Annotated in this window: 213 protein-coding genes, 3 pseudogenes and 1 riboswitch (2 of these 217 cut by a window edge); of the genes and pseudogenes, 116 read left to right on the top strand and 100 right to left on the bottom strand. The window is 68.4% G+C overall.

Going from position 1 to position 227640, the window contains the following annotated elements; genetic code table 11:
• Positions 1–752, bottom strand: the 5' portion of a protein-coding gene (locus ROP_RS07215; protein ID WP_043826336.1) for a dienelactone hydrolase family protein. Its footprint begins 157 nt before the window's first position; 752 of the gene's 909 nt are visible here — the first part of the coding sequence; its start codon is at positions 750–752; its stop codon lies off the left edge, out of view.
• A 192-nt stretch (positions 753–944) separates the two neighbouring features.
• Between ROP_RS07215 and ROP_RS07210 the strand changes: the two genes are divergently transcribed.
• The 6 genes from ROP_RS07210 to ROP_RS07185 are packed head-to-tail and all read left to right on the top strand — an operon-like array spanning position 945 to position 6668.
• On the top strand, positions 945–1565 hold the full coding sequence (locus ROP_RS07210; protein WP_043824355.1) for a flavin reductase family protein: 621 nt from the start codon (positions 945–947) through the stop codon (positions 1563–1565).
• Complete coding sequence (locus ROP_RS07205; RefSeq protein WP_012688674.1) at positions 1562–3022, top strand: 4-hydroxyphenylacetate 3-hydroxylase family protein; 1461 nt, start codon at positions 1562–1564, stop codon at positions 3020–3022. Before ROP_RS07210 ends, ROP_RS07205 begins: the two co-directional genes overlap by 4 nt.
• Positions 3019–3432 carry a RidA family protein gene (locus tag ROP_RS07200; protein WP_012688673.1) on the top strand — a complete coding sequence of 138 codons (414 nt, stop codon included), beginning with the start codon at positions 3019–3021 and terminating at the stop codon, positions 3430–3432. Before ROP_RS07205 ends, ROP_RS07200 begins: the two co-directional genes overlap by 4 nt.
• Complete coding sequence (locus ROP_RS07195; RefSeq protein ID WP_012688672.1) at positions 3429–4100, top strand: DUF1028 domain-containing protein; 672 nt, start codon at positions 3429–3431, stop codon at positions 4098–4100. The genes ROP_RS07200 and ROP_RS07195 overlap by 4 nt, the downstream gene beginning before the upstream one ends.
• Complete coding sequence (locus tag ROP_RS07190; RefSeq protein WP_012688671.1) at positions 4097–5245, top strand: M20 family metallopeptidase; 1149 nt, start codon at positions 4097–4099, stop codon at positions 5243–5245. Before ROP_RS07195 ends, ROP_RS07190 begins: the two co-directional genes overlap by 4 nt.
• A gap of 19 nt (positions 5246–5264) precedes the next feature.
• Entirely contained in the window at positions 5265–6668 is a 1404-nt protein-coding gene (locus tag ROP_RS07185) for an aspartate ammonia-lyase (protein WP_012688670.1), read from the top strand.
• A 32-nt stretch (positions 6669–6700) separates the two neighbouring features.
• Here ROP_RS07185 and ROP_RS07180 read toward each other — a convergent pair whose 3' ends face one another.
• Together ROP_RS07180 and ROP_RS07175 are read right to left on the bottom strand one after the other, a co-directional pair.
• Positions 6701–7102 carry a VOC family protein gene (locus ROP_RS07180; RefSeq protein WP_012688669.1) on the bottom strand — a complete coding sequence of 134 codons (402 nt, stop codon included), beginning with the start codon at positions 7100–7102 and terminating at the stop codon, positions 6701–6703.
• A gap of 155 nt (positions 7103–7257) precedes the next feature.
• On the bottom strand, positions 7258–8670 hold the full coding sequence (locus ROP_RS07175) for a purine-cytosine permease family protein (protein WP_012688668.1): 1413 nt from the start codon (positions 8668–8670) through the stop codon (positions 7258–7260).
• Positions 8671–8816: 146 nt separating this feature from the next.
• Here ROP_RS07175 and ROP_RS07170 point away from each other — a divergent pair, with 146 nt between their 5' ends.
• The 3 genes from ROP_RS07170 (at position 8817) to ROP_RS07160 (ending at position 10868) form a co-directional block, all read left to right on the top strand.
• Complete coding sequence (locus ROP_RS07170) at positions 8817–9560, top strand: DUF429 domain-containing protein (RefSeq protein ID WP_012688667.1); 744 nt, start codon at positions 8817–8819, stop codon at positions 9558–9560.
• Positions 9561–9662: 102 nt separating this feature from the next.
• Positions 9663–10307, top strand: coding sequence for a DNA alkylation repair protein (locus tag ROP_RS07165; protein ID WP_050785185.1), 645 nt, complete (start codon positions 9663–9665; stop codon positions 10305–10307).
• 105 nt (positions 10308–10412) lie between these two features.
• Positions 10413–10868, top strand: a complete 456-nt coding sequence (locus ROP_RS07160; protein WP_012688665.1) for a tellurite resistance TerB family protein — start codon at positions 10413–10415, stop codon at positions 10866–10868.
• Between the two features lie 40 nt (positions 10869–10908).
• On the opposite strand, the gene ROP_RS07155 is transcribed toward ROP_RS07160, so the two are convergent.
• Positions 10909–14169: an arabinosyltransferase domain-containing protein gene (locus tag ROP_RS07155; protein ID WP_043826332.1), complete on the bottom strand. Its 3261-nt coding sequence runs from the start codon at positions 14167–14169 to the stop codon at positions 10909–10911.
• A 324-nt stretch (positions 14170–14493) separates the two neighbouring features.
• The gene (locus ROP_RS07150) at positions 14494–15090 is read right to left on the bottom strand and encodes a DUF4232 domain-containing protein (RefSeq protein ID WP_012688662.1); all 597 of its coding nucleotides are present in this window, start codon (positions 15088–15090) and stop codon (positions 14494–14496) included.
• A 184-nt stretch (positions 15091–15274) separates the two neighbouring features.
• On the opposite strand from ROP_RS07150, the gene ROP_RS07145 reads away from it, so the two are divergent.
• Positions 15275–16072 (top strand): SDR family NAD(P)-dependent oxidoreductase, encoded by a 798-nt coding sequence (locus tag ROP_RS07145; protein WP_012688661.1) that lies wholly within the window; start codon positions 15275–15277, stop codon positions 16070–16072.
• On the opposite strand, the gene ROP_RS07140 is transcribed toward ROP_RS07145, so the two are convergent.
• The 3 genes from ROP_RS07140 to ROP_RS07130 form a co-directional block, all read right to left on the bottom strand.
• Positions 16066–17448 carry a flavin monoamine oxidase family protein gene (locus tag ROP_RS07140; protein ID WP_012688660.1) on the bottom strand — a complete coding sequence of 461 codons (1383 nt, stop codon included), beginning with the start codon at positions 17446–17448 and terminating at the stop codon, positions 16066–16068. The genes ROP_RS07145 and ROP_RS07140 overlap by 7 nt on opposite strands.
• A 73-nt stretch (positions 17449–17521) precedes the next feature.
• Positions 17522–18592, bottom strand: coding sequence for an LLM class flavin-dependent oxidoreductase (locus ROP_RS07135; protein ID WP_012688659.1), 1071 nt, complete (start codon positions 18590–18592; stop codon positions 17522–17524).
• 1 nt (position 18593) lies between these two features.
• Positions 18594–19892, bottom strand: a complete 1299-nt coding sequence (locus tag ROP_RS07130; protein ID WP_012688658.1) for an O-acetylhomoserine aminocarboxypropyltransferase/cysteine synthase family protein — start codon at positions 19890–19892, stop codon at positions 18594–18596.
• Between the two features lie 189 nt (positions 19893–20081).
• Between ROP_RS07130 and ROP_RS07125 the strand changes: the two genes are divergently transcribed.
• The 10 genes from ROP_RS07125 to ROP_RS07080 all read left to right on the top strand — a co-directional run bounded on the left by ROP_RS07125 (position 20082) and on the right by ROP_RS07080 (position 30022).
• Entirely contained in the window at positions 20082–20780 is a 699-nt protein-coding gene (locus tag ROP_RS07125; protein WP_012688657.1) for an alpha/beta hydrolase, read from the top strand.
• A gap of 33 nt (positions 20781–20813) precedes the next feature.
• Positions 20814–22178 carry an aminotransferase class I/II-fold pyridoxal phosphate-dependent enzyme gene (locus tag ROP_RS07120; RefSeq protein ID WP_012688656.1) on the top strand — a complete coding sequence of 455 codons (1365 nt, stop codon included), beginning with the start codon at positions 20814–20816 and terminating at the stop codon, positions 22176–22178.
• Between the two features lie 150 nt (positions 22179–22328).
• Positions 22329–23720 carry an LLM class flavin-dependent oxidoreductase gene (locus ROP_RS07115; RefSeq protein WP_012688655.1) on the top strand — a complete coding sequence of 464 codons (1392 nt, stop codon included), beginning with the start codon at positions 22329–22331 and terminating at the stop codon, positions 23718–23720.
• Positions 23721–23756: 36 nt separating this feature from the next.
• Positions 23757–25280, top strand: a complete 1524-nt coding sequence (locus tag ROP_RS07110; protein ID WP_012688654.1) for an ABC transporter substrate-binding protein — start codon at positions 23757–23759, stop codon at positions 25278–25280.
• On the top strand, positions 25277–26302 hold the full coding sequence (locus ROP_RS07105) for an ABC transporter permease (RefSeq protein ID WP_043824353.1): 1026 nt from the start codon (positions 25277–25279) through the stop codon (positions 26300–26302). Before ROP_RS07110 ends, ROP_RS07105 begins: the two co-directional genes overlap by 4 nt.
• A 5-nt stretch (positions 26303–26307) precedes the next feature.
• The gene (locus ROP_RS07100; protein WP_012688652.1) at positions 26308–27165 is read left to right on the top strand and encodes an ABC transporter permease; all 858 of its coding nucleotides are present in this window, start codon (positions 26308–26310) and stop codon (positions 27163–27165) included.
• Complete coding sequence (locus ROP_RS07095) at positions 27155–28021, top strand: ABC transporter ATP-binding protein (RefSeq protein WP_012688651.1); 867 nt, start codon at positions 27155–27157, stop codon at positions 28019–28021. The genes ROP_RS07100 and ROP_RS07095 overlap by 11 nt, the downstream gene beginning before the upstream one ends.
• Complete coding sequence (locus ROP_RS07090) at positions 28014–28841, top strand: ABC transporter ATP-binding protein (RefSeq protein WP_012688650.1); 828 nt, start codon at positions 28014–28016, stop codon at positions 28839–28841. The genes ROP_RS07095 and ROP_RS07090 overlap by 8 nt, the downstream gene beginning before the upstream one ends.
• Positions 28842–29015: 174 nt before the next feature.
• Positions 29016–29525, top strand: a complete 510-nt coding sequence (locus tag ROP_RS07085; RefSeq protein ID WP_012688649.1) for an NADPH-dependent FMN reductase — start codon at positions 29016–29018, stop codon at positions 29523–29525.
• Positions 29522–30022, top strand: coding sequence for a flavin reductase family protein (locus ROP_RS07080; RefSeq protein ID WP_012688648.1), 501 nt, complete (start codon positions 29522–29524; stop codon positions 30020–30022). The genes ROP_RS07085 and ROP_RS07080 overlap by 4 nt, the downstream gene beginning before the upstream one ends.
• Positions 30023–30078: 56 nt before the next feature.
• Here the strand turns inward: ROP_RS07080 and ROP_RS07075 are convergent, their stop codons facing one another.
• On the bottom strand, positions 30079–30906 hold the full coding sequence (locus ROP_RS07075; protein ID WP_012688647.1) for an alpha/beta fold hydrolase: 828 nt from the start codon (positions 30904–30906) through the stop codon (positions 30079–30081).
• A gap of 244 nt (positions 30907–31150) precedes the next feature.
• On the opposite strand from ROP_RS07075, the gene ROP_RS07070 reads away from it, so the two are divergent.
• Positions 31151–31744, top strand: coding sequence for a C40 family peptidase (locus ROP_RS07070; protein WP_012688646.1), 594 nt, complete (start codon positions 31151–31153; stop codon positions 31742–31744).
• A 69-nt stretch (positions 31745–31813) separates the two neighbouring features.
• Here the strand turns inward: ROP_RS07070 and ROP_RS07065 are convergent, their stop codons facing one another.
• Complete coding sequence (locus ROP_RS07065) at positions 31814–33403, bottom strand: GMC family oxidoreductase (protein ID WP_012688645.1); 1590 nt, start codon at positions 33401–33403, stop codon at positions 31814–31816.
• A gap of 47 nt (positions 33404–33450) precedes the next feature.
• Positions 33451–35175 (bottom strand): aldehyde dehydrogenase family protein, encoded by a 1725-nt coding sequence (locus ROP_RS07060; RefSeq protein WP_043826328.1) that lies wholly within the window; start codon positions 35173–35175, stop codon positions 33451–33453.
• A 201-nt stretch (positions 35176–35376) separates the two neighbouring features.
• On the opposite strand from ROP_RS07060, the gene ROP_RS07055 reads away from it, so the two are divergent.
• Positions 35377–36558 carry a PucR family transcriptional regulator gene (locus ROP_RS07055; protein ID WP_012688643.1) on the top strand — a complete coding sequence of 394 codons (1182 nt, stop codon included), beginning with the start codon at positions 35377–35379 and terminating at the stop codon, positions 36556–36558.
• A 27-nt stretch (positions 36559–36585) separates the two neighbouring features.
• On the opposite strand, the gene ROP_RS07050 is transcribed toward ROP_RS07055, so the two are convergent.
• The gene (locus ROP_RS07050; RefSeq protein WP_012688642.1) at positions 36586–37380 is read right to left on the bottom strand and encodes a carbon-nitrogen hydrolase family protein; all 795 of its coding nucleotides are present in this window, start codon (positions 37378–37380) and stop codon (positions 36586–36588) included.
• Positions 37381–37426: 46 nt separating this feature from the next.
• Between ROP_RS07050 and ROP_RS07045 the strand changes: the two genes are divergently transcribed.
• Positions 37427–38098, top strand: coding sequence for a GntR family transcriptional regulator (locus tag ROP_RS07045; RefSeq protein WP_043824349.1), 672 nt, complete (start codon positions 37427–37429; stop codon positions 38096–38098).
• Here ROP_RS07045 and ROP_RS07040 read toward each other — a convergent pair.
• On the bottom strand, positions 38070–39440 hold the full coding sequence (locus tag ROP_RS07040; RefSeq protein ID WP_012688640.1) for an MFS transporter: 1371 nt from the start codon (positions 39438–39440) through the stop codon (positions 38070–38072). The two genes, ROP_RS07045 and ROP_RS07040, sit on opposite strands and share 29 nt — an antisense overlap.
• Positions 39441–39641: 201 nt before the next feature.
• Between ROP_RS07040 and ROP_RS07035 the strand changes: the two genes are divergently transcribed.
• The 3 genes from ROP_RS07035 (at position 39642) to ROP_RS07030 (ending at position 41914) form a co-directional block, all read left to right on the top strand.
• Complete coding sequence (locus ROP_RS07035; RefSeq protein ID WP_012688639.1) at positions 39642–40331, top strand: DUF2848 domain-containing protein; 690 nt, start codon at positions 39642–39644, stop codon at positions 40329–40331.
• A gap of 156 nt (positions 40332–40487) precedes the next feature.
• A complete protein-coding gene (locus ROP_RS44795; RefSeq protein WP_269454432.1) occupies positions 40488–40613 on the top strand; it encodes a hypothetical protein in 126 nt (41 codons plus the stop codon).
• Positions 40613–41914 (top strand): glutamine synthetase family protein, encoded by a 1302-nt coding sequence (locus tag ROP_RS07030; RefSeq protein WP_012688638.1) that lies wholly within the window; start codon positions 40613–40615, stop codon positions 41912–41914. The genes ROP_RS44795 and ROP_RS07030 overlap by 1 nt, the downstream gene beginning before the upstream one ends.
• Here ROP_RS07030 and ROP_RS07025 read toward each other — a convergent pair whose 3' ends face one another.
• The gene (locus tag ROP_RS07025) at positions 41915–43135 is read right to left on the bottom strand and encodes a fatty acid desaturase family protein (protein WP_012688637.1); all 1221 of its coding nucleotides are present in this window, start codon (positions 43133–43135) and stop codon (positions 41915–41917) included. It lies immediately after the preceding gene.
• 168 nt (positions 43136–43303) lie between these two features.
• On the opposite strand from ROP_RS07025, the gene ROP_RS07020 reads away from it, so the two are divergent.
• From ROP_RS07020 to ROP_RS06995, 6 genes are all read left to right on the top strand, one after another.
• Positions 43304–43708, top strand: coding sequence for a hypothetical protein (locus ROP_RS07020; protein ID WP_012688636.1), 405 nt, complete (start codon positions 43304–43306; stop codon positions 43706–43708).
• A complete protein-coding gene (locus tag ROP_RS07015; RefSeq protein ID WP_012688635.1) occupies positions 43705–46056 on the top strand; it encodes a WXG100 family type VII secretion target in 2352 nt (783 codons plus the stop codon). Before ROP_RS07020 ends, ROP_RS07015 begins: the two co-directional genes overlap by 4 nt.
• An 8-nt stretch (positions 46057–46064) precedes the next feature.
• Entirely contained in the window at positions 46065–46811 is a 747-nt protein-coding gene (locus tag ROP_RS07010) for a hypothetical protein (protein ID WP_231868869.1), read from the top strand.
• A 96-nt stretch (positions 46812–46907) separates the two neighbouring features.
• Positions 46908–47387 carry a MaoC/PaaZ C-terminal domain-containing protein gene (locus ROP_RS07005; RefSeq protein WP_012688633.1) on the top strand — a complete coding sequence of 160 codons (480 nt, stop codon included), beginning with the start codon at positions 46908–46910 and terminating at the stop codon, positions 47385–47387.
• Positions 47388–47484: 97 nt separating this feature from the next.
• Complete coding sequence (locus ROP_RS07000; RefSeq protein WP_043824347.1) at positions 47485–47808, top strand: hypothetical protein; 324 nt, start codon at positions 47485–47487, stop codon at positions 47806–47808.
• A 167-nt stretch (positions 47809–47975) separates the two neighbouring features.
• On the top strand, positions 47976–48308 hold the full coding sequence (locus ROP_RS06995; RefSeq protein ID WP_012688631.1) for a hypothetical protein: 333 nt from the start codon (positions 47976–47978) through the stop codon (positions 48306–48308).
• A 52-nt stretch (positions 48309–48360) separates the two neighbouring features.
• Here ROP_RS06995 and ROP_RS06990 read toward each other — a convergent pair whose 3' ends face one another.
• Positions 48361–48723, bottom strand: a complete 363-nt coding sequence (locus tag ROP_RS06990; protein ID WP_012688630.1) for a VOC family protein — start codon at positions 48721–48723, stop codon at positions 48361–48363.
• 120 nt (positions 48724–48843) lie between these two features.
• Here ROP_RS06990 and ROP_RS06985 point away from each other — a divergent pair, with 120 nt between their 5' ends.
• The 3 genes from ROP_RS06985 (at position 48844) to ROP_RS06975 (ending at position 51384) form a co-directional block, all read left to right on the top strand.
• Positions 48844–49800 carry an ADP-ribosylglycohydrolase family protein gene (locus ROP_RS06985; RefSeq protein WP_012688629.1) on the top strand — a complete coding sequence of 319 codons (957 nt, stop codon included), beginning with the start codon at positions 48844–48846 and terminating at the stop codon, positions 49798–49800.
• A 359-nt stretch (positions 49801–50159) separates the two neighbouring features.
• A complete protein-coding gene (locus tag ROP_RS06980) occupies positions 50160–50861 on the top strand; it encodes an alpha/beta fold hydrolase (protein WP_012688628.1) in 702 nt (233 codons plus the stop codon).
• Positions 50862–50943: 82 nt separating this feature from the next.
• Complete coding sequence (locus tag ROP_RS06975; protein ID WP_012688627.1) at positions 50944–51384, top strand: SRPBCC family protein; 441 nt, start codon at positions 50944–50946, stop codon at positions 51382–51384.
• A 27-nt stretch (positions 51385–51411) separates the two neighbouring features.
• On the opposite strand, the gene ROP_RS40350 is transcribed toward ROP_RS06975, so the two are convergent.
• The gene (locus ROP_RS40350; protein ID WP_148222442.1) at positions 51412–53169 is read right to left on the bottom strand and encodes a plasmid pRiA4b ORF-3 family protein; all 1758 of its coding nucleotides are present in this window, start codon (positions 53167–53169) and stop codon (positions 51412–51414) included.
• Positions 53170–53286: 117 nt separating this feature from the next.
• On the opposite strand from ROP_RS40350, the gene nhaA reads away from it, so the two are divergent.
• The gene (nhaA, locus tag ROP_RS06965) at positions 53287–55155 is read left to right on the top strand and encodes a Na+/H+ antiporter NhaA (protein ID WP_012688625.1); all 1869 of its coding nucleotides are present in this window, start codon (positions 53287–53289) and stop codon (positions 55153–55155) included.
• Positions 55156–55178: 23 nt separating this feature from the next.
• Here nhaA and ROP_RS06960 read toward each other — a convergent pair whose 3' ends face one another.
• Entirely contained in the window at positions 55179–55529 is a 351-nt protein-coding gene (locus tag ROP_RS06960; RefSeq protein ID WP_012688624.1) for a GNAT family N-acetyltransferase, read from the bottom strand.
• Positions 55530–55623: 94 nt separating this feature from the next.
• Here ROP_RS06960 and ROP_RS06955 point away from each other — a divergent pair, with 94 nt between their 5' ends.
• On the top strand, positions 55624–56532 hold the full coding sequence (locus ROP_RS06955) for an LLM class flavin-dependent oxidoreductase (RefSeq protein WP_012688623.1): 909 nt from the start codon (positions 55624–55626) through the stop codon (positions 56530–56532).
• Positions 56533–56557: 25 nt separating this feature from the next.
• Here the strand turns inward: ROP_RS06955 and ROP_RS06950 are convergent, their stop codons facing one another.
• Entirely contained in the window at positions 56558–57724 is a 1167-nt protein-coding gene (locus ROP_RS06950) for a serine/threonine-protein kinase (RefSeq protein WP_012688622.1), read from the bottom strand.
• 61 nt (positions 57725–57785) lie between these two features.
• On the opposite strand from ROP_RS06950, the gene ROP_RS06945 reads away from it, so the two are divergent.
• The 4 genes from ROP_RS06945 to ROP_RS06930 all read left to right on the top strand — a co-directional run bounded on the left by ROP_RS06945 (position 57786) and on the right by ROP_RS06930 (position 61211).
• The gene (locus tag ROP_RS06945) at positions 57786–59183 is read left to right on the top strand and encodes a plasmid pRiA4b ORF-3 family protein (protein WP_012688621.1); all 1398 of its coding nucleotides are present in this window, start codon (positions 57786–57788) and stop codon (positions 59181–59183) included.
• Positions 59184–59411: 228 nt separating this feature from the next.
• On the top strand, positions 59412–59864 hold the full coding sequence (locus ROP_RS06940; RefSeq protein WP_043826322.1) for a hypothetical protein: 453 nt from the start codon (positions 59412–59414) through the stop codon (positions 59862–59864).
• Positions 59865–59901: 37 nt separating this feature from the next.
• On the top strand, positions 59902–60090 hold the full coding sequence (locus ROP_RS06935) for a hypothetical protein (protein WP_012688619.1): 189 nt from the start codon (positions 59902–59904) through the stop codon (positions 60088–60090).
• Between the two features lie 77 nt (positions 60091–60167).
• Positions 60168–61211, top strand: coding sequence for a DNA polymerase IV (locus ROP_RS06930; protein ID WP_012688618.1), 1044 nt, complete (start codon positions 60168–60170; stop codon positions 61209–61211).
• Positions 61212–61250: 39 nt separating this feature from the next.
• Here the strand turns inward: ROP_RS06930 and ROP_RS06925 are convergent, their stop codons facing one another.
• Positions 61251–62249: an MBL fold metallo-hydrolase gene (locus tag ROP_RS06925; RefSeq protein WP_043826320.1), complete on the bottom strand. Its 999-nt coding sequence runs from the start codon at positions 62247–62249 to the stop codon at positions 61251–61253.
• A 234-nt stretch (positions 62250–62483) separates the two neighbouring features.
• On the opposite strand from ROP_RS06925, the gene ROP_RS06920 reads away from it, so the two are divergent.
• A complete protein-coding gene (locus ROP_RS06920; RefSeq protein ID WP_043824344.1) occupies positions 62484–63362 on the top strand; it encodes a glycine-rich protein in 879 nt (292 codons plus the stop codon).
• 57 nt (positions 63363–63419) lie between these two features.
• Here ROP_RS06920 and ROP_RS06915 read toward each other — a convergent pair whose 3' ends face one another.
• Positions 63420–63929, bottom strand: coding sequence for a CarD family transcriptional regulator (locus tag ROP_RS06915; protein ID WP_012688615.1), 510 nt, complete (start codon positions 63927–63929; stop codon positions 63420–63422).
• 112 nt (positions 63930–64041) lie between these two features.
• On the opposite strand from ROP_RS06915, the gene ROP_RS06910 reads away from it, so the two are divergent.
• Positions 64042–64677, top strand: coding sequence for a TetR family transcriptional regulator (locus tag ROP_RS06910; protein ID WP_012688614.1), 636 nt, complete (start codon positions 64042–64044; stop codon positions 64675–64677).
• 25 nt (positions 64678–64702) lie between these two features.
• Here ROP_RS06910 and ROP_RS06905 read toward each other — a convergent pair whose 3' ends face one another.
• A complete protein-coding gene (locus ROP_RS06905) occupies positions 64703–65113 on the bottom strand; it encodes a secondary thiamine-phosphate synthase enzyme YjbQ (RefSeq protein ID WP_012688613.1) in 411 nt (136 codons plus the stop codon).
• Between the two features lie 81 nt (positions 65114–65194).
• On the opposite strand from ROP_RS06905, the gene ROP_RS06900 reads away from it, so the two are divergent.
• From ROP_RS06900 to ROP_RS06885, 4 genes are read left to right on the top strand one after another with little or no spacing between them, the layout of a single operon-like run.
• Entirely contained in the window at positions 65195–65614 is a 420-nt protein-coding gene (locus tag ROP_RS06900; protein ID WP_012688612.1) for a MarR family winged helix-turn-helix transcriptional regulator, read from the top strand.
• Positions 65615–65648: 34 nt separating this feature from the next.
• Positions 65649–66104 carry a hypothetical protein gene (locus ROP_RS06895; RefSeq protein WP_012688611.1) on the top strand — a complete coding sequence of 152 codons (456 nt, stop codon included), beginning with the start codon at positions 65649–65651 and terminating at the stop codon, positions 66102–66104.
• A complete protein-coding gene (locus tag ROP_RS06890) occupies positions 66101–66367 on the top strand; it encodes a hypothetical protein (RefSeq protein WP_012688610.1) in 267 nt (88 codons plus the stop codon). The genes ROP_RS06895 and ROP_RS06890 overlap by 4 nt, the downstream gene beginning before the upstream one ends.
• Positions 66364–66696 (top strand): rhodanese-like domain-containing protein, encoded by a 333-nt coding sequence (locus ROP_RS06885; protein WP_012688609.1) that lies wholly within the window; start codon positions 66364–66366, stop codon positions 66694–66696. Before ROP_RS06890 ends, ROP_RS06885 begins: the two co-directional genes overlap by 4 nt.
• A gap of 49 nt (positions 66697–66745) precedes the next feature.
• On the opposite strand, the gene ROP_RS06880 is transcribed toward ROP_RS06885, so the two are convergent.
• The 3 genes from ROP_RS06880 to ROP_RS06870 all read right to left on the bottom strand — a co-directional run bounded on the left by ROP_RS06880 (position 66746) and on the right by ROP_RS06870 (position 68691).
• A complete protein-coding gene (locus ROP_RS06880) occupies positions 66746–67387 on the bottom strand; it encodes a class I SAM-dependent methyltransferase (protein ID WP_050785184.1) in 642 nt (213 codons plus the stop codon).
• An 81-nt stretch (positions 67388–67468) separates the two neighbouring features.
• A complete protein-coding gene (locus ROP_RS06875; protein ID WP_012688607.1) occupies positions 67469–68158 on the bottom strand; it encodes a TerD family protein in 690 nt (229 codons plus the stop codon).
• Between the two features lie 113 nt (positions 68159–68271).
• On the bottom strand, positions 68272–68691 hold the full coding sequence (locus ROP_RS06870; RefSeq protein ID WP_012688606.1) for a CoA-binding protein: 420 nt from the start codon (positions 68689–68691) through the stop codon (positions 68272–68274).
• Between the two features lie 78 nt (positions 68692–68769).
• Between ROP_RS06870 and ROP_RS06865 the strand changes: the two genes are divergently transcribed.
• Positions 68770–70419: an NERD domain-containing protein gene (locus tag ROP_RS06865; RefSeq protein WP_012688605.1), complete on the top strand. Its 1650-nt coding sequence runs from the start codon at positions 68770–68772 to the stop codon at positions 70417–70419.
• A 51-nt stretch (positions 70420–70470) separates the two neighbouring features.
• On the opposite strand, the gene ROP_RS06860 is transcribed toward ROP_RS06865, so the two are convergent.
• Entirely contained in the window at positions 70471–71082 is a 612-nt protein-coding gene (locus ROP_RS06860) for a DUF2510 domain-containing protein (RefSeq protein WP_231868868.1), read from the bottom strand.
• A 492-nt stretch (positions 71083–71574) separates the two neighbouring features.
• Between ROP_RS06860 and ROP_RS44020 the strand changes: the two genes are divergently transcribed.
• From ROP_RS44020 to ROP_RS06810, 10 genes are all read left to right on the top strand, one after another.
• Positions 71575–72105 (top strand): hypothetical protein, encoded by a 531-nt coding sequence (locus ROP_RS44020; RefSeq protein ID WP_331457968.1) that lies wholly within the window; start codon positions 71575–71577, stop codon positions 72103–72105.
• Positions 72106–72674: 569 nt separating this feature from the next.
• Positions 72675–73130: a hypothetical protein gene (locus ROP_RS06845; protein ID WP_231868867.1), complete on the top strand. Its 456-nt coding sequence runs from the start codon at positions 72675–72677 to the stop codon at positions 73128–73130.
• The gene (locus ROP_RS06840; RefSeq protein ID WP_012688600.1) at positions 73127–75802 is read left to right on the top strand and encodes a vWA domain-containing protein; all 2676 of its coding nucleotides are present in this window, start codon (positions 73127–73129) and stop codon (positions 75800–75802) included. The genes ROP_RS06845 and ROP_RS06840 overlap by 4 nt, the downstream gene beginning before the upstream one ends.
• A gap of 48 nt (positions 75803–75850) precedes the next feature.
• On the top strand, positions 75851–79426 hold the full coding sequence (locus ROP_RS06835) for a tubulin-like doman-containing protein (RefSeq protein WP_012688599.1): 3576 nt from the start codon (positions 75851–75853) through the stop codon (positions 79424–79426).
• A gap of 87 nt (positions 79427–79513) precedes the next feature.
• Positions 79514–82132: a hypothetical protein gene (locus ROP_RS06830; protein ID WP_012688598.1), complete on the top strand. Its 2619-nt coding sequence runs from the start codon at positions 79514–79516 to the stop codon at positions 82130–82132.
• A gap of 14 nt (positions 82133–82146) precedes the next feature.
• On the top strand, positions 82147–84159 hold the full coding sequence (locus ROP_RS06825; protein WP_012688597.1) for a hypothetical protein: 2013 nt from the start codon (positions 82147–82149) through the stop codon (positions 84157–84159).
• The gene (locus ROP_RS06820; RefSeq protein WP_012688596.1) at positions 84156–86711 is read left to right on the top strand and encodes a hypothetical protein; all 2556 of its coding nucleotides are present in this window, start codon (positions 84156–84158) and stop codon (positions 86709–86711) included. Before ROP_RS06825 ends, ROP_RS06820 begins: the two co-directional genes overlap by 4 nt.
• Positions 86704–86901, top strand: a complete 198-nt coding sequence (locus ROP_RS44015; protein WP_231868864.1) for a hypothetical protein — start codon at positions 86704–86706, stop codon at positions 86899–86901. Before ROP_RS06820 ends, ROP_RS44015 begins: the two co-directional genes overlap by 8 nt.
• A gap of 28 nt (positions 86902–86929) precedes the next feature.
• On the top strand, positions 86930–87940 hold the full coding sequence (locus ROP_RS06815) for a hypothetical protein (RefSeq protein ID WP_012688595.1): 1011 nt from the start codon (positions 86930–86932) through the stop codon (positions 87938–87940).
• On the top strand, positions 87937–89106 hold the full coding sequence (locus ROP_RS06810; protein WP_012688594.1) for a TRAFAC clade GTPase domain-containing protein: 1170 nt from the start codon (positions 87937–87939) through the stop codon (positions 89104–89106). The genes ROP_RS06815 and ROP_RS06810 overlap by 4 nt, the downstream gene beginning before the upstream one ends.
• Before the next feature lie 828 nt (positions 89107–89934).
• On the opposite strand, the gene ROP_RS06800 is transcribed toward ROP_RS06810, so the two are convergent.
• The 3 genes from ROP_RS06800 to ROP_RS06790 form a co-directional block, all read right to left on the bottom strand.
• A complete protein-coding gene (locus ROP_RS06800; protein ID WP_012688593.1) occupies positions 89935–90564 on the bottom strand; it encodes a GTP cyclohydrolase II in 630 nt (209 codons plus the stop codon).
• On the bottom strand, positions 90561–91091 hold the full coding sequence (locus tag ROP_RS06795) for a flavin reductase family protein (RefSeq protein ID WP_012688592.1): 531 nt from the start codon (positions 91089–91091) through the stop codon (positions 90561–90563). The genes ROP_RS06800 and ROP_RS06795 overlap by 4 nt, the downstream gene beginning before the upstream one ends.
• A gap of 71 nt (positions 91092–91162) precedes the next feature.
• Positions 91163–91558, bottom strand: coding sequence for a hypothetical protein (locus ROP_RS06790; RefSeq protein WP_012688591.1), 396 nt, complete (start codon positions 91556–91558; stop codon positions 91163–91165).
• A 323-nt stretch (positions 91559–91881) separates the two neighbouring features.
• Here ROP_RS06790 and ROP_RS06785 point away from each other — a divergent pair, with 323 nt between their 5' ends.
• Positions 91882–94551, top strand: a complete 2670-nt coding sequence (locus ROP_RS06785; RefSeq protein ID WP_012688590.1) for a LuxR C-terminal-related transcriptional regulator — start codon at positions 91882–91884, stop codon at positions 94549–94551.
• A gap of 34 nt (positions 94552–94585) precedes the next feature.
• Here ROP_RS06785 and ROP_RS06780 read toward each other — a convergent pair whose 3' ends face one another.
• Entirely contained in the window at positions 94586–95422 is an 837-nt protein-coding gene (locus ROP_RS06780; protein ID WP_012688589.1) for a mycofactocin-coupled SDR family oxidoreductase, read from the bottom strand.
• 35 nt (positions 95423–95457) lie between these two features.
• Positions 95458–96654 (bottom strand): acyl-CoA dehydrogenase family protein, encoded by a 1197-nt coding sequence (locus tag ROP_RS06775; RefSeq protein WP_012688588.1) that lies wholly within the window; start codon positions 96652–96654, stop codon positions 95458–95460.
• A gap of 342 nt (positions 96655–96996) precedes the next feature.
• Between ROP_RS06775 and ROP_RS06770 the strand changes: the two genes are divergently transcribed.
• Positions 96997–97455, top strand: coding sequence for a hypothetical protein (locus ROP_RS06770; RefSeq protein ID WP_012688587.1), 459 nt, complete (start codon positions 96997–96999; stop codon positions 97453–97455).
• Between the two features lie 196 nt (positions 97456–97651).
• Here the strand turns inward: ROP_RS06770 and ROP_RS06765 are convergent.
• From ROP_RS06765 to ROP_RS06725, 9 genes and pseudogenes are all read right to left on the bottom strand, one after another.
• Positions 97652–97795 (bottom strand): annotated as a pseudogene (locus ROP_RS06765) (pyridoxamine 5'-phosphate oxidase); the annotation flags it as partial.
• 115 nt (positions 97796–97910) lie between these two features.
• Complete coding sequence (locus ROP_RS06760) at positions 97911–98429, bottom strand: hypothetical protein (RefSeq protein WP_012688585.1); 519 nt, start codon at positions 98427–98429, stop codon at positions 97911–97913.
• Positions 98430–98520: 91 nt separating this feature from the next.
• Positions 98521–99447: a 3-keto-5-aminohexanoate cleavage protein gene (locus tag ROP_RS06755; RefSeq protein WP_012688584.1), complete on the bottom strand. Its 927-nt coding sequence runs from the start codon at positions 99445–99447 to the stop codon at positions 98521–98523.
• Positions 99448–99492: 45 nt separating this feature from the next.
• Positions 99493–100506, bottom strand: coding sequence for a ketopantoate reductase family protein (locus ROP_RS06750; RefSeq protein WP_012688583.1), 1014 nt, complete (start codon positions 100504–100506; stop codon positions 99493–99495).
• Positions 100503–101840, bottom strand: coding sequence for an MFS transporter (locus tag ROP_RS06745; protein WP_012688582.1), 1338 nt, complete (start codon positions 101838–101840; stop codon positions 100503–100505). Before ROP_RS06745 ends, ROP_RS06750 begins: the two co-directional genes overlap by 4 nt.
• Positions 101841–101928: 88 nt before the next feature.
• Positions 101929–102972, bottom strand: a complete 1044-nt coding sequence (locus tag ROP_RS06740; protein WP_012688581.1) for a LacI family DNA-binding transcriptional regulator — start codon at positions 102970–102972, stop codon at positions 101929–101931.
• Positions 102973–103293: 321 nt separating this feature from the next.
• The gene (locus tag ROP_RS06735) at positions 103294–104634 is read right to left on the bottom strand and encodes a helicase-associated domain-containing protein (protein WP_012688580.1); all 1341 of its coding nucleotides are present in this window, start codon (positions 104632–104634) and stop codon (positions 103294–103296) included.
• A 13-nt stretch (positions 104635–104647) separates the two neighbouring features.
• Positions 104648–104956, bottom strand: a complete 309-nt coding sequence (locus ROP_RS06730; protein ID WP_012688579.1) for a calcium-binding protein — start codon at positions 104954–104956, stop codon at positions 104648–104650.
• Between the two features lie 315 nt (positions 104957–105271).
• A complete protein-coding gene (locus tag ROP_RS06725; protein WP_012688578.1) occupies positions 105272–106309 on the bottom strand; it encodes an HNH endonuclease in 1038 nt (345 codons plus the stop codon).
• 248 nt (positions 106310–106557) lie between these two features.
• Between ROP_RS06725 and ROP_RS06720 the strand changes: the two genes are divergently transcribed.
• Positions 106558–106929 carry a TM2 domain-containing protein gene (locus ROP_RS06720; RefSeq protein ID WP_012688577.1) on the top strand — a complete coding sequence of 124 codons (372 nt, stop codon included), beginning with the start codon at positions 106558–106560 and terminating at the stop codon, positions 106927–106929.
• Positions 106930–107006: 77 nt separating this feature from the next.
• On the opposite strand, the gene ROP_RS06715 is transcribed toward ROP_RS06720, so the two are convergent.
• Complete coding sequence (locus tag ROP_RS06715; protein WP_012688576.1) at positions 107007–107816, bottom strand: HugZ family protein; 810 nt, start codon at positions 107814–107816, stop codon at positions 107007–107009.
• Positions 107817–107955: 139 nt separating this feature from the next.
• On the opposite strand from ROP_RS06715, the gene ROP_RS06710 reads away from it, so the two are divergent.
• The 3 genes from ROP_RS06710 to ROP_RS06700 all read left to right on the top strand — a co-directional run bounded on the left by ROP_RS06710 (position 107956) and on the right by ROP_RS06700 (position 110381).
• Positions 107956–108423: an NfeD family protein gene (locus ROP_RS06710; RefSeq protein ID WP_012688575.1), complete on the top strand. Its 468-nt coding sequence runs from the start codon at positions 107956–107958 to the stop codon at positions 108421–108423.
• Positions 108420–109292, top strand: a complete 873-nt coding sequence (locus ROP_RS06705; protein WP_012688574.1) for a slipin family protein — start codon at positions 108420–108422, stop codon at positions 109290–109292. Before ROP_RS06710 ends, ROP_RS06705 begins: the two co-directional genes overlap by 4 nt.
• 132 nt (positions 109293–109424) lie before the next feature.
• Positions 109425–110381: a phosphodiesterase gene (locus tag ROP_RS06700; RefSeq protein ID WP_012688573.1), complete on the top strand. Its 957-nt coding sequence runs from the start codon at positions 109425–109427 to the stop codon at positions 110379–110381.
• On the opposite strand, the gene ROP_RS06695 is transcribed toward ROP_RS06700, so the two are convergent.
• Positions 110351–110704, bottom strand: coding sequence for a helix-turn-helix domain-containing protein (locus tag ROP_RS06695; RefSeq protein ID WP_043824330.1), 354 nt, complete (start codon positions 110702–110704; stop codon positions 110351–110353). The genes ROP_RS06700 and ROP_RS06695 overlap by 31 nt on opposite strands.
• Before the next feature lie 57 nt (positions 110705–110761).
• On the opposite strand from ROP_RS06695, the gene ppk2 reads away from it, so the two are divergent.
• Positions 110762–111706, top strand: coding sequence for a polyphosphate kinase 2 (gene ppk2, locus ROP_RS06690; RefSeq protein ID WP_012688571.1), 945 nt, complete (start codon positions 110762–110764; stop codon positions 111704–111706).
• Here the strand turns inward: ppk2 and ROP_RS06685 are convergent, their stop codons facing one another.
• The 4 genes from ROP_RS06685 to ROP_RS06670 all read right to left on the bottom strand — a co-directional run bounded on the left by ROP_RS06685 (position 111707) and on the right by ROP_RS06670 (position 117521).
• A complete protein-coding gene (locus tag ROP_RS06685; RefSeq protein ID WP_012688570.1) occupies positions 111707–113203 on the bottom strand; it encodes a stealth family protein in 1497 nt (498 codons plus the stop codon).
• A 165-nt stretch (positions 113204–113368) separates the two neighbouring features.
• The gene (locus tag ROP_RS06680; RefSeq protein WP_012688569.1) at positions 113369–113800 is read right to left on the bottom strand and encodes a hypothetical protein; all 432 of its coding nucleotides are present in this window, start codon (positions 113798–113800) and stop codon (positions 113369–113371) included.
• Positions 113801–113844: 44 nt separating this feature from the next.
• Positions 113845–114261, bottom strand: coding sequence for an acyl-CoA thioesterase (locus ROP_RS06675; protein ID WP_043824326.1), 417 nt, complete (start codon positions 114259–114261; stop codon positions 113845–113847).
• Positions 114262–114305: 44 nt separating this feature from the next.
• Positions 114306–117521 carry a DEAD/DEAH box helicase gene (locus ROP_RS06670; protein ID WP_043824323.1) on the bottom strand — a complete coding sequence of 1072 codons (3216 nt, stop codon included), beginning with the start codon at positions 117519–117521 and terminating at the stop codon, positions 114306–114308.
• Between the two features lie 146 nt (positions 117522–117667).
• On the opposite strand from ROP_RS06670, the gene mddA reads away from it, so the two are divergent.
• Complete coding sequence (gene mddA, locus ROP_RS06665; protein WP_012688566.1) at positions 117668–118450, top strand: methanethiol S-methyltransferase; 783 nt, start codon at positions 117668–117670, stop codon at positions 118448–118450.
• A gap of 1 nt (position 118451) precedes the next feature.
• On the opposite strand, the gene ROP_RS06660 is transcribed toward mddA, so the two are convergent.
• The 3 genes from ROP_RS06660 to ROP_RS06650 form a co-directional block, all read right to left on the bottom strand.
• The gene (locus tag ROP_RS06660; protein WP_043826300.1) at positions 118452–119180 is read right to left on the bottom strand and encodes an SDR family oxidoreductase; all 729 of its coding nucleotides are present in this window, start codon (positions 119178–119180) and stop codon (positions 118452–118454) included.
• A 19-nt stretch (positions 119181–119199) separates the two neighbouring features.
• On the bottom strand, positions 119200–119676 hold the full coding sequence (locus tag ROP_RS06655) for a hypothetical protein (RefSeq protein ID WP_012688564.1): 477 nt from the start codon (positions 119674–119676) through the stop codon (positions 119200–119202).
• Positions 119677–119755: 79 nt separating this feature from the next.
• The gene (locus tag ROP_RS06650) at positions 119756–121267 is read right to left on the bottom strand and encodes an ATP-dependent DNA ligase (RefSeq protein WP_012688563.1); all 1512 of its coding nucleotides are present in this window, start codon (positions 121265–121267) and stop codon (positions 119756–119758) included.
• 92 nt (positions 121268–121359) lie between these two features.
• On the opposite strand from ROP_RS06650, the gene ROP_RS06645 reads away from it, so the two are divergent.
• The gene (locus ROP_RS06645; RefSeq protein WP_012688562.1) at positions 121360–122655 is read left to right on the top strand and encodes an NtaA/DmoA family FMN-dependent monooxygenase; all 1296 of its coding nucleotides are present in this window, start codon (positions 121360–121362) and stop codon (positions 122653–122655) included.
• Here the strand turns inward: ROP_RS06645 and ROP_RS06640 are convergent.
• Positions 122652–123434, bottom strand: coding sequence for a DUF427 domain-containing protein (locus ROP_RS06640; RefSeq protein ID WP_043824319.1), 783 nt, complete (start codon positions 123432–123434; stop codon positions 122652–122654). The two genes, ROP_RS06645 and ROP_RS06640, sit on opposite strands and share 4 nt — an antisense overlap.
• A gap of 45 nt (positions 123435–123479) precedes the next feature.
• Positions 123480–124139: a DUF998 domain-containing protein gene (locus ROP_RS06635; protein ID WP_012688560.1), complete on the bottom strand. Its 660-nt coding sequence runs from the start codon at positions 124137–124139 to the stop codon at positions 123480–123482.
• Positions 124140–124269: 130 nt separating this feature from the next.
• Here ROP_RS06635 and ROP_RS06630 point away from each other — a divergent pair, with 130 nt between their 5' ends.
• The 5 genes from ROP_RS06630 (at position 124270) to ROP_RS06610 (ending at position 131127) form a co-directional block, all read left to right on the top strand.
• Positions 124270–127176 carry an FAD-binding and (Fe-S)-binding domain-containing protein gene (locus tag ROP_RS06630; protein ID WP_012688559.1) on the top strand — a complete coding sequence of 969 codons (2907 nt, stop codon included), beginning with the start codon at positions 124270–124272 and terminating at the stop codon, positions 127174–127176.
• A 1-nt stretch (position 127177) separates the two neighbouring features.
• Positions 127178–127606: a pyridoxamine 5'-phosphate oxidase family protein gene (locus tag ROP_RS06625; protein WP_012688558.1), complete on the top strand. Its 429-nt coding sequence runs from the start codon at positions 127178–127180 to the stop codon at positions 127604–127606.
• Between the two features lie 156 nt (positions 127607–127762).
• Positions 127763–129358 (top strand): FAD-dependent oxidoreductase, encoded by a 1596-nt coding sequence (locus tag ROP_RS06620; protein ID WP_012688557.1) that lies wholly within the window; start codon positions 127763–127765, stop codon positions 129356–129358.
• Positions 129355–129666, top strand: coding sequence for a 4Fe-4S dicluster domain-containing protein (locus tag ROP_RS06615; RefSeq protein ID WP_012688556.1), 312 nt, complete (start codon positions 129355–129357; stop codon positions 129664–129666). The genes ROP_RS06620 and ROP_RS06615 overlap by 4 nt, the downstream gene beginning before the upstream one ends.
• Positions 129667–129765: 99 nt before the next feature.
• Entirely contained in the window at positions 129766–131127 is a 1362-nt protein-coding gene (locus ROP_RS06610) for a bifunctional lysylphosphatidylglycerol flippase/synthetase MprF (protein ID WP_043826296.1), read from the top strand.
• A gap of 9 nt (positions 131128–131136) precedes the next feature.
• On the opposite strand, the gene ROP_RS43490 is transcribed toward ROP_RS06610, so the two are convergent.
• The 3 genes from ROP_RS43490 to ROP_RS06600 all read right to left on the bottom strand — a co-directional run bounded on the left by ROP_RS43490 (position 131137) and on the right by ROP_RS06600 (position 133269).
• Positions 131137–131289 carry a hypothetical protein gene (locus ROP_RS43490; protein WP_012688554.1) on the bottom strand — a complete coding sequence of 51 codons (153 nt, stop codon included), beginning with the start codon at positions 131287–131289 and terminating at the stop codon, positions 131137–131139.
• Positions 131290–131414: 125 nt separating this feature from the next.
• Positions 131415–131822 (bottom strand): YybH family protein, encoded by a 408-nt coding sequence (locus ROP_RS06605; protein WP_012688553.1) that lies wholly within the window; start codon positions 131820–131822, stop codon positions 131415–131417.
• Positions 131815–133269: a purine-cytosine permease family protein gene (locus tag ROP_RS06600; RefSeq protein WP_012688552.1), complete on the bottom strand. Its 1455-nt coding sequence runs from the start codon at positions 133267–133269 to the stop codon at positions 131815–131817. Before ROP_RS06600 ends, ROP_RS06605 begins: the two co-directional genes overlap by 8 nt.
• A gap of 121 nt (positions 133270–133390) precedes the next feature.
• Here ROP_RS06600 and ROP_RS06595 point away from each other — a divergent pair, with 121 nt between their 5' ends.
• Entirely contained in the window at positions 133391–134902 is a 1512-nt protein-coding gene (locus ROP_RS06595) for a PucR family transcriptional regulator (protein ID WP_012688551.1), read from the top strand.
• Positions 134903–134905: 3 nt separating this feature from the next.
• On the opposite strand, the gene ROP_RS06590 is transcribed toward ROP_RS06595, so the two are convergent.
• Positions 134906–135961: a 2,3-butanediol dehydrogenase gene (locus ROP_RS06590; RefSeq protein ID WP_012688550.1), complete on the bottom strand. Its 1056-nt coding sequence runs from the start codon at positions 135959–135961 to the stop codon at positions 134906–134908.
• A 190-nt stretch (positions 135962–136151) separates the two neighbouring features.
• Here ROP_RS06590 and ROP_RS06585 point away from each other — a divergent pair, with 190 nt between their 5' ends.
• Both ROP_RS06585 and ROP_RS06580 read left to right on the top strand, forming a co-directional pair.
• Positions 136152–136793 (top strand): restriction endonuclease, encoded by a 642-nt coding sequence (locus tag ROP_RS06585; protein WP_012688549.1) that lies wholly within the window; start codon positions 136152–136154, stop codon positions 136791–136793.
• 80 nt (positions 136794–136873) lie between these two features.
• Positions 136874–137251, top strand: a complete 378-nt coding sequence (locus tag ROP_RS06580) for a PH domain-containing protein (protein WP_012688548.1) — start codon at positions 136874–136876, stop codon at positions 137249–137251.
• Between the two features lie 87 nt (positions 137252–137338).
• On the opposite strand, the gene ROP_RS06575 is transcribed toward ROP_RS06580, so the two are convergent.
• Both ROP_RS06575 and ROP_RS06570 read right to left on the bottom strand, forming a co-directional pair.
• On the bottom strand, positions 137339–137800 hold the full coding sequence (locus tag ROP_RS06575) for a 6,7-dimethyl-8-ribityllumazine synthase (RefSeq protein ID WP_012688547.1): 462 nt from the start codon (positions 137798–137800) through the stop codon (positions 137339–137341).
• Positions 137801–137823: 23 nt separating this feature from the next.
• Positions 137824–138336, bottom strand: a complete 513-nt coding sequence (locus tag ROP_RS06570; RefSeq protein ID WP_005252722.1) for an Lrp/AsnC family transcriptional regulator — start codon at positions 138334–138336, stop codon at positions 137824–137826.
• Between the two features lie 137 nt (positions 138337–138473).
• On the opposite strand from ROP_RS06570, the gene ROP_RS06565 reads away from it, so the two are divergent.
• Together ROP_RS06565 and ROP_RS06560 are read left to right on the top strand one after the other, a co-directional pair.
• Positions 138474–141986: an indolepyruvate ferredoxin oxidoreductase family protein gene (locus ROP_RS06565; protein ID WP_012688546.1), complete on the top strand. Its 3513-nt coding sequence runs from the start codon at positions 138474–138476 to the stop codon at positions 141984–141986.
• A gap of 6 nt (positions 141987–141992) precedes the next feature.
• Positions 141993–143087 (top strand): Glu/Leu/Phe/Val family dehydrogenase, encoded by a 1095-nt coding sequence (locus tag ROP_RS06560; RefSeq protein ID WP_012688545.1) that lies wholly within the window; start codon positions 141993–141995, stop codon positions 143085–143087.
• A 68-nt stretch (positions 143088–143155) separates the two neighbouring features.
• Here ROP_RS06560 and ROP_RS06555 read toward each other — a convergent pair whose 3' ends face one another.
• From ROP_RS06555 to ROP_RS06540, 4 genes are all read right to left on the bottom strand, one after another.
• The gene (locus tag ROP_RS06555; protein WP_043824317.1) at positions 143156–143569 is read right to left on the bottom strand and encodes an ester cyclase; all 414 of its coding nucleotides are present in this window, start codon (positions 143567–143569) and stop codon (positions 143156–143158) included.
• A gap of 244 nt (positions 143570–143813) precedes the next feature.
• Entirely contained in the window at positions 143814–144389 is a 576-nt protein-coding gene (locus ROP_RS06550; RefSeq protein WP_012688543.1) for a TetR/AcrR family transcriptional regulator, read from the bottom strand.
• Positions 144390–144591: 202 nt separating this feature from the next.
• Positions 144592–145779, bottom strand: a complete 1188-nt coding sequence (locus tag ROP_RS06545) for an acyl-CoA dehydrogenase family protein (protein ID WP_012688542.1) — start codon at positions 145777–145779, stop codon at positions 144592–144594.
• A gap of 43 nt (positions 145780–145822) precedes the next feature.
• Entirely contained in the window at positions 145823–146566 is a 744-nt protein-coding gene (locus ROP_RS06540) for an SDR family NAD(P)-dependent oxidoreductase (protein WP_012688541.1), read from the bottom strand.
• 300 nt (positions 146567–146866) lie between these two features.
• Here ROP_RS06540 and ROP_RS06535 point away from each other — a divergent pair, with 300 nt between their 5' ends.
• The 4 genes from ROP_RS06535 to ROP_RS06520 all read left to right on the top strand — a co-directional run bounded on the left by ROP_RS06535 (position 146867) and on the right by ROP_RS06520 (position 152000).
• A complete protein-coding gene (locus tag ROP_RS06535; RefSeq protein ID WP_012688540.1) occupies positions 146867–148156 on the top strand; it encodes an MFS transporter in 1290 nt (429 codons plus the stop codon).
• Positions 148156–149796 (top strand): AMP-binding protein, encoded by a 1641-nt coding sequence (locus ROP_RS06530; protein WP_012688539.1) that lies wholly within the window; start codon positions 148156–148158, stop codon positions 149794–149796. The genes ROP_RS06535 and ROP_RS06530 overlap by 1 nt, the downstream gene beginning before the upstream one ends.
• Positions 149797–149810: 14 nt before the next feature.
• Positions 149811–150785, top strand: a complete 975-nt coding sequence (locus ROP_RS06525; RefSeq protein ID WP_012688538.1) for an NADPH:quinone oxidoreductase family protein — start codon at positions 149811–149813, stop codon at positions 150783–150785.
• An 81-nt stretch (positions 150786–150866) separates the two neighbouring features.
• The gene (locus ROP_RS06520; RefSeq protein WP_012688537.1) at positions 150867–152000 is read left to right on the top strand and encodes a methyltransferase; all 1134 of its coding nucleotides are present in this window, start codon (positions 150867–150869) and stop codon (positions 151998–152000) included.
• Between the two features lie 4 nt (positions 152001–152004).
• Here ROP_RS06520 and ROP_RS06515 read toward each other — a convergent pair whose 3' ends face one another.
• The 5 genes from ROP_RS06515 to ROP_RS06495 all read right to left on the bottom strand — a co-directional run bounded on the left by ROP_RS06515 (position 152005) and on the right by ROP_RS06495 (position 157951).
• Positions 152005–153462: a PQQ-binding-like beta-propeller repeat protein gene (locus tag ROP_RS06515; RefSeq protein WP_012688536.1), complete on the bottom strand. Its 1458-nt coding sequence runs from the start codon at positions 153460–153462 to the stop codon at positions 152005–152007.
• A 5-nt stretch (positions 153463–153467) separates the two neighbouring features.
• On the bottom strand, positions 153468–154814 hold the full coding sequence (locus ROP_RS06510) for a hypothetical protein (protein ID WP_012688535.1): 1347 nt from the start codon (positions 154812–154814) through the stop codon (positions 153468–153470).
• Positions 154815–154954: 140 nt separating this feature from the next.
• On the bottom strand, positions 154955–156295 hold the full coding sequence (locus ROP_RS06505) for a T3SS (YopN, CesT) and YbjN peptide-binding chaperone 1 (protein ID WP_012688534.1): 1341 nt from the start codon (positions 156293–156295) through the stop codon (positions 154955–154957).
• 70 nt (positions 156296–156365) lie between these two features.
• Positions 156366–157028, bottom strand: a complete 663-nt coding sequence (locus tag ROP_RS06500) for an ESX secretion-associated protein EspG (protein ID WP_043826290.1) — start codon at positions 157026–157028, stop codon at positions 156366–156368.
• A gap of 14 nt (positions 157029–157042) precedes the next feature.
• Positions 157043–157951 carry a PPE domain-containing protein gene (locus ROP_RS06495; protein WP_012688532.1) on the bottom strand — a complete coding sequence of 303 codons (909 nt, stop codon included), beginning with the start codon at positions 157949–157951 and terminating at the stop codon, positions 157043–157045.
• A 122-nt stretch (positions 157952–158073) separates the two neighbouring features.
• On the opposite strand from ROP_RS06495, the gene ROP_RS06490 reads away from it, so the two are divergent.
• A complete protein-coding gene (locus ROP_RS06490) occupies positions 158074–159285 on the top strand; it encodes an MFS transporter (protein ID WP_012688531.1) in 1212 nt (403 codons plus the stop codon).
• A 3-nt stretch (positions 159286–159288) separates the two neighbouring features.
• On the opposite strand, the gene ROP_RS06485 is transcribed toward ROP_RS06490, so the two are convergent.
• Entirely contained in the window at positions 159289–159816 is a 528-nt protein-coding gene (locus tag ROP_RS06485) for a hypothetical protein (RefSeq protein ID WP_043824314.1), read from the bottom strand.
• Between the two features lie 304 nt (positions 159817–160120).
• Between ROP_RS06485 and ROP_RS41020 the strand changes: the two are divergent.
• Positions 160121–161202: pseudogene (locus ROP_RS41020) on the top strand (FAD-binding protein); the annotation flags it as partial.
• Positions 161187–161375, top strand: a pseudogene (locus tag ROP_RS44010) (4Fe-4S ferredoxin); the annotation flags it as partial. The pseudogenes ROP_RS41020 and ROP_RS44010, both read left to right, overlap by 16 nt.
• 36 nt (positions 161376–161411) lie before the next feature.
• On the opposite strand, the gene ROP_RS06470 reads toward ROP_RS44010, so the two are convergent.
• Complete coding sequence (locus ROP_RS06470; protein WP_043824309.1) at positions 161412–162401, bottom strand: alpha/beta hydrolase; 990 nt, start codon at positions 162399–162401, stop codon at positions 161412–161414.
• 178 nt (positions 162402–162579) lie between these two features.
• Between ROP_RS06470 and ROP_RS06465 the strand changes: the two genes are divergently transcribed.
• The gene (locus ROP_RS06465; RefSeq protein ID WP_012688525.1) at positions 162580–163935 is read left to right on the top strand and encodes a WS/DGAT/MGAT family O-acyltransferase; all 1356 of its coding nucleotides are present in this window, start codon (positions 162580–162582) and stop codon (positions 163933–163935) included.
• A gap of 29 nt (positions 163936–163964) precedes the next feature.
• Here the strand turns inward: ROP_RS06465 and ROP_RS06460 are convergent, their stop codons facing one another.
• From ROP_RS06460 to ROP_RS06440, 5 genes are all read right to left on the bottom strand, one after another.
• A complete protein-coding gene (locus ROP_RS06460) occupies positions 163965–164777 on the bottom strand; it encodes an ABC transporter ATP-binding protein (RefSeq protein ID WP_012688524.1) in 813 nt (270 codons plus the stop codon).
• Positions 164770–165591 (bottom strand): ABC transporter permease, encoded by an 822-nt coding sequence (locus ROP_RS06455; protein WP_012688523.1) that lies wholly within the window; start codon positions 165589–165591, stop codon positions 164770–164772. The genes ROP_RS06460 and ROP_RS06455 overlap by 8 nt, the downstream gene beginning before the upstream one ends.
• The gene (locus ROP_RS06450; RefSeq protein WP_050785041.1) at positions 165569–166609 is read right to left on the bottom strand and encodes an ABC transporter substrate-binding protein; all 1041 of its coding nucleotides are present in this window, start codon (positions 166607–166609) and stop codon (positions 165569–165571) included. The genes ROP_RS06455 and ROP_RS06450 overlap by 23 nt, the downstream gene beginning before the upstream one ends.
• A complete protein-coding gene (locus tag ROP_RS06445) occupies positions 166594–167316 on the bottom strand; it encodes a TenA family protein (RefSeq protein WP_012688521.1) in 723 nt (240 codons plus the stop codon). Before ROP_RS06445 ends, ROP_RS06450 begins: the two co-directional genes overlap by 16 nt.
• A riboswitch (TPP riboswitch) is annotated at positions 167310–167405 on the bottom strand. It overlaps the preceding gene by 7 nt.
• A gap of 58 nt (positions 167406–167463) precedes the next feature.
• Positions 167464–168141, bottom strand: coding sequence for an NUDIX hydrolase (locus ROP_RS06440; protein ID WP_012688520.1), 678 nt, complete (start codon positions 168139–168141; stop codon positions 167464–167466).
• A 112-nt stretch (positions 168142–168253) separates the two neighbouring features.
• Here ROP_RS06440 and ROP_RS06435 point away from each other — a divergent pair, with 112 nt between their 5' ends.
• Positions 168254–169807 carry a carboxylesterase/lipase family protein gene (locus tag ROP_RS06435; protein WP_012688519.1) on the top strand — a complete coding sequence of 518 codons (1554 nt, stop codon included), beginning with the start codon at positions 168254–168256 and terminating at the stop codon, positions 169805–169807.
• Here ROP_RS06435 and ROP_RS06430 read toward each other — a convergent pair.
• From ROP_RS06430 to ROP_RS06405, 6 genes are all read right to left on the bottom strand, one after another.
• Positions 169800–171041 carry an MFS transporter gene (locus ROP_RS06430; RefSeq protein WP_012688518.1) on the bottom strand — a complete coding sequence of 414 codons (1242 nt, stop codon included), beginning with the start codon at positions 171039–171041 and terminating at the stop codon, positions 169800–169802. The two genes, ROP_RS06435 and ROP_RS06430, sit on opposite strands and share 8 nt — an antisense overlap.
• An 84-nt stretch (positions 171042–171125) precedes the next feature.
• Positions 171126–171653 (bottom strand): DUF3558 domain-containing protein, encoded by a 528-nt coding sequence (locus ROP_RS06425; RefSeq protein ID WP_012688517.1) that lies wholly within the window; start codon positions 171651–171653, stop codon positions 171126–171128.
• On the bottom strand, positions 171650–172189 hold the full coding sequence (locus tag ROP_RS06420) for a DUF3558 domain-containing protein (protein WP_012688516.1): 540 nt from the start codon (positions 172187–172189) through the stop codon (positions 171650–171652). The genes ROP_RS06425 and ROP_RS06420 overlap by 4 nt, the downstream gene beginning before the upstream one ends.
• A complete protein-coding gene (locus tag ROP_RS06415) occupies positions 172173–172448 on the bottom strand; it encodes a GNAT family N-acetyltransferase (RefSeq protein ID WP_012688515.1) in 276 nt (91 codons plus the stop codon). The genes ROP_RS06420 and ROP_RS06415 overlap by 17 nt, the downstream gene beginning before the upstream one ends.
• 64 nt (positions 172449–172512) lie before the next feature.
• Positions 172513–173703, bottom strand: coding sequence for a DUF4185 domain-containing protein (locus ROP_RS06410; RefSeq protein ID WP_012688514.1), 1191 nt, complete (start codon positions 173701–173703; stop codon positions 172513–172515).
• 110 nt (positions 173704–173813) lie between these two features.
• Positions 173814–175187, bottom strand: a complete 1374-nt coding sequence (locus tag ROP_RS06405) for an FAD-binding oxidoreductase (RefSeq protein ID WP_043826288.1) — start codon at positions 175185–175187, stop codon at positions 173814–173816.
• Positions 175188–175700: 513 nt separating this feature from the next.
• Between ROP_RS06405 and ROP_RS06400 the strand changes: the two genes are divergently transcribed.
• A complete protein-coding gene (locus ROP_RS06400; RefSeq protein ID WP_011594545.1) occupies positions 175701–176030 on the top strand; it encodes a hypothetical protein in 330 nt (109 codons plus the stop codon).
• Between the two features lie 28 nt (positions 176031–176058).
• Here the strand turns inward: ROP_RS06400 and ROP_RS06395 are convergent, their stop codons facing one another.
• Positions 176059–176742: a Type 1 glutamine amidotransferase-like domain-containing protein gene (locus ROP_RS06395; RefSeq protein WP_012688512.1), complete on the bottom strand. Its 684-nt coding sequence runs from the start codon at positions 176740–176742 to the stop codon at positions 176059–176061.
• A 6-nt stretch (positions 176743–176748) separates the two neighbouring features.
• Positions 176749–177567 (bottom strand): maleylpyruvate isomerase family mycothiol-dependent enzyme, encoded by an 819-nt coding sequence (locus ROP_RS06390; RefSeq protein WP_012688511.1) that lies wholly within the window; start codon positions 177565–177567, stop codon positions 176749–176751.
• A 167-nt stretch (positions 177568–177734) separates the two neighbouring features.
• Between ROP_RS06390 and ROP_RS06385 the strand changes: the two genes are divergently transcribed.
• A complete protein-coding gene (locus ROP_RS06385; RefSeq protein ID WP_012688510.1) occupies positions 177735–179276 on the top strand; it encodes an AMP-binding protein in 1542 nt (513 codons plus the stop codon).
• 11 nt (positions 179277–179287) lie between these two features.
• Here ROP_RS06385 and ROP_RS43485 read toward each other — a convergent pair whose 3' ends face one another.
• Together ROP_RS43485 and ROP_RS06380 are read right to left on the bottom strand one after the other, a co-directional pair.
• Positions 179288–179452 carry a hypothetical protein gene (locus ROP_RS43485; RefSeq protein ID WP_012688509.1) on the bottom strand — a complete coding sequence of 55 codons (165 nt, stop codon included), beginning with the start codon at positions 179450–179452 and terminating at the stop codon, positions 179288–179290.
• Complete coding sequence (locus tag ROP_RS06380) at positions 179449–179850, bottom strand: DUF488 domain-containing protein (protein WP_012688508.1); 402 nt, start codon at positions 179848–179850, stop codon at positions 179449–179451. The genes ROP_RS43485 and ROP_RS06380 overlap by 4 nt, the downstream gene beginning before the upstream one ends.
• A 268-nt stretch (positions 179851–180118) precedes the next feature.
• On the opposite strand from ROP_RS06380, the gene ROP_RS06375 reads away from it, so the two are divergent.
• Genes ROP_RS06375 through ROP_RS06365 form a run of 3 tightly spaced genes read left to right on the top strand, consistent with a single transcriptional unit; the run spans position 180119 to position 182988 of the window.
• Positions 180119–181231, top strand: a complete 1113-nt coding sequence (locus ROP_RS06375) for a Re/Si-specific NAD(P)(+) transhydrogenase subunit alpha (RefSeq protein WP_012688507.1) — start codon at positions 180119–180121, stop codon at positions 181229–181231.
• Positions 181232–181564, top strand: a complete 333-nt coding sequence (locus tag ROP_RS06370; RefSeq protein ID WP_012688506.1) for an NAD(P) transhydrogenase subunit alpha — start codon at positions 181232–181234, stop codon at positions 181562–181564.
• Positions 181564–182988 (top strand): NAD(P)(+) transhydrogenase (Re/Si-specific) subunit beta, encoded by a 1425-nt coding sequence (locus ROP_RS06365; RefSeq protein WP_012688505.1) that lies wholly within the window; start codon positions 181564–181566, stop codon positions 182986–182988. Before ROP_RS06370 ends, ROP_RS06365 begins: the two co-directional genes overlap by 1 nt.
• 69 nt (positions 182989–183057) lie before the next feature.
• Here ROP_RS06365 and ROP_RS06360 read toward each other — a convergent pair whose 3' ends face one another.
• Positions 183058–183675: a hypothetical protein gene (locus ROP_RS06360; RefSeq protein ID WP_043824306.1), complete on the bottom strand. Its 618-nt coding sequence runs from the start codon at positions 183673–183675 to the stop codon at positions 183058–183060.
• A 183-nt stretch (positions 183676–183858) separates the two neighbouring features.
• On the opposite strand from ROP_RS06360, the gene ROP_RS06355 reads away from it, so the two are divergent.
• Positions 183859–185631, top strand: coding sequence for a multicopper oxidase family protein (locus ROP_RS06355; RefSeq protein WP_043826287.1), 1773 nt, complete (start codon positions 183859–183861; stop codon positions 185629–185631).
• Positions 185632–185634: 3 nt separating this feature from the next.
• Here ROP_RS06355 and ROP_RS06350 read toward each other — a convergent pair whose 3' ends face one another.
• From ROP_RS06350 to ROP_RS06330, 5 genes are all read right to left on the bottom strand, one after another.
• Positions 185635–186783 carry an MFS transporter gene (locus ROP_RS06350; protein WP_043824305.1) on the bottom strand — a complete coding sequence of 383 codons (1149 nt, stop codon included), beginning with the start codon at positions 186781–186783 and terminating at the stop codon, positions 185635–185637.
• Positions 186784–186844: 61 nt separating this feature from the next.
• A complete protein-coding gene (locus ROP_RS06345; protein ID WP_012688501.1) occupies positions 186845–188086 on the bottom strand; it encodes a dihydrolipoamide acetyltransferase family protein in 1242 nt (413 codons plus the stop codon).
• A 30-nt stretch (positions 188087–188116) separates the two neighbouring features.
• Positions 188117–189100: an alpha-ketoacid dehydrogenase subunit beta gene (locus ROP_RS06340; RefSeq protein ID WP_012688500.1), complete on the bottom strand. Its 984-nt coding sequence runs from the start codon at positions 189098–189100 to the stop codon at positions 188117–188119.
• Positions 189097–190194 (bottom strand): pyruvate dehydrogenase (acetyl-transferring) E1 component subunit alpha, encoded by a 1098-nt coding sequence (gene pdhA / locus ROP_RS06335; protein WP_012688499.1) that lies wholly within the window; start codon positions 190192–190194, stop codon positions 189097–189099. Before pdhA ends, ROP_RS06340 begins: the two co-directional genes overlap by 4 nt.
• Before the next feature lie 238 nt (positions 190195–190432).
• On the bottom strand, positions 190433–190801 hold the full coding sequence (locus ROP_RS06330) for a DoxX family protein (RefSeq protein ID WP_012688498.1): 369 nt from the start codon (positions 190799–190801) through the stop codon (positions 190433–190435).
• A gap of 115 nt (positions 190802–190916) precedes the next feature.
• Between ROP_RS06330 and ROP_RS06325 the strand changes: the two genes are divergently transcribed.
• A complete protein-coding gene (locus ROP_RS06325; RefSeq protein WP_012688497.1) occupies positions 190917–191945 on the top strand; it encodes a phosphotransferase family protein in 1029 nt (342 codons plus the stop codon).
• Positions 191946–191967: 22 nt separating this feature from the next.
• On the opposite strand, the gene ROP_RS06320 is transcribed toward ROP_RS06325, so the two are convergent.
• On the bottom strand, positions 191968–192405 hold the full coding sequence (locus ROP_RS06320) for an acyl-CoA thioesterase (RefSeq protein WP_050785040.1): 438 nt from the start codon (positions 192403–192405) through the stop codon (positions 191968–191970).
• 82 nt (positions 192406–192487) lie between these two features.
• On the opposite strand from ROP_RS06320, the gene ROP_RS06315 reads away from it, so the two are divergent.
• The 3 genes from ROP_RS06315 to ROP_RS06305 are packed head-to-tail and all read left to right on the top strand — an operon-like array spanning position 192488 to position 195487.
• Positions 192488–193696, top strand: coding sequence for a benzoate/H(+) symporter BenE family transporter (locus tag ROP_RS06315; RefSeq protein WP_012688495.1), 1209 nt, complete (start codon positions 192488–192490; stop codon positions 193694–193696).
• A gap of 7 nt (positions 193697–193703) precedes the next feature.
• Positions 193704–194222: an O-acetyl-ADP-ribose deacetylase gene (locus ROP_RS06310; protein ID WP_012688494.1), complete on the top strand. Its 519-nt coding sequence runs from the start codon at positions 193704–193706 to the stop codon at positions 194220–194222.
• The gene (locus tag ROP_RS06305) at positions 194219–195487 is read left to right on the top strand and encodes a cation:proton antiporter (RefSeq protein ID WP_043826286.1); all 1269 of its coding nucleotides are present in this window, start codon (positions 194219–194221) and stop codon (positions 195485–195487) included. The genes ROP_RS06310 and ROP_RS06305 overlap by 4 nt, the downstream gene beginning before the upstream one ends.
• Here ROP_RS06305 and ROP_RS06300 read toward each other — a convergent pair.
• From ROP_RS06300 to ROP_RS06275, 6 genes are all read right to left on the bottom strand, one after another.
• A complete protein-coding gene (locus tag ROP_RS06300) occupies positions 195443–195766 on the bottom strand; it encodes a LysR family transcriptional regulator (protein ID WP_012688492.1) in 324 nt (107 codons plus the stop codon). The genes ROP_RS06305 and ROP_RS06300 overlap by 45 nt on opposite strands.
• Positions 195759–197186 carry a nucleobase:cation symporter-2 family protein gene (locus tag ROP_RS06295; protein ID WP_012688491.1) on the bottom strand — a complete coding sequence of 476 codons (1428 nt, stop codon included), beginning with the start codon at positions 197184–197186 and terminating at the stop codon, positions 195759–195761. The genes ROP_RS06300 and ROP_RS06295 overlap by 8 nt, the downstream gene beginning before the upstream one ends.
• Before the next feature lie 10 nt (positions 197187–197196).
• Entirely contained in the window at positions 197197–198090 is an 894-nt protein-coding gene (gene pucL / locus ROP_RS06290; protein WP_012688490.1) for a factor-independent urate hydroxylase, read from the bottom strand.
• 2 nt (positions 198091–198092) lie between these two features.
• Positions 198093–198437: a hydroxyisourate hydrolase gene (uraH, locus tag ROP_RS06285; protein ID WP_012688489.1), complete on the bottom strand. Its 345-nt coding sequence runs from the start codon at positions 198435–198437 to the stop codon at positions 198093–198095.
• Positions 198434–198943: a 2-oxo-4-hydroxy-4-carboxy-5-ureidoimidazoline decarboxylase gene (gene uraD / locus ROP_RS06280; RefSeq protein ID WP_012688488.1), complete on the bottom strand. Its 510-nt coding sequence runs from the start codon at positions 198941–198943 to the stop codon at positions 198434–198436. Before uraD ends, uraH begins: the two co-directional genes overlap by 4 nt.
• 266 nt (positions 198944–199209) lie before the next feature.
• Positions 199210–200025: a shikimate 5-dehydrogenase gene (locus ROP_RS06275; protein WP_012688487.1), complete on the bottom strand. Its 816-nt coding sequence runs from the start codon at positions 200023–200025 to the stop codon at positions 199210–199212.
• Between the two features lie 85 nt (positions 200026–200110).
• Here ROP_RS06275 and ROP_RS06270 point away from each other — a divergent pair, with 85 nt between their 5' ends.
• A complete protein-coding gene (locus ROP_RS06270) occupies positions 200111–201685 on the top strand; it encodes a molybdopterin-dependent oxidoreductase (RefSeq protein ID WP_012688486.1) in 1575 nt (524 codons plus the stop codon).
• Between the two features lie 5 nt (positions 201686–201690).
• Here the strand turns inward: ROP_RS06270 and ROP_RS06265 are convergent, their stop codons facing one another.
• From ROP_RS06265 to ROP_RS06255, 3 genes are all read right to left on the bottom strand, one after another.
• A complete protein-coding gene (locus ROP_RS06265) occupies positions 201691–202392 on the bottom strand; it encodes an HNH endonuclease family protein (RefSeq protein WP_012688485.1) in 702 nt (233 codons plus the stop codon).
• A gap of 65 nt (positions 202393–202457) precedes the next feature.
• On the bottom strand, positions 202458–202775 hold the full coding sequence (locus ROP_RS06260) for a hypothetical protein (RefSeq protein WP_012688484.1): 318 nt from the start codon (positions 202773–202775) through the stop codon (positions 202458–202460).
• Positions 202776–202848: 73 nt separating this feature from the next.
• Positions 202849–203751 (bottom strand): NADP-dependent oxidoreductase, encoded by a 903-nt coding sequence (locus ROP_RS06255; protein ID WP_043824302.1) that lies wholly within the window; start codon positions 203749–203751, stop codon positions 202849–202851.
• Between the two features lie 361 nt (positions 203752–204112).
• On the opposite strand from ROP_RS06255, the gene ROP_RS06250 reads away from it, so the two are divergent.
• The 6 genes from ROP_RS06250 to ROP_RS06225 all read left to right on the top strand — a co-directional run bounded on the left by ROP_RS06250 (position 204113) and on the right by ROP_RS06225 (position 213686).
• A complete protein-coding gene (locus ROP_RS06250; protein ID WP_043824299.1) occupies positions 204113–206944 on the top strand; it encodes a DEAD/DEAH box helicase in 2832 nt (943 codons plus the stop codon).
• Positions 206941–207714, top strand: coding sequence for an SWIM zinc finger family protein (locus ROP_RS06245; protein WP_012688481.1), 774 nt, complete (start codon positions 206941–206943; stop codon positions 207712–207714). Before ROP_RS06250 ends, ROP_RS06245 begins: the two co-directional genes overlap by 4 nt.
• Before the next feature lie 59 nt (positions 207715–207773).
• Entirely contained in the window at positions 207774–210785 is a 3012-nt protein-coding gene (locus ROP_RS06240; RefSeq protein WP_012688480.1) for an ATP-binding protein, read from the top strand.
• A 49-nt stretch (positions 210786–210834) separates the two neighbouring features.
• Entirely contained in the window at positions 210835–212268 is a 1434-nt protein-coding gene (locus ROP_RS06235; protein WP_012688479.1) for an FAD-binding oxidoreductase, read from the top strand.
• An 80-nt stretch (positions 212269–212348) separates the two neighbouring features.
• Positions 212349–212828, top strand: coding sequence for a DUF1990 family protein (locus tag ROP_RS06230; protein WP_012688478.1), 480 nt, complete (start codon positions 212349–212351; stop codon positions 212826–212828).
• A gap of 114 nt (positions 212829–212942) precedes the next feature.
• On the top strand, positions 212943–213686 hold the full coding sequence (locus ROP_RS06225; RefSeq protein WP_043824297.1) for a GntR family transcriptional regulator: 744 nt from the start codon (positions 212943–212945) through the stop codon (positions 213684–213686).
• A 17-nt stretch (positions 213687–213703) separates the two neighbouring features.
• On the opposite strand, the gene ROP_RS06220 is transcribed toward ROP_RS06225, so the two are convergent.
• Positions 213704–214168 carry a PTS sugar transporter subunit IIA gene (locus ROP_RS06220; protein WP_012688476.1) on the bottom strand — a complete coding sequence of 155 codons (465 nt, stop codon included), beginning with the start codon at positions 214166–214168 and terminating at the stop codon, positions 213704–213706.
• Complete coding sequence (locus ROP_RS06215) at positions 214165–214476, bottom strand: glucose PTS transporter subunit EIIB (protein WP_148222440.1); 312 nt, start codon at positions 214474–214476, stop codon at positions 214165–214167. Before ROP_RS06215 ends, ROP_RS06220 begins: the two co-directional genes overlap by 4 nt.
• 166 nt (positions 214477–214642) lie before the next feature.
• Between ROP_RS06215 and ROP_RS06210 the strand changes: the two genes are divergently transcribed.
• The 13 genes from ROP_RS06210 to ROP_RS06150 all read left to right on the top strand — a co-directional run.
• On the top strand, positions 214643–215890 hold the full coding sequence (locus ROP_RS06210) for a PTS transporter subunit EIIC (protein WP_012688475.1): 1248 nt from the start codon (positions 214643–214645) through the stop codon (positions 215888–215890).
• Positions 215891–215892: 2 nt separating this feature from the next.
• Positions 215893–216162 carry an HPr family phosphocarrier protein gene (locus ROP_RS06205; protein WP_012688474.1) on the top strand — a complete coding sequence of 90 codons (270 nt, stop codon included), beginning with the start codon at positions 215893–215895 and terminating at the stop codon, positions 216160–216162.
• A complete protein-coding gene (ptsP, locus tag ROP_RS06200) occupies positions 216162–217841 on the top strand; it encodes a phosphoenolpyruvate--protein phosphotransferase (protein ID WP_012688473.1) in 1680 nt (559 codons plus the stop codon). The genes ROP_RS06205 and ptsP overlap by 1 nt, the downstream gene beginning before the upstream one ends.
• The gene (locus ROP_RS06195) at positions 217838–219022 is read left to right on the top strand and encodes an N-acetylglucosamine-6-phosphate deacetylase (RefSeq protein WP_012688472.1); all 1185 of its coding nucleotides are present in this window, start codon (positions 217838–217840) and stop codon (positions 219020–219022) included. The genes ptsP and ROP_RS06195 overlap by 4 nt, the downstream gene beginning before the upstream one ends.
• Positions 219010–219789: a glucosamine-6-phosphate deaminase gene (nagB, locus tag ROP_RS06190; protein ID WP_012688471.1), complete on the top strand. Its 780-nt coding sequence runs from the start codon at positions 219010–219012 to the stop codon at positions 219787–219789. Before ROP_RS06195 ends, nagB begins: the two co-directional genes overlap by 13 nt.
• Entirely contained in the window at positions 219789–220502 is a 714-nt protein-coding gene (locus ROP_RS06185) for a copper homeostasis protein CutC (protein WP_012688470.1), read from the top strand. The genes nagB and ROP_RS06185 overlap by 1 nt, the downstream gene beginning before the upstream one ends.
• Positions 220503–220581: 79 nt before the next feature.
• Positions 220582–221904 (top strand): HNH endonuclease signature motif containing protein, encoded by a 1323-nt coding sequence (locus ROP_RS06180; RefSeq protein WP_012688469.1) that lies wholly within the window; start codon positions 220582–220584, stop codon positions 221902–221904.
• A gap of 36 nt (positions 221905–221940) precedes the next feature.
• Positions 221941–222432, top strand: coding sequence for a pyridoxamine 5'-phosphate oxidase family protein (locus ROP_RS06175; RefSeq protein WP_043824293.1), 492 nt, complete (start codon positions 221941–221943; stop codon positions 222430–222432).
• A gap of 114 nt (positions 222433–222546) precedes the next feature.
• Positions 222547–224049 carry a CoA-acylating methylmalonate-semialdehyde dehydrogenase gene (locus ROP_RS06170; protein WP_012688467.1) on the top strand — a complete coding sequence of 501 codons (1503 nt, stop codon included), beginning with the start codon at positions 222547–222549 and terminating at the stop codon, positions 224047–224049.
• A 10-nt stretch (positions 224050–224059) separates the two neighbouring features.
• Positions 224060–225214, top strand: coding sequence for an isobutyryl-CoA dehydrogenase (locus ROP_RS06165; protein WP_012688466.1), 1155 nt, complete (start codon positions 224060–224062; stop codon positions 225212–225214).
• Positions 225211–226281: an enoyl-CoA hydratase/isomerase family protein gene (locus ROP_RS06160; protein WP_012688465.1), complete on the top strand. Its 1071-nt coding sequence runs from the start codon at positions 225211–225213 to the stop codon at positions 226279–226281. Before ROP_RS06165 ends, ROP_RS06160 begins: the two co-directional genes overlap by 4 nt.
• Entirely contained in the window at positions 226173–227213 is a 1041-nt protein-coding gene (mmsB, locus tag ROP_RS06155; protein ID WP_269454475.1) for a 3-hydroxyisobutyrate dehydrogenase, read from the top strand. The genes ROP_RS06160 and mmsB overlap by 109 nt, the downstream gene beginning before the upstream one ends.
• Positions 227210–227640, top strand: partial view of an enoyl-CoA hydratase gene (locus tag ROP_RS06150; RefSeq protein ID WP_012688463.1) — the 5' portion only. Its footprint extends 346 nt past the window's final position; the window shows 431 of its 777 coding nt (coding positions 1–431); its start codon is at positions 227210–227212; the stop codon falls past the right edge of the window. Before mmsB ends, ROP_RS06150 begins: the two co-directional genes overlap by 4 nt.

Here is a 227640-nt window from a genome sequence, read left to right as displayed (position 1 = left end):
GCGGCGGCGTCGCGGGATGCGTTCACCCGCGCGTCCAACTCCGCGTAGATGGCGAGGACCGCGGCTTTCGACCCGGAGAAGTCCGCGCCCTCGGGTAGGGGGCCGTAGAACGGGACCGCCGCGGCCAGGCGCGGTTCGCCGGACGCGAGGAGTTGCCACACCATCCCACCGCCGAAGCAGAACCCGACCGCCGCCGTCTTCTCGTCCGGTACCCGGCGGCCGAGTTCGTCGACCCCGGCCTTCATGTCGGCGACGAATCGTTCCGGCGGCACGGTGGCCAGCGCGGCGGTGGCCTGGGCCTGGTCGGTGAACGTCGCGGTCCCGCCTTCCTCCGACAGTAGGTCGACGGCCAGCGCCGAGTAGCCGGCACCGGCGAATCGGCCCGCCACCGAGCGGATGTGGTCGGTCAGGCCCTTGTTCTCGTGTATCACGAGCACCGTCCCTCGAGGTTCGGCCGCTTCGGCCCAGGCGCCCTGCAGTTCCCGTCCGTCGGGACCGGGGAAAGTCACAGCCTCGGTGCCGACTGCGTCAGCCACACCCGGTGGCGGGGGCGTCGCCCCGCCGGGCGTCACCGGCGCCGAGGTGGACGACTGCTCGTCGCCGCCGGTGGAACAGGCGGCCAGGAGGGAGGTGGCCGCTGCCACGCCGAGGCCGATGAGTCCGAGTCTGCGCAGCGCCTCCCGGCGCGTCAGCAACCCGTCCGCATGATCGATCGCGATCTCTTCGGCGATGTAGCGCTGCAGTGGCGTCATGATCGTCCCCGTCCGCATCGGCTGATGTAGGAATTATCGCTGGTCGAGGACCTCTGAGGCACCCGTTCCCGCTGCATCGATTTTCGTTATGCAGTGCTCCACTTATCTGTGTTGTACAGATTTCGCCACGGACTCCAAGATTGGTTCCACGCCACGAACTCCTCGCTCACCGCATACAGAAAGGAGCCCGTCATGCCGATCGCCGATCCTCACTCCGCCGTCGAAACAACGGCCCGAACATCGGTGGCCTCACCGACGCCGGACAGCTCGACCGCGAACTTCATCACGGCCATGAGTGCCGTCGCGACCGGAGTCACCGTCGTTGCGACCGACGGTCCCGGCGGGCGCGCCGCGCAGACCGTGAGCGCGATGTGCTCCGTCTCGGCCGACCCGGCGCTGGTGCTGGTCTGCCTCCACGGACGCAGCCCCGTCAACGACGCGATCTCCGAGAACGGCGTCTTCTGCGTCAATGTTCTTGCCACCCAGCATGATCACGTCGCCGACACGTTCGCCGGACGGCCGTGGCCCGGTAAGCAGCGGTGGGATTTCACGTGCGGGCACTGGACCGTGGCCGAATCCGGCTCACCGCGTGTCCACGACGCGATCGCGTCGTTCGACTGCAGCGTCCACGAGGTCATCGAGGCCGGCACCCACCGCATCTACATCGGACGCGTCGCCGCCGTGGAGGCACACCCCGGGGAACCGCTCGTGTACGCCTCCCACACCTACAGCAAGCCCGCAGCATTCGAACCTTCCATCTTTCCCGACTACCCGGACGCACACCCCGCGCCGAGGACCAGGAGCACGAAATGATCCGCACCGGAGACGAATACAGGGAGTCCATCAGGGACGGCCGTGAGGTCTGGGTCGACGGGGAACGTGTCAAGGACGTCGCCGACCATCCCATGTTCAAGCCGATCGTCGACGTTCGGGCCCGCATCTACGACCTCGCGCACGAGGAGGCCACGCAGGACGCGATGACCTACGTCGATCCCGAGTCCGGCGAACGCAACGCCATCGCGAACAAGCTGCCCCGCACGCAGCAGGACTGGCTCGACAAGCGTGCCGCCGTCGACCTCGTTCTGGACGACACCCGGGGAGTGGTCACCCGCGTCGGCGACGAGACCATCGGCGAGATGTGGTCGCTGTTCGACGGGCAGGACGTCCTCAACGAGGTGGACCCGCGCTTCTCGGAGAACATCCGCCGCCATCTCGAGCGGTCGGTGCGGGAGGATCCGTTCCACGTGTCGGCGAACACCGATCCCAAGGGCGACCGGTCCAAGGCTCCGCAGGACCAGGACCCCGACATGCTGCTGCACGTCGTGAAGGAGACCGACAACGGCATCGTCGTCCGCGGCGCGAAGTACGAGACCGCCGCCGCGTACTCCAACCAGGCGTTCACCAAGCCGACCATCGCTAACTGGGGCAACAGCGAACTGTCCGACTACGCCGTCGGATTCGTGCTCGACATGGGTGCTCCGGGGCTGAAGTACATCTCCCGCAACGGGTTCGCCGGCCGCGCACCGGCCGCCGACTATCCGCTCGCCAACCGCGTCGACGAGGTCGAGTCCCTCGTCGTGTTCGACAACGTCGAGATCCCCTGGGAAGACGTGCTGTTCTACCGGCACACCCGCGCCGCCACGTTCATCCGATCCACGCTGCACCGCTACAGTGCGTTCCCGTTCGTGCAGCGCACCCTGCACCTCGCCGACCTGATGATCGGCTCCGCACTGTGGAACGTCAAGCAGAGCGGGCTCGAGAAGCAACAGGCCGTGCAGGAGAAGCTCGCCCAGCTCGCCTGCTACCGGGAGACGATCAACGCCCACCTGACCGCCGCGATCTCGCTGGCCGAGCCCAGCCCCGGCGGACTGCTCATGCCCAACCAGTCCCTGCTCTACACCGGCCGGGTGATGGCGCTCAGCCAGCTGCCCGCGATGATGCACGTCGCCCGCGAACTGTGCGGCGGCCAGATCTGCATCACCCCGGACGCCGCCACGTTCGCCGACCCGGACGTCGCGCCGTGGCTGGAGAAGTTCTACTCCATCAACGACAACTGGGTGGCCGACGACCGTCGCAAGCTTCTCGCATTCGCCCGCGACCTGCTCAACAGCGACTACGCGGGACACCGACTGACGTTCCAGCTGTTCGCCCAGTCGCCGCCGTTCGCGCAGCTCGCGGCCGTGTACCGCAACTTCGACTTCGACGGGCCGCTGGGCCTGGTCAAGGCCGCGGCGGGACTGTCCGACAACGTCGACGGAGGTGCGGCATGACCACCCACACCCGCATCCGCCCGTTCAACACCCGCGAGACGTACCCGGAACAGAACCTCGACAACGATCTCGCGCAGGCCGTCGTCGCAGGCGGTGTCGTGTACCTCCGCGGGCAGATCGGGCAGGATCTCGACACTCGTGAGTCGGTGGGAATCGGCGACGTCGAGGCCCAGGCCGAGAAGGCGATGGCGAATATCGCGATGCTGCTGAAGGAATCGGGCAGCCGCCTCGAGGACGTCGTCAAGGTCACCATCTACCTGGTCGACGTCCGGTACCGGGAGGCGGTCTACCGGGTGGTCGGGCGCTGGCTGAAGGGTGTGCACCCGGTGTCCACCGGCCTCGTCGTCGACGCCCTCGCCCGGCCCGAATGGCTCGTCGAGATCGACGCGACGGCCGTGATCAGCTCATGACGTTCTCGCTCGTCGCCCGCGATCCGGGCGGCGCGTTCGGGATGGTCGTCTGCTCCTCCAGCCCCGCCGTGGCGTCGCGCTGCCTGCACGTGCGGCCCGGCGTCGGCGTCGTCGCCTCCCAGAACGTCACCAATCCGCAACTGGGACCGATCGGCCTCGACGCCCTCGCGTCCGGTGCGAACGCGGAGACCGCGCTGAAATCCGCGCTCGCGCAGGAGAAGTTCCCGGAGTACCGGCAGCTCGTCGTCGTGGATTCAGGCGGCGGCACCGCGGTGCACTCGGGTGCGCAGACGCTGGGCATCTCCAGCAGCGCGCAGGGTAGCGGCGCTGCCGTCGCCGGCAACATGCTCCGCGACGAAGGCGTCATCCGGTCGCTGCTGTTCGGCTACGTGTCGAGCACGGCCCCGACGTTCGAGGGCCGACTGCTCGACGGTCTCACCGCCGCCGTCACCGCAGGCGGTGAGGCCGGGCCCGTGCACTCCGCGGGACTGCAGGTGGTCGAGGACGTGCCCTGGCCCGTCACCGACCTGCGCGTCGACTGGCACGACGACCCGGCCGGCGAACTACGCCGGCTGTGGACGGTGTGGGAACCGCAGAAGCGGGACTACCGGATGCGGGGTGTCGACCCGACGGCCGCACCGTCCTACGGCGTGCCGGGGGACCTGTGACCGCCGATGCCGCAATCCGGGAGGGCGCCAGGCGCGCGGAAGACCGGATCCTGGCCCTGTCGCACGACCTTCACGCACACCCGGAGGTCGCGTGGGAGGAGGAACGCTCGTGCGTCCGGGTCGCCGGGGTGCTCTCGGACGCTGGTTTCACGGTGGAGCAGCAGTACGTCGGGCTGCCCACCGCGTTCCGCGCGCAGGTCGGCTCCGGGCCGCTGCATCTCGCGGTGTGCGCGGAGTACGACGCGCTCCCGGGGCTCGGGCACGCCTGCGGGCACAACGTCATCTCCGCGATCTCGGTGGGGACGGCGCTGGCCCTCGCGCCGCTCGTCGACGACCTCGGCATCACCCTGTCGGTGCTCGGCACCCCCGCCGAGGAAGGCGGGGGCGGCAAGATCGACATGCTCAAACGCGGGGCGTTCGAGGGCGTCCACGCCGCCGTCATGGCCCACCCGGGCCCGGTCGACGTCGCCCGCGCCGAGCCGTACGCGGTGTCCCACAGCCACATCCGGTATGACGGCAAGGCCGCGCACGCCGCGGCCTACCCGGAGCGGGGTGTCAACGCGGCCGACGCGTTCACCGTCGCGCAGGTCGCCATCGGTCTGCTCCGGCAACAGCTTCCGTCGACCACCCGCGTGCACGGCATGATGACGCGCGGGGGAGAAGCACCCAACGCCATACCCCAGCGCACCGAGGGTCGCTGGTACGTGCGCGCCGAGACGCTCGACGAACTCGCCCGCGTCGAACCGCGGGTCGCCCGCTGCTTCGAGGCCGGCGCCGTCGCCACCGGCTGCGAACTGACGATCGCCCCCGAGAGCGAACCGTACTCGGAGTTCCGCACCGACGAAGCGCTGCTCGCGTCGTACGTCCGGAACGCGGAGGGACTGGGCCGGGTGTTCCGCACCGGCGCCGACTCGCTGATGAACCGGGCGTCCACCGACATGGGCAACGTCTCGCAGGTGCTTCCCGCGATCCATCCCTACATCGGCATCGATTCCGCGCCCGCCGTCAACCATCAGGCCGAGTTCGCCGCGGCCAGTGCCGCACCCGCGGCCGACCGCGCGGCCGTCGACGGCGCGCTCGCCCTCGCCCTGACCCTGCTCGACGCGGCGACCGACCCCGGTCTCCGCACCCACCTGCTCGTTTAACCACCCCGAAGGAAACCCGATGTCCCGCATCGCCCAGCCCGTCCGCACACGCGTCGAACACGACCTGCTGGGGGAGCGGAACGTCCCGCTCGACGCCCACTACGGCATCCACACCCTCCGGGCGCTGGAGAACTTCACCATCACCGGCACCCCGATCGGCCGCTACCCGGAGCTGGTCGCGGCCCTGGCGTGCGTCAAACAGTCGGCGGCGATTGCGAATCGGCGGCTCGGGTTGCTCGACGAGCGCCGCGCCGACGCCGTCGTCGCCGCCTGCGAGCAGATCCGCGGCGGCGCGCTGCACGACCAGTTCGTCGTCGACGTGATCCAGGGCGGGGCGGGCACGTCGACCAACATGAACGCGAACGAGGTGATCGCCAACCGCGGTCTCGAACTGCTCGGTCACCGGCCCGGCGAGTACATGTTCCTGCATCCCCTCGAACACGTGAACCTGAGCCAGAGCACCAACGATGTCTACCCCACCGCACTGAAGGTGGCGCTGCAGTTCGCGATTCGCCGACTACGCGCCGCCATGGATGGACTCGCGGAAGCCTTCTCCGCGAAGGCCGCCGAGTTCGCGGATCACCTGAAGATGGGACGCACCCAGCTGCAGGACGCCGTTCCGATGACGCTGGGGCAGGAGTTCGGGGCGTTCGCGGTGATGGTCCGGGAGGACGCCGAACGGCTCGAGGAAGCTGCGCTGCTCGTCGCCGAGATCAACCTCGGTGGCACTGCCATCGGCACGGGAATCAACGCCCACCCCGACTACGCCCGGCTGGTGTGCGAGGAACTGCGCGCCGTCAGCGGTCTGCCGCTGGCGACCGCGACAGACCTCGTCGAGGCCACCCAGGACGTCGGCTCCTTCGTCCAGCTGTCGGGGGTGCTCAAGCGCACCGCGGTGAAGCTGTCGAAGATGTGCAACGATCTGCGGCTGCTGTCGTCGGGGCCGCGTGTCGGGCTGGGTGAGATCAATCTTCCTGCGGTGCAGGCCGGGTCGTCCATCATGCCGGGCAAGGTGAATCCTGTTATCCCGGAGGTCGTCAACCAGGTGGCATTCGAGGTGATCGGTAACGACGTCACCATCACCCTCGCCGCGGAGGGCGGCCAGCTGCAGCTGAACGCGTTCGAGCCGATCATCGCGCACAGCCTGTTCGCGTCGCTCAGCCACCTGGCCGCGGCCTGCGAGGCCCTGACCTCCCGCTGCGTCGTGGGGATCACCGCCAACGTCGCGCACATGCGCGCCGGGGTGGAGCGGTCGATCGGGCTGGTCACGGCCCTCAGCCCCTACCTCGGCTACGAGGCCGCGACCCGGCTGGCGGCGGACGCTCTCGACACGGACCGCAGCGTCACCGAACTGGTCCTCGAGCGCGGACTCCTCAGCGCCGAGCAGCTCGACGCCATCCTCCTGCGGCTCCGCCGCCCGTGAGTACTTATTAACCGCCGGACGTTGACAAGTACTCACGGCGCCGGAGGCGCAAAAACTTCGAGCGCAATGTTGTCGGGGTCGCGGAACGAGATGCCGGACCCGTAGTGCGCGTTCTTGATGCCGCCGTGCTCGATTCCGAGTGCGTCGAGCCGCTCCACCCACCCGGGCAGTGCGTCGGGGGAACACTGGAACGCGATGTGGTCGAGCCCGACCCGCCGTTCGTCGAATTTCGCAGGGGCGCCGCTGTCGGGGTGGGTGTGCAGGCCGAAGAGCATGCCCCCGTCCAGCGCGAACACCGTGTGGTGGAACGTCCCCGATTCCTCGTCCTCGTCGAGGACGGGTGCCGAACCGAACAATGTTGTGTACCAGGCGGTGCTGGCCGCCAAGTCGGACACGGTGATCGCGACGTGGGTGAGGCCCGGGAAACTGGACATCTGCGACAACTCTCTGCTCCGGTGAACGCGGGTGTGCTTCGACCCTAACGAGCCGCCGCGGTCCCGTGGTGGACAACGGCCGAACCCCGTCCGATCGGCCGGCACACGAAGACCGCCCGAGCCGGTATCAGGCTCGGGCGGTCAGCGTTCGGGGCCTAGAGCCGCGCGGGCTCCCGCGTGGCGCCGGACGGGGGCTTCGCTCCGGTCGAGCCCCGCCGCGCCAGCAGCAGGTAGACGGGCCCGGTCACCACCAGCCCGGCCACCCAGGACAGGTCGGCGCCGCCGAGGAACGCCGACACCGGCCCCGTGTACAGGGACGTGGCCATGAACGGAATCTGGACGATGATGCCGAGCAGGTACGCGGTGATGGCCGTCCAGTTGAACCGGCCGTAGATGCCGCCGTCGAAACGGAAGATCGAATCGAGGTCGTAGACGCCCTTGTGGACGATGTAGAAGTCGATGAGGTTGATCGCCGTCCACGGCACCAGCACCACCAGGAGCACGACCACCAGATCGACGAAGTGCGAGACGAAGTCGGCCGACAGCGCGATGGCGACGACGGACGCCGCGACGAGGATGAGCGTCGAGAGGATCACCCGGGCGCGGGCGGTCGGAATCCAGCGCGCGCGGAACGTCTGGATCGACGTGATGATGGCGAGGACGGCGCCGTAGAGGTTCAGCGCGTTGTGGCTGATCACGCTGAGCAGGAACAGCACCAGCATGACGCTGCCGAGGCTCCCGGTCGTGGCCTTGACGCCGTCCATCGTGCCCATGCCGACGGGTGCGGCGAGCGTGACGACCGCGCCGAACGCGAACGCGAGGAACGAGCCGAGGGTGCAGCCGAGGTACGTCGCCCAGAATGTCGACGGAACGCCCACGGTCTTGGGGAGGTACCGCGAGTAGTCGGAGACGTAGGGCGCGAACGCGATCTGCCAGAGTGCGCCGAGCGACACGGTGGCCAGCCAGCCGGCGAAGTTGAAGCCACCGCGCGTGAGGAAGTCCGACGGCAGGTCGCCGGTGAGGATGGCGAAAAAGCCCACGAGGATTCCGATTCCGAGAACCCAGGTGCCGATGCGGTTGAGGATGTGGATCAGCCGGTAGCCGATGATGCAGATGACGGCGGAGCCGAGGGCGCCGGCCACGATCCCGACGTCGACGGGGATGCCGCCGACGATCCCGTGCATCGACTGGCCGGCCAGGACGATGTTCGACGAGAAGAAACCGAGATACATGACGGCGGCGATCACCACGATGATGAGCGCGCCGAAGGTGCCGAACTGTCCGCGGCTCTGGATCATCTGGGGGATCCCCATCTGGGGTCCCTGCGCCGAATGCAGCGCCATCAGCGCCCCGCCGGCGAGGTGTCCGACGACGAACGCGACGAGACTCCACCACAGCGAGAGTCCGAACAGGCTGGGCCCGAGGGCGCCGGTCACGATCGGGAGCGGGGCGAGGTTGCCGCCGAACCACAGCGTGAACAGATCACGGACCTTGCCGTGGCGATCGGATTCCGGGACGAACCCGATGGTGTGCTTCTCCAGCATCGGGGCGACGTGGTTGTCGGGCATCAATCCTCCGAACGGTGCGCGAGTGCGCCACTTCTTGGTCGAGTAGTGCAGACCACAATGGCCGGAGGCCTTGAATCTGTACAGAACAACTAACCGATGCGTTGCATCACTTCTGCTGATTCAGCAGGTCGAACTACTCTGGTTCGGTGCGCACCGTGGGAGTCGACCTGGCGGCCGAACCGAAGAAGACGGCCCTGGCCGTCGTCGACTGGTCCGACGGGGTGGCCCGCGTCGAGTCGATCAGGCTGGGAGTCGGCAACGATGCGATCACCGAGGCCGTCCTGGCGTGCGACAGGGCAGGCATCGACGCACCGTTCGGCTGGCCCGACGCGTTCGTCCGGATGGTGTCCGAGCATCACGCCGGCCGACTGCCCGCGACCGACGGTCTCGCGAACCGCGAGGGACGTCGTCCGCTGACCAAGCGGCGCACCGACCTCGTGGTGCAGGCCTCGACGGGGATTGCACCGCTCAGCGTGTCGGCGGACCTCATCGCGCACGTCGCCTTGCGTTGCGCCGGGATCCTCGCCGAACTGGGCGACCTCGGCGTCGACGTCGGCCGCGTCGACGGCCGGGTGGTGGAGGCGTATCCGGCGGCAGCGCTGCGCACGTGGGGGCTGGTGTCACGCGGATACAAGAGTGTCCAGAACCGGGTGAGGCTGGGGGAGTTGGTCGACGCGTTCCTCGCGGCCGCGGACTGGATGGATCTCGGTGCATTCCAGACGCTCTGCCGTGAATCGGACGACGCCCTCGACGCCGTGCTGGCCGCCGTCATCGCGCGGGCCGCCGCTGTCGGCTGCACGGCACCACCCGAAGGCGGCGACCGCGACGTCGCCGAGCGGGAGGGGTGGATTCACCTTCCGACGGCAGGGCTGCAGTCGCTGCGGCCCTGAAAGACCCTGGTCGACGTAAGCTGGGCGCGTTGAGTTGGCGGAGACGTAGAGGAGATCGTTGTGGTGACTCGTGCGGTACCCCAGGCCACGGTCGGCGCCGTGATGGCGGAACTGGCGGCCCTGGAAGATCCGAAGATCCGCGCCGTGAACGAACGCCACGGCGACGATCACGGAGTCAACCTCACCAAGCTGCGCGCCGTCGCCAAGAGTCTCGAGACCCAGCACGACCTCGCCGGCGAACTGTGGGGGACCGGCGACACCGCGGCCCGGCTGGTCGCGATCCTGATCTGCCGCCCCAAGGCGTACACCGCGTCCGAGTTGGATGCCATGCTCCGCGACGCCCGCGTCCCCAAGGTGCACGGCTGGCTCGTCAGCTACGTCGTCAAGAAGAGTCCGCACGTCGAAGAACTGCGCGTCGCGTGGTTCGCCGACCCCGACCCCGTCGTCGCGAGCGCGGGGTGGGCGCTGACCAGCGACCGCGTGGCGAAGGACTCCGGCGACCTCGATCTGCCCGAACTCCTCGACCTCATCGAGGCGCACATGAAGGACGCGCCGGACCGCCTGCAGTGGGCCATGAACGAATGCCTCGCCAACATCGGCATCCATCACCCCGAGCTTCGTGATCGCGCGATCGGCATCGGCGAACGCCTCGAAGTCCTGAAGGACTATCCCACCCCGCCCAATTGCACGTCCCCGTACGCGCCGATCTGGATCAACGAGATCGTCCGCCGCCAGACACAGAGCTAGTCGCGCGGGACCGCGCTGGTAGACCGACCGCGGCGACGTCCGCGCGCGAAACCTGGCAAATTGGACACCACACGCACCGTGCGTGGGCAACGACGAAGGAGTCCAATGGCTTTCTGGGATCAGCTGAAGGCAAAGGCGTTCGAGATGAACGGCCAGCTCAAGACCAAGACGGCACAGTTCCAGAACAAGGAGTTCGCCAACGCCGCCATGGCCATGTGCGCCCTCATCGCCGCGGCGGACGGCACCATCGACCCGTCCGAGCGGCAGAAGACCGCGGGGCTGATCACCAGCAACGAGGCGCTGAAGGTGTTCCCGTCGGACGAGCTGAGCCAGAAATTCGACTGGTACTGCAGCAAGCTGCAGTCCGATTTCGAGTTCGGCAAGATCGAGGCCACCGCGACCATCGCGAAGCTGAAGACCAAGCAGGATCAGGCGCGGGCCGTCATCCAGATCGGCATCGTCATCGGCGGCGCCGACGGCAACTTCGACCAGCACGAGCGAAACGTGGTGCGGGACGCCTGTTTCGCCGTCGGCATCGCGCCGGCCGAATTCGAACTCTGAGGTGAGGGGTGACGCGGCCGGTGCGGGCGCGTCACCGACCTCAGTAGGCGGTGATGATCGGCGCCGGATTCCACAGTCCCGAACGCTGCGTCCGGGTGGCGTCGATCTCCGCGGCCGTCGCGCCGGCGTCGAGGGGAGAGTACTGCTCCACTCCGCCCCAGTCGCGGTCCCAGTCGTCCTTCAGGTACGACGGTATGGTCCGGCTCGCCCGCGTCATCTCGATCCAGCCGAGCGGCCCGCCGCCGTATCGGTCCTGCCACAGGCTGGTCATGATCGCACCGGGACGGTCCGGGAGGATCCGGTACTCGGGCGCCTCCGCGACACCGACGCGGTGATCGAACGGTCGCTGGCACGGAAACGCAAGGCCCACAGCCCAGTCGATCATGACGGGCGCGTCGGAGCCGATCACGTCGTTCAGCGTCTGCGTCCGCGGCACTCGGGGCGGTGTCACCGCGAGCCACTGCTGCGGATCACTGTCCGTGTCCGACGCCACCAGCCGGATGACGTCCGTACCGCCCGGCAGGGAATCGAGCGGAACGCGCAGGTTGCGCCAGGACGGCGCCGGGCCGATGTCGATCGGCGTCACCCGTCCTTCCACCGCGACCGTGCCGTCCTGCTGCGCGGTGCCGTACTCCACCTCGAGGCTCTGGCCGTAGGTGACGACGCCGTCCGCGTCGACGGAGCGGATGCGACCCGCCGCGGCGACGGAGATGATGTCACCCGCACCGGTGTCCGAGTCGGCAGCGGGCAGCCGGTACCAGCCGGTGGTCAGCGACGCGTCGCCGTCGCTGCCGTCGCTGCCGAGGACCGGGGTGCTCGCGGGGTCGAGTCCGAACGGCAGGGCTACGGCACTGCCGTTGACACCCACCGCACCGGCGCCGCCGCCGGTGCCCGCGGCGTTGCTCGACGCCGTCTGCTCGGTGTTGTCGGTCTTGACGGAGTTGGCGACACCGGCATCCGACGATTCCTCGTCCGCGCTGAGGTCTCCGGCGACGCCGTTCGGGCTGAATCCGACGCTGCCGGCGCCCGCCAGTGTCGTCGCCGCGTCACCGGACAGCGGTTGCAGCAGTGACGCATTGGGATCGGTTTCGAGTAGCACGTCGTTGGCCAGGCCGCACGGCGCGCCGGTGACGGCGTCGACGTTCGAGCGGGCGAGGGAGAACGCCGGGTACTGCGCGACCGCGCCCTTCGCCATCGACAGCACCTCGAACAGGACCATCGCGGCGGCCGCCACCGTCAACGGCGGGAGCGCCCACGCGCGGCGCGGCCGCGCGGATCGATTGCGCGTGTAGGGCTCGCGGAAATAGCACCACGCCGCGATCAACAGCATCACCAGGGTGGCGCCGAGCAGGATCGTGCCCGCACCGAGGCCGGCGATCGACACCGGCTTGTCCCACCACGGGACGCTGTAACTCGACACGTACCACCACCCGTTGGTGCTGGTGAAACACATCGCCAGCAGGAACAGCACGGCGGCCGCGAACAGGGCGCGATTGCGTGGCGAGCGCACGACGGCGGTGCCCACCGCCACGGACGCCAGGACGGCGAGCGACCCCGCGAGGCCCGCGTAGATGCCGAAGTGGTGCGTCCACTTGGTGGGTGTGAACATCATCAGGCCCATCGCCGCGAGCGTGATGCCGATGAGCCGCCGCGACGGTCCCGTCGCGGTCCCGGGAATCCGGCCGCCCTTGCGCAGCATCACCAGCACCGTCACGGCCAGGCACAGCACCATCACGAACACACCGAACCGGCGCGACAGCGAACCGTCGACGGAGATGTTCAGCAGGTACTGGTAGCGGAGGTACTCGTCGAACCAGGGGACGTTGGGCCCGATGGCGTGCACGTGCTGCATCTCCATCACGGCGGCGAGAGTCTGATCGGCGAACACCGCCACCAGGATCACGGTCCCCGACGCGACGAGCGGCGCGAGCAGCGCCGAATGGCCCACGGTCTTGGCCCGAGTGATCACGATCTGCAGGATCGGCCGGGCGCCGGCGACGAGGGCGCCGAAGCAGATCAACCCGGACGGTCCCGCGGTGAGCGTGGCCGCACCGACCAGGATCGCCACCGCGGCGGGCAGCAGCCGGCGGGTCGCGACGGCGCGTTCCACCGAGCACCACGTGAGCAGCACACCCACCGCGACGATCGGTTCGGGACGCAGACCGTTGTTGTAGGGGAGCCAGAACGCGAGGAACACCAGGCCACCCGTCCACAGTGCGAGCCGGTTGCCGCGGACGGCGGCGCCGAGTCGCGGTGCGACCTCACGGCTGATCACCAGCCACGCGACGATGCCGGCGAGCAGCGCGGGCAGGCGCACGAACGGGCTGGCCGGTGTGATGTTCGCGAGCACCGCGAGGACGTCGTAATAGGGCGACCCGAACGGCGCCTCGGGGACGCCGTACCAGCGGAAGTAGTTGGCCATGTAGCCCGCGGCCTCGGAGGTGCGGGCCATGTTGAACTGATAGCCGTCGTCGGAGGTGGAGGCGCCGATGAAATGCCACAGCACCAGGGTGCCGAGGACGACGGCGTCGACGGCCCCGAACGACCACCAGCGGGTGGGCAGGAATCGCCGGGCCCGGCGGCCGTCCGCGTTGTCGAGGCGGTGCAGCGCGACGAGCGCGAGAATCGTCGCGAATGCGCCCACCACCATGGCCACGAGTTTGATAGTCGACGGCGTCGACGAGAAGCGGCTGTCGATCTGCGCGGTCACCTGCAGTCCGTCGGGCGCGGGTCCGTCGAGGTCGCTGAAGATGCCCACCATCTGCGGGCGCAAATCGCCGTCGACGACGGTCGGGGCGTCCTGGCCTGCCGTCACGAATCCGGCGGTGGTCCGCGTCGAATCCGAGGACACCACGAGTGTGCAGTCGGCGGGTAGCTGGTTCAGCGGGGACGACAGGAGCACCTGGTTCCGCAGCAGCACCTCGACGCTCGCGGTCGCCGGATTCACCTTGGCGACCAGTCCGTACCTCGCGGCGTCGGCGGCACCGGCCGGCGCGGTGGAGGCCAGGATCCCGCCGCGGTCGGCGAGTTCACCGGCCGTCGAACAGGGGACTCGCACGTCGAGGCTCAGCGGCGCGTAGGAGACGAGCGGCGCCTCGACGCTGCCGGTACTGCCGTTCTGTGGCCAGGAGAGGGTCGCGCTGTCCTGCTCGACCGGAAGGAACGGGAGCGACAACGTGAGCAGCACGCCGATGAGGGAGGCGACGACGGCGAGGAGGCGAGCGGAGCGGACCGACGGGCCGAGAGGAGACGACTGGGGCGGGGTCCCGATCGGCGACTCGTCCGAGTCGTCCCTGGACACATTCGCCGATTCCAGCCTGCTGTCAGTCACGACGTCGGATAGTACCCATCCGCGACGATGGTTAGCGAAGGCAAGGAACGGCCCTGGTGGGAGGGTTTCCGGCCCCGGTTGATCACATGAGGAGGTGCCTCAGGATCCTCGACCGGCGCTCCGGCCGAGTGAGCAGATGATGGTGATGCCGCGGGCCGCGGCGGTGCCGAACCTCGGAATGCACTTCGCGGATGATCTCGAACATGCCCCCGCCCTCCTCCTGTACGACCACCTGTATGCCGACCGTAGGTCGGGCCCGGGGTGAGCCGATTCACCCGGTGCGGGTGAACAAGGTCACCCCGTGACCGGCTGCACCGACAGTTGCTTCACGCCGCTCTGCGAACAGCCGGTGGAGGGGTAGGGGACGAACACCGAACCGGTGTCGTTCGGTGGATACACCCGGAACCCCGCGACCGGTGTGGGACCACACGTGTCGGCGGGATAGTTCTGCACCACCGTCGCACGCACCGCGGCGGTGGCCCGCGCGCCCGGAGCCACCGTCACGGGAGTCTCCGTTCCGCCGTCCCGAGCGGCCGCCGCACCCACCTGCGGACCGTCCGGGGCCGCGACGTACGACACCCCGGGGTATCCGTGGAGGATGCAGTCGCGGGTGCCGGTGTTGGTGAAGACGAGCGGAATCTCCTGCGACCCGGCGGCCCCGCTGGGCTCTCCCAGCGTCACCTCCAGCTCGCCGATCAGGCAGCGGTCGGGGTGCGGAGTGGTCGCCCCGGACGGCGACGGCGCGGTGGCGGACGACGTCGGGACGGTGACGCCGCCGGGCGAGGACTCGGCCGTCCCCGACCCGTCCGTCGACCCGCACGCCGAGGCGGTGAGCACGGCGGCGATACCGAACAGCCCGAGAAGGGTGCGTGCCGGTGACGGTGTGCGCATCTGATCGCTCCTCCTGCTGACGGTGCGGCTCCGCCGCCCGTGCCTGGTTGAGGAGTCTCTGGACTCGCTAACCACGCACGGGTGCAGAGCGCAATTGACCTCACGCTGAATCGAATCCGTGACACCGAGTTGGTCTGAACCTACTCTCGGAGCGGGGAACGGGCAGCAGGAAGAGGAGAAGGACATGGATCTCGGTCTGGGCGGCAAGCGGGCGATCGTCACCGGCGGCAGCCGGGGAATCGGTCTCGCGATCGCGCGCAGCCTCGCGTCGGAGGGGGTCGACGTGGTGCTCGCGGCCAGGGGCGCCGAGGCGCTGGAACTGGCGGCGAAGACGCTGTCGCAGGAGACCGGGCGCCGGGTCATCGGGGTACCCACCGACACCGGCGACGGCGAGTCGGTGCGCGCACTCGTGCAGCGAACGGTCGACGAACTCGGTGGCGTCGACATTCTCGTGAACGCCGCCGCCACCCCGTGGAGTGCGGGCAAGCCGAGCGACTTCGCGTCCACCACCGACGACGTGGTGCGCGAGGAACTCGAGATCAAGGTGCTCGGCTATCTGCGGACCGCCCGCGCGGTGGCGCCGCACCTCGTCGAGCAGGGGTGGGGACGGATCGTCAACATCAGCGGGCTCGGTGCACGCCAGGCCAACTCCATCGCGCAGACCGTGCGGAACGTCGGTGTGTCGGCGCTGACGAAAAACCTCGCCGACGAACTCGGACCGCACGGCGTCAACGTCACCGTGGTGCATCCGGGACTGACGCGGACGGAACGACTCGTCGACCGGCTGACGGAGCAGTCCGAGAAGGAAGGGGTGACCGTTGCCGAACTGGAGTCGCGGCTGGCCACCAACTCGATCCACCGGTTGATCGACGCCGGCGAGGTCGCGGACGTCGTCACGTTCCTCGCGTCGCCGCGCAGCGTCGGGATCACCGGCGACGCGGTGGCCGTCGGCGGGGGTGTGCCGGGCGCCGTCTACTACTGAGCGCGGGCGGGGGACAGCACGCCGTCGCGCTGGGTGACTTCCCGGGCCGCGCGTTCGCCGGAGCGGACGGCGCCGTCGACCCAGCCGCACATCACGGACGAACTTTCCGTGCCCGCCCAGTGGATGCGACCGCAGGGTTCGCGGAGGGCGTGGCCGAACTGGGTGAGTACTCCCGTCGGCGCGTGACTGAGCATGCCGCCGCCGGAGTACCGCTCGGCGCCCCAGTTCTGCTCGACATAGTCGACGGGCGACGCCGCTGCGGTTCCGAACCTCGCGGTCAACTCCCCGAGCACCGCCTTCTTCCGCTCCGCTTCCGACAGCGTCCCCAGCTTGCGTGCGATCGGGCCCTCGACGATCACGCACAGGACTCCGGGACGTCCGGTGTCGGTGCAGGCGTCGATAGTGATCGTCGCGGGGGAGTCGGGTGCCGCCGACTGCCCCGACAATCCGTCGGCGCGCCAGAACGGTTGGTCGTAGACGACGGCGATCTTCATGACGGCGCCGCTCGGCATCCTCTGGTGCAGGAAGGACCGATCCATTGGGAGCAGGGGCTCGTAGAGGATCTGGCTCGCGATCGCGAGGGGGACCGCAACGATTGCTCTGCGGGCCCGCACGGCCAGGTCAGCGGAGCGGACGGTCACGCCGTCGTCGTCCTGCGCGATATCCCGGACGGGCTGCGACAGATGGAGTGCGTCGCCGATCTCGGCTGCCATCGGGCGGTAGACGGCACCCATCCCGCCGACCGGCCGCGCATCCTCGGCGGCGTCCTTCACACCGAGAACGAAACCGGGACCGCCGCCGGAGGCCATCTGATACAGCACGAACAGCATCGACACCTCGGACGCGGCGGACGTGTAGCAGCCGGCGACTGCGGTCTCGAGAAGGTCGTGGGCGGGCTTGGACAACGTGTTGTCGCCGAGCCATTTCGCGAGACTGATCGCGTCCCACTTCGCGGCCTTCTTCGCCTCCCACGGTGCGTCCACGGGGATCGTCTTGCACATCTGGCCGAGTTCGAAGAACACGGCGCCGAGATTCGCCGTGGCCCAGGGGCTCATCGTCAGGGGAATCGTGCCCTTGTACCGGTACTGCTTGCCGTCGACGACCATCATGGCTTCGCCGTCGGTGTACTGCTTGTAACTGTCGACGCCGAATTCGTCCATCAGGGCGTAGATCCGGTCCTGCCCCGGCCCGATCCACGCGCCGCCCCGATCGATCCACGAACCGTCGCCGCGGGTCTCGGTGAACGTGCGCCCGCCGATACGGTCACGCGCCTCCATCACCGCGACCGTGTGCCCGGCCTGTGTCAATCGCAGTGCCGCCGCCAGTCCGGCGAATCCGGCTCCGACGACGCAATAGTCGACTTCGATGTCTGCCATGACGAATCCCCTCGCGCTCTTCGATCCTTACTCGCGACGAGTAGTGCCGTCAAGCTCGCCCCGTGAGTACTTGTTAACCGCCGGCGGTTAACAAGTACTCACGGGTGGGGACGAGCGGGAACACCTGCTCGGCGATGCGTTCGAGTTCCTCGTGCGCGGGGGAGCACTGGATGAGCAGGAGGGTGAGGCCGGCGTCCTGGTAGGCGCGGATCTTCTCCGCGACCTGTTCGGGTGTGCCGACGAGATCGGGGCGCAGTCCGCGGGTGCCGACGGAGTATTCGCGCCTGGACAGTTCGACGTCGAGTTCGGAGTTCTTCACGAACTCCTCGAACGACGCGTATCCGGGCGAGTGGGGGTCGACGGTGGTGATGCGTTCGAGTTCGGCGCGGGCCTCGGCTTCGGTGTCGCGCACGATGATGTACGTGGACATGCCGAATTCGGCCATGTCCCGCTGGTGGATTCGCTGCGACCGTGCGTTCATGTCGGCGATCTTCGCGCGCACCTCGTCGACGGTGCCGCCGTGCAGCACGTACGAGTCGGCGAACGTCGCGATGGATTCGCGGCCGCTCTCGCTCTCGCCGCCCGCGAAGACCGGGGGGTGGATTCCGGGTTTCGGCGACAGGACCGAGTCGCGCACGCTGAAGTGCTCGCCCTGGTAGGTGAACGGGGTGTGCTCCCAGAGTCCGCGGAGTACGTCGACGAATTCGGTGGCCTGCCGGTACCGCTCGTCGTGCCGGGTGAACGCGCCGCCGTACTGGCGGGCTTCTTCCTCCCACCACGCGGCGACGACGTTGAGCGCGAACCGCGCCGCCCCGGCGTCGGTGGTGCCGGCGATGTCGGTGATCGTCGCCGATTCCTTCGCGGTGACCGCGGGCAGGTGGAATCCGGGGCGCACCGCCGTCATCACCCGCAGCTGTTGGGTGACCGCGAGGATCGCCGACGACAGCGACCACGCCTCGAGGCTGGGCGCGTCGACGCCCTTGCGGTCGTTGAGGTAGAGCTCGGGCACGAGGGTGGTGTGGTAGCCGAGCCGGTCGGCCAGCTGCGAGAGCTGTTTGACGTAGTCCCAGGTGGCGGGCATCCCTTCGTCGCCGAGGTTGCGCAGGAAGCCGCCGTAGATGGGCGTCCAGTAACCGAAATGCATGTCATTCCTCCGTGATGGCGTCGAGCGACGTGCGCAGATCGTCGACGAGGTCTTCCAGGTTCTCCAGTCCGATGGACAATCGGACGGTGCGGTAGCCGAATCCGGCGTCGCGGAGTTGCGTCTCGTCGAGGTGGCTGTGCGTGGTGGTCGCGGGATGCACCACCAGGGAACGGGCGTCGCCGATGTTGGCGACGATGGCGAACAGTTGCAGCGAGTCGACGAACTTCGCGACCTTCGCGTCGTCGACGGCGAGATCGAAGGAGAACACCGAGCCGGCGCCCCGCGGCAGGTACCGGCGGGCGGCGTCGTGCCACCGGTTGTGCGGCAGGCCGGGGTAGTTGACCTTCGCGACCGCGGGATGACCGTCCAGGAACCGGGCGATGGCCAGCGCCGAACCGACCTGCCGCTCCAGCCTCAGGTCCAGCGTCTCCAGCCCCTGCAGCAGCTGGAACGAATTGAACGGGGACAGTGCGGGTCCGAGGTCGTGGACGACCTTCGTCTTCGCGTACACCAGATAGGCGCTCCGGTCGCGACCGAACTCGTCCCACAGCACGAGGTCGCCGATCCGCGGGTACGGCTCGGTGAACTGGGTCCACCGCCGCGGCTCCGCGCCGAAGTCGAACGTGCCGAGGTCCACGATCACACCGCCCAGCGACGTTCCGTGCCCGCCGATGAACTTGGTAGCCGAGTACACGGCGATGTCGGCGCCGAAGTCCTTGGGGCGGAGCAGATACGGGGTGGCGACCGTGTTGTCGACGATCAGCGGAACCCCGGCCTGATGCGCGATGTCGGCGACGGCCCGAACGTCGAGGACGGAGGCGACGGGGTTGCCGATCGTCTCGGCGAAGAAGGCCCGGGTCTCGGGGCGGGCGGCCGCACGCCAGGCGTCGAGGTCGTCCTGGTCGACGAGGGTGACGTCGATTCCGAAGTCCGCAAATGTATCGGTCAGGAGGTCGACGGTTCCGCCGTACAGCTGCCGCGCCGCGACGATGTGCTGCCCCGACCTGGCGAGGGTGAGGAGTGCGACCGCGACGGCGGACTGCCCGGAACCCGTGGCCAGTGCGGCGACACCGCCGTCGAGGTCGGCGAGACGCTGCTCGAGCACGGCCTGGGTGGGGTTCCCGGTGCGGCTGTACAGGTTTCCCTTCCGGCGCAGGGAAAAGATGTCCCGCGCCTGGTCGAAGCTGCCGAAGTCGTAGGCAACCGATTGGTAGATCGGGGGGATCGCGGTGTTCTGCGGCGTGCCGGGTTGATAGCCGGTGCGGACCTGCCGGGTCGCGAACCCTGTGGTCTCGGGCATCGGTGTGCCTGTCCCTTCGTCGATGCGCTTGTGTGAATCACAAAACGAATATGTTCGGAACAAAACACGAAGCGCGACGAGAAGACACGCGTTTTGTTCTGCTCGAGCATTACTCTTGTTTCACCGCGCGCGGGTGAGTCAGGGTGACGCAGTCAATCCTGCGAACAACCACCCCGAGTGAGGTAATCAGTGGACATCGACTGGCTGGAACCCGAAGCGACCGCGCGTGGCTCGGTGATCGTCGTCGCCGGCCGAGGTGAGCATGCTCACGTGTACCGCAGGTTCGCCCGGCGGATCGCCTTCGACGGCTACCGTGTCGCGGTGGTGGAGAACGACCCCGCCGCGGCCGCCCGGGTGATCGCCGGCGCGGAGCCCGGTCTCCCGCTCACCGTCGTCGGGTCGGACAGTGGCGCCCTCACCGCGCTCGACCTCGCCGCCACCCACCCGGCGGTGTCCGGGGTCGTGGCCGCCGGTCTTCTCGTCGCGGGCACCGACGCCTTCACCGGAGCGTGGGACGGCGAACTCGAGATCCGCTCCGCATGTCCGGTGCATCGGGGTGTCCTGTCCGCGGACGGCGCCCTCGACCGCGGGACGCTCGGCGCGGAGGCGCCGGTCGCCACGGCGGATTCGCTGACCCACGTGCAGGTTCCCGTCCTCGTCGTCCACGGCGGCGCCGACGCCCTGAGCCCGGTGGCGGACGTCCTGGCCGTCACGTCCGCGTTGCCGGGCGCGCGGGTGGTCCTCGTCGACGACGGGCGGCACGACATTCTCAACGACGTGTCCCACCGGTCCGTCGCCGCCGAGATCGTGCAGTTCCTCGAGCGTCTGCGACTGCCCGGTACGCCCGACATCCTCCTCCGCGAACGGGCGGGCGCACTCGCGCCGTGACCCGGGTAGTGGTTGTCGATCGAAGGGGTGGAGATGTCGGCGGTGCTGGAGTCGGAGACGATTGCTCCGGAGTGGTTGCTCGAACGGATCGACGGCCGCACCGCGGAACTGGCGGACGCCGTCGCCGACCTCATCAGGTCGGGTGAGCTGAGTCCCGGCGACCGGCTGCCGACCGTCCGCGCACTCGCGAAAGCGACCGATCTCAGTGTCGGTGCGATCGTCAGCGCGTGGGGCCGGTTGCAGGAACGGGGATTCGTACAGACTCGTCGGCGCGGCGGCACCGTCGTGCTGCCGCCGCTCGACAGTGTGCCCGAACGGGGCATCCCCGACTGGCGCGGCGTCGACCTGGCACAGAATGCGCCCGACCTGGCGCTGCAGCCGTCGCTGTCCGACGCGCTGCTGTCCAGCCTGGACGCCGAGACGTTGAATGTATTCGGACGGGAACTGATGACCGAGCGGCTGCGCGATGCCGTCGCTCCGGGGTGGCCGTTCGAACCGGAGGCGTGGGCGACGGCGGGCGGTGGCACCGAGGCGCTGCTGCTCGCGGTGGAGGCGGCGGCGCCGCCCGGGTCCAGGGTGGCGGTCGACGAACCCCTCGGCCCGGGGGTGCTCGACACCCTCCGCGATCTGGGTCTGGACGCGGTCGGCGTCGGAGCCGACTGCGACGGTCCCCGGCCGGACGTGCTCGACGAGGCCCTGACCGCCGGTGCGGTCGCGTTCGTGTTCCAGCCCGGTGCCCCGTTCGCCGTCGACCACGCGGTCAGCGCGCGGCGCACCCGCGAACTCGCCGACGTGCTGCGACGGCATCCGGCGGTGTGGGTGGTCGAGGACGACTCGATCGGGCCGCTCGAACCGGAACAACCACCTTCTCTCGGATGTGAACTGCCGCAGCGTGTCGTCCGGATCCGCAGCTACTGCAAGGCGTACGGAATCGACGTGCGGACGTCCGTCCTCGGCGGCTCCCGCGAATTGATCGAGAAGGCCATGAAGGTGCGCAGCCACGGCGTCGGCTCGAACAGCCGGATCCTGCAGAACACCCTCGCGCATCTCATCGGCAGCGCGGACGCCGAACACGCGGTCACGGCGGCGCACGAACGCTACGCAAGCAGGCGCACGACGCTGCTCGAGGCCCTGATCGACCGGGGCATCGAGGCTTTCGCGGGCCCGCACAGTCTGGTCGTGTGGGTGACGGTGTCGGACGAGACCGCGGCACTGGTCGCGCTGGCGAGGCAGGGCATCTCCGTGGGCGCGGGATCGCGCTCGTTCGTGCGGTCACCCGCCCGCCAACTCCTGCGCCTGTCGGCCACCCAGTTGCCCGACGACACCGAGCTGATCGGGCAGCTCGCCGACGTCGTCGCGACGGCTGTCGCGGAGTCGTCCCGCGAGTTCTTCGACTGATCGGACTTTGTTCGGCAGCCCTGCGGGACATACGAAATATGTTTTGAAACATCGAGAATTTAATACTCTGCACGCGTTTGTTTGCTCCATACACTTCAACGCGGCGTGCCGAGGCAGGTGCCTGACGGCGAACGACGAAGGAGCGAGAACATGACGAGACGGCAACTGAAACTGGGAGCTGTCCTCACCCCCACGGGTGGACCCGGGCACCCGTACACCTGGCTGGATCCGGAGATCCCCGGCGACGCCAGCGTCGACATCGACTGGTACATCGAATACGCACGTCTGGCCGAGCAGGCACGGTTCGACCTCGTGTTCATCGTCGACAGCCAGTTCATCACGCCCGACTCGCCGCCGCACTACCTGAACCGGCTCGAGCCGCTGACGCTGCTGTCGGCGCTCGCCGTGGCCACGAAGCACATCGGGCTCGTCGGCACCCTGACCACGTCGTTCAACCAGCCGTTCAACCTCGCGCGACGGTTCGCGTCCCTCGACCTGATCAGCCGCGGCCGCGCCGGCTGGAACGTGGTCACCAGTGGCGACTCGGGCACCGCCGGAAACTACGGCCTCGAGGAGCATTACGACTACGCCACCCGCTACGGCCGGGCCCTCGAACACGTCGAGGTCGTCAAGGCGCTGTGGGACTCCTACGAGGACGACGCGTTTCCGCGCGACCGCGAGGCCCGCCGCTTCCTCGACGCGGACAAGCTGCACACCCTGGGCCACCGGGGCGAGCACTTCTCGGTGGTGGGCCCGCTCAATATCGAACGCTCACGGCAGGGGCAGCCGGTGATCTTCCAGGCCGGCGACTCCGACCAGGGCCGCGACCTCGGGGCGCGCATCGCCGACGGGATCTTCACGCACGCACCCAGTTTCGAGGCGGGAGCTGCGTTCTACGCCGACATCAAGACCCGCGCCGCGGCGTACGGGCGCGCCCCCGAAGACATCGTGGTCCTGCCCGGCGTCACCGTCACCGTGGGCGACACCGACGCCGACGCCCGCGAGATCGAACGCGCAACCCAGCTGGCGGACAACGACTTCGGCAAGTCCCTGCGGGAACTGGGCCGTCCCTTCGGCTGGCACGACTTCCGGCAGTACGACCTCGACGCACCGTTCCCCACGGAGGCACTGAAGGACGCCGAGCGGAGTTTTTACACGCAGGCGAAGAAGATCACCGACCTCGCTGTCGGCCGCGGGCTGACGCTGCGCCAGACCATCGAGGCGCTCAGCGCGCCGAAGACGTCGCCGTTCACCGGCAGCGCCGAAACCGTCGCGAACGAACTGCAGCGCTGGCTGGACGGCCGCGCCCTCGACGGCATCAACATCCACATCGGTCACCCGGCCCAGTTCCGCCGCTTCGTCGACGAGGTGCTGCCGATCCTGCGTGAGCGCGGGGTGGTCCGGGAGGACTACGAGCAGGACACGTTGCGCGGCAACCTCGGCCTGCCGTTCGCGGAGAACCGCTACACCCGGGCGCGGCGTGAGGGTACCGACCCGGCCCCGCTGCCCGGCACCACCGCGCCGCTGTCCGCGAGCGTCTGAAATCACCACCCCCCTTTGCATGGTCAGGAGCACCCAGTGAGCAGAAAGAGCCGGCGGATCGCCGGCGCCGTCATCCTCGGAGTGATCGTCGGTCTCGTTGCCACCGCATGCGGCGCTGGCAGCAGTTCGGACGGCGCCGAGGTCAAGTGGGCGTTCAACCTCCCCACGTCCTGGGATCCGGTGACGAGCCGGACCGGAAACGACATCAACACGATCAGCCTCGCGTATGCGTCGCTGACCCGGCTCGACGCCGAAGGCAACGTCGAACCGTCGCTCGCCGAGACCTGGAAGTACAACGCCGACGGCACCGCGGTGACGTTCAGCCTGCGTGACGGTCTGACCTTCTCCGACGGGACCACCCTCGATTCGCAGGCGGTGAAGGCATTCTTCGACCGCGGCAAGACCCAGGGCGATTCGTTCCTGCGCGATCAGCTCGCCGGCGTCACCGAGGTCACGGCCGACAGCGCCACCGACGTCACGCTGCACCTGGCCGACGCCGACTACCAGATCCCGTATCTGGTCGCCGGGCGCACCGGTGCGATCGCCAGCCCGACCGCGGCGGCCGACCCACAGAAGCTCAGCGTGTGGCCCGTCGGGGCCGGACCTTTCCGGATCACCGATTTCGTCGCCGAGGATCACGCGTACTTCGAGAAGAACCCGGACTACTGGGACGCCGAGAACATCCACATCGACCACTTCGAACTCAGCGTCGCCCCGGACCCGGCCACCCTCGTCGCGGGTGTCCAGTCCGGCTCCATCGATTTCGCGACGCTGCCGGCCCTACAGTCCAAGGAAGCGGAGGCCGCCGGTCTCGACGTGACCGTGAAGCCGTCGCTGGCCGCGAACGACGTGTCCATCAACCTCAACAAGGCCCCGTTCGACAACCCGAAGGTCGTCGAGGCGTTCCGCTACGCATTCGACCGCCAGGCGTTCGTCGACGTCATCACGAACGGTCTGGGGAGCACTACCAGCCAGCCGTTCCCCGACGGGTACCTCGCGTTCAACCCGGAGATCGAGAAGCTCTGGAACTACGACCCCGACAAGGCATCTCGTCTCCTCACCGAGGCGGGCTACGCACCCGGGCAGTTGTCGATCGAGATCACGGCGCAGTCGGCGGCCACCAACCGCGCGGAACTCGTGCAGTCGCAGCTGAAGAAGGTCGGCGTGGAGTCCACGATCAAGGTGGTCCCGCCCGGCTCGTCGACCTGGCAGAGCGAGGTCTACATCGCGAAGAACCCGCAGCTGGCCACGGACGGCACCATCGGGCGTGAATCCCCGGTGCAGAACCTGCTCGCCGTCTACGGCCCGGAAGGGATCATGAACCTCAGCGGCCCGCACGCGTCGCCGGAGTTCACCGCCGCACTCGACGCCGTGCGCCGCACCCCGCTCGAGGACCCGCAGTACAAGCCGCGGTTGTGGCAGGCCGTGAAGGTCGGTGTCGAGCAGTCGCCGACCAACTACCTCTTCAGCAATCCGTGGATCATCGTGTCCAACCCGGATCTGAAGAATCTGAACATCCTGCCATCTCAGGTTCGCTGGGAAGGCGTCACGGTCTCGTGACCACCGCAGACATCGAGGCCGCAGGCACCGGGAGAACCTTCGCTCTCCCGGTGCCTGCGGGCGCGCTCGGCACGGCGGCGCGGGTCGTGTTCGGCACCGTGCTGATCGTGGTCCCGGTCGTCCTGTTCTCCACCCTGATCACGTTCCTGCTCGGTGCGGCCAGCGGGCTGAATCCGGCCGCCGGCATCGCCGGTGACGCCGCCACCCCGGAGACGATCGCCCGCATCAATGCCGAATTCGGGCTGGACAAGCCGGTCTGGCAGCAGTACGTCGACTGGATGTCGAGCATGCTGAGCGGCGACCTCGGTGTCTCGTGGTTCAGCAAGATCCCGGTCAGCGAGCTGATCGGGGAGCGGCTCGCCGTCAGCGCCTCCATCGCGGGGGTCGCGCTGGTGATCGGACTCGTCCTCGGTGTCGGACTCGGGGTGCTCGCCGCCGTCTACAAGGGCAGCCTGCTCGACCGGGCGATCACCGCCTACACGTCGGTGGCCTCGACGCTACCGCCGTTCGTCATCTCGATCGGACTGATCCTCGTCTTCAGCGTCGGGCTGCACTGGCTGCCGTCGGCCGGGTACGTCCCGCCCGACGAGAACTTCGGCCGCTGGCTGTCGTTGATCATCATGCCCGCGATCGCGCTGAGCATGGACGTCGTCGCCGACATCGCGCGGCAACTGCGCACCGGACTGGTCGCGGAACTGGATCAGAACTACGTCACCGGTGCGGTGGTGCGGGGCATCGGTCCGGCGCGGATCCTGTTCGTGCACACCCTGCGCAACGGCAGCGGCCCCGCGCTGTCGATCCTGGGCATGAAGATCCCCAGCCTCATCGGCGGCGCCGTCGTGATGGAGACCATGTTCTCCATGCCCGGCTTCGGTCGTCTCGCCGCCGACTCCGCGCTGCGCGGGGACGTCCCCATCGTCCAGGGAACGCTCGTGGTGGCGATCGTGTTCGTGCTGTTCTGCAACATCGTCGTCAACATCGCCCAGAGCGTTCTGCAGCCGGCCACCAAGCGGAGGGACTGACACCCGTGCTCACAGCAATTCTGCGCTATCACTCCGCCCGCGCCGCGCTGATCGTCCTCGGGCTGATCGTGGTGCTCGCGGTCCTCGGGCCCGCGCTCGCCCCGTTCGACCCGCTCGAGCAGGACACGGCGGCAATCCTGCAGGGCCCGAGCGGAACTCATTGGCTCGGCACCGACAACGTCGGGCGGGACGTGTTCAGCCGGCTGCTGGCGGGTTCGACCGTGTCGGTGCTGTCGGCGCTGCAGTGCGTCGTCGTCGGATTTCTCCTCGGCGTGATCCCCGGCTTCCTGTCGGTGTATCTCGGGCGCAGCGTGGAATGGTTCACGCTCCGCCTGATGGATGCGCTGATCACGCTGCCGTTCCTCGTGTTCGCCGTCGCGATGACCGCGCTGCTCGGAAACGGGCTCGCGCAGGCGATGTTCGCCGTCGGCATCCTCATCGCACCCGCCTTCTACCGGGTCACGCGTGCCGCGGCGCTGACCGTCGCCAACTCCCAGTACGTCGAGGCCGCCGAACTGATGGGCGCCGACACGTCCTGGATCATCCGCCGTCACGCGGTGCGCAAGGTGCTGCCCGCGGTCGGGGTGACGTTCGCCGCGATGACCGGTGCCAGTCTCGTCATCGTGTCTTCGCTGACGTTCCTCGGGATCGGCGTCGTCCCGCCGGACCCGACCTGGGGCGGACTCCTCGCCAGCGGACTGCAGTACCTCTACCAGGTTCCGTTCGGTCCCGTCGTCCCCGCGCTGCTGATCGTGGCGACCGTGTGGGCGCTCAATGCCATCGCCGACGCACTGCGCGATGCGACCGGCCGATCCTCACGACGCGCCCCCAGGAAACAGGAGGTCACCTCGGATGTCCACTGACACACTCGTTGCCGCCTCGGCACCGGAAACCATTCGTCCCGGCAGGCCGGTGCTCACCGTCAGCGATCTGCGCATCGCCCTCGACGACGGCACCGAACTGGTCCACGGCGTCGACTTCTCGCTCGCACGCGGCGAAGCCCTCGGGATCGTCGGTGAATCGGGAAGCGGTAAGTCGCTGACCTGCCGTGCCATCCTCGGAATCCTGCCCGGCGGACTCGACGTCACCGCCGGCTCGATTGATTTCGACGGCATCGAACTCACCGGCCTCGGTCGCAAACAGTGGCGACCGCTGCGGGGAACCCGCATTTCCGCGGTGTTCCAGGACCCGGCGTCCTACCTGAACCCGTCCATCCGCGTGGGCGAACAACTCGCCGAGGCACTCCGGTCCACGCTCGGGCTGTCCCGCGCGGACGCGAAACGTCGCGGGCTCGAACTGTTCCGGAACATGGGGCTGAACGACGCTGACACCGTGTACCGCCAGTACCCGCACGAACTGTCCGGGGGCATGCTCCAGCGGGTGCTCATCGCGATCGCGGTCTCCGCGGAACCCGAACTTCTCATCGCGGACGAGGCGACCACCGCCCTGGACGTCACCGTCCAGGCCGAGGTCCTCGACCTCCTGGAGGACCTGCGCGAAGAACTGGGCCTCGCCCTCGTCCTGGTCTCGCACGACCTCGCGGTGGTGGCCCAGGTCTGCGACAGCCTGATCGTCATGCGGGACGGCGCCGTCGTCGAGTCCGGGCGCGCGCAAGACCTGCTCACCGCGCCGCGGCACGAGTACACCCGCCAACTCGTCGAGAACCACCGCGAATACGGCCTCGAGGCGTTCACCGGGAAGGAGGCCGCTCGTGCCTGAGTCGTTGCTGCGCATGAACGACGTCCGGGTGGAGCGCGGGCTGCGCGGCGCCCGCAAGCAGATTCTGCACGGCGTCGACCTGACCATCGATGCCGGCGAGAAGGTGGGGCTGATCGGTGAAAGCGGCTCCGGGAAAACGACACTGGCCCGGACGATTCTCGGTCTGATCACGCCGACGGCCGGGTCGGTCGAGATCCGCGGGCAGCGCGTCGACGACCTGCCCGCAGCGCAACGCAGGGCACACCGGCGCACGGGGACCCTCCAGTACGTGTTCCAGGATCCGCTGCTGAGCCTCGACCCGGACGTTCCGGTGGGCGAGTCGATCGCCGAGGGGCTGCTCGTGCGCGGCGGACTGGATCGAGGCGTCGTGCGGTCGAAGGTCGCGGCTGTGCTGGGCAGCGTCGGGCTGGACGCGGACATCGCGGTGCGGCTTCCCGCGGAACTGTCGGGTGGGCAGCGTCAGCGGATCGCGATCGCGAGGGCACTCGTGCTGGATCCGGCGCTGCTGCTGCTCGACGAACCGGTGAGCGCCCTCGACTCGGTCAACCGCATTCAGATCCTGAAACTGCTCACCGAACTCGGGCACTCGCGGCAACTCGCTCAGCTGTTCATCTCGCACGACCTGGGGGCCGTCGCGGCGCTGGTCGACCGGATCGTCGTGCTGTACCGCGGCCACATCGTCGAGGACGGGCCCACGCATCAGGTGATCTCCGATCCCCGGCATCCCTACACCGCGCTCCTGGTCGGCTCGGCTCCCACGTTGAGAGGTGGCGCCGTGACCCGCGAGCGTCGCCGGGAGTTGAGGCTCCGCCTCCCGTGAGTACTTATCAACCGCCGGCGGTTGACAAGTACTCACGGGGGCCGGAGGCGCAATGGTTCGGATCGCCGTGATTTCAAAGGTGATTCGCGACTTTCGTTCCAGCCCTGAGCTATTCGACCGCGACCGCGGAGTGCTCTAGGGTGGCATAGTAGATACGCGAGAGGTGATGAAGCGATGAAGGTAACGGTAGTGGCCGGCAATCCCAAGCCCGGTTCGCGGACGCTGGACGCGGCCGGTCTGCTGGCGGCCGCGGTGACGGGCGCCACCGTGGATTCCACGGTCGACGTGATCGAGCTCGGTGCGGGACTGCTCGGGTGGGGTGACGAGAAGGTCGCGGCGGCGGTGGAGACGGTCGCGTCGTCGGATCTCGTGGTGTTCGCCAGCCCCACGTTCAAGGCGTCGTACACGGGCGTGCTGAAACTGTTTCTCGACCAGTTCGCGACCGGCGACGGCCTGAAGAACGTCGTGGTGGTGCCGCTGATGCTCGGGGCGGGGCCTGCGCACGCCATGGCCCCGGACCTGCTGCTCAAGCCCGTGCTCGTCGAACTCGGCGCGACGGCCCCGGCCCCGGGCCTCTACCTCATCGACACCACATACACGACCGACACACGCATCGCCGATTACGCCGAGCGGTGGGGTTCGATCCTCACCGCGGCGGCCCGGACACGGACGGAACTCTCATGACACAGGCTGACGGCACGGTGGACAAGGCTTCGCTGCGGGAGGCGTTCGGACATTTCCCGAGCGGAGTCGTCGCCGTCTGCGCGGAAGTCGACGGTGAGCGCATCGGGATGGCGGCGAGCACGTTCGTGCCCGTGTCGCTCGAGCCGCCGCTGGTCGCGTTCTGCGTGCAGAACACGTCCACCACGTGGCCGAAGCTCGCGGACCTCGACCATGTCGGGATCAGCGTGCTCGGGGAGGCGCACGACGCGGCCGCCCGGGTGCTCGCCGCGAAGACCGGTGACCGGTTCGCCGGCCTCGACACCGAGACCACCGACGGCGGTGCGCTGTTCATCGACGGCGCGTCGGTGTGGCTGGACACCACCGTCACCCAGCAGGTGCCCGCGGGCGATCACGCGATCGTGGTCCTGCAGATCAACGAGCTGCGGGTGCAGTCGGAGATCGAACCGATCGTGTTCCACCGCAGCCGGTTCCGCTGGCTCCGCACCGTCGCCTCGTGACCGAGGCGACTCCGCCGCCCGTGCGTGGTCAGCGAGTCCCTGCACTCGCCGGCCACTCACGGGCTGTGGAGTGCCCGGCGGACGGCGTCGGCGAAGGAGGCGTGGTCGTGGATCAGCCAGCCGTGGCCGCCGGTGACGATGTGGACCGGTGGATTGCGCAGCGCGTGCCGCAGCGACTCGAAACTGGCGAGCGGAATCATCCGGTCGCCGCGGCCCCAGACGAGGGACACGGGTAGACCGCGGTCGGCGAGGACGCCGAGTTCCCGGCGCAGGTCCGCCCGCCTGGCCAGGTGCGCGATGCGCCAGACCGCACCCGGATCCCGCAGCGTGTTGGGCAGGAAGCCGTTGAGGAACGACGCCGTCGTGTGGGCGATCGACCGGATCGAGAGCGCCTCACCCAGGATCGACGCGCCCCAGTCCCACAGCGGTCGCTCGCCGATGGGCCGGGTGTGCCAGCCGTCGGAGGACCAGGCTCCGCCGCCGACGGAGTTGACCAGGACCAGGCGCGAGACCCGGTCCGGAAGGTCGTGGGCGGTCTGAATGGCGACGCCGCCGCCGAACGAGTGCCCGACCAGGGTGACCGGTTCGCTGATGCCCGCGTCGTCGAGGAATCGTCCGAGCCAGGCCGCGTAACCGGCGAAGGTCCGGTCCTCGGGCGCATGGTCGGGGGTGCCGCCGAAGCCGGGGAGCGTCGGCGTGACGACGCGATGCCCCTGCTGAGTGAGCATCGCGAGGCTGCGGCCGTACACCCGCGGGGTGAGCCCCCATCCGTGCAGGAAGACGACGGGCGAGCCGCTACCCACGACGGTGAGGGTCGTGGCGTCCGCACCTGCGGGTTCCCCGAAGATCTCGGGTTCTGAGTTCTGGGTCAGTGACACGCTCACAGCGTGGACGACGGGTATGGCGTCGGTAACGGGCCGAATTGCCCGAACGCATACCTGTTTCTGGTGTTTCGTGCCGGACCGGTCGGTTCGATATCGAATCGTTATATACCTGTATTGCGAAAACAGGTATGTGTATGGGCCATTCGGCCGTTGTCCGCCGAGTCCGTGACCGGGATGTTATCTAACGTCTCGTCCGAACGGCACGGATGCCGCCGGAACCGTATGAATTGAAGGACTCAGCTCAATGGCCAAGCATAGATTGCGTCGGGGCAATCGTCTGCAGTTTTCGACCGGCGGTCTTCTGATCGCCGTCGGTGTGACAGCGGGAGCGCTTCTGCTTCCCGCTGCTCCCGCTGCAGCGGAGCCGATCACCATCCCAGGAATTGGGACGTTCGAGGTACCGGGTGTACCGCCCGTGCCTCCGGTTCCATCTGCTCCGGCTCCGAACCCCGGGCCACTCCCGGGACCGCTTCCGACTCCGCCCGCGATGCCGTCCACCCACGGCGCGCAGGCTCTCGCCGCCGCCGAGTCGAAGATCGGCTCGCCGTACGTCTGGGGCGCCACCGGGCCGAACTCCTTCGACTGCTCCGGTCTCGTGCAGTGGGCGTACAAGCAGGCGGGCATCTCGGTGCCCCGTACCACCTACGACCAGGTGAACGGGGGATCGCCCGTCGACAAGGGCAGCCTGCAGCCGGGTGATCTGGTCCTGTTCAACGGGGCGCAGCACGTCGGGCTCTACGCCGGGAACGGCACGGTCGTCCACGCGCCCACCGCGGGACAGCCCGTGAAGCAGTCGCCGCTCGATTCGATGCCGTTCTACGCGGCGCGCCGCTACTGAGGCGGCTCCGCCGCCCGTGCGCCTTTCTGGTTGCTCCAGCTACCAAAAAGGCGCACGAGCCCGGAGGGCCTACGAGTTCCGGATCAGATCCGACGCCCGCTCACCGATGAGGACCGACGGTGCGTGGGTGTGCCCGCGGATGACGGCGGGCATGATCGACGCGTCTGCGACGCGTAGTTTGTCGACCCCGCGAACCCGCAGGTCGGGTGTGACGACGCTCGCGTCGTCGCTGCCCATGCGGCACGTCCCGACCGGGTGGTAGAGCGTGTGCGCGTTCTCCTGGAGCGCCCGCCCGAGGATCTCGTCGAGCGGGGTGCTCGGCTCCACGGCCGGGCGAATCAGATCGCCGAGGCGCGACTTCAGTGCCGGTGCGGACGCGAGGGCGTCGCACAGGCGCAGTCCCTCGAGCATCGCCCGCCGGTCGACTCCGCCGCTGTCGCTGAGATAGCGGGGATCGATGGTCGGCTTGGCGAGGGGATCCGCCGACTGCAGCGAGATCTCGCCGCGGCTCTCGGGTCTGAGGAGGATGGTGCCGATCACCGCGGCGTGCCCGGTCGCCGGGATGAGGCCCTCGTCGAAGAACGGCGCCGGCCCGAAGATCATCTCCAGATCGGGCAGTGCCAGATCGTCCCGGCTGCGCATGAAACCGTACGCCTCACCGACATTCGACGTCAGCATGCCCCGGCGTCGGGTCAGGTAGTTGAGCAGCTCCGGGATCTTCTCCGCGGCGAACAGCGAGTCCGAGTCGACGCTGTAGCCGAGGAACGACACCAGGTGGTCGAGCAGGTTCTTCCCGACCGCCGGAAGGTGCTGCTGCACCGCGATGCCGTGCGCCCGCGACTGCGCCTCGTCGCCGATGCCCGACAGCATGAGGAGTTGCGGGGAGTTGATCGCCCCGCCGGCGAGGATCACTTCCTTCGCGGCGCGGACGGTGCGCCGCACCCCGTCCTTCTCGTATTCGACGCCGACGGCCGCCGAGCCCTCGAACAGCACCCGGGTGGCCTGGGCGCCGGTGAGGACGGTCAGATTCTTCCGCTTCAACGCCGGCCTGAGGTAGGCGTCGGCCGTGCTCCACCGCGCGCCCCGCTTCTGCGTGACCATTGTCTCCGAGAAACCCTCGGGTCGAGCGGTGTTTGCCCGTTCGACGGGGTAGCCGGTCTCCTCGGCGGCCGCGAGGAACGACCCGGTGAGGGCGCGGGGGCTCCGTTGGCGCGAGACGACGATCGGTCCGCCCGTGCCGCTGTCGGCGTCCGACGCGTCCTGCACGTTCTCGATGCGGCGGAAGTACTTGACCACTTCCCTGAACGACCAGGTGTCGTCGGAGAGTTCGGCCCACTCGTCGTAGTCGGCGGCGAATCCGCGCACCCACATCATCGCGTTCATCGACGACGAGCCGCCGAGCATCTTGCCGCGCGGCCAGTAGATCGTGCGTCCGCCGAGCCCGGGTTGCGGCTCCGTCAGGTAGTCCCAATCCAGGTCACTGCGAAACAGTTTCGAGAAGGCGGCGGGGATGTGCGCGAACTTGTCCTTGTCCTCACCGCCGGCCTCGAGGACCACGACCTCGCTGCCGGAGTCGGCGCTGAGCCGGTCGGCGAGCACCGCACCTGCCGAACCCGACCCCACGATCACGTAGTCGGCCACAGACAGTTCCTGATTCATCGTTCATCTCCACTTCGACGGGGTGACGGGACGAGGTCGTACAGCCCTCACCCGCGCAGCGCGGACGCGAAGATCGCCGGCAGCCGGGTCCATGAGGGTGCACCGGCAAATCCTGTCAGCAATCGGCCCGTCGTGGCGGCGGTTCGGTTGGTGACGAACCACGGGGGCTTGGGCGAGATGGACATCTCGCGGTTCAGGATGGACCGCGGCGAGGGCCGGAACGGGCCGCGGACGACGGTGCGTTCCGGTCGGTCGATGAGGAGCGCGTTGTGCACCACGCCGATGCCGCTCTGCACGTCGTTCAGGGTGTGGCCGGGGAAGGCTCCCCAGGTGGCGGTGGCGGTGAGGTAGCCGACGCCGGTCCATGCGTTGACGGCGATGGTCCCGTACCGGAGGCCCTCGAGCAGCGAGTCGAACTCCGCACCCATCTCGCGGATGGTCTGCGGCGCCGCGACGATGTTGATCCCGAGGGTGCCGGCGAAGTCCGCGTTGACGAGGTCGGCGGCGTGGGCCGCGAATTCGGTGCCGCCGTGGGGAAGGTCGATCACGCCGAGCACCGGCGCGAAATACTCGGTCTGCAGCAGCGGGGCGTAGGCGCCGGGCTCGAGATCGGTGACCAGGATGCGTCCGCCGTTCTCGCCCAGCCGGGCCGCGGTCGGGAACGACGCGACGGCGCCGGCGACCCGGGAGTCGCTGCCGGGGTAGTACGCGGTACGTTCCGGTGCCTTGTCGAGCGCCTCCTTCAGGGCGGCCACGAACTCGTCGCGCTGCTTCCACTCGGACGACACGACCACGGCCTGAGCCGCGACGCAGTTGTAACCGCCATTGTGCAGTCGTTGCGTCGCAATGTGTTCGGCCTGGAACTTGATGTCGGCGCGGCTCCATTCGCCGGGCAGCACGATGGTGGGTGACACGCCGCCGAGTTCACTGGAGATGGCCTTGCCGAGAAGGGGTTCGTTCGCCGCCTTCCGCCGCGCCCCGTCCTCGCCGGTCCCGAACACGATCGCGTCGTGGGTGAGCGCGCTGCCTGTCATGTGCACGTGGTCGACGAGGTCGTGGTGCACCAGGTACGTTCCAACGTCCGCGCCGCCGGTCAGCAACCGGACCGCGCCGATCGAGGTGAGCGGTTCGAGGACCCGCGTCAGCACGGGCAGGAGGCGGTCGGTGACGGGGTTGAGCTTGAGTGCGACGACGCGGTTGTGCGCGATCAGTTCGTACAGGGTGTCGAGCGGGGCGATCGAGGTGATGTTGCCGGCGCCCAGGACCACGCCGATGCCCTGCGTCCGCGACGGGTCCCGTTGGGCGAGGCCGGCGTCGCGCTGTGCCGTCGCACGATCGATTCCCGGCTGCAGCCACACGTCCGCACTGAATCCGCTGAGCAGCAGCTTGTCGAAGATGTTCAGTGGTAACGCCTTGACGGTGGTGCGGCCGCCCGGCGCGGTGCCGAATTCGGCACCGTCCAGCGGGCTGGTGCCGGCGTCGAGTTTCGCCAGGCTCGCGGACAGTGCCGCGGTGCCGGTGGCCAGCGGGTACGGCCCGGACATCCATTCCTCGCCGACCAGCGGCGACTGCGGGTCCAGCCCCTTGATCGCGACGGCGGCGTCCACCCAGTCGGCGGCATGCTGCACGGTGAGGTCGTGCACCTTGTCGAGGAGTGTCCTGCGGTCGGTGAGGGTGAGGTCGGCCCAGGTCTTCTCGCCTTCGGCGAGGTCGGCGAGTGCCGCGTCGACCTCCGGGTGCGGGGAGGTGGCCTCGGGTTCTGAAGTGCTCACGGTGAACAGCTCCGCTCGGGTCGAGTACATGGTGGACCGCGCCACGGAAACGGGAAGATTCTTGTGGCGTAGAACACCGATTCTCGTCCCCGATCCGGGCGCCGCGCCATAGGCAGCGGCCGTGAATGTGGGCCACGACGGCTATGCCGTCGCACAATTTGGGGGATGGCGCCGTTTACGTCCGGTGGATAGTCTTGCCGGATGACTGTCAGCCCGGATGTCGCGCCGTCGCCCACTGATCTTCTGGGCTCGATGCTGGAGTCGGTGGACCAGCTGTCCGAGGAACTCGTGTCCCGCATCCTGTCGGCCGAGCACGGCTACGTCGAGGCGACCCTCCTCACCCCCGAGCAGTTGTACGCGGCGTGCGTCGACAACCTCACGGCGATGCTCGGCAACCTCGCGGGCAGTGCGCCGATCCGGCTGGAGGCGGCGCGTGCGGCCGGACAGTTGAAGGCCGAACAGGGGGTGCCGCTCGCGGCGCTGCTCCACGCATTCCGGCTCGGTGGCCGTCTGATCTGGGACGAACTGATGAACCGCTCGGAGGGCCGCGCCACCAACGCGCTGCTCGACATGGCCGCCCAGGTGTGGGCACTGGTGGACGTTTACTCGGACAGCGCCGCGGAGGCCTACCGGGAGACCGCCGACCTGCGCGCCCGCGAGGACGCCGAGTCGCGGGGCCGGCTGATCCGAACCCTCTTCGGTGACCATGCCGCCAATCCGGCCGGCGCCGCCGACGCCCTCCGCACGTTCCGGATCCCGGAGAACAGCACGTTCCTCGTCGTGTCCGTCGAGGCGGCGGCGTCCCCGTCCGCCGCGGACGTCGTCAAGTCGGACCTTCGCGGCGCGGGGGTCGATTCGGTGTGGGACACCGAGGTCGACGGCCGGGTCGGGCTGTTGTGGGCCGCCACGACCGAGGTCCTCGATTCCGCGCTGGACGTCCTGGGCCGCACCGGGCACGGGCGGATCGGAGTCAGTTCGGCGTTCGGACGGCCGGGTGGGACGAGCCGGGCCGTCGAGCAGGCGCGGATCGCCCGCCGCTGCTCGGGTCACGGCGGAAGCACCGTCACCCGCTACGAGTCGGTGCCGGTGTCGCTGCTGCTCGTCAGTGTTCCCGACGCCGGGAAGCTCGCGTCGAACCAGATCCTCGGACCGGTGCTGGCCCTGCCCGCGGAGGAACGGGAAAGCCTGCTCGCCACCCTCGACGCCTGGTTCTCCTGCCGCGGCTCCACGACCGCGGCGGCCACGCAGCTGCACTACCACCGCAACACGGTCCTGTACCGGCTGCGCCGAATCCACACCCTCACGGGACGCGATTTCTCCGATCCCATCGACGCCGCCGAACTGTACGTCGGACTGCGGGCGCACCAGCTGCTCGGTTCGTAGAAGCCGTCGGGCTGCGGCGCCCGGACATCAGAATCGTCGGTTGGCGAGGACCGGCAGTGTCTCGCGGACCCGCGTCACCAGGGTGGTGTCGATATCGACCGTCAGTAGTCCGGGTCCGGAATCAAGTTGTCCGAGAACGGCTCCCGTTGGGGAGGTGACGATGCTGTGACCGACGCCGAGTGGCGTAGTTCCCTGGATATTTTCGCCGGAAGCTGCAGGGTCTGCCTGGTCGCAGGCGGCGACGAAGGTGGTCGAGTCCAGTGCCCGCGCGCGGGCGAGGAGTGTCCACTGGTCGATCTTGCCTTGCCCGGCACCCCAGGACGCGGCGACCACAGTCAGCACCGCGCCGCGGTCGGCGAGCGTCTGGAACAGGCCGGGGAATCGGATGTCATAGCAGGTGGCGAAGCCGATGCCGACTCCGTCCACGGAGACCACCAGTGGATCGGCGCCCGGTGCCACGGTGTCGGATTCGGCAAAGCCGAACGCGTCGAACAGGTGAATCTTGTCGTAGTGGGTGTCGACGCCACCTCCGGTGACGAGGAGTGTGTTCCGCACTCGCCCGTCGCCGGATGGTGTGAACATCCCGGCGACGACGGTGATTCCGGCTCGGTCTGCGCACCCGCGGACGGCCTCTGCCCACGGGCCGTCGAGGGGTTGCGCGACGCTCGCGAGCGGTCCGCCGAACCGCTGCATGGTTGCCTCCGGGAACACGACGAGCCGGGCGCCCGCGTCGACGGCCGCTGACACCTGCTTCTCCACGGATTCGAGGTTGGCCTCGGGGTCCATGGAACTGGTGATCTGGGCAAGGCTGAGACGTAGCATCGTAATATTTCTCCTAGCTGCGAAGACATTGGTGTATACATATTGTATGCAACAAATGGATGGGGTGGGCGGCCCAACTGCCGAGCTGTCGGGTCGGGAGAAGGCGTACCTGTACGTCCGGGATCAGGTGCTGACGTCACCGGCGGCCACGGGTTCGTTCCTCAGCGAACAGGATCTCGCGACACGGGTCGGGGTTTCCCGCACTCCGGTCCGCGAAGCGCTGCTGATGCTGCAGGCCGAGGGTCTCGTCGAGATGGTGCCCAAGCGGGGCGCGCACGTGCCCGCGATGTCGGGCCGTCAGATCGCGGAATTGATGGAGCTGCGCGGCGTTCTCGAACGACATGCCGCGAGTCGGGCACTGACCTCCGGGCGTGTACCGATCGAATCGATGCGCGCCGCGCTCGCCGAGCAGGAGACCTTCGCGACCGACGCGAGCGTCGAGGCTGCTCGCGCGTTCATCGACTGGGACGGCCGCTTTCATCAGCTCCTCATCGATTCGGCAGGCAGCGAGCTGCTGTCCACTACCTATGCCGGACTGCGTGCGCGTCAGCTCCGTGTCGGGTTGACGGCCCTGTTCAGCGCCTCGGACCGTCAGCACAATGTGTGCGCCGAGCACCAGGCGATCATCGACGCACTCGATGTCGGCGACGAAGGCCTGGTGCACGAGAAGATCAACAGTCATCTGGAGGCTACTTTGCAGATCCTGTTGCGCGCGTAGCATTCTCGGCCGACATCAACGCGTAGTGCTCGTCCTCGGTGGGGTCGGGGTCGCGTCCGAGTGCGAGACCGAGCAGAGTCAGCGCTCCGACGATCAGCACGTAGATCGCGATCGGCACCCAGCTGTCGGTCTTGCTCAACAGGTAGGTGAAGATCAGCGGTGCCATGGCGCCGCCGAACACGCCGGCGATGGTGTAGGCGAGCGAGCTGCCGGTCGAGCGCAACGGGACCGTGAACTGTTCGGTCACGAATGCCGCCTGGGGGCCGTACATGAACGAGTGGAATCCGAGTCCGACGACGACCCCGAGAATGAGCAGCGGAAACGAGCTGCCGCCGATGACGACGAAGAACAAAGCGCTCCAGGCGACGCCGCCGACGGCGGCGATTGCGTAGACCAGGCGCCGGTTGATGCGATCGGAGATCGCGCCGGCGAGGGGGATCAGGCCGAGTTGGACTGCCGAGCCGATCAGGATGGCTGCGAGTACTTCGCCGCGGTCGAAGCCGAGTTTCCTCGTGCCGTATGTGATCGCGAAGACGGTGAACAGGGCGTAGATCACGTCCGGGGCGATACGGGACAGGATCGCGGCGATCAACGGCCGGGTCTGCGTCTTGAACACGTCGCTGATGGGAGCCTCGGCGCGCTCGCCGGATTCCTGCAGAGCCTTGAAGACGGGGGTGTCTTCGAGCTTCAGCCGGATCCACAGGCCGAAGCCGACGAGTAGAGCCGACATCAGGAACGCAAGACGCCATCCCCAGGATTCGAACTGGGCCTCGGTCATCGAGACCGTGAGTAGGGCGAGCACGCCGTTGGCCATCAAGTTGCCTGCAGGAGGGCCGATCTGGGCCGCTGAGGACCAGAAGCCGCGTTGGCGTGGGTTGCCGTACTCGCTTGACAGCAGTACCGCACCGCCCCACTCGCCGCCGACAGCCACGCCCTGCGCGAATCGGAGTACGACGAGGATGGCGGGCGCCGCGATGCCGATGCGGTCGTAGCCGGGAAGCAACCCGATGGCGAATGTGGTCACGCCGATCAGGAGCAAGGTGATGACGAGCAGTTGCTTGCGTCCGATGACGTCGCCGAGTCGCCCGAAGACGAAGCCGCCGATGGGCCTCGCCACGTAGCCGACCGCGTAGGTGGAGAACGCGAGCAGGGTTCCCGTCAGGGGATCACTGTCCGGGAAGAAGATCTGCGGGAAGATCAGTGCGGCCGCGGCCGAGTAGACCGCGAAGTCGTACCACTCCAGCGCGGTGCCGGTGAGGCTGGCGGCAAAGGCCTTCGCCAGTCCCTTCTTGTCGACGGGTGCGGATCTGTCGGCATCGACGGAGGTGGACTCTCCGATCATGGCAACTCCTTGTGGGTTGAATTCTTGTCCCGCACGGCGCGGATGTCCCGTGTTTCAGGTCACCGTTGCCGTTGTACCGAATCCATACTTGCTGTATACAAGACGTATGCGCAACCCCCCAGGCGCAGAAAAGACGAGAAAGTAACAATCTGCCCTGATCGTCAGACGGAATCAGGGCCCGGATTACAGGAGTTTCCTCCCATGTCGCAGCTCACGTTCACACTGCCGGACGGCACCGTCGAAAACGTCGAGGTCACCACCCTCCTCAACGCCGGTTATGCCGGACGGAACCAGGAAGAGGTCGCGTCCCACATCGCCGAGCTCGCTGAACTGGGCGTACCGGCACCAACGACGATCCCGGCGCTGTACCCCATCTCGCCCTACCTGGCACAGCAGGCGACGACGGTGTCCGTTCAACACGGACGAACCTCGGGCGAAGCCGAGTGGGCGCTGGTCATCATCGACGACGACGTGCTGCTGACCGTTGCGTGCGACCACACCGACCGCGACCTCGAGGTGCACAGCGTGGCGTGGAGCAAGAATGCCGCACCCGACGTTCTCGGGTCGCGTGCGTGGCGGCTCTCCGAGATCGCGGACCGCCTCGACGACATCACTCTGTCGGCATGGGTCGGTGAGGGCGAGGGCGAACCATCCACCCTCATCCAGAGCGGAACGCTGGCCGACCTGCTCGCTCCGAAGTACTGGCTCGACGTCCTTCGCGAGCGGGGACTGCACACGCCGGGGACCGTCCTCGTGTCGGGGACGATCTCCATGCGGCACGGTGTGAATCAGTTCGCCGACGCATGGAAGGTCGAAATGCGAGACCCGTCCACCGGGGACGCGCTGACCTGCAGTTACCGCACAGTGCGCATGCCTGCGCCGATCGGCTGATCCGCGCCGCGGGGGCGGGGCCGATTCCCGTTTCGGCGGGGTTCGCGCCGGACGGCCGCCCACCCGTGCCGGAGGTCCAGCCGACCTTCGGGGAATCAGCACGCCGTTCCGCCCGAGGACCGACAATATGGTGAGTCGAGCAGTGGGGCAGTGCAGATGGGATTGATCATCGGATACGCACCGAGGACCGTCTTCTGGATCCGGGTGGGCAAAAGCGGATTCGTCGCTGCGATCGCGATCGCGTTCGTCCTCGCGCGGACCACCGCGGTGGCGAGAGCCTGATGCGCGGGGCAGGGAACGACTTCGGCCCGACCGACCGCATCGTCGGCTCGATCGTCGACATGGCCGGGGTCTCCCGGGCGAAGATGCTGCCCGCCTCGAGGCTGTCCACGTTCGTCGACGCCGGTGCGGGCGCGTCGCCGAGCTGGAGTGTGTTCTGCGTCGACGACCACCTCGCGTTCACCCCGTCCTTCTCCGTGGTGGGCGACCTTCGGCTGCGGATCGACAGCGGCGACGTGAGGAATCTGGGCGACGGCACGTACTGGGCGCCCGCGTGCCTGACCGAGCAGGACGGGACGCCGTCGCTGGCCTGCACCCGGACCGCGCTGCGGCGCGTGACGACGCGGCTGGCCGAGTCCGGGCTGAGCGCGCGGATCGGCCACGAGATCGAGTTCACCCTCTTCGACGGCGCGACGGACGAGGAATGGTCCGCGTACGGCCTGAATGCCGTTCTCTCGCACGATGAATTTTTCGAACGACTGCTCGCCGCGGCGGCAACGGCCGGGCTGCCGATCGAACAGGTCCACGCCGAGGCCGGGCTCAACCAGTTGGAGGTGTCGCTCGCCCCAGCCGACCCCGTCACGGCGGCCGACGACGCGGTGCTGGCCAGAGCGCTGATCAGCCGGACCGCGCGTAGCCAGGGGTTGCGGGCGTCGTTCTCGCCGATGCCCGTCGCGGGCGGTGCGGGAAACGGCGCCCACCACCACATGTCGTTCGCCGAGGGCGACCGGCCGATCCTGTCCGGAGGCTCTGGCCCACACGGGCTGACTGCTGCCGGTGGCGCCGCGGTTGCCGGGATCCTGCGGGCGCTACCCGAGTTCACGGCGGTCCTCGCCGGTTCGGCCCTGTCGCATCTGCGGTTGCGCCCGGGAATGTGGTCGGGGGTGTCGCGCTGCTGGGGGCTGGAGAACCGCGAGGCAGCCGTCCGCCTCTGCACAGACACCTCCGGCAACCCGCACGGCGCGAACCTGGAGATCAAACCTGTCGACCCGTCCGCGAACCCGTACCTGAGCAGCGCCGCCATTCTCGGCGCCGCCCACGACGGCATCGCCGGTGCGTGCGCGCTCCCGGACGAGGTGTCGGTCGACCCGGCGGACCTGGCCGGAGCCCACGCCGTCGACCTGCTCCCGACCCTGCCGTCCGACGTGCTCGGGGCATTCGAATCCTCGGCGCTCGCGCGGGACCTGTTCGGTCCCTTGATCGTGGAAGCGCTGACGGCGGTCAAGAGTTACGAGCACGACGAGTACCGGGACAAACCGGTCGACGAGGTCGCGCAACGCTTCCGGTACGCGTGGACGTCGTAATCAGTTTCGGATCATTGCCAGCGCCGTGCGGAGCCCGCGCCGCCTGCCGGTGGCGGGGTCGACCCCGAACACCTCCTTCATTCCGCCCCGGATGCGGAATCGGAGTTCGGACGCCGTCTCCGGGGCGTCGTCCGCGGACGCCGACAGGAAGCGGTTGGGCAGGGCGAGCTTGAAGATGGTGCGGAGGGTGAGCCCGTACTGGTGGGGGAGCGACCCCGTCGTATACGGGAGGTCGTACTTGTCGCACAGTTCCCGCATCTTCACCCCGATCTCGGCGTAACGGTTGCTGGGGAGATCCGGGAACGCGTGGTGCTCGATCTGGTAGCAGAGGTTGCCGCTCATGAACGCCAGCACCGGGCCGGCGTGGAAGTTGGCGGAACCCAGCATCTGCCGCAGGTACCACTCGGCCTTGGTCTCCTTCTCGAATTCTTCCTTGGTGAACTTTTCGGCACCGTCCGGGAAGTGGCCGCAGAAGATGACACCGTAGGCCCACAGGTTGCGGATCACGTTGGCGGTCACGTTCGCCGTCAGCGTGCTCTTCCACGCCGGGCCGGTGAGCGCCGGGAACACCACGTAGTCCTTGCCGACCTGCCGCGCGATCTTCCGGCCGACCTCCTTCGCGTTGCGGAGGGTTTCCGCGCGGTCGTAGTCGCCGCGCCGGATACTCTCCACGTCCAGGTGGTGCAGCGCGACACCCCACTCGAACAGCAACGCCAGCAGCACGTTGTAGAACGGCTGCGCCAGGTACACCGGTGACCACTTCTGGTCCCGGGTCATCCGCAGAATCCCGTAGCCGACGTCGCTGTCGAGCCCCACGATGTTGGTGAACTTGTGGTGGACGTAGTTGTGCGAGTGCTTCCACCCCGAGGACGGGCACGTGTTGTCCCACTCCCAGTTCGACGAGTGGATCTCGGGATCGTTCATCCAATCCCATTGGCCGTGAATGACATTGTGGCCGAGTTCCATGTTCTCGATGATCTTCGCCGCGGCCAGCAGAGCGGTACCCAGGAGCCACGCCGGTCTCTTCCGGCTGCCGAACAGGACGATCCGGCCCGCAATCGCCAGCGACCGCTGCAGCTTGATCGTCCGGTCGATGTACCGCGCGTCGCGGGCGCCGCGGGACTCCTCGATGTCGGCCCGGATCGCATCGAGTTCTGCGCCCAGCGCCTCCACATCCGCCTCGGTGAGGTGGCTGTACTCCTTGATATCGGTAATCGCCATCTCGTCTCGATACCCGGTTCGAGCCATTCCCAATCTGTGCTGTGGTCACACGTCCATGCGGGGGTGGTCCGCTATTGTCTCTACGGTCGCCGCGCAGTCGGTGGCCCGGGTCCAGGGGCGGACCCGTCGCAGATATCAGGGGGAGATGTCGATGTCAGAGGGGGCGCTATGACGTGGCCGCAAAGTGTCATTGCTTCGATGGACGGCACCGGTGTGCCGCAGCCGCCGCTGGCGAGTATCCCCGGCTTGCCGCCGGTGCTCGGCGGCCCGGAGGTCGCGGTCGTCAAGGTCGACCCCGACATGCTCCGCGCGATGTCCGGTTCGCTCGCCGCCATCGCCCGTGAGGTCGAGGCGCTCGGCGGCCGGCGGAGCCTCGACGACGCGGGCCGGGCCGTTGAGGGGTCCGACACCGCCGCCGCGTGCCGGGACGCCGGCGACATTCTCGCGTCCGCGCTCGGAGTCGCGGCCAGTCGCATCGACGAGATGGCGTTCATCGCCGGTGACGGGGCCGAGAACTACGACGTCACCGACACGACGTTCGCCTCCCAGCTGTCGGCGATGGGGGAGCTGTGATTCCGCGTAGGTCGCAACTGCACGTCTGGAATCCACGGGACCTGACGTCGGCGGGCGAGGAAATCGGCCGGACCGCCGAAGACACGCGAAGACGGGCGGAGGACATCCATCGGGTCGTCGCGGATCTGGGCAGACAGGACGACTGGCGCGGTCCGTCCCAGGCGGCCGCCGAGCAGCGGGCGAGCGCCGAGCGAACGGAAATCCGTCGGCTCGCAGACGATCTGGAGGATCTGTCGACCGCCCTCGTGGGTGGCGCCGACCGGCTCGGTCACGCGCGGGACTACGTCGCCACCGTGATCGACAAGGCGGCGACCGACGGATTCACCGTCTCCGACGACTGGCAGATCGTCAGTCAGCCGAAGACGATGAGTGACGCCGAAGCCGCCGAGCACGCCGACCTGATGGAGTACTGGCGCAGCCAGCTCGATGGTGCACTGACGGAACTCGACAATGCCGACCGGGACATGGCGACGGCGATTCGAGACGCACTCGGGGCCGTCGCGGCGAGCGCCCCCGCGTCGGCGGGCCTGTCGGGGCACGAGGGCACCGCGCTGGGCGAGCAGGTCGCGCGGAGCGGTTCCGACATTTCGCCGGACGTTCGCGACCGCGTCGCCCGGGAGATCGCGGCCGCCGGGCTCACCCCCGAACAAGTGAAGACGCTGGCCGACGGTGGCAAGGTCACCGATCTTCCGCAGGGAACGATCGACTTCCTCCAGCAGTTCTACACCGCGGCCGGCAAGGACGGCTTCCTCGCACTGTCCGAGCAGTACACCGAAAACGGACGCACGGAGGCCGCGAGCGCGCTGTCCAACGGCCTCGCCGTGGTGTCGAACTACAACGTCGGCAGTGCCGCAGGTGACGTCGGCGGCCAGACCCACATCCCGGACAGTCTTCGTGGGCTGTTCGAGGGGCCGGTGACGTCGACCGGCAACCTCACGAAGGGCGCACACGACGCCCCGCAGCCGTCTCTGGTCGTCAACAACGGCCACGACCTGGCACGATTCACCAAGGCGTTCGGACTCGCCGACCCGGCCGTCCAGCAGGGCAGCGAGCTGAGCGAGAGTCTCCTCTCCCGTGCCGGCGAAATAGCGTCGGCGACCAACGACAAGAGTCTGCTGATCGGAGACTCCTTCGACCACAACATGCTGGGCCGCGACGGCGTCGACGCACTCCTGCAGGACATGGTCGGGGTCGGGGGCCGCGATCACGTCGCCGTCCACAACATCCTGTCCGGTGAAGGCATGCCGACCGGTTACAACCGCGACGACGTCATCATGCCTCTGCTCCAACGCGATTGGGCCGACGGCGGCGAACAGAACGTCGCCGGGATGTTCGACTGGATCGCCGACGACGCCAGACCCTCCGATCCGTCCGAACCCGGAGAGCTGTTCCGGTCGCAACAGGCCGGCGAATCGGCCTTCGGGCTCGCGCAAATCCTCGCCGCCAAAGACGCCGAACTGCTCGACATCCCCGGGATGAAAGGCCAGGCCATCGGCGAGGTGAACCCCGCAATCACACAGGCATTGGGCACATCACTCGCGCCCTACATCGGCAATATGGTGGGCGTGCCCGAGTCCTTTACCGGAACCAATGCCTTCAGCGGCGATTCGGGACATGCGCACCTGCGGCTGGAAGAAGTCCCGCGAATATTCTCCGTGATCGATTCCAATGCCGACGGCGCCGCGTATTTCAATGCCCAGGCCTTGGGAGTGTCGGCGCAACTGGAACAGGCATGGGCTGTCGACGGCCAGACACATCAGAATCCCCACTACCAATACGGGGCATGGGCGGGCAATCTTCAGGGCGTGGTGGACAAGGGATTCGATCTCGAGTTCGCCGACCGACTCGGCGACGAAACCTCCCAGAACGCCGCCGGTTTCGAGAGCAAAGGCATCGCTTACGACACCATCAGGACAGTGATCAGCAAGGGCGTCGAATTCATTCCCGTAGCAGGCCCTCTGATTTCGAGTGGAATCGATCTCGCCGACCCGACATTCAAAAGCGCGGTCATGGGGTCCATACCGGACAGCACACTTCAGACGAACACTGACTTCGCCGACAACGCCCTGCTGGCAAACCAGTACTACCAAATCGCACTGGGTTTGCAGGCGGCGAACGGTGGGGTCCTGGAACCGTACGCAGGGCTCGAGGACTTCCGCGACGGGGAGAATGGTCCGTTGTTGCCGTATGACGAGATCGTCTTGGATCGTCCCAGTTTTTCAACTCCGATGCTGTCATCGAACTTGGTGGGATACATCACCGAAGCAGGCCTCACGGGAGTTGGTGAGTTCGTCGATGCGATTAATGCGGGTCGTGAGCAGGTACAAGACATGGAGCTTGGGCGATGAGGGCTCGGATGGCGACCGTCCTTGCCGCAGTACTCTTATCGGTTAGTGCCTGTGGGCCCGATGAAGCGACAACGCCGACCGGCACCACGAAAACCGTCGTCAAGGGATACAGCGTTCCCGAGAACGTCAACTACAATTTTCGGTGGTCGGCAGAAGCCGGTATCGACTTATTCAGCAGACCTGCCGTAGTGGTCCGAGCGTATATGGAGTCGTATTATCTCGCGATTCATGGTCATGCGTTGGCGGCAAGCTATCCAGGTTTCGCTGACGCGACGTCACAGCAGCTCGACCGTGTCGACTTCGACTATTGGAACGATCTGGAACTGGAACGACTAGTCGGAACCCAGTTCGAGCACCTTCTGGCGCTGGCACCGACCGAGGACGGGTGGGCCGCCACCGTGTGTTCGGGCAACTACACCGTCATGGCGGAGAAGGACGGGCGATTCTTCAATCTGACAGGTCCGTCCCCTCAGGCCGAAACTCTGAGGATAGTAGCGCCTGAGCAGACCTTGCCCACCACTTCTGAGCCGCTTGCTGTGGAGGGCGCAGAGCGCGCTCCATCAGCGGATGTATTTGCTGGTTGGAAGATTGCTGAGCACGAGCAGGCGGCGCGCGATCAGAGCGCGTACGCGGAGTGCGACTCGCGCATGCCCGATGCGAGGGATGCGCGACCGCAGAAGGCCAACCTCCCACACGACACCCCCTACCCGACGCTGGCGCCGTATCCCGGCTGGCCGAGGTACGACGAGAACTGACGACCGCCGTCCTGCCGCCGGCGGAAGGGCGCTGTCGCCGCTGGCGTCGTGCGGTCATATCCTCGAATGCAGTCTCCGTGCCGGGGGCTCGAGCGAATGATCGGACGGTTGGTAGTGGGCAGCAAATGTGACGTCGTCTATGCGGACGACCTCGGGGTCGGCGAGAAGTTCGAGCTGGGCTCCTACACGGTGACCGAGGAGGAGGTGCTCGAGTTCGCGGGGCAGTGGGATCCGCAGTCGTTCCATATCGATCGTGAATCCGCAGATGAGGGCTATTTCGGTGGGCTCATCGCGAGCGGTGTGCATACGATCGCGGTGTGCCAGCGACTGTCTGCGACCACGCTCTATGCCCGCTGGAGCGTCATCGCCGGGAGCCGGATGCGTGACGTCAACTTCCTCCGGCCGGTGCGGCCGGGTGACGTGCTGACCGGAAACCTGGTGATCGATGACGTGAATCGGGACGGTCGTGGACGGGCGTTGGTGACGGTCGCGACGGAGATTCTCAACGCGTCGGGCAAGCAGGTGCTGACGTCGGTGACCGAGATGTACGTGCGCTGTCGCCCCGAAACCGACTGATCGTCGAATTTTCTCAGGCGAAACACCTCGTCGAGGATTGTTTTCCGGGTTTCTGGGTACCGCACCCGGGGAGGCCATGAAACCAACGGAGGCAATCATGAGAATGGGTAGGAGGGTGGCCGCGGTGGCAGTGTTCGCGGCTTCGATCGGATTGGGAGCATCCGGTGTCGCCTGGGGCGGCAGTCTCGACTCGGCGGTGCCGGTGCGTCGGCCGGATGTCATTCAACCGATGCCACCCGGGTTCCCGCAGAACGGGCCGATCGGATGCGACGATTGGGCGGAACCGTACGAGAACAACGTCCCGGCGTGGGGCACCGATCCGTACAACCAGTTCGACAACTGGTGCGACGGTCCCGAGGACGGGCTTTCCGCGCAGCAGCCGCCGGTCAACGACGAGCAAGGCCGGACGGTCAATCCTTGATTCGACGGTGATCGTGCGCACGAGGCGCTGTGCCGTCGTGTAGCTCGGTCGTGACCTGAAACCGACCGCCCGTCAAATTTCAACCACGAAATTCGCCCTTCGAGGATTGTTTACGTTGTCTTTGGGTACAGCCCTTAGGCAGCGTCATTCACCTATGGGAGGCAACGATGAAGGTCGGCATGAGATTGGCTGCGGTCGCTGTGTTCGCGGCCTCGATCGGTTTGGGAGCATCCGGCGTCGCCTGGGGTGACGCGCTCGACTCGGCAGCCGTACCCGTGCGGGCGCCCAACAATGTTGCGCCTCTGCCTCCCGGCGTTCCGCCGTACGGCCCGGCTGGTTGCGACGACTGGGCGGAACCGTACGAGAACAACGTCCCGGCGTGGGGTGCGGAACCGTATAACCAGTACGACAATTGGTGCGACGGCCCGGATGACGGACTGCCGCAACCGGCTACGTACAGCGGCGACGAGGGCGGCGGCGACTCGCCGAACGAGCCGTAACCGATCGATCCGAATCAGCGCGCCCGGGAATCACCGTTCCGGGCGCGCTGATTCAGCTGCCGGAGGGTGGTTCGTGCAGACCGAAGGCGGACCCTTGGTCGTCGTGGCACAACTTGAACCGCCCAAATTTCGCCACCGAGTCGGGATCGTCGCCCAGATCCACGGCGTCGACTGTGCCGCCGAGTGCCAGCACGTGCTCGGCCGCGGCGTCGAGGTCCGGCACCCGGAAGAAGACGTAGGGGCTGGCGCCTTCTTCGCCGCCGTGGATCCCGCCCGGCACGTTCGGGGTTGTGATCGAGTAACCCGATCCGCCGGGTCCCGGTTCGAATTCCCAGCCGAACAACGCCGAGTAGAATTTTCGGCCCTGCTCAGTGTTGGCCACGCCCAGTTCGAAGAACGACAGTTCGCCCGCCATGAGCACTCCTCCGTCGACAGTGTTCCCGTGACGCTACGCCGACATGCCGACACGCAGAAGGCTTGCCAGTTAGAGCGATAATGATCTAATCTTGGAGCGAATTCGATTCAAGGGGGATCTGTGGAGTTGACCGAACGTCAGACCGACCGGGCCGCAGGCGTATTGATTGCCACCGCTGCGGGTGACGCTCTCGGGGCGGGATACGAGTTCACCACCCCGGCTGCCGATGCGGTGATCGACATGGTCGGGGGCGGCATGTTCGACTGGGCGCCGGGGGAGTGGACAGACGACACGTCGATGGCCGTCGCCATCGCGGAGGTGGCAGCGTCGGGAGTCGACATCGGCCGGGGTGACGGACTGGATGCCGTTGCTGCGCAGTTCATTCGGTGGATCGATTCGAACCCGCCCGACGTCGGCAATCAGACGCGCGCCGTGCTGTCGGCCCGCGACGGCTCGGCCGCGGCCATGCAGGAGCGGGCACGCGGCGTCAGGGGGAGGAAGGGCGGCAACGGTTCGCTGATGCGGACGGCCCCGGTCGCGCTGGCGTATCTCGACGACGCCGACGCGTGCGCCGAGGCCGCGTACCAGATCGGCGCCCTCACCCACGACGATCAGCGTGCCGGCGAGGCGTGCCGGCTGTGGTCCCACGCGATCCGGCACGCGGTGCTGTTCGGGACGTTCGACGGGGTGCGGGGGTACCTGCGGGACGCGCCGGCCGAGGTCCGCGAGTACTGGGGACCGCTGCTCGACCAGGCGGAACGCGGCACACCCGCCGACTTCCCGAAGAACGGCTGGGTGGTTCATGCCCTCCAGACGGCGTGGTGGGCGATCAGCGGCGCCGACGATTCGGGGCCGGATCACCTTCGGCTGGCCCTCGAGCGGGCCGTCCGGGCGGGCAACGATACCGACACCACTGCGGCGATCGCGGGTGGGTTGCTCGGTGCCCGGTGGGGTGCGTCGGCGGTACCGGACGGGTGGCGCCGGATCCTGCACGGCTGGCCGGGATATTCAGCGGACGACCTCGAGCGGCTGGCGATGGGTGCCGTGTGGAAGGGGAAACCGGCCGATCGGCCCTGAGCGTGACCGCGATTCGTACGTGAGCGGCGAAGTGTGCCGGGGTGCGTGGCGCCACTCACGTGCGGGGGAACGTGCGTCAGGCCGCCAGCTCGTCGGCGATCTCGATGTCGATTTCCTGTTCGGTCATTCCGCCGAAGAGGTGGTTGGTAAACATGTCGGCTCGGTTCTGTGGAGGTGTCGTCGGTCCCGGCGCGGCCGGGCTTACCTGTCCGACCTATGGGGTGTACCGGCGCCCGCCCCTCCGCCGTTTCACCCCCCCCACAGGTGAGTGGCAAAGTGTCCTCGGACGCGCATTCCCGCTCACGTAGCGCTTAGGCTCGACTCGACCGTTCGTGTTCCGGAACAGGAGATGAGTCGAGATGCCCGCAACCTTCGTTCTGCTGCCCGGCGCAGGCTCCGACTCGTGGTACTGGCACCGCGTCGCACCGATCCTGGAGGGCAGCGGGCACTCGGTGATCGCCGTCGACCTCCCATACGGGGACGACGACGCGGGTCAGTACGAGTTCGCCGACGTCGTCGTCGATGCGGTCGAGGACGTCGAGGGGGCGATCGTGCTGGTCGCGCAGTCCATGTCGGCGTTCACCGCGGCGATCGTCTGTCAACGCGGCGAGGTGGACGTCGACCTGCTGGTTCTGGTGGCGCCGATGGTGCCCGCGCCCGGGGAGGCGCCGGGGCGGTGGTGGGAGAACACCGGCCAGCCGGAGGCGAAGCGGGCGTTCGACGTGCTGGAGGGTCGCGACCCGGACGCACCCAACGACCTGAAGTCTCTGTTCTTCCACGACGTGCCCGACGACGTTACCGAGGAGGCGTTCGGTCAGGGGGCACCGGTCATGTCGGACACGCCGTTCGCGACGGTGTGGCAGGCGGAGGCGTGGCCGTTCGTGAAGACGCGGGTCGTGGCCGGCAGCCGTGATCGGATGTTGCCGCTCGACTTCATGCAGCGGATCGTCCGGGAACGGCTGGGCATCGTTCCGGACGTCATCGACACGGGCCATCTCGCCGCACTCGCGCGCCCCGGCGAGCTTGCTGCCATGCTGGAGCGCTACGCGTCCGAACTGTAGGCCAGGTGAGTGGCAAAGCGTGCTGGAGGACGCAATGCCACTCACGTGGGGGAGACACATCCGTCGAGAGGAAGAGCACCAGATGGCGTTGTCGGTGTCAGGCGAGTTCGAGATCGAGGCAACCCCGGAGCAGGTGATGGCCGCTCTGGTGGAGGTCGAACGCATTCCCGAATGGTCGGCGGTGCACAAGAAGGTCGTGGTGGAGTCCCGGTTCGACGACGGACGTCCCCGCACCGTGCGGATGACGCTCGCCGTCCTCGGCGTCTCCGACGTGCAGCTGGCCGAACACAAGTGGATCGGGGACGAGCTGATGTCGTGGACGCTGCTCGAGAGTGACAAGCAGAAGTGTCAGGAGGGCGAGTACCGACTGACCCCCACCGCGCGCGGGACGTCGGTTCACCTCACCATGTCGGTCGAGCCCAAGGTGTGGGTGCCCAAGTCCGTGCTGCGGCAGGGGCAGAAGCAGGCCGTGCGCCTGATCCGCAAGGGATTCACCCAGTTCGTACTCGACAACCACGTCTGAGCGGGCGTCCGCGGACGCCCGCCCGCGCTACCCGAACAACGCCTCGAAGGCGGAATTGACCCGGTCTCGATCGAACGACGTCGGATCGAGTTGCTGCCCGGGGCGCAGACCCAGCCATTCCCGGATCTCCACGTGCTCCTCGTGATGCGGGTCGGCGCTGGCCTCGATCTTGTCCGCCCAGCCCCACGGGCCGCCGGAATCTTCGCAGGGCGCCATGTTTCCTCCGTCGAGGCATAGCGCGGCAGGGGAGTCGGGGTCGGGGGCGTCGACCGCTTCGACGACGATGTGGTGGATCCAGTCGTCACCGAAGTCGTACAGGTAGGTGAGCTGGTCGCCGACCGAGCCGAGCAACGAACCGACGAGGACAGCCTCCTCCGCGACGGCCCGGCCTTCCACGTCGCGGTGCGGGATGTCGTCAGCGGGGATGAATACTCCGCCACCCGAGTGCGCGGGGCCTACCGAGAATTCGTGGAGATGAGAATTCTCCCACCCGAACGCCGACTGGATGATGTGATGGGAAGCGTCGAGCGGTAGCGTGGCATCGAGCCGAATGCGGCGCCAGACAGGAATATGGGTGCCTTCCAGTGAGATCCGCAATGTGATGTGCGCATCCATCGCAACGGGCAGTGCGTCCGCGGCTTCCGCACTCGCGAGGTGGACGGCACGAAGGACGGCAGGTTGCAGCGCAGACGGAACGCGGTAGGCGTCATCTTTGGTCAGCCACTTCTGATCCACCAGCGCGTCCAGTCGATCATGGATGAAGTCATCCATGATCGATTGCTCGTCGTCGAGGGGCGCGTCCTCCGTCGGGGCAGGGGACGGCGTCGACGTCATTCCCGCCAGGATCACCTGCATCACGACGAGATCGGTCAGTTGCATGAGGTCGAAATGGTCAGGTTGCGAAACGAATTGGCGGCGAACGAATTCGGTGACGGCTGCACGGATCAACGGCAGGGCAGGCGTCGTGTCGTCGGCAATCAGCTCCGCGTTCGGACCGCGGACCGCGCGCGTGGAGTTGACGGTAATGAGACCGACCTCTTCCGCGGTGTCCCAATACGTCATCATCGCGGGCACATCGCGCATCGAGCGGATTTTCCTGACCCGCGGATATCCATCCGAGTCGACCTGGAGATCGATACCCAGCGCGTCGGCGAGACCGGGAAGAGAGGCGGGTTTGGGTACCTTCGTGGAGGTGACGGGCATGCTTGTGCCGACCCAGTCGACAAGTGCGGCGAGGGCCGTGATCGCGGGAAGGGCGAGGAGGGCGCGAAGTTCGTCCTCTTCGTCCACGGCGGGAAGCGCGATGTCGTCCGGAAAAATGATGGGTGGTTCCGGCTCGACGAATTCGAGGAGGTCTTCGATGCAGTGCGTGAAGTTCTCCTCGCTGCCGGTCCACAGCCGATTTTCGTCGAGAAAGTTCAGGAACGTCAGCGTGGAGGCGATGATCGTCATGGCGACGTCGTCCATGTCGTCGGAATCTTGCGCGACGAATTCGTCGGCGGCCTCGAGCAGGGTATGCGCGTCCGCGGGGAGCCAGCCGGTGGCGTGGAAACCGGGGCGGGCGTGCGCGAGGTTCGTGAGTGTCGACTCGACGAGGTGTCCGTAGACCTCCGCATCGTCGGTGAGGTCGCCGCCGCGCAGCCACTGAACGAAGCTGTCGATGAGCGCCGGGTCGACGGCGGGAGTGGGAAACATCGGTGACACCGTGGAGCGGTTCCGTCGTTGGCGCGCCTTCTGCTTTGCCGCGCGTTTCTGGCCCGGATTGCTCGTCTGCTTCGATCCCATGGCGAGATGGAATCGCGGGCGAGTTCGGGTAGTCGGGGCCGCCAGATCGGACATCGGAACGGCTAATGGGCAGCGGCGTTAGGCTGACCAGCGGCGGAACTGGAAGCGAGGGGACACATGACGGTCGACCAGAGCAGCCCCACCACACTTCGGCGACTGTCGATGCGGTTGGCCGAGATCCGCGACGACACCGACGACGACAAGCTGTCGGCCGGCTTCCTCCTCGTCGCGACAGTGCTCGCGCTGGTGTGGGCCAACATCGGTCATTCGTACGAGTCGTTCTGGCACACGCCGGTGACGATCCAGATCGGCGACTACAGCGTCGGCCTCGACCTGAAGCACTGGGTCAACGACGGGCTGATGACGCTGTTCTTCTTCGTCGTCGGGTTGGAGGTGAAACGGGAGCTGACGATCGGCGAACTCACCGACCGCTCCCGCGCCGCCGTCCCGATCCTCGCCGCCATTGCCGGTCTGGCGCTGCCCGCGGCCCTGTTCCTGGTACTCAATCCGACCGGGGAGGAGGCGGCCGCGTGGGGCGTCGTGGTCTCCACCGACACCGCGTTCGTGCTGGGGGCGCTCGCGCTGGTCGGGCCCCGATGCCCCGCCCGGTTGCGCCTGTTCATCCTGACCCTCGCCGTCGCCGACGACATCGGCGCCCTCGCGATCATCGCGTTCTTCTACACCGACGACCTGCGGCTCGGACCCCTGCTTCTCGGGTGCGTGGGACTGCTGCTGATCATGCAGTTGCGCAAGCTCGAGGTGTGGCGGGGTGTCGCCTATTTCGTGGTCGCGGCGGCCACCTGGGTGGCGTTCTATGAGTCGGGCGTCCATCCCACCCTCGTCGGGGTGCTGATCGCGCTGATCCTGCCGGTGTATCCGCCGCGGCGAAGCGAGGTGGAGCGGGCGGGGGAACTCACGCGCGCGTTCCGGCAGTCACCCAACTCCGACTACGCCCGCGCCGCGCAACTCGGGGTGCTGCGTGCGGTGTCCGTCAACGAGCGACTCCTGCGCTTCTACCAGCCGTACACCGCGTTCCTCGTCGTCCCGATCTTCGCGCTCGCCAACGCGGGAGTGGTCATCACCGGGCAGACCCTCGCGGACGCGGCCCGGTCGCCGTTGGCGTGGGGCATCGTGCTCGGGCTGGTGGTCGGCAAGCTCGTCGGCATCACCGCGGCCACCGCCGTCTTCTCGAAGCTGCGGCCGGGAAGCCTGCCACCCGGGCTGACGCTCTCGCAGATCACCGGCGGCAGCGCGCTGGCCGGCATCGGTTTCACCATCTCTCTGTTCATCGTCGACCTCGCCATCGACTCTCCCGAGCTGGCCAACGAGGCCGGGGTCGGTGTCCTGACGGCGGCCGTCATCGCGACGGTGCTCGGCTGGGCGCTGTTCCGGCTGTCGGACTGGCGGTACCCGCCGACGAAGGCGCCCGGGCTCACCCTCCTTCGGCCCGTCGCCCTTACCCGCGATCACGTGCGCGGCCCGGCCGATGCGCCGCTCACCCTTGTCGAGTACGGCGATTTCGAATGCCCGTTCTGCAGCAAGGCCACCGGCAGCATCCGGGACGTGCGCGCGCATTTCGGTGACGAACTGCGTTACGTGTTCCGGCACCTGCCTCTCGACGAGGTGCACCCGCACGCCCGATTCGCCGCACAGGCCAGCGAGGCGGCGGCCGCGCAGGGACGGTTCTGGGAGATGCACGACCACCTGTTCGCCAACAGCGACGCCCTAGCCGAGGACGAGATCTTCGGGTACGCGGCCGAGCTGGGACTCGACACGGACCGGTTCGAGGAGGACATCCGCAAGGGCGAATACCTCCATCGCGTCGACGACGACGAACTGGACGCCGAGTCGAGCGACTTCCACGGGACCCCGACGTTCTACCTCGGCGCGACGGGCACCGACCTCACCCGGCACACCGGTCCCTACGACGCCGCGACCCTCATCGGTCGGCTCGAGGAGGCCCGCGGCGCCGGCGGCGCACTCTGATCAGCGCCGGCGGCGCACTCTGATCAGCGCTGCCGGTGCCGCACCGCCTCGATCGCGGCCGGGGTGACGGCGTCGACGTCGTCGGCGAAGTCGTCGTGCTTCTCGAGGTAGCGGGCGACGAACGGGCAGATCGGCACGATCCGCTTGCCGCCCCCGACCGTTTCCGTCAGCGCGCTGCGGATCAGGGCGCTGGCCAGGCCGCGGCCCGCGAACTGTTCGCCGATCTCGGTGTGGAAGAAGATCCGTTGATTCTCGTGGTCGAGGTACTCGGTGAACCCGGCCAGCTCACCGTCGACACGGACTTCGAAGCGGTGGTGTTCGGGCGCGTCCCGGACGTCGGGTGCGGAGCCGGCGGTCGTGTCTTCGGATGTCATGAACCCACTATGCCGGGCCACGAACCGGGTGTTCCCGGCGGGCGAGGTGGTGGATGATCGAAGGAGTCCGGGAACCGAGAGGGGCGCGACCGCGATGACCGATTATGGCAGAACCCTCCAGTTCGGCGTGTTCGTCACCCCTACGGTGGAGTTGCTGGAAAACACGTTCGAACTCGCCGCGCTCGCCGACGAGACCGGGCTCGATTTCGTCGCCGTTCAGGATCACCCGTATCAGGCGAAGTTCCTCGACTCCTTCTCGCTGATGGGCACCCTGCTCGCCCGGACCGAGCGGGTGCGCGTGTTTCCCGACGTCGCGTGCCTGCCGCTGCGTCCGCCCGCGGTGATGGCGAAGGCCGCGGCCAGTCTCGACGTGATGTCGGGCGGCCGGTTCGAACTGGCGTTGGGTGCGGGCGCCTTCTGGGATGCGATCGGGGCGATGGGTGGCGACGTTCGCACGCCCGGCCAGGCGGCGACGGCGGTCGAGGAGGCGGTCGAGGTGATTCGCCTCATGTGGTCCGGTGAGCGTGCCGTGTATTCCGAAGGTGAGCACTACCGCCTCGCCGGCGTGCATCCCGGGCCTGTCCCGGCGCATCCGATCGGGATCTGGCTCGGTGTCGGCGGGCCGCGCTTGCTGCGTGCGCTGGGCCGTTCCGCCGACGGATGGGTTCCGTCGAGCTCCTACTTCCCGCCGGACGTCCTGCCCGGCATGCACGCGAAGATCGACGCGGGCGCCGCGGACGCGGGCCGCGATCCGAGTTCGATCGTCCGCGCCTACAACATCTTCGGGCGGGTGGGCGACACTCCGTCGGACACGCTGTTCCACGGGACCACCGAGCAATGGGTGAGCCAACTGACGGATCTCGTGGTGGAGACGGGCATGGACACGTTCGTCTTCGGCACCGACGGCGACGACCCCGCGCAGGTCAGCAAGTTCGCGACCGACGTCGCGCCGGCCGTGCGTGCCGCCGTCGACGCGCGCCGCGGAGTGAGCGCCCCTGCGTGAGTGAAAGGGCATCGCGCGGTCCGGGTCAGTTGCCGTCCTTCTCCTTGTCCTTGGTCTTGTTGTTCCCATTCCCGTTGTTGCCGTTGCCGTTTCCCGGACCTGGCTTCGGGGCGTTCACCGGCGGGACGGGTGCGACCGGGTTGACCTCGACGGTGCTGGGCGGGCCAGACACGGGTGCCGGCGGCGGACTGACGGCCGTGGTGGTGGCCGGGCTTACGGTGCCGTCCCGGTTCTGCGACGCGATGGCCAGCGCTCCGACGACGACCGCGATCAGAAGTGCGGCGACGGCGGCGATGATCAGCCCGGTCCGCCGGCGGGGTCGCGGCGGCTCGGGCGGTAGTTCGTGGACGGTTGTGCTGGGCGTGAATGCTCTCGTCTGGGGGACGGGCGTTCCGAGGACGGCGGCCCGCATCGACTGGGCGTCGGCGTACCGCTGCCGCGAATCGCGGGCCATCGCCCGTTCGATCGTGTGCACGAGGGCCGGGTCGGCGTCCGGACGCATCTCGCGAAGGGGCCGGGCCGCGCCGTCGGTGATCGCACGGGCGAGCGAGAGGATGTTGTCGCCGGCGAACGGCCGGTGCCCGGCGAGGGCTTCGTAGCCGACGACCCCGACTGCGTAGAGGTCGTCGGCGGGATTTGCCGGGTTCCCCGTGATCCGATTGGGGCTGAGGTAGGCGACGGTGCCCAGCACCTGTCCGGTCGCCGTGTGGTCGGACGCCGCGCTCTTCGCGATGCCGAAGTCGGCGACCTTCACCGCGCCGGTCGCGGTGAACAGCACGTTTCCCGGTTTGATGTCGCGGTGCAGGATCCCGGCTAAGTGAGCGGCGCCGATGGCGGCGAGCACGTCGGCGAGGATCGACCGCACCCGCGCCTCGGGCAAGGGTCCGGCGGCGATCTCGTCGGCCAGGGTCCGTCCGGGCAGGCGTTCCATCACGATGTACGCCACTCCGGCGTCCTCACCGCAGTCGTGGACGGCGACCACGTTCGGGTGGTTCAGCGTGGCGGCCAGCCGCGCCTCGGCCTCGAACCGCCGGCGGGTGTCGGGGACGGACGTGAGTTCCGGGCGCAGCACCTTCACCGCGACCGGCCGCTCGAGGCGCAGGTCCCAGCCGTCGTGGACGTCGGCCATCCCGCCGCGGCCCAGCACTCCCCGCAACTGGTACCGACCTGCGAGAACTGCGGACACGGGCATGCGTTCACGCTATCGTCACCACTTGTGCCGGACACCGCTGCCTCCCGCCTACCATGACGCCATGACCGCTTCGGGTAAACGCCGACACCTGTCCGTCGTCCCCGACGTGCCGATGATCGTCCGGCCGTCGGAGAGGCGGGGTCGCCGCGCCGTCGCGAGCTACCACCTGCGCGTCGAACTCGACGACGTGTCTCCGCCGATCTGGCGTCAGTTCGTGGTGCCGTCGAACCTGTTCCTGAACGAGTTGCACCCGATCGTGCAGACGGTGATGGGCTGGCAGGACAGTCACCTGCATTCGTGGGTCGGCGGTGAGCCGCCCGCCTCGGAGCGGTACGAGATGCGCGACAGCGCCGACGAGGATTACGTCAACGAGGACGACGAGGTGCGCGAGGACAGGGTGCGGCTCGATCAGGTTCTGGCCGAACCCGGCGAGTTGCTGTCGTATCTGTACGACTTCGGGGACGGTTGGGAGCACACGATCGTGCTCGAGCGGGTCGAGACCGGCGGTCCGGCGCCGACCGTCACGTGCCTCGCCGGTGCCCGCGCCTGCCCGCCCGAGGATTGTGGCGGACCGAGCGGATACGACGACCTGTTGAAGGTCCTTGCGACGCCGTCACACCCCGGTCATCATGATGCCGGAGCGTGGGTGGGGCCGGGCTTCGCGCCCGAATCGTTCGCCGCCGACGTGGTGAACCGCAACCTCCGGTTGGAGGCCGTGATCCGCGACCACGGCCCGGTGACGGATTCGAAGTTCGCGGAACTGCTGCGCCGAATCCCGCATCAGTCTGCCCCGCATCTCTTTTCGCTTCTGGAGCACGCCCACCTCACCGACCGGCTAGGCGACATCAAGGAGACCCAGGACAAGGCGACCCTGCATCTGCGATGGTTCCTGCAGCGCATCGGGTCCGACGGCATCACCCTGACCCAGGCAGGCTATCTGCCACCCGCCGTGGTGGCGGAGATGCGGCAGACGCTGCCGGGATTCGATGATTGGCCCGCCACAAGCAACCGTGAGTCGGACCAGCGGCCCGTCCACCTGCTCCGCGAGTACGCCAAGACGCTCGGACTGGTCCGCAAGTACAAGGGAAAGCTGGTTCGGACGAATCTCGGGACTTCGATGGCGAACGACCGCTTCCGGTTGTGGTGTCATCTGATCGACCGCCTGCCGCTGGGGTCCGAGCAGATCGAGCGGGAGGCCGGATACCTCGTGCTCTTCACCCTCGCCGCCGGCACCTCGTCAGACGAACGCCGGGACGTGGTCGCCGAGGGACTCGCCGCCCTCGGCTGGCAGACGAGCGACGGCACCATCGTCGGCCGGGAAGAACTCTTCTGGATCGCCCGCCCCACGATCACCTTCCTCGAACTCACCGGCGCCATGGTCGAGGGCTGGGTCCAGCGCGACCAGCCGATGGACCCCGAGTGGGGTCGCCTCTTCGCACAGATGGTGCTGTCGATGTAGATCCGCAACGCGGAAGTCGGTGCCGGCAAGTCGAACAAGTTGCGGAGACAGCATATTCGGCCTGTCCGACCCCCGGGCGCTGCTCCCGATCACGTCATTCGCGCGGTCGACACAGTGCGCTCGAGAACGATTTCGGCCCACATGTGTCGGAACCTTCTGCTTTGATACGACTCAGGGGGAGGCGCCCGACGCTCCCTGCGTGGTCGCGAGTACGGGAAGGTGATGACGATGGTCGATTCCACCGAGTTGCCCGAGGTTTCGTGGGCGGGAATGTTCGAGTGGTTGACGGGTTCGCTGGTCGATCAACCGGTCGCGCTCATCGTCGAGATCGGCCCGAACAGCTACATCAGTGAGGACGACGACCAGGAAGTCGTCTGCGCGCAGATTCAGGTACTGGCCGACGGTGTGCTGATGCTTCGTCGATCACGTGTTGAGCTCGGGCATTTGCTGCTCGCCGATTATTCTTCCGAAAACCTGCCACTCGACAGGTGGCAATTCGACGGCCACTTCGAAGATTGCACGGACGGCTACCTCTTCAGCCGCGACGTGAACCTCATCGCGAACACGTGCGTGGCCTGGTTCCGGGACAACTGGGGCACCCGGTCCACCAGCGAACTCGGATGTTCGTACCGCTTTCCCGACGAGTTGCTGCCACCGTCGGCCTCCACCGATGTATTCTGAAGTCTTCGCCTTTCGCGGAGTCACCATCGGAGGCGCTATGCCTACCCATCACCCGTCACGGACGTACCGCGGCTGCGCGCTCTGTTCCCCGCGCAAGCGCCGTGGCATCGGCGTCGCTGCACGCGAGACCATCCCGACGCTGCGCAAGCTCGGCAAGGTTCGCAGGCTGGTGCGCGGCGATCTCGGCGACTACGCCGACGAACTGTGGGAACGCGGGGAGTGGTAAAGACGCGGGCTTGAACGGCGCGGCCGAACTGGCGGATTCGCCGGTGGTCTGCCTGCGGATTCCGGCACACTGGCTTCATGAGCACACCGCCGCGTCGCCGGTGGGTGCTGCATGTCGATCTCGACCAGTTCATCGCCGCGGTCGAGGTGCTACGGCACCCTGAACTGCGGGGACTTCCGGTCGTCGTGGGCGGTCGCGGGGATCCCACCGAGCGTGCGGTGGTGTCGACGGCGTCGTACGAGGCGCGTGAATTCGGCGTCGGTTCGGGAATGCCGATGCGGATCGCAGCTCGGAAGATTCCCGACGCCGTGTTCCTGCCCGTCGACGCCGAGGCCTACACCGAGGTGTCGGGCGTCGTGATGGACACCTTGCGGAAGCTGGATGTCGTAGTGGAGGTGATGGGCTGGGACGAGGCGTTTCTCGGTGTCGAGACCGACGACCCGGAGGCCTTCGCGCGAGGTGTCCACGACGCCGTCCTCGACGCGACCGGGCTGCATTGCTCAGTCGGTATCGGCGACAACAAGTTACGCGCCAAGATCGCGACGGACTTCGGCAAACCGCAGGGCGTCTACCGGCTGACGGAGGAGAACTGGTTCGACGTCATGGGGGAGCGTCCCACCGACGCGTTGTGGGGGATCGGCAAGAAGACGGCGAAGAAGCTTGCCGCGCTGGGCATCGGCACCGTGCGGGAGTTGGCGGACGCGTCGGATCAGGAGTTGGCCGCGACCCTCGGTCCGACCATGGGTCCGTGGTACGCGCGGATCGGTCGCGGCATCGATCACTCCCCGGTTTCGGCCGAGCCGTGGGTGGCGCGGTCGCACAGCCGGGAGACGACGTTCCAGCAGAACCTCGCCGGGCGGGAGGCCGTCACCGAGGAGATCCGACGCCTCGCCGCCCGGGTCAGGGAGGACATCCTCGCGGAGAACCGGAAGGCGGTGCGGGTGGCGTTGAAGGTGCGCTATGCCCCGTTCGACACCCACACGACGAGCAAGCCGCTGCCCGAGCCGACATTCGATCCGGACGTGATCGCCGACGCGGCAGCAGCATTGGTCGACAGGCTCGACCTCGACCGGGAAGTACGACTCCTCGGCGTGCGGTTGGAGATGACCCCACCCACGTGAGCGGCAAAGTGTCCTCGGGGACGCTTTGCCGCTCACGTGTCAGCGGCGAGCGAAGACGGCGGGCTCGCTGTCGGGGACCTGGGCGACGAGGTCGCGGGCGACGAGGTGCCGAAGGTGGGCCGCTGCTTCGGACAGCGCCATGCCCTTGCCCATGGGGGAGATGTCGGCCCACGGCTTGTACCACTTCATGCGCTCGGCGACCTGCCACACGGTGATCTTGTCGTCGCCGAAAGCCTTGTACAGGTGGTCGAGTCGCTCTTCGTGGTGCTCGATCAGTTCGCCGGCGCGGCCCGCGACATCGTCGATGGGGATGCCGTGGGCGCCGAGGCCGCGGGTGATGTCCATGGTCTGCACGCGGCGCAGCGAGTCCATGAATTCGGCCAGACCGTCGCGCTCCTCGAGCGGGTAGACGAAGTTGCCGACGTGCGGTGTCGTCTTCTGCAGGACGTGGTCGCCGGTGAACATCACGTCGGCGTCTTCGAGGTAGAAGCAGACGTGTCCGGGGGTGTGACCCGGGGTGTAGACGGCGCGCAGGTTGCGGCCGACGAGAGCGATGAGTTCGTCGTCGACGAGAACACGGTCGGGGGCCGACTCGGGACCCGCCGGCGGCTTGCCGCTCGCGGCTTTCTCGAAGGCCTCGAGGTCTGCGGGGCCGGCGCCGGCGCGCGTCATGTTGGCCTTCTGGAAGTCCAGCCACTCGGGACCGTGACCGGTCGACATGTGCTCGAACATCTCGTGATCGGATTCGTGCATGGCGATCCACGCACCCGACGCCTCCCGGACCCGCCCGCACAGGCCCGTGTGGTCGGGGTGGAAGTGAGTGAGGACGACGCCTTCTACGTCCTTCACCGAGTGCCCGATCGCCTCGAGCCCGGAGGTGAGGCCCTTCCAGGCGTTGTCGTCGTCCCAGCCTGCGTCGACGAGAATCAGGCCGCCGGGGGATTCCATCGCGTACACGAGTGTGTGACCGAGGGGATTGTCCGTGATCGGGACCGGAATCTGGAAGATCCCGTCTCCGATCGGTGCCGCGTCGTTCATCTGCATACCTCGTTGCCTAGAGGAACAAATTAGTTCTACTTACCTTCATAGTGACCTCCTGCCGCGGAATGCGATACCGCGGGTCCCGATTAGCGGTACGGCACGGGCTGTGAGCTGCGGTCTTCAAATGGGATCGGCTACCGAGAGATCGGAAGACCCGCTCGAAGCCGGACGCTGTGGAATGCTCCCACTCGGACCAGCTATCACGTGCTCGCTTTGCGACAGGAGACTGCTTTGACCGCAAATCTCGTTCGATCACGCCGCCGGTGGTACACGACCGGAATGTGTGGCCTCGCCGTAGTCGGTGCCTCGGGGCTGCTCGCCCCCAGCGTCGCGGTTGCCGCGCCGGCGGTGTTGCCTGCCGGCTGCGTCCAGGGCGCCGGAACCCAGGTGACCTGCACGTTCACGTTCACCGGCAGCGCGCAGTCGTTCACGGTTCCCGAGGGGATCACCAGTCTGACGGTGACGGCGACGGGCGGACGGGGTGGCAACGGCGACGGACCCCTGGCGGGCGGCGCCGCAGCCGTCGCCACCGGACAGCTGACGGTTGCCGCGGGTGACGCGCTGTACATCCAGGTCGGCGGCAACGGCGGCGACGGAACGGGAGCGGCCGGATACAACGGCGGCGGAGCAGGCGGTGAGGGAGCGAGCGGCGGAGGCGGCGCGTCCGATGTGCGCACCGGGTCGGGCGAGCTGGCGGATCGGCAGATCGTCGCCTCGGGCGGCGGCGGTGCGGGCGACACCTACATCGGTGGCGGCGGCAACCTCATGGGAGCTGCAGGTCAGGCCGGTGGCGGGGGAGGCGGTGGCGGCGGCGCCACGGACGCGGCCGGCGGCGTGGGAGGTAACGGTGGCAGCGACCCGCATGGCTCCCCGGGTGAGGCCGGCGTCGGCGGCGCGGCCGCAGGTCCCAGCGGCGGTGGCGGCGGTGGATGGTTCGGCGGCGGAGGCGGTACCGACAACTACGGCGGTGGCGGAGGCGGCGGCGGATCGTCGTACGCGCCCGGCGGGACCTTCGCGGCCGCTGCGGCGGACGCGGCACCGACCGTAATCATCACGTACGGGGCCGGATCGGGAACAGGATCGCTCGGAAACCTGTTCGGCAGTAGCTGATCTCGAACACGGCAGCGGCCCCGGACCTTTCGTCCGGGGCCGCTGCCGATCGTGTTGTCAGACTGTGGCGGCGGCCGCGGTAGAGGCGGGTTCGTAGATCTCTTCGATGCGGCGCCGAGTGTCGTCCGGGTCGGACTTCATCGCGAGGACGAGTTCCGAGATGACGAGCTGCATCGCGTGCTCGAGCTGCCGCTTCTCGCCGGCCGACAGCGGCTTCTCCTGTGCACGGGTCATCAGATCGCGAATGACTTCACTGACCGTGAAGATTCCACCCACTGTCAGCTTTTCCTGGTTGGCCTTGTACCGCCGGGACCAGTTGGACGGGTCGTCGACGGTCGGTCCGCGCAGGATGTCGAAGACTCGCTCGACTTCGTCGTTGCTGATCGCGTTCCGCACGCCGAGCGCTTCGGCCTTCGCTACCGGGATCTCGATGGACAGCCCGGTCTGAGCGACTTCGAACTGTACGTATTCGGTGGGCAAATCTTTGAACATCCGGGTTGTGAGCTTTGTGACGGTCACGGACCCGTGGTGCGGGTACAGGAAGATGTCACCGATATTGAGATTCATTGATTACCTACCCTTCGCATCCATTATGGCACACGCTGCCATATTGACAACGGATGACCGGATGGGAACTATCGACGGGTGGGTGCTCGCCTACCGATAACGAAGGCCGTAGATGACCAGATCCGAAGTGTTCCCCGTGCCGCCTGACCTGCCCGTTGGCCCGCCTGGGCTGCGGGAGCGGCGACGCGAGCAGACGAACGTGGAGATCAGCGAGACTTCGCTCACACTGTTCGAGCGCAAGGGTGTCGAGGCCACCACCGTCGGGGAGATCGCGCAAGCGGCGGGAGTGTCGCAGCGCACGTTCTTTCGATACTTCGCCACCAAGGAAGAGGCGGCCCTCCGGGATCACTGGGCCTTCGAGTCGGTCGTGGCGTCACGGCTCGACCAACTCGACGCGGACATCTCTCCGAGGCTCGCGTTGGAAACGTCGTTCGCGGCCGCACTGGTGACGTACTCGGACAGCTCGTCGTTACCGTGCCGGCGACTGTTGCGGGTGAACAGGCTCATCAAGAAGGAACCGGCGCTGCGTGCCGTCCTGGCGCGCGAAAGTGTACGGCGGACAGCGGCTCTGGTCGACGTCGTGTCGACGAAATTCGACTGCTCCGACTTGCAGGTGCGGCTCGCGGTCGACGTCTCGGTCGCCGTGCTCCGGGTGGCACTCGAAACGTGGGTGGATAATTCGTCCACCGACGAGGCGGCGAGTCTCCCGGAAATCTATTCCTCGGCAAGGGAATTCGCGCGCGCGTAACGGGGAACGCTCGGCGCGAGCCGGCTCAGCCTGCGAGGAAACTGAAGCGCACCTTACGTACCGGGTTGTCGACATTCGTGTCGACGAGGCACACGGACTGCCACGTCCCCGTCGAGAGTGCTCCGTCGAAGACGGGCACGGACGCATACGGCGGCAGGAACGCGGGCAGCACGTGGTCGCGGCCGTGCCCGTGGCTGCCGTGCCGGTGCGTCCACCGGTCGTCGCGGGGAAGGACGTCGTCAATTGCTCGCAGGAGGTCGTCGTCGCTCCCGGCGCCGGTCTCGATGACGGCGATTCCCGCAGTGGCGTGCGGCACCCAGACGTGCAGCAGGCCGTCCCTGGCGCCCGTCGAGGCGAGGAACTTCTCGATCTCACGCGTCAGGTCGTACACCACCGGTTCGGCTCCGGTGCGGACCTCGATCTCGGTACTGAACATGGATCCGACGGTAGCGCGATTGCCCTGGGTCGGCAGTGTCGAGTTGTCCTGGAGTCGCGATCGTCTCGGTAGCCTGCTCCCATGTCTGAGCTGCCGCCCTTCAGTCCCACGGTCACGTTGCTCACGGTGGGCCGGGTGTGGGAGGCCGCGTTCGCCGAGGCACTGAAGCCGCTCGGGTTGACCACCCGCAAGTACGGATTGTTGGGGCACGTCCGCGGAACGCCGGGTATCTCGTTCAGTGAGCTCGCCCGGCGGTCGCGGATCACGGTGCAGAGCGCCCACACGGCGGTCGCGGCGTTCGTCGAGGCCGGGTTCGTCGACGACGCGACGGCGCACGCAGGGTCGGCATCCACGCTGCGCATTACGGCGGAGGGTGAGTCGCTGCTGGCCCGGGCCGCGGAGGTGGTGACCCGCCTCGACGCGGAGTTCGCCGTCCAGCATCCCGAGCTGACCGAGGCGTTGCGGGCGCACATGCTGCGGGTGATGTCGGCCACCGACTGACCCCGATCACCTACCTTCAGTTAGGCTGAAGGTTATGGAATCGCTGTTGCTCTCCGCCCATGTCGTGGCGGGCATTCTCTTCGTGGGTCCTGTCGCGGTGGCCACGAGTCTGTTTCCCCGGTACGCGCCGGTGACCGTCGCGCTCGGCGGTCCGCAACGGGAAGAACGGAGCCCTGACACCGCCCGCGTGCTGCACCGCATCACCCGCGTCTACGGACTCCTGGCGATCGCAGTCCCCGTCGTCGGCCTCGTGCTCGCCTCTGTCCAAGGCCGCACGAGCGAGGTCTGGGTGGTGGTCGCGATGGTGCTCACGGCCGTCGCCGGCGGACTGCTCGCTCTGCAGATCGCCCCGCTGCAAGGGGAAGCGCTCACTGCACCCGACGACGGTTCCCGGCTGCGCCGCCTCGGCATGTTGACCGGCCTGTTCAACGTGCTGTGGGTGGTCGTCGTCGTGCTCATGATCGTGCGGCCCGGATCGAGCTACGCATGACGGGGATGCTGCGCACGCTGGCTGCGCTCTCGGTTCTCGAGACCGTCAGCGTCTTCGCGCTGTTGGTCAACCTCGCCACCGTGCACGACGGCACCGTCGCCGCTGTCCTCGGCCCGGTCCACGGTGCGCTCTACCTGGCCGTCGCCGTCACGGCGCTGCTCGGTCGCGGACTCACGACGCGGACCCGTGTCGGCGCCCTCGTGCCGGTGCTCAGCGGTCCGCTCACGATGGTCAACCTGCGACAGGTGGCGCGCAGCGCATGAGTTTCCGACACTACCTACGCCGACCCCCATCCGTGTCCGCGGCCGACGCGGTCCGCCTCGTCGAGGACGGCGCGCTCGTCGTGGATGTCCGCCGCCAGTTCGAGTGGAACCGCGTGCACATCCCGGGTGCCGTGCACGCGCCACTCGAAGTGTTGCTCGACCGCTGTCTGGAGTTCCCCGACGACCGCCTGCTCATCACCTTCTGTACCGGTGGCATCCGGTCGGCCGGTGCGGCGAACCTTCTGGTGGAGAACGGCTTCGACGCGGTCAATATGAGCGGCGGGCTCATCCATTGGCGCGCTGCGGGCGGGCCCGTCACCGACCGGTGAGCTCCCCTCGACGTGCAACGGCCGCCCGGTGGCCGATCACCCTCGGGGATTACACCCTGTGCGCGCGCAGGACCACGTCGTGGGTGTGGTGCGCACCCGCGCCGCCACTGATCGAACGCTCCCGCACCTCGTTCACGTCGATGTGCCAGCCGTCGTCCAGGAGCGCTGCCACATCACGGGGTGCGACCCAATCATCGGGATCGAAGCCGTGCTCGCGCGCCACACTGCCATCGCGCATGTCGTGGTGCACAACGAGCAAGGTGCCGCCCGGCGCGACCGCGGCGAGCAGTGCACGTTCGGCGACGCGGTCGGCGGTACTGCGCAGGGCGGGGTACTGAGCCGAGACCAGGTCGAAGCCGCCTGCGGGCAGATCGGCATCGAGCAGTCCGCTCAACATCCACGTGATGTTCGAGCCGTTCCCGTCGGCGTGGGCCGCGGCCCGGTCGAGAGCGACCCGGGAAACGTCCAGCGCGGTCACGGCCCATCCCCGGCCGGCGAGCCAGAGCGCGTCGGCGCCTTCACCGCACCCGACGTCGAGCGCCCGCCCCGGCCGTGCGCCGGTCATCTCGTCGACGAGTGCTCCGTTGGGTTCTCCGCTCCACACGCGATCCCGCTCGCTGTAGCGCGCGTCCCACTCGTCCGCCTCGCTTGATTCTGCCGTGAACCCGGTGGCCTCTCCCACATGTTCCATGCCGACACTGTGCACCAGCAGCGCGGCTTTCGGCGAGAGTTCTTGCCGTATCGGCAACAAGGCCGGCGCTCCGGTAGGCCGCTACTTGCGGCCGGCCGCCCACTTCATGCCCCAGTCGTAGGTCTTGTCGAGATCGGCCTGGCTGCCCTCGACGTACTTCACTTCGCGGGTCACGGTGATGCCCTGCCCGGTGTTCTGCAGCATCGCGATGGCACAGATGCGAGCGGAGCTGTTCGCCGAGTCGAGTCGAACTTCCACTTCGGGACCGCTGGTGGGGTAGAGGGTGACGACGCCGTCCACGGCCGCCCAGTTGGGTGCGCCGTCGTAGATCATCGCGAAGATGAGGATGCGCTTGAACATCTCCGGTCGGTCGAGGCCGATGTGCATGTTCTCGCCGCCGGTCACGGTGCCCGTGCGGTCGTCGGCGTCGAGCTTGATGAACGGCGCGGCCTGCAGCGATCCGAACGTGTTACCGAGTGCCTGGACCACACCCTTCGACCCGTCGGCCAGTTCGTACAAGCAGCCGAGGTCCAGGTCGATGCCGTTGTTGCCGCCCGCTGCCGCCGCGAGTTTCGCGAAGAAGCCGGCCTTCTTGGGCTGTGGCGTCGCGCCCGTCGACCAGTTGAGGTTGACGCGCATCGCACCCTGCCGCTCACCCGACTTCGTGAGGTTGACCGACGGCGCGGCCTTCGACAAGGTCACCTTGCTCAAACTGACTCCACCTTGCGGTGCGGCGGGCGTGGACGGGCGGCGTGTGTAGTCGATTGCCACAGTTGGGAACCTTCCGATCGGCTGAGCGGCTCGTATCGGACCGGGTGTCCGATTTGCACGATTTCGGTCCAGGGTAGCCGTAGTCGCGAGCGGCGCACGCCGGCCCAACTACGTCACGCCGATTCCCGTGCACTCCACTCGATTGCCGGGCAGGTGTCCATGACCATGGCGACGCCCTTCGCGGTCGTTCGCTGGAAAGCGGCCTCGTCAATGACGCCGAGCTGGAACCAGACGCCTTTCGCTCCCACCTCGACGGCCTGGTCCGCGAACTCCCCGGCAGCGTCGGATTTGCGGAAGACGTCGACGACATCGACGGCGAACGGGACATCCGCGAGCGCGGCGTACCCCTGCTCGCCGAGGACGGTCGGTGCGGTGGGATGGATGGGGACGATTCGTTTCCCCCGTCGCTGCAGCAACTCCGCAATGCGGAACACAGTCCGGTCGGGGTTGCCGGAGAGTCCGACGATCGCCCACGTCTCCCAGTCGTCGAGCATCGACGAGACGGCGCTGGGGTCCTGCCACGAAGTGTCCACACCGCAAACTACTACTCGCCGTGGATGTCGTCCGGTGATCTCCGCGCTCGAACGAAGCCGCCATGCGACAGTATCCGCATGGTGATCCGCATTCCCGAGAATCCGCGTCTGGTCAATGGTTCCGAGGAATCGGTGTGGAATGCGCTGTCGAGTCAGCTCGGTGATGGTGACCTGGTCGTGGCAAACCAGCGAGTCACCGACCGGCTCAAAGACCACGAGATCGACTTCGTCGTGGCGCTCGCGGGATACGGAATCGTCTGCTTGGAGGTGAAGGGCGGGCAGATCTGGCACGACGGCACCGATTGGTACCAACAGCAGCGTAAAGGGGCGACAGTCATCAACCCGGTCCGGCAAGCACGTGACGCGTCGTATGCCTTGCGGAGCTATGTGGAGGCCGACCCTCGGTGGAGCCACGGTCGGTTGCGGTGGGATCACGTGGTGGTCTTCCCCAATACGGAGATCACCGAGGACTTCGCCCTGCCGGAGTGCCCGCGCTGGAAGGTGATTGATCGCAGTGACCTCGATGACGTGGTGCCGCTGCTGCAGAAGGTGCTGTCCGGTCAACAGCTGGACCGCCCGGCGCTGCCCGTGAACGGGGTCGATCAGCTCACGACGGTTCTCTCCGGACGGGGACTGCCGCAACGCGACGTGGTCGCGAGGGCGATCGCGAATGAAGACGCGGCCGATGCACTGACCGCCCAGCAGTCCGTGATTCTCGACGCGATTCGTCTGTTGAACCGGGTCGAGGTGCGGGGCGGCGCAGGGAGCGGCAAGACGTTCCTGGCGGTCGAGAAGGCGCGGCGGCTGGCGAAGCAGGGGCAGCGGGTGGCACTCATCTGCTACTCGCACGGGTTGGCGTCGTATCTCGAGCGATTGACCGCCACCTGGTCGTATAAGGAGCGTCCGGCGTACGTCGGCGAGTTTCACGCGCTCGGTCAATTGTGGGGAGCGCCCGAGGGGCCGGACGAGAGCATCCGCAACACCGACACCGTGCAGTTCTGGGAACACGACCTCCCGCGGCACATGGCGGAGCTGGCGTCGAAACTGCCCCTGCGGGAACGGTTCGACGCGGTGGTGGTGGACGAGGCGCAGGACTTCGCCGACGACTGGTGGGGTCCGTTGCTGGCAGCGCTGCGTGACGAAGAAAGCGGCGGCATCTATGTGTTCAGCGATGAGGGGCAGCGGGTGTTCGACCGGCAGGGCGTTCCGCCGATTCAATTGGTCCCGTTGGTGCTCGATCACAATCTGAGAAACACCCGTCAGATCGCGGACTCGTTCACTCCGCTGGTGGGGCAGCGGATGCGCCTGATGGGTGGCGACGGCCCGGAGGTGATCTTCGTACCCTGCCCGGCGGAGGACGCCCTGACGGTGGCGGACGACCAGATCGACTCACTGATGGACGAGGGGTGGCGTCCCGAGGACCTGGCGTTGCTCGCCACGGGCAGCCGCCATCCCGAGCAGGTCGGCCGGCAGGCGGAGGGCAACGCCGCGTATTGGGACAGCTTCTGGGACACCGAGCAGGTCTTCTACGGGCACGTCCTGGGATTCAAGGGTCTGGAACGGCGGGCCGTCGTACTGGCGCTCAACGAGAAGGTGGTGCAGGAGCGTTCGCGGGAGCGGCTGTACGTCGGGCTGTCGCGTGCCCGGGATCAACTCGTGGTGTGCGGCGACCCGGACTTCATCCGGGAGGTCGGGGGAGCGGAATTGGCCAAACGGATGGGGATCTGATCGTCGAACATCGTGAGGTTCGATGCTGGCACGGAACGCGACACCGGTCCGCTAGGGTGCCCCCATTCCGTAGGTGAATTCGCCGGAGGTCCAATTCATCGTCGCGTGGTACTTGAAGCCACTCATAGTGCCGTCGCCGTTGTCCTTGGTTGCGGTGAAACACTCGAAGACTGTAGTCGTTTCTGTCAGGTCATCAGTGGAGCCACCACTGACCGGCGAACATGACACCGAGATGACGGAGCCGTCGATGAGGCCCTTTGCCACGTGGCCTTCTGCCATCGTCTTCACGCTGGTCTCAATCTCCGTTACCGCCGCTTCGCGGGAGGCCCGCTCAGCATTGTCTCGCTTCTGCTGTGCTGCTTGTGCCTCTGCCCGGCGGGCGTTCTCGGCAGCGACGCGATCGGCTTCTTCCTGGGCGGCCAATTTGATTGCCGCGTCTTCCGCCGCAGCGACTCGCGCGTCGTGCATCAGTTTCCAAGTGGCGCCTCCCGCGCAGATGAGGACCAGGGCCACCAGAGCACCGATCGCCCACTTCTTGGGCAGGCGTTTCGTCTTTCCTGCCGCTTCAAGCTTGGGGGAAGGGTCTGGCAGGTCGAGCCATTTGGCGCCGTCCCAGTAGCGCTGACCGCCCGAGGGGTCGGGATACCAACCCGCGGGGGTCACGTGAGCATCATCTGTCATTGTGTTCGCCGTTCGTTGCTATCCGAATTGCATTGTTGCAAGACGGATTTTGGAATAGATCTCGATTGGCAGGTTCGCCATCAGTAAGACGTCCCACTGACGCGCGAGGCCGTCGTCGCTCTCGGATTTACATAACCACACGCTCGCTATGTTTGAGCGGTAGTCGAGCAAAGCGGAAAATACCAGGCGGGTCGGACACTACCTGTTCACGGATACAGGATCCGACGAACGCTGTCATCTGTTCAGAGTATTGACTTGTGCGAATGGATCGAATTGGCGCCGAGCTCCGTCGGTACGGCGGCCCCGGCTCCAACCGAATTATGCGTGAGTTCATGCCGTCTGGTAATAGTTTCAACCATCGCGCCGTCGGGGATGGGTTACAACCGGTGCGGTCGTAGTTCACATTTTTCGCCTGCGAACACCCACGGGCGAGAGTTCCGGGCAGGTCGCCCGCATTTCTGAAAGGGCACTGCAGTGTCGATCGATGTTCAGTCCACCATTGCCAACTCGACAACGGGACGCCGACGCTCGCTGTTCGCCTCGATCGTCGGGTGCGCGGGCGTGGTCCTCGCGGCCGCCGGCCTTGTCGGCTGCGGTTCGGGTGAGTCCTCGTCGACAGCTGCGGCGACCACCACGACAGTCGTCCCCACGACCACCACGACCACCACGACGACCGCGCGGCCGACGACGCTGCCCGTGACCACCCCTGCTGCGGTTGTACCCGCGGCTCCCGCACAGCCCGCGCCCGTGGCGCCGACGTCGAGTGCCCCCGTGCTGGTGCCGATGCCGGCCGTGGTCTGTATGAACCTGCAGACGGCGCAGAACACGATCCAGGCGGCGGGGGTGTTCTTCTCGCGCAGTGCCGATGCGACGGGTGCGGGACGGATGCAGGTGCTCGACTCGAACTGGGTCGTCGTGGGTCAGCAGCCGTCGCCCGGTGAACTGGTCGGCGAGGGCGACGCGGTGCTGTCGGTCGTGAAGATCGGCGAGCCCAACCCCTGCTAGTTCACTGACGCCGACACCGCTAGGGTCGAAAGTCCCTATTCGTCCCTCGCGGTGTCGGTTGAACGGTGTACAGACTCGGATTTGTTGGGGCGCAGTCTATTAAGTTGCTCACGTGCTGGGAGCTGTTATGTGTTACGTCAGGTTTGTCTGGTATTAGTTTCAACTAACTCGCTGTGAGCGAGTGGCTGGCAGAAGAGCGCGTGGTGTTGTCATTCGCCTGAATGAATCTCGGCCCCTACGACGCGTCGGGCGGTAAACGTGTCGGTGGGGCGGTGTAATTTCAGCGGCATAGTTCGACGTTCAAGGAAATAAGGGGGACGGGTGCGCGTGGTCGACGCCGCCGATTCGGGTGGGGCCGACATGCCGCCCGTTGGGCGACGCGCGCTGCCGCATTGTCTGTAAATTGCTGTGCCGCTTATTCGCTCGTGTAACGCTCGTCGCAATGTCGCGATGGAATGTTCGATCACCACACCTAATTCCCTGTGCGTCTGCGCCCTACCGCAAGAGAAATCCGTGCCTCGATGACCAACCCCTTCGACTTCAGTGACTACGAGACCTCTCGTGATCGCGTGACTACCGACACGAGTTCGTCGTGGCCGGCTGCAGACCAGTTCGGTTCGGCGGCTGCCGACCCCTTCGCATCTCAGCCCTCCGCGTTCGCGTCTACGACCGCGGCGGAGCCCTTCGCGGCAGCGCAGAGCGCGCGACCGAGCGGTGCGATCGCGCAGGGTGAACCTCCCATCCCCTGGCTCGTACTGGCCGCGTTGGCGGCTGCGGCAGGACTGGTCCTCGCAGTCACCTTGGGTTCGATCACAGGCTTGGCCGTCGTCGCATGGGTCCTGGCCGGCGGGTGCGCTTTCGGGCTCCTTGCCCGGTTCACCGTGCTCGACACTGCGCAGCGCGCGTTGCCCGTCTACGCGCGGTCGAAGGTCGCCCAGCGGGGCTATTGGGTGGTCGTCGTGCTCGCGTTAGCGGGAATCGTGGCGAGCGCGTGGCACATTGCGGAATGGGCGGGTCGACTGTGAAGAAGGTAGCCGCCCTCGCGGCCATGATGCTCGTGCCCCTGATGTTGGTGATCCCGTCCGCGTCGGCTGCCCCGACGACCGCGGCGGTCGGCGATTTCGGTGGCTGCCTCGCTGCGCAGCGGCAGGGCGATCTGATGCTGATGGTCGATCAGTCCGGCAGCCTCCAGGGTTCCGACCCCGACGCCGCGCGCGTGTCCGCGGCCAACTACCTGCTCGAGCAGCTCAACACGTTCGGCGGGTCCGCCGGTGTGGAGCTCAACGTCGCGATCGCCGGATTCGCGGACGACTTCACCGTCCACGCACCCTGGACCCGACTCGACAACGGCTCGCTGCCCGCCCTGCAGGGTGAGGTCGAGAAGTTCCGGACGCGCACCGACGGCATCGACACCGACTACTGGAACGCGCTGGACGGTGCCCGCCGCACGCTGGCCGAACATGACAGTCAGTCGGAGGCCAACCGCTGCCAGGCGGTGGCGTGGTTCTCCGATGGGAAGCTCGACTTCACCGTCCGCGACGCCGAGAAGCCCTACGCGCAGGGCATTTCCCTGCGGAGCGATCAGGGCGTCCAGCAGGTGGTTGCGGCCGCCCGGGAATCGATCTGCCGTCCCGCCGGCATTGCCGATCAGCTGCGCTCATCGGGGATCGTCACATTCGCGGTGGGCCTCGCCGCGGGGACCGCGCAGCCCAGCGACTTCGACCTGATGCGATCGATCGCGACCGGCGGCGACGGGGCGTGCGGAAAGACCACGTCACCCTCACCCGGCGACTTCTACCTCGCGCAGAACATCGACGACCTCCTGTTCGCATTCGATGCGTTCAGCACACCCGGTCAGGCGCCGATCGAGGGCGAGACGGGCGTGTGCGTCGTGAGTGTGTGCGAGGAGGCGCAGCACCGCTTCGTGCTCGACGACTCGATCAGCTCGGTCACCGTGCTCGGCTCGGCCGACGCGGAGGGTCTGATCCCGACGCTGGTCGCTCCGAGCGGGGCGCAACTCGCGCTCGACCGTTCCGGCGCACCCACGACCGCGGCACTGGATGGCGCCGAGGTGGCGTACCGGTGGATGTCGCCGCGCTCGGTCAGCTTCACGATGACCAAGTCGAACGACCCTGCGCAGTGGCAGGGCATGTGGGCGCTCGTGTTCGTCGACCCCGACGGCTCCAGCCCGCTGGCCCGCTCCAAGACGAACATCCACATCTCGGGCAACCTGTTTCCCGCCTGGCTCGGCATGGATACGACGGCCGTGCACAGCGGCGAGAAGACGTCCGCCATCCGCCTGGGGATCGTCGACTCCGACCGGAACGAGATCGACCCGGAGGACCTGTTGGGCAGCGCCGCCCTGTCGGTATCGCTGACGGATGCGGGGAACGTCGATCATCCGTTGGTCGATCGGATTGCCAAGGAGCGCATCGGCGAACCCGTCGAACTCAATTTCACCCAGGTTCCGCCGGGAGCAGCGACGCTGCGCCTCACGCTCGATGTGACGACGGCCGACGCCCGATCCGCGGACAGTGAGGTCATCGCCCCGGGCACGGCGTTGACGCCGCAGTTCGTCGACGTCCCGCTCACCGTCTCGCCGCCGATCGGCTACCCCGTCGTGCCGTCGACGGTCGACTTCGGCACCGTCGAGGGCGCCGGGCAGTTCGCCGCGAGTATCCCGATCACCGGACCCGGCTGCGTGTGGTTCGACCAGGCCGCACCGGTCGCGCTCGACGCCGTGCCCGACGGAGTCGGTGACGTGGGTGTCTCCGCGGGCACCGCGCCGTCCGCCGCAGAATGCCTCCAGATCGGTGAGGGGCAGCAGGCGAATCTTCCCGTCGACCTGGCTGTTCCGGCAGCGGGCAACGGCTCCCTCAACGGGTCGATTCCGCTGATGATGTCGCCTCCCGGTGAGCCCGACCGCGCCCTGCCGATCAACGTCGCATTCACCGCCGAACTGCAGAAGCCGCTCAACAGTGAGCGATTCTGGTTGGTCTTCGCCCTGGTGCTACTGCTCAGCATCGCCCTGCCGCCGCTCCTCCTCTACGGCATCAAGTGGTGGACCGCGCGCATTCCGGCGAAGACGCTCAAGGCCATGCGCGTCGGCGTCACCGTCGAGGGTGGGCAGGTGCTGCGGGACGGCGTCGACTTCGCCATCCGGGACAGCGACCTGAGCCAGCTCGTGCGGGGGCTCAACAAACCCGCGCGCAGCCTGGACGTCGAGGGTGTCGAATTGCGGACGCGGATCGGTCTGTCGCCGTTCGGCCCTGGGTATGTAGTCGCGCAGCAACCCGGCCTCGTCGCGGCGACCGGAGCCGAACCTGGGGTCGACCGACGCACAGGCGGCGCGCGCCTTCCGCTGGCCATCCACAACAACTGGGTGGTGCTGCACGATCCGGATGGTCCGGCGAACCTGGCGACCGTGCTGCTTCTCGTCGGCGGTGACGCGACGGACGACAGCAACCGCCGTCTGGTCGCCGATCTGGTGCGCAAGCTGCCGGGCCGGGTGGCCGAGCTGAGGGCCGATCATCCCGGCTCGACTCCGACCGCGGCGACGCCGAGCGCGCCATCGTCGTCCGACCCCTTCGGTGCTCCGTCCGCCCCGACGTTCGGTGCCGCACCCTCCTGGGACGCGACCCCGGCCCGCTCGTCGGCCGGTGATCCCTTCGATCCGTTCCGGCCGCCCGGCTCCTGACCCGGATCGTCCTCGACGTCAAGCTCTCTCTTCTGTGAAAGGACCGTAATGAGGCGGTTTCTCGTAGTCGGTTGCGGTGGTTCCGGCGCTGTCACCCTCGCGTACATGATGGATCAGCTCCGCTCGGACCTCGCCGCGGCTGGCATCGACCGGATCCCCGGCGGGTGGCAGTTCGTCAGCATCGACGTGCCGACGGCGCCCGAGGCGGGACCGGACGGCCTCGACAACGTCCGCGACCAGGGCGGGTTCTACTTCGGTAGCGGCCCGCAGGGTGACTCGTACGCGGTGCTGGACAATGCGCTGACCAACCAGCTCACCGCGAAGCAGAGCCTCGACGAGATCGCCACGTGGGCGCCTCGTGACCCGTCGTCGGTGACGGTGCCCATCGGATCCGGTGCGGGCCAGTACCGCTCACTCGGCCGCATGATCACCCTGAGCAAGGCCGGCGGAATCCGCGACACCCTGCAGCGGGCGTGGGATCAGCTGTCGACGGTCGAGACGGCCAGCCAGATGTCTTCGCTCACCGTGCCCGGCGGCGGTTCCTTCGAGCAGGGTGAGTCGCCGATCGTGCTCGTCGTGTCGTCGATGGCTGGCGGCGCCGGTGCGTCCATGGCCCTCGACGTGTGCCGCCTGCTCACACTCATCCCGGGGCTCGACCCGCGGCTGATGGGCGTGTTCATGGTGGCCCCGGACATCTTCGACGGTCTCGGCAAGAGTGCCACCACCGGTGTCCGGGCCAACGCGCTGGCGATGCTCGGTGAGATCGTCGCCAGCCAGCTCGGTTCGGCGCGTGAGCACGACGTGGAGATCCTGCGCGCGCTCGGGCAGCAGCACGGGGCGGGCGAGAAGGTTCCGTTCGCGCGGGTGTTCCCGGTGGGCCGCAAGGTCGGTGTGGAGGGCGCACCGTTCGGAGACGGCTCGCAGAAGGCGATCTACCGCGGCCTGGCCCGCGGTCTCGCCGGAATGATGATGAGCGGCGCGGCCACCCGCCAGTTCGTGCAGTACGACCTCACCAACGATGCGGGACTGCCGGGCCAGCGGGAGAACATCGGGTGGGGCGGTCAGTGGGACAACCTGCCGTGGGGCACCTACGGTTTCTCCAGCCTGAGCATGGGCCGCGACCGGTACGCCGAGTACTCCGCGCAGCGGCTGGCCCGCAGCGCCGTCGATCGGTTGCTCGACGGTCACCGTTCACCGGGTAGTCCGGTGTCGGACGAGGACCAGGTCAACTCGATCCTCGACGGTCAGTGGAACAGCCTGCTCGCAGCGATGGGACTCCCAGTCGCGCACGCCGACGCGCGGGGCGCGCAGATGGGGGTGGGCGCCTGGCTCACGTCCGTGGTGCTGCCGTCCACCGATGCCACCCGGATGGCCGGCCAGACGGTGGAACTCGAACTGCGCGGGCATCTCCCGTCGGGTTCCGGCCTGGTGGCGGGACAGTGGGTCCCGGAGATCCGGCAGGCGCTGGGACGCCGTCGTCAGGCGCTGACGAGTTCGGCCGAGCAGCACGCGGTCGCGCACGCGTATGTGTGGCACAAGGGTCTGGTGGACCGTATCGAGGAGACGGTCGGCCGGTCGATCGCCCAGCTGGGTCTCCCGTACGCCACCGCGCTGGTCAGTCGTCTGCTCACGTACTGCAAGGACTCGGTGCGGACCGGCGCCGAGGATCTGTCCCGGCGCGGACCGGAGGACATCACGGCGCAGACCGCCGACGCGTCGCAGGTGCTCACCAACCTCAAGGGCAGCATCGAGAGTGACGCGGAGATCCTCGATCGGATCGTTGCCGACTGCCGCGACAACGTCTACCGCCAGCTGTATGCATCGCTGTCCGGCAAGGTCGCCGAGGTGGTCGCGGCGCTGGTGCCGGAGGTCCTGCAGCCGCTGCTCGACGCGTTGAACGAGGAGCAGACCGCGCTGCGCCGCGCGCGCAACAAGCCGGCCAGCGACGTCGGGCTCGCCCGGCTGGCGACGGATCAGTACGGCGCCTGGCCCGCCGACAAGGCCGATCGGGTGCCGAAGCGGTTCGCGGAAGCCAACAACGAGGTGATGCTCACCCCGTCGGTGGACTTCATGGATCAGTACCGGGGAGACCTGCCGCTCGCCGTTACGGCCTCCGAGACCGGGACGCCGCCGTTCGCGGCGGCGGTCGAACAGGCGGTGGCGAGCGTGGTGACGGGACTGTGGACCACGGTCGACGGCACCCGGGCGCCGGGGGAGGATCACTCCCTCGTCGAGCGCACGGCGGCCTGGCGGTCGCGGGCGTTCCCGATCGACCCGAACACCCGTGAGGCGCTGGTGCCGTCGTCGGCGCGCTACGACGTGCACGTCCGTCCCGTCGAGTTGCTCGATCGGGCACGGAAGTTCGTCGGACGCACCGGCGAATCGTTCGACCGGTTCTGCCGGGTGTCGCTCCGCGAGTACATCGAGGATCACACGGTGCCCGCGTATGCGATCGAGGAGCGGCGGGAACGGCTGCAGCGCAAGTTCACCGAGGCGCTCTCGCTCGCCCGGCCGCTGGCCAGCGTCAACCAGCAGGCGCTCGAGGCGCTGCACCCGGGACAGCAGGTGGAGTACCGCTACAAGTTCACGTCGGTGCCGTTCCTCAACCTGCCGGTGGCAGAAACGCTGTCGCAGGTGCTGCAGAAGGACCCGATGATCGATCACGAGACGGAGGGGGAGTTCGCGCGGCTGCTGTCCGACGAGGACCGGCTCACCCGCATCGACATCTTCGGCTCGTACCCCAACTACTCCCCGCTGGCGTACGACTCCGTGCTCGGGCCCGCCGCCAAGCAGTGGACGGATTCGACCCCGGCGCAGCAGGAGTCGTTCTGGAGGTGGCGCCGGTCGCGTCCGCTCGCTGCGTCGTTGCCGATGCACCGCGACGAACGTCGCGCGCTGACCGCCGGATGGTTCCTCGGCTTGGCGATCGGTCAGGTGCGGTTGCCCGCGGCCCCGTACGACGAACCGGTCCGGGTCTGGGACGCCGGCATCGGCGACTGGGTGGATTTCCCGAACCCGCTGCTCACCCCGCCGTCGCGGTTCACGGTCAGCAACGACTGGCTGCCGGCAGTGCTCGAATCGGTGTTGCTGGCGATGGCGCTGTCGCACGAGCCGCCGGTCATGCATTCGATGCTGCCCTACCGGGCGTTGAGGGCCGTCTACGACTCGTCCGCGGAAGACCCGGTCAGCGGCATCCACGAGGTGTCGGCGAAGGCACGGCTCACCGCGTGGCTGCGCACGGGTGTGCCGGTCACGGGATGGCAGTCGCAGGTGGAGAACACCGGACCGGACGTCTCCATCGCCGAGCGCGCCGCCAACGCCGCCGCATGGCTGACGAAGATCCGTGACCTCGTCGGCGAGCACTACATGGAACCCGGTCAGGACGGGGCGCCCGGTGGCGGCGCGCTGTCGGTGGTCGGGTTGCGCGAGCACGCGTCGCAGACGCCGATCTTCCGCGACATCGCACCGGACGTGTATTGGGCGACAGGAGAATTGATCGCCCTGATCGACGAGTGCAAGGCCCGCGCGGAGCGACCGGAGCAGCCGAACCAGGCTCCGGTGCACGCCGCGGCGCCGACTGCGATGGCACACGCCCTCGTCCTCCCCGACGCCGGTCAGTTCTGACATGAGCGTGTTGACGGTGTTCCTCGCCGCGGACGGTCCGGCGCAGGGTGTGCGGGACGTGCTCCGGGATCTGCCGCCGCCGGATTGGTGTCGCCGTTCCTGTGGATCGACGACACCGCGGTGGTCGCCAACGGCACCCGACTGCGCGCGGTGGAAACCACGGCGGGCACCGACACGGCGGTGATCCTGCAGGACGTGCTCGCCTCGCGGCATCTCGACCGGGTGCGGATCTGCGTTCTGGTCGCCGGCACCACCCAGGTCGATCCGGAGTCGGTGCGGTTCGTCTCAGAGCTGCTCACGTCCAACTCCGGGGGCGCGCGGTCGAGCCGGTTGCGACTGCTGGTGCGCCGCCCCGGGGCCGAGGACGGGGGCGCGACGACGCTCGCCGGCTGGCATAACCTGCTCATCGCGCCCGAGGATTCGCGTGGACCGGGCATGGGGCACGAGTCCCTCGCGCCGACCGCGGATCCGCTCGCCGTCGGGCGGCACGCGGCCCCGGTGATCGCCGGGGTGACCGGGCTGTGGAACGACGCGCAGCACTCCCCGTTCGACGACGAACCCGTGCTCCCCGGAAACGCGCTGCGGGTGGTCCGGTCCTACTACCGGCGCCTCGACACCGCGCGCGCCGAGCACGACCTCCGGTCGGAGCTCCTCGATTTCGGCGGCCTGATGCCGTTGCCGCACGACGCCGGCACCAACGTGCTGTATGCCGACGATGTCGCGTCGGCGACGTCGACGATGGCCCGGGCGTTGTGGCGCAAGCACAGTGCGCTGCTCAGCGGGGAACGCGCGGAGTCGCCGGGCGCGGTCGAGCCGCGGACAATCCGGTTCGTGCAGGCCCTGCGGATGTTCTTCTCGTTCCTGTTCGCGGTGCTGCGGAACGCGCCGGCCCAGTGGGTCGCGAGGGTGGCCAACCGGGCGTCGGCGTCGGTGGCGTCGGCAACGCAGGCCACTCTGTTCGGATCCTCGACGCGGGGTGCCTATCGCGTCGTCGTGGGCGGTGTCGACGCGGACGGGCACAAGGTCGCGTGGACCGACTACGAGGCGGCGTCCAAGCAGATCGGTGCGATGCTCGACGCGGCTGGTGCCACCCCGCAACCGGTGACCCCGGACCTGTCGGCGCTGTGGCGCGACTACGCGCGCGCCGCCCTCACGCTGTCGGATGCCAGTGAGCGTTCCGCGGGACTTCCGCCGGTGCAGGTCGGTGCCCATCGGGCCATCCTGCGGACCGCGGCGGACGTGATTCCCGGCCCGGGCGATCGGTTCACCGACATCCCGGGCATGGTGTCGGCGACGCTGAGCCTGCACGCCGTCGAGCCCGCAGACATTCTCGGGGTCACCGAGACCCGGGACCGCCTGCGGGAACTGGAGCAGGACCCGACGATCGGTCTCGACGCCCGGCGGACGAGCTCCGCGCTGGCCGCGTGGTGGAGCCGGAAGCAGCGCAGTTTCGCGGTGTCGTTCGGGTCGATCCTGACGAGCCGCCTCGACGCCACCGTCATCGAGTCCCGGGTGCTGCTCGAGCGTCTCGACAAGTCGGAACAGCGCCAGGACCTCGCCGAGGCGTGCGCCGAACAGCAGGCGCACATGTTCCGTCGCGTGCGCATCGCGACCGTGCTCTTCCTCCTGCTCGCCGTCGCCGCCGGAGTGTTCGCGTGGCGTCAGATCATCTCCTGGTGGTGGGGCGGCCCGGCGATCGCCGTGTGCGTGCTGGCGTGGGCCGCGGTGGTGGCCATCGTGTGCCAGCGCACCCAGCAATTCCTCGAACGGCTGCTGGTCGAGCGGGACGCCGCCGCGCGGGCCGACGCCGCGGATCGGGCCAATCTGCGTGTCGCACTGCGGGAGATCGAGCACCTCACCGGGGCCTACCGGCAGTTCCTGTCCTGGAGCCGCGCCCTCGGCGCGTTCCTCGCCGAGCCGCTCGGTGCCAGTGAACAGAGCCGGACGACGGCGCGCACCGTCGGCTGGGGGTTGCCCCGGCACACCGCGGTCGGGTCCGGGACGCCCGGCCCGGAGCAGGTGGAACGGGTGGCCGAGGCCCTGCGCCGCGACCTGTTCACCGTCGGCTGGCTGACCGATCCCTGGGACACCGTGCTGGGCTCGGCGGGCGCCGCACTCGGGTCTGCCGGTCACGACATCGACCGCGACCCGGGACTGCTGGCCGCGAAGCCCGGCGCCGGTTCCGGTTCGGCGCTCGACGAGTGGTCGCTGCGCTTCGACCAGGGCACGATCCGCGCGACCGGCGCCGCCGTGCTGTGGCAGCGGGCCCTCGCCGAACTGACCGGAACCCGAGAAGAACTCGCCCACGGCCTGCTCGAGACCGTCGAATACTTCGACGGCGGAGTGCCGCGGCGGGTGGGGGTCGACGAGTTCGTCACCGGGATCGGCACGGAATCGGAGGGGGTCGCGTTCTTCGACCGGACGATCTTCAGTGACACGGCGTCGACCAAGGGCCTGTCCGCGGTGTCGGGTGAGACGGTGACCCGCGTGCGCGTCGGCTGCGGGCTCGTCGCCGTCACCACCCAATACACCGACGGACTGTCGGACGAGGACCTGCGCTCGGCCCACGGGCGTCGCACCGACGTGGTGGAGATGCAGCACATTCCCGAGTTCGAGTTGCGTCCGGCCCGGCAGACCACGACCGGCCACGACAGCGTCGCGCGAACCCCGTTCGTCGTCCCGGTCGTCGACGGCCTCAACTTCTGAAAGCGAGTGGAACCGTGACCGAGGTTGCCTCCCCCGCAGTGTCCGATGGCGGTCTCGCCGCGTTGCAGCAGTGGCGACAGCGGCTGATCGACGACGACCGGCTGCGCCCCGGCGTGGTCAAGGACACGCATCTGCAGCAGATCCTCCGCTCGAACCGGCGCACCGCCGAGGAGATCGAGCCGATGCTGCCCCGGCAGGCGAAGGTGTTCGTCGACGACGTCGTCGCCGTGCTGTCGGCGGCACCGTCGACGGCGACCCCCGGCCGGGCGTCCACACCCACCACGCCCGTCGCGTCACCACCGCCGGTGACCGAACCCGCGCCGGGCAGCGAGCACGTGGTGTCGCTGCGCACCGAGGACTTCTGCGAATTCCTGCACGCCGACGCGGATCACCCCGTTGGCGTGGTGACGATCAGCACCGAACCCACCGGCGGGCACCTGCTCGAATGGGAGCCTCTCCCGGTGCAGGCCGGGCAGACGGTGCTCTACCGGGTGGTGTCCGGCGAGAACCATCGCGCCTACAAGCCGGAGGCGGGCCGTCTGGTCGGCGTCACCCGGGGCACGCTGCTCGTCGACACCGAGCCTCCGGCGGCCGCGGTGCGGCACCTGCAGGTCTGGTGCCACGTCGGACGCGACGAGCGGGACGCCGTCCGCCGGCAGCCCGTCCTGATCGCGGAAGGCGAGATCCTCAGCCCGGTCACCGATGTCGTCGTGATGGAGGACGAGGGCGCCGTCATCGGCCAGTGGAGTGCCTGGCCCACCGTCAATACCGTGCGCGTGCTGCGCATCCCGCTCGACGGCAGCGTCCGCGTCGACAACGACCAGCGGCACCGCATCCTCGCAGACCAGGCCAACCTCGGCGGATTCGTCGACCGCGACGCCCGCCGCGGGCAGCGCTACCTCTACCGCGCGATCTGCGAAGTGGAGGTGGACGGGCACACCCGCCTGTCGGCCGTCGCGCAGGCCGAGATCGCGGTGTCGGCGGTGCTCGAAGAGGTCGAGGATCTACACGTCACCACCCACGGCGACAGCGACAACCTGCGGTTCGATCTGCAGTGGACCCCACCCGGCATCGGCGCTGTGGTGCTGTATCGGACGGAGTCGGCGCCGCGGGCCGGTCTCGACGGCGCGGTGCTGGCCGCGGACGCCCTGGAGCTGTCGGGGGGACTTCCCGGTTCCGCGCGGCTGGTGCATCCGGCCGTCGCGGGTGAGAACGGCACCCACCGGATGACGGATGTGTCGTGGCCGCGGGGGTGGGTGCGCGCGTACTTCACGCCGGTGACGGCGCTCGACGGGCAGGTTCAGGTGGGTCGCACGTTCATCGCGACGCGTCCGCTGCCCCCGCTGCGGGATGTCCGGATCGTCGAACGCTGCTCCGAGCAGGTGCTCACGTTCCCGTGGCCGGAGGGTGCGGCGTCGGTGTCCGTATACCTCAGTGCGCCGGAGATTTCCGCGGAGCACGCCATCGAGCAGCGGCCGATGGCCGAGATCTCCCGCTCGACCTACGACCGGGACGGCGGACTGCATCTGCCCGAACCGCTGCCGCCGCGGGGATGTTCCGTCCACGTCGTCCCCGTCGCGTACACGGCGGGCGAACGGATCGTCGGGATCCCGGCCACCGTGGAGTACCCGGGACTGCTGCGCATCGAATACCGGCTGGAGACCAAGCGGTCGCCGACCGGCAACGCCGCGACCGCCGTCATCCGGCTCGCGTCCGAACTCGAGCTGCCGACGGCGCCGCCGTTCGTCGTCGTGTTCAACGCCGGGCGATTGCCGCTCAGCGCCCGCGACGGCGAACCCCTCGAGGTCCGCGGCGAGGGCCAGACCACGGCCGGGGCCCGGAGCTTCCACCCGCGCGGCCTGCGCAAGGACTTCGGGCAGCCCTGGACGGCCGACGTGTCCGGCAGGGTGGGATTCCTGCGCGTGTTCGCCGATGTGCGGCCGGAGACCAACCGGACTCTCGCGCTGATCGATCCGCCGGTCGATCAGCTTCGCCTGCTCGACCTTCCGCCCGGACCGGTGGAATGAGCGCACCGCAGCACACACCCGGGCCGCCGCGGTTCGGTCAACTCACCTACACGTCGTTCGACGCCCCCGACCGAGGCCGGGCGGGCGGCGGCTGGCAGGTCAAGGACGTCACCGACGGCGTGAGCGCGGCCGAGCAGGAGTTCATGCGCGCCGGGGTCGCGACCCGGTTCGACTCCGTGCAGCCGATGCCGCAGTTCCCCACACCGGCCGACATCGCGGCGCGACCACGGCGCCTGGTCTACGCCCCGACGGACACCGGCGGCTGCTACTGGCACACGGCGCCCGCGGGTGCCGATGCGTCGGGGCGGCCCGGCAACGTCTTCGCGCACGTTGTCGTCGACCGGGAGCCGGGCGACGCCGTCCGTCCCATCGAACGGTGGGGTTCGCCCGACTGGCTGGCGCCGTTCGGCGCGGACGCCGTCGCGGCCGCCGAACTCCCCGACCGTGCGCCCGCACCCGGCGGAAGCATCGATCGCGCAGCCATTCTCGACTTCCTGCTCGATCCCGGAACGTGGCGCGTCGGTGTGCTGGGTGTTCTCCTCGACGCGGTCGATCAGGCGATGCACGGTGGTCCCGGTGTCGTGCTGGGCTGCGTCGACACGGAGAGTGCGGCCCGGTGGATTGGTGCGGTCTCGCATTTCATGTCCCCGGGTGCCGCGCAGCGATTCGGCTGGTCGACCGCGGACCGGAGTACGACCGTCGTCGACACCCTCTCCCGGGGTGTGCATCTGGTGTGCGTACCGACCGGCGACGCCGTGGACGGTATCGCCGGCTGCGTCGTTCTCGGCGAGACCGACACCCCCGACCTCGGCGAGTGGGGCGGGGAACCGCACCGGACCGCGACGGGGCAGCTCGTGCCGGTCACGTCGTGGTCGGTGCTCGCGCAGACCGTGCTCGTCGATCCCGGCAGCGCCCGGCGCGCGCTCGACCACCAGGACGCACTGGCCGCGGCCGTGGGCGACCGCGACCTCGCCGGCACCTGGCCGCTCGCCATGGCCGTGCTCGCGAATCCCGAACTGCACGACGCCCTGCCCGAGGCCGCGGCCGTGGTGCTCGCGCAGTCGCCGGACGCGCTGGCCTCGTTCCCGGACGAACTGGCGATCGTCGGTCACGTCGTGGACGAACACCTGCCCGGCAGCATGGACGAGGCCTGCCGGGTGGTCGCGGAGTGGCGACGCGGCGGTGGACCCGCCCCAGTGGTGTGGGACGTGGCCGGACGGGTTCTCACGTATCGCGCTCTCGCCGACCGCGAGTGGATCCGCGCCGCCGGTCCGGCCGAGTTCGCCCTGTTCGCGACGTGGCCGCATTCGGAGGATGTGGAGCGGGAGGCGCAGAAGGTCCTCTCGACGCTCGTGCAGAGTCAGGGAACCGACCCCGCCGCCGCGGCGCACGACGCGGTGAAGATGCTCGATCTGCTTCTGCACGCCCGCCTCGTCGGCGACTCCGGTCGCGACCTCGCCGCCTCGTTGCTCGACCGCGTCGTCGTCCCGGTCCTGTGTGATCGCGAGGCGGGCCCCGCCCTGGTCACCGGGCTCGGCGCCGTCGGAGCCGACACGTATCGGCTGCTGCAGTCGGCCGTCGCCGGTCACCCCGATTTCGCCGGCCGCCCACTCGGCGCCCGGCTGGCACCCGAGGTGTTGCGCTGGCTCGTCGACGAGGTCCGGGTACCGACGTCCGACGAACTGATCGCTGCACCGTGCCGCAGCGCCGAACCGCTGTGCGCCATCGTCGCCGATGCGGTGTTCTCGGTGGTGAAGAGCGGCACCGACGACCACAAGCGGGCGTGGGAAGGCTATGCACCGCTTGCCCTCTGGCGGGCGCTCTACGAAGCGAGTGCGGGCGGCTGGGCGTCGAGCGACGTCGATGCGCTCGTCGACGCCTACCCCTGCACTGTCGCGCAGTGGTGCGAACTCGTCGGCGCCTTCCCCGATCATGTCCCACCCCGCTTGCTGTTGCCTGTTCTCCTGCTCGAGCCGTGGGGACCGGAGGTGGAGATGCTCGTCAAGCACATCGACGCGAATCGAGGCGGCACGTTGGTCTTCGGCGTCGCGCACCCGGTCGACGAGCTGGCGGTGTCGTGGGCGCTGATCCGGGCGCAGGATCAGTGGGACCGGATCGACGACCCGCGGCTCCGACGCGCACTCGAACGGCACGGCTGGCCGGTGCTCAAGGACTACGGAGATGCCTGCCCCGCGCAGCTTCCGCCGGATCTGCTCGTCCGACTCGCCGTGGTCGCGGTCGCCGGGTTCCTTCCAGTTCTTCCCGCCGCACAACGGCACCTACATGCCCACCATGCCCGCCGATCATGTCGACGCGCTGGCGCGCGCGGTGGATCAGGACTCGGATTTCGCGATCACCGCCCTGGTCGATCTGGTGAGAAGTGGTGCCCTGAACGAGCACTGGGTGGTCCGGTCGGCGGTCCTCAGTTCGCCGGCCGCGCCGCACATCGAATCGGTGCTGAGTCGCGACGACCTGCTGTGCCGACTGCAGGTCGGGCCGGCGCAGGCGCGGCGGTCGCTTCTCGAGCAGGTCGCGTCGATCATCATGGGTGACGGTGACTACCGCGGTCCCGTCGGCACCTTCGAGGTGTCGGCCTCGCTGCGCGCCGAGATGCGGGAGCGGCACGACGTCGGCGACCGATTCCGGGCCGGGGACGCGTATGCGCGGTTCGCGTCGACGTGGCTCGAGGACGTCGAATCAGGGTTCGTGCTTCTCGCTCACGAACGGTCGGGCCGGCGATGAGCGGGACGACAGGACGCATGCGCACCGCATGCAGGGGAAAGGGATCGAACTGATGTCGGGATATGTGCTGAACGGTGCGGGCCGCGTCGAACTGCCCAATCGGCCGCTCGCGGTCACCGTGGCCGCGGTGACGACGGCCGTGCCGGTGCGTGCCACGCTGCCCGACGGCAGGCCGGCGGAACCGGCGCTGTATCCGCGGGTAGGGCTGCTGATCCTGCCGCGGGTCGATTCCGAGATCGTCGTCGTGGCCCGGCCGGACGGCGAGGGCGCCGCGTTTCCGGACGGGACGGTGCTGCAGGTGACGATCGGCGTCGACAGCAGTCGCGACCTCGACTCCGAGCGCGCCGAGCTGACCCCCGTCGACGTGTCGGGGCTGCACCAGGTGGAGTTGGCGACGATTGCCCCAGCGGGGCCGCGGGTCGCGATCACCGCCCGCCGCACTGCCGTCGACGTGTCGCTCAGTGATGTGGGTTCCCGGGCCCGGTCGGCCGCGCGCAGTGCCCTCGCGCTCGACCGGTTGCCCGAACCGCGCCGCTTCGACGTGGAGGTCGACATCGACACCACCATGTCGATGCTGGCCCGGATCGACGACGGCAGCGTCCGTACGGTGATCGACGTGGTTGCCGGGGTCGCGGCCGTGGTGGGCACCCGGGAAGAACTGGTGGTCCGGCTGATCGGCCACACGGTGACCACCCTGCCCGTAGCCGAGCTGCGGGACGTCGCGAATCAGGTTCAGGCCGAACTCGACTCGGCCGCGCTCGGGATGGGGTTCCGATCGGCGGCCGTCGACCGGAGTGAGCGCGACACCCGCACCCTGGCCTTCACGGTGACCGATTCGGTGCCCGCCGATTGGGACGGTACGTGCACCGACACGGTGATCCGCCACCTCGTGCTCGTGAGTGACACGGCCGTAAGTGCGCCCGGTATCACCGCGGTGCCGTCGTCTGCCGCGCCCGAGCTGTCGAGTCTGTCTGTAGTGGTGACCTCGCTGCTGGCCGATGTGTCGGCGAGCTTGTTTTCGGAAGGCGTACGACGATGACGAAGTGCCCCCGGTGTTTCACGACCCTGACCGGTGACTGGTATGCGTGGACGGCGGTCGCCCCGACGGACGTCGAGGTCGACGACGTCGCCACCAAATACCACGGCAGCCAGGTGCGGTCGGGGAAGGTCTTCGAACTGCAGCGCCCCGCCGACGCGGCCGACGACTGGGCCCCGGCCGACGACTACGCGACGGGCAAGGCCGGCGGCCCCGTCGTGGAGGTGTGCCCGCAGTGCCACTACAAGCTCCCCGTCGGCTGGCGCGATGGCCGGGCGGCGTGCATCGCGATGGCCGGCGCCCGCGCCACCGGAAAGACCGTCTACATTGCGGCTTTGGTGAAAACCCTGCAGCTGCTGGGGGAGCGGCTGAATCGGGTGGTCGAACCTGCCACCGGTGAGACCGAGGTGAACTTCCGAGAGCACTACGAGCGACCGCTGTTCGAGGAGCGGGGAATTCTCGAGTCGACACCCGCGTCGCACACGGGCAATCCGTATCAGCGTGAGCCGCTGATCTTCAGCCTCGGCCCCGGCCTGCGGGACGACACCCGGCAGTATCTCGTGATCCGGGATGTGGCGGGGGAGGACCTCGAGAACCCCGGCAACGTGGATGCGACGCACATGCAGTTCTTCGCGCAGGCCGACGGCGTGGTGTTCATGTTCGATCCGCTGAAGGTCGAATCGGTGCGGCAGCAGCTGCACGACCTGGTGCCGGCGCAGGAGCGGGTGGGCGGCGACCCGCGGTCGGTGCTGCGGACGGTGCTGTCGATCATCGGTGCCGGGACCCCGAACCTGGCCGTGGTGCTGTCGAAGTTCGATGCGCTGCAAGCGCTCGAGCGAGTGGAAGGCAGCGACTGGAGCGAGATCATGTCGCAGCGGGGCGCCGCCTTCCTGCGTGACCCCAGCCTCCAGCGCGCGCCGTACCACGAGGTGGACGGGCAGCTGCTGCACGAAGAGGTGCGCAGCCTCCTCGACAAACTCGAGGCGCGGTCAATGGTGATGTCGGTGGATCAGCCGCCCACCGGCAATGCACTCTCGAGCCGTTTCTTCGCCGTCTCGGCACTCGGCGAATCACCGGTCGGAGATCGACTCCACAACAGCGGGATCTCACCCTTCCGATGCCTCGACCCCGTGCGCTGGATCCTCGCGCAGCGGGGGGTGTGGGTGTAGGCGATGAGAGATGTGACATCAAATTCAGACGAGTCAATGGCAGGAATTCGCATGATCAAGACCGTTAGACCTGTTGAATCGGCCGTGTGCTGGTTTGTCGGCGCAAGTTACGGCGGCAAAGTCGATCAGCTCTCGAGGTTCCTATCCCAGGGGATCTGGGAGAACGGATATACCGACAAGCACTTGGAGAAAGTGCGGTCGATTCAACCTGGTAAGCGGATCGCGATCAAGTCGTCCTGCAAAAGTTGATGACGCCAGGAGGCGACCTCGATATGAGCGATAAAACGGGCCGAGATGCCAGGTCCGCGCAGGTTGAGTGCGAGTTCGAGAAGCTGGACCGGTTCGTGCAGAAGGCGGAGGCTATCGCGCGCCGCCGCCCACTTACTGCGGGAGAGCTCGAGTTGGTCACGCGCGCCCGCGCACGTAGGGCCGAGCTGAGCCGTGCACGATCTGGTCAATTCACCTTCTCGGGGACCGAATACCGGGAGTCTCGATACCGCTACGGGAAGAATGGGAAGGGTCGTAGCGCGAAGCCCACCACCGTGGAAGCGATGTATCGAGGGGGGTTGCCGCGGTAATCGCCGAGGCCGTTGACCACGGGCAATTGTCGGGATCGTCCGTTCACATTGTCGGCTGGTCGATCTCTCGCGACGTCGTTCAATCACCCGCGTGCAACCTCGGCGAGGTGTCGTCGCTCGAGTGCTGCGGTCGGTGCGCGCGCACCGGGATGCGCGCCGACCTATCGAGTTTGCATTGACTGTCGGCTGGTTGGCTCCGACGAAAATAAGGATCGGTGGCTTCCAGATAATCTGTCGACCAACAGACAACTTAGAGAGTGTCGGTCAGTCGCACGCGGGTAAGCCTGTGCCCGAGCCGGTCGCGCTTGGTGGCGAGGTAGTGGGTGTTGTGGTCGTTCGGCGTGATCTCGAGGGGCGCAATGTGGGCGACGGTGATGCCGGCTGCGGTGAGGCCGGCGGCCTTGGCGGGGTTGTTGGTGAGTAGGTCGATGGAGTCGATGCCGAGGTCGTGGAGGATGGCTGCGGCGTCGGCGTAGTCGCGGGCGTCGACGGGTAGCCCGAGGTGCAGGTTGGCGTCGACGGTGTCGAGGCCCAGGCGGTCCTGGAGTTGGTAGGCGATTTTCGCGGCGAGTCCGATGCCGCGGCCTTCGTGTCCGCGCAGGTATAGCAGGACCCCTGCGCCGGTGTGGGCGATGCGCTCGAGTGCTGCGGGGCGTTGGGGGCCGCAGTCGCAGCGCCGGGACGCGAGGACGTCGCCGGTGAGGCATTCGCTGTGGACGCGGGTGAGGGCGGTGGTGCCGGCGGGGTCGCCGAAGACCATGGCGAGGTGTTCTGTTCCGGTGGCGGAGCGGTAGGCGGTGGCGGTGAAGGGGCCGTGGTCGGTGGGGATTTCGGCGTCGGCGCAGCGGACGACGGATCGGGCCGGTTGGGCGGTGGTCATGCGGGGCTCGTGGGGGTGAGTTGGTGGAAGGTGGAGGTGTAGAACAGCAGGGGGTCGGGGGTGTTGGTGGCGCCGAGTTCGACGATGCGGCCGACGACGAGGTGGTGGTCGCCGACGGGTTGGACGAGGTCGATGTGACAGTCGATCCAGGCGTGGGCGCCGGTGAGGCGGGGTGATCCGGTGGTGGCGGGGGTCCAGTCGATGCCGGCGAATTTGTCGGTGCCGCTGCGGGCGAAGGTGCGGCCGAGTTCGTGTTGGTCGGCGGCGAGGATGTTGGCGCAGAAGCGGCCGGAGGCGGCGATGGTGGGGAACGTGGTGGAAGTGTGGGCGACGAAGAAGGCGACGAGGGCGGGGTCGAGGGAGACGGAGCTGAAGGAGCCGACGGTCAGTCCGACGGGACCCCCGGTGTCGTCGAGTGCGGTGACGGCGACGACGCCGGTGCAGAACTTTCCGAGGACGGTGCGGTAGGCGTCCGCGATGTCTTCGGGGGTGGTGGCGGTGAGGTGCGGTGAGGCGGTGGTGCGCATCGGTACCTTCTTCAGTCTCGGGTGGAGGGAGAGCTGCCGGCCGCCGCGCTGCCGCGGCGGCCGGTCAGCGGCTAGACCGACAGCCCGGTCTTGGCCCAGAACTCCTCGAACGTCGCCGAGCACATGTCGGTGCCGCGGGTGACCTTGCCGTCCTCGAAGCGGTGCGTCATCACGATCGTGGTGTCGAGTTCGAGTTCCGCGAGGCGGCGGTACGCCCGGACGTTGGCGGTCACCAGGTCGTCACCGACGACGTCGACGGAGACCACCTCGTTGCGGGACTCGTCGAGCTTCGCCAAGACGCCGAACGCCTCGAGGAACTCAACCTTGGTGTAGAGGCGCAGGGTTCCCTCGAGGGTGAAACCGGCCCACGTCATCTCGTCCGAGTACAGCTCCACGAGCGGAACCGGGTTCCCCTCGTCGGCGGCGGCGAAAGCTGCCTTCAGGGCGGCGGCATTGCTGTTGGTCATGCGGACTCCATCGTCGCTTCGGGTAAGTCATCACCACGGATCGTTCTGTGGTCCGCATCACCCTGCCCCGTGCGGGAGTGCGGCGGAACCGTCCAGTTACGTGGTTCGCTACGGTCACGCGCGAGCGGGCGTCGTGTTCGGCATTACTGCAGATAAAAAGCATCTTCCGGTGTGTCGGCGGCGCTCGGCCGCGTAGAGCGCGCGGCCGTGGTGACACATCTTGACCCCCGATAGTTGACAGGGGGCACGGCCAGCGACCAAGGTGATCCAGATCTCAATTACCGGGAGGGTGGCCGACCGGGTTCGAGTCCAGAAGGGACCTTGTGAACGCTGACGAGTGGGACGAGATTCGCCGACTCCACCGGCAAGGATCACCCATCAAGCACATCGCGGTGCAGCTCGGAATGTCGCGCAACACGGTGCGCCGGGCGCTCACTTTCGACCAGCCTCCCACCGACCACCGCAGCCGACGCGGCTCCGTCGTGGACCCCGTCGACTCGACGATACGGGAGCTGATCGCCGACGACCCCGACATCACGATCGTGGAGATCGCGCGACGGATCCAGTGGGACAAGTCGAGGACCACGCTGGCCCGTCGGGTCACCAGCATCCGCGAGGAACTGTCGACCGGCGAGTCCCACGACGGCCCCGTCGAGACGATGCCCGCGGTCCCGTCGGTGCCGGTCTACGGAACGAGCTTCGTGGGGCGACGAACAGAACTGCTCGAACTGCGGAGACTGCTCGGCGACCACCGGCTCGTGACGATCACCGGCCCGGGCGGAATGGGCAAGACCCGCTTGGCGATCCACGCCGCCGTCGAGTACCGCCGTGCATTCCCGGACGGGGTGCGCGTGATCGAACTCGCCGCGCTGCGCAGCCCCGAACTCCTGACCCAGACCGTCGTGGACGGGCTCGCCCTCGCCAACCGCGACATGCATGCCAGCCCGACGGAGAACACCATCATCGAGTACCTCCGGACGCGGCGGATGCTGCTGATCCTCGACAACTGCGAGCACCTCCTCGACGAATGCGCGCAACTCGTGTCGGTGCTGCTGCGCTCCACGACGGAACTGCGTATCGTCACCACCAGCCGCGAGATTCTTTCGGTTCCGGACGAATTCGTCTTCCCGCTCTTCCCGTTGCCCACGGTGAACGGGACGGAGTCGCCGACCCCGGCGCGCGGAACGGGCAGCGCGGTGGAACTGTTCGTGAACCGGGCCGCCTCCGTGCTCTCAAAGTTCGAGCTGACCGAGGAGAACCGCGACGCCGTGATGCGCGTCTGCGATCGCCTCGACGGTCTGCCCCTCGCCATCGAATTGGCCTGCGCGCGACTGCCCGTGCTGACGGTGTATGAACTGGCGGATCGGCTCGATCACCGCCTCAATCTCCTCACAACCGGCAACCGCACCGGCCCGCAGCGGCATCGCAGCCTCCAGGCGACGATGGACTGGAGCTACGAACTCTGCACTCGCGAACAGCAACTCCTCTGGTCACGCGCCTCGGTGTTCGCCGGCGGATTCGACCTCGGCATGGCCGAGGAGGTGTGCAGCGACGACGACGTCCCGGCGGACACCGTGCTCGACGGCATCTCGGCTCTGGTCGGCAAATCGATCCTGCACCGCGAAGAGGGCGGCACGCACGTGCGGTTCCGGATGCTCGAGTCCATCCGCGAATACGGGAACAGCAAGCTGACCGCGTCCGAGATGGACGCCCTGACGCTGCGGCACCTGCGCTGGTGTGCGCGGCTGGTGACGACGACGGCGGACAACTGGTTCAGCGCCGATCAACGCACTGGCAGCGAGAAGCTGCGTCGCAACCACGCCAACATCCGGTCGGCACTGCACGCGGCACTGCTGGATACGTCCGACGACGACGAAGTGCGGATGGCGGCAGACATGGTCTCGCGCGCCTGGTTTCTCTGGTCGTGCGGGTTCTCGGTGCGCGAGCATCGGATGTGGCTGAACCGCATCCTCGAACGGGAGACGGCGCCGACCGCCACCCGGGGGCGGATGCTCGTCAACCTGGGCCTCGTCCAGACCCTGCAGGGCGACCGCGAGTCCGCCGCCAGATCGCTGACCGAGGCCGACGCCGTCAACCTGACCGCGGACGACGCGACCACCGGCGCGTTCACGGCGGACGTCATGGGGTTGAAGGCGTTCTTCGCCGGCGACTTCGAGGAGGCGGAGACCCGGCTGACGGCCGCCCTGGAGATGTATGAGGGAATCCCGGAACGGGAGGATCTCGCCCACACGCTCCGCGTCCACCTGGGGATGCTCTACTGCTTCACCGACGAGACGGCGCGGGCCGCAGAACTCTTCGAGACGGTGAACCAGCGTGCCATTGCGGCGGGGGAGTCGTGGCTGCGCTCTTACGCCGTCTACGGACTCGGGTTGGTGGCGCTGATGAACGAGGATTTCGACGACGCCCTTCGGCTGGGCTCCGAAAGCCTGCAGCTCAGACGTGACTTCGACGACGTAGTCGGAACCACCCTGGTCACCGACCTCCTGGGGTGGGCCGAAGCAGAGGCGGGTTCGGCGGAACGATCGGCCGTGCTCCTCGGGGCTGCCTCGTCGATGTGGGAGTCGTTCGGCATGCAGCTGTACGGCTCGAGTCACTGGGTGGAGCAGCGAGCCCGCTTCGAGAAGCAGGCACGAAAGGCTTTGGGCGACGATCGGTTCGAGAAGTGCCACACCAGCGGAGCCGCGATGTCGGTCTCGGAGATCACCGGATTCGTCTTCGGGGAGTCGGTGCCGTCCGGTGATGAGGTTCCGGCGGGTCGCACACGCCCGGAAGACACACTTTCCCCGCGGGAACAGGAGGTGGCGGCGCACGTGGCCGCCGGCATGACCAACAAGGAGATCGCCGCCAAGCTGGTGCTGTCGCCGCGCACGGTGGAAGGGCACGTCGAACACATTTTGGAGAAGCTGGGAATGAGCAGGCGTCACGAGATCGCCGCAGCGTTCGCGCACGCGGGGCGGGGCACCCCGGCCTAGTTCCGGGTGCCCCGCACTCGCGTGACTCGGCGGGTCAGACCTTGTTGAGGGCTCCGGCGTCGACGGGCATGGCGATGCCGGTGACGTAACGAGCCGCGTCCGACGCCAGCCACACCACGGCATTGCTGACGTCGACCGGCTCGATCCACGGCGTCGGCAGCACGTTCATCGCCGTCTCGCACGCCTCACGGAAGTCCTCGTGCGTGGGCGTCTCCAGGTCGGGACGGAACAGACGGTACATGTCCTCGTTGTCGATCATGTCCGTCAGCACCGACGTGGGATGGATGGAGTTGCACCGAATGCTATGGGCGCCCAGCTCATTGGCGGCGGTTCGGGCGAGCCCGGTGACCCCGTGCTTCGCGGCGACGTAGTGCGCGAAGTTCGGGAAGCCCTGCAGGCCGCCGGTCGAGCTGATCAGCACGATCGATCCGCCCTCGCCCTGCTCGATCAGGACGGGGACGGTCGCGCGCATGGTCTTCCATACGCCCGACAGGTTGATGTCGACCATTTCGTCCCACTGCTCCTCGGTGAGCTCGTGCAGGGGAGCGGACGAGAAGATGCCGGCGTTGGCGACCACGGTGTCGAGGCGCCCGAGCTTCGCGACACCCTCGGCGACCACGTCCTGGAGCTGAGTCAGCGACCGCACGTCGGCGACCGCGACATGAGCACGCTGCCCGAACTTCTCGATGTGCCGGGCGGTTTCCTGGAGGTCGTCCTCCGTCGCCCCGCGGTACTTCGTCGTTGCCGGCTTGGCGCAGAGGTCGACGATGATGACGTCGGCGCCCTCTTCCGCGAGCCGGATGGCATGCGAGCGCCCCTGCCCTCGTGCGGCTCCCGTCACCAGCGCGACCATGCCTTCAAGCTGTCCCATCAGGGGTCCTTCCGTTGTAAATGAATTGGGGGTGTTCAGACGGTGTATGCGCGCATGATCGGGGTGGCGGCGTCGACGAGCGTGATCTGATCGACCAGCATGTGCTGCGTCGCGACTGCGGCGTCACGGACGCACCGGCCGAGCGCGCTGGGGTTGCGGATCGACTGGCTGCCGGCCCAGCGGTGCGCGAAGCCGACGATCTCGCCGGCCACCTCCTGCGACCAGGTGATCACCTGACGCAACCGGGCGCGCTGCTCGTCGGTGATCTCCACACCGGCCCGCGCGCTGGCCTCGGCGTCCTCGTGGGCGGCGTACACGTACAGGCGCGTTGCCTGGTACAGCGCTTCGTATTTGCTGAACTCGCGGCGGAACAGTTCCGATTCTCCGACGACGGTGGCGTAGCCGGGGCGCGCCTTGTTCGCGACGATCCGGACGATCTCCTCGAGCGCCCGCTTCGCCAGACCCAGTGCCACGGGCGCGTGCCCGCCGACGCCGATGCCGAGCAAGCCCAGCCGGTACACGGCCTCGGAGCGGACCGGGGTGGTGGAGAACGTCTCCATCGTGAACTTGTCCGGGATGAAGCGGTCGTGGACGGCGTAGTCGTAGCTGCCCGTGCAGACCAGTCCCATCACGTTCCAGTTGCCGAGGAACTCGACGTCGGCCCGCGGCAGGAAGCCGACCCGGCAGTCGGGGGTGCCGGCCTCGTCCACAATGGGGTTGCCGTTGTCGTCGTGGACGACGAAACCCGCGCCGATCCAGGTGGCGTGCGCCGATCCGCTCGCGAACTGGTAGCGGCCGGTGACGCGGTAACCGCCCTCGACGCGGACGGCCTTGCCGGTGGGCATGATCATGCCGGCGGTGATACCCCGGTCCGGGCCGCCGAACATCTCGCGGGCGCCTTCGTCGTTCATGAACCCGGCGGCGATGCCGGTGCTGAAGGAGTTGGCCATCAGCGCCCAGCCCGTCGACGCGTCGGCCCGCGAGATCTCCTCGATCACTTCGAGTGCCTGCACGATGCCCAGCCCGCCGCCGCCGAACTCGGTCGGGACGAGGGTCCAGAACAGCTCTGCCTCCGCGAGCGCCTCGTAGACGGGCCGGGTGATCGTCGCGTCACGCTCGATCGCATCCGCCTCCTGCTCGACGACGCGAGCGACCGCCTTCGCCCGGGCGAGATAGTCGACAGGCTCCGAATCGGCGAGAACGGACACGGATCGATCAACGGTTTGCGTCATGGAAATGACCTTCCTGGTATGCAACTCGGCTCTGCGTCACCCCACCTTCCGGCGGGGACGAGATCGCGGTATGACCTGAATCACAATGGTCGGTTCGCGCGTTGCACACAGGCGGGTGACCACGTGGTCCACTACGTGGTCACCCAGTCGGGTAATGCGGCGAGCGTGAAGCTCAGCCGTCGTCTGCAGCCGTTGCCAGCGTTCTGTTTCTGGCCAGTTCGAAAAAGCTGCGGCAGGCTGTGTCGTACCGGGGGCAACCCGAGAGTGGTGGTAACGGCCCACTACCGGCTTCGGATGTAGAGGGCAGGTCCATTCATACGCCGACGGAGTCAGGAGTTCGCAATGAGAGCCTTGCCGCGAGTCATGCGTGGTGGCCCGTCGATCGTGATGGTCGCGGTTTCTTCCGTGGTCGGAATCTACGCCTTCGGTGCTGCATCGGTATCCGCGGCGCCGGTTGATACGACTTTGCCCATTCCCGTGGCGGGAATTCACATCAGCGCACTGGCCTACTGGCCCACCAGCAGGATGGACGTTGTCGCATCGACCGACACGATGTCGCCGGGAATTACCACCTTCTCCGGCAGCAACTCTGCGATTTCCAACACGGGGTGTGCGTGCTTCGTGCATTGGCGGAACGTCAGTACCGGTGCTGGCGGAACCACAGACGTTGCGGGCAACAATCCGGTCAGCGTAGTGACCGGATCCGGTCTCGTGGTCGCTGGTGCGACGTTCCACTCCGCGGGCTTCCCTGGCATCGACGTCACCGTCATCCCCGGCGCGGGAACTTGGACCGTGCCGTGATCGGAGAAGTATCTGCACTCGGCGATGGGTGCGTCGTGGTCGACATGTGAATCTCCTTGTTGAGAGGGGTTTTGCTGACAACAAGAATTTTGCCGGGCGCGCCGACGGCGGTATCAACCCCGGGAGGGAACCTGATCACACCTTGGGAGGATCCCGCGGCAACCGGCGGTTCAGCCCAGTCGCCGCGGGTGTGGGTTCACAGCCCGGTCAGTGCCCGGGCTTGATTGGTCAAAGCGACTGTCGCCGCACGTAACTGGTCGACCGAGTCGAGTGGCTCTGCGTAGCCGACCCGGGTCACGGCCACGCCACGTGGGGTGGTGACGCGCAGGTCCAGTCCGTGTGCCGTTCGATGTGTGTCGCCCTGACGTTCATCCATCCGTCGGTCGCGCGGCATTCGCTCGGGGAATACGCGATGTCGTACCGAAGAACTTGTACCCAGAAAGCTCGCGAGCGTGTCACCTGTCCCCGAAGCGCGGCGCCCAGAACTGCAGGTTGCGGAAGTAGTCGATGTCCTGGTCTTGATCGTCGAACGCGAAAGCGATGAGGTCGTCCCACTCAGGGCGCATGTTGCGGCCGACCGGCCACACCGTGTCCTGGCTGGTGTACAGGTAGTACCGCCTCGGCGTGGGGGCGGCCTTCTCCCACTCCACCTTGACCGAGCACCCGTCGCCCGGGTTGTCGGTGATGACACCGCGCAGATGGAAGTCCATGACCGACATCGAGTTGTCACGGCGGTCGAACGGCACGTCGTCCGTCACGTTCTTCCGTGTCCGGACGGTGATGCGTTCGCCCACCCGCATGTCGATGACCTTGGGCTCGTAACGGGGATCGGGATCCATTCGCCACTCACCGGACGCCTGGAAGTCCTCCACCTGGTTGCGGCCCGATCGCTTGCTGCCGCTCCCGACGATCCAGTAGCAGTCGCCGTCGTCGAGCTGATCAACGTCGACCGCTGCCGGATCCGTGTCACTCATTCCGAATACATTAGAGCCAGTGGCGGGCGTGCTCTGTCGGTCGCCTGATGCAATTCTCCGGTAGTCGGATGGGCTCAGGTCGGACCGAGGCTTAGAACGCGACCGCGGCCGAACCCTTCAGGCCCAGGTGCGCACGTGCCTCGTCCGGTGTGGCGGGGGTCCGGTCGAACATGGCGGCGAGGTCCACCACCTTCCGCACGAGCTGCGCGTTGGACGTGGCCTGTTCGCGCTTGCTGATGCGGAGGTTGTCCTCGAGTCCGACGCGCACGTTGCCGCCGAGCATCAATGACAGTGCGGCGAGGTTGAACTCGCCGCGGTATCCCACACCGGCAGCCGACCAGGTGAACGAGTCCTTGCCGAGCACACGCTCGGCGGTGCGCAGCATGTGGATGAGCTGGTCGGGCTCGGCAGCGTTCGCGCCGAGTACCCCGAGCACGAACTGCAGGTTGAACGGAGCCTCCAGCACCCCGTCCTTGACCAGCTGTTCGAGGTTGAAGATCTGCCCGACGTCGTAGACCTCGATCTCGGGCCGGGTATCCGACTCGCGCATCTGCTGCGCCATGTACGTCATGTCCTCGAAGGTGTTCTTGAAGATGTAGTCGGTGGTGCCCTCGAGGTAGTCGCGTTCCCAGTCCGCGAACGGCAGGTCGCGGGAGGCGACGGGGAAGAGGCCGAAGTTGAAGCTGCCGGCGTTGAAGGTGGCCATCTCGGGACGGAACTTCAGAACCGAGGCGCGCTCTTCGACGGTCATGCCTCGCCCGCCCCCGGTAGTGGGCTGGAGGACGGCGTCGGTGTTCTTCCTCAGCTCGGACAGTGCGCGCTCGAACAGGTCGAGGTCTGCGACTGGTCGCCCGGTCTCCTCCTCGCGCACGTGCACGTGCAGGACGGAGGCACCGGCCTCGGCCGCCTTCACCCCTTCCTCGACGATCTGGTCGACGGTGATCGGGATGGCCTTGCTCTGGGCGGGGACGGTCATTCCGCCGGTGAGCGCGCAGGTGATGATGACGGTGTCGTTCATGGTCTCGATTCCTTGGTTGGGGGAGGGGTTCTCAGCGGTGTGCCGTCAGGCGGGGACGGTGGCCAGAGCGGCCAGGGTGTCGCGGCCCGGCTCGCGGAGTCCGCGTTCGCAGTCGTGGACGAGTTCGACGATGCGGGAGTTCAGCGGGCTCGGGACGCCGACTGCCGCGGCGGTCGAGGAGACGCCGCCGTTGATGACGTCGACCTCGGTGACGGCGCCGCGTTCGAGGTCCTGCAGCATCGAGGCCTTCGTGGCGCCGAGCCGGGTCATCAGGACGCTCAGTGCGGCGTCCGCGCGGTCGAGGTCGTCAGCGGAACGGACGACGAGGTGATCCGGCTGCACGCCGACGATCTCGTCGAGGACGACACCGGCCGCGCGGGCGACGTCGTACGCCTCGGTCCACAACCGGTACGCGACCTCCCGGCCCAGCGGATCGGCGGCGACGTCCCGGTACAGCAGTCCGCTGATCGCGCCGAGCCCGGAGAAGGTGCTGTTGAGGAGTAACTTCGACCAGATCTGGCCGACGATCTTCTCGGAGACGTGCACGTCGGCCGCCGCCGTCAGGACGCGCGCCAGTCGCTCGATGCGGTCGGTCCGTGTGCCGTCGATCTCGCCGATGACGAACGGTGCCACGGTGGTCTGGGCGAGGTGTCCGGGACCGAGGTTCGTGGCGCCCCATTCGGTGATTCCGATGACCAACCGATCGGCGCCGACGAGCTCCTGAACGGTGTTCTGCACCAGCCCGTTTCCGAGGGACACATACGTGTCCACCAGGTTTCCGTCGACCAGCGGTGTGAGTGCCACGCCGAGGAAGGGTGCCTTGAGCGTGACGAGCGCGAAGTCGAAGCGACCGTCGAGGTGAGCGGCAGTGTCGACGGCGGTGATCTTGATGTGAGAGGTGCTGCCGAGTTCGTCGAACCGCAGTCCCGGTGAGTTCATCAACCGGACGTGCTCGGTGTTGGCGTCGAGGACGACGACGTCGTGGCCGGCGCGGGCGAGGTGGGCGGCGGTGACTCCGCCGATGGCTCCCGCGCCCACGACGAGGATCCGTTCGGTCATGCCTGTACCTGACTTTCGTTCTTGGTGGCTGTTGTCTTCTGTGGGTCGCGAATATCGAGCGTGAGACTGACCACCGCCCCGACGGAAACGAGCGCGATCACGAACCACAGCCCGGCGGAGGGGTTGTCGGTCGCCGTCTCGATCAGCCCCATCGCGAAGGGCCCGACGAATCCGCCGAGGATTCCGAGGGTGTTGACCAGGGCCAGTCCGCCGGCCAGGGCGGCGCCGGCCAGTCGGGCCGCCGGAACGGCGAACAGGATGGACTGGACGACGAAGAAGGTGGAGGCCGCGATGCAGAACCCGACCAGTGCCAGCGCCGGACTCGACACCGCGCCGATCGTGAAGCCGACGATCATCGAGGACATTCCGCCGAACAGCATCTTGCGCGAGCGTCGGCCGTTGGTGGCGTACCGCGGCAGGACCAGCGTGCCGATCGCCGCCGCCACCCACGGCAGGGCGGTGAGCAACCCGATCGTCAGGTCCGACATCTCGCCCCACTCGCCGATGATGCTCGGCAGGAAGTAGGTGAGGCTGTACACCGCGATCTGATGGGTGAAGTACACGGCGATCACCAGCAGGATCTGCTTGTCCTTGAACACACCGGCGAACGAATGGGTGCCGGACGCGTCGGCGCCGTCCTGTTGCTCCTTGGCCAGCCGCGCGGTGAGGTCCCGGGCCTGCTTCGGGTCGAGCCACTTGGCGTCGAGCGGGCCGTTGGGCAGATACTTGAACACCACGACGGCGAGGACCACGGCGGGCAGCCCCTCAAGGACGAACATCCACTGCCACCCGTGCCAGCCGAGCAGACCGTCCAGACCCAGGAGCGCGCCGCCGATGGGGGCGCCCATGATGTTCGCCAGGCACACCGCGACGAGGAACGATCCGTTGGCGCGGGCTCGCTGCTCGCGGCCGAACCAGTAGGTGAGGTAGAGCATCACGCCGGGGAACAGGCCGGCCTCCGCCACCCCGAGGAGCACCCGCAGGATGTAGAACGACACCGGCCCTTCGACGAACGCCATCGCGGCCGAGAGCAGACCCCAGGTGACCATGATCCGGGTGATCCACAGTCGGGCGCCGACTCGGTACATGATGAGGTTGCTGGGAACCTCGCACAGTGAGTAGGCGAGGAAGAACAGCCCCGCGCCCAAACCGTATGCGGCCGCCGAGATTCCCAGATCGGCTTCCAGATGGTGCTTCGCCAGCCCGATGTTGGTGCGGTCGATGAACGCGATGATGTACGCGGCGATCAGCAGCGGCATCAGCTTGCGGAAGATGAGGCGGTTCAGGTCCTCGCCGGGCGGCACGGACGCCGTGCGGGAGTGGTTGTCAGACATGGGAGTGCCCTTCTCAGGGTGTCGAGAGGTGGTCCCCGGACGCGGAGCGCGTCGGAGAAATGGTGATGAAGTTGTGTGCGCGGCGCGCTCACGGAGTGGGTCCGGCCGTCACCGGGACGGTCGTGGGCTCCTTCCGTGGGCACCCGCAGGTCGTTCCGATGCGGAGTTGGTGGGCGCGCAGTACCGATTGATACGAGCCGCCGGCTCCGTCGATACGGCGGGTGAGGAGTTCGAGGGCCTGTTCGGCCATCTCTCGGCGGGGTTGGTTGACGGTCGTCAGTTCGACCAGGGGCGAGGCGCCGGGGAAGAGGCCGTCGAAGCCGGTGACGGCAACGTCTTCGGGGACGGAGATCGAGTGCGCGCGCAGCGCACTGATCGCCCCGAGCGCAATGGCATCGCTTCCGCAGACGATCACCCGCGGAAGAGTTTTGCGCGCGAGGAGCCCCTCGACGGCCGCGTAGCCACCCTGTTCGCTGAGGTAGGTGCTGATGTGGTGTGAGGCGAGGCTGCGGATACCGTGGGATTCGGCGATGCGAGTGAATCCCTCTTCCCGAGCGGCGGAGGCGCTGGACACACGAGGACCGACGATGGTGACGATGTCTCGATACCCATGCTCCAGAACATGTTCCATCATCTCCGATGCGGCGGCCCGGTCGTCGATACCGACGAAATCGGCCTCGATCCGCTCGATCCGCCGAGACAGCTGGATCAGCGGTATGCGGGCGCTTCGCAGCGAGCGAATCACGTCGCCGTCGTCCGGGTGCAGGACCGTGACCACGACCCCGTCGACGTGCCGGGCGATCATCGCGTCCACCACCGACCGCAGCGTCGCCGGATCTTCCTGGGTGTGCGCGAGGAATACCTCGTACCCCCGGGTCCGGGCCGCGTCGATCGTCCCCGCCGCGATCTCGGTGTAGAAGGGATTGGCGATGTCGGTCAGGACGAGGCCGATGACGCGGGTCTGGTGCGATCGGAGGCGATCCGCCCGGGCGCTCGACGTGTGCCCGAGTTCCTCGGCTACCTCGAGGACGCGTGCGCGGGTCTCCTCCGACACCCCGGACCGCCCGTTCATCACATAGGAGACGGTGGCCGGCGAGACGCCGACTGCTCGCGCGACATCGGCGGCAGACACACGCTGCGGTCGATGTGCGTCAGTTCGTGCAGGCGACGTTCGCATGGGCTTCACCTCCTCGGGCCTGATCGGATGCACCGAGGTTAAGTGTGACCCAAATCATTAAGCAACGTTAAGTTGTCGGCGGGCACCAGACGGGCGAAGGGCCTGCGTGGCCGAGTGTGCCGCGGGTCTGAGAATGACGCCGACCGGCAAAGCAGTCGGCGAATGGCTCGCATCACACCTTAACGTTGCTGAACACATTCGAACCGTTCCGGCGTTCCAAGATGGCAGCCCCAATTGCCGCGCCTCGCCACCCCCACGAATGGAGCCCGTCGTCGCTCAGGGTGTGGGCTGTCCCGGCAGAGCGTAGCCGAGTTTCAGCAGGGCTTTGCGGAATTTTGGTTCCCGGTCGAGGGGGACCGCGAGGTGACGGTCGCCGATCGGACGGCACAGACTTCGGAGTGCGCGGTCGCGGGTGATGAGCGCGGTGAGTGCGGGATCGGTGCATTCGATCACGAGGGCGTGGCCGTGATCGGTCAGCTGGGTGGCTCGGCGAGTGACGTCGTCGATGACGGTCCTCAACGAGCCGGGCAGCTCATGGTCGGTCCGCTGGGCGAGGAAGGCCGTGAGGTCTTCGAGTGGGCGACCTGCATCGATCGCTGCCAACAGGCTCGCCGCGGTGAGGGTCCAGACCCGGTCCGCGGTGTGCTCGGCGTAGGCGGACAGCAGCAGCTGATCACCGGGGAGCAGGGTTCCGGTGGCGACGACGTCGAGGTTGGGCAGCACCTTCAGCGCCGGGGCTATCTCGTCGTCGGTGGGCGGTTGGTAGGTGTCGGTCAGGCCCAGGGCGTAGCAGCCCAGGGCGTTGAGCCGGATCTCCTTCAGCCCGTCGTACCTGCTCAGCGCATCCAGATCGTCGCCACCCCAGTTGTCGTGGAAGTCCGTTCGGGCCCCGGTGGGGTGGAGGTAGCCGAGGTCGAGCAGTCCCAGCGTGCCGGCGTACTCGAACAGCACCGCAAGCGTGTAGCGGCCCTCGAGGATCTCCCACCGGTGGTAGCCGTCGTAGCCGAGACTGCCGTACTGCGGGTCGACGAGATAGAGCTTCCACAGCGCCATCTCGCTGCGGGCGATGTTGGGGTTCAAGCGTTTCCGTCGCATGGACATGAAGAGGGAATCCACGCCGATCCACTCCCCGGGTGGGCAGCCGGCCAGTGCCCGTGCGACGGTCTCTCGGCGATTCTTTGCCGAGGTGAGGACGTTGTGTGCGCGTTGGCCTTTGATCTGCTCGATTCGGCTGAACTCGTCGATCACCGCATGGGTGAGCCAGCGCTGCCACAGTTGGGAGATGACCTCGGCCGGCAGCCTGCGCAGGGCAGTACGGCCCTTTGGGGTCAGCCGCAGTCGCCCGCCATCGATCTTGGCGAGCCCACCGGCCTGGATGATCAGCGGCCACGCGAACGACGAGATCGGGTCGTGCAGGTAGAAATCGCCGTGCGCGAGCTGTGAGCCCACGGCGCGGACCGTCGCCGCGGAGGGGCGAGCGGTCTTCTCGCTGCACCGCAGCTCGCCGGCCGCGCACAGCTGCAGCACCGTGTGCAGATTAGACAGGGCCTCGTGCTCGGTCAGTCGTATCCGGTGCTCCCCGATCGCGCCCAGGGCTCCGGTGTCGCCGGTGTTCACGCTCAGTTCCTCTCTATCGCAGCCAGTGGCGGTATGCGTCGATCCACTGCGCACCGTCGGGCGGAGGTGTCGGCAACGGCAGATCGAGGATTCGGATGCGCTGGCGCGACCGGCCACGGGTGCAGATCGCCACGATGTTCTCGTCGGTCAGGTCGACGCCGGCCACGGTGACCTGGGCACCGAGCACCTCGGTCTGGAACGGCATGTCGAGATGCTCGTCGAGCATGGTGTAGAACCCGGTGACGCATTCGCTCTCGTTGTAGCAGTCGACTGTGGCCTCCGCGACCAGGGCCTCGAGCGCCGCACGATTCGGTGATCTCACGGCGCCGAGGATACGTGCGCCTCCGGCGCCTGTGAGTACTTATTAACCTCCCGACGTTAATAAGTACTCACATGTGGCGGAATCGGCGCATCCGCCCACCCTCCACCGGTCGGCGGCACTCACGGAACGTCGCCGTGCCCGCAGCACGGCGCCGGTAGGGTCCGGCCGGCGTCGATGCGGGCGATGCTCTCGACGCGTCGACATTCATCGCCCACCGACCCAGATGTCGGGCGACACGATCAGACTCGACGCGACGTTCATCGGCGAACCTCCGGTGCTGGCAGTGCAGCGCGAAGGGAATGCCGGTGGACGCGGTCAAGCGAGCGATTCGTAGTCCCGAACGCCGCGCCAGAGAAGTGACCCGGAGGGCAAGGACCCGAACACGCCGGCTGCCGCAGACGACGTTCGACGGTGCAACAGCGGAACTCGTGTTGTGCGCGCGACCTCTGCGAGGTGCGATCGTTCGAGTGCGCGGTCGACGTGCGCGCGGACGGGGATGCTCGCCGACTTGTCGAGGTTGCAGCGGCTGTCGGCCGCGACCAGGTTGGCGACACCGTCGATCGGGATCACGGACCACGCCATGACGTGATCGATATGGACGACGGCCGCCATGCGCCCGCCGCAGTAGAAACAGAGATCGTCCTGGAGGTCACGCAATGGTTCCACTAGGGACCGCAACGCAGATCGATCTGCGCCGAACAAGAAGCCGTCCAGGTCTTCCGCGTCGAGTTCGGCGCGGTTGAAGGTGACGACGTCCTGGGTCCATGCGGTCCGGATGAAGGTGCGAAGAAGTGCGGATGTGCGCCGCAGGCCCTCCGGTATGCCGGGCCGCAGAGTGATCGTGCCGATCTGGTCGACCTCGTCCAACGTCATCTTCTTGTGGAAACCGGATGCGTCGAAGAGGAAGTCGTCCCGCGTGCCACCGTTGCGCACGTGCGGGACCGTTTGAAGGTGCGTGAGCGGTTGCTGCGCGATGGTGAGTCGCAGGGAACGGATGAGTCGCCTATAGGCGGGATGGTCGGCTTCCCGTGCGGCCTCGGCAGTTCTCAAATTCACCGCAGCCAGCTGGACGCGGACGTCGGCGATTCGGTCCGGTACGGATCGGCCGCTCTTGTTCTGGGACAGTCGCCCACGTTCGTTGAAGACGCGAACCTGAGGCCAGTAGTACGCGACGATCCGATGCGTAATCTCGTTGATCGGCACCGTCAGGCTGCCGTCCGGTGCGGCCGTGTTCTCCACGCAAATGTCGACGAGCGCGAGCAAAGTCGCCAGTTTGTACGTCGACTCACGCCGCCCGGACTCGAGCAGCTGCACCACGCGACCGGCCACGTCGACGGGGTCGAGTCTTGTCACCGAGGGAACACTACGCCCGGGGGTCGGAGTGCTTGGGCGCCGGTCAGAATCCTGGAGGTTGATGCGTGTGCCCGAGAGATACGGTCAGGCAACCGATACCGCGGCCGTGCGCTCGGTGTTAACAAGTGAGCGGTGAACGAACTGCGATGTGTTCAGTCGTAGGGGATGGTGTCGATTCGGTCGACAGAGCCTGTTCACCCAGCCCTTAGGTCCAGCTCCACACTCACATCGTCGAAGGACGGCACTCCATGACCCAGCCCCAGTACCCCTACGGCGACCAACCGCAGCAGCCCTTCGCGCATCCCGCCCAGAATTTCGGCCAAAGATCAGGCCTGCAACAGCCGGCAGCGTACGGGTACCACCCCGTGACGGGATTGCCGTACTCGCACAAGACGAAGCTCGCCGCCGGCCTGCTGAGCATCTTCTTCGGTTACTTCGGCGCGGGTCGCTTCTACGCCGGCCACACCGGGCTGGGATTCGCCATGCTGATCGTGAACATCGTGCTGACGGTGGTCAGCCTCGGAATGTGGCTCTTCGTCGCGTGGATCTGGCCCGTCATCGATGGCATCATGCTCCTCGCAGGCGAGCCGAAGGACAAGAGCGGACTCCCGCTGAGGTAACCCGGCGATGCACGAGAGCGGCGAGCACGAAGCTCGCCGCTCTCAGCGAGGCAACTCGGCCGGGGAGGGTTGCCCCGTCAGCGACCGGTCAGTGCCCTGGCCTTCTCGGTCAAAGCGACTGTCGCCGCACGCAACTGGTCGGCGGAGTCGAGTGGCTCCGCGTATCCGACCCGGGTCACGGCCACGCCGCGCGGGGTGGTGACGCGCAGGTCCAGTCCGTAGCGGTCGGCTCCCTCGCAGGTGACCGTCTTCGCGTCGGGGAAGCCGCCGAGCGCCTGGGCCATCGCGCGCAGGGCGTCCACGTGGTCGGCGTTGAGGTGCTCGATCGCCCGGCCGGCATGCGGGGTGACGGGGTCTGCTGTCGCCGCGGCGTAGTCCTCTTCGCTCGCCGAGTCCATTCGCCCGTAGCCGCCGACCCACCGCACACGCTGCACCCGCAGCACCCAGAGCGAGAAGTCGCTGAAGTCGATGTAGACGTGCGCCGCCGGGACGGCCGCCAGGTGTGCCTCCCGGGCGGCGGCGAGTTCGTCGCCTTCCGGGCGGTAGACGTACCCGGCGAGGGTGATGCGGGTGCTGGCCAGCGGATCGGACGGCGGATTCGGCGCGACGATCGCGATGCTGGCGCGCGGATCGTGCGCGAGGTTGCGGCCGTGCTCGGCCATCTGCGACACACACAGCACGGGGGAGCCGTCGAGCAGGCCGTAGGTGATGAACGACGCCCACGGGTCACCCTCCCTGGTCAGGCTCGCGAGGGTGCCTACGTTCGTCGTGGCCGCGACCGTCCGGGCCTCCTCGGCGGCGGACGGGCGGGCCGGGTTCGCGACCTCCGACAGCGGCGGCGGGACGGTCGGGGCGTCGCCGGGATCTCCATGATCAGTGTTGGTCATTCGTTGAACGGTACGCCGTCGGGAATTGCCGGTGGCATTGCCGCCCACCTGCGCTTACCGTTGAACTGAGGGCTCGATCGCCGAGTGGCTATGCGAGTGCGACCGGGTCCTCGCGAAGCGTGATCGTGGGTGATGCGAGATGACCGCGTTGGGCGTACTGGCGCTGGTGCTGGGTGTGCTGTTGATCGTCGTCGAGGCACACGCACCGACCGCGGGTGTGCTCGGCGGGCTCGGGGCACTTTTCGTCGGCGCCGGGGTGTGGCTGCTGTTCACGTCCAGCGACACCGCACAGATGATCGCCATCCCGGCGGCCGCGGGAGTCGCAGTGGTCGGTGTCGGCCTCGCCGTGGTGGGCGGCCGAAAGGCACTCGCCGCCGGGCACTCACCGGTGCGCACCGGAATGCAATCCCTCATCGGATCCGACGCCACCGTCCGCAACTGGAAGGGCCGGCAGGGTCAGGTCGAGGCCGCCGGAAGCCTGTGGAGGGCGCAAACCCTGTTCGGGGACGACGAGACGCCGACCGCGGGCGATTCCGTCATCGTCGAGCAGATCCGCGGACTCACCCTCACCGTGCGCCGACGCGAACCTTGGGAGCTCGAGCTATGACCACCATCATCGTCATCCTGTGCGTCGTCATCACCCTCCTTGCCGTCGTCGCGAGCAGCTCGATCCGGGTGCTCCGGGAGTACGAGCGGGCCGTCGTGTTCCGGCTGGGCCGGCTCGTCGACCTGAAGGGCCCGGGGCTGGTGCTGCTGATCCCGGCGATCGACCGGATGGAACGGGTCAGCCTGCGGACGGTGACGCTAAAGATCCCCGTCCAGGAAGTGATCACCCATGACAACGTGCCGGCCAAGGTCACCGCCGTCGCCTACTTCCGGGTGGTCGACGCAGACAAGGCCATCGTCGAGGTCGAGGACTTCTTCGCCGCCACCCTGCAGATCGCCCAGACCACCCTGCGCTCGATCCTCGGCAAGGCCGACCTCGACGCCCTCCTCGGCGAGCGGGAACGCCTCAACGAAGACCTGCAGAAGGTCATCGACCAGCAGACCGAGCCGTGGGGCGTGAAGGTCACCACCGTCGAGATCAAGGACGTCGAGATCCCCACCAACATGCAGCGGGCCATCGCCCGGCAGGCCGAGGCCGAACGCGAGCGCCGTGCCAAGATCATCAACGCCGAGGCCGAGTTCCAGGCGTCCGCGAAACTCGTCGAGGCCGCCGACGTCATCAGCCGCAACCCCACCACCCTGCAGCTGCGCTACCTGCAGACCCTCAGCGCCATGGGCAACGAGAACAGCTCCACGGTCGTCTTCCCGATGCCGCTCGACCTGGTCCGCCCGTTCCTCGCGGCGGCCAAGGACGCGGCGGCGTCGGACGACGGCGACGAGCGCGCCCGCTTCGAGGCCCAAGCCAACCTCGCCGCGATGATCCCGCCCGCCGGCCCGGAGACGCGCACACCGCACCACGCACGAAACTGATGCCCCACCGTTCACCGTCCGGCCACCGCGCGTGCCCCGGGCAGTGACCCGAGTGCGCTTGGCTAGGGTGAACGAACAGTGGCGTCCACCCGGGCACCTGCCCCCGTCGGGGCGAGCGGAAGCGAGAGACCGATGAGCGGCACCGAGGCAGCCGACATACGGACGGCCGAGTATCCGCGACCGTCGCACGTGGTGCTGCACCTCAGCGACACCCATCTGGTCGACGACGACCTGCTGTACGGGGCCGTCGACAGCGAGGCCACCCTGCGGCAGATCGTCACCGAGATCGAGGCGTCGCACGCCCGCCCGGACGCACTTGTGTTCACTGGCGACCTCACAGACCGCGGTCAGCCGGGCGCATACGAGAAACTGCGGGAGATCGTCGAACCGGTGGCCGCGACGCTCGGTGCGCAGGTGATCTGGGCGATGGGCAACCACGACGACCGCGGCCACTTCCGGGCCGAACTGCTCGGGCAGGAACCGACGTATGAGCCGGTCGACCACGTCCACGACGTCGACGGGCTGCGCATCATCACCCTCGACACGACCGTCCCCGGGCACCACCACGGGGAGATCTCCGAGAGCCAATTGATCTGGCTGGCACAGCAGCTCGCGATCCCGGCACCCCACGGATCCATCCTCGCGCTGCACCACCCGCCGGTGCCGTGCGTCCTCGACCTCGCGGTGCTGGTGGAACTGCGCGACCAGCCGCGCCTCGCCGACGTGCTCCGCGGCAGCGACGTCCGGTCGATCCTCGCCGGACACCTGCACTACTCGACGACGGCGACATTCGCGGGGATCCCCGTTTCCGTCGCGTCCGCCACCTGCTACACCCAGGACCTCAACGTCCCGGCCGGGGCGCTGCGCGGACGCGACGGCGCCCAGGGCTACAACCTCGTGCACGTGTACCCGGAGACGGTGGTGCATTCGGTGGTCCCGATCGGCAGCTACGACACCGTCGGCGAATACGTCACCGCCGAGGAAACCGCGCGGCGGCTCGTGGCCGAGGGCGTGCGGATTCCGGACGGCGAGGCCGCGGTCGCACCGGCCGACCGTGATCAGCTCGTGCGCGGAAACTTCTCCCGGTAGGCCATGACGTCGGAGAGCCGGAACCGGCGGTGGGTGCCCCGCATCTCGATCGGCAGCGCGTTCGAGTCGGCGAGCCGGCGCACATAGGTGTCGGAGACGCCGAGGATCTCCGCGGCCTGCGACGTGGTCAGCAGATCCGCGACCGCCCCGAGCGCCACGCTCTGACCGTCCGCGAGGAGCGTGAGCAGTTCGAGCACGGCGTCGCGCGCGGGATCGGGCAGCACCGTTCCGTCGAGGGTGACCAGCGGTGACCCGTCGAGGGCGGCCGCGAGTTCGGCCGCAACCTTCGAGTCGAGCGCGGAAACGATGTGGTCGATGCTCATGCAGTCCACGATCTCATGAGACCGGACGGCGCAGCGTCGGGGCGGTAACCTTTGGGAATGGACGAGTTGCACGATCCCACTGCCTTCGAACTCGCGCGTGCCGACCAGATCGACGTGACACCGGAGATCGACGAGATCGGTGAATTGCTGCGCAAGTCCGGCCGCAAACACGCCATCGACGACACCGACCAGCCGTGGCGGCACGGGTACCCGTACGACGCGAAGATGACGCGGCGGCAGTACGAGAACCGCAAGCGGAAACTGCAGATCGAGTTGCTCAAGTTCCAGGCGTGGGTGAAGGAGAACGGCGAGAAGGTCGTCATCATCTTCGAGGGCCGGGACGCGGCCGGCAAGGGTGGCGCGATCAAGCGGTTCACCGAACACCTCAACCCTCGTGGCGCGCGGGTGGTGGCGCTGGAGAAGCCCACCGAACGCGAACGCACCCAGTGGTACTTCCAGCGGTACGTCCAGCACCTGCCCGCGGGCGGGGAGATCGTGATGATGGACCGCTCCTGGTACAACAGGGCCGGTGTCGAACGCGTCATGGGCTACTGCACCCCAAACGAGTACCTGGAGTTCACCCGGTCGGCGCCGGAGTTCGAGCGGATGCTCGTGCAGTCGGGCATCCACATCATCAAGTTCTGGTTCTCGGTGGGCCGGGAGGAACAGCACGCCCGGTTCGTCTCCCGCAGCACCGACCCCGTCAAACAGTGGAAGCTGTCGCCCACCGACCTCGCGAGCCTCGACAAGTGGGACGCCTACACCGAGGCCAAAGAGGCGATGCTCTTCTACACCGACACCCCGCAGGCGCCGTGGACGGTCGTGAAATCGAACGACAAGAAGCGCGCCCGGATCGAGGCGATCCGCTGGGTGCTCCACAAATTCGACTACACCGGCAAGGACCCGCGGGTGGTCGGCACCCCCGACCCGCTCCTCATCGGTTCTCCCGCAACGGTCTACGACGAGGGCGAGCGCCCGGAAGACGCGTTTCCCGCCGTCTGATCAGATCCCGGTCTCCCACGGTGCCGGGATCGGGAAGTAGTTCTCCAGGAACTGCGTCACCTTCCGGGTCCGCAACTCCAGGTCGATCTCGGGTGCGCTGCCGTCGTTGAGACAGAAGAAGTCCATCGACCGCTTCGCGAGCAGCGAATCCATGTCGCGTAGCCCCGACCTCATGGTGGTGTCGACGTACTTCACCCGCGCCGCCGTCTGCACCACCGCGCGGCCACTCATCAACGCGTAGTAGTGATACAGCGAGTTGGTCACCGAGATGTTGGAGCTGGCACGGAAAGTGCTTGCGGCCGTGGCGGCGAACTCGTCGGGGAACTCCTTCTCCATCTCCTCCATCACGCTCTTGCGGAGCGGGGTGGCGGCGTGTTCGAGGTGGCGGGTGGTCATCAGACCGAACCGGTCCTGCAGCAGCCGGCGGTTGACGCGGGCCGCGTTCTCGAAGCCGCTGCGCTCGTCGTCGTTGTGGCCCAGCCCGATTCGCGTGGTCGCCTCGATGAACATCGTGATGCCGCCGGGGGAGAAGAACATCTGCGGGCCCACCGCGCGGCCGAAGAACATGTCGTCGTTGGAGTACAGGAAATGCTCCGCCAGACCGGGGATGTGGTGCAGCTGGCATTCCACGGCCTGCGAGTTGTGGGTTGGCAGCACCGACGGGTCGGCGAAGAACTCCTCGCTCTGCACGAACGTGACCCGCGGGTCGTCGGCGAGCCATGCCGGACGGTCGGAATCGGTGGCCACGAAGATGCGCCGGATCCACGGCGCATACATGTGCACCGACCGCAGCGCGTACTTCAGTTCGTCGATCTGCCGGTACCGGGCGGCGGAATCGTCACCCTCCCCGACGACGTAGTTCTGCATCCGCTTCGCGCGCTGCGCCTGGAATTCCGCGGACGACCCATCGACCCAGGAGAACACCAGGTCGACGTCGAAATTGATGTCCGACGCGTGGTCGGCGAACATGTTCTCGATGGTGGGCCACACCCGCCCGAACCGCTCGACGGTGCCGCGGACCGCCTCCTCCGACCGCACCACACGCCGGGTCAGCGAGTTCTCCATCGGCAGCACGATCTCGTCGTCGCTGATCGACCACAGCTCGATCTGCACGCCCGTCGACGCCCCGTAACTCAGACCACTCGCCAGGTGCACCCGCGGCCGGAACAGGCGGAAGATGCGGGCCTTCGACGTCGCCGACAGGGTGCCGTCGGAGATCAGGACCGCCGGACCCTTGGCGTCGACGGTCTTGGAGTAGAACGGGCGGTCCTCGCACGCGGCGACGAGAGCGGCCCGCAACGCCTTGCGCTGCGCCCAGTTGATCGCGATCACCGGGCGTTCGTCGTTGCCCCGCACCAGCAGGTACTCGATGCCCGCCGCGTCGAGGACGTCGCGGACGAACAGCAGGTCCTCGACCATCGCCTCGTGCGGCGTCGTATGTGTGATCGAAAGGGCGAACCGGCCCTTGAACCGGACGACGTCGGGGCGGTCCCGCAACCGCGACGACGCGGCGGCGGAGGCGTGCGCGACAGCGTCGGCGGTCTCCTGCTCCGGGGGTACGAAGTAGACGTCATGCGGAGCGGAGGATTGAGTGATGTCGGGCCTTTCCGGTGATGGTCGCGAGTGCGAACAGTGCCAGTGTAGGCCCCGTTTCCGGTGAGCTCAGTCCAGGACCGTGAAGAACGAGTCGCCATCCTCCGCCGACCCGTCGATCTGGCCGCGGTCGGTGCGCGAGTCCTCCACGATGACACCCTCGACCACGTGCGCATGCTTGGTGCCGAACACCGGAATGTCGATCTCCTCGTCGTCGATGACCCGGTCGACGTCCTCGGTCAACTCGTCGTCGGGCAGATCCGCCAACGACACCTCAGCCTGCTCCTCCAGCGGGGTGTCGGGCTCCTCCTCCGACAGCTTCTCGTCCAGCGACTCGCCCTCGCGCTCCTCGCGCAACGTGGTACCGAACTTGTCGGCCTCACTCCACCCGTCGGGCGGATCGACGACGTCATCGCCGTCGTTGTTCCGCACGTCGTCGGAGTCCAGGCTCTCGCTGGGACTCAGCGTGTCACCGGGCCCGTCTTCGATACTCATAACCATCAAATGCCCAGATCAGGCGTCGTTGAAACTTCGATCGATCGAGGTCAGGCGACGGCCGGAGTGCTCCGCAACGCCTCGAGCGCCGCGATCTGCGCCGGCGACCACGGCGCCGAGTTCACCCGGCTCGAATCGAGGTGCACGAGTACGACGGTCAGCTCCGCGGCCTGCACACCGTCCTGGTGGATGGTGATCAGGAAGGTCAGCGAGGTGCTGCCGATCCGGTCCAGGGTGACGACGATGTCCGCGTCGCCGGTGAACAGTTCGCGCCCGAAGTTGCTGACGACGTTCACCACGGCGGTCTGCGTGACCGGGTCGAGCAGGTCGCCGCACGCCTCGACGAGCGCCCGCTTCCACGCCGCACCCGCCGCCTCGTGCGCGCAGTAGAACGGCACATGGCGGCTCACGGACGCCGGCGCGTCCGGCGTGGCGTTGTTCCGCAGGGCAATCGTGTAACGAGGCATGGATCGGACATTACCCAGACGCCGACACACCGGCTTGCTCGGGACTACTCGAACAACCCGCGGAGGTCGTCGGCGTCGAGGCTGGAGCTGAGCAGGGTGTCGGCGTCCATCACACTGGAGAACAGCGCCGACTTCTTCGCCTTCAGCGCCATCACCTTGTCTTCGATCGTGTCTTTCGCGATCAGCCGGTACACCATCACGTTGCGGGTCTGCCCGATCCGATGCGCGCGGTCGACGGCCTGCGCCTCGGTGGCCGGGTTCCACCACGGGTCGAGGATGAAGCAGTAATCGGCCTCCGTGAGGTTCAGCCCGAAGCCGCCGGCCTTGAGGCTGATCAGGAAGACCGGGGCGTCGCCCTCCTTGAAATCGCGGAGCACATCGCCGCGGCGCCGGGTGGCGCCGTCGAGGTAGGCGTGCGCGATTCCCGCGTCGTCCAGCCGGTCGCGGACCTTCCCGAGGAATCCGGTGAACTGGCTGAACACCAGCGCCCGGTGACCGCCGGCGACGACGTCGGCGAGCTGCTCGAGCAGGGCGTCGACCTTGGCGGACGGGACGTCGTGGTACTCGTCGTCGACGAGTCCGGCGTCGAGGCTCAGCTGCCGCAGCAGGGTGAGCGACTGCAGGATGGTGAAGCGGTTCTTGTCGACGTCGGCGAGCAGGCCGAGGATTTTCTGCCGCTCACGCTGCAGGTGAGTGTCGTAGACCTTGCGGTGCTTCGGGTGCAGCTCGACGTCGAGTACCTGCTCCTGCTTGGCCGGAAGGTCCTTCACCACTTGCTCTTTGGTGCGGCGCAGCATCAGCGGTTTGACGCGGCGGCGCAGCTGCGCGAGAAGTTCGGCGTCGCCTTGCTTCTCGATCGGCTTGCGGTAGTAGTCGGTGAACCGGGCCGGATTCGGGAACAGTCCCGGGGCGGTGATCGACAGCAGCGACCACAGCTCCATGAGATTGTTCTCCATCGGCGTGCCGGTGATCGCCAGCTTGAACGGCGTCTCGAGCCGGCGGACGCACTGGTAGATCTTGGACTGATGGTTCTTGGTGAACTGCGCCTCGTCGAGGATCAACCCCGACCACGTGCACTCCGCGTACGCCTCGAACTCGAGGCGGAACAGGGTGTAAGAGGTGACGACGATGTCGGTGCCCTGCACCAGGTCGCCGAGCGGAACCTTGCGGCGTTTCAGGGTGTCCGCGATCGCGACGACAGTCGCGCCCGGAGCGAAGCGGGCCGATTCGGACTCCCAGTTCGACACCACACTGGTGGGGGCGACGATGAGGAACGGCGGCGCGGCCGGGTTCGACTGCCGCGCATGGCAGATCAGGGCGAGCGCCTGCAGCGTCTTGCCGAGTCCCATGTCGTCGGCGAGGATGCCGCCGAGCCCGTGCCCCCACAGGAACGCCAGCCAGCGGAACCCCTCCAGCTGGTAGGGGCGCAGCTGGGCGTCGAGCGTGCCCGGGGCGTCCACGGGTTCGACGGTGCTCGGTGTCAGCAGGCCGTCGACCTGCTGCCGCCACGCCGTTGCCTGACGTTCGACGGTGCCGAGCGCCGCGAACTCGTCCCACAGGCTCGCCTGGAACCGGCTGAGCCGCAGCGTCCCGTCGGAGCGGTCGCGCAGGGCCCGCGCCTCGTCGATCAGTTTCCGCAGCGTGTGGAGTTCGGGCTTGTCGAGGGAGAAGTAGGCGCCGTCGGGAAGCAGCAGTTCGGTCTTTCCCGCGGCCAGTGCGGAGAAGATCTGGTCGAACGGAACGTCCCGGCCCTCCACGGTGAGGGTGACGCCGAGGTCGAACCAGTCGGTGCCGCCCTCGGACGCGGTGGTGGAGACTGCGATGGCCAGGGAATCACCGGCCTCCCGGTAGTCGGCCGGTTCGCCCACGACATCGACCGACACGTCGGACTTGCCGCCCAGCAGGGGCAGGACTTCGGTGGTGAACCGCATCGTGTCGAGTCCGCGCAGCGCCGTCGACTCCGGCCCGCTCGAACCCAAACCGTATCTGTCCCAGGTGATGTCGAGCTCGTCGAGCAGTGCCTGTTCGCGGGCGGCGTCCCGGTACTCGTCGTCGGGTGTGCGGGCCGAGAGCGGCGCGCGGTGCTCGTCGTCCCCGACGGTGTAGAGCCATTCCCAGTCGACGGTGACCTGGTGGTCGGGCAGATACGACGCCCGCATCACGAGCGTCGGCTCGGAGATCGCGGGTGGGACGAACGAGCCGTCCGAGGAGATGATCGTGGCCAGGTTACGCAGCTTCGGCAGGAAGTCCGTCAGGAACCGGGACTCCTCGGCGGCGGGCACCTCAATGGGCGTGCGGCGGCGCACCAGATCCTGCAACGGGGCGGGCACGGGGGAGTCGAGCCGCGCGAGGTGAATGCGCTCGCCGGCGTCGACGTAGAACAGGCCGTGAGCCCGGAGGCCGATGAAGCCGACGGTCGCTGCGTGGACGGGTTCGCCGTCGACGCGGAGCACCGGTCGCACGACAAGCGCGTCGGTGGCGCCGTCGCGGGTGGCGTCGAGGCAGACGTCCGCCGAGCGGAACGGGGCGAGTGCGCCGAGGCGCTTGGAGGAGTGGAGAAGCTCGATACCCACCCGGGCGGCCTCGTCGAGCAGCGACCACAGCTGGCGGCTGGGAAAAACCCCGAGGTCGAGATCGGTGTGGTTCTGGCGGCGATAGTTCAGACCCCCGCCGGACAGCAAATGGATCTCGTGCAGCACGCGGATCTGCTCGGCGGGATGCTGATAGTGGCTGCCCAACTTGTTCCACGCCAGCCCGCCGGCGATCCAGCCCTTCGAACCCGGCTGCACGGGTCGTACCAGCAGTTGCGGTGCCGAGTTTCCGGCCGACGCCGAGACCCGGAACTGGATGGCGAGCGGCGAACACCGTCCGGAATCACCGAATGGATCGGTCGGCTCGAGCAGGGAGCCGAGTGAGCGTTCCCAGGTGGGGGCGACCGCCGCCTCGGCCTCGGACTTCGCCAGTCTCATGGCCGTGATCAGCAGGGCGGCGACGTGCTTGCAGTTCATCCCGACCGGGCACGTGCAGAGCCCGTACCGATATACGATGCGGCCCGGGACCGACGCGAGGAACGCCGACGTGGAATACGGCTCCGGCGCGGTGCCCGCCACTGCGCCCCACAACTCCTTGGTGCCCGGATCCCACGCCATGTCCACGACCGCATGGTCCAGGGCGTACCCCTCGCCGCGGTTGTACGTGGTGGTGCCGAGGACCGACTTGATCGACGCCACGTCGATGTCACGGAACTCCCCAGGCAGCATGCCCACAGGGTAGTGGGCCGCCCCGACACGATTCGCGGGGCGATCGGGGTGCGGACAATCGCACCCCAGGGTTACTGGTCGCGCCCCTCGCCCGGTCGGAGACTTCGGTGGGTCGGGGGACGAACACTGCGATCGGAGAGAACACCATGGCCGAGATGGTCGAAGCACAGCAGGCGCACCGCCCCCACGCGGTCGCCCGCAGCCTGATGACGGCGTACGGAACGGTCGTCTACCTCGCGTTCCTGGTCGTGTTCGTGTACGCGATCGGATGGGTCGAGGGGCTCGTGGTGCCCCACACGATCAACGACGGACCCGATGCCCCCGTTGCGGTCGCCGTGGTCGTCGACGTGGTGCTGCTGACGATCTTCGCCATGCAGCATTCGGTGATGGCCAGGCCCTGGTTCAAGAAACGCTGGACCAGGATCGTCCCGGAGCCGATGGAGCGGTCCACCTACGTCTTGTTCGCGACGGCCGCGCTGGCGTTGCTGATGTGGCAATGGCGTACGCTGCCCGACCAGATCTGGGACGTGGAGACGAACTGGGTCCGCGTCGCCCTGTATGTCGTCTCGCTCGGCGGATACGCCCTCGTGCTGGCCGCGACGTTCGCGATCGACCACTTCGATCTGTTCGGCCTGCGCCAGGTTCTCCGCAACCAGAGCGGGAAGTCGGCTCTGCCCAGCCACTTTCGGACACCCATGCTGTACCGGGTGATCCGGCACCCGCTGTATGCCGGTTTCATCATCGCGTTCTGGGTGGCACCGACGATGACCTGGGGGAGGCTGCTGTTCGCCGTCGGGACCACCGGCTTCATCCTGGTCGCGGTGCGCTTCGAGGAGCACGACCTGGTCGACACGTTCGGCGACGACTACCGCACCTACCGCACGCGGGTGCCGATGCTCGTCCCGCGGGTCGGCTCGCGGGCGCGGTAGCTCACAGACCGCCGGCGACGGCGATGGTCGTGGCCGTGACATAGGACGCCTGGTGGGACAGTGCCCACAGCACCGCCTCGGCGATCTCCTCCGGCTGCGCGACCCGGCCGAGTGGCACCCTGCCTGCCACTCGGTCGGGCCGTCCCGGGTCGCCTGCCGCGGCGTGAATGTCGGTGGCCGTCGTACCCGGAGCGACGCCGACCACCCGGATGTTCGCGCTCGCCAGTTCCCGCCCGAGTCCCGTCGTGACACTGTCGACGGCGGCCTTCGACGCCGCATATCCGACGTACTCGCCCGGTGCGCCGGTTCCTGCCGCGACCGAACTGAGGTTGACGATGACGCCGGGACGCCCCTCCCGGACCCATTGCTCGGCCGCGGCGCGGGCGTAGTTCAGGACACCGAAGACGTTGACGTCGAACACCTCCCGCAGCGCCGCGTCCGGAGTGGTGAGGAACGTGCCGAGCGGGCCGGTGGTCCCCGCGTTGTTGACCACCGCGGTCAGTTGCCCGCGCTCGTCGGCCGCGCCCACCACGGCGGCGGCCAGTGCGGCATCGCGCACATCGGCCCGCACCGCGGTGGCGCGGATACCGCAGTGGTGCACCAGGTGCTCGGCGGCCTCCTCGTCGTGCTGGAACGTGAACGTCACCTGGTAGCCGCGCTGGACCGCGAGACGCACCACCGCGGCGCCGATGCCGCGCGATCCACCGGTGACGAGGATGTGTTCGGACACCATACGAGCGTAGCCCCGCTCAGCGGTTCGGCCGCCCGAACGTGATGCTCGGCGCCGTCACGGTGATCGACGCGATGCGGATCGCCAGCCCGGGAGGCGCCGGCGGTTCGGCATCGATGATCGTGGGGTGACGGTCGACCTCGTCGGGTGACGGCCGGGCCGGTGCGAACACACTCCGCGCGACGTTGATCGGGGTCCGGGCGATCGCGTCGGCCGACTGCTGGATCTGTTCGAGCGTGCGGACCATCGTGTCGACATTCTCGGACTGCCGGGTGGTGCTCACCGCCTCGACCACCGGCCGCATCGTCCGCAGCAGGTACACGACCTCCTCCAGAAGTTCCTCGGTGAGCCGGAGGATGTGGAACGACGTCTTCGCCACCTCGATCGGCACGGTGACGGTACACACGGCGATGCGGACGGGCCGCTCGGCGGCGGCGGTGGCCTTCTCGACGGTGCGTGTGACCAGGGACGGCACCAAGCGGGACACGAATGTCACTGGTCGACCCCCTCGCGGCACGGCGACTTGTTCTGCCGGGGAGGCTACCGCCCCGGCGCGCGCCACGCAGGACGAGCACTCACCCCGGCAGCAGGGACCTGACGGCGTCGATGGTGTCGGCGTCGGCGGCCGTCTTGTCGGGACGGTAGCGCAGGACCCGCGCGAATCGCAGCGCGAGCCCGCCGGGGTAACGCGTGCTCACCTGGACGCCGTCGAGTTCGATCTCCACGACGAGGTCGGGGTGCAGGTACACGGTGTGGTCGTCGCGGGCGCGTTCGTGGCGCGGGAATTCGTCCGTCTGCCACTGCAGCAGCGCGTCGGTGAGCCCCTTGAACGTCTTGCCCACCATGATCGGTGCGCCGCCGTCGGGGTCGCGCGCGCCGAGGTGCAGGTTGGACAGGTAGCCGGTGCGACGCCCGTACCCCCATTCGGCGCCGAGCACCACCAGGTCGAGGGTGTGCTCGGGTTTCACCTTCTGCCAGGCGCGGCCGCGCCGTCCCGCCGCGTACGGCGCGGTGAGCGACTTGACCATCACGCCCTCGTGCCCGGCGGCGAGTGCGTCGTCGAAATGGGTCGCGGCCCCCTCGCTGTCGGGACGGATCAGCCCGGGGATGCGGTGTTGCGGGGCAACGCGTTCCAGCGCCTTCAGCCGCTCCTCCAGCGGTGAGTCGAGAAGGTCGACGCCGTCGAGGTGCAGGCAGTCGAAGAAGTAGGGGTGCAGCAGCAGGTCGCGGGCGGACTCGGCACCGAAGCGGCTCATCGTCTCCTGGAACGGCCGGGGGCGGCCACTGTCGGTGAGCGCCAGCGTCTCCCCGTCGAACACCGCCGACGTGCACGGCAGCCGGGCGACGAGTGCGACGAGTTCGGGCACGCTGCCGGTGATCTCACGCAGAGTGCGAGTGAAGATGCGTACCTCGTCGCCGTTGCGGTGCACCTGGATCCGCGCGCCGTCGAGTTTGTATTCGACGCTGACGTCGCCGCCGAGTTCGGACCACGCGTCGGCGAGCGATTCGGCAGGGGAGGCCAGCATCGGCCGGACCGGACGGCCCACCTCCAGCCGGAACGCAGTGAGGGCATCGACGCCGCCGTCGAACGCGGCGACCGCGGTTGCGGGCAGGCGTCCCGACAGCATGAACGCCCGGCGCACCGGCTCGATCGGAAGGTCGGCGGCCGCCGCGATCGCATCGGTCATCACCCCCTCGAGCGCGCCCTGGCGGAGGTCGCCGGTGAGCAGTCGCAGCAGGAAGTCCCGCTCGTCGGCGGTGGTGCGGGCGAACAGGTCCGCGAGCAGTTCGCGACGGCGTGCGGCCGATCCGGAGCCGGACACCTCGGCGACGGCGGAGATGGTCCCGTCGACCTCGGACACGGTGACGGCTGCGACGTCGGCGGGAGTGGCGGGAATGTCCGCGACTGTCCGCCAGCCGATTCCGATCCGGCCCTGCCGCAGCTCCCCGGACAGCCACGCCACCACCGGTTCCACCTCGGCCTGCTCGAGTCGGGTGAGCGCCTCGCGCAGCGTCGCGACCTTCACCTTGCGCGAGCGGGTGGCCCCCACGTCCCGGGACGTCGCGACGATCTGCGAGAACAGCACACCCCGACGGTAACCGCAACGCCCCGTGGACGGTCAGAATCCGGCTGATCCAAACGCTGGGCCGGCCGGACCGTCGTTCCTAGGCTTCGACGATGAGCACCTCACGTCGCCGGCCGCTGAAGACGGTCACGGGAGTCGGCGGTGCCGTGAGCACCTATGCCGCCGCCATCGACCCGCAGCAGTCGACCGTCGCATCCTCGATCGACATCGCGAAGATCGCCGAGGCGAACAAATTCGATGCGCTGTTCGCCGCCGACCGGCTGAGCTTCGGGGCGCAGGGCGCGATCGGCGCACAGGAACCGCTGATCTTCCTGTCGGCGCTCAGTGCCGTGACCTCGCATGTCGGGCTGATCGCGACTGTGACCACCACGTTCCACCATCCCTACAACCTCGCGCGACTGTTCGGCACCCTCGACCACGTCAGCAACGGCCGCGCCGCCTGGAACGCCGTCACGTCGTCATTGGGGGAGGAGAACTACAGCGACCGCGACCTGCCGAGCCCCGAGGAACGCTACGCCCGCGCCACCGAATCCCTCGAGGTGATCAATGCGCTGTTCGACAGCTGGCAACCCGGGGCGCTGACGTCCGACGGCGCCGGGGGCACCACACTCGACGCCGACCGCGTGCGGCCGATCGACCACGCCGGCACGTACTTCACGGTGAAGGGTCCGCTGAACATCCCGCCGTTGCCGCAGCGCCGTCCCGTGCAGTTCCAGGCCGGCCAATCCGCGGCCGGCGTCGAACTCGGCGCCCGGTTCGCGGAGGTCGTGTTCACATCGCTGCCCACCCTCGAGGACGCCGTCACCTACACCAAGGGCATCCGGGCGCGCGCCGCCGAACTCGGCCGGGCCGACGGGCTGCCGCTGATCATGAGTTCGTTCCACGCCACCTACGGCGCGTCCGAGGAGGAGGTGCGACGGCTGGTCCGAGAACAGGAGGAGGCCACCGACCTCGACGCCGGCCGGATCCGGCTGGAAGACATGCTCGGCGGCGACATCGACCTGTCCGGGCTGCCGCTCGACAAGCCGATCCCCGCGGACGTCCTGCCCGACGTCCGGTCGGTGAATCGCCGCCGCGGCCGGGTCGAGATCTTCAGCCGCCTCGCCGCGACCGGGCGGACCTTGCGGGAGCTGATCATCGCGTCCAAGGACACCGGTCACTGGGCGGTCGCGGGAACACCCGAACAACTCGCCGACGCCGTCCAGGAACGCTACGACGCGGGCGTCCTCGACGTCATCTCCCTCGGCGGGCTCGCCGAGGAACGGACCCGGGACTTCGTCGTCAACGGGCTGCTGCCCGAACTGCGGCGCCGCGGGACCGTCGGCGACGACTACGTGGGCGGCACGTTCCGGGACAATCTGGAACTGCCGCCGCTGCCGGCCCGCTAGCTCTCCACCGGTACGCCGTCGACGACGATCTTCACGCGGTCGGGGTAGAACGACACGTGGTCGTCGATGCCCGACGCCTCGGCGGTGGTGAACGGGTAGAACCAGGCGACGTCCTCGACCGGTTCGGTGTTCTCGGACCCGGTGAACGACAGATACGACGCCGTCCCCTTGTACGGGCAGGACGTCCGCGTGTCGGAGGCGGCGAAGAATTCGGACCGCACGTCGATGCGGGGAACGTAGTAGCGCACCGGCAGCGACGTCTCGAACAGCAGTCGCGGGCGGGTCGTGTCGGCCACCAGCGTGTCGCCGATGTACACCTCGACGTGCCGGGACGACGGCAGCACGTCGACGCGGACGTACGGGTCGCGGGCGTGGACGAACACCTGCTGATCCTCCTCGTACCAGGCGTCCATCCGGTGCCAGTAGAACGCGACGTACGGGCTGAGGTCGAGGGAGTCGTCCAGCTTCACGTCGTAACCCCACACGGACTGTTCCGCGCTGCGGTCGCCGACGACGAGATCCCAGTACCGCGCCTTGCCCTTCCACGGGCAGGTCGTGGTGGCGTCGACGGGCTCGAGGAGGTCGAAGTCCACGTCGTCGCGGGGGATGTAGTAGACGGGCAGGTGTCCCTTCTCGAACAAGTACACCGACCGCGTGGTGTCGGCGACCACCCGGCCGCCGAAGAACACCCGGATGCGCTTGTGATTGGGTTCGATCGAAATGCGGCCGTTCTCCGCGAACTGCTGCGCGGCGGCGGCATGAGTGAGGGCTGTGGACATCACTCCATGGTGGCACCTCCCGCCCCCTGTGCGCCCTTTTGGTAGTCAGGACAACCAGAAAGGCGCACGGGTGCGGAGCGCGGCGATCCCGGCGGTCACGACCCACACCGTGAACGGGTAGAGCGCCAGGCGCTCGGTGATGCCGAACGGTGCGCCGGGCAGAAGGATCGCCGCCATGCCGAGGACCCCGACGACGCTGCAGAGTCCCGTCCACAGTGCGAAGCCGCGCCACCGCGGGTAGAGCCCGATCGCGACGACGACCATCGCGGCGTTGCGCGCGAAAAACGTCGGGGTCGCGACGATCTGGTGCAGGTGGGCGTCCACGTTGATCGGGATGACACCCGTCAGGGCGGCGCTGACGGCGGCCACGGCGAACAGTGCCAGCGCGACGAGCCTGAGCCGTCCCGGTGGCAGAAACTCCCGCAGACACACCGCCCCGACGAGGATGAGCACACCCGTCAGCACGAACGCGCTGTTGATCACCGCGTGCAGCGGCGAGCAGAGCCGGACGGCGGCGACCTGGGCCGCGGAACCGTCGCAGCCCGTGACTCCCAGGTTGCTGACCGAATTGGTCCGCACCACGTACGGCCGCGGCCAGGCGCGCGCGGTCACGACCTCCGCGAGGAAATACAGGGCGATGAGCACCCACGCGGCGGCGCCCACCCGCACAGCAGACCGCCGCTGCGGGGGCGAAGACGTTCGCACGACGCTCACCCCTCCGTACCGTACCGGCTCACGGAGTGGATTGTTGACAATCTTCGGGGGCGCCTCGACGATGTAGCCATGGCCGCGCTGACGAGAATTCCGGTTGCTGACTCCGAAGGCACGGCTGCGCGTGTCTGAGCTGACCCGCGCCGCCGATCTACATGCCGCGCTCGCCGGGCAGGGCATCGAGCTCGACATCGGAACGCGTCGGCGCGCCGAATACTCCTTCGACGCGTCCAACTACCGGGTGCCGCCGCTGGCAGTGGCCTTTCCGCGGACCGCCGCCGATGTGGTGGCGATCGTCCGGGCCTGCACCGACCGCGGCATTCCGATCACCAGCCGCGGCGGTGGGACGTCGCTTGCGGGCAACGCAGTCGGCAGGGGAGTGGTGCTCGACTTCTCCCGGTACATGAACCGGGTGCGGGCCGTCGACGCGTCCGCCCGCACGGCCGTCGTCGAACCCGGCATCGTCCTCACCGACTTGCAGAAGCAGGTGCAACTGGCGACGGACGGCGCGTTCACCTTCGCGCCCGACCCGTCCAGCAAGTCCCGCGCGACCGTCGGCGGCGCGATCGGCAACGACGCCTGCGGCAATCACTCCGTCCGCTACGGCCGCACGTCCGATCACGTCGTCGCACTCGAGCTGGTGACCGCAAACGGGCACCGCCTGACAGCGACTCGCGACGGGCTGCGGGCCACCGATCCTCACGACGCATTCGCGGTGAGCGAGGCCGCGCGGATCGCCGCCGGACTGGGTGAACTGACTCAGGAGCACCTCGGCGACTTCCGGCTCGAACTCGGCCGGATCCCACGTCAGGTGTCCGGGTTCCACCTGGCGAACCTGCTGCCCGAGAACGGCTTCGACGTCGCCCGCGCCCTGGTGGGGAGCGAGGGCACGTGCGCGGTGATCGTGGCCGCGACCGTCGCGCTGGTGCCGGTGCCGCCCGCGGCGATGCTGCTGTGCCTCGGCTACCGCGACGTGGTGGACGCGGCCCGCGACAACGCACTGATCCTCGAGTACTCGCCCGCCGCGATCGAGGGCATCGATTCGGCGATCGTCGACACCATGCGGCATTTGCGCGGCGCCGACTCCGTGGTCGGCCTGCCCGACGGCGCGGCCTGGCTGTACGTCGACCTCGACGGCGAGGATCTCGCCGAAGTGAAACTGCGCGGGGCCGAACTCGTCTCGAAACTGCGGGCCGCCGGACGGCTCGTCGACTCGCGGGTGGTCGGGGACCCGGCCGAACGCGCGTCGCTGTGGCGGGTGCGCGAGGACGGCGCCGGACTGTCCGCCCGACTCGTCGAGGGCGGCGAATCCTGGACGGGCTGGGAGGATTCCGCCGTCGCACCCGACCAGCTCGCCGACTACCTCGTCGACATCAAGGCCCTGCTCGCCGAATTCGGCCTCACCGGCGTCATGTACGGACACTTCGGCGCCGGCTGCATGCACATCCGCATCGACTTCGACCAGCGCACCGAGTCGGGCCGGGACGTGATGTCGCGGTTCATCCACCGCGCCGCCGAACTGTGCGTGCGATTCGGGGGATCGATGTCGGGGGAGCACGGCGACGGTCGCGCACGGTCGGCGCTGCTGCCGATCATGTACACCCCCACCATGATGGCGGCATTCGCGACGTTCAAGCGGCTCTGGGATCCGGCGGCCGTGCTGAACCCGGGCAGCATCGTCGACCCCGAACCGCTGCTGGGCAGCCTCGCCCTCGACGGCGTGAATCCGCGGGCGTGGCAGACCACATTCGATCTCACCCCCACCAGCGACGTCCCCGTCGCGCCGTTCGTCCACGCCGTCCAGGGGTGCATCGGGGTGGGCCGCTGCCGCGCGTCGACCGGCGGGGTGATGTGCCCCAGCTTCCGCGCGACCGGCGACGAGAAGGACTCCACCCGCGGCCGGGCCCGCGCCCTGCAGGAGATGGTCCGCAATTCGCCGACCGTCGCCGACGGATGGCGCTCCGAGGACGTCAAGGAATCCCTCGACCTCTGCCTGTCCTGCAAGGCGTGCTCCACCGACTGCCCGGTGGGGGTCGACATGGCCACGTACAAGTCCGAATTCCTCGACCACCACTACCGCGGCCGGGTGCGTCCGCTGTCGCACTACTCCCTCGGCTGGCTGCCGGTGTGGCTGAAGGTCGCCGAACGCTCCGCCCCCGTGGTGAATCGGCTGACCGCAGGCCGGCTGGCGAAGGTCGCGGCCAAACTGGGCGGTCTCACCCCGCATCGGTCGATGCCGGAGTTCGCGTCCCGCAAGCAGATCCGCCGCGAGGTCGGGGAGACGTCGCAGAACGGTGCCGCGGATGTCGTGGTGCTCGCCGACACGTTCACCCGGGGGTTCCGCCCCGAGGTGGTCGGCGCCGCGACGCGGGTACTCGCCGAGGCGGGCCTGAGCTCGCAGTGCCGCAGCGACGTCTGCTGCGGGCTCACCTGGATCTCCACCGGACAGCTGAAGCAGGGCAAGAAGACCCTCGCCAGGGCGGCCGAACTCCTCGACGACGGTACCGACCGTCCCATCGTCGTCCTCGAACCCAGCTGCGCCGCCGCGTTCCGCAAGGACCTGCCCGAACTCGTCCACACCGACGCCGCACGACGCGTCGCCGACCGGATCCGGAGCTTCGCCGGTGCGGTCCTCGAACGCACCGAGGCGGGATGGTCCCCGAGCGTGACGCTGCCCGACGACGTGACAGTGCAGACCCATTGTCATGAATACGCGGTGTTCGGCGCGGCCGCCCAGCGCAAGGCTCTGCAGGCGGTCGGAGTCGAGCGTGTGCGGGAGGCCACCGGATGCTGCGGCGTCGCAGGAAACTTCGGGTTCGAGGCCGACCACTACGACCTCAGCATGCAGGTGGCGGAACAGGCCCTCGCACCCGCGCTGCGCGACAGTCCCGAAGACGCAGTCGTGCTGACCGACGGATTCAGCTGCCACATGCAGGTACGGCAGCTCGACCCGTCCCGATCGTCGCAACACCTCGCCCAGCTGCTCGACCCCGCACCACCGTCGAAACCCGAACACCAGAGCGGAGACTGACATGTCGCAGTTGTCGATGACCAGTGAGCAGCGCGAGAAGTTCCTCGCCGACGTGCACGTGGGGGTGATCGCCGTCGACCGCGACGGACGCGCCCCACTCGCCGTGCCCATCTGGTACGGCTACGAACCCGGCGGCCAACCATACGTGTGGACCGGGCGCGGTTCGCTGAAGGAGCGGCTGATCCGCGCCGCCGGCCGCTTCAGCCTCGTCGCTCAGGACGAGAAGCCGCCGTACCGGTACGTCAGCGTCGAAGGTCCGGCGGAGTTCGACGAAGCACCCACGGCCGACGTCGTCCGCGGACTCGCCGCCCGCTACCTGCCCGCCGAAGAGGTCGACGGATTCGTCGAGCAGGCGTACGACGACAACGCGATCGTCATCCGCATGCGGCCGGAGCACTGGCTGAGTGTCGACTACGGCAAAGGCGCATAGCGCCCGTGCGCCTTTTTGGTAGTTGGGACAACCAGAAAGGCGCACGGGCGGCGGAGCCGCCTGTGTTCAGCTCACGCTGATTCTGACGATGGCGGACGGCCCTGATGTGGGGAAGCGTTGAAGGGCCGTAGTTCCGCCTCGACAGGAGCGCCCTTCATGACCGAACTTCTCGACCTGAGCACCGATGTCCTCGTCATCGGCGGCGGCCCCGCCGGCACGTGGGCGGCGCTGCGCGCACGGCAATCCGGGGCGGACGTCGTCCTCGTCGACAAGGGGTACTGCGGAACCAGCGGCGCGACCGCGCCTTCGGGCACCGGCGTCTGGTACGTCGACCCCGACCCGTCGGCGCGGGCGACGGCCAAGGCCAGCCGCGAAACGCTCGGCGGACATCTCGCCGACCACCACTGGATGGACCGCGTCCTCGACCAGACGTACACGAACATGAACCTCCTCGCCGAGGAAGGCCGCTACCCGTTCCCCATCGATCCCGACACCGGCAGGCAGATCCGCACCGGACTCCAAGGTCCCGAATACATGCGCCGGATGCGGGCGTGGATCAAGAAGGCGGGCGTCCGGATCCTCGACCACTCACCGGCCCTCGAACTGCTCGTCGACACCGACGGCCAGGTTCGCGGCGCCGCCGGCTACCAGCGCCGGGACGACCGCGACTACCGGATCACCGCGGGCGCCGTCGTCATCGCGAGCGGCGGCTGCGCGTTCCTGTCCCGCGCGCTGGGCACGAATGTCGACACCGGCGACGGCGCGCTGATGGCCGCCGAGGTGGGTGCCACGTTCTCCGGCATGGAGTTCTCCAACGCGTACGCGATCGTCCCCGCCAACTCCACCATCACGAAAACCGCCTACTACGGCTACGCCACGTTCTTCCATGCCGACGGACGCGTCCTCGAGGGGGCCGGCTCCACCAAGGGGCGGTCGGTGATCGCGAGAACGCTGCTGTCCGAGCCGGTGTTCGCACAGCTCGACCGTGCCGACGGCGAAGTGCAGCGCCAGATGCGGCTCGGCCAGCCCAACTTCTTCCTGCAGTTCGACCGTCGCGGCATCAACCCGTTCACCGACCGCTTCGAGGTCAGCATGCTCGCCGAGGGCACGGTGCGCGGAACGGGCGGCATCGACGTCGTCGACGACACCTGCGCCACCTCCGTGCCCGGACTGTTCGCCGCAGGCGACGCCGCCACCCGCGAACGCATCTGCGGCGGCTTCACCGGCGGCGGCAGCCACAACTCGGCGTGGGCGATGTCGTCCGGCAGCTGGGCGGGCACCGGGGCCGCGCGGTTCGCCCGAACCGAACGTCGGGTGCCGGCAGGCGAACTCCGCCCCGCGGGCCGGGCCGGTCTGCGGCCCACGCAACGGTCGGGGCTGGCGGCGTCCGCCGTCGTCGCTGCCGCCCAGGCCGAGCTCATCCCGTACGAGAAGAACTACCTGCGGGACGGCGTCCGGGTGCAGGGCGCGCTCGACGAACTGGAGTCGCTGTGGACGGCGCTGTCGCTGGGGCTCGGCGGCGACTCCGGGGACGAGCGGGTCCGTACCCGTCAGGCCGCGGCGATCACCGCGGTGGGCCGGTGGATGTACCACTCGACGCTCGCGCGGACGGAAACCCGCGGAATGAGCAAGCGCGCCGACTATCCCGACCTCGATCCCGCGCAGCACCACCACATCCTCACCGGCGGACTCGATGACGTCTGGACCGCGACCGGCGCGGCGCACAGCGGCCTGTTGCGAGTGGCCTCGTGATCGAACTGCTGCTGGCCGACGCGTGCATCGGCTGCGACAAGTGCGTCGACGCGTGCCCCACCAACGTGTTCGACCGCACCGATACCGGGATCCCCGTGATCGCGCGGCAGTCGGACTGCCAGACGTGCTTCATGTGCGAGGCGTACTGCCCCGTCGACGCGCTCTACGTGGATCCGCAGTCCACCCCGCTCATCGACGGGCAGGACATCCCACGCGAGCACATCGGCCGGTACCGCGAAAAGCTCGGTTGGGGGAAGGGGCGAGCCCCGGGCTCCCTCACCGCCGTCGGGCCCAGGCTTCGCCCGTGAGTGCGTAAAGAGTCCAGAGACTCCTTGACCACTCACGGGCGGCGGAGCCGCTAGATTGGAGTAACGGGAACAGTCGTCACCTGGGGCAGGGGTGTGCGCATGCAGAATTCGAAGTCGACTCCGATGACCGTGCCCGGGCTGCGGGTGTACCGGCCCGAGTCGCCCGCGGCGCGGGCGGCGCTCGTCGGCGCGACTGTCGTGGTCGGTCTCGTGCTCCTGTGGATGGCCACGCGGTCGGGTCCCGTGCGACCCGGGATGGTGGCGGCCGGAGTCGCGATGCTGTTCGTGGCCCGGGGACTGCACCTGCGGCGACCCGTCACCCTGACGCACATGGTCGGGGCGGTGTTGTTCGTGGCCGCCGCCGATGTCGCCTACACGAGCGCCCATCCGGCGCCGGGGTTCGTCCTCCTCGTGGCGACCGGACCAGTCCTGATGCTGCCGGTGCGCAGTGTGCCGCAACCGGAGGACCGTGCCCGCGTCTTCGCCCTGATCCAGCAGACCACGGAGGACCCGCTGTCGCCGTTCGCCCTCAATTCGGCGAAGTCGTACTACTTCAACGCCTCCGGCACCGCGGCGATCGCCTACCGGGCGAGGTCCGGGATAGCCGTCGTCGCCGGCGATCCCATCGGCGACCCCGTCGAGTTCGTCGCGCTCCTCGACGAGTTCGACGAGTTCGCCGCCGAACGTGGGTGGCGCGTCGCAGTGCTCGGCGCGGGGGAACGCGTCGCCCGGCTGTGGGAGATCGGCGGCGACACCCGAAAGTCGTTGAGAGCGGTCCCGATCGGCCGCGACGTGGTGATCGATGTCGGCGGATTCACCCTGCACGGCAGGAAATTCCGCAACCTCCGGCAGGCGGTGCAGCGCACGCACAATGCCGGGATCACCACCGAGATCGTCCCCGAGGCGGCCCTCGACGAACCGACCCGACGCGAGTTGACGGCCATCGTCGACGACGCCCGCGCCGGACATCAGCGCCGCGGGTTCTCGATGATCCTCGACCACCTGCTGGACGGGACGCTTCCCGGACTTCTCCTCGTCATCGCACGCGATGCGTCCGGGCGCGCCGTCGCGTTTCAGAGGTACGGGACCGCCGGTTCGGCACGGGAACTGAGCCTCGACGTACCGTGGCGCGGCGACGACGCCCCGAACGGCACCGACGAACGCATGACCGTCGACGTCATCCGGTACGCCGAGCGGACCGGTGCCCGGTACGTCTCGCTGTCGTTCGCGGCGTTCCCCGAACTTCTCGACCCCGATGCACCCGGTGCAGGGGCCCGGCTCTTCCGCCGCATCCTGCACCTGGGCGACGCGCTGATCGCGTTGGAGTCGCTGTACCGCTACCTCGGCAAGTTCCATTCCACGGGGAACCGGCGATACGTGCTCCTGCGGTTCCGCTACCTGCTGCCCGTGGCGTTCGCGTGCCTGACGTTCGAGTTCGTGCCGCACCGCGAGCGGGGCTGAGGCGCGGGGTCAGAAGTCGAAGTTCTTCTCGTTCGTCGCGGTGAGTGCATCGACGACGGCCGCGAGGTCGGTCTTGGAGACGTCCGGGGTCGCCTCCTTCGGTGTCGATCGCGACGCCTTCTCCGGTGGGGACTTCTTCTTGCCGGGCCGTTCATCCGTCATCTGTACACCTTCGCGATATGCCGAGCCGGGCAGGTTTACTGACCAGTACACCGTCGGGCGTCTGCCTCCGCAACTCGACGGGGTCCTGATGTGACGCGGTCCACGTCGAGCCAGCTATCTGTCAGTTACACCGCTGGACCGGACTGCGGCGACAGGTGCTCGTGGACGGCGATCCAGCCCGAATCGTCGCGACGCCGGAACAGGATCGTCTCCCGCTCGTCGAGCTCGACGGTCCCCGTCGAATCCCGCACAGTGGTGCCGACCCGATGCGTCAGCACCGCGACATCCGGGGCCGGGAACGTGACGCACTGCTCGCTGGAACGGCACGCCAGGACGCGGAACCCGTCCGACTCCCACTCGGTCCACAGGGCGCGGTAGGCGTCGCGGCTCGGCAGCGGCACCGGGTGGGTGTAGAAGACGAACGTCGCGTCCGGGCTGAACGCCTCGAAGTAGGCGGCCGTGTCGTGCTCGCCGAATGCCCGGATCAGCGCGTCGATCGCGTGCTGGACGTCAGCCGTCGTCGCGTCAGCCATGAGCGGGGGTCTCCTCGCCTGCCAGTGCGGCTTCGCTGTCCTCGATGAACCGTTCCTCGGTGTCCAGGTCCAGCGACCGGGACAGCACCCAGTACACGATCCCGGACACGGCGAGTCCGACCGCGAACGCGACGTCGACCTCACCGAGGGCCGCGGCGATCGGTCCGACGTAGAACGGCAGCACCATGAACGGAACGGACGCGACGATGCCGGCGAAGAAGGCCGTCATACCCCGCCACGACCACATTCCGTACAGCCCGTCCGGCGTGAACAGGTCGGTGATGGCGTAGTGCCCGCGGCGCACGAAGAAGAAGTCGGTGAGATTGACGGCGGTCCAGGGCACGAGGAGGTACAGCATGATCAGCAATGTCGTGTTCAGAACGGTCGTCGAATCGGTGAACAGCAGACTCAGCACCAGCCAGACCGCGGCCAGCGCGAGCACGGTCACCACCCGGATCCGGCGGGACGGGGTGACCTTCCGGAAGGAGTCGATGCCGGTGATCACGGTCAGCATGCCGCTGTACGCGTTCAGGCCCATGGTCGCCACCAGCACGAGCGTCGCGACGAGTGCGAGCACGCTGCCGAGGAACGGGACCACCGAGTTCCCGGCGTCGTGGATGCCGGCGAGCGCATCCGTCGCTCCCAGTCGGGTGGCCATCCACGCGCCCACCGGGATCAGCCACACCGGCGACGCGGAGGCGCCGAGGAACACGGCCGACACGATGGCCGACGTCCGCGTGTTGCGCGGCAGGTACCGCGAGTAGTCCGACACGTACGGCGCGTAGGTGATGTTGTAGGAGGCCGCGACACTGAACTGGGCGATGAACGCCAGCAGGGTGAACCCGCCCGTCGCGGCGCCCGCGTCGCCGCCGCCGGCGTGCCCGAACACGACACCCCACGTGAGGATCGCCCACAGCGGCAGCGACAGCCAGAACAGCACACGAAACGACAGGTGCAGCAGATCGTGACCGTAGATCGCGAGCAGCGTCGCGACCGCGGTGATGACGACGGCGATGATTGCCGCGTTCCACCCGAAGATGCTGTGCAGACCCGCCTTGATGATGACGACGTCCACGACGTTGAACCCGACGTACGTGAACAACGTCCCGATGAGTGCGAGGACGACACCGCGATAGCCGAACTGCGCACGGGACTGCACCATCTGCGGGAGTCCGAGCACCGGTCCCTGCGACGCGTGGAACGCCATGAACAACGTTCCGAAGAAGATGCCGAGAATGCCCGCCACGACTGTCCAGCCCAACGACAGGCCGAGGGCGGGGCCGACGAAACCGATGGCCACCGTGAAGGGCTGGAAGTTTCCGACGAACCAGAAGGGGCCCTGGTCGCGGACCTTCCCGTGACGTTCGTCCTCGGGGACGTAGTCGATCGACCGGGTCTCGATGGTGCCACCGAGGGTCGCGGCGGTGTCGCCTGAGTGATCTGTCACTGAAACTCCTAGAAGGTGCTGTGGCTCTGATCACTACTCTGCGCACTGCGCCGCTCCGGCACCAGAGGCGAGATGTACAGTTCGTCTATTACGGTTGGGCAATTAGTACAAGAGGTCACCGGTGATCACCGTTCAGGACGTCCTGTCCGCCCCCACGCTGCGGCTCACATCGATGAGCGGGACGGCGGGGGTGGACAACCCCATCACCGCAGCGCACGTGTCCGAACTGACGCGTCCGCGGGACTGGCTCCAGGGCGGGGAGTTGCTGATGACCGTCGGCCTCATGCTTCCCACCACCGAAGCCGGGTGCCGCGACTACGTGCGGGACTGTGTCGCGGGCGGGGTCGCCGCACTGTGCCTCGGTCTGGGGCACGGGCTGCCCTACCAGGCACCCCCGGAGCCGCTCGTCGCGGCCGCGCGTGAATTCGGCGTCCCGCTGCTCATCGCCCCCGACTCGGTGCCGTTCATCGCCATCACCAAGTGGATCTTCTCCCGGATAGCCGAGGAGGAGAAGCGTGCCCTCGAGGACGCGATCGAGCTCAGCTATCAGCTCACCGCGGTCGCGGCCGGACCGTCGCCGCTGAGCGGACTGCTCGACACGTGGCGTTCCGTCAGCGGCTCACTGTGCGCGGTGCTGGACGCGTCGGGTGGGGTCGTCCAGCTCTCCGACGGCGTCGATGAAGCGTTCCTGCAGGACGCCCAGGACCAGGTGGGTCGCTACACCACCCGAGCGAAGGGCTGGACAGCGTTCGGCGGCGCCGGTCGGCGGGAACTCGAACTGCACCCCGTCCGAATCGAGAACCCGCTCGCGTTCGTCGTGCTCGAGCGGTCGGCGGACAGCGCGCTGCGGCACGCGTCCAATGTGCTCGTCTCGCTGCTGTCGCTCGAACTCGAACGCCGTCACGTGGCAGGCGAACCCGAGCGACAGCGGCGGGCGGCGGCGCTGGCACAGCTGCTCAGGCCCGGACTTCGGAGGGAGCGCGCCCATCAGATCGCTGCCGGCATCGGGCTGCCCCGCGACCCCCTGCAGATCGCCGTCGTGCGCTCCACCCCCGATTCGGTGGCCGACCTGACCGCCCGGATCGCTTCGGCCCTTCCGGATTCCGTCCTGAGACAGCGCAACTCGGACATCGAGATCGCGCACCCCGAATCCGCCGGGCTCGCCGACCTGCTGTCGAGCGTGGCGGAGGGATGCGCGATCGGGATCGGCGCGCTGGTTCCCGTGGACGCGCTGGCCGTGTCGGCGATGCAGGCGCGATCCCTCGTCGCCGTCAGTGCCCGACTCGGCCGCGCCGTCGACGCCAAGGAAGGGGAGACGGTCCAGTTGCTGCTGCGCCTCGGCTCGGCCGACGTGCTCAGCGGCTTCTCGACCGCCGTCCTCGCACCCCTCGATCAGCTCGAGCCGCGCGAACGCGTCGAACTCCAGCGAACGCTCGAGGAATGGCTGCGAGCCAACGGGGCATGGGACCCCGCGGCGGCCGCCCTCTCCGTGCACCGCAACACCGTCCGGAACCGGATCGACAAGATCGCGGCACTGACCGGGCGGAACCTCGACCAGGCCGACGACCGCATGGAGTTGTGGCTGGCGCTCAAGGCCAGGGCAGTGACACCGTCGACGGACGAACCCGACTGACGGTCACGCCCGGACCAGGATCTTCACCGCCGTGTCGTTGTGCTCGATCAACGTCGTGAGGCCGTCGGAGACCAGGTTGTCGAGTTCGATCCGGCCGGTGATGAACGGGGCCAGGTCGATCACCCCGCTGCGCACCATCTCGATCACCGCCTCGTGATCGCGGACGTAAGCGATGGTGCCGCGCAGATCGATCTCCTTGAGGACGAGCTTCTGCATGTCGACCGTCGCCGGCTTGCCCCAGATCGACACGTTCACCACGACCGCCGCGGGCCGGACGGCGTCGAGGATGGTGTCGAGGACGGCGTTGACCCCCGCGCATTCGAATCCGAGGTCGGCGCCGACACCGTCGGTCAACTCGAGCACACGCGCTTTCACGTCCTCGGACGACGGGTCGACGACGTGGTGCGCGACCCCGCTCGACAGTGCCTTCTGCTTCCGGGCGTCACTGAGTTCCGTGACGATCGTGGTGACACCCAGACCCTTCAGGACCGCGGCCACCAGGAGTCCGATCGGCCCCGCACCGCCGACCAGCGCGACGTCGCCGGCCTTCGCCCCGCTGCGGACGACCGCATGATGCGCGACGCTGAGCGGTTCGATCAGGGCCGCCTCGTCGAGCGGGATGTCGCCGATCTTGTGCACCCAGCGGCGGTCGACCACCACCTTCTCGCTGAGTCCGCCTCCCCCACCGGCCAATCCGATGAAACCCATCTTCGTACACAGGTGATAGTTGCTTGCCCTGCAGGACGCGCACTCGTTGCACACGAAGTACGGCTCCACCACCACGTTGTCGCCCACCGCGACGTCGGTGACGCCCTCGCCGACCTCCTCCACCGTCCCGGAGAACTCGTGGCCCATCGTCACCGGGGCGTTCTCGTGCGACAGCGGATGCGGATGTCCCGGCGGGGAGATGAAGATCGGGCCCTCGAGGTACTCGTGGAGGTCGGTGCCGCAGATGCCGCACCACGCGACCCGGAGTTTCACCGCGCCCGGCCGCAGTTCCGGCTCGGGGATGTCGTCGATCCGGATGTCGCGTCGTCCGTGGAAGCGTGCTGCCCTCATGAATCCGCCCTCACTGCGTTGTGAACGTGCTGATTCGGGGAACGGTACGGGCGCCGGCAGGAGGCGGGAAGGGTTGCAGTGTGTTGCAATTCGATGCCGCCGGTGTGACGTTCACCGGCGGATAGCTGGTTTGGCCGGATCTGCGGGTACCTTCGAAGGGAAAGAATGGTTCGATCTGGGGGAGTGAGGCATGGCACGCATACGCACGGCGGCTGAAGCTGAAATCAACGCCGCCGAGCAGATGCAGAAGCTCGGTTACGGCGACGCGACAGCGCTGCTCGGCGGCGCGGACGGCGGCATCGACGTCTACTCGTCGCGCGCGTACGCGCAGGTGAAGTGGCGGGGCGGCAGCGCAGGCAAGGCGGACCTCGCGAACCTCTACGACACCCGCGGAACCAGTCATGCCCGCAAACTCCTGTATTTCTCCGGCCCCGGATACACCGATGAGGCCGTCGACTACGCGGACGCGGTGGGCATCGCCCTGTTCCGGTGCGAGCCCGACGGCGAAACCCCGCCGCTCGGCGCCCACGCCCCGAAACTGGTGGCCGCCGCGCGTAACTCGACGGTAGCGGTGGCCCCGTCCCCGCCGCCCGCACCGAAGCCCGAGTCGCCGGCGCGCATCGTCGCCCGCAACGCATGGGCGATGGTCGCAGGTTTCTTCGGCGCGCACTGGCAACTCCTCGGCGCCGTCCTATGCACGATCGTCCTCATGATCGCCCCCTTCGGCGAAGGGCACGTGGGGCTGCGCGTCTTCGCGACAATCCTCGCCGTCGTCGGCGCACCGGTGTTCTGGCTCCTCTTCATCCAGCGCCGGCACGCGCGGGCCGGATAGTTCGAGCCCGTAACGATCCCGCTCGCGCCGACGACAGCCAGCGTGACTGTCGGCATTCGAGTGGAATCGCGGAGATGAAAATGGGCTTGATGAACGGCCTGATGGGTAATGCGGGAAAGATCGACCCGGCTGCTGCGCAGGCGGAGTACTCGCGACTTCTCGGAAACGGTGAGCAGATCCACGCTGCGTATTTGCTGGTTCGCGACGCTTTCCTGTTCACCAACCGACGACTCATTCTCGTCGACAAGCAGGGGATCACGGGAAAGAAGATCGAGTACCACAGCGTGCTGTACAAATCGATCACGCATTTCGCGGTGGAGACGGCCGGGAACTTCGATCTCGACGCCGAACTGAAAATCTGGATTTCCGGCAATCCGGTTCCGCTGCAGAAGCGGTTCTCGAAGTCGGTGGACATCTACGAGGTGCAGGCGATTCTGTCGCATTTCGTCGCCGGGTAGCGCACTCGACCCCAGAAATACGAGAACACCACCGTCGGTATGTACCGGCGGTGGTGTTCTCGATGTGGATTCGGGGCAGGGCGACTCTCAGTTCGCGGGCGGCAGCGACTTCAGCGACGTGACGGTGGCGACGCAGGCCCGAGCGGCCTCGGCGCCCTTCTTCACGAAGTGGTCGTGGAAGTAGTTGAGGTGCTCGTCGTGCTCGTGGAAGTGGTGCGGGGTCAGCACAACCGAGAACACCGGCACATCCGTGTCGAGTTGCACCCGCATCAGGCCGTCGATCACCGCGGTTGCGACGAACTCGTGCCGGTAGATGCCACCGTCCACGACGAGTGCGGCGGCGACGACGGCGTCGTAACGCCCGGTGAGGGCGAGGCGGCGTGCGTGCAGCGGGATCTCGAACGCACCCGGCACCTCGAAGAAGTCCAGATCGTCCTTCGCATACCCCAGCGTGGTCACCTCGTCGGTGAAGCCCTCGCGTGCGCGGTCGACGATGTTGCGGTGCCACGTGGCCTGGATGAAGGCGATTCGTCCCTGACTCTCACTCATGGTCTGAAACTACTGCACCGGTGCTAGCGCTGTGAACGGGGCAGTGCCGTCGACCGGCCCCACCCTGAGTCGTCGGTGAGGTGCTCGAGTAGGGGCTGAATCCGGTACGGCAGCGGGCTGGTCAGCGCGATGGTGGTGGTCGAGTGGGTGATGCCCGGCAGGTTCGCGATCTTCTCGAGCAGCTTCTGCAGCTCCGCGTGCGTCGACGTCGCCACCCGCACCAGCAGGTCCTCCCGGCCGGTGGTCGCGTGGATCTCGATGACCTCCGGCAGGTCGACGAGACGGTTGCCGACGGCGGTCAGCTTGCCCTGCTCGAGTTCGAGGCCGACGAACGCCTGGATCGGGATGCCGACCTCGGCGAGGTCGAGGTTGGGCCGGAACCCGGTGAGTAGCCCACTGGTCTCCATGCGCTTCATCCGGGACTGGACGGTGTTGCGGGCGACGCCCAGCGAGTTGGCGAGTTCGGCCACGCTCATGCGTGAGTCCTTGCCGAGCAGTCCGAGCAACTGCACGTCGAGCTTGTCGATGCTGAGCACTTTGGGTACCTCCGGGAAGTGACGACCGTCACCGCTTGCGTGAATTGATCAGTTGGTCTGATTTGCGTTGACCAAATCATAGAGCAGATACAGGATCAAGCTCACTAAATGCTCAACGCGACGGATCGGGAATCGCCATGACTCAGCTAGACGACGCTCGCACCAGTGCAGCATCCTTTGATCTCGCCGACCGATACCGGGCCGACTCGGGCCCGGTGCTGATGACCGGTGTCCAGGCCATCGCCCGCCAGCTGGTGGAGCAGCACGAACGCGACCGCCGGGCGGGCCTGAACGTCGCGACGTTCGTCTCCGGCTACCAGGGCAGCCCCCTCGCCGGCCTCGACCGCACCATCGCCGCCATCCCCACGCTGAGCACCGACCACGACGTGAAGTTCGTGCCCGGCATGAACGAGGAACTCGCCGCGACGTCCGTCTGGGGCAGCCAGGTGGACCTCCCGCAGGGCGAGCGCACCCACGACGGCGTCGTCGGTGTCTGGTACGGCAAGGGTCCCGGCCTCGACCGCGCCAGCGACTCCATCCGGCACGCCGCCATGTACGGCGCCAACGCCCGCGGCGGCGTCCTCGTCCTCGTGGGCGACGACCCCAACGCCAAGTCCTCCACCATCCCCTGCGCCAGCGAGCGGTCCATGGCCGCGATGGGCATGCCCGTGTTCTTCCCGCGCAACGCCGAGGAGGTCATCACGTTCGGCCTCTACGGGGTGGCGCTGTCGCGGATCTCCGGCTGCTGGTCGGGCATGAAGATCGTCGCCGACGTGGCCGACGGGCTCTGGACCCTCGACCGCGACTTCGCCGACCTCGACATCGTGCTCCCCGAGATCGAGTGGAACGGCAAGCCGTGGTCGTACCGGCAGCGCGTGCTCGCGTCGCCGCCCGACAGCGTCTACGCCGAGGCCGACCTGTACGGGCCGCGCTGGGCGATGGTCGAGGCGTTCAACGCCGCCAACGAGATCGACAAGATCGAGGTGAACCCGCGCAACGCGTGGCTGGGCATCGCCGCCGTCGGCACCGCCTACGACTCGCTGCGCCAGGCCCTGCTCGACCTCGGGCTCGGCGACTCCCAGCTCGAGGACGCCGGCATCCGCATCCTCCGCGTCGGAATGCCCTACCCGCTGGGCGCCGACAAGGTCCGCGAACTCGCCGACGGCGTCGAGCAGCTCCTCGTCGTCGAGGAGAAGATGCCGTTCGTCGAGTCGCAGCTGAAGGACATTCTCTACGGAGGCGCCAGCGCACCCGCCGTGCTGGGGAAGAAGAACGCGCAGGGCAAGAACCTGATCCCCGTCGACGGTGAACTGACCGCCGCCCGCCTCACCGGACCGCTGCGCCGCGTCCTCAAGGACCGGGTCGCGCTGACGCCGGCCCCGCCGCCGCGCCTCGAGCTGACCGTCCTCCCGACGTCGCGCACCCCGTACTTCTGCTCCGGCTGCCCGCACAACCGCTCCACCGCGGTGCCCGAGGGATCGATCGCGGGCGGCGGCATCGGCTGCCACACCCTCGTCACGATGTCCGGCCGCACCGACAGTGCCGTCACCATGCTCACCCAGATGGGCGGCGAGGGCGCGCAGTGGATCGGGCAGGCCCCGTTCAGCGACGTCAAGCACATGTTCCAGAACGTCGGCGACGGCACCTACTTCCACTCCGGCCAGCTCGCCGTGCAGGCCTGCGTCGCCGCCGGCGTCAACATCACGTACAAGGTGCTCTACAACTCCGCCGTCGCGATGACCGGTGCGCAGGACGCCGAGGCAGGGCTGACCGTGCCGCAGCTGACCCACAAGCTGGCGTCCGAGGGCGTCAAGCAGATCATCGTCTGCGCCGAGGATCCCAAGCGGCACAAGGGCGCCCACTTCGCCGCCAACACCCTGCTGTGGGACCGCACCCGCCTCGACGAGGCGCAGCGGGTCCTGCGCGACATCGAGGGCGTCACCGTGCTGATCTTCGACCAGCAGTGCGCCGCCGAGGCCCGCCGCAAGCGCAAGCGCGGCAAGCTGCCCGCCCGCCGCACCCGCGTCGTCATCAACGAGGCCGTCTGCGAGGGCTGCGGCGACTGCGGCGTCAAGTCCAACTGCCTGTCCGTGCAGCCCGTCGACACCGAATTCGGCCGCAAGACCAAGATCGACCAGACCAGCTGCAACACCGACTACTCCTGCCTCGAGGGCGACTGCCCGTCGTTCGTGACGGTCGAGCTGCCCGAGGAAGGCGCACCGAAGACGTTGCGCGGTATCCCGGTTCCGCCGGAGGTCGGCGACCCCGATCCCGCCGTGTGGACCGGAACGCACAACCTGTTCATGGCCGGCGTCGGTGGTACCGGCATCGTCACCGTCAACCAGGTGCTCGGCATGGCCGCGCTGCGCGCCGGGCTGCACGTCGAGGGACTCGACCAGACCGGTCTCAGCCAGAAGGCCGGGCCCGTCACCTCACACCTGCGCCTCAGCGATCAGAACACGCGGTCGGGAAGCTCGGCGCCGTCCAACCGGATCAGCCCCGCCACCGCCGACTGCGTCCTCGCGTTCGACCTGCTGACCGCGGCCGACGCCAAGTACGCCGGGTTCGGCAGCTCCGACCGCACCATCACGGTCGCGTCGACGAGCCAGACCCCGACCGGCGACATGGTCTACGACCCCGCCGTCCGCTACCCGGACGAGGACAAGCTGCTCGAGCGTCTCGACGTCTCGGCCCGCGAACTGACTGCGATCGACGGTCTCGCCGCCGCGACCGCACTGTTCGGCAGCACCGCGGCCGCCAACTTCCTGCTGGTCGGCGCCGCCTACCAGGCCGGTGGGCTGCCCGTCCCCGCCCGGTTCATCGAGGAGGCCCTCGAGATCAACGGGGTCGCGGTCGAGTCCAACAAGGCCGCATTCCACTGGGGACGCGTCGCCGTCGCCGACCGGGAGGCCTTCCTCGCCGCCACCAGCTCGGCCGCCGTGCCGCAGCGCAGCGACACCGTCGTCCCGGCGCACCTGTTCGCCGGGTCCACCGTGGGTGGCGCGACGCGGGAGCTCACCGAACGCCGGGCCGCGAACCTCGTCGCCTTCCAGGGTGACCGCGTCGCCGCCCGCTACATCGCCCTGGTACAGCAGGCATGGGACGCCGAGCGCGCACTGGGCGACCGGACCGAGTTCAGCGAGGCCGTTGCCGCCGGGCTGCACAAGCTCACCGCCTACAAGGACGAGTACGAAGTGGCCCGGATGCTCACCGACCAGGCCTTCCTCGACGCCGCGGCCGGCGAGGTCCCCGGCGCGGGCAAGCTCACCTACAAGCTGCACCCGCCCGTTCTCAAGGCGATGGGCCGCAAGTCCAAGATCGGATTCGGCCCCCGCTCGCACGTGGCGCTCAAGACCCTCGCCAAGGCGAAGTTCCTGCGCGGCACCGCGTTCGACCCGTTCGGCTACGCCAAGGTCCGTCGGCTCGAGCGTCAACTGCTCGCGCACTACGAAACCACGGTCGCCGGCCTGATCGCCGACCTCACCGCCGACACCTACGACACCGCCACGCTGATCGCCGCGACACCCGACCTCGTCCGGGGCTACGAGGACGTCAAGCTGCGCAATGTCACCGTCTACCTCCAGCGTCTCGCCGAACTCGGCGTCGACACCTCCACCATCACGATTGCCACCCCTTCGGAAAGGTCCTGAGAAGACATGACTCTCACCGCGGAACGTCACGACACCGCACCGCTCCAGAACGCCGGAGTGTTCGAACGGACCGATTTCCCCACCGACACCGCGCACGAACAGGTGACGTTCTTCCAGGACCCCGCCACCGGACTCAAGGCGATCGTCGCGATCCACGACACCACCCTCGGGCCGGCGCTCGGCGGCACCCGTTTCTACCCGTACGCCGACGAGGCCGCCGCCCTCAAGGACGTCCTGCGGCTGTCGCGGGGCATGACGTACAAGTCGGCGATCGCCGGAGTCGACCTCGGCGGCGGCAAGGCCGTCATCATCGGCGACCCCGCCACCGCCAAGTCGGAGGCGCTGCTCGAGGCGTACGCCCGCTTCGTGCAGACCCTCGGCGGTCGCTACATCACCGCCGGCGACGTGGGCACCAACTCCGACGACCTCGATGTTATGGGCCGCGCCACCGACCACGTCGTCGGACGCAACACCGCCGCCGGCGGATCCGGCGACAGCGCCCCGATGACCGCCCTCGGCGTCTTCCAGGGCATGCGCGCCGGCGCCCAGCAGAAGTGGGGCACCCCGAGCCTCGCCGGCCGCGTCGTCGGCGTCGAAGGTGTCGGGAAGGTCGGCTACCAGCTGATCAAGCTGCTGCTCGCCGACGGCGCCTCGGTGGTCGCCACCGACGTCAACGTAGCCGCACTCGACCGCGTGGCTTCTGACTTCCCAGACGTGAAGATCGCGTCCAGCGTCATCGACCAGGAACTCGACGTCTACGCACCCTGCGCGATGGGCGCCACCCTCACCGACGAGTCCGTCGCCGCGATCACCGCCCAGGTGATCTGCGGGGCCGCGAACAACCAGCTCGCCCACCCGATCGTCGAACACGACCTCGACGACCGCGGCATCACCTGGGTCCCGGACTACGTCGCCAACGGCGGCGGACTCATCCAGGTCGCCGGCGAACGGCTCGGCACGTCCGCCGACGACGTCCGCGCGCAGGTCGAGAAGATCTTCGCCACCGTCGTGCAGATCCTCGACATCGCGAAGCGGGACGGCATCCTCGCCGGCGCCGCAGCCGACGCCGTCGCCGAGGCCCGCATCGCCGGAGCCCGGTAGAGGCGGCTCCGCCACCCGTGCGCCTTTTTGGTAGTTGCAGCTACCGAAAAGGCGCACGGGCCGTAGGCCTATGCCGTCAGCCGCCGGTGCAGCTCCCAGGCATTGCGCTCGACGCGGTTGGATTCGAGCATCCCGTCGGCGCGGACGTTCCACACCGCGGTGCCCGTGAGATGGATGGGTTGCCCGTCGGGTTCGGTGCCCATGAATCCGCGATTGCGGCCGGTCATTTCCCACAGCGACGCGACGCGGGAACCGTCCTCGTTCTGGAACGTTTCGACAGGGATGAACTCGAGATCCTCCACAGTCGACTGGAACCTCAGCACCCACTCCTTGAAGTCGGCCCGGCCGCGGATCGTCTCTCCGCCGGTGACGATGACGAAGTTTTCGACCACGAGCTCGTCGATCGCGTGGGGGTCCTGGGGTGACTGCCACACCCGGGCCCAGAAATTTTCGACTGCGTGAACTCCGTGTTGATGGGACATCCGTTGTGGCCTTTCTCTGGCTTGAAATTTCCCAGTGAGGATGGGTGTGGACGAGGTCGAGTCCGCGTTTTCTCACAAGGTGACCGGCCTCGTCATTCGCGCGCAGGCGCCCGTTCTGCCCGCTTCTCGTGAAGGGCCGATGCAACACGCGTCGACCGTCGTCACCGGATGCCGGCGGCTCCGCCGCCCGTGCGTGGCGAACGAGTGCCGAGACACCTCAACCACGCACGGGTGACGGAGCGCCTCACGCTCGCATCCCGATGATGACCGCGTCGAGGAACTCGTCTGCGATCTCCTCGGGCGTCTCCGCGCCGCCGGGTGTGATCCACAGGTAGCTGTAGTTGAACATGCCCAGCAGGCCCTTCACCATCAACCGCGGGAGAACGCGGAAATCCCCGTCGCGAATGCCCTGTTCCAACGCATTCCGCCAATGGGATTCGTAGCGTTCACGTTCGGCGATGATGCGGTCACGACGCTCGTCTGTCAGGGCGTGGTACTCGCGGAAGAAGACGGTCCACTCCGCGCGGTGTTCGGCGATGTTCCGCATCAGGGCCCGGGCGAGGCCGCGCAGTCGTTTCTCCGGATCGGCCTCGGACAGCGCGAGTTCGTCGGCGACCGTGTTCATCTGGGCGAGTTGCCTGCTGCTGATCTCGTAGAGGATAGCTTCCTTGCTGCCGATGTAGTGGTACAGAGCCCCGCGGCCGAGCCCGACCGCCGTGCCCAGGTCGGCGATCCCGGTGCCGTGATACCCCGACTTCGCGAACAGTTCGGCGGCCACCTGCAGGACCCGGTCCCGGTTGGCGTCGTACTTGTCGCTCATCGAAGGGCCCCTCTGTCTCCTGGCGGTTGAAGGTGTGAGTCTAGACGGCCCAGATCACGGGTTCGGCGTGGCCGGGCCCGCGATCCCGGTGCGTGCGACGTGCACGAGGACGGTGGGATCTGCGTTCGTCATTGTGATCTTCGAACGGGCGGGTGACGACCTGCAGCCGAGGCCCGACTGCAGGTCGGCCGATGGCGGAGCGTCAGGGTCGAGGCGAACTCTCGAATGCGTCGGAGTACGCGTACCCGTCGAGCAGTTGACTCGCCGCCACCAGGTACTGGATCGTCGGAGTGCCCTCCTCCAGCCAGTTGAGGCGGGCATCCCTGTAGAGGCGCTCGATCGGATGCGCGCGCGTGTAGCCGATACCGCCGTGGACCAGCAGGGCCCGGTCGGTCACCCGGCCGACGGCTTCGAGACCGAACAGCTTGCACATACTGGCCTCGGCCGGAATCCGTTCGCCCGCATCCCACTTCCTCGCTGCATCCGCCAGGATGCCGCGCAGGGCGTAGACGTCGGTGGCCATCTCTGCCAGGTAGCGCTGGATCGCCTGCCGCGTGCCGATCGGCTTGCCGAACGTGACGCGGCTCTTCGCGTGCGCGATCGACAGTTCGAGGGCGCGCTCGGAGGTGCCGAGCGAACTCGCCGCGATGAAGACCCGGCTGATCTCCAGCGCGCGTTCGAGGTGCTCGTTTCCCTGCCCCTCGGCGCCGACGAGTGCGGTGGCGGGAACCCGGACGGAATCGAGGGTGACGCGTCCGTGCTCGGTGCCCTTGCACCCCATCGTCTCGGGTAGTGCCGCGATCGACAGGCCTTCGGTGTTACGGGGAACGAGGAAGGCCGAGACCTCGCTGTCGGTCGTCTTCGCGAACACGATGAAGTGAGACGCGATGTCCGAGTTGGTGATCAACCACTTCTCGCCGGTGATGACGTACTCGTCACCGTTCCGCACCGCGGTCGACCCGAGGTCGGCTCCGGTCCCGAATCCCGGCTCCGTGAGCGCGAACGCGACCGAGTCCCGGCCCGTCGCCGCGCCCGGAAGGACCGCCGCCCTCTGCTGCTCGTTCCCGATTTCGGACAGCGCGTGGGCGAAGGAGTTGTGCACGTGCACGATTACCCGGAGACCGCCCTGCACCTTGGCGAACTCGGCGATGATCGGCAGGTACTGGGCGATCGAGAGTCCGCTGCCGCCGTACTCGCGGGGAACGAGCAGGCCGAGTGCGCCGATCCGGGTGAGGATCGGCATGACGATGTCGTGCGGAACCTGCTCCTCGTCCTCGATCCGCCGTTCCAACGGGTCGAGTTCGGACCAGATCGCCTCGAAAATACGGTCCCGGAGAGCCAGGTACTCCGACTCCGTAATGCCGACCGAATGCGTAAGTGTCGCGGTCATGGTGTTGCTTCCCTTCGTTGTGGGTCGTCGCAGTCGTGGTGTGTCACAGTGCCCAGCCTCCGTCGACGGTGAGAACGGAACCGGTGCAGAAAGTGGCGTCTTCGCTGAGGAAGACTGCGGCTTTGGCGATTTCGTCGACGGTGCCGAATCGGCCCAGGACGGTGTCCTGTTCGATGCGTCTGCGCGCGGATGCAGGCACGGCGTCGGTCATGTCGGTGGCGACGAAGCCGGGGGCCAGGATGTTGACCCGAATGCCGTCACGGGCGACCTCCTTCGCGAGCGACCGGCCGAAGCCGACCATCGCCGATTTCGCGCTCGCGTAGGCGGTGTCTCCGGGGTGCCCGATCACGCCGACGACCGACGACACCAGGACGATGCTCGGTGACGTGCCATTCGCGAGGTGGGGTAGCGCGGCCCGGGCGAGGGCGACGGTGCCGCGGAGGTTCGTCTCGATCACGCTCCACCAGGCGGCGGGTTTCGTCTCGGCGAGCCGCCCGCCCGACCACTGACCCGCGTTCAGGATCAGTGAATCGAGGCGTCCCCAGTGGGAGACGACGCGCTCCACTGCAGAGGCCGCTGTTGTGTCGTCGTGCAGGTCGAAGTGGATCGGGAGCACCTGTTCCGGGGCGTCCGCGGTGAGCTTCTCGGCCTCGTCACGACCGGTTCGGTACGTGCACCCGACCCGGCAGCCGCGCTCGGTCAGACCGATGGTGACGGCGGCCCCGATGCCGCGGGAGCCGCCGGACACCAGTGCGACGCGGAGATCCTCGTTGTCGTTCTCGTTCATGTTCAGAAATGTACTGATCGATCCAAAAATAGTCCAGGGCTATTGAAAAACGCAGTGTAAAACGGCTCACCACCCGTTCGCTGGCGTCGATTGCGGCGTGGATCGATCGGTACAAAAATTCTTGCGGTCGGCATCGCGGCTGTGCTAAACCTGTGACTGCGGCCACACGGGGGCGCCGTCGCGGACACGAGATCCGCTCGACGAACTCCGGCGAGGCCCGACCGCTCGATCAGAACCGCGTCGGCGCCGGGTCGACACGGCAACCACACCGCCCCACATCAGCAGCGATGGGAGATTCGAATGAAAGTCATCGACGACCTGGAGGTCACCCGGGTAGAACCCCGTAAGGTCGCGTTCGCGTCCTTCGTCGGAACCGCGATCGAGTGGTACGACTTCTTCATCTTCGGGACCGCGGCCGCCCTGATATTCGGGAAGGCGTTCTTCCCATCGCTCAGTCCGCTGTCGGGAACACTCGCCGCGTTCGCGACGTTCGGTGTCGCGTTTGTATCCCGTCCCGCGGGCGCCATCGTCTTCGGGCACTTCGGAGACCGGATCGGCCGCAAGAAGATGCTGGTGTTCTCCCTGGTGCTGATGGGTTCGTCGACGGTCGCCATCGGCCTGATCCCCACCTACGGAGTGATCGGTCTCGCGGCGCCCGTGCTCCTCGTTCTCGCGCGCCTTGCGCAGGGCTTCGCGGTCGGCGGAGAATGGGGCGGCGCGGTACTGATGGCGGTCGAACATGCACCGCGCGAGAAACGCGCTTTCTACGGCAGCTGGCCGCAAGCCGGCGTTCCCGCTGGACTCGTGCTCGCCACGCTCGCGTTTCTCCTGGTCGAGCAGCTTCCGGAGGATCAGGTGCAGGCGTGGGGTTGGCGGCTTCCTTTCCTGGCCAGCGCGGGGCTGGTCGCGGTCGGCATGTACGTGCGGCTGAAGGTCGTCGAATCGCCGGAATTCGAGAACGTCAAGCGCGACAAGAAGATTGCCGACTTTCCGATCCTCGCGGTACTGCGGGGTGAGAAGCGTGCACTGGGTGTGGGGATTCTGACCCAGGCCGCGTCGCTCGTGCCCTTCTACCTCGTCACCGTTTTCGTGCTGTCCTATGGTCCGAAGGAACTCGGTATCTCCCGGCAGACGATTCTGCTCAGCATCCTCGTCGCGTGCGTCCTCGACATCGTGTCCGTGCCCTACGCGTCGATGATCGCGGACCGGATCGGAGCCCGGAAGATGTTGATCTACGGGTCCCTCTACATGGCCGCGATCGCGTACCCGTTCTTCTGGTTACTGTCCACCGGCGCGGGTGCTGCGGTGCTAGTGGCGATGATTCTGATCATCACCATCGGCCACGCGGTCACCTACTCCGCGGTGGCAGGATATGTCACCGCTCTGTTCCCTCCCGAAGTCCGGTACACGGGCGCGTCCGTCGCGTATCAGTTCGGCGGTGTCGTGTTCAGCGCTCCGGCACCGTTCATCGCGGTGGCGATCGCGGCCGAGACGGACGGTTCGTGGGCCCTGGCCGCATACATCGCCGCGGCGTGCGCCATCACCGTCCTCGTTCTGACCCTGACGAAAACCGCAAAGGTGAACCACTGATGTCTCTCGACAGACCCGCGTCGCCCGCAATCGCCGCTGCCTGGCAGGACATCGAGTCGCTGCTCGACCGCGACCCGTTCGGCGGCGACTTCAACACCGCCCACGAGATCTGCACCCGCTACGCCGCCGACCCGAGTCGAGTGGCGCTGACCGTCCGGCACGAAGACGGGTCGGCCGACCGCTGGACATACCACGAACTCGACCGGCTCGCCGCCAAAGCGGCACGGGTATTCGCCCGAGCGGGGCTGAAGCGGGGAGACCGAGTCGGCGGGCTGCTGTCCCGACAGGTCGAGAGTTGGATCACCGCGCTGGCGGTGTGGCGATCCGGGCTGGTGTACGTGCCGTTGTTCGGCGGCTTCGCTCCGGACGCGATCGGTCTGCGCCTCGACGCGGCGGGAGTCCGCGCTATCGTCGTCGATCGGCGGTACCGGCCGGCCCTCGCGGAGGCGCAGGCGACCTACGGACTCGATCCGGCCGTGTTCGTCGTCGGCGACGGTGCTGCCGGCGGGGGAGACAAGTCGTTCTGGACCGAGGTCGATCGGGCAGCCGCCGACGGACCGTTCGAGACAACCGCGCTGGGAGACACCGCGACCCTGCTGTTCACCAGCGGAACGTCCGGAACACCGAAGGCGTGCACCATGACCCACGCCTCGTTCGTCTCGGTCATGCCCTACGCGAAGACCGTTCTCGGGGCGACCCGCGACAGCGTCGTCTTCTCCACCTCGGACCCGGCGTGGGCGTTCGGGCTCTTGAGCACGGGCGCCGCCGTCATGGCGCTGGGCGTGCCGCGGGTCATGTACTCGGGGAAGTTCGTCCCGGAGGCCTGGCATCGCGTCATCCGGGAGGAGAGGGCGACGATCCTCACCACCGCGCCTGCCGCATTGCGGCGACTGACGGCGACGTTCGCGCAGGAAGGGGTGCCGCCGTCGCTCCGCACCGTCGCCGCTGCGGGCGAACCGCTGACCGCAGCGGTCGCCGCAGCGTGGGCCGAGACCGGTGCACCCGCCGTGCGCAACGGGTACGGGCTGTCCGAGGTCGGTATGCTGCTCGGCGACACCCAGGGCACCGAAACGCGGTCCGGTCCGGGCTGGATGTCCGGCACGATTCCGGGTTTCGACACCTTCCTTGCCGACCGGGACGGACAACCGGTGGCCGAGGGCAGTCCGGGATTGATCGCGGTACGGCAGCCCCGCCACCAGATGTCCAGCGGCTACGAGAACGCACCCGAGCTGTGGGCTCACCGCTGGCGCGGTGACGTGTTCCTCACCGAGGACCGCGCCGTCACGGACGCCGACGGACGGTGGCAGATACTGGGCCGGGACGACGACATGATCATCGCGTCGGGGCACAACATCAGCCCGGTGGAGGTCGAGAACGCGCTGCTGCAGCACCCGGCGGTCGCCGATGCCGCGGCAGTCGCATACGAAGATCCAGGCCGCGGCGGAGTGGTCCGGGCGGTCGTTGTCCGCGTGGACGACTCGGGTGACAACAGCGACCTCGTGACACAACTGAAGCAACTCGTCGCGCAGCGCGTGGGGCCCTACGCGGCGCCCAAGGTCGTCGACTTCCTGCCCGACCTCCCACGCACCGAAGTCGGCAAGCTACGCCGGGCAGCGGTCCGCGACCTCCCCACCACATGAACAGCGGCAACCGCATGCGCGCGCTGATGGTCACCGAGCTCGACGGTCCGCGGGCACTCGGCGCGGTCGAGGTCGACGAACCCGTCGCGGACGATTCCTCCGTCCTGGTCGACGTTCACGCGGTCGGGGTGTCGTTCCCGGATCTGCTTCTCACCCAGGGCCGGTACCAGTACAAGCCCGACCTGCCCTTCGTTCCCGGCGGCGAGGTCGCCGGGATCGTGAGGTCGGCCCCCGATGGCAGCAGATTCTCGCCGGGTGACCGAGTCGTCGGATTGACCGGTGTGGGTGGCGCGATGGCCGACGTGGTCGCGCTGTCGTCGGAGGCGACTTTCCCTCTCCCGGAAACGATTTCGATGTCCGTCGGCGCCGCCCTGTTGTTCAACTTCCTCACCGTGCATTTCGCACTGGTCCGTCGTGGGCGCCTCGAGGAGGGGGAGTCGGTACTCGTTCACGGCGCGGCGGGAGGCATCGGCACCGCCGCGACCACCCTGGCACCTCACCTCGGTGCGTCGCGAACCATCGCTGTCGTCAGCAGCGAGGAGAAGGCGGAGTACGCGCGCAGTCTCGGCGCCTCCGACGTCGTGTCCACCCGGAACTGGCGCGACGACGTCCTCGGGATCACCGGCGGCCGCGGGGTGGATGTCGTGGTCGACCCGGTCGGCGGAGATCGCTTCACCGACAGCATCCGGTCCCTCGCGACGGGCGGCAGGATTCTCGTGATGGGTTTCACGGGCCGGGACATCCCCTCCGTGAAAGTGAACCGACTGCTGCTGAAGAACGCGTCCGCAGTCGGAGTCGCGTGGGGCTCGTGGTGGGCCGAAGTGCCCGGACGACTGTCGTCGCAGTGGGACGAATTGTTTCCGCTCCTGGCGTCGGGCGCGTTGACGGTACCGGAGCCGACGCGCTACCCGTTCGAGGCGGCGGCCGAGGCCCTGCTCGACCTCGAACGCCGCCGAACCGTCGGGAAGAGTGTGCTCACCCTCCGCTAGAGGCGGCTCCGCCGCCCGTGCGCCTTTCTGGTAGTTGCAGCTACCGAAAAGGCGCACGGGCCGTAGGCCTATGGTGGTGCGATGGAAACCGAGTTCGTCCGCTGGACCGAGGACGGCATCGAGCGTTCGGCGGTGTGGCGGTCGACCAGCGGGGCGACGCCCCCGAAGAAGGTCCGGGTGGCCGACGACTCGATGACCGCCGACGAGGCGTACCGCCTGGCCTGCGAGGGGACGGCGCTGCTGTGGCGCGGTGACTTCCACAACGCCCGCCAGCTCGGCACGGCCGTCGCCGCCCGCACCGACCGCAAGGCCCGCAAGACGTCCACCGACCCGGCGACGGCGTTCCACCTGCACCGGCAGACGCAGTCGCGGCGGGCGGGCATCCTCGGGATGCTGCTGGTTCCATTCGACGCCGACCAGAACGTTCCGCTGCGCCGCGCCCCCGACGTGCGGGAGGCCGTGCGGGAGGCGTTCGGGTCGACGGATCAGCCCTCCGTCGCCAGCCTGCGCGATCTGCTGGGCGCGATCGGCGCCCACGAGTGGCAGAAGAAGGGCGTCGAGATTCCCGCCCTCGGCGCGCGCATCCACCCCGGCTACGGCGTGTTCTCACCGATTCGCGGCGAATACGTCGACCTCGTCGCCGAGACCCCGCTGCCGTCGCTCGCGAAGGCGTTCGACATCGGCACCGGCACCGGGGTGCTGGCGGCCGTCCTTGCGCACCGCGGCGTCGAGAAGGTGATCTCGACCGAACTCGACGCGAACGCGTTGGCCTGCGCGCGGGCGAATCTGGACCGGCTCGGGTATTCCGACCGGGTGCAGGTGGTGGAAACCGATCTGTTCCCGGAAGGCCGGGCGCCGCTGGTGGTGTGCAACCCGCCGTGGATCCCGGCCCGGCCCACCTCGCCGATCGAGTACGCGATCTACGACCCGGACAGCCGGATGCTCCGCGGGTTCCTGGCCGGCCTGGCCGAGCACCTCGAACCCGGGGGAGAGGGCTGGCTCGTCCTGTCCGACATCGCCGAGCACCTCGGACTGCGGACCCGCGAGGAATTGCTGACCCTGATCGACGACGCCGGCCTGACCGTTCTCGGACGGCGGGACGTGGCGCCCCGGCACGGCAAGGTCACCGACCGCTCGGATGCGCTGCACGCCGCCCGCAAGCGGGAAGTGACGTCGCTGTGGCGGCTCGGCGCGCGGAACGCACCCACCGGGTAGCCGATCAGCCGGCCGAACCCAGCCCGACCATCGACCCCGAAGTCACGTAGACCAGTCGGGTATCCGACGCCGCGACGACGGGGGTGCGGTCCCACGCGTCGTCGTCGATCACGGTCTGCAGGGGAAGCACCCACAGTTCCTCGCCCGACCGGACGTCCAGGGCGCGCAGCACGTCGGATTCCAGCATGACCGCGGTCTCGCCCTCCGCGGCGACGACGGTGCCGTACGAGTCGGTGCCGCGGTGCCACAACCGTTCCCCGGACCGCAGGTCGAGCGCGGTTTCCGTCTTGCCCTCGTAGTCGCGCAGCAGCGCCACCTCGCCCAGCACGGCCACGGCGGTGCCCTGAGTCGCATTGGGGCCGTACGACTCCGGCGTATTGACGTGCGGCGTCGACACGAGATCCGGGCTCGTCCACCGCAGTTCGCCCGTCGTGCGGTCGTAGGCGCCGTCGCCGAGCAGCACCGGAATTCTGGTGTCGGCGGGACGATCGACGGCGAGGGTGTGCGCCGCCTCGACCTCCGACGTCGCGAGGACGGCACCGGTGTGGTCCACGGCCTCCGAGCCCAGCACCTTGCCGAGGCTGCAGTCGCTGTGCACGCGGACGACCACGCCACCGTCGGTCGCCCGGGCGGACTGCGTGCAGTCCGGCAGTGTTCGTGTGAACGTCGGACTGCCCGTCGCGAGGTCGAATCCCGCGACCTCGCCGCCGAGTTCGAGCACCCCCTGCCCGTGGTCGGTGCTCATCAGGTGGCCGCCGAACGCGTCCTCCCACGCCGCTCCGAGGTCGAACTGCTGCGACCACCGGGCGTCGGGATCGGCAGGGATGCCGCTGTGCACCCGGATGTCGTCCGACTCCGGGTCGCCTTCCATGACGTACAGCCAGTCGTCGGAGGCCGTCATCGCGAGGATCGTCCAGTCGGTCGGGGTGCGCGTCACGGAGCCGGTCGCGGTATCGACGGCCAGGATGGTCGGCGCGTCCTCGTAGGGCGTCGTGTAACAGACCATCCGCCCCGCGGCGAGAGTGTCGGCGCATCCGCCCAGCGACTCGACCGGCGTCTGCCAGCGCACCGTCCCAGTGCCGGCGTCCACCCCGACCAGGGTCGCCTCGTCGAGTCCCGACGTCTGCTGGTTCACCAACCCGATCATGGTGACCAGCGTGTCACCGGCATCGACGAATCCCGGTTCGCCCGAGTCGAATCCGCTGCCGTACACCGGGTTGCGGAAGACGGCGAACTGCCGGTCGTAGGTGGCGGCCGCGTCCAGCGACCACTCGGCGGCCGGGGCATTGGGCGACGCCTCCGGGGTGTCGGGATTTGTGGTGAAGCCGGACAGCCCGGGGATGTTCACCTCCAGCTGCGGCTCCGGTTCGTGCACGATCACCGTGGTGACGGCGCCGGCGACGGTCACGATCGCCACGAGGGCTGCGGCCCAAAGGTTTCGGGTGCTCTTGTCGAGGCCCATGTCGGCTACAGCTCCAGTCCGGGTGTCGTGGCCAGGGATTCGAGAAGCTCGTAGGGGAGTGGGGTCGCCGGGGCGACGGAGGTCGAGCTGACCGTGACCTGTGTGCCCGACGGTCGCGTCAGGGTCACGTAACGACCGCCCTCGTGGACGGAAGGCATTCCGGGCTCGGAGACCGCCGAGGTGTACGCGTCCCGCCGCTCCAGCACCGAACCGTCGGGCAGTCGGGTCGCCTTCGCGGCCTGCGGGTCGTAGGACGGGTCGTACTTGTCGGGTTCGGCCGGAATGCTGTGGCCGCCCTCGATCGAGATGCTCAGCGTGCCCTCCGATCCCGGGGTGGTGACGTCGATGCTCTCGCACACCGAGTTGTCGCTGTACTCGGCCAGTTGCAGTGATCCGAGCGGTTTCGACAGCGCGACGCCCCGATCGCGCCAGGCGGCGTCGAGCACGGCATTGAGCCGGTCCAGATCGTCGCGGGTCAACGCCGATCCGTCGTCCTCGGAACCGGTCCCGGACCCGCATGCCGTCGGGGGCGGCGGGGTGCCCGGTGGCACCGGCGTGCTCACCCGCAGTTCGGGGCGCAGCACGATGGCGGTGAGATCGTCGAGCGTCAGCGGGACGGTGCCGCTGTACCTGCTGCCCGGGTCGGCCTCGGCGAAATTCTCGTCGGTGGCGTTCGCGTGGATCCAGGTGCCGTCCGGGAAGAAGCCGGCGACACTCCGCGACAGCGTGCGGCGGCCGTCGTACTCCGTCCACGTGTCGTCCGCATCCAGCACCGTGCCGTCGGGCAGCGTCGTGCGACGGTCGAGTTCCCCTGCCACACACGGCGGAACCGGTCGGTCCGCCTTTCTGACCGACATCCACAGCGAACCGGGGATCGAGTCCCGGACCAGCGGTCCCCGGGCGCTGGTGACTCCGCCGAAATCGTCCTCGAAGTCCGGTACCTCCGGCTGGTCGTACACCGGAATCGGTTCGAACAGCAGTGACTCCGTCGGGCTGACGAACGGGATCTCCACGTTCCCGGGCAGGGTGTCGAGGACCGCCGCTGTCATCGACGACGCCTTCGACGCCGAGAACCACGGGTAGCGCGGGTTGTCGTAACTCTGCTCCCCGAAAATCGAGATGCCGAAAGTCCCTCCCTCGGACGGCGGTTCCACCGTCGCGCACCCGGGAATGTCGACCGGGTACTCGACCGCCGGGGTGACGTACGACGGAACCGCGGCGGCGTCCTCGACGGTGGCGGGGCCGGATCCGCCCTCGAGCAGTCCCGCGACGATCACCCCGCTCGCCATGATCGACACCACCACCAGACCCGTAGTCCAGCGGTCCTTGCGCCTGTCTGCCCCGTCGCTCACGTGACCCACCCCTGTCGCAGGCGCTCACCCCGAACGAAGGAGCATCCGAAGTCCTTTTCGTCACGACCCAGAGGAGCGTTACCGCCTGTGCGCCTTTGTGGTTGCTGCCGCTACCAGAAAGGCGCACGGGCGCGGAGCGCCTACTGCTCCTCGGGGTTGTTGAACAGTCCCATCTGCTCGGGCCGCGGCTTGGTGTCGGGGGCGTTGGCCGGCGGTGGCAGCACGACGGTCCGGAGGGCGTTGCGCAGGGTGCGGACGATGCGTTCCCAGTGCTCCACCGCCGCGTCGTCCGTTTCACGCAACCGGGACACCCACGCGGTGCCGGTGTCGAGGAGGGCGAGGATCCGGTCGCGGTCGTGACCGCACACGTCGGCAACGACGGCCGGATCGGTGTCGCCGCCGCACCCGGGATCGAGATGGAACAGCGTCTGGAGTTCCTTCGGCAGATCGGTCGTCGACGACATCCCGTTCCCGTCAGGGGGAGCCGAATCCGGTTCGGGTTCCTCGTCGGGACCGCCGGAGTCCCGGTTGAAGAACAGTTCGCCACCGAACCGCGCCGCGAAGTCGCTGTCGACGGTGCGCAGGAAGTCGGCGAACGACTTGCAGCTGTCCGTGAGGTGCTGCGGGACGAACGGGTTGCCCGACACCTCCAGAAACGCCGACAACCGGTCGTCGACCAGCACGAACTTGATCCGCGACCAAGTGCGATTGAGGTCGGCCGTGACCTCGGCCGCCCGGGTGCGGTCGCTGATGTCGTGCACCAGCGGCGCGAACAGTTGCACGTCGACGGTGTCGGCGAGCGGCCCGACGAACAGAATGGTGTTGCCCATCCGGATCGGGACGTCGCCGTCCGGGTCGCGTTCTGGCAGCAGTCCGAGCATCGGCACCAGCGAGAGCGTGATCAGCTCGTGCAAGTGCTCGGCATCGCGGGGGACCACGGCGGCCCCCGGGTCGAGTTGCGCGACCAGCGGCGGCCGCGCCGCGACCGGGTCGAACGTCGCATCGGGATCCGTGCTCGACGTCTCGGTACTCAGGAACGCCGGATGCGTGATTCCCCAGACGTCGCGAAACGCGGCCACCGCCATCGCGGCCAGCTGATCCGACCACGACAGCTTCTTGTCCACGTAGAACGCGGGGGAGCCGTCGTCCGGTTCGTCGTCCGGGCCGCGGGTCGGACGGTTCCAGCCCAGCTCGGTGAGATACGTCTGCTCGGCGTCGGTCAGCGCGCGGTCCGGGTGCAGGTAATGATTCGACGGCACCTCGCAGCGCACCGTGTCGCCGTCCCACACCACGAACTGGATGCACGGCATCAGCCCCTGGGATTCGTCGAGCTCCTCGAATCCCGATTCGAGCACCAGAAGGTCCTCGTCCTGCATCGCCGCCAGATAGTCCGCGAGGCGCCGCTGGAACTCCGCCCAGTCGCGGTTCACGCTCGAATCCAGATCGAAGTCCTGCATGTCTGCTCCGTCCGGGTCGGCCACAGGTCACCTACTTCCGCTGTATACGGTAGCGGCGATCGCCGACACCGCAGCGCAGGAGGGGGTGCAGGGCTCAGACGGGGTGACCGGCCGCGATCCGTCCGGTCAGCCGGGTGACGGCGTCGAGGAGGTCCCAGGACGTGCCCGGTTCCACCGCTACCGCGGTGTCGCCCCACACGAGGTACCTGCCGTCGCCGTCGATGTCACGCCACGCCAGACCGCCGACGGGGCGCGGCGCGTGCCGCGCGCCACGGACGACGGTGACGACCCCCTGACCCGTCGACGGCCGGTCGAGGATCCGGGCGACCGCCGCCTGCCGGTGCGCGGCAGCGGCCCGGTCGACCACGACGCCACGCCGCGTGCCCGCGTCGATGTCGGGAAGCTGAGCGATCAGCTGCCGGCCGAGGTCGTACGGTTCACAGCTGCGGATCACCACCTCGCCGCCCGGATGCTGCACCGCAGCGATCCCGTGCCCGCGCGCGAGCGCCCCGACCAGCCGGACCGGGGTACCGCCCGTCGAACCGGAGATCTCGATCCGGAGGTCGGGTTCGGCGAGCACCAGCAGCGCCGACGCGAGCGGGTCGTGTTCGGGTCCGGAGAAGTCGGCGCGGATCCGGTGCTGCTCCGCCTCGTACTCGTCGGCGGTGGCCAGCGTGCTGGTGACCTTGAACGGATACGGACAGCGGTCCTGGCCGGTCCGCGCCCACGACGCCGAGAACTGCGGACCGCTCAACACCCAGTGCCCCACGACTATTCGCCGATCACCGCGGGTGTGACGAGGGGCAGTTTCCCGACGAGTTCGCTTCCCTCGTCGATGCTTTCGAGGTAGGTCGGCGGTTCCTCCTCGGCTTCGCGCGCGGCGGGCAGAGCCGGAGCGGCGGGTCGTTCGGGGGTCGACGCCCGGTGCGCGGCCACGATGCCGTGCGCGTAGTGCGCCACCCCGCCGCCGACGGCCCCGGCCAGCGCACCGGCGATCGGCCCAGGGGCGGCCTGCGCGTCCCGGGGCGGGACGTCGTCGGTCTCGCGGGGTTCGCCGCGGGGGGCGGTGGCGGTCTCGGATTCGGGTTCGGCGACCTGCCCGTCGCTGGGTACGCCGTGCACGCCGTTCGGTCCGATGTCGAAGCCGACCGGCTGCCCGAGGGCCGTCGCCGCAGCGTGGGTCGCGGCGAGACCGTCGGTGGGGAGTCGGTCGTCCGCAGTCCGATACGCCGACGCGTACAGGGTGTCCATGGCAGCTTTCGCGTCCTGTTCCGCGGCGTCGGCGTCGGCTTCCGCGGTCCAGTTGCCCGGCAGTACCCGGGTCCAATCGGCCGGGTGGTCTACGGGCCGGCCGACGGCGCCGCGCACCGCTTCGGCGCCGGCGCTCGCGTGCCGCAACGCATCCCCCACGTCGGTGAACCGGCCGCCGACCTGTTCTGCCCGGGCGGCGTAGTCGTCGAGTGCCGCCGCCACCGCGGTCGCCGACGGCCCGCGCCAGCCGGTGTCGACCGCGGCCCGGGTCGCGTCGTGGAACGCGGCCACCGCTTCCCGAAATTTTCGTCCGAGGTCGTCCCAGGACGCGGCGACGGCACCGGATTCGGCGGGTTTCAGCGCGTCGACAGCGCTGCTGATGGCGCGGTGATCCCACGCGCCCGAGTGAAAGTTTTCCCGGCCATTCATCCCGACCTCCGATGCTTGGACACTTTGGTCCCGGAGTGGACCCCCCAATCCGGCGGGAAGCCACCTTACCGACTCCCGCGCGGGGCTTGTCACCGCCGCCGATCTCCGAAAGGCTCGGATCCATGCCTTCGTTCTCGCCCGCAGTGTCCGGACCGCGCACCCGGCGGACGTCCGCCCTCGCGGTCGGGGCCACGTCGTTCGCGTTTCTCGTCACGATGATGGGCACGACCCTGCCCACGCCGCTGTACTCCATCTACGCGCAGGAACTGTCGTTCAGTGCACTCACCGTCACGATCCTGTTCGCCGTGTACGCGGTCGGGGTCGTGGCCGCGCTCGCGCTGTTCGGGCGGCTGTCCGACGACGTCGGCCGGCGCCCGGTGCTCTTCCTCGCGGTCGCCCTCGCCGCGGTCAGTGCCGTGCTGTTCCTGCTGCCGTCGACGCTTCCGGTGTTCGTCGTCGCCCGGGTGATCTCCGGACTGTCCGCCGGCCTGATGACCGGCACCGGCACCGCCGCGGTGATCGACCTGTTCCCACCCGGCCGGAAGGCGGTCGGCGGCATGCTCGCGGTCGCCGTGAACACGGGCGGTCTCGGATTGGGCACGCTCAGCGCGGGGGTGATCGCCGACCTCACGTCGAGCCCGCTGACCATTCCCTACGTGGTCAATCTCGTGCTCGCCGTCGTCGCGGGCGCCGCGCTGTGGATCTTCACGCCCGCACCGGCCATCCGTCCGACGTGGCGTATCCGGCCACGGCGGCTGCAGGTTCCCGCCTCGATCCGCGGCGCGTTCGTCACCGCGGTGTTCGCCGCCGGAACGGCGTTCGCGGTGACCGGCGTGCTCACCGCCGTGTCGGCGCTGTTCTTGACGGAGTACCTCGGGTCGAGGAGCCACACGATGGCCGGGCTCGTCGTGTTCCTGACGTTCCTGTTCATGGCGTTCGGGCAACTCCTGGCCCGACGGATGTCGACGGCCGGCGCCATGCTCGTGGGGTGCCTTGCCCTGATCCCGGCAGCGGCACTGCTGGCGCTCGCGCTGGCGAACACGATCCTCGTGCCGCTGCTGGCGTCGTCGGTGGTGCTCGGCGTCGCCGGAGGCCTGTGCCTGAATGCGTCGATCGCGACCACCGTCGAACGGGTCGAACCGCAATTCCGCGGTGGCGTGTCCTCGGCATTCTTCGCCGGGATCTACGTGATGCTGGCCGTTCCCGCGGTCGGTGTCGGTGTTCTCGCACGGTTCACCGACCTTCGGGCCGCCGGGATCGTCTTCAGCGCGCTGGTCGCCGCACTGGGTGCCGGGGTGGCCGTCGCGCAACTGATCGCGCGCAGACGGGCCTGAGCGTCAGCCTCGTGGCCTGGTGGTCACCGGCGGGATCGTGATCACCGGACGCGTCGTGGTCGTGGTCGTGGTCGGTGCCAGTGTCGGGGCCACGGCCGCCGGCGGCGGAACGGTCGCCGTGACTACCGGGGGCCGGGTCACCGGGGTGGTGACCGGGGCGAGGCTGATCGTCGGCGGAGGCGGCGCGATCGTCGTCCGGACCGGCGGCGGAGGAGGCGGCGCGGGGGTCGTCGACGGCGCGGGCGCAGGCGCGGTGGTCACCGGTGCCGGTTCGGTGGTGAGCGTGACCGCCCGCGGGGTGGTCAGGTCCGCCATCTGCCAGGTCGGGGTCGGCGGCACGAACACCTGGAACGTCGCCGGTGCGGCGCTGTACGGCCCCGCGGCCTGCAGACCCTCCGACGTCAGCGGTGGTGGCACGACTGCCGGTCCGCGACTGCCGAACGCGCCGCCCGCGGCGCCGATCATCAGCCCGGAGACCGCCGAAACGGTGGCAATCGCAAGAGCCCCGATCGCTACAGTCCTGTCGTCCATGCGTTACCCGTCCTCGGCGTGCAAATGCGTCCACCATAGAGGGCGCTGCCCCCGATTGGTGCATGAGTCTGCAGGCGAGTCGCTCGGGCGGGGTTCGCTCGAAGGTTGCCGGGGCGGCAGCGGGGGTTCGGCGCACGCTGACGCGAACCCTTGCCCGGACGGAGGCGCGAGCCGACGATCGAGCGGTGTCCATACTGCTCCGACCGGGGGTAACGATGTCTCTGCTCGACAGGTTGTTCCGCCGCCGCCCGCTGTCCGAACGGGCCGGGGCGGCCGTCGCCGCGTCGGCGATGCTGTTCGCTTCGTGAGCGCAATCGAGATCGTCAGCGACGTCCTCGTCCTCGTCGGCGGACCCGCCGCCACCTGGGCGGCGCTGTCCGCGGCCCGGGAGGGCGCCTCCGTGGTCCTCGCCGACAAGGGGTACTGCGGAACCAGCGGTCCCACCGCCTCGGGTGGAAACAACCTGGAACGTCCCGCCCGGCCCCGCGCGCGAACGGTCCGTGCAGGCCCGCTTCGAGGACGGCGGCCGGCTGTCCGAACCGGCGTGGATGTACCGGGTGCTCTAGGAGACCCACCGCCGGGTGGACGAACTGGCCGAATCCGGGTACCGGTTTCCCTTCGGCGACGACGGCCGGGAGGTCCGCACCAGCCTGCAGGGGCCCGAGTACATGCGCCGGATGCGCAGGCGTGTGCACCGGGCCGGGGTCACCATCCTCGACCACAGCCCCGCCCTGGAACTGCTCACCACCGGCGACGGCGTCGTGGCGACCGGCGGCTGCGCGGCTGGACCGGGCCCGGCCCGCCATCCGCGCGGCCATGCGGACGTCGCAACCGAACTACTTTCTGCCGCTGAACAAGGCGGGCATCGACCCGTTCACGCAGAAGTATCCCGTGCGGGCGGTGCTGGAGGGAACGGTGGGCGGAACCGGAGGCATCGGGATCACCGGAACCGACTGCGCCACTGACGTACCCGACGGAGTGCGCGGCGCGGGGGCCGCCGGGCTGCGCGGCCCGTCCGCCCGGCGGCAGGCGTCGCGCGCCATCGTCGGACTGGTCCAGGAGCACACCCTGCCGCTGCGGCGCAGCTACCGGCGCAGCGCGACGAGTCTGCAGGACAGCGTGACCGCCCTCGACGAAGCCTGGTCGGGTGCCGCCGATCTGCTCGGCGGCGCCGAACGGGAACTGCTGCAGGCTCGTTCGGCCGCCGCGATGCTCGCCGCGGCCCGGTGGGCGACGCACTCCGCGCCGGCGCGGACCGAGACCCGCGGCATGCACGTGCGCACCGACCTGCCCGAGACCGATCCGGCTCAGACCCGTCGCCTGCTGTCGGGCGGGCTCGACGAGGTGTGGGTGCGGCCCGAGCACGGCACCGCCGAGACCCGGACGGGGTTCCCGTCGTCGCGCACCAGGAGGACTGTCAGACGTGCTTCATGTGTGAGGCGAACTGTCCCACCGACGCGCTGTACGTCGCACCGTTCGACACCCCGGTTCCCGAGGACTCGACCCACACCGACGCCGACGCGCTGGCGGAGTCCGGTGCACTCGGCGACTACCGCGCCGCGAACCACCCGTGAGTACTTCTCAACCGCCGGACGTTAACAAGTACTCACGGGGGTGGCCTTGCGGATGAACCGGCCGATCTCGCGGATGGCGCGGGTGCCCTCGGGCAGCACACCGGCAGCGGCCTGGAAGACGTGTACCTGCCGCTCCCACACCTGCAGTTCGCACGGGACGCCGGCCTGGGACAGCCGTTCGGACATCAGTTCCGCGTCGACGTACACCATTTCCTGCGAGCCGGTCTGGATCAGCGCCGGCGGCATCGAGGCGAGGGAGCCGTCCACGGGGGACGTGGACGGCTCGTGCCCGCCCCTCGTGTCCAGCCGTTCGATCAGCCTGGACAGGGCACCGACCGCGCGCTTGGGGAAGACGGCGCAGAGGTCGGCGTTGGGATGGGCCAGCTTGTTCACCGGGTCGAGGTCGGTGAGCGGCGACAGTGCGACGTCGGCGGCGGGCCGCGGCAACCCCTGACGAAGCGCCTCGAGCGTCACCATGAACGTCAGGAATCCGCCCGCCGAGTCGCCGGCGACGACGATGCGGTCTGCGGTGTACCCGTGCGCGAGCAGCCACCGGTACCCGTCGACGCCGTCCTCCACGGCCGCCCGGATCGGGTTCCGCGGGATCATCCGGTACGCGACGTTCAGTGTCGACGCCTGCGCCTCCGCCGAGATCCGGGACACCATCTGGCGGTGCGAGTTGATCCCGCAGCACAGGAACGCCCCGCCGTGGAGGTAGAGGATCGCCCGGTCGCCGAGCTCGCCCGGAGGCCGGATCCATTCGGCGCGGCAGTGCGGCAGCCGGACCGGCCTGCGCTGGGTTCCGCGGATGGGGCCGAGCGAGTAGCCGAACAGGTCGACGACTCCGGTGGGCCACGGCAGTTCGGGGTAGCGCGCCCACCCGTCGAGGAACGGCCGGACCGTGCGGCGGAGGGTGTGCGCGAGGGCCGCCGACTGCAGGCTGGTTCCGGCGAACTCCCGCCGCGTCACCGGGAGCGGTGACGGGCAGAATTCGTAAGTCGCAGTGCTCATTGTCTGCCTCCGTTCCGGCCTCGGAGCCCCTCGACGTGCTGCCTTCAGGTTTGCCACCTCTTTGCGCCGTACGTTCTACATCGAAGTAGGTCGCACGGACGCTACGCCCGACGTAGCATCCAGGCGGAAGTCGTAATGGGATAGTGACCGAGCGGGGGTGAACGTCCAGGTGGGGATCATGCCGGTTACCGATTCGATATTCCTTCTCGGCGAATCGCGAGAGCATCCGATGCATGTCGGATCGCTCGAATTGTTCACACCGCCGGACGATGCCGGCCCCGACTACGTGAAGTCGATGCACGAAACGCTGCTGAAGCACACGGACGTCGACCCCACGTTCCGGAAGAAGCCGGCGGGCCCCGTCGGCAGTCTCGGGAACGTGTGGTGGGCCGACGAGTCGGATGTTGATCTCGAATACCACGTGCGTCATTCGGCCCTGCCTGCGCCGTACCGGGTGCGGGAATTGCTGACGCTGACGTCACGGTTGCACGGCACGCTCCTGGACCGGCATCGCCCTCTGTGGGAGATGTATCTGATCGAAGGCCTCTCCGACGGCCGGTTCGCGATCTACACCAAGCTGCACCACTCGCTGATGGACGGGGTCTCCGGGTTGCGGCTGCTGATGCGGACGCTGTCGACGGACCCGGACGTGCGCGACGCACCGCCGCCGTGGAACCTGCCACGCCCGGCGGCGGCCAACGGAGCCGCCCCCGACCTCTGGTCGGTGGTGAACGGGGTCCGTCGCACGGTCGGTGACGTGGCCGGTCTCGCACCGGCGTCGCTGCGCATCGCCCGCACCGCGATGGGGCAGCACGACATGAGGTTTCCGTACGAGGCGCCCCGCACCATGTTGAATGTCCCGATCGGTGGCGCCCGCCGGTTCGCCGCGCAGTCCTGGCCGCTCGAACGCGTCCACGCAGTGCGGAAGGCGGCGGGGGTCAGTGTCAACGACGTCGTGATGGCCATGTGCGCCGGGGCGTTGCGGGGGTACCTCGAGGAACAGAACGCGCTGCCGGACGAGCCGCTGATCGCGATGGTCCCGGTGTCGCTGCGCGACGAGCAGCAGGCCGATGCCGGCGGCAACGCGGTGGGGGTCACGTTGTGCAACCTGGCGACCGACGTCGACGACCCGGCCGAGCGCCTGACGGCGATCTCCGCCTCCATGTCCCAGGGGAAGGAACTGTTCGGCAGCCTCACCTCGATGCAGGCACTGGCGTGGTCCGCGGTCAACATGTCGCCGATCGCCCTGACGCCGGTGCCGGGGTTCGTCCGCTTCACGCCGCCGCCGTTCAACGTGATCATCTCCAACGTCCCGGGACCGCGGAAGACCATGTACTGGAACGGGTCCCGCCTCGACGGGATCTATCCGACGTCGGTGGTGCTGGACGGGCAGGCGCTGAACATCACGCTCACGACGAACGGTGGCAACCTCGATTTCGGTGTCATCGGGTGCCGCCGTTCGGTGCCGAGCCTGCAACGCATCCTGTTCTACCTGGAGGCCGCCCTGGGTGAACTGGAGGCGGCGCTGCTCTGAGTCGGCACTGCTCTGACACGCCGCGGGGTTCAGCGGCGGCCCGACTCCTGCTCGACCAGGGCCCGCCGCGATTCCTCGTGCAGCACGCCGAGCAGTTCGTGTTCGACGTCCGCGAATTCGGGCGACGTCATCATCGACAGTTCGCGGGGGCGGGGCAGGCCCACCGTCACCTCGCGTCGGACGGTGGCGGGCCGGGCGGACAGCACGACCACCCGGTCCGACAGGTAGACGGCCTCGCGGATGTCGTGGGTGATCATCAGCACGGTCCACCGGTAGCGCTGCCACACGTCCTGCAACCAGGTCTGCATCTCGGTGCGGGTCAACGAATCCAGGGCGCCGAACGGCTCGTCGAGCAGCAGCACCGGGCGGTCCTGGACGACGGTGCGCAGCATCGCGGCGCGCTGTCGCATGCCGCCGGACAGCTGGCTGGGCCGGGCGTCCTCGAACCCGCCGAGACCGAAGACGGAGAACAACTCCCGGGCCTTCTCCCGCGCCTGTTTCCGGGGCACGCCCTGCACCTCGAGTCCGAGGGTGGTGTTGTCGAGGACGCTGCGCCACGGGAACAGCAGATCCTTCTGCGGCATGTACGCGCATTTCGAGGGGCCAGTGCCCGCGGGGCGCACGGGCTCGCCGCCGATCGTGACGGTGCCGGTGTCGGGTCGGTCGAGTCCGGCGAGCATGGCGAACGCGGTGCTCTTCCCGCACCCGCTGGGGCCGATCACCGACACGAACTCGCCCGGTTCGACGGTGAACGAGACGTTGTCGAGGACGGGACGAATGCCGCCGCGGACCGCGAATCCCTTGCTCAGTCCGGACAGTGCGACGCGCGCGGTCTCACTCATGCCGGCCCCTTTCGTTCTTGATCCAGGGGGCGACGACGCGTTCGACCGCGAACGTGAGCAGGTAGAGGCTGACGCTGATCACGGCGGTCACGAGCACGGCCGCCAGCACGAGGTCGGTGCGGAAGGAGTTCTTCTGCGTGGCCATGTAGATGCCGAGACCGGAGGTGGCCCCGACGTATTCGGCGAACACGGCACCCACGACGGCGTAGGTGATGCCGATCCGCAGGGCGGTGAAGAACCGGGGGATCGCCGACGGCAGCCGCACGTAGCGGAATTCCTGCCACCGTGAGGCGCCCATGCTGCGCAGCAGCGCGCCCGCCTCCCGGTCTGCGGCGGCGAACCCCTCGATCAGGCCGATCGTCATCGGGAAGAACGTGGCGAGGGCGATCACGAGAACTTTCGGCAGCAGACCGAATCCGAACCAGATGATCATCAGCGGCGCGATCGCGATGATCGGCAGCGTCTGCGACACGACGAACAGCGGGACGAACGCGCGGCGCAGCCACGGCGAGAAGTCGACGAGCACGGCGAGGGCCCACGCGCAGAGCAGGGACACGGCGAACCCGATCAGCGTCACCTGCAGTGTCGCGGAGGCGTGACCGGAGATGGCGTCCCGGGCCCGCCACCCCTGCTGGATCACCCGCAGCGGCGACGGCAGCACCTGCGGCCGGATGCCGCTGACCGTCACGTACACCTGCCACGCGACGACGAGCAGTGCCACGACCACGACCGCGGGCAGCACCCGCCGCAGCAGCGGGGACGTGCCCGGGGCCGGGGTCCGGAGGGTCGGGTCAGGGCTGAGCGAGGTACTCATTGGTGAAATACGTCGACCAGTCGGGTTCCGTGGTCAGCGGTGCCCCGTCGGGGCCGGTGAGCAGGCCGTGCTGGAACAGGAAACCGGAGTACCCCGCCCACTGCTCGGCCGTCTGTGTCCCGACCTTTCCGGAAGCGTCCTTCATGTACTCGGAGGACAGCATCTGCTGGCTCTCGCGCACGAGGGACTCGTCCGTGAAGGCGCCGGGATTGGCGTCGATCAACATCTGCGCGGCCTCGTCCGGCCGGTCGGCAGCGAACTGGTAGCCGCGCTGCAGGGCCTGGACGAACTTGCGGGCCTGCTCGGGGTGGTCGGCCATCCACTGCTCGTTGCCCTCGATGACGAGCGCGTACGCGTCCGGGAATCCGAAGTCGGTGTAGTGGAAGTAGCGCATCGGGGTGCCCCGGTGCTCGGCCTCGATGCCCTCCCAGCCGAAGAACGACACGGTGAAGTCGGCGGTGCCGGAGTACACGGCCTCGTAGGCCGACGTGCCGAGCGTGACGGTGGTGAATTCGCCCTTGCCGCCGTCGTTCCGGATGATCTGCTTCAGCGTCTCCTCGCCGTCCGGGTCCGCGAAACCGGCGTAGATCTTGCCGTCGAGATCCCGGGGGCGGGTGATGTCGGCGCGATCCGCCTTCACCGCGATGCCCGTCGCCCAGTGCTGCAGCGGGGCCATGACCGACGTGGTCTGGGCGCCCGCGGCCTTCGAGAACGTCGCGGAACTCTGGAAGCTCACGCCGAACTCGGCGTTACCGGCGTCGACGAGGGTGTCGGGCGAGGTGTCGTTGTACGGCAGCACCTGCACGTCCAGTCCGGCGTCTTCGAACCAGCCCTCCTGCTGGGCGACGAACAGACCGGTGTGGTTGGTGTTCGGCGTCCAGTCGAGCGCGAACCGGATGGTGTCGTCGGACTGCGAGTCGCCGGCGCAGCCGGTGAGCACCGACAGGGCGGAGACGACGATGACGGCTGCGGTGGCAGCGCGCCTGGTACGGGAGAAAAGTGTCACGACGCGGGCCATTCCTGCTTGTTGAGTGCGGTGTCCCAGAACATGAGTTCGTAGCGGCTGGCGATCGTGAACGCCTCCACCATCGCCTCGCGCTGGGCATCGGACGCGGCCTCCGCGGCGGCGTCCACGAGTTCGCGGGCCGTCGCGACGGCGGCGTGGAACTCCTCCGCGTCGTACGTGGTGACCCACTGTGCGTACGGGTGCGACGGGTCGGCGGACAGCACCTCCCGGGCGCTCGCCGCGAGCCGGCGTCCCACGTCCGCGTAGATCCAGAAGCACGGCAGCACCGCGGCGGCGGACACCGCGTACGGCTCGGTGGCGGCGACCGCCGTCAGGTAGGAGATGTACCCGAGGCAGGCCTGCGAATGCTGCGGCTCGACGCCCGACTCCGGAAGTCGTCCGCTGGTCAGCAGATTCTGGTGCAGCGTCGCCTCGACCGTGGCGGCCCCGGCCGCCGAACCGGCCCAGAAGCCGGCCTCGACGGGACCCGGGGCGTGCGCGGCGACCAGGGACAGGGCCTTCGCGTACCCGGTCAGGTACAGGAAATCCTGCTCGATGTACGTGCGGAACACGTCCAGCGGCAGCGTCCCGTCGCCGAGGCGGCGCAGGAACTCGAGTTCGTCGATCGCCTCACGCAGCACCTTGGTCCGGTCCCACAAGTGGTCCGTGAATCGGGCGTGCTGGCCTGCGCCCGCAGCACCTTGGACAGAGCTATTCACAACGTTGACATCCCTTCGTCAGCATTACCTGAGCAGGTTCCCGGGTGTGTTCTCAGCCCCGCCCGTGCGGAGCACCCCGTGTCAGAACAAGCCGACCCTAGCACCGGCCGTGCGGTGGACGGAAAGGCCCCGGGTGGGTGGACGCGCTCAGCCGGCGAGGAACGCGGCCGCACCCGGCGGGAGGGCTGCGGTGCCACGCCGGTAGATCTCGGCCGGCCGGCCGGTCCCGACGACGGCCATGTCGCCGGTGTGCTCGAGGGCGGGCATCAGGTGCCGGCGGAACGAGTCCTTCGGGAGGGGGCGGCCGAACACCACCTCGTAGACCCGGCGGAGTTCGAGCACCGTGAAGCTGTCGCCGGCCAGACCCGACGGGTCGACGGACCGCGCGTACCGCTCGCGCAGGTCGGCGACGGCGAGGGTGACGACGTCCGCGTGGTCGAACGCGAGGTCCTGCGTCACCCGGTCGCCGTCGACGGGGATCAGCACGGCGTCGCGGGGGAGCGCCGTGCGCGGCAGCGCCGCGCCGTGCGTCATCGACAGCACCCACCCGCGGTCGTCGCGGGCAGGGTCGTCGAACATCGCCAGCTGGTGGAACTCGGCGCCCGCCAGGCCCGCCTTGATCCGCAGGCACCGCTCGGCGGCGTCCCGCAGCCGCTCGCCTTCGTGGAGGAAGGTGCCCGGAAGCGCGAGCCGGCCCGAACGGTGCGGAACCACAAGCACTTTCAGATCGGAACCGTCGACGGTGAGGACGGCGACGTCCACCGCCACGGACGGCCGCGGGTAGTCGAGGAGGCTCTTGCCCTCGGGATCGGTCGATGCGGCCACGGAGGAGATGTTAGCGCACGGTTGATCTATCCCGCGTTCGAACGGTCCTGCCTGCGCATCGTTGGTAGTTTGGCGAGAGATTCCCGTACGCGCTGCGTGAGGAGATTCGGCCGTGGATGTCGAGAAGTCAGGCGACACACTCGTCGTCCGCGCCCGGGACGGCGACGTGCGCGGCTACCCCGAAGGCGACGTCTACGCGTGGAAGGGCATCCCGTTCGCCGCCGCCCCCGTCGGCGATCTGCGGTTCCGGGCGCCGGTCCCGCCCGCACCGTGGGACGGCGTCCGCGACTGCGTCGACTTCGGCCCGATGGCCCCGCAGGGTCACGGCACCGCCGTCCCGATCGACGCCGGACTCGAGATGGACGAGGACTGCTTGTCGGTCAACGTGTGGGCCCCCCGGCCCGACGGCACCCTGCGGCCGGTCATGGTGTGGATCCACGGCGGCGCCTACTGCCTGGGAACCGCAGCCCAGGGCATCTACAACGGGCGGATCCTGTCCACTCTCGGGGACGTCGTGCTCGTCTCGTTCAACTACCGGGTGGGGGCGCTCGGGTTCCTCGACCTGTCGTCGTTCTCGACGCCGGAGCGGGTGTTCGAGACCAACTGCGGTTTGCGTGACCAGGTCGCGGCCCTCGAATGGGTGCGCGAGAACATCGAGTCGTTCGGCGGTGACCCGGACGAGGTGACGGTGTTCGGGGAGTCGTCGGGGGCCGGGTCGATCACCACGCTGATGACCGTTCCGAGCGCGGACGGGTTGTTCCACCGGGCGATCGCCCAGAGCCCGCCCGCCACGTCGGTGTACGGCAGCGAGCGGGCGGCCACCGTCGCGAAGCAGTTCCTCGACATCCTCGAGGTGGAACCCGGGCGGATCGACACGCTTGCGCACCTGCCGTACCGCACGGTGATCGAGGCCAGCGACACGCTCGTCAACGAGGTGCCGACCAAGATCCCGGGCACACTCGCCATGGCGCCCGTGGTGGACCGCGACTTCCTGCCCCGCTACCCGGTGGCCGCGTTCCAGAAGGGCTACTCCCACCGCATCCCCCTCATCATCGGTTCCAACAAGGACGAGTCGTCGATCTTCAAATTCATGAAATCGCCTCTGCTGCCGGTAACTTCGGATTCGGTACAGGAGATGCTGCGGGCGATCGCGACCGATCACCCGGAACTGCCCGCGGCCCGCCTCGCCGACATCCTGTCGGCGTACCCGGACCGCGGGAAACCGAAGGGCGCACTCGCGATGTCCCGCGACGCCGCGTTCCGGATGCCCGCCCTGTGGGTGGCCGACGCCCACAGCAGGCACTCGCCGACGTGGATGTACCGGTTCGACCAGGCCACGCCGATGCTCAAGGCCGCACGCATCGGCGCCGGGCACGCCACCGAACTCCCGTACGTCTTCGGCAATTTCGACACGCTCAACATCGACCCGACGTTCTGGCTCGGCGGCCGGAAGACGGCACTCGAGGTGTCGGGCCGGATCCAGCGCCGGTGGCTGGCGTTCGCGCGGCACGGTGTCCCCGCCGCCCTGGACGGGTCCAAGCACTGGGCTCCCTACGACGAGGAGGACCGCTCCACGTTGCTGATCGACGGCGCGGACACCCTTGTCAAGGACCCGGACCACGAGATGCGGGTCGCCTGGGGCAACGACGTCATGGGCTTCAACTGACCGGCACCTTTTCGTCCAGTTCCTTCAGCACGGGCAGCCCGAAGCACGCCAGCCCGATGATCAGGACCGGGATCGCGAGCACGAAGAACGCCGGCTGGATTCCCCACGTGTCGAGGATGGGACCGGCCAGCAGGTAGCCCAGCGGGCCCGCCGCATACGCGGTGGACGTCATGACCCCGGTGACCCGGCCGCGCATGTGCTCCGGACTGCGAGTCTGCATGGCGTAGTTGGCGATCGGGCCGACCGGACCGAACACCAGACCCTGCAGGAGGGCCAGCGCCAGGATCGCCCACAGCGGCGGCAGGAACGCCATCGCGACCATCGCCGCGCCCAGCACCGTCACCGCCACCACCATCAGCATCCGGCGCGACACGAACGGTGCGAGTGGTCCGTACGCGAGGGCGCCCACCACACCGCCGATGCTGAGCGCCATCAGGACCGAGCCCAGTTGCGCAGGTTTGTCGAGTTCGGTGAAGTACACCGGGAACACCACCGACTCGACCGGCATGTACAGCGCGACGACCGCCATGTCCACGAGGGCGATCGTGCGCAGGAGCCGGTTGTGCCACACGAACTTCAATCCCTCGAGCGTGCCGTGCCAGATGGACGTCGGACGGGTGGCGGTGTCCGGCCTGCCGGCGTTCTCGAGGCGCAGGAACGCGATCGTCGCGACGGACAGCACGAACCCGGCGGCGGCGACCCACAACGTGTTCACCGCACCCACGGTGGCGATGAGGACGCCGCCGATGCCCGGCCCGACGAGATACGCCACGTTGTAGTTGGCCTCGTAGAGGCTGTTCATCCGGTCGAGTGACCACCCCGCGGACTTCGTGGCGGCGGGCAGCATCGACTCCCTGGCCGCGATTCCGGCCGGGTCGAACGCGGCGCCGATCGCGGCGAGGACGGCGATCACCGTGACGGTCAGCCCCGTCGTGTTCGCGATCACCGGGATGGCCGCCACGGACAGGGCGGACAGGCAGTCGGAGATCAGGGACGTGCGGCGTCGGCCGAACAGGTCGACGAACGTGCCCGCGAACAGGCTCGACAGCAGCAGCGGGAGGGTGGCCGCGCCCGCGACGATCGCGGCGTCCGACGCGCGACCGGTCTGCTCGAGCACCAGCCACGGCAACACGACGATGACGATGCCGTTGCCCGTGGAGGAGAACAGGGTCGCGACGTTCAGGAGGATCAGGGGCCCCAACCGACGAGTCACAGCCGTCTCGGTGGCGGTCACGGCAAGGGTCCTCTGGTCGGCTCGGTGGGTGGTCCCTCGACGCTAACAGCGAGGTCGCGGCCACCGCGAGCGAATTTTCGGCCGCTACTGGTTGCGCTGCAGGGTCAACTCGGCGAGCGTGCGCGCGCCGTCGCACGGGTCGCCCGTCCCCGACCGCTGCTGCACCCACCACGTGATGACACCGGAGTAGGCGGCGGTGATCCCGCACGTCGCCGCATCACCCGGCCGCCGGGCGCCGAACGCCGACGTGCCCGCGATCGACGTGGTCTCCACCTGATAGCCCAGTTGGTCCGCCACCGCCCGCTCCCGCTGCAACGAGTTGTTCTCGAACCAGCCGAACGTGACGTCGATCGATCCGGCGGCGGACGACACCGTCCACATGCACACCGCACCGTAGAAGTACTGGTCGATTCCTGCCCCGTGCAGTGTCTCCGCGATCTTGTCGTTGGGGACGGCGTCGCATTCACGCAGGAGCTTGTCGAACTGCGGCGAGCCGCCGTCGTCGGCGGAGGCGGCGCCCTCGGGCAGGGCAGTGCCCGTGACGGACGAGCCGCAGCCGGCCAGCACCATCACCGACGCCACCGCCGCGGCGAGTCGCCGGCGGCCGCTCACTTGGCCTTCTCCAGGGTCAGCCGGCCGAGCGCGGTCGGGGCCTCGCACGGATCGGAGGGTGCGCTGCCGGTTCCGTAGCGGACCAGCCAGTGCACGAAATCGGAACCCGTGCCGAGCGCGACCTCGCAGAACCCGACGTTCTGCGAGGAGAATCCGCGATGCCCCGCGATCTCGAGGTCGTGAACCTCGTGACCGATGCCCTTGGCCACCGACCGCTCCCGGTCGATGGGGCTGCCGCGGTACCAGGTGAACATCACGTACCGCTCGCCGCCGTCCGCTTCCCACCGGCACTTGATGCCGTTCCGCGAGACCGGGGTGAGCCCGGCGATCCCCGCCCGCTCGTACACCTCGGCGTCGGTCAGCGAGCCGCATTCCCCCACGAACGCACCGGGCTGCGCGGGCACCGAGGTGGTCGTCGCGGCTGCCGGATCGGTGTCGGAACCGCCGCCGGATCCGCAGCCGGCCAGCACGACCGTCGCGGCGAGCAGACACGTCGCGCGGACGGCCGGGCGGAGCGGATCAGACGAGCTCCGCATAGCTCGGATTCTCGGCGATGTACTTCTCCACGTACGAGCACGACGGGATCACGGAGAGCCCACTGGACTTCGTGTCGTCGAGTGCGGCCTTCACCACCACCGCCGCCAGACCCTGCCCGCGGAACTGCGGGTACGTCACGGTGTGGTGGAAGTCGCGGGCGCCGTTCCGCTCGAAGTAGTCGGCGTATCCGGCCAGCTGGCCGTCGAGGTAGATCTCGAACCGGGATTCCGACACGTCGTGTTCCACCGTGGCCGCCACAGATCGCTCCTCTGCTCGTGTGGCGTGCGCGCTGTCCCGCGCACGCTGTCACTCGCAGATTACGTCAGTCCGCGAGGTTGGTGCGCAGCAGCATGACGTTGTAGTCCGACCAGGTGGTGGCCAGGAAATACAGGTCGGATCCCTTCGACCACGGGTGCATGTACGCGCCGTACAGCTCGGGCACGTCCCGGCTGCTCACGAGCACTTCGGGTTCGCTCCAGCCGGATTCGAGGTGGTCGGACCGGCGCATGACCACCGAGTTGCCGGCGTCGGTGTACATCGCCACGAACTGACCCAGGTACTCGTTGAACCGCACCGACAACTCACTGACCGGTCCCGGGATCACCGGGGCGGCGACGGTCGCGTTGGCCTTGACCCACGCCTTGCCGTCCCAGTACTCGTACAGCGTGAGGTTCCGGATGTCCGCCTCCTTCACCCGCGACAACCGGGCGTCGCCGGAACGCCCCGACGGGGTGCCGAACGCGTAGACGAATCCGTCGTGCTTGACGTACGAGCCCATCTGGAAGTTCTCGGCGCCCGTGCCCGGCACGTTGGGCCGCAGCGTCAGAGGATCGGTGATCCAGTTCTCGCCGTTGTCGACGGAGTACGCGATGCCGGACGCGTTGGTGTCCCACTCGCCCGGGGCGCCCCAGCTGCGCACCGACATGTAATTGATGTACTGCGTCGAGGCCGGACCCTCGCCGACCGAGATGCCGGTGGTGGGAATGACGGTCTGCTCTACGCCTGGGATCTTCTTGCTCTGGATGATCTCCTTGGAGTGGTTCGGGCCGTCGACCGGGGAATTGTCGATGCCCATTCCGTCGGTGAGGTCCTTGTCGGAGCTGCGCAGCAGGATGTTGCTGCGCCAGTCGCCGACCAGACCGCAGAGCGGGTTGTCGCTCAGCCCGACGGTGTCGCCGAACGCGGTGAGGATCTCGCCTCGGCCGTTGTCCCACATGATGCCGAGGTCCGTGCCGAGTACCCGGAACCTGCCGATCGTGTCGTTGGGGCTACGGGGCCCGGTGATGTGCGCGATTGCCTGAGTTTTGCCACGCAGCTCGGGAAGGCGGCCGTCGCTGCCGTTGAGCCAGGGAATGGGGTTGATGCCCTGGTTCGAGCCACTCGATCCGAGGCTGCCGGTTCCGCCGAGGCACGGAGCCGCCGTCGCAACAGGGGGCGTCATCGTGAAAAACGTGCAGGTGGACGCGAGTAAGGCGGGCATCGCCAGGGAGGCGACACGGCGGAGTCTGGTCACGAGCGCACCTCTCTGCGACGAGTCGAGTTCGGTCCGGCCACGCTAGCAATACCTCACCTGTCACACCAGTCCCTTGGGTAACCATTGGGTATCGCACCCGCCCTGGGTAGCTACAGAATCGCTCCGGGGTTGAGTATCCCCAGCGGGTCGAGTGCCGTCTTGATCCGCTGCGTCAGTTCCATGACGTCCGGGCCCAACTGGTCGGGCAGCCAGGCCTTCTTCAAGCGGCCGACACCGTGCTCGCCGGTGATCGTGCCGCCGAGAGCGATTGCGAGGTCCATGATCTCGCCGAAAGCGAGATGCGCGCGCTCCGCCATCGCGGCGTCCTCGGGGTCGAACACGATGAGCGGGTGCGTATTTCCGTCACCGGCATGGGCGATCACCGCGACCATTACGTCACGCTCCCGGGAGATGGCCGCGATTCCCTCCACCAGCGCAGGCAGTTTCGGCAGCGGAACCCCGACGTCCTCGAGGAGGAGGCTGCCCAGCCTCTCGACCGCGGGGATCGCGAATCGTCTTGCCGCGGTGAATGCTTCGCCCTCGTCGGGATCGTCGGTCGTGAAGACCTCGGCGGCGTCGTTCGCCGTGCAGGCGTCCGCCATGACGGAAATCTCCTCGGCCGCAATCGCACCGGGGGCGTCCGAACGAGCGATGAGCATCGCCTCCGCTGTCCGGTCCAGGCCCATCTTCAGTGCGTCCTCGACGGCGCCGATCGAGGCACGGTCCATGAACTCGAGCATCGACGGTCGCAGCGTGCGCGTGATGGCCAGCACGGTGTCGGCGGCCGCCTGCACGGAGGCGAACGACGCGACGAGGGTGCTCGCGGGCGGCTGGGCCGGGATCAGCCGCAGCGTCGCCTCCGTGACGATGCCGAGCGTGCCCTCGCTCCCGACGAACAGCTTGGTCAGCGACAGGCCGGCCACGTCCTTCAGGCGCGGCCCGCCCAGGCGCACGGCCGTCCCGTCCGCGAGGACCACCCGCAGCGCGAGCACGTAGTCGGTGGTGACCCCGTACTTGACGCAGCACAGCCCGCCCGCGTTGGTCGCGACGTTGCCGCCGATCGAGCACATCTCGAACGACGACGGGTCGGGCGGGTACCAGAGTCCGTGTTCGGCGGCCGCGGCCTTGACCTCGGCGTTGAGCAGTCCCGGTTCGACGACGGCGATCCGCGTCACCGGGTCCACCTCGATCCGGCGCATGCGTTCGGTGCTGACCACCACGCTGCCCGCCACGGCGGTGGCGCCGCCGCTGAGCCCGGAACCGGCGCCGCGCGGGATCACGGGGACGCGGTGCGCGGTCGCCCAGCGCATCACCACCTGAACTTCCTCGGTGGTCGCGGGGCGGGCGACGGCGAGGGGGAGGACGGCGCCGGGGTCGCGTGCCCAGTCCTGGCGGTAGGACGCCAGGACGTCCGGATCGGTGACGAGGCAGCCCCGGGGGAGAGCGGTCGAGAGCGCCGCGAGTGCGTCGTCGGGAACCGTCATCGGAACTCCTGAAATGCGGGTGTCGGGGACCTCGACGGTAGCCCGGCGGACGACGAGTGTCCTCGAATTGGTCATGCGTCCAACTGAACCGATTCCGACCGCGATTCCCGGATTTCGCTCCAACCTGGACGTTCGGTGCAGAAGGCACCCCCCAATAGCCCATCTGTTAGTTACTTACGCGTAGGAGTCTCACGATGTGGGATCAGGGGGGTGAATTTTTTCAGTGGGTCCCCCGTTGGGGTATGCAACCGTGCCTGGAGGGAAAAATGCAGGTAGGCGCGTCCCGGGAACCGGGCGGACCCGGACGAATCGGGTGTAACACAGGTCACATTCGCCACTCTGTTACCGGATCGTATCGACCGGGCAATGCAAAAACCCACTTCCACGGGTTAGCGTCTTGCATCGTCAAACACCGGCGAGGCGTTACACCCAAACGGAGATTCTCACGAAATGTGAGCCAGAACACCGTTGGGGCCGGGTTTTGCCGCACCGACCCTGGAAGGACCCGCACCGATGAATGCACTCCACCGAGATCCCAGCAGCTACATCTCCGCGATGTTCTCGTACGAGTTCCTCGATGGTGGCATCGACTACGACTCCATCGAGCAGATCCACCGTGGCGAGTTCGACGAATGGATCTTCGCACTCGCCGGTTCGGGACTGTTCACCAACGAGGAAGTTCGGTCGATGGTCCAGGAATGGCGCCTGAACCCGAAGACCCTCCTGAACACGCTCCTCGCCGACGCGGACGAGGTCACCGCCAAGCGCTGCGAGGTCACCTGGGCCGCACTCGACCGCGTCGCCCCCTTCACCCCGTCCGTGCCGGTCGCCGTCTTCGGCTGACGGCCTTCCCGCCCAGGGCTCGCCGTCGTCAGACGAGTTCGGTTCGATCCCCGTTCACGACGATCGCCTGATCGTCCGTCAAGGTGCGGTACTCGATGCCGGCGAGCCTCAGAGCGTCGACCGTGCGCCGAACCGCGGCCGCGTCCTCCAAGGGCACGGCGTTCTCGGCCCCTGGAAGCTCCGCAGGCGGGTGATGCGGCACGATCGCGAAGCCCACCATCCCCAGTCCGTCCCAGCGTGGCTCCACGCCACATGTCGCGACCACCTCCGCCGGGTCATCGGAGGAGTCGAGACCGTGCAGCGTCGGAGTCATCACGCACGCCCCCGCGCTGTAGCCGGCGTACACGAGCGAATCGCTCGCCAACAGTTCCGGGATCACCCGGTCCGCCCCACTCCGGGCCATCTGCGCGCGCAGCACGAACGTGTTCCCGCCGCGCACCCACACCATGCCGAACCCGTCCAGCCGCTGCCGCAGCGCGGCCGCACGAGGCTGCCCGTCGTCGCCGATGTAGTCGCGTAGATCCACCTCCTCCACGGTGAAGCCCAGGCGCGTCAGCGGCATCACGTCACTCACGACCGCCGACGTCCGCGCCGTCCGCGGCCACGCGTCCGCCGCCGCGGCGATCACCCCGACGCGCCCCGGACGGCCGACGAGGGACATCAGCGGCGCGGGATCCGCACCGAACCGGTACGAGGACAGGAACAGGCGCACCGCGGTTCAGATCGTGAACGCGAGGTTGTCGACGATCCGCTTGCCCGCAACGGTGTCGCCGCCCAGCACGATCTCGTCGCGGTGATCCGCGGCCGTCGTCCGGCCGCCCGCCAACCGGGTGAACAGCCGGGAGTCGAGTGTCACCGTCGTGGTGGCCTCCGACGGCAGTTCGTCGACCACCGCGGCCCGGCCGTCGACGGCGATGTGAATGTTCCGCGCGAGCGGTCCCGTCAGCTCGAGCGTGATCCTCGACCCGTCCGGCGCCTTGCCGCGCTTGCCGACGAGGAACGCGACGGCGCCCGCGATCTCCGCGAACGCCGTCTCGCCGCGCAGGCCGCCCTCGTCGCCGGGCAGCCCGAGCGCGTCCCGCAGGTCGAGCTCGTGCATCCAGCAGTCGAACACGCGGATGCGCATGAACCGGAGATACGGCGCCGGACCGACCGGGGTGGTGGTCTCGGCCTCGAAAGCCTCGTCGGTCATCTCGCTCAGCTCCGACCGCCTGCGCGCGGTGATCGACCGGAAACGCTCCAGCATCTCGGGGCCGGAGCGCCCCCGCAGCCCCTCGACCCACTCCTCGTTGAACGCCCCGATCTCGTTGCGCACATGCGCGAGGCCGCGGACGTCGATGGTGGTGTGCGGCGCGGAGATTCCGGCGAGCAGCGACTCCGTGCCGATGAGATGCGCGGTGACGTCGTGCACCGTCCACCCGGGCAGCGCGGTGGGCGTGAACCACGCGTCGCCGGACAACGAGGACAGCAGCTCGTCGAGTACGTCCCACTCCTCGAACAATGCGTCGAGGATCGGGTCCTTCTGCAGGGCATTCACCGGTCGTACGCCTCCTTTTGCCTCAACTCTAGGACCTCCCGCCGGACAGTCCGAGCATTTTCGCCGGGGGCGGGCGAAGGCGCCGGTGACAGCGTCGAAGGCCGCCCCGTCCGGGGCTCGGTGTGGTAGACCGATGGTGAGAATCTCCATTAACAAAAGGAGTGCGGATGTTCCCTGGAAACTTCGTGGCGACCACCCCGGACAAGCCCGCCGTCATACGTCCCTCGACGGGGGAGCGGCTGACCTACCGGGAGTTGGACGAGAGGTCCACCCGCCTCGCCCGGCATCTGCGCTCGCTCGCCCTGAAGGTCGGCGACCACCTGGCGCTCGTGTCGAGCAACGACCTCCGGGTCCTCGAGGTGTACTGGGCGGCGCTGCGATCCGGGCTGTACATCACCGTGGTGAACTGGCACCTCACCCCGGAGGAGGCCGGTTACGTCGTCGACGACTGCGGAGCCGAGGTGCTCATCGTGTCCGCCGACGCGGGCGGCGCCGTGCCGCGCGAGCCGGATCAGCTTCCCCGCGTCCGCCACCGGCTCGTGTACGGCGGCGAGCTCGACGGGTTCGGCAGCTACGAGGACGCCCTCGCGGCGCAGTCGGCCGCGCCGCTCGAGTCGCAGCCCCGCGGACAGGACATGCTGTATTCCTCGGGCACCACCGGCAGACCCAAGGGGATCAAACCGGCACTCCCCGAAGGCGAAGTGGACACGACGACGGATCCCTACACCGCGGTGTTCGCCCCGATGTACGGATTCGACTCCGACACCGTCTATCTGTGCCCGGCGCCCCTGTATCACGCCGCGCCGCTGCGCTTCTGCGGCACCATCACCTCCGTCGGCGGCACGATCGTGCTGATGGACCGATTCGACGCCGAGGAATCGCTGCGGCTCATCGAGGAGTACCGGGTGACCCACAGTCAGTGGGTTCCGACGATGTTCGTCCGAATGCTCAAGCTGCCGAGGGATGTTCGCGACAAGTTCGACGTGTCGAGCCTGAAGGTCGCGATCCACGCGGCAGCGCCGTGCCCGCCCGACGTGAAGCGGTCGATGATCGACTGGTGGGGACCGGTCGTCCACGAGTACTACGCCTCCACCGAGGGTGCCGGTGCCACGTTCATCGACAGCGCGCAGGCGCTCGCCAAGCCCGGATCGGTGGGCCACGACGGGGTCATGGGCATCGTCCACATCTGCGACGACTCCGGCGCGGACGTCCCCGTCGGCGACGTCGGAACCGTCTACTGGGAGCGGGAGGAACGGCCGTTCGAGTACCACAACGACCCCGCGAAGACCGACGCCGCGACGCACCCCGACCACCCGACGTGGACGACGAGCGGCGACATCGGGTACATCGACGCCGACCGCTTCCTCTACCTCACGGACCGCGCCGCGTTCATGATCATCTCGGGCGGAGTGAACATCTACCCGCAGGAGTCGGAGAACGTTCTCACCATGCATCCCAAGGTGTTCGACGTCGCGGTGATCGGCGTGCCCGACGAGGAGATGGGCGAACAGGTCAAGGCCGTCGTGCAACTCGTCGACGGGGTGGAGCCGTCGGACGCCGTCGCCCGCGAGTTACTCGACTACGTGCGGGAGCGGGTCAGTCACTACAAGGCGCCGCGCAGCATCGATTTCTCCGACGATCTGCCGCGCACCCCCACCGGCAAACTCGTCAAGCACAAACTCCGCGCGCGGTACCTGAACGCCGGCTGAACCCCCGACCATCACCTGTCCCGCGCAGAACCGCAGCGCGGGCAGGTGCTCGCGGTGTGGTCGGTGAGGAACAACCCGCAGTCGGGGCACACGCGGTCGAGCCAGCAGACCGGATCGCCGCCGAGGTCGTCCTCCGGCCCGGCGATGGGCACGGCCTGGTCGCCGGAAGACGTCACAGCCGGTCCAGCATGTACTCGGCAAGCACCTCGGCATGACTGTGACTGACGTCCTTCGTCGCGGTGAGCAGAACGATCGGCCGCCCCTGCGCGAGTTCCTGCACCCGCGCGACCGCCCTCCGGCCGGTCGGCGAATCGAGTTCGTGGACGTATCGCTCGCGGAACTCGCTGAACGCGGCGACGTCGTGCGAGTACCAATGACGCAACTCCGTCGACGGCGCCAGGTCCTTGGCCCAGTCGTCGAAGTGGAACGCGTCCTTGCGCAGCCCCCGCGGCCACAGTCTGTCCACGAACAGTCGCAGTCCGTCGCCCTCGGTCGGATGGTCGTAGACCCGCTCGACGATCACCGGCGGATCCGCGGTGACGTCCTCCGCGCTCCGTTCCTTCGGTTTGCTCATGGCCGAACCTCCGCTTCCGTGCGGTGTCTACCGTCAGACTACGACCGATCACCCTGTGATCGGGTTCACAAACGGGCAGAAACATCTGTGAGAACGACTGTTCGGACTCGATTCAGACGCCTATCCACAGACTTCTCTGTTCCCTACGTCACGGTTTTACTGGCTACTATCAGCTAACTCAGTCGAGTCGGGGGAAATATTTCCGCTCATCATCGGTTGATCGCCGCTCGTCGCGGCACACACACCATCTACCGCAGGAAGTCGATACATGGATACATCGCAGAGCGCGTCCACCGCGCGCCCGACGATCGGCGTCGTTCGGGAGTCGAACGACGGTGAGCGTCGGGTGGCGTTGGTGCCGAAGGTCGTGGCGTCGTTGATCGCCAAGGGCGTCGACGTGGTGGTCGAGTCGGGTGCCGGTTTGGGCGCGCTGATTCCGGACGAGTTGTACACCGAGGCGGGGGCGAAGATCGCCGACCCGTGGTCGGCGGACGTGATCGTGAAGGTCGCCCCGCCCTCGGACGAGGAGGTCGGCCGGTTGCACACCGGGCAGACCCTGATCGGGTTCCTCGCCCCCCGCAACCAGGACAACCAGGTCGCCGCGTTGAAGGCGGCCGGGGTGCAGGCGTTCGCCGTGGAGGCGATCCCGCGGATCTCCCGCGCCCAGGTGATGGACGCGCTGTCGTCGCAGGCGAACGTGTCCGGGTACAAGTCGGTGCTGTTGGCGGCGTCGGAGTCGACGCGGTTCTTCCCGATGCTGACCACCGCCGCGGGGACCGTGAAGCCGGCGACGGTGCTGGTCCTCGGCGTCGGGGTCGCGGGTCTGCAGGCGTTGGCCACGGCGAAGCGGCTCGGTGGCCGGGCCACCGGTTACGACGTCCGCCCGGAGGTCGCGGACCAGGTGCGGTCGGTCGGTGCGCAGTGGCTGGATCTGGGGATCGACGCGGCCGGTGAGGGCGGCTACGCCCGCGAGCTCACCGAGGCCGAACGCGCGCAGCAGCAGCAGGCGCTCGAGGACGCGATCAAGGGCTTCGACGTGGTCATCACCACCGCCCTGGTCCCGGGCCGCCCGGCACCGCGCCTGGTCACTGCCGCCGCGGTGGAGGGCATGAAGCCCGGATCCGTGGTGGTCGACCTGGCGGGGGAGACCGGCGGCAACTGCGAGCTCACCGAGCCGGGTCAGACCGTCGTCAAGCACGGGGTGACGATCTGCTCGCCGCTGAACCTGCCCGCCAGCATGCCCGAGCACGCCTCCGAGCTGTACTCGAAGAACATCTCCGCGCTGCTGGAGTTGATGCTCGTTGACGGGGCGCTGGCCCCCGATTTCTCGGACGAGGTCCTCGCCGCGTCCTGCGTCACCCGTGAGGAGGGTGTGTCCTAGATGTACACCGAATTGTTGGCGAACATCGCGATCCTGGTGTTGTCCGGGTTCGTGGGGTTCGCGGTGATCTCGAAGGTCCCGAACACGTTGCACACCCCGCTGATGTCGGGCACCAACGCCATCCACGGCATCGTCGTGCTCGGCGCTTTGGTGGTGCTCGGCAAGGTCGACAACCCGCCGTGGGGGTTGCAGGTGATCCTGTTCGTCGCGCTGGTGTTCGGCACGATCAACGTGGTCGGTGGTTTCGTGGTCACCGACCGCATGCTGGGCATGTTCAAGTCCAAGCCCGCCGCCCCCGCCGCTGTTGCTGCTGAGAAGGGTGGGGACAAGTAATGGACTACCTCGTCAACGTGCTCTACATCGTGGCGTTCTCGATGTTCATCTACGGTCTGATGGGCCTGACCGGCCCGAAGACCGCGGTCCGCGGTAACCAGATCGCCGCGGTCGGCATGGGTGTCGCCGTCGTGGCGACCCTGATCTCGATCCGCGACACCTCCAACTGGGTGCTCATCGTCACCGGCCTGGTCATCGGTGTGGTGCTGGGGGTGCCGCCGGCGTTGCGGACGAAGATGACCGCGATGCCGCAGCTGGTGGCGCTGTTCAACGGCGTCGGCGGCGGCACCGTCGCCCTCATCGCCTACGCGGAGTTCCTGGACTCGGACGGGTTCACCGCCTTCTCGCACGGTGAGACGCCGACGGTGCACATCGTCATCGCCTCGCTGTTCGCGGCGATCATCGGGTCGATCTCGTTCTGGGGATCGGTGATCGCCTTTTTGAAGCTGCAGGAAACCCTGCCGGGCCGGCCGATCGGCATCGGCAAACTCCAGCAACCGTTGAATGCGCTGCTGCTGATCGGGGCCGTCGCCCTGGCGGTGGCGATCGGGATCAAGGCCATCGACCCGGCCGCCCCCACCTCGCAGTGGTGGATCGTCGGGGTGCTGGTGCTGGCGGCGGTGCTCGGGCTGATGGTGGTGCTGCCGATCGGCGGCGCCGACATGCCCGTCGTCATCTCCCTGCTCAACGCGCTCACCGGTCTGTCCGCGGCGGCCGCCGGTCTGGCTTTGAACAATCAGGCGATGATCGTCGCCGGCATGATCGTCGGCGCGTCGGGTTCGATCCTGACCAACCTGATGGCGAAGGCGATGAACCGGTCCATTCCGGCGATCGTCGCCGGCGGGTTCGGTGGCGGCGGCGGAGCGGCGGCGGCCGGGGACACCGCCGCGAAGACGGCGAAGGCCACCTCCGCCGCCGATGCGGCGATCCAGATGGCCTACGCGAACCAGGTGATCGTGGTCCCCGGCTACGGGCTGGCGGTCGCGCAGGCCCAGCACGCGGTCAAGGACATGGCCAAGCTGCTCGAGTCGAAGGGTGTCGAGGTCAAGTACGCCATCCACCCGGTGGCGGGCCGGATGCCCGGGCACATGAACGTGCTGCTCGCGGAGGCGGACGTCGAGTACGACGCGATGAAGGAAATGGACGACATCAACGACGAGTTCGCGCGCACCGATGTCACCCTGGTGATCGGGGCGAACGATGTCACCAACCCGGCCGCGCGGAATGATCCGTCGTCGCCGATTCACGGGATGCCGATCCTGAATGTGGATCAGTCGAAGTCGGTGATCGTGCTGAAGCGGTCGATGAATTCCGGGTTCGCCGGTATCGACAACCCGCTGTTCTTCGCGGACACCACCTCGATGCTGTTCGGGGACGCGAAGAAGTCGGTCGCCGAGGTCACCGAGGAACTCAAAGCCCTGTAGGCGCTTCGCGCCCGTGCGCCTTTCTGGTAGCAGCAACAACCAAAAAGGCGCACGGGCGGCGGAGCCGCCTCACAGGTGCCGGGAGAAGGCGATGGCCGCGGTGTCGGGCCGGCGCTCTTCGCGCTCGGCCGCGACGGGGGAGTACAGCATCAGGGTGGACGCCAGCGCCCACCAGATCGCGAAGATGATCAGACTGGCCGCGAGGCCGAAGATGCCGGTGGATTCGACGAGCGCAGCGGCGCCCGCGACACCGAGGACGACGGCGAAACCCAGGCCCGCGATGACGGGCCGGAACCGGGGCGCCGACACCAGCAGCGCCGAACCGTACAGGGCGGTGACGGCGACGACGTGCCCGCTCGGCAGTACCGCGGACGGCGCATCCGATTCCCAGGCCCGCACTGCGGCGCTGGTGAGATTCGCGCCGATACACAGCAGCAGTACCGCCCCCATGCCGTACGAGAGTTTTCGCACCGCCGCGACGATGGCGAGAACGACGGCCGCTGCGAGGACCGTCGTGATGTCGATCGCCTGGATCACGGGTTCGGCGACGGGCCGGAGTGCCTCCGGGAGGACGACTCCCGACGATTCGGGGCGGATGATGTACAGCGCGCACAGTGCCACCACACCCGCCGCGGCGAAGGCGAGGCGACGAACACTGTGACGAAGCCTGCTGGTCGATTCGGTCACGACACACAGTGTGCCAACCGACGCTGAGTGATCCATGAGCGGCCGCTGTGAGGTCGGTGAACGGTCGTCGTCGTGCGACGAGCGTTCGTCCGGATCCCGGGCGGTTGCCGCACCAGGCGGAGTAACGTCGTCGTGGACCGATCTCGAATCGTCTTTCCGCGTGACACGCACGAAGTGACCGACATGAGTGGACGGATCTCGCGCCGATCGTTCCTGCGGGCGGCAGCGCTCGGCGGTGGGCTGGGCGCGGTGTCGGCCGGTTCGGCGAGCGCGTTCCCCTTCGACATCGATCCGCTGCGACCGTTGATGTTCTCCTCGCCGCCGATCCAGCCGTATCGCGACCGGCTGCCGATCCTGCCGACGACGTCCGGGACGAGCGTCGGCGTACAGGCGAGCAGCACGATTCATCAGTTCCACACGGACCTGGCACCTTCGCCGGCGCTGGCATACAGCGGCGCGGACTATCTGGGGGCGACGATCGAGGCGCACGTCGATCAGCCGACGACGGTCGCGTTCCGGAACAACATCACCGTCCACCCGTTCGCCGTCGACTTCGATACGTCGCTGCACGGACTGAGCGAACGGGACCGCACCCAGGTGCCCACGGCGACGCATCTGCACGGCGGGGTGAATCCGCCCCAGTTCGACGGGCACCCCGAGCAGGTGTTCCGGCCCGGCGAGGCGTACGTGCACCACCTTCCGAACCGGCAGGACGCCGCCACTCTCTGGTATCACGACCACGCCATGGGAGTGACCCGGCTCAACATCTATGCAGGTCTGGTCGGGCTGTATCTACTGCGGGACGACTTCGACACCGGGCGCCCCGGCAACCCGCTGGGTCTGCCGGCAGGGGAGTTCGAGGTGCCGCTCGTGCTGCAGGAGAAGATGTTCACCGCCGACGGCAGGCAGCGGATCCGTTCGACGCCCACCGTGCCGCAGGGGAGCTGGGAAGGGGGCGCGGTCGGCGACGTCGGGGTCGTGAACGGCAAGGTGTGGCCGGAACTCGACGTGGCCCGCGGCCTGTACCGGTTGCGACTCGTGAACGCGGGTTCGTTGAGCGTGTGGAATCTGTTCTTCGGCAACCGCATGAGGTTCTGGGTGATCGGCGGGGACAACGGGTTGCTCGACGCCCCGGTCGCGGTGACGCGGGTGCGGTTGAGCCCGGCCGAACGGGTCGACCTGCTCGTCGACTTCGGCTCCCTGGAACCGGGCTCGACGGTGGAACTCTGCAACGACGAGCCGCCGCCGTTCCAGGCCGCGCTGATCGGCGAACGCACGATGCCGAGGTTCTGCCGGTTCCGGGTGGGCGTGGCCCGCGGTTTCACGGGCGGGCTCCCCGCGACGTTGCGCGGGGGACCCGGGCAGCCGGAGTCGCTGCCGCCGATCCCGCGACCTCAGGTCTTCCGGGACGTCACCCTCAGCCAGCCGAGCGACGTGCGACTGCCGCCGTCGATCATGTCCCTGAACAATCTCCGGTATTCGACCGAGGACATCGAGTTGCCGCGCCAGGGGACGGTGGAGCAGTGGAACATCATCAATGCGACCAACGATCCGCATCCCGTGCATCTTCATCTCGCGAACTTCCGGGTGCTGGGGCGTCAGGTCGTCGAGACGCTGCGTTTCGCGTTCGCCACCCCGCAGCCGCCGCTCGGAATCCGGTGGACGCCGTCGGCCGACGCGTTCACGATCTCACCGCTCGCGCCTGCGGAACCGTGGGAGCGCGGGTTCAAGGACACGGTGCTGGCGAACGCGAATTCCGTCACCAGGATCGTCGTCCGGTTCCCGACCGCGGAGTCGCTGGGTTTCGATCCCGACGCCGTGTTCGGGCAGGGAGCATCCGGCTCCCACGGGCACGGTGCCGGAGGTTCGCGATCACTGCAGGGCTACGTGTGGCACTGTCACATCCTCGACCACGAGGATCACGACATGATGCTCAGGTACCGCACCGTCGCGTGAGGGTCAGGTGCGCCGGACCGCTCCTGCGAACGTGGCGGCGACCAGCACGCAGACCAGTGGCACCACCATGGCAACGGTGAGTGGAACCACCTGGGTGATCCAGCCGATGGTGGCCGGGCCCGCGAGGAACCCCACGTACCCGAGTCCGACCACGCGGGACATGTTGGTGCCCGCGGAACCCGCGCCGAGGTTGCCCGCGGCGGTGAAGATCTGCGGGACGCAGCCCGACAACCCCAGACCGAACAGCGCCCAGCCGAGGATCGTGAGGGGGAGCAATCCCGAGACGAGGACGAGCAGCATGCCGAGCGCCGCGATCAGGGTGCCGTAGCGGACGACGGCGACGGGGCCGAGCGCGGCGCTTACTCGATCTGCCGTGAACCGGCCCACCGTCATCATCACCGAGAAGGCGCCGAACGCAAGGGCAGCGACGGAATCCGTCGTTCCGAGGTGTTCCTTGACCTGCAGGGTGCTCCAGTCGTTCGCGACACCCTCCGACAGCATGAGGACGAAGGCGATGCCACCGAGCGCGAGCACCCGCGCGGACAGTCGTCCGTGGGCCTTCTCGCCGGGTGCCGGCTCGTGCCGCGAGCGGGGACGGTCCGCCATCAGCCAGCGGGAGCCCCCGGCGACGGCGACGACCCCGATGCCGCCGGCGACCACCAGCGCCGTCAGGGGTGTCCATCCGGCGGCGAGCGTCGCCGCCCCGAGCAGCGATCCCGCCACCCCGCCGACGGAGAACAGGGCATGGAACGCCGACATGATCGGCCGTCGATACCGCTGCTCGACTTCGACGGCCTGGGAGTTCATCGACACGTCCAGTGCGCCGTTGGCGAAGCCGAACACGAGCAGGGCGAGACCGAGTTGCCAGGCAGCGGACGCCAGCCCCGGACCCACGGTGGCGACCGACAGCGCGAGGCCGGCGACGATCACCATCCGCCTGCTGCCGAACCGGTCGGCGAGCGGGCCGCTGACCTGCATGCCGCCGATCGCGCCGACCGCCAGCAGGAGCAGCAGCGAACCCAGCGTGGAGTGGCTGATACCGGTCCGGTCCTCGATCGCCGGAATGTGCACGACCCACATGCCCAGCAGGAACCCGTTGATCCCGAAGATCCCGAACGTTCCCGCCCGGGCCCGGCGGAGCGGCTCGGCCACCGGTACCCGATTGTCGACCGGGGACGCTCGGGAAATGCTCACCGACCAAACGTACCGAGGATCAGAGGTGCGCGAGCAGTGAGGCGGGATCGTGCAGCATCGCCGCGACGGACGACAGGAACCTCGACCCCTGCTCGCCGTCGACCACGCGGTGATCGAACGACACGCTCAACGTGGTGACCCAGCGCACCGCGAGTTCGTCCTCGTGCACCCACGGTCTCTTGTCGACGCTGCCGAGGCACAGGATGGCCGCCTCGCCGGGGTTGAGGATGGGCGTGCCCGCGTCGACGCCGAACACCCCGACGTTGGTGATCGACACCGTGCCCCCGGTGAGCTGCACGGGATCGGCCCTGCCACTGCGCGCGGTCGCGGTCAGTTCGGTGATCGCCCGGCACAATTCGAGCAGGCTCAGCGACTGTGCCTCCTTGATGTTGGGGACCATCAGACCTCGGGGTGTGGCCGCGGCGATACCGAGGTTGACGTAGTGCTTGGTGACGATCTCCTGGTTCTCCTCGTCCCACGAGGCGTTGAGGCTCGGGTTCGCCCGCAGCGCGACGATCATCGCCTTCGCGACGAGGCTCAGCGGGGTCACCGACAGCCCCTCGAATTCGGGGAGGTCCCGCAGGCGCCCGAGGAGTTCCACCGAGCGCGTGACGTCGACGGTCACGAATTCGGTGACGTGCGGGGCCGTGAACGCGCTGCGGACCATCGCCGCCGCCGTCTGCTTCCGGACACCGCGGATCGGGGTGCGGGTCTCGCGCTGCACCGTCTCCGAATCGTCCGAACGTTCCGACGGCACGGACGGCTCGGCCGACCCCGTGTGGGATTCCACATCGTTCCTCGTGACCGCGCCGGACGGTCCCGTCCCCGCGACGACTGCGAGGTCTATCCCGCGTTCCCGGGCCGCGAGCCGGGCGGCCGGCGACGCGTCGGGGCGCCGACCGTCCGGGTAGGCGGTCTCCGGAGCGGTCGCCGGTCGCCGCCGGGCGCGCTTGCTCTCGGCGGCGGCTTCAGGTCCGTACCCCACCAGGACGGGCGTGCGCGCGGGAGGCTCCCCGGTGGCCGCATCCGTCGCGATCCGGATGATCGGCGTCCCCACCGGCACCGTCGCTCCCGGGACAACCAGCAGTTCCTCCACGACACCCGGGTAGGGCGAGGGCAATTCGACGAGGGCTTTCGCCGTCTCGACCTCGCCGATCACCTGATTGAGTTCGATCGACTGGCCCACCTCGACGGCCCAGGAGACCAGTTCGGCCTCCGTCAGCCCCTCACCGAGATCGGGTAGGCGAAATTCCTGTGCCAACGGACGACTCCTCTCCTCCGGTGAGTGCGATCAGGCCGCGAGACTGCGATCGACGGCGTCGAGCAGGCGGTCGGCGTCCGGCAGATGATGCCGTTCCAGCTTCGACGGGGGATACGGGACGTCGAATCCGCCGACCCGCAGGACCGGAGCATCCAACTGGTAGAAGCATTTCTCGGAGATGCGGGCCGCGATCTCCGCACCCAGCCCGAGGAACGTCGACGCCTCGTGCGCGACGACGAGTCTGCCGGTCTTGCGCACCGATTCCTCGACGGTGTCGAAGTCGATCGGGGAGAGGGAGCGCAGGTCGATCACCTCGAGGGAGTGCCCCTCGTCGGCGGCGATCGACGCGGCCGACAGGGCCGTCGGCACGACGGAGCCGTACGCGACGATGGTGGCATCCGTGCCCTCCCGGGCCACCCGGGCCCGATGGAGCGGCAGGTCCGGTCCGGCGTCCACGTCGAAGTCGGCCTTGTCCCAGTACCGCCGCTTCGGTTCGAAGAACACCACCGGGTCGTCCGCCGCGACGGACTGCTGGATCATGTGGAACGCGTCCGCCGGGTTGCTGGGCGTGACGACGCGGAGTCCGGCGGTGTGGACGAAGTACGCCTCCGGCGATTCCGAATGGTGTTCGACCGCGCCGATGCCGCCGCCGTACGGGATCCGGATCGTCAGGGGCGCGGTGACCCGGCCCTGCGTGCGGTAGTGAATCTTGGCGACCTGCGACACGATCTGGTCGAACGCGGGGTAGACGAAGCCGTCGAACTGGATCTCGCAGACGGGGCGGTAGCCGCGCAGGGCCATCCCGAACGCGGCGCCGACGATCCCCGATTCGGCGAGCGGGGTGTCGATGACCCGGTTGTCGCCGAAGTCCTTCTGCAGAGTGTCGGTGATGCGGAAGACCCCGCCGAGGCGTCCGACGTCCTCGCCCATGATCACGACCTTGCGGTCGTGTTCGAGAGCGCGGCGCAGACCTGCGTTGAGCGCGGCGCCGAGCGACAGCGTGGTGGTGGTCATGACAGTGCCTCCTCGATGCCGGCGAAGCCTGCGAGGTACGCGGCGTACTGCTCGCGTTCCTCGTCGATCAGCGGATGGTCGGTGGAATAGACGTGGTCGAACAGATCGAGCGGCGCGGGGTCGGGCGCCTCGACGGTCCCCGAGCGCAGCCGCGCGGCGACGGCGTCCGCCGTGGCCTGCACCCGGGCGAGGAATTCTTCGCCCAGCAGCCCCTCCCGGTCCAGGAGCCGCCTCATTCGGTCGATCGGGTCGCGGGCCTTCCAGATCTCCGTCTCGGCCGCAGCCCGGTATCGGGTGGGGTCGTCCGACGTGGTGTGGGGGCCCATCCGGTACGTGATGGCCTCGATGAACGTCGGCCCGCTGCCTTCGCGGGCCCGCTGCGTGGCCTGGCGGGTGACCGCCAGGACCGCGAGAACGTCGTTGCCGTCCACCCGGAGAGCGGGCATGCCGTAACCGGCGGCGCGCTGTGCGATGGGGACGGGACTCTGCAGGTGGACCGGTTCGCTGATCGCGAACTGGTTGTTCTGGCAGAAGAATACGACCGGCGCGTTGAAGCTCATCGAGAAGCCGAGGGCCTCGGCGAGGTCGCCCTGGCTGGTGGCGCCGTCGCCGAAGTAGGCGATCGTCGCGATCTCCGCGCCGTCCAGGTGGGCGCCCATGGCGTATCCGGTGGCGTGCAGTCCCTGGGAGCCGACGACGATCGCCGGATTCGTCACGTTCACGGAACTCGGATCCCACGCGGAATGCGCGCATCCCCGCCACATGCGGGTCATCACACCCGGGTCCACGCCCCGGCAGTAGGCGACGGCGTGTTCCCGGTAGCTGATGAACGCGTAGTCGTCGGGACGGAGCGCGCGGGCGGAGCCGACCTGGGCGGCTTCCTGACCGAGCAGCGGGGCCCAGAGTCCCAGTTCACCCTGGCGTTGCAGAGCGACCGCCTCGACATCCATCCGACGCGCGACGACGAGGTCCTCGTACAGGTCGCGCAGTTGGTCGGGTCGGATGTCGCGGACGAGGCTCGTGTAGTCGGGTCTGAAGACCCGTAGGCCGTCCGGCTGGATGAGCTGGACCGGATAGGCAATCTTGTCGACCATCGGGGTCACCTCGCGTTGTCGAGTCCGTGAACCTTGTGGGTTCGTCGGAGACGGGTACTGCGGTAGGACGGATGTGTCCTACTTCACAGCATCCACGGGAACGCGAAGTGCGCAAGTGGTACCGCCGAGATCGAGCAGAATGCCCAGTTTTGGGGGTGCCGTGGGTGTCATGCTGCGTCTAATGACCAATGCGGACGCCGTCGCATGGTTGTCGCTGCAATTGCCCGAAACGTCCAGATCACCCCGCGAACGCGAAACCGATCGAGGCGAGGACGGCGAGCACCGCGAGGTAGACGGCGGGCATCGCGACGGCCCGCGTGTCGGAATTGCCGTAGTCGCCGTGTCTGACGTGAAACGCGATAGCGCACAAGAGGAGAATCAGCAGCGCCACCGTCGCGATCACGCCCAGCGGAGTCCAGTAGAGGCCGACGAGAACGCCCACCCCGCCGGCGAGTTCGGCCACGCCGATCAGCCGGACCTGCTGCCCGCTCAGGCCCCGGGCCTGCAGCCCCGTCCACGCGGTTCCCTTCAGTCTCAGCTTGGGAATGCTCACGGCGACGGCGCTCACGGCGAGGAGCACGCCACACACGATGAGGAAAACTTCCACGTCCGTCCCTCCAGTTCCGGCCGAATCGGCCTCACCGTTGCCACCCTAGAGCCGCGACCTGCGGTGCGGACCGGTTCCCTCCGCATCGGGCTGCCGAGCGGTTAGCATCGAGCGCGTGAATGCTGTGGGGCTGAACGAAGATGCCGTTTCTGCGTGGATTGCCGGACTCGGTGTGGGAGCGATCGCGCCGCTGAGCTTCGAGAGGATCGGGAACGGTCAGTCGAATCTCACGTACGCGGTCAGCGACGCGGGCGGCGGACGGTGGGTGCTGCGGCGCCCGCCGCTCGGGCATCTGCTCGCGTCGGCGCACGACGTGGTCCGCGAACACCGGATTCTCTCGTCTCTGCAGGGGTCCGACGTTCCGGTGCCGAAGATCCTCGGGCTCACCGAAGATCCGGAGGTCACCGACGCGCCGCTCGTGCTGATGAGTTACGTCGCGGGGGTGGTGATCGACAGTGTCGGCGTGGCGAAGAAACTGACGCCCGAGCAGCGGAACGCCGTCGGGCTGGCGATGCCGAAGGCGCTCGCGAAGATCCATGCGGTCGATCTCGGAGACGCCGGGCTGGAGGACCTCGCCAGCCACAAACCCTACGCGGCAAGGCAGTTGAAGCGCTGGGCGGATCAATGGGAGAAGTCCCGCACCCGTGAGGTCCCGGCCATCGAGGATCTCGCCGGGATCCTCGAACGCAACATGCCGGAGCAGGCCGAACTCTCGTTGGTGCACGGCGATTTTCACCTGAGCAACGTCATCACCTCGCCGGAGGAAGGCGAGGTGGTCGCGGTGGTCGACTGGGAGCTGTGCACGCTGGGCGACCCCCTCGCCGACGTGGGTGCGTTGCTGGCGTACTGGCCCGAGGCGGGCGACGAGGACGCCGGACCGTTCCCCGCCTCCACCCTCGAGGGATTCCCCACCCGGGCCGAGCTCGTGGAGGCCTATGTCCACCACACCAAACGCGACGTCACGCACGTCGGGTACTGGCACGTGCTGGCGTTGTGGAAGCTGGCGATCATCGCCGAAGGCGTGCTGCGCCGCGTGATCGACGACCCCCGGAACAAGGCCGAGACCGGTGCGCCCACGGTCGCGCTGATCGACGGCATCATCGCCCGGGCGGTGGCCACGGCCGAGGCCGAGGGCCTGCGCTGAACCACCCGGTGGCACCGGACCCTCAGGCTGTGTCCGGTGCCACCAGAAGGGCTGCGGCGCTGCGGATTTCCTCAGGTATCGGAACCGGCTTCCGGGTCTTCGCGTCCACGTACACGTGGACGAAGCGGCCGAGGGCGGCGAGGTCGAGTGCGTCGCCGTTCTCGCGGAAGATCGCGAGCGCGTACACGATGCTCCGCGTGCCCAGCTTCCCGACGGACAACCCCACCTGCAGACGGTCCGGGAACGTCAGCTCACTGACGTACTTGCACGACGTCTCGGCGACCACGCCGATGGCAGGAAGATCCCGGATATCGGTGCCCGTCGTCGCGATCAGCCAGCCGTTGACGGCCGTGTCGAAGAACGAGTAGTACGTGACGTTGTTGACGTGCCCGTAGTGGTCGTTGTCCTCCCAGCGGGTAGGGACCGGCCACAGCGTGGGGAAGTCGGCGGCGGTCGGCATCGCGGGGGCGTCCTCGTGTTTCACCGCCCCGACCCTAGTGCCACGGACCGTCTGCGCCACCCGTCGGGCAGAATCGCGTCCTATGTCCGTGCCCGACAGTTCCGACAGTTCCGAGAGTGACGTGCGTTCACCGGATTCCGCCGCCCAGCCGGTCAGCGCCGGAATCGTCACCGCCCTGGTGGGCTTCACCAGTTCGTTCGCGGTCGTACTCACCGGGCTGACGGCGGTGGGCGCGAACTCCGCCCAGGCCGCGTCGGGACTGCTGGCGCTGTGTGTGACGCAGGCGCTGGGGATGCTGTGGATGTCGCGGCACTACCGCATGCCGATCACCCTCGCGTGGTCGACACCGGGCGCGGCGCTCCTCGCCGGGGCGGGGACGGTGAGCGGCGGATGGCCGGCCGCGGTCGGCGCGTTCGCCGTCGTGGGGGCGGCGGTGATCCTCACCGGGCTGTGGCCGCGGCTGGGACGGCTCATCGCATCCATCCCCCCGGCGTTGGCGCAGGCGATGCTTGCGGGTGTGCTGCTGCCGCTGTGCCTCGCGCCGGTGCTGGCGCTGCGGGACGCACCGCTGGCCGTGGCGCCGGTCGTCCTCGTGTGGCTGGTTCTGCAGCGGTATTCGCCGAGATGGGCGGTCCCGTCGGCGTTTGCGGCCGCCGCGGTGGTGATCGCGGTCGGTCTCGTCTCCGGCAGCGACGGGCTCGACCCGGGCGCGCTTCTTCCGAGGCTCGACGTCACCACACCGGCGTGGACGTGGCAGGCGATGATCGGGATCGCGATCCCGCTGTACATCGTGACGATGGCGTCCCAGAACATTCCCGGCACCGCCGTCATGAATTCCTTCGGCTACCGGGTGCCGTGGCGGCCGGCCATGCTGGTGACCGGTGTCGGGACCCTGGTCGGCGCCCCCGCGGGTGGGCACGCCATCAACCTCGCCGCCATCAGCGCCGCCCTCGCCGCCGCGCCGTCCGCGCATCCCGACCCGCGGAAACGCTGGGTCGCGGCCTTCACGGCAGGCTGGGCGTACCTGGTGCTCGCGGGGTGTTCCGCCGCGGTCGCCACCCTCATCGCCGCGGCGCCGGAGGGCGTCGTGGAGGCCGTCGCCGGCCTCGCCCTGCTCGGCACGCTCGGCGGCGCCCTGGCCTCCGCCCTCGACGACGTCCGGGAACGGGAAGGCGCCGTCGTCACGTTCCTGATCGCCGCGTCTGGAGTGAGCATCCTCGGCATCGGGTCGGCGTTCTGGGCGCTGGTCGCCGGACTGATCGTGCGAATCGCGGTGGGCTCGCGGCGATAATGAGGAGATGACCACCATCGAGGTAGTGCAGGGTGACATCACGACGGTCGAGGTCGACGCGATCGTCAACGCCGCGAACTCCGGACTGCTCGGCGGTGGTGGTGTGGACGGCGCCATCCACCGGGCCGGGGGACCCGACATCCTCGCCGAGTGCCGGCACCTGCGGGCCACCACGCTGCAGGACGGTCTGCCGGCGGGACAGGCGGTCGCGACGACGGCGGGCCGGTTGCCCGCCCGATGGGTGATCCACACCGTGGGCCCCGTGTACTCCGCTTCGGACGATCGGTCGGCCACCCTGCGCGGTGCCTACACCGCGAGCCTGGCGGTGGCCGCCGATCTCGGCGCGCAGTCCGTCGCGTTCCCGCTCATCTCGTCCGGCGTGTACGGCTGGCCCGCGGACGACGCTGTCCGGCAGGCGGTCGGCGCCGTCCGGGAGTCGGATTCCGGGATTCCGCGGGTGCTGTTCGTGGCGTTCGACGCGCGGATGGCGGCCCTGCTGCGCGGGGAGGTGGGTGGGCCGCACTGAACACCGATCTCGCCTACCTGACGGCAGGACTGGCTCTCCTACTGGCCGCCACCGTTCCGCGCCTGTTCCAGGACCGTGCCGTCTCGGCGCCGCTGATCGTCCTGGCGGTCGGCGCGGGAGGCGGCGTGTTCCTCGGCGAGTCGGGAACGGACGCCCTCTCGCCGGCACTGCATCCCGCTGTGACGGAACATCTGAGCGAGACGTGCGTCATCGTCGCGTTGATGGGCGTGGGACTGGCGATCGACAGGCCGCTGGGCCGGCGGACGTGGAATTCGACGTGGCGTCTGCTGCTGATCGCGATGCCGTTCGGTATCGCCGCTGTCGCGCTGCTCGGCTGGTGGGTGGCGGCACTGACCCCCGCCGTCGCGATCCTGCTCGGGGCCGTTCTCGCGCCCACCGATCCGGTGCTGGCGTCCGACGTGCAGGTGGAGGGTCCGACGTCGGGCGGCGAGTCCGATCGGGAGGACGACGAGGTCCGGTTTGCGCTCACCTCGGAGGCCGGGCTCAACGACGCTCTCGCCTTTCCGTTCGTGTATCTGGCACTGTTCATGATCGGCAAGGGGCCGATCGACCAATGGATCGTCCAGTGGGCTGCCTGGGAATTGATCGGCAAGACGCTCATCGGCGCGGTCGTGGGGTGGGTGGCCGGTGATCTGCTCGGCCGCGCGGTCTTCCGCTTCCCGATCGCGCACATGCGTCTCGCCGAACGCAGTGAACCCATCTTCGCGCTCGCCGCCACGTTCGCCGTCTACGGACTCACCGAACTGGCCGGCGGATACGGGTTTCTGGCCGTCTTCGCCTGCGCCGTCGCCATCCGGCGGACGGAGCGGGCCCACGACTACCACGCCGAGATGCACAGCCTGATCGAGCAACTCGAACACGTGCTCACCCTCGCCGTCCTGCTCCTGCTGGGGGTCGCACTCACCTCCGGTCTGCTGATCCATCTGACGTGGGGCGGGGTCCTCGTCGCGTCGGCCCTCGTGTTCGTCATCCGGCCGGTCGTGGGTTGGGTGTCGCTGCTGGGCTGCGAGGAGATGTCCGGGCCCGAACGCCGGGTCACCGCATTCTTCGGGGTTCGCGGAATAGGGTCGATCTACTACCTCGCCTACGCCGCGGCGGAAGCCGGCGTGGACGACGAGAGGTGGTTGTGGTCGACGGTGGCGTTCACCGTCGTCCTCTCCGTCGTCGTCCACGGGGTGAGTGCGACGCGGGTGATGCGCCTACTCGACCGCCGTCGGGAGGACGGCGCGTCGGGGGACCGGTAGCGAGGCCGTCCCTGATGCCAGTGCCACGAACTCCGCGGTGGCGTCCAGGGTGCGGTGGGCGTACGGGAGCAGTCGCCTGCCGACCGACGTCAGGACCGCCCGGCGACTGCTCCGCTCGACCAGGGTGACCCCGAGCCCGATCTCGAGAGCAGCCAGCGCCCGCGAGAGGGTGGGCTGGCTGATCCCGAGATCCGATGCCGCCGAGCCGAAATGCAGATGGGTGGCGACGGCAGCGAAGGCGCGGAGCTGGGTCAGCGTCGGCTGATACGACTCACTCATTGCGCACGGCGGAGGAGCGCGCCGTGTCGGCCGGGTGTTCCTCGGCGCGGTCGACGAGGACGGGAGGCGCCGCCGAGACCACCGAGGGGGTGGGGCGGTTGCCGGCCTTGATCTCGTTGAACAGGATGTTCAGCAGCACCGCGACGATGCTGGCCGCGCTGATTCCCGAGTCGAAGACGATGTGTACCCACTCCGGGAAGGCCGAGTAGAAGTCGGGCACGGCGATCGGGATGACGCCGAATCCGAGGGCCACCGCGACGATCACCAGGTTGAGGTTGCCGTCGTACGACACCTTGGACAGGGTTCGGATTCCGCTGGCGGCCACCGAACCGAAGAGCACGATCCCGGCACCGCCGAGGACGGGCAGCGGTACGGAGGCCACCAGCCGGCCCAGGATGGGGAACAGTCCGAGGGCGAACAGGACCGAACCTCCGGCCGCGACGACGTACCGGCTCTTGATCCCGGTGATCGCGACGAGCCCGACGTTCTGGGCGAACGCACTGGCCGGGAACGTCCCGAACACCGGTGCCACGGTGGTGGCGAGCATGTCCGCTCGGAGTCCGTCGCCGACCCGGCGTGCATCCACCTTCGTCCCCACGATCTCGCCGACCGCGAGGATGTCCGCCGTCGTCTCGGTCATGATCACGAGGATCACCACCGTCATCGAGATGATCGCGCCGATCTGGAACAGCGGATTGCCGAACGAGAACACCTGCGGCAGTTCGAAGATCGCGCCCTTCCCGACGGCGCTGAAGTCGGCCTTGCCGATCAGCGCGGCGAACAGGGTGCCCACGACGATGCCGATCAGGATGGACAACCGCGACAGGGTGCCCTGGACCAGGCGGCTCACCAGCAACACGACGAACAGGCTGAACCCGGCGAGTCCGATGTTGGACATCGACCCCCAGTCCGGGGCCTTGGCGTTGCCGCCCATCGCCCACCGCACGGCGACCGGTAGGAGGGAGATGCCGATGACCGTGATGATCGACCCGGTGACGACGGGTGGGAAGTAGCGGACGATCTTGCAGAAGAACGGGCTGATCAACAATCCGATCGCGCCTGCGACCATGATGGCCCCGAACACGGAGCGCAGCCCGCCCGGACCGGCGGCCACCGCCACCATCGTCGACACCGAGGCGAAGGAAATGCCCTGCACCAAGGGGAGTTTGGCGCCGAAGAAGGGAACGCCGAGGGTTTGCAGCAGGGTGGCGGCGCCGCTGACGAACAAGGCCGCCGACACGAGCAACCCGATCTCGGCGCCGGTCAGTCCGGCGGCGCCGCCGACGATCAGGGGAGGCGCGATCACGCCGCCGTACATCGTCAGGATGTGCTGCAACCCGTAGACGTACGACCTTCCGAGCGGTAGACGCTCGTCTTCGGGTCCGGTCGTTCCGGCAACCCGATGTCCGATCCGCTTCATCGCCGCGCTCCTAGCAGAATCCGGGAACGGAATCCCAGGCGCGGCCGGCGTCGGGTGCGTCCTCACGCTCGACGGTCGCCTCGATCAACCCGTAGGGGCGGTCGGCCGCGAAGAACACCTCGCCGGGGTTGTCGAGTCCGAACGGCTCCAGATCGACCAGGAAGTGGTGTTTGTTCGGCATCGAGAACTTCACCTCGGCGATCTCGGGGTGCGCCTCGAGGACCGCCGAACCCATCTGGAACAGCGACTGCTGCAGCGCGAGCGAGTGGGTTGTGGCGAACGCCTCCAGCATGATCGACCGCACGTTCTCGAACGTCTTGTCGAAATCGACGTCGGTGGTGAGGTACCGCCATCGGGCACTGACCGAGGTGGCGAGGATCCGGTCGGATGTCTCCTGCAGGGTCGTGTACTTGTCCTTCGGGTATCCGCGAAACTCCGAACCCGTGGACTTCAGCACCACCATGTTGCTGAGGCCGGACACGACCCACGTGCGGTCGCCGTCGATGGTGACCACGGTGTTCCGCCGCTCGTCGCTCGATCGGACGAAGGAATGGTCGTGGCCCTCGCCGTCGACCGGGATCCGCGCCCACGAGTACTGCTCGATCTCCCAGCGGCCGCCCGTGATCCACTCGAACTCGCCGGTGAAGTGTTTGCCGAGTCGCATCGCGAACGACTCGATCGCGCCGACGCCGTCGCGAGCGAACGCGTACACCGTGTTCTTCTGGGTGTCCGTGGCCACGACGTGCGCGTTGTCGCCTGCGGTGTGTACCGCATCGAGGTCTCCGCGCAATTGCGAAGTGACGGTGACGTCTTCGATCTCGTGTCGCTTGGTGTCCCGGGTGATCTTGACCAACCGGACTTCCGCCTTGCCGTACTGGTTCTGGCCGAGCACGATCTGGCTCATGATTAGCTCCCTCGGTAGGTCGAGTATGCGAATGGGCTGAGAAGGACAGGTACGTGGTAGTGCTGTTCGCTGTCGGTGAGGGCGAACGTGATGGTGATGTCGGGGTAGAACGTCGGGCGTCCCTTCGCGGCGAAGTAACGTCCGGTGTCGAACACGATGCGGTAGGTGCCCGGCTCGAGTCGGGCAGGTCCCAGGGCCGCGGCGCGCCCGTCGTCGTCGGTGACGTCGTCGGCAACGGGGACCCAGGCCGAGTCTCGCCGGACCGCCAGCGTGACCGGGACCTCCCGCGCGGGCTTGCCTTCGGCCGCGTCCAGCACGTGGGTGGTGACGTGGCTGACGTCGCTCATGCGTCCAGCATCCCGGCGAGCCGGAGGGCGGCGATGTCGCGCAGTTCCTCTGCGACAACGGCCAATTCGCCTGCCTCGTCGTTGACCAGCCTGCGGTCGAGGGCGGTGAGGACATCGGACGTGCTGCGGCCGGCGGCGCGGATGAGGAACACCCGTCCGAACTTGTCCTCGTAGGCGCGGTTGCCGTCGGCGAGCCGTTTCTTCGCCTCCGCGTCGGACGAATCGACGTTCGACTGTTCCGTGCGGGCCAGCTGCGCCTCGGCGTCGTCGCCGCCCGGGGGTTCGCCGATCCGGGGGTGGTGCGCGAGTGCCCGTTCTATCTCCTCCGCGGAGAGGGGGCCCGCCCCCGTTCTGGCCGCGGTGAGCAACGAGGAGCGATCGGGGTACGGCCGGGCGGAGACGAGTTCGTCTGCCCACCGGGGGATGTCCAGGCAGATTCGCGCCCATGTCGTCGCCTCGGACTGTGAAGCCTCGTTGAATCGTCGGAGTCCTGCATCGAAAACCATGCGACCCTTCTTCCACAATGCGAAATAATGATTCCGTATAGAGAAGCGTGACAGGGGTCACAATGCGTGTCAAGACCCAAAATTGAATTAATCCAGATTCGGACAGCAGGGGGATTCGCGGGCGGGCGAAAGCGCGACGGGTCCCGGCGGCGGGGGCGGCGGAATTCCGATGAGAAAAGCGTTGTCGGGCAACAGCTCACGACAACGGCGCGCGGCTCGCCGACTTGCGTGCGAGCCGCTGCGCGGGCGTCTGGGCGGTGCTTACCTCACGAGCGTGAATACTCGGAGGCCCTGCGGATTTCTTCGGGGGACGGGCGCACGCCGGTGTAGAGGACGAATTGTTCCGCGGCCTGCAGCGCGATCACCTCGGCGCCCGTGATGACGGTCTTGTGGCGTTCGGCGGCGGCCCGGATCAGCGGCGTGGCGGCGGGCATCGCGACCACGTCGAACACGGCGTCCGCCGCGTCGATCGCGTCGAGTTCGAATGCCAGATCCTCGGCCTCGGGACCGCCCGCCATCCCGATGGGGGTGGCATTGATCAGCAGTCCCGGCCGGGCCGTGCCCAGTTCGGGTTGCCAGTCGAATCCGTACTGCTTCGCGACGGCGCCGCCCGTCGTCTCGTTGCGGGCGATGACGGTGACGTCGGTGAACCCGTAGTCGCGCACAGCGGCGACCACGGCCTTGGCCATGCCGCCGCTCCCCGCCACCGCCACCGACAGCGAATGAGGCAACGCGTTGTCGCGCAACAGGTTCGCGATGGCCTGATAGTCGGTGTTGTAGGCGTGCAACACCCCGTCCTCGTTGACGACCGTGTTGACGGACTCGATGACCGACGCCGACTCGTGCATCACGTCGACGTAGTCGATGATCTGCTCCTTGAACGGCATGGAGACACCGGCACCGCGGATCCCGAGCGCCCGGATGCCGCCGACCGCGGCCTGGAGGTCGTTGGTGGTGAAGGCTTTGTACACGAAGTTGAGGCCCAGCTCGCCGTACAGGTAATTGTGAAACCGGGTGCCGATGTTGCTCGGCCGACCGGAGAGCGAGATGCAGAGAAGGGTATCTTTGTCGAGCTGGTTCATCCGGTAAATACTAGTGGTGGGCTCCCATCCGTGCGCGTTCTCAGCTCCGAATACACGGTGACGACGGCAAAGGAGCAAGGCTGCGATGACTACCACGATCGGTGACCGGCACGAGGCGGCGCGGACGCCACGGCGACGGCGGCACCTGTTCTCGCGCGCGCTCGCCGGAGTGATCGCCGCCGGCGTGGTACTCGGCGTCGGCGAACTGCTGGCGGTGCTGATCGACCCGAACGCGTCGCCGTTCTACGCGGTCGGATCGACGACGGTGGACCGCAGTCCTGCCTGGGCCCGCGAGTTCGCGATCGACACGTTCGGCACCAACGACAAACCCGCGCTGTTCGTGGGCATGACGATCCTCATCGTGCTCCTCGCCGCGGTCGCGGGGATCGTCGAGCGTCCCCGCGCGCCGTTCGGCAGCGTGATTCTCGCGGTCCTGGGACTGGTGGGAATCTATGCGTCCACCCAGCGTCCCAGCGCGACATGGGTGTACGCGCTGCCGACCGTGGTGGGGGTCGTCGCCGGTATCGCGGTCCTGCGGGTGCTGGCGGCAACCGCGCGGGCGCCCGAGAACTCGGATTCGGAGGATTCGTGGTTGCCGCGCCGCACCTTTCTCCTGTTGGCCGCCGGAGCCGCGGCGACGGCCGCGGCCGCGGGAGCCGCGGGCCGGTACCTCGGACAACAGGTCGCGGGCGCCGTGGACAACCGCCGCGCCTTCGCGATTCCCGGGGTGAGCGACCGGGCGGCCGCGATCGCTCCGGGCACCGACATCGGCGTGCCGGGCGGCACCCCGTTCGTCACGTCGAACGAGGACTTCTACCGGATCGACACCGCCCTCCGGGTGCCGCGGCTGACCACGGACGACTGGCAACTGCGCATCCACGGCATGGTGGACCGTGAACTCACCCTCTCGTGGGACGACCTGATCGCGCGGACGCCCGTCGAACGGGTGATCACGCTGACGTGTGTGTCCAACGAGGTGGGCGGAAATCTCGCAGGCAATGCCACGTGGATCGGCTACCCCATCAAGGACATCCTCGACGAGGCAGGCGTGCACCCCGACGCCGACATGCTGCTGTCCACGAGCAGCGACGATTTCACGGCGGGCACCCCGGTCGCGGCACTGCAGGACGGGCGCGACGCGATCCTCGCGGTCGCGATGAACGGTCAGCCGCTGCCGTTCGAACACGGTTACCCCGTGCGGCAGGTCGTTCCCGGTCTCTACGGCTACGTGTCGGCCACCAAATGGGTGGTGGATTGGGAACTCACCCGATTCGACAAGGCCGAGGCCTACTGGACGAAGCGCGGATGGTCCGCGGAAGGTCCGATCAAGACGGCGTCCCGGATCGACGTGCCCGCCCCGTTCGCACCCACCGCGCCCGGTCCGGTACTCGTCGCCGGAACCGCGTGGGCGCAGCACCGCGGCATCGAGAAGGTGGAGGTACGGGTCGACAACGGCGCGTGGCAGACCGCGACCCTCGCCCCGCAGTACAGCATCGACACCTGGCGGCAGTGGACGTGGGAGTGGGAGGCCGCGTCCGGCCTGCACACTCTCCAGGTGCGCGCCACCGATCTGGACGGCAACGTGCAGGTGGAGGAGCGGACGCCGCCGATACCCGGTGGCGCCACCGGCTGGCACACGCGGTCCTTCACTGTCGCCTGAGGCGATCACGGACACCGCTCCGCCACCTCGGCGAGCGCGTCGCGGTCCGCCCGGGTCACCGGAAGTCCGTACTCCACCGCCACCGAGAGGTACTTGCCCGCGTAGAAGCAGTGATACGCCGGATTCGGTGGCAGCCAGTCCTGCGGGGTCTGGTCGCCCTTGTCCTGATTGTCGGCACCGTTGACGGCCAGCAGGTTGAACGTGACGTCGTTGGCGAACCGGATCCGGCGGTCGGGCGACCACGTCGACGCGCCCATGTCCCACGCCGCCGCCAGCGGGTAGACGTGGTCGATCTGGACGGCTTTCGCGTCCGCCCGGTCGAACGGGAGCACCTCGCCGGAGTACGGATCGGCCAGGACCCCGCTCAGCACCACGCAGTCGCGGGTGCCGTCGCGGAAGACCGGCGACCGGAGATCGATTGCCAGAACGTTGTTGCGGGTGTCGCACCCGTCGTGACCGCCTGCGGCGTCCTGGTCGTCGGTCCAGGCCGGTCCGAAGACGCACAGCTCCCTGCCGGAACACCCACGCTGGTATCCGCCGGGGTGCGGGCGTGATTCGACCGTGGCGACCCGCCCGAGCAACTCCTCGATGTGCGCGCGGGGCGGGCTGCCCGGCGCGGGGGCGTCGCCCAGGTCGAGAAGCGACACCCCGCAGCCGCCGGCCGACAGGATCACGGCCAGCCACGCCGTCACGTACAGAAGTCTCATGCGTCCCCCGGCGCTCGAACACTCTCCCCCTACCGTCCAGGAGTATGCACCGGGCCCCCGACAGGTCAGCTGAAGGGCAGGCGCACCGCGGCGATCGACGACACGTGCGTGCCGTCGTGGCCGATGACCCAGGAACCGCCGCTCTGCCGGCATTCGGCGAGCAGGTCGAGGGTGCGCAAAAGGAAGAAGATCGCCTCGCTGGCGACGGGGGTGACCGCAAGACGGTGTGCCTCACCGTGTTTCATTCCGTCGAGCCACACCCCCGACTGCCCGTCGAGGCGGATGGTGACGATGTGCGTGGCATCGACGAAGGCGTACTTCCGTTGCTCCCACGGGGTGGTGAGCGCGTACCCCTGTTCGAGAACCTGGATCAGGATGCTCATGGCCGACTCCCGAGAGTTTCCGGCAGCTACGTCTCTCCAGCATCTACCTCGGACCGGGTGAACGCCAGACCCGCTAACCGAACTCGATCACCACCTTGCCGCTCGTGTGACCGGATTCGACCGTCGCGAGAGCGTCGCCGGCGTGGGCGAACGGGAACCGGTGGGCGACCCGTGGGTCGAGGGTCCCGTCGGCCACCAGCGCGGCCACCTCCGCGAACACCGCGGACGTGCGGCGCCGTTCCACTCCCGAGCCGCCGAGGTCCCGCGCCGCGAGCGGGTCGCCGACACTGATTATCGCCGCCGGGTCCGTCACCACCCGCGCCGCCTCGGCCAGCGCGTCGCCGCCGACCAGATCGAAGACGGCGTCCACCGGGCCGGGCACGCGTTCGGCGAGTCCGTCCCCGGACGCCACCCACGTGGCGCCGAGCGACTCGACGACCTCCCGCTTGCCCTCGCTCGCGACCCCGATCACCGTGACCTCCCGGGCCGCGGCCAACTGCAGCGCCGCGACCCCCACGCCACCGCCCGCACCGACGACGAGCAACCGGCTGCCGGGAGCCAGGTCCAGGGTGGTCAGCGCGTCGTAGGCGGTCCCCGCCGCGACCGGGAGCGTGGCCGCGTCGGCGAACGAGACCGCGTCGGGCTTGTGTGCCGCAGAGGCCGTGTTGACCAGGGTGTGCTCGGTGTATCCGCCGAACCCGGTGGCGGTCGCGCCGAAGACGGCGTCACCGACCGCGAACCCCGTCACCCGGGGGCCCACATCGGCGACCACGCCCGCGACCTCCCGGCCGAGAACCGCGGGAAGTGTGACGGGAACGGTGTCCTTTCGTGATCCCGCCCGCACCTTCCAATCGGCGGGATTCACGCCCGCCGCGTGGACGGTGACCAGCAGCTGTCCGGCTCCGGGGGAGGGAACGGGGACGTCGAAGAACTGCTGCGTCTCGGGGCCGCCGTACTCGCTGAAGCCGTATGCCATGCTCACGCCCACAGTCCTATCACGAACCAGGACCCGGATCCGGGCACGAAGAAGGCCCGCCGAACCGGTGTCGGCGGGCCTTTCTCGCGAGAACTCAGCCGCCCAGGGACCCCAGGGACCCTGTGCCTCCGCCACCACCCATCAACGGTCCGAGGACCTGGATGAGCTGAACGAGAACCTGCAACATCTGTGCCATGTCCATTTCGTCTTCCTCCGATCACTGCGATCTACGAACGGCAGCGATCCCGGTCGATCCCGGCGTGGACAGCCGCCACCTCGTTCATCGGCAGAATCTCGTCGAGGGTTACAGCCCCGAGCAGGGATTTCTCCCGCTGTCGGTTGCGCCTGATTGGATGGGTGCATGCTGCACGGCCTCTGGACACCCGGTTCGGGTCTCATGCTGTGGGTCGGGGACCGGAATCCGGCCGCCGAGGAGCCGTCGGACGCGGTCGGACGGGTGCTGGCGCGGAAGTTCCGCCACCACGTGAAGGTGCCGATGCCGACCCCGTCGGGCCCGGAGATGCTCGAGTGGGCCGCGGTCGCACTCGCTCCGCCCGACGCGACCGACTTCCTGCTGTCGGTGTCGGCCCGCGACCCCCGGATCGCGGGGGATCTGCGCTACCTGGCCCACGTGGCGCGCGGTGTCGAGCGGTGGGTCCGCGCGGGACGCGTCGTGCCGGAGGTACACCGGGCGGAGGGCGGCTGGTGGCCGCGCTGGCGGCTGCTCGGTGGCGAACGGCAGCGTGCCTGGCTCACGGAACTGTCGGTCGCGATGCCCCCGGTCCAGCGGCACGGAACCACCCCGCGGGCGGTGCTCGACGACATGGTGACCGAGTTGACCGACCCCGTCGCCCGGCGGGTTCTCGGCGGCGGGCACCCCGAAAATTCCGGTGCCGGCGCGGAGCACCCGCTGATCGAGGCGCTGGTGCGGGGCGAGGACTTCGCCGAGGGCACCGCCCTGCTCGCGGGTTCCCTCGACGGGTGGCGCGACAGCCTGAAGGTGGACGAGCCCGAACTGGTGCTGCGTCTGCTCGAGCCGGACGACGTGGACGTGGAGGGTGATTGGGACCCGGACACGGTGCTGTGGCGGCTGCAGGTGTGCCTGCGACCGGAAGGTGAAGCGCCGGTGCCGATTCCGCTGCACCGCACGGAGGCGAGCCGCCTGCAGACCGGGGTTCGCAAACTGACCGAGGCCGTCGCCGCCTACCCGCGACTGCAGGACGTCCCCAGCGACCCCGACAGTCTCGACCTGATGCTGCCCACCGCGGTGGTCATCGACCTCGTCGGGCACGGTGCGGTGGCGTTGAAGGAGAAGGGCATCAGCCTGCTGCTGCCGCGGGCGTGGAGTGTGGCGTCGCCGTCGATGCGACTGCGGGTGAGCTCGCCGAGCACCCCGGCGAGCGCCGAGAACCGGTCCGTCGGCAAAGACCAGCTGGTGCAGTACAACTGGGAACTCGCACTCGGCGACACGGTGCTCACCGCCGCGGAGATGAACCGGCTGGTCAATTCGAAGAGCGATCTCGTGCGGCTGCGCGGTGAATGGGTCCGGGCCGATCGGGAGGTGCTCTCCCGCGCCGCGCGGTACGTGGCCGAACGGCACGGCAGCGGCGACCGCGCCATCGTGGACCTGCTGAAAGACCTCATCGCGGACGATCTGTCCGACCTCCCTGTCGAGGAGGTCACCGCCACCGGCTGGGCGGCCGCGCTGCTCGACGGCGACACGAAGCCGCAGGACGTGCCGACCCCGGACGGGCTGGACGCCACGCTGCGGCCGTACCAGAAGCGGGGGCTCGACTGGCTGGTGTTCATGAGCAGGCTCGGCCTCGGCGCGGTCCTGGCCGACGACATGGGTCTCGGCAAGACGCTGCAGTTGCTCGCGCTGCTGGCACACGAGAGCGCCGCCACGCCGACCCTGCTGGTGTGCCCGATGTCCGTGGTCGGCAACTGGCAGCGCGAGGCGGCGCGCTTCGTTCCCTCGCTGCGGGTGCAGGTCCACCACGGTCCGCAGCGCCTGAGCGGCGACGACCTCACCGCCGCCGTGACGCAGAGCGACCTGGTGATCACCACGTACGCGCTGCTCGCCCGCGACGTCGCGCAGCTGAGAGAGCAGGACTGGCGGAGGGTCGTGCTGGACGAGGCGCAACACATCAAGAATGCGAAGACGGGGCAGGCGAGGGCGGCCCGCAGCATCCCGGCGGAGCACCGCGTCGCGTTGACGGGCACTCCGGTCGAGAACCGGCTGGACGAACTGTGCTCCATCCTCGATTTCGCGAACTCGGGGATCCTGGGTTCGGAGGCGATGTTCCGCAAGCGGTTCGTGGTGCCGATCGAGCGGGAGCAGGACGAGACGGCCATCGCCCGGCTCCGCGCCGTCACGTCCCCGTTCGTGCTGCGCCGCGTCAAGACCGATCCCGCGGTCATCGCCGACCTCCCGGACAAGTTCGAGATGACGGTCCGCGCCAACCTCACCGCCGAGCAGGCCGCGCTGTACCGGGCGGTCGTCGACGACATGATGGCGCAGATCAAGGACAAGAAGGGGATGAAGCGCAAGGGCGCCGTCCTCGCCGCGCTGACGAAACTCAAGCAGGTGTGCAATCATCCGGCGCACTTCCTGCGCGACGGGTCGGCGGTGATGCGGCGGGGGCAGCACCGCTCCGGCAAGCTGGGGCTCGTCGAGGACATTCTCGATTCCGTCGTCGCGGACGGCGAGAAGGCGTTGCTGTTCACCCAGTTCCGTGAATTCGGTGACCTCGTCGTCCCCTACCTCGCCGAACGTTTCGGTACCCCCGTGCCGTTTCTGCACGGGGGTGTTCCCAAGCAGAAGCGCGACGACATGGTGGCCTCGTTCCAGGGCGACGACGGGCCGCCGATCATGATGCTGTCGCTGAAGGCAGGCGGAACCGGGCTGAACCTCACCGCGGCCAATCACGTCGTCCACCTCGACCGGTGGTGGAACCCGGCGGTCGAGAACCAGGCCACGGACCGCGCGTTCCGGATCGGCCAGCGGCGGGACGTGCAGGTGCGCAAGCTCGTGTGCGTCGGCACCCTGGAGGAGCGGATCGACGCCATGATCGCCACCAAGCAGGAACTGGCGGACCTCGCCGTCGGGACGGGCGAGAACTGGGTGACGGAGATGAGCACCGAACAGCTGGGCGAACTGCTGCGGCTCGGTGACGAGGCGGTGGGCGAATGACGAATCGGCGCCCCGGGCCGTACTTCGGTCAGTACGGCCGACGCCGTCCCGTGACGGGCGGGCTGGAGGCACGGTCCCGGCGTGGGTCGTTCGGCCGCACGTGGTGGGGCCGCGAATTCCTCGACATCATCGAATTCGTCGCCGACAAGGGCCGGATGAGCCGCGGCCGGAGTTACGCGCGCAGCGGTCAGGTGATCTCGCTCGAGATCGCAGGCGGGACGGTGACGGGGGAGGTTCAGGGCAGTCAGCTCCAGCCGTTCGTGGCCACCGTCTCGATCGATCGCCTCGACGCGTCGGAGATCGCCGAACTGGTCGCACTGGTGCGCCGGCAACCGGGCAGCCTGGCCATGCTGGCGGGCGGCGGGGTGCCGGAGGCGCTCGGCCCCCTGCTGCTGCCCGCCGGGGCGTCCGCGCTGAACTACGACTGCACCTGCCCGGACGACGGGTGGCCGTGCAAGCATGCGGCGGCGGTCGCGTACCTCACCACCGAACGCATCGACGAGAACCCGCTCGAGATCCTGACGCTGCGCGGCGTCGATCTGGACATGCTGATCGAGGGCGTCGGGGGCGACTCCTCCGACGCGGACGTCGACGACTGGTTCGGTGACGAGTCCTCGCTGCCCGGCCTGCCCGACGCCGACTTCCGGGCCGCGATCGACGACCTCGACCCCCTCCTGCTGCGGAAGGCTATCCGCTCGGTCAGTGAGGACGAGCGTGCGGTGGACGCCGCGATCCGGGAGCTGAAAGCGCTGTACCAGCACTTCCGCTGACCGTGCGATGATGAGGACGCGGAAGCTCGCCTCGCTCCGCGACCGGGAGCTGGTCAGTCATGTTGACGGTCTACCTGCTCGGCGAGCAGCGCGTGTCGAACCCGGAGGACGACCGGGCCGGCACCGTCTCGTCACGGGCGATCGCGCTGCTGGCCTACCTCGTGCTGCACGCCGGTCTCGCCCAGTCCCGGACCCGGCTCGCCGGGCTGTTCTGGCCCGAGTCGAGCGAACAGCAGGCCCGCACCAACCTGCGGCGGGAACTGCACAACCTGCGCGGACTTCTCGGATCGGACGGTGCGCCGACTGCGGACGGGCCGACGCTGACGTGGACCGACTCGCCGTCGTGCCGGGTGGACGTCGATACGTTCCGCACCGAGCGGTCGGCCGCTCTCGCCGCCCTCGGCGATTCCGACTCCCGGTCATTTCTCGAACACGCGGACCGCGCGATCGACACCTATCGCGGTGACCTCATGCCCGGGGCGTACGACGACTGGGTTCTCGATCATCGCGACGTGCTGCGCCGCCAGTGCGTCGAACTCTGCGAGGCGATGGTGCGGGTGCTGCGGGAGTCGGGTGAGGTGGAGACGGCGACGGCGTGCGCCCGCCGGCGCATCCAACTCGACCCGCTGGCGGAGGTCGGGTACCGGACGCTCATGGAACTGCAGGCCGCATCGGGTGACCGGGCGGCGGCGATGACCACGTACCACCGATGCGCGGCGGTGCTGGAGACCGAACTCGGGGTCGCGCCGGGCGCCGCGACCACCCGGCTGTTCGACAACCTGCTGGGGGAGCAACCCGCCGCGGCTCCCCGGCCCGACCACGTTCGGACGGCGACGCCCGCCCTGATCGGGCGCGAGCGCGAACGCGGGGAGTTGCAGCGGCGGTGGCGGCAGACCCTCGACGGCAGGCAGGGGCTGCTGCTCGTCTCGGGTGACGCCGGGGTCGGCAAGACCCGGCTGACCACGGAACTCGCGGAGATCGCCCGCGCCGACGGCGCGGTCGTCGTCACCGCCCGCTGTTTCGGACTGCCGGGGCGCGTTGCACTGGCTCCCGTCGCCGAATGGCTCCGCAGCCCGGAACTGCAGTCCGCGATCACGTCCCTGAACCCGTTGTGGCGGGTGGAGGTCGAGCGGCTGGTCCCGAGCGCCGAGGCCACGCCGCGACCGTCGACGTCCCGGGCGATGGTCGACGCGTGGCAGCGGCACCGCTTCTTCGAGGGAACGGCGCGCGCGGTGCTGTCGCCCGGCCGGCCGGTCCTGCTCGTCCTGGACGATCTGCAATGGTGCGACGCGGAGACGACGGCATGGCTGGCCTTCCTGCTGTCCCTCGAGTCCCCGCTGCGGGTACTGGTCGCGGCGACCGCCCGCACGGACGAGACGCAGTCCCGCCGCGACGTGACGGACGCGTTGCGGGTCCTGCGGTCGGCGCGACTGGTCACGGACGTCGAGGTGGACCCGCTGACCGCCGACGGGACCGCCGAACTGGCGAGATCCCTCGGTGGCCGGGAGCTGGGTCCCGCGGAGGAGGCGGTGCTGTACGCCGCCACCGGGGGCTATCCGCTGTACGTCGTCGAGGCCGCCCGGATGGTGCCCGGCCCGGACGCGACCGGATCCGGCGGAGCCGCCGACGACCTCGGGGCGGTGCTGCAGCGGCGGCTCGAACAATGTTCGGAACCCGCGCGGGAGGTCGCGGGCCTGGCCGCGGCGCTCGGCACCGATTTCGACCTGGACCTGCTCAGCGAGGCGAGCGACCTGGATGCGGATCCTCTCGTTCAGGCGGTCGACGAACTGTGGCGGCGGAGAATCCTTCGGCCGGCGGGCAGCGGCTACGATTTCGTGCACGACCTGGTCCGCGAGGCCGCGTACCGCTCGGTGGGCCCGCCGCGGCGCTGGCTCCTGCATCGCCGCCTGGCGCAGGGCCTCGAACTCCTCCACACCGGCCGCACCGACGACGTGGCACTGCAGCTCGCCGAGCAGTATCGACGGGGCGGTCGCCCCGACCGCGCGCTTCACTATCTGCAGCGCGCCGCCGAGGGGGCGGCAGGAGTGTTCGCGAACGCCGAGGCCCTGCGACACTTCCGGCACTGCCTGGACCTCCTCGAAGCGATGCCCGCCGGGCGTAACCGTGATGCGCACGAGATGGACGTGCGGCAGGCCATGTCGGCGCCGCTGACCACGCTGTACGGGTACTCTTCGGCCGAGCTCGAGCAGACCTTGGACCGCACCGCGGAGCTCGGGCAGAAACTGCGCCGGCCGACGGTGGTACTCGCGGCTCTGATCGGGTTGTTCGCGGTGCACTTCGTGCAGGGGCACACCGCGCAGGCGCACGGTATCGGCGTGCGCGCACTCGAATTGTCTGCGGCCGAACCCCAATTCGAGGGTCAGGCGCAGTTCTCCGTGGCGGGCGCTGCCCTGGGCCTGGGCCGCCCGGCGGAGGCGATCGACCATTTCGACCGGGCGCGGGCGGCGTTCTCCGACGACTATTCGTTCATCCTCGGTACCCGGCTCGAGGTCCATGCCCGCGCGTGGGAGTCGCACGCGTACTGGATGATCGGCGACGACGAGGCGGCCGTGCAGTCGTGTGCGGAGGCCCTCGCGCTGGGCCGGACCTGCGGTCACCCCTACAGTCTCGCGGTCGCGTTGGGATACGCGTCGGTGCTGCATCAGATCCGTGGCGACGAAGTCGCGCTGCTCGCCTCGGTCACCGAGTTGCGGGAGCTGTGCGAGCGCTACAGCTTCGCGTACTACAGCCAGTGGTCCCAGATCCTCGAGGGCAGGCTCCTCGGCGGCGAACCGGGAATCGCGAAGATTCGTGAGGGACTCGACCGGTTGCGGCGACAGCGGGCATTCGCGCGCATGCCGTATTGGCTCTCGCTGCTGGCGGAGGTGCAGATCGAGGTCGGGGACATCGGCGCGGCACGCGCGACGCTCGACGCCGCCCGGATCGCCGCCGAGCAACGCGACGACCGCTGGTGGTTGCCGCAGGTGCTGCGACTCCGTGCGGATCTCGGACCGTTCGCGGGAGGTGTTCCGGCGCGAACGGTGCGCGAACGCGGGCTTCCTACGGTGTGAATTACCAGGTACGGCCCGTTTCGGGGCCCGCCGAATCGAGGAGAAGGTCATGAGCACCACCATCACGAACTCGACCCCGTCGACGACGACACCGCCGCCCTTCGCGGAACTGGCCGCGTCACTGCGCGGTGAACTGATCACTCCCGACGACGCCGGCTACGACGACGCGCGTGCGGTGTACAACGCCATGATCGACCGTCGGCCGGCCGCCATTGCGCGGTGCGCCAACGCTGCGGATGTCGTCGCGTGCGTGCGGTTCGCGCGGGAGCAGGGCGTCGAACTCGCGGTCCGCGGCGGGGGACACAACGCGGGAGGCCTCGGCGTGTGGGACGACGCCCTCGTGATCGATCTGTCGGGGATGCGCTCCACCACCGTCTCGCCCGCCGACCGGACGGTCCGGGTGGACGGCGGATGCACCTGGAGCGACGTCGACCACGCGACCGTGCCGTTCGGCATGGCCACCCCGTCCGGATTCATCGCCTCCACCGGTGTCGGCGGGCTGACACTCGGCGGCGGAATCGGCTATCTGACGCGCCGCTTCGGGCTCACCGTGGACAATTTGCTCAGCGCCGACGTCGTCCTCGCCGACGGCACACTGGTGACGGCGAGCGAGCGATCGCACCCGGACCTGTTCTGGGCGCTGCGGGGCGGCGGCGGAAACTTCGGCGTCGTCACGTCGTTCCAGTTCGCGTGTCACGACATCGGCAACCATGGAAACGTGGTCGGTGGTCCGGTGCTGTACGACCTGGAGGACACCCCCGACGTGATGCGGTGGTACCGCGAACTCCTGCCGTCGCTGCCCGAGGAACTCAACGGCTGGATCGGCCTGCTGACCATTCCGCCGGCGCCGCCGTTCCCCGAGGAACTGTGGGGACGCAAGGCGTGCGGCATCGTCTGGTGCTACACGGGCGACCCGGGCAAGGCCGACGCGGTGCTCGAACCGATCCGCCGGTTCGGAAACCCGCTACTGGTGGGACTCGGCGAAATGCCCTTCACGGCATTGCAATCCGCCTTCGACGCACTGTACCCGGCAGGATTGCAGTGGTACTGGCGCGCAGATTTCGTCCGGGAGATCTCCGACGACGCGATCGACATCCATCTGGAGTTCGGCCGCCGGCTGCCGACCGGGCATTCGACGATGCACATGTACCCGATCGACGGCTCGGCGACGCGGGTGGGCGAGGACGCCACGGCGTTCGCGTACCGGGACGGCGGCTGGGCCGGGGTGATCGTCGGTGTCGATCCCGATCCGGCCAACGCCGGGATCATCACGGACTGGGCCAAGGGATACTGGGAGGCCCTGCACCCGACGACCGCGGGCGGGGCGTACGTCAACTTCATGATGTCCGAGGGCGAGGACCGCGTGCGTGCCTCCTACCTCGGCAACTACGACCGGCTGGCGCAGGTGAAGGCGAAGTACGATCCGGACAACCTGTTCCATGTGAACCAGAACATCCGCCCCGCGGTCCGGTCGGAGCAGTAGTCTGGGCCGACCTCCGACCGAGAGGATCGACCGTCATCAGTACCTCCCGAGACGACCCACCTGCGTTCACGTACCCGGAGGTGGGCGCGAGCCGCAACGTTCCGTTCCCCGCGGGATACCACCATCTGCGTGAGCAGAAGGTGATCGGCCACGGAGCGGACGCATTCGAGGCGGCCGCCGCCCATCTGTGTGGCTGGGGAATGCACCGCGGCGCGGGGCTCGAGGTGCGGGCCGACGCTCCGACCGCGGTGCCCGGCTCGTCGGTCGAACTGCGCTGGGGCGTCGGTCCGGTCCGGCTCGCCTTCTCCTGCCGGGTCGTCTACGTGCTCGACTTTCCGCACCGCAGGGGCTTCGCGTACGGCACGTTGCCGGGTCACCCCGAGCGCGGCGAGGAGAGCTTCGTCGTCGAGCAGCGGCCGGACGGCGCCGTCGTCGCGACCGTGTCGGCGTTCTCGAAACCGGGGCGGTGGTTCACGCGGCTCGGCGGGCCCGCGGGCCGGGTCGTGCAGAAAGTGATGACGCGCAGGTACCTCGAGGCGCTGGCCGCGGCCGCACGGTAGGCCCGGGCGTGCGGATCACGTATTCTCGTTGTTGGACCGGACCGGACGGGACCTTTGCAGTCCGACTGCCTGATCCGATGTGTCCGACCCGTGAACAGAGCTGGAGCCGCCGGCATGATGCCCGTACATCTACGCGACAGCGTGATTCCGAAGCACGAGCAACTCCGTGCCATCCTGCTGCACAAGTGCACGAAGGAACTCCAGCCCGGCGATCTCATGACCAGTGAACGAAAACTGATGCAGGACTACGGCGTCAGTCGCATCACCGTTCGCGAGGCGATCGGGCAGCTCGTCAACGAGGGGCACCTGGTGCGGGTGCGCGGCAAGGGCACGTTCGTGGCGCATCGTCCGGTGCAGTCCAAGCTTCACCTGGCCTCGTTCACGGAGGAGATGCGGGCGCAGGGGCACAAGCCGACGACGGTGGTGCTGCAGTGTGAGGAGGACGCGGCTCCGGAGGCCACCGCGAAGGCGCTGCGGATCGCACCGGGCACCAGCGCCTATCACGTCAAACGACTGCGACTGGCTGACGGGGAACCGGTCAGCGTCGACGACGGCTGGTACAACGCGGCGCTGCTTCCCGGCCTGCTGGATCTGGACCTGACCGGCTCGATCTACCGGGCCACCGCCGACCGGTACGGCATGCCGATCGACCGGGCCGAGCAGACCGTGAGCGCAGACGGGGCGAGCCAGGACATCGCGACCCTGCTCGGCATCAAGAAGGGTGCCCCGGTGATGTACTTCGACCGGGTGTCCTTCAGCGGCCCCACGCCCGTCGAGCACGCCCGCAGCTGGTACCGGTCCGATCGCTACCAACTGCAGATGGAAGTTCAGGGGGAGCGGACTCAGCGCAGCGTCTGAGCCCGGCCGCCCCGTTCCTACGGCGCCGTCCAGTCGAACAGGACGTCGCCGGTGTTCACGTCGGACCCGATGCTGTCGGTGGACACCGAATCCGCCTTGGAATCCATCACCACGATCGGGCAGACGGCGGAGTACCCGGTGCCGTCGATCTCGCTCGGGTCGAATCGCACCACGGGGTCGCCCGCGTCGACGGTGTCGCCCTCCGCCGCCAGCAGCGTGAACCCCTCACCCTGCAGTTTCACCGTGTCGATGCCCAGGTGAACCAGCACGCCGCCGCCCGCCGAGCCCAGGATGACGAACGCGTGCGGGTGGAGTTTGAGGATCTTGCCGGAGATGGGAGCGAGCACGTCGAGGGCGCCGCGGTCGCGCGCCGGCTCGATCGCGACTCCGGAACCCACCATCTGTCCGGCGAACACGGGATCGGGCACGTCGGCCAGGGCGAGTACCCGACCGGGCAGTGGAGCCTGTACCGACAGGCTCACAGGATGTCCTCGATGTCCTCGGCCAGGGTGTCCGCCTCGGGGCCGACGATGACCTGGACGACGCTGCCCGCCTTCAACACCCCGTGGGCGCCCGCGGCCTTGAGCGCGGCCTCGTCGACCTTGGCGCCGTCCTTGACCTCGGTGCGCAGCCGGGTGATGCAGGCCTCGATCTCGACGATGTTGTCGGCACCGCCGAGGCCGCTGATGATTGCGTCCGCTTTGGACATCGGTTCTCCCTCGTAGTTCGTGTTTGCGCTGCAGGTGATGGCGCGGAATGAGTTAGCTGAATCACATTTGCCTGTTGACATCCTGTGCTCACCTGGTCAAACTAGCAACTGGTTATGACCGGACAGTACCCGTTGGGGGTGCTGGTCCACAATAGTTTTCCCGAAGCCGTACGACGCGCTCGCCGCCACCGGTTTCGGGGCTCACCAGACGCCGATTCGGCGACCGAAGCGCACAGAGAAGGCCGATATGACTGTCGTAGACAGCCCGAAAAAGGAATCAGCGGTGTTTGCCGGGTTGCAGCGCCTCGGGCGCAGCCTGATGCTGCCGATCGCGGTACTTCCCGCGGCGGGCATCTTGCTCCGGCTCGGTCAGGACGACCTCCTCGGCCGATTCGACTCGATGCACACCGCCGCGTCCGTCATCTCCGCGGCAGGCCAGGCCGTGTTCACCTGGCTGCCCCTCATCTTCGCGGTGGGCATCGCCATCGGCTGGGCCAAGAAGGCGGACGGGTCCACCGCGCTGGCAGCCGTGGTCGGATACATGGTCATCAACGGCGTGTTCGAGGCCATGTCCCCGGTCGTCCTCGAAGGCAAGACCGACCCGAACGGTGACCAGGCGCTGATCAACTACGGTGTTCTCGCGGGCATCGTGATGGGTCTGCTGTCCGCCATTCTGTGGCAGCGGTTCTACCGCACCAAACTGCCCGACTACCTCGGATTCTTCAACGGGCGCAGGCTCGTTCCCATCCTCACCGCCGTCACCGGTCTCGTCGTCGGCGTCCTCATGGCGTTCCTGTATCCGGCGTTCAACTCCGCTCTGACGTGGGTGGGCGAGACGGTCGCCGAGAACTCGGTGATCGGTGGCGGCGTCTACGGCATGGCCAACCGCCTGCTCATCCCGACCGGACTACACCACATCCTGAACTCGACCGTGTGGTTCCTCGTCGGCGACTACCAGAACGCGAGTGGCGAACTCGTCCGCGGTGACCTCAACCGGTTCTTCGCCGGCGACCCGAGCGCCGGCATCTTCATGACCGGCTTCTTCCCGATCATGATGTTCGCGCTTCCCGCTGCCGCACTGGCGATCTGGCGTAACGCCCGGCCGTCGCAGAAGAAGGTCGTGGGCGGCATCATGCTCTCCACTGCGCTGACGGCGTTCCTCACCGGGATCACCGAGCCCCTCGAATTCGCGTTCATGTTCGTCGCCTGGCCGCTGTACCTGATCCACGCGTTCCTCACCGGCACCTCGATGGCTCTGGTCAACGCGCTCGGCATCCATGACGGATTCACATTCTCCGCAGGCTTCTTCGACTACGTCCTCAACTTCGGCAAGGCCACCAACGCGTGGATGCTGATCCCCATCGGGCTCGGGTACGCGGTGATCTATTACGTCCTGTTCAGCTTCGTCATCAAGAAATGGAACCTGCGTACCCCCGGCCGGGAGGACGACGCGGACACCAGTACCGACACCGACACGGAAAAGGCAGGTCAGTGACCATGGCTTCACGAACGGTCCTCATCGGTTCGAAGGTGGGCCTGCACGCCCGCCCCGCCGCCAAGTTCACCCAGGCCGCCGCAGCCGTGCCCGTCGCGGTGCAGATCGCGGTCGGCGCGTCGGCGCCGGTGGACGCGGGCAGCATGCTCGCGGTCATGACCCTCGGCGCGGCATTCGGTACCGAGGTGACGATCACGGCGGACGGGGAAGGCAGCGAGGAGGCCCTCGACCGCCTCGCCGATCTGCTCGCCTCCGACCTCGACGCCGCCTGATGCCGACGACCACGGAACAGACAGTGCACGGACTCGGGGTGAGCCCGGGGCTGGTCTGCGCGCCCTGGCTCGCGTTCGGGACACCGGTCGAGACATCCGCCGAAGACCCTGTCGGCGAATCGGTCCCAGCGGAGATGGCCCGGGTGCGGGACGCCCTCGCGACGGTCTCCGGCGACCTCGAGGCCCGCGCCGCGCAGGTCGACGGCGTCGCGTCCGAGATCCTGCTCGTGTCCGCGGCGATGGCCCGCGACCCGGGAATCGTGTCCGCCGCCGAGGAGAACCTGCTCGGCGGCATGCCGACTGCGCACGCCGTGCGCGTCGCATTCGACGGCTTCTGCGCCAGACTCGAGGCAGTCGGCGGGTATCTGGCCGAGCGCGTCGCGGACCTGCGGGACCTCGGACATCGTTCGGTCGCGGTGCTGCTGGGTGTGCCGATGCCGGGAATCCCCGAGCCGGGACACCCGTTCGTGCTCGTTGCCCGGGACCTGTCGCCCGCGGACACCGCGATGCTCGGCGGCAGCGACGTGGTGGGCCTGCTCACCGCGGAGGGCGGGCCGACGAGTCACACTGCGATACTGGCGAAATCGCTCGGCCTTCCCGCGATCGTGAACTGCGCCGACCTCGACCGGTTGGTCGAGGGGAGGCCGGTGGTGCTCGACGGCACCACGGGCGAGGTGGTCGTCGACCCCGGCGAACGCCGACAGTCGGATGTGTCGGCGCGGATCGCCGCGGCCCTGGTGCGGGTCGCGGCCACGAGTGGGCCGGGCCGCACCCGGGACGGCGCACCCGTCGGGCTGCTCGTCAACATCGGCACCGTCGACGATGCCGTGCGCGCCGCGTCCGCGGACTCGGAGGGTGTGGGGTTGTTCCGCACCGAATTCCTGTATCTCGGCAGGCAGGAAGCGCCCACCCTCGACGAGCAGATTGCCACGTACAGCGCGCTGTTCGAGCGGTTCGCGGGTCGGAAGGTGGTGGTGCGCACCCTCGACTCCGGTTCCGACAAACCACTGCCGTTCCTCGACCTGGGCGCGGAGGAGAACCCGGCCCTCGGTGTGCGGGGACTGCGGGTCGGCTCCGTCTATCCGGACGTCCTGGCCACCCAACTGGAGGCCCTCGGGATCGCGGCATCCGCGACCGGCGCCGACCTGTGGGTGATGGCCCCGATGGTCGCCACCGCGGACGAGGCGGAGGGCTTCGCCGCGCTCGCCCGGTCGTACGGAATCGCCACGGTAGGGGCGATGATCGAGATCCCGTCGGCGGCGCTGCGTGCCCGCGACCTGCTCGAACATCTCGATTTCGTCAGTATCGGGACCAACGACCTGAGCCAGTACACCTGTGCCGCGGACCGGATGGCCGGCGGTCTCGCCCCGCTGCTCGACCCGTGGCAGCCCGCGGTCCTGGACCTCATCGGTCTGGTCGGCGCGGCAGGAGCCGAGGCGGGCACGCCGGTCGGGGTCTGCGGGGAGGCCGCGTCCGATCCCGCGCTGGCGCCGGTGCTCGTCGGGCTGGGCGTCACGAGTCTGTCCATGGTGGCGCCGTCGCTGGGCGGCGTGCGGGCACGCCTGGCCGCCACCGACCTCGGCCGATGCCGGGAGATGGCGGCCGCCGCGCGCAACGCACAGTCCCCGCAGGCCGCACGGTCGGCTGTCGCGGCACTCGCGTCCGGAGCGCCCCGATGATCCTGCGCGGCCGGGCCGTGGTGGAGGACGGCGTCATCGCCGACGGTGTGGTCGTCACCGACGGCGACCGAATCTCCTGGGTCGGTTCGGCGTCGGGATACCGCGGGCACGTGCCGCTGCCGGACCCGAGTTCGTCGATACTGCTGCCGGGCCTGATCGACCTGCACTGCCACGGCGGCGCAGGCGCCGGTTTTCCCAACGCCGACGCCGACGGGGCGAGCCGGGCCGCGGACCACCACCGCGAGCACGGCACCACCGGACTGCTCGGAAGTCTGGTCTCGGCGGGGGAGCAGGACCTGCTGCGGCAGGCCGGAATCCTCGCCGACCTGGTGGAACGCGGCGATCTTCTCGGGATCCACCTGGAAGGTCCGTTCATCTCCGGTGCCCGCTGCGGCGCACAGGATCCTGCGTCCGTGGTGCCCGGCGACCCCGGACTGTTCGAGAGGATCTGCGACGCCGCGCGCGGCACCGTCCGGTCGATGACGCTCGCGCCGGAGACGGCGCACTTCGGTGAGCTTCTCGCCGCGATGCGCCGGCGCGGCGTGGTGCCGAGCCTCGGCCACACCGACTCCGACGCGGCGACGACGTCCGCACGGATCGCCGACGCCGCCGGCGGGCCGCTGACCGCCACGCACCTATTCAATGCGATGCCGCCGCTGCACCACCGCGCACCGGGTCCGGTGGCGGCGTTCCTCGCCGCGGCCGGTCGCGGCGACATCGTCGTCGAGTTGATCGCGGACGGAGTGCATCTCGCGCCCGAGACGGTGTCGATGGTGTTCGACACCGTCGGGCCCGAGCAGATCGTCCTCGTCAGCGACGCCATGGCCGCCGCCGGTGTCTCGGACGGCGACTACCAACTCGGCCCGCTGGACGTGTGCGTCTCACACGGGGTGGCCCGGCTCGCGACCGCCGACGGATCCGAGGGGGCCATCGCGGGCGGCACCGCGCGACTGCTGGACGTGGTGCGTACCACCGTTTTCGACAGCGGCGTCAGACTCGTCGACGCTGTCGCGTCCGCCACCAGGACCCCGGCCCGGCTGCTCGGCCTGGAGTCCGAACGCGGCACCCTGGCGCCGGGCCGCCGCGCCGATATCGTCGTGACCGATCACCAACTGCGCCCGCGTGGCGTGTTTGTCGGCGGTATGCCCGCCGGAACGGAAGGACTCGCATGGAAATCGTAATCCGGCAGACGCCGTCGGAGGTCGGCACGACCGTCGCGGACATCGTCGAGGGGTACGTCCGACGCGGTCCGACGACACTGGGCCTCGCCACCGGATCGTCCCCGCTCGGGAGCTACCGGGAACTCGCGCGACGGCACCGCGAGTCCGGGCTGGACTTCTCGGATGCTCGCGCCTTCCTGCTGGACGAGTACGTGGGACTCCCGAAAAGTCATGGTCAGTCCTACTTCTCGGTGATCCGCTCGGAGTTCGTCGACCACGTGAATCTCGACCCGGGGCACGTGCTCAGCCCCGACGGGGAATCGTCCGACATCGCCGAGGAGGGCGCCCGGTACGACGCCGCCATCGCCGAGGCGGGCGGCATCGATGTGCAACTGCTCGGCATCGGCACCGACGGCCACATCGGGTTCAACGAGCCGGGTTCCGCGCTGACCTCCCGCACCCGTGTCAAGACGCTCACCGAGCAGACCCGCCTCGACAACGCGCGGTTCTTCGACAGCGTGGACGACGTCCCGCACCACGTCCTCACCCAGGGGCTCGGCACCATCAGCGAAGCCCGGCACCTGGTGATGATCGCGTTCGGCAAGGGCAAGGCCGAGGCGATCGCCGCCGCCGCGGAGGGACCGCTCTCCGCGTTCTGCCCGGCCTCGGTGATGCAACTGCATCGGCACGTCACCGTCGTGATCGACGAGGCCGCGGCGAGCAAGCTGCAACTCGCCGACTACTACCGGTATGCACTGGAACACAAGCCTTCCTGGCAGTCGTTCTAGTGGCCCCCGTACTCGAACTGGCGGTCCAGGACGTCGCGGGCGCCCGGATCGCACGACGCGCCGGTGCCTCGCGCGTCGAGTTGTGCACCGCACTCGGCGCGACCGGCGGGTTGACGCCGAGCATCGGCATGATCGAAGCGGTTGCGGCCCAGGGGATCGCGGTGCACCCGCTGATCCGGTGCCGGCCCGGCGGATTCGTCTACGACGCCGACGAGATCGCGGTCATGGCCCGCGACATCCGGGCCGCGATGGGTGCGGGCGCATCCGGAGTCGTCGTCGGTGCGCTCACACCCGGCCTGGCCGTCGACCGCGACGCGCTGGCCCGCCTGCTCGACGGCATCGACCCGTACGCGGTGGAGGTGACGTTCCATCGTGCGATGGACGTCGTCGACGACAGGGCGACAGCCCTCGATGCGCTCGCGAGGTCGGGCATCATCCGGGTCCTCACCTCGGGCGGAGCGCAGCGGTGCATCGACGGCCTCGACGCCCTGTCGGCCATGGTCGCCCACGCACACGGGCGCATCCAGGTGATGGCAGGCGGCGGGATCCGTGTCGACGACATCGCCGCGGTCGCGGGCACCGGTGTGGACGCCATACACCTCTCCGCCCGCCGCACCGTCGCCGACAGCGGTGGCCCCGGCGGTGGGTCCGGTGGCTACGACGAAGTCGACGACACCCTCGCCCTCGCAGCGGCTGCGGCACTGGGGATCTGAACTTTTCGGCTATTGCCCGAGGTTCAGCGCGACTGCTAGGATCGAACAAAGTTTCGAATGACCTTGGGGGAGGTTGGTCGTGGGGGATGTGGTGGCACCGGATCTGGAGGAGTTGCGGGCGTTCACGGCGCGGTTGCGGTGTGTCGAGGCGTGTGGTGATGCGGGGTTGGGGATCGAGTGGCTCGATGCGGTGGAGGCGTTGAAGTCGGTGGGGTGTGCGGTGCAGGCGGTGGTGACCGATGATGTCGCCACTGTTGTGCGGGAGGACCGTCAGGCTCGTCGGTTGCCGCGGGCGGAGTGGGACGGGGGGATCGCGTCGCAGATCGGGTTGGCGCGCAGGGAGTCTCCGAATCGGGGTGGCCGGCATCTGGGGTTCGCGCGGGCGGTGGTGCACGAGATGCCGCACACGTTGGCGTTGTTGCGGTCGGGTCGGTTGAACGAATGGCGCGCCACGTTGTTGGTGCGGGAGACGGCCTGTTTGTCGGCGCGTGACCGGGGAATCGTGGATCGGCGGTTGTGTTCGGACCCGGACATTCTCGATGGGGTGGGTGACCGCGGTCTGATCGCGAAGGCGAAGGCCCTGGCGGTGGAGCTCGATGCCGCGGCGGTGGTGGCGCGGCATCGTAAGGCGGTGTCGGAGCGGCGGGTGACGACGCGGCCGGCGCCGGATTCGATGGCGTATCTGGGTGTGCTGATGCCGATGGAGCAGGCGGTCTGTGTGCAGGCCACGCTGGGGCGGGATGCGGACAGCCTGATCGCGACCGGGGACGGTGGCGGTCGGACGCGGAATCAGGTGATGGCGGACTTGTTGTTCGAGCGTGGTACCGGGGTGTCGGTGGCGGCGGGGGTGCCGGTGGCGGTGGATCTGGTGATTTCCGACGAAACCTTGCTGGCGGGTGAGGGCGAGGCGGCGGACCTGCAGGGGTTCGGGCCGGTGCCGGCGTCGATTGCGCGGCAGTTGGTGGCGGACGCGGTGGATTCGGAGACCGAGGCCACCCTGCGGTTGATGTACGCGTGCCCGGTGTCGGGGGTGTTGACGGCGATGGAGTCGCAGGCGCGGACGTTCCCGAGGAGCCTGAGAAATTTGATCGATCTGCGGGATCGGACGTGCCGGACGCCGTGGTGTGATGCGCCGATCCGCCATCACGACCACATTCGCTCGCGCCGGAACAAGGGTGTCACCACGGCGCAGAATGGGGCGGGTTTGTGCGCGGCGTGCAATTACGCGAAGGAGGGTGACGGGTGGGCCGCTCGTCCGGTGTGTCGGCCCGATCGCCGGCATCTCCTCGATCTGGGGACTCCGACCGGGCATCATTACCGGTCCGCGGCGCCCCGGCTGCCGTCCGCGGCGCGACGGTCGGAGATCGAGGCGATCCTGATCGCGCATTTGCGTGCGTCTTGACCGTGCGGTCATGGGAATCGTCGTAGGGTCGTGTCCATGGCCAGCTGGAACGAGTTTGCCGAAGCTGCTCCGCGGATTGCCGCGATCTTCTCCCGCAGGCACGCGGCGACCAAGAACCTGTGCATGCTCGGCACCCTGCGGTCCGACGGATTTCCGCGGATCAGCCCGGTCGAGCCGAGATTCTTCGAGAACCAGTTGTGGATCGCCGGAATGCCGAACACGACGAAATTCCAGGATCTCGCCCGCGATCCGCGTTTCTGCCTGCACACGGCGACCGTCGACAGTGAAGTGAAGGAAGGTGACGCGAAACTGTGGGGTGTTGTCGACGACGTCCAGGACAAGGCGCTGCATCAACGATTCGCGCAGGCGCTGTTCGACGAGACCGGTTTCGACATCCGTGGGCAGGAGTTCGATCACTGCTACCGAGCGGACCTGACCGGCGGCTCGGCGGTGGAGGTCGGCGACGGCCACATGGACATCACCATCTGGAAGCCGGGAGAGCCCGAGCGCGTCGTGCGGAAACACTGAACGCTCACTCGGTCGGGGGTCTTCTCGGGAGCCTGGACATACATGGACATCCAACTATAGGATGGGCACATATTCGGAACTCCCTGATCATCGAGCAAGGAACGGGTTCGCACCATGGTTCAAGAGCTATCCCACTTCGTCGGCGGCAAGCGCGTCCCCGGTGCCTCCAACAAGTTCGGCGACGTCTACGACCCCAACACCGGTGAGGTGCAGGCGCGTGTGCCTCTCGCCGACAAGGCCGAGACCGAGGCGATCATCGCGAACGCGGTAGAGGCTCAGCGGGAATGGGCGCTGTTCAATCCGCAGAAGCGGGCACGCGTCCTGATGAAATTCCTCCAGCTCGTGCAGGACGAGATGGATTCGCTGGCGCGCCTCCTGTCGTCCGAGCACGGTAAGACGATCCCCGACGCGAAGGGCGACATCCAGCGCGGCCTCGAGGTCATCGAGTTCGCCCTCGGCGCTCCACACCTGCTCAAGGGCGAGTACACGGAATCCGCCGGAACCGGCATCGACGTGTACTCCATGCGCCAGCCGCTCGGCGTCGTCGCGGGCATCACCCCGTTCAACTTCCCGGCCATGATCCCGCTGTGGAAGGCCGGTCCCGCACTGGCCGCCGGCAACGCCTTCATCCTCAAGCCGTCCGAGCGCGACCCCTCGGTGCCGCTTCGCCTGGCCGAACTGTTCCTCGAGGCCGGTCTGCCCGCGGGCGTGTTCAACGTGGTCAACGGTGACAAGGAAGTGGTGGACGTCCTGCTCACCGACGACCGCGTCAAGGCCGTCGGATTCGTCGGCTCCACCCCGATCGCGCAGTACATCTATGAGACCGCCGCGGCCCACGGCAAGCGTGCACAGTGCTTCGGTGGCGCGAAGAACCACGCGATCGTGATGCCCGACGCCGACCTCGACGAGGTTGCGGACGCCCTCATCGGCGCAGGTTACGGCTCCGCGGGTGAGCGCTGCATGGCCATTTCCGTCGCGGTTCCGGTGGGGGAGGAGACGGCGGATGCGCTCGTCGCCAAGCTGACCGAGCGGGTCGGCAAGCTGAAGATCGGGCGAAGCGACGACGAGGGCGCCGACTTCGGGCCGCTGGTCAGCAAGGACGCCGTCGAGCGCGTGAACAACTACATCCAGATCGGCCTCGACGAGGGTGCAGAGGCCGTGGTCGACGGCCGCGGCTTCACCCTCGAGGGCCACGAGAACGGCTTCTTCGCCGGCGCGACCCTGTTCGACAAGGTCACCACCGACATGCGCGTCTACAAGGAAGAGATCTTCGGACCCGTCCTGCTGGTCGCCCGCGCCGCGGACTACGAGGAGGCGCTGCGCCTGCCCACCGAGCACGAGTACGGCAACGGTGTCGCCATCTTCACTCGCGACGGCGACACGGCCCGCGACTTCTGCTCGCGAGTGCAGGTCGGCATGGTTGGCGTCAACGTGCCGATCCCCGTGCCGATCGCGTACCACACGTTCGGCGGCTGGAAGCGCTCCGGATTCGGCGATCTCAACCAGCACGGTCCCGACTCGTTCCGCTTCTACACCAAGACCAAGACCGTGACCCAGCGCTGGCCTTCCGGCAAGAAGGAAGAGACCAACCACTTCGTCATCCCGACCATGAACTGATCGGAACTCCATGTTCACCTTGACCGATGACGAGCGGGCGATTCGTGACACGGCCCGTGATTTCGCGGCCGAGCATCTCGCGCCGCATGCTGTGGAGTGGGATCAGACGAAGCATTTCCCGGTGGATGTGCTGCGGAAGGCGGCGTCGTTGGGGATGGGCGGGATCTATGTCCGCGAGGACGTGGGGGGTTCGGAGCTGACCCGGGTCGATGCGGCCCGGATCTTCGAGCAGTTGGCGAAGGGCTGCCCGTCGATCGCCGCCTATATTTCCATTCACAACATGGTGACCTGGATGATCGACAGGTTCGGCACCGAGGAGCAACGGCATCAGTGGGTGCCTCGGTTGTGTGCGATGGATCAGCTGGGCAGTTACTGCCTGACCGAGCCGGGTGCGGGTTCGGATGCGGCGGCGTTGAGCACCCGCGCGGTCCGGGACGGCGACGACTTCGTCCTCAACGGGGTCAAGCAGTTCATCTCCGGGGCCGGGACGTCGGAGGTGTATGTGGTGATGGCCCGCACCGGCGAGGGCGGGCCGCGGGGCATTTCGGCGTTCATCGTGCCGAAGGAGTCGGCGGGGCTGTCGTTCGGGCCGAACGAGGTGAAGATGGGCTGGAACGCCCAACCGACCCGGCAGGTGATCTTCGAGGATGTGCGGGTGCCGGCGGCGAACCTGCTCGGTAGCGAGGGCGGCGGGTTCCGGATCGCGATGGCCGGCCTGAACGGGGGCCGCCTCAACATCGCGGCGTGCTCGGTCGGCGGGGCGCAGACCGCCCTGGACAAGGCCGTCGCCTATCTGGCGGACCGGAAGGCGTTCGGGGCGGCGTTGCTGGACTCGCAGGCGTTGCAGTTCCAGCTCGCGGACATGCGCACCGAACTCGAGGCCGCCCGCACCCTGTTGTGGCGGGCGGCCGCCGCCCTCGAGGAGGGTGCCCCGGATGTGGTGGAGTTGTGTGCGATGGCGAAACGGTTCGCCACCGACACCGGGTTCGAGGTCGCGAACCGGGCGCTGCAGCTGCACGGCGGGTACGGCTACCTTGCCGAGTACGGGATCGAGAAGATCGTCCGCGACCTGCGGGTGCATCAGATCCTCGAAGGCAGCAACGAGATCATGCGGGTGGTCATCGCCCGCAGCATCATCGCGGGACACGGAAAGGGAGCGGCATGACAGGCGCGGGAACCACGGAGCCGGAGGTTCTGATCGACACCAGCGGCGGGGTGGGCCGGATCGTGTTGAACCGGCCGAGGGCGATCAACGCCCTCAACCATTCGATGGTCCGGCAGATTGCGGCGGCCCTGACGGAGTGGGCCGGCGACGATCAAGTGCGGGCGGTGCTGATCACCGGCGCCGGGGACCGCGGGTTGTGCGCGGGCGGGGACATCGTCTCGATCTACCACGACGCCAAAACCGGGGGCACCGGGTCGCGGGAGTTCTGGCGCGAGGAGTACATCCTCAACGCCGCCATCGCGAACTACCGCAAACCGTATGTGGCGGTCATGGACGGCATCGTGATGGGCGGCGGGGTCGGGGTGTCGGCGCACGGCAGCGTCCGGATCGTGACGGAGCGGTCGATGATCGGGATGCCCGAGACCGGGATCGGGTTCGTCCCCGACGTCGGCGGCACCTACCTGCTGGCCCGCACCCCCGGCGAACTCGGGACGCACATCGCGCTCACCACGGCACGGCTGAGCGCCGGGGATGCGATCGCGTGCGGGTTCGCCGACCACTTCATCCCGTCCGAGCAGATCGCCGCGTTCGTCGACGCGCTGACGTCCACGTCGGTGGAGGAGGCGGTGGCCGCGTTCACCGCACCGGCGCCGGCCTCGGACCTGCTGGCGCAGCAGGGCTGGATCGATGCCGCGTACTCGGCGGATTCGGTCCCGGAGATCGTGTCCCGGCTCCAACGCAGTGGGGTGCCGGAGGCGGCGAAGGCGGCCGAGCAGATCCTGTCGAAGTCGCCGACCGCGTGCGCGGTCACCCTGGCCTCGCTGCGCCGCGCCCGCGCGGCGGGCAGCCTCGAGGACGTGTTGAACGACGAATTCCGGGTGTCCGTCGCCTGCCTGAACTCACCCGACCTGGTCGAGGGGATCCGGGCGCAGGTCGTCGACAAGGACCGCAACCCGCACTGGTCACCCGCCACCCTCGACGAGGTCACCGACGACGACGTCGCACAGTTCTTCACACCCCTCGGAGACCTCGAACTCGGCCTCACGGCCCCGCAACCGCAGCGCTGACCACCAGCCACAAGCGTCCAGGAGGGACTGCTATGAGCACTACCGTCGGATTTCTGGGACTCGGCCACATGGGTGGCCCCATGGCGGCCAACCTCGTCAAGGCGGGGCACACGGTGGTCGGATTCGACCTCGCGCCCGCCGCACTCGAGCAGGCGGTGAAAGACGGTGTCACCGTCGCCGATTCGGCCGTCGAGGCCGTGCGCGAGGTGGACGTCGTGATCACGATGCTGCCGAGCGGCAAACACGTTCTCGGGCTCTACGCGGAGATCCTGTCGGCCGCGAAGCCGGGCACCCTGTTCATCGACTCGTCCACCATCGACGTCGCGGACGCCCGCGCGGCCCACGACGAGGCCGTCAAAGCGGGTCACCGTTCGGTGGACGCACCCGTTTCCGGTGGCGTCGTCGGCGCCACCGCGGGAACGCTGGCGTTCATGGTCGGCGGCGCGGCAGATGACTTCGAGTCCGCGAAGCCGCTGCTCGACGTCATGGGCAAGAAGGTCGTCCACTGCGGCGACCCGGGCAACGGTCAGGCCGCGAAGATCTGCAACAACATGATCCTCGGTGTGTCGATGATCGCCGTCAGCGAGGCGTTCGTCCTCGGCGAGAAGCTGGGCCTGAGCAACCAGGCCCTGTTCGACGTCGCATCCAACGCGTCGGGCCAGTGCTGGGCGCTCACCACCAACTGTCCTGTGCCCGGACCGGTTCCGACGAGTCCGGCCAACAACGACTACCAGCCGGGCTTCGCCGCCGCGCTGATGGACAAGGATCTCGGTCTCGCCGCGAACGCGCTGAAGACCAACGGCGTCGAGGCCGAACTCGGGCTCCGCGCTGCCGAACTGTACAGCCGGTTCCACGCCGCCGGCGGTGGTGGCCAGGACTTCTCGGCCATCATCAACGACATCCGCGAACGTTCAACCGAGGGAGACCAGTGACCGACTTCGAGACCATCCTCCTGGAGCGCAAGGGCCGGGTGGGGATCATCACCCTCAACCGTCCGAAAGCGCTCAACGCACTGAACTCCGAGCTGATGCGCGAGGTCGTGTCGGCGGTGGAGCAGTTGGAGAAGGATTCGGCGATCGGTGCCATCCTGATCACCGGCTCCGACCGGGCCTTCGCGGCGGGTGCCGATATCAAGGAGATGCAGCCCAAGTCGTACATGGACGTGTACCTGGACGACTTCTTCGCCGCGTGGGATCGCCTCGCCGCGGCCCGCAAGCCCACCATCGCTGCTGTCGCGGGCTATGCCCTCGGCGGCGGATGCGAACTGGCGATGCTCTGCGACATCCTGATCGCCGCCGACACCGCCAAGTTCGGTCAGCCGGAGATCAAGCTCGGCGTCATCCCCGGCATCGGCGGATC

The organism is Rhodococcus opacus B4 (assembly GCF_000010805.1).
GTDB lineage: Bacteria > Actinomycetota > Actinomycetes > Mycobacteriales > Mycobacteriaceae > Rhodococcus_F > Rhodococcus_F opacus_C.
The sequence above is the reverse complement of the archived record's forward strand: the minus strand, read 5'-3'. Positions and strand labels throughout refer to the sequence as shown.

What these genes read in the sequence shown, in the direction of transcription:
- ROP_RS07210 (WP_043824355.1), top strand. Translation starts at nt 945, where the DNA reads ATGCCGATCGCCGATCCTCACTCCGCCGTCGAAACAACGGCCCGAACA.
- ROP_RS07205 (WP_012688674.1), top strand. Translation starts at nt 1,562, where the DNA reads ATGATCCGCACCGGAGACGAATACAGGGAGTCCATCAGGGACGGCCGT.
- ROP_RS07200 (WP_012688673.1), top strand. Translation starts at nt 3,019, where the DNA reads ATGACCACCCACACCCGCATCCGCCCGTTCAACACCCGCGAGACGTAC.
- ROP_RS07195 (WP_012688672.1), top strand. Translation starts at nt 3,429, where the DNA reads ATGACGTTCTCGCTCGTCGCCCGCGATCCGGGCGGCGCGTTCGGGATG.
- ROP_RS07185 (WP_012688670.1), top strand. Translation starts at nt 5,265, where the DNA reads ATGTCCCGCATCGCCCAGCCCGTCCGCACACGCGTCGAACACGACCTG.
- ROP_RS07180 (WP_012688669.1), bottom strand. Translation starts at nt 7,102, where the DNA reads ATGTCCAGTTTCCCGGGCCTCACCCACGTCGCGATCACCGTGTCCGAC.
- ROP_RS07175 (WP_012688668.1), bottom strand. Translation starts at nt 8,670, where the DNA reads ATGCCCGACAACCACGTCGCCCCGATGCTGGAGAAGCACACCATCGGG.
- ROP_RS07165 (WP_050785185.1), top strand. Translation starts at nt 9,663, where the DNA reads ATGGCGGAACTGGCGGCCCTGGAAGATCCGAAGATCCGCGCCGTGAAC.
- ROP_RS07160 (WP_012688665.1), top strand. Translation starts at nt 10,413, where the DNA reads ATGGCTTTCTGGGATCAGCTGAAGGCAAAGGCGTTCGAGATGAACGGC.
- ROP_RS07150 (WP_012688662.1), bottom strand. Translation starts at nt 15,090, where the DNA reads ATGCGCACACCGTCACCGGCACGCACCCTTCTCGGGCTGTTCGGTATC.
- ROP_RS07145 (WP_012688661.1), top strand. Translation starts at nt 15,275, where the DNA reads ATGGATCTCGGTCTGGGCGGCAAGCGGGCGATCGTCACCGGCGGCAGC.
- ROP_RS07140 (WP_012688660.1), bottom strand. Translation starts at nt 17,448, where the DNA reads ATGGCAGACATCGAAGTCGACTATTGCGTCGTCGGAGCCGGATTCGCC.
- ROP_RS07135 (WP_012688659.1), bottom strand. Translation starts at nt 18,592, where the DNA reads ATGCATTTCGGTTACTGGACGCCCATCTACGGCGGCTTCCTGCGCAAC.
- ROP_RS07130 (WP_012688658.1), bottom strand. Translation starts at nt 19,892, where the DNA reads ATGCCCGAGACCACAGGGTTCGCGACCCGGCAGGTCCGCACCGGCTAT.
- ROP_RS07120 (WP_012688656.1), top strand. Translation starts at nt 20,814, where the DNA reads ATGTCGGCGGTGCTGGAGTCGGAGACGATTGCTCCGGAGTGGTTGCTC.
- ROP_RS07115 (WP_012688655.1), top strand. Translation starts at nt 22,329, where the DNA reads ATGACGAGACGGCAACTGAAACTGGGAGCTGTCCTCACCCCCACGGGT.
- ROP_RS07095 (WP_012688651.1), top strand. Translation starts at nt 27,155, where the DNA reads ATGTCCACTGACACACTCGTTGCCGCCTCGGCACCGGAAACCATTCGT.
- ROP_RS07085 (WP_012688649.1), top strand. Translation starts at nt 29,016, where the DNA reads ATGAAGGTAACGGTAGTGGCCGGCAATCCCAAGCCCGGTTCGCGGACG.
- ROP_RS07080 (WP_012688648.1), top strand. Translation starts at nt 29,522, where the DNA reads ATGACACAGGCTGACGGCACGGTGGACAAGGCTTCGCTGCGGGAGGCG.
- ROP_RS07070 (WP_012688646.1), top strand. Translation starts at nt 31,151, where the DNA reads ATGGCCAAGCATAGATTGCGTCGGGGCAATCGTCTGCAGTTTTCGACC.
- ROP_RS07065 (WP_012688645.1), bottom strand. Translation starts at nt 33,403, where the DNA reads ATGAATCAGGAACTGTCTGTGGCCGACTACGTGATCGTGGGGTCGGGT.
- ROP_RS07055 (WP_012688643.1), top strand. Translation starts at nt 35,377, where the DNA reads ATGACTGTCAGCCCGGATGTCGCGCCGTCGCCCACTGATCTTCTGGGC.
- ROP_RS07050 (WP_012688642.1), bottom strand. Translation starts at nt 37,380, where the DNA reads ATGCTACGTCTCAGCCTTGCCCAGATCACCAGTTCCATGGACCCCGAG.
- ROP_RS07045 (WP_043824349.1), top strand. Translation starts at nt 37,427, where the DNA reads ATGCAACAAATGGATGGGGTGGGCGGCCCAACTGCCGAGCTGTCGGGT.
- ROP_RS07040 (WP_012688640.1), bottom strand. Translation starts at nt 39,440, where the DNA reads ATGATCGGAGAGTCCACCTCCGTCGATGCCGACAGATCCGCACCCGTC.
- ROP_RS07035 (WP_012688639.1), top strand. Translation starts at nt 39,642, where the DNA reads ATGTCGCAGCTCACGTTCACACTGCCGGACGGCACCGTCGAAAACGTC.
- ROP_RS44795 (WP_269454432.1), top strand. Translation starts at nt 40,488, where the DNA reads ATGGGATTGATCATCGGATACGCACCGAGGACCGTCTTCTGGATCCGG.
- ROP_RS07030 (WP_012688638.1), top strand. Translation starts at nt 40,613, where the DNA reads ATGCGCGGGGCAGGGAACGACTTCGGCCCGACCGACCGCATCGTCGGC.
- ROP_RS07025 (WP_012688637.1), bottom strand. Translation starts at nt 43,135, where the DNA reads ATGGCGATTACCGATATCAAGGAGTACAGCCACCTCACCGAGGCGGAT.
- ROP_RS07020 (WP_012688636.1), top strand. Translation starts at nt 43,304, where the DNA reads ATGACGTGGCCGCAAAGTGTCATTGCTTCGATGGACGGCACCGGTGTG.
- ROP_RS07010 (WP_231868869.1), top strand. Translation starts at nt 46,065, where the DNA reads ATGGCGACCGTCCTTGCCGCAGTACTCTTATCGGTTAGTGCCTGTGGG.
- ROP_RS07005 (WP_012688633.1), top strand. Translation starts at nt 46,908, where the DNA reads ATGATCGGACGGTTGGTAGTGGGCAGCAAATGTGACGTCGTCTATGCG.
- ROP_RS07000 (WP_043824347.1), top strand. Translation starts at nt 47,485, where the DNA reads ATGAGAATGGGTAGGAGGGTGGCCGCGGTGGCAGTGTTCGCGGCTTCG.
- ROP_RS06995 (WP_012688631.1), top strand. Translation starts at nt 47,976, where the DNA reads ATGAAGGTCGGCATGAGATTGGCTGCGGTCGCTGTGTTCGCGGCCTCG.
- ROP_RS06990 (WP_012688630.1), bottom strand. Translation starts at nt 48,723, where the DNA reads ATGGCGGGCGAACTGTCGTTCTTCGAACTGGGCGTGGCCAACACTGAG.
- ROP_RS06980 (WP_012688628.1), top strand. Translation starts at nt 50,160, where the DNA reads ATGCCCGCAACCTTCGTTCTGCTGCCCGGCGCAGGCTCCGACTCGTGG.
- ROP_RS06975 (WP_012688627.1), top strand. Translation starts at nt 50,944, where the DNA reads ATGGCGTTGTCGGTGTCAGGCGAGTTCGAGATCGAGGCAACCCCGGAG.
- ROP_RS40350 (WP_148222442.1), bottom strand. Translation starts at nt 53,169, where the DNA reads ATGGGATCGAAGCAGACGAGCAATCCGGGCCAGAAACGCGCGGCAAAG.
- nhaA (WP_012688625.1), top strand. Translation starts at nt 53,287, where the DNA reads ATGACGGTCGACCAGAGCAGCCCCACCACACTTCGGCGACTGTCGATG.
- ROP_RS06960 (WP_012688624.1), bottom strand. Translation starts at nt 55,529, where the DNA reads ATGACATCCGAAGACACGACCGCCGGCTCCGCACCCGACGTCCGGGAC.
- ROP_RS06955 (WP_012688623.1), top strand. Translation starts at nt 55,624, where the DNA reads ATGACCGATTATGGCAGAACCCTCCAGTTCGGCGTGTTCGTCACCCCT.
- ROP_RS06950 (WP_012688622.1), bottom strand. Translation starts at nt 57,724, where the DNA reads ATGCCCGTGTCCGCAGTTCTCGCAGGTCGGTACCAGTTGCGGGGAGTG.
- ROP_RS06945 (WP_012688621.1), top strand. Translation starts at nt 57,786, where the DNA reads ATGACCGCTTCGGGTAAACGCCGACACCTGTCCGTCGTCCCCGACGTG.
- ROP_RS06940 (WP_043826322.1), top strand. Translation starts at nt 59,412, where the DNA reads ATGGTCGATTCCACCGAGTTGCCCGAGGTTTCGTGGGCGGGAATGTTC.
- ROP_RS06935 (WP_012688619.1), top strand. Translation starts at nt 59,902, where the DNA reads ATGCCTACCCATCACCCGTCACGGACGTACCGCGGCTGCGCGCTCTGT.
- ROP_RS06930 (WP_012688618.1), top strand. Translation starts at nt 60,168, where the DNA reads ATGAGCACACCGCCGCGTCGCCGGTGGGTGCTGCATGTCGATCTCGAC.
- ROP_RS06925 (WP_043826320.1), bottom strand. Translation starts at nt 62,249, where the DNA reads ATGAACGACGCGGCACCGATCGGAGACGGGATCTTCCAGATTCCGGTC.
- ROP_RS06915 (WP_012688615.1), bottom strand. Translation starts at nt 63,929, where the DNA reads ATGAATCTCAATATCGGTGACATCTTCCTGTACCCGCACCACGGGTCC.
- ROP_RS06910 (WP_012688614.1), top strand. Translation starts at nt 64,042, where the DNA reads ATGACCAGATCCGAAGTGTTCCCCGTGCCGCCTGACCTGCCCGTTGGC.
- ROP_RS06905 (WP_012688613.1), bottom strand. Translation starts at nt 65,113, where the DNA reads ATGTTCAGTACCGAGATCGAGGTCCGCACCGGAGCCGAACCGGTGGTG.
- ROP_RS06900 (WP_012688612.1), top strand. Translation starts at nt 65,195, where the DNA reads ATGTCTGAGCTGCCGCCCTTCAGTCCCACGGTCACGTTGCTCACGGTG.
- ROP_RS06895 (WP_012688611.1), top strand. Translation starts at nt 65,649, where the DNA reads ATGGAATCGCTGTTGCTCTCCGCCCATGTCGTGGCGGGCATTCTCTTC.
- ROP_RS06890 (WP_012688610.1), top strand. Translation starts at nt 66,101, where the DNA reads ATGACGGGGATGCTGCGCACGCTGGCTGCGCTCTCGGTTCTCGAGACC.
- ROP_RS06885 (WP_012688609.1), top strand. Translation starts at nt 66,364, where the DNA reads ATGAGTTTCCGACACTACCTACGCCGACCCCCATCCGTGTCCGCGGCC.
- ROP_RS06880 (WP_050785184.1), bottom strand. Translation starts at nt 67,387, where the DNA reads ATGGAACATGTGGGAGAGGCCACCGGGTTCACGGCAGAATCAAGCGAG.
- ROP_RS06865 (WP_012688605.1), top strand. Translation starts at nt 68,770, where the DNA reads ATGGTGATCCGCATTCCCGAGAATCCGCGTCTGGTCAATGGTTCCGAG.
- ROP_RS06835 (WP_012688599.1), top strand. Translation starts at nt 75,851, where the DNA reads ATGAGGCGGTTTCTCGTAGTCGGTTGCGGTGGTTCCGGCGCTGTCACC.
- ROP_RS06820 (WP_012688596.1), top strand. Translation starts at nt 84,156, where the DNA reads ATGAGCGCACCGCAGCACACACCCGGGCCGCCGCGGTTCGGTCAACTC.
- ROP_RS44015 (WP_231868864.1), top strand. Translation starts at nt 86,704, where the DNA reads ATGGGTGACGGTGACTACCGCGGTCCCGTCGGCACCTTCGAGGTGTCG.
- ROP_RS06815 (WP_012688595.1), top strand. Translation starts at nt 86,930, where the DNA reads ATGCAGGGGAAAGGGATCGAACTGATGTCGGGATATGTGCTGAACGGT.
- ROP_RS06810 (WP_012688594.1), top strand. Translation starts at nt 87,937, where the DNA reads ATGACGAAGTGCCCCCGGTGTTTCACGACCCTGACCGGTGACTGGTAT.
- ROP_RS06800 (WP_012688593.1), bottom strand. Translation starts at nt 90,564, where the DNA reads ATGACCACCGCCCAACCGGCCCGATCCGTCGTCCGCTGCGCCGACGCC.
- ROP_RS06795 (WP_012688592.1), bottom strand. Translation starts at nt 91,091, where the DNA reads ATGCGCACCACCGCCTCACCGCACCTCACCGCCACCACCCCCGAAGAC.
- ROP_RS06790 (WP_012688591.1), bottom strand. Translation starts at nt 91,558, where the DNA reads ATGACCAACAGCAATGCCGCCGCCCTGAAGGCAGCTTTCGCCGCCGCC.
- ROP_RS06780 (WP_012688589.1), bottom strand. Translation starts at nt 95,422, where the DNA reads ATGGGACAGCTTGAAGGCATGGTCGCGCTGGTGACGGGAGCCGCACGA.
- ROP_RS06775 (WP_012688588.1), bottom strand. Translation starts at nt 96,654, where the DNA reads ATGACGCAAACCGTTGATCGATCCGTGTCCGTTCTCGCCGATTCGGAG.
- ROP_RS06770 (WP_012688587.1), top strand. Translation starts at nt 96,997, where the DNA reads ATGAGAGCCTTGCCGCGAGTCATGCGTGGTGGCCCGTCGATCGTGATG.
- ROP_RS06760 (WP_012688585.1), bottom strand. Translation starts at nt 98,429, where the DNA reads ATGAGTGACACGGATCCGGCAGCGGTCGACGTTGATCAGCTCGACGAC.
- ROP_RS06755 (WP_012688584.1), bottom strand. Translation starts at nt 99,447, where the DNA reads ATGAACGACACCGTCATCATCACCTGCGCGCTCACCGGCGGAATGACC.
- ROP_RS06750 (WP_012688583.1), bottom strand. Translation starts at nt 100,506, where the DNA reads ATGACCGAACGGATCCTCGTCGTGGGCGCGGGAGCCATCGGCGGAGTC.
- ROP_RS06745 (WP_012688582.1), bottom strand. Translation starts at nt 101,840, where the DNA reads ATGTCTGACAACCACTCCCGCACGGCGTCCGTGCCGCCCGGCGAGGAC.
- ROP_RS06720 (WP_012688577.1), top strand. Translation starts at nt 106,558, where the DNA reads ATGACCCAGCCCCAGTACCCCTACGGCGACCAACCGCAGCAGCCCTTC.
- ROP_RS06715 (WP_012688576.1), bottom strand. Translation starts at nt 107,816, where the DNA reads ATGACCAACACTGATCATGGAGATCCCGGCGACGCCCCGACCGTCCCG.
- ROP_RS06710 (WP_012688575.1), top strand. Translation starts at nt 107,956, where the DNA reads ATGACCGCGTTGGGCGTACTGGCGCTGGTGCTGGGTGTGCTGTTGATC.
- ROP_RS06705 (WP_012688574.1), top strand. Translation starts at nt 108,420, where the DNA reads ATGACCACCATCATCGTCATCCTGTGCGTCGTCATCACCCTCCTTGCC.
- ROP_RS06700 (WP_012688573.1), top strand. Translation starts at nt 109,425, where the DNA reads ATGAGCGGCACCGAGGCAGCCGACATACGGACGGCCGAGTATCCGCGA.
- ROP_RS06695 (WP_043824330.1), bottom strand. Translation starts at nt 110,704, where the DNA reads ATGAGCATCGACCACATCGTTTCCGCGCTCGACTCGAAGGTTGCGGCC.
- ppk2 (WP_012688571.1), top strand. Translation starts at nt 110,762, where the DNA reads ATGGACGAGTTGCACGATCCCACTGCCTTCGAACTCGCGCGTGCCGAC.
- ROP_RS06680 (WP_012688569.1), bottom strand. Translation starts at nt 113,800, where the DNA reads ATGGTTATGAGTATCGAAGACGGGCCCGGTGACACGCTGAGTCCCAGC.
- ROP_RS06675 (WP_043824326.1), bottom strand. Translation starts at nt 114,261, where the DNA reads ATGCCTCGTTACACGATTGCCCTGCGGAACAACGCCACGCCGGACGCG.
- ROP_RS06670 (WP_043824323.1), bottom strand. Translation starts at nt 117,521, where the DNA reads ATGCTGCCTGGGGAGTTCCGTGACATCGACGTGGCGTCGATCAAGTCG.
- mddA (WP_012688566.1), top strand. Translation starts at nt 117,668, where the DNA reads ATGGCCGAGATGGTCGAAGCACAGCAGGCGCACCGCCCCCACGCGGTC.
- ROP_RS06645 (WP_012688562.1), top strand. Translation starts at nt 121,360, where the DNA reads ATGAGCACCTCACGTCGCCGGCCGCTGAAGACGGTCACGGGAGTCGGC.
- ROP_RS06640 (WP_043824319.1), bottom strand. Translation starts at nt 123,434, where the DNA reads ATGTCCACAGCCCTCACTCATGCCGCCGCCGCGCAGCAGTTCGCGGAG.
- ROP_RS06625 (WP_012688558.1), top strand. Translation starts at nt 127,178, where the DNA reads ATGTCGCAGTTGTCGATGACCAGTGAGCAGCGCGAGAAGTTCCTCGCC.
- ROP_RS06620 (WP_012688557.1), top strand. Translation starts at nt 127,763, where the DNA reads ATGACCGAACTTCTCGACCTGAGCACCGATGTCCTCGTCATCGGCGGC.
- ROP_RS06610 (WP_043826296.1), top strand. Translation starts at nt 129,766, where the DNA reads ATGCAGAATTCGAAGTCGACTCCGATGACCGTGCCCGGGCTGCGGGTG.
- ROP_RS43490 (WP_012688554.1), bottom strand. Translation starts at nt 131,289, where the DNA reads ATGACGGATGAACGGCCCGGCAAGAAGAAGTCCCCACCGGAGAAGGCG.
- ROP_RS06605 (WP_012688553.1), bottom strand. Translation starts at nt 131,822, where the DNA reads ATGGCTGACGCGACGACGGCTGACGTCCAGCACGCGATCGACGCGCTG.
- ROP_RS06590 (WP_012688550.1), bottom strand. Translation starts at nt 135,961, where the DNA reads ATGAGGGCAGCACGCTTCCACGGACGACGCGACATCCGGATCGACGAC.
- ROP_RS06585 (WP_012688549.1), top strand. Translation starts at nt 136,152, where the DNA reads ATGGCACGCATACGCACGGCGGCTGAAGCTGAAATCAACGCCGCCGAG.
- ROP_RS06580 (WP_012688548.1), top strand. Translation starts at nt 136,874, where the DNA reads ATGGGCTTGATGAACGGCCTGATGGGTAATGCGGGAAAGATCGACCCG.
- ROP_RS06575 (WP_012688547.1), bottom strand. Translation starts at nt 137,800, where the DNA reads ATGAGTGAGAGTCAGGGACGAATCGCCTTCATCCAGGCCACGTGGCAC.
- ROP_RS06565 (WP_012688546.1), top strand. Translation starts at nt 138,474, where the DNA reads ATGACTCAGCTAGACGACGCTCGCACCAGTGCAGCATCCTTTGATCTC.
- ROP_RS06560 (WP_012688545.1), top strand. Translation starts at nt 141,993, where the DNA reads ATGACTCTCACCGCGGAACGTCACGACACCGCACCGCTCCAGAACGCC.
- ROP_RS06555 (WP_043824317.1), bottom strand. Translation starts at nt 143,569, where the DNA reads ATGTCCCATCAACACGGAGTTCACGCAGTCGAAAATTTCTGGGCCCGG.
- ROP_RS06550 (WP_012688543.1), bottom strand. Translation starts at nt 144,389, where the DNA reads ATGAGCGACAAGTACGACGCCAACCGGGACCGGGTCCTGCAGGTGGCC.
- ROP_RS06545 (WP_012688542.1), bottom strand. Translation starts at nt 145,779, where the DNA reads ATGACCGCGACACTTACGCATTCGGTCGGCATTACGGAGTCGGAGTAC.
- ROP_RS06540 (WP_012688541.1), bottom strand. Translation starts at nt 146,566, where the DNA reads ATGAACGAGAACGACAACGAGGATCTCCGCGTCGCACTGGTGTCCGGC.
- ROP_RS06535 (WP_012688540.1), top strand. Translation starts at nt 146,867, where the DNA reads ATGAAAGTCATCGACGACCTGGAGGTCACCCGGGTAGAACCCCGTAAG.
- ROP_RS06530 (WP_012688539.1), top strand. Translation starts at nt 148,156, where the DNA reads ATGTCTCTCGACAGACCCGCGTCGCCCGCAATCGCCGCTGCCTGGCAG.
- ROP_RS06525 (WP_012688538.1), top strand. Translation starts at nt 149,811, where the DNA reads ATGCGCGCGCTGATGGTCACCGAGCTCGACGGTCCGCGGGCACTCGGC.
- ROP_RS06520 (WP_012688537.1), top strand. Translation starts at nt 150,867, where the DNA reads ATGGAAACCGAGTTCGTCCGCTGGACCGAGGACGGCATCGAGCGTTCG.
- ROP_RS06515 (WP_012688536.1), bottom strand. Translation starts at nt 153,462, where the DNA reads ATGGGCCTCGACAAGAGCACCCGAAACCTTTGGGCCGCAGCCCTCGTG.
- ROP_RS06495 (WP_012688532.1), bottom strand. Translation starts at nt 157,951, where the DNA reads ATGAATGGCCGGGAAAACTTTCACTCGGGCGCGTGGGATCACCGCGCC.
- ROP_RS06490 (WP_012688531.1), top strand. Translation starts at nt 158,074, where the DNA reads ATGCCTTCGTTCTCGCCCGCAGTGTCCGGACCGCGCACCCGGCGGACG.
- ROP_RS06485 (WP_043824314.1), bottom strand. Translation starts at nt 159,816, where the DNA reads ATGGACGACAGGACTGTAGCGATCGGGGCTCTTGCGATTGCCACCGTT.
- ROP_RS06470 (WP_043824309.1), bottom strand. Translation starts at nt 162,401, where the DNA reads ATGAGCACTGCGACTTACGAATTCTGCCCGTCACCGCTCCCGGTGACG.
- ROP_RS06465 (WP_012688525.1), top strand. Translation starts at nt 162,580, where the DNA reads ATGCCGGTTACCGATTCGATATTCCTTCTCGGCGAATCGCGAGAGCAT.
- ROP_RS06460 (WP_012688524.1), bottom strand. Translation starts at nt 164,777, where the DNA reads ATGAGTGAGACCGCGCGCGTCGCACTGTCCGGACTGAGCAAGGGATTC.
- ROP_RS06455 (WP_012688523.1), bottom strand. Translation starts at nt 165,591, where the DNA reads ATGAGTACCTCGCTCAGCCCTGACCCGACCCTCCGGACCCCGGCCCCG.
- ROP_RS06450 (WP_050785041.1), bottom strand. Translation starts at nt 166,609, where the DNA reads ATGGCCCGCGTCGTGACACTTTTCTCCCGTACCAGGCGCGCTGCCACC.
- ROP_RS06420 (WP_012688516.1), bottom strand. Translation starts at nt 172,189, where the DNA reads ATGCGGAGCTCGTCTGATCCGCTCCGCCCGGCCGTCCGCGCGACGTGT.
- ROP_RS06405 (WP_043826288.1), bottom strand. Translation starts at nt 175,187, where the DNA reads ATGACGGTTCCCGACGACGCACTCGCGGCGCTCTCGACCGCTCTCCCC.
- ROP_RS06400 (WP_011594545.1), top strand. Translation starts at nt 175,701, where the DNA reads ATGAATGCACTCCACCGAGATCCCAGCAGCTACATCTCCGCGATGTTC.
- ROP_RS06385 (WP_012688510.1), top strand. Translation starts at nt 177,735, where the DNA reads ATGTTCCCTGGAAACTTCGTGGCGACCACCCCGGACAAGCCCGCCGTC.
- ROP_RS06380 (WP_012688508.1), bottom strand. Translation starts at nt 179,850, where the DNA reads ATGAGCAAACCGAAGGAACGGAGCGCGGAGGACGTCACCGCGGATCCG.
- ROP_RS06375 (WP_012688507.1), top strand. Translation starts at nt 180,119, where the DNA reads ATGGATACATCGCAGAGCGCGTCCACCGCGCGCCCGACGATCGGCGTC.
- ROP_RS06370 (WP_012688506.1), top strand. Translation starts at nt 181,232, where the DNA reads ATGTACACCGAATTGTTGGCGAACATCGCGATCCTGGTGTTGTCCGGG.
- ROP_RS06365 (WP_012688505.1), top strand. Translation starts at nt 181,564, where the DNA reads ATGGACTACCTCGTCAACGTGCTCTACATCGTGGCGTTCTCGATGTTC.
- ROP_RS06355 (WP_043826287.1), top strand. Translation starts at nt 183,859, where the DNA reads ATGAGTGGACGGATCTCGCGCCGATCGTTCCTGCGGGCGGCAGCGCTC.
- ROP_RS06340 (WP_012688500.1), bottom strand. Translation starts at nt 189,100, where the DNA reads ATGACCACCACCACGCTGTCGCTCGGCGCCGCGCTCAACGCAGGTCTG.
- pdhA (WP_012688499.1), bottom strand. Translation starts at nt 190,194, where the DNA reads ATGGTCGACAAGATTGCCTATCCGGTCCAGCTCATCCAGCCGGACGGC.
- ROP_RS06320 (WP_050785040.1), bottom strand. Translation starts at nt 192,405, where the DNA reads ATGCCGACCGCCGCCGACTTCCCCACGCTGTGGCCGGTCCCTACCCGC.
- ROP_RS06315 (WP_012688495.1), top strand. Translation starts at nt 192,488, where the DNA reads ATGTCCGTGCCCGACAGTTCCGACAGTTCCGAGAGTGACGTGCGTTCA.
- ROP_RS06310 (WP_012688494.1), top strand. Translation starts at nt 193,704, where the DNA reads ATGACCACCATCGAGGTAGTGCAGGGTGACATCACGACGGTCGAGGTC.
- ROP_RS06300 (WP_012688492.1), bottom strand. Translation starts at nt 195,766, where the DNA reads ATGAGTGAGTCGTATCAGCCGACGCTGACCCAGCTCCGCGCCTTCGCT.
- ROP_RS06295 (WP_012688491.1), bottom strand. Translation starts at nt 197,186, where the DNA reads ATGAAGCGGATCGGACATCGGGTTGCCGGAACGACCGGACCCGAAGAC.
- pucL (WP_012688490.1), bottom strand. Translation starts at nt 198,090, where the DNA reads ATGAGCCAGATCGTGCTCGGCCAGAACCAGTACGGCAAGGCGGAAGTC.
- uraH (WP_012688489.1), bottom strand. Translation starts at nt 198,437, where the DNA reads ATGAGCGACGTCAGCCACGTCACCACCCACGTGCTGGACGCGGCCGAA.
- uraD (WP_012688488.1), bottom strand. Translation starts at nt 198,943, where the DNA reads ATGGTTTTCGATGCAGGACTCCGACGATTCAACGAGGCTTCACAGTCC.
- ROP_RS06275 (WP_012688487.1), bottom strand. Translation starts at nt 200,025, where the DNA reads ATGAACCAGCTCGACAAAGATACCCTTCTCTGCATCTCGCTCTCCGGT.
- ROP_RS06270 (WP_012688486.1), top strand. Translation starts at nt 200,111, where the DNA reads ATGACTACCACGATCGGTGACCGGCACGAGGCGGCGCGGACGCCACGG.
- ROP_RS06265 (WP_012688485.1), bottom strand. Translation starts at nt 202,392, where the DNA reads ATGAGACTTCTGTACGTGACGGCGTGGCTGGCCGTGATCCTGTCGGCC.
- ROP_RS06260 (WP_012688484.1), bottom strand. Translation starts at nt 202,775, where the DNA reads ATGAGCATCCTGATCCAGGTTCTCGAACAGGGGTACGCGCTCACCACC.
- ROP_RS06255 (WP_043824302.1), bottom strand. Translation starts at nt 203,751, where the DNA reads ATGGCATACGGCTTCAGCGAGTACGGCGGCCCCGAGACGCAGCAGTTC.
- ROP_RS06250 (WP_043824299.1), top strand. Translation starts at nt 204,113, where the DNA reads ATGCTGCACGGCCTCTGGACACCCGGTTCGGGTCTCATGCTGTGGGTC.
- ROP_RS06245 (WP_012688481.1), top strand. Translation starts at nt 206,941, where the DNA reads ATGACGAATCGGCGCCCCGGGCCGTACTTCGGTCAGTACGGCCGACGC.
- ROP_RS06240 (WP_012688480.1), top strand. Translation starts at nt 207,774, where the DNA reads ATGTTGACGGTCTACCTGCTCGGCGAGCAGCGCGTGTCGAACCCGGAG.
- ROP_RS06235 (WP_012688479.1), top strand. Translation starts at nt 210,835, where the DNA reads ATGAGCACCACCATCACGAACTCGACCCCGTCGACGACGACACCGCCG.
- ROP_RS06225 (WP_043824297.1), top strand. Translation starts at nt 212,943, where the DNA reads ATGATGCCCGTACATCTACGCGACAGCGTGATTCCGAAGCACGAGCAA.
- ROP_RS06215 (WP_148222440.1), bottom strand. Translation starts at nt 214,476, where the DNA reads ATGTCAACAGGCAAATGTGATTCAGCTAACTCATTCCGCGCCATCACC.
- ROP_RS06210 (WP_012688475.1), top strand. Translation starts at nt 214,643, where the DNA reads ATGACTGTCGTAGACAGCCCGAAAAAGGAATCAGCGGTGTTTGCCGGG.
- ROP_RS06205 (WP_012688474.1), top strand. Translation starts at nt 215,893, where the DNA reads ATGGCTTCACGAACGGTCCTCATCGGTTCGAAGGTGGGCCTGCACGCC.
- ptsP (WP_012688473.1), top strand. Translation starts at nt 216,162, where the DNA reads ATGCCGACGACCACGGAACAGACAGTGCACGGACTCGGGGTGAGCCCG.
- ROP_RS06195 (WP_012688472.1), top strand. Translation starts at nt 217,838, where the DNA reads ATGATCCTGCGCGGCCGGGCCGTGGTGGAGGACGGCGTCATCGCCGAC.
- nagB (WP_012688471.1), top strand. Translation starts at nt 219,010, where the DNA reads ATGGAAATCGTAATCCGGCAGACGCCGTCGGAGGTCGGCACGACCGTC.
- ROP_RS06175 (WP_043824293.1), top strand. Translation starts at nt 221,941, where the DNA reads ATGGCCAGCTGGAACGAGTTTGCCGAAGCTGCTCCGCGGATTGCCGCG.
- ROP_RS06170 (WP_012688467.1), top strand. Translation starts at nt 222,547, where the DNA reads ATGGTTCAAGAGCTATCCCACTTCGTCGGCGGCAAGCGCGTCCCCGGT.
- ROP_RS06165 (WP_012688466.1), top strand. Translation starts at nt 224,060, where the DNA reads ATGTTCACCTTGACCGATGACGAGCGGGCGATTCGTGACACGGCCCGT.
- ROP_RS06160 (WP_012688465.1), top strand. Translation starts at nt 225,211, where the DNA reads ATGACAGGCGCGGGAACCACGGAGCCGGAGGTTCTGATCGACACCAGC.